Origin of the sequence: Marilutibacter penaei (assembly GCF_014145395.1) — a bacterium.
Classification (GTDB): Bacteria; Pseudomonadota; Gammaproteobacteria; order Xanthomonadales; family Xanthomonadaceae; genus Marilutibacter; species Marilutibacter penaei.
The window spans coordinates 340,831-544,726 of record NZ_JACHTE010000001.1 but is presented as its reverse complement, the minus strand read 5'-3'; the positions used below and the strand labels follow the sequence as shown (position 1 = coordinate 544,726).

The 203,896-nt window shown below is 69.7% G+C and carries 177 protein-coding genes, 1 tRNA gene and 1 pseudogene (1 of these 179 cut by a window edge); 101 read left to right on the top strand and 78 right to left on the bottom strand.

The window, feature by feature from the left end:
* Window positions 1-123 precede the first annotated feature (123 nt).
* The 4 genes and pseudogenes from H4F99_RS02385 to H4F99_RS02370 form a co-directional block, all read right to left on the bottom strand.
* Window positions 124-561 (bottom strand): annotated as a pseudogene (locus tag H4F99_RS02385) (FAD-dependent oxidoreductase); the annotation flags it as partial.
* A 61-nt stretch (window positions 562-622) separates the two neighbouring features.
* Window positions 623-1,759, bottom strand: a complete 1,137-nt coding sequence (gene nagA / locus H4F99_RS02380) for an N-acetylglucosamine-6-phosphate deacetylase (protein WP_425487984.1) — start codon at window positions 1,757-1,759, stop codon at window positions 623-625.
* Complete coding sequence (locus H4F99_RS02375) at window positions 1,756-2,805, bottom strand: SIS domain-containing protein (RefSeq protein WP_246371205.1); 1,050 nt, start codon at window positions 2,803-2,805, stop codon at window positions 1,756-1,758. Before H4F99_RS02375 ends, nagA begins: the two co-directional genes overlap by 4 nt.
* Window positions 2,806-2,836: 31 nt before the next feature.
* A complete protein-coding gene (locus H4F99_RS02370; RefSeq protein WP_182668098.1) occupies window positions 2,837-3,580 on the bottom strand; it encodes a GntR family transcriptional regulator in 744 nt (247 codons plus the stop codon).
* A 172-nt stretch (window positions 3,581-3,752) separates the two neighbouring features.
* On the opposite strand from H4F99_RS02370, the gene zwf reads away from it, so the two are divergent.
* From zwf to eda, 4 genes are read left to right on the top strand one after another with little or no spacing between them, the layout of a single operon-like run.
* Window positions 3,753-5,255: a glucose-6-phosphate dehydrogenase gene (gene zwf, locus H4F99_RS02365; RefSeq protein WP_182668097.1), complete on the top strand. Its 1,503-nt coding sequence runs from the start codon at window positions 3,753-3,755 to the stop codon at window positions 5,253-5,255.
* Window positions 5,239-6,006 carry a 6-phosphogluconolactonase gene (gene pgl, locus H4F99_RS02360; protein ID WP_182668096.1) on the top strand — a complete coding sequence of 256 codons (768 nt, stop codon included), beginning with the start codon at window positions 5,239-5,241 and terminating at the stop codon, window positions 6,004-6,006. The genes zwf and pgl overlap by 17 nt, the downstream gene beginning before the upstream one ends.
* 49 nt (window positions 6,007-6,055) lie before the next feature.
* Complete coding sequence (gene edd / locus H4F99_RS02355) at window positions 6,056-7,897, top strand: phosphogluconate dehydratase (protein ID WP_182668095.1); 1,842 nt, start codon at window positions 6,056-6,058, stop codon at window positions 7,895-7,897.
* A complete protein-coding gene (eda, locus tag H4F99_RS02350) occupies window positions 7,894-8,526 on the top strand; it encodes a bifunctional 4-hydroxy-2-oxoglutarate aldolase/2-dehydro-3-deoxy-phosphogluconate aldolase (protein WP_182668094.1) in 633 nt (210 codons plus the stop codon). The genes edd and eda overlap by 4 nt, the downstream gene beginning before the upstream one ends.
* A 9-nt stretch (window positions 8,527-8,535) precedes the next feature.
* Here eda and H4F99_RS02345 read toward each other — a convergent pair whose 3' ends face one another.
* Entirely contained in the window at window positions 8,536-9,576 is a 1,041-nt protein-coding gene (locus H4F99_RS02345; RefSeq protein WP_182668137.1) for a substrate-binding domain-containing protein, read from the bottom strand.
* An 85-nt stretch (window positions 9,577-9,661) separates the two neighbouring features.
* Window positions 9,662-10,957 (bottom strand): sugar MFS transporter, encoded by a 1,296-nt coding sequence (locus H4F99_RS02340; protein WP_182668093.1) that lies wholly within the window; start codon window positions 10,955-10,957, stop codon window positions 9,662-9,664.
* A 389-nt stretch (window positions 10,958-11,346) separates the two neighbouring features.
* Here H4F99_RS02340 and H4F99_RS02335 point away from each other — a divergent pair, with 389 nt between their 5' ends.
* The 9 genes from H4F99_RS02335 (at window position 11,347) to H4F99_RS02295 (ending at window position 25,914) form a co-directional block, all read left to right on the top strand.
* Entirely contained in the window at window positions 11,347-12,360 is a 1,014-nt protein-coding gene (locus tag H4F99_RS02335) for a glucokinase (protein ID WP_182668092.1), read from the top strand.
* A 112-nt stretch (window positions 12,361-12,472) separates the two neighbouring features.
* A complete protein-coding gene (locus H4F99_RS02330) occupies window positions 12,473-15,190 on the top strand; it encodes a TonB-dependent receptor (RefSeq protein WP_182668091.1) in 2,718 nt (905 codons plus the stop codon).
* 436 nt (window positions 15,191-15,626) lie between these two features.
* Window positions 15,627-18,461, top strand: coding sequence for a TonB-dependent receptor (locus tag H4F99_RS02325; RefSeq protein WP_182668090.1), 2,835 nt, complete (start codon window positions 15,627-15,629; stop codon window positions 18,459-18,461).
* 113 nt (window positions 18,462-18,574) lie between these two features.
* Complete coding sequence (locus H4F99_RS02320) at window positions 18,575-20,938, top strand: beta-N-acetylhexosaminidase (RefSeq protein ID WP_182668089.1); 2,364 nt, start codon at window positions 18,575-18,577, stop codon at window positions 20,936-20,938.
* 96 nt (window positions 20,939-21,034) lie between these two features.
* Window positions 21,035-21,661 carry a tetratricopeptide repeat protein gene (locus H4F99_RS02315; protein WP_182668088.1) on the top strand — a complete coding sequence of 209 codons (627 nt, stop codon included), beginning with the start codon at window positions 21,035-21,037 and terminating at the stop codon, window positions 21,659-21,661.
* A 100-nt stretch (window positions 21,662-21,761) separates the two neighbouring features.
* Window positions 21,762-23,495, top strand: a complete 1,734-nt coding sequence (gene ggt / locus H4F99_RS02310) for a gamma-glutamyltransferase (RefSeq protein ID WP_182668087.1) — start codon at window positions 21,762-21,764, stop codon at window positions 23,493-23,495.
* A gap of 13 nt (window positions 23,496-23,508) precedes the next feature.
* The gene (locus H4F99_RS02305) at window positions 23,509-24,225 is read left to right on the top strand and encodes a 2OG-Fe(II) oxygenase (RefSeq protein ID WP_182668086.1); all 717 of its coding nucleotides are present in this window, start codon (window positions 23,509-23,511) and stop codon (window positions 24,223-24,225) included.
* Between the two features lie 103 nt (window positions 24,226-24,328).
* Window positions 24,329-25,072 carry an SEL1-like repeat protein gene (locus H4F99_RS02300; RefSeq protein WP_182668085.1) on the top strand — a complete coding sequence of 248 codons (744 nt, stop codon included), beginning with the start codon at window positions 24,329-24,331 and terminating at the stop codon, window positions 25,070-25,072.
* 83 nt (window positions 25,073-25,155) lie between these two features.
* A complete protein-coding gene (locus tag H4F99_RS02295; protein WP_182668084.1) occupies window positions 25,156-25,914 on the top strand; it encodes an SEL1-like repeat protein in 759 nt (252 codons plus the stop codon).
* A gap of 37 nt (window positions 25,915-25,951) precedes the next feature.
* Here the strand turns inward: H4F99_RS02295 and H4F99_RS02290 are convergent, their stop codons facing one another.
* Window positions 25,952-27,433 carry an AAA family ATPase gene (locus tag H4F99_RS02290; RefSeq protein ID WP_182668083.1) on the bottom strand — a complete coding sequence of 494 codons (1,482 nt, stop codon included), beginning with the start codon at window positions 27,431-27,433 and terminating at the stop codon, window positions 25,952-25,954.
* Between the two features lie 115 nt (window positions 27,434-27,548).
* Here H4F99_RS02290 and H4F99_RS02285 point away from each other — a divergent pair, with 115 nt between their 5' ends.
* From H4F99_RS02285 to H4F99_RS02260, 6 genes are all read left to right on the top strand, one after another.
* Complete coding sequence (locus H4F99_RS02285; RefSeq protein ID WP_182668082.1) at window positions 27,549-28,463, top strand: AEC family transporter; 915 nt, start codon at window positions 27,549-27,551, stop codon at window positions 28,461-28,463.
* A gap of 295 nt (window positions 28,464-28,758) precedes the next feature.
* Entirely contained in the window at window positions 28,759-29,709 is a 951-nt protein-coding gene (locus tag H4F99_RS02280) for a hypothetical protein (protein ID WP_182668081.1), read from the top strand.
* 72 nt (window positions 29,710-29,781) lie between these two features.
* On the top strand, window positions 29,782-30,411 hold the full coding sequence (locus H4F99_RS02275) for a ParA family protein (RefSeq protein WP_182668080.1): 630 nt from the start codon (window positions 29,782-29,784) through the stop codon (window positions 30,409-30,411).
* Window positions 30,412-30,456: 45 nt separating this feature from the next.
* A complete protein-coding gene (locus tag H4F99_RS02270) occupies window positions 30,457-30,933 on the top strand; it encodes a SixA phosphatase family protein (protein ID WP_182668079.1) in 477 nt (158 codons plus the stop codon).
* Between the two features lie 19 nt (window positions 30,934-30,952).
* Entirely contained in the window at window positions 30,953-31,561 is a 609-nt protein-coding gene (locus tag H4F99_RS02265; protein ID WP_182668078.1) for a YceI family protein, read from the top strand.
* Between the two features lie 10 nt (window positions 31,562-31,571).
* Window positions 31,572-33,560, top strand: a complete 1,989-nt coding sequence (locus tag H4F99_RS02260; RefSeq protein WP_182668077.1) for a phospholipase D family protein — start codon at window positions 31,572-31,574, stop codon at window positions 33,558-33,560.
* Between the two features lie 15 nt (window positions 33,561-33,575).
* On the opposite strand, the gene H4F99_RS02255 is transcribed toward H4F99_RS02260, so the two are convergent.
* Entirely contained in the window at window positions 33,576-34,121 is a 546-nt protein-coding gene (locus H4F99_RS02255; protein WP_182668076.1) for a hypothetical protein, read from the bottom strand.
* Between the two features lie 317 nt (window positions 34,122-34,438).
* On the opposite strand from H4F99_RS02255, the gene H4F99_RS02250 reads away from it, so the two are divergent.
* Both H4F99_RS02250 and H4F99_RS02245 read left to right on the top strand, forming a co-directional pair.
* Window positions 34,439-34,627 (top strand): hypothetical protein, encoded by a 189-nt coding sequence (locus H4F99_RS02250; protein WP_182668075.1) that lies wholly within the window; start codon window positions 34,439-34,441, stop codon window positions 34,625-34,627.
* Window positions 34,628-34,735: 108 nt separating this feature from the next.
* Entirely contained in the window at window positions 34,736-35,179 is a 444-nt protein-coding gene (locus tag H4F99_RS02245) for a hotdog fold thioesterase (protein WP_182668074.1), read from the top strand.
* A gap of 39 nt (window positions 35,180-35,218) precedes the next feature.
* On the opposite strand, the gene H4F99_RS02240 is transcribed toward H4F99_RS02245, so the two are convergent.
* Entirely contained in the window at window positions 35,219-36,208 is a 990-nt protein-coding gene (locus H4F99_RS02240; protein WP_182668136.1) for a YheT family hydrolase, read from the bottom strand.
* A 41-nt stretch (window positions 36,209-36,249) separates the two neighbouring features.
* Window positions 36,250-37,053 (bottom strand): lysophospholipid acyltransferase family protein, encoded by an 804-nt coding sequence (locus H4F99_RS02235; protein WP_182668073.1) that lies wholly within the window; start codon window positions 37,051-37,053, stop codon window positions 36,250-36,252.
* Window positions 37,054-37,164: 111 nt separating this feature from the next.
* Between H4F99_RS02235 and H4F99_RS02230 the strand changes: the two genes are divergently transcribed.
* Entirely contained in the window at window positions 37,165-39,234 is a 2,070-nt protein-coding gene (locus H4F99_RS02230) for a tetratricopeptide repeat protein (RefSeq protein ID WP_182668072.1), read from the top strand.
* A 90-nt stretch (window positions 39,235-39,324) separates the two neighbouring features.
* On the top strand, window positions 39,325-39,951 hold the full coding sequence (locus H4F99_RS02225; protein ID WP_182668071.1) for a YbhB/YbcL family Raf kinase inhibitor-like protein: 627 nt from the start codon (window positions 39,325-39,327) through the stop codon (window positions 39,949-39,951).
* Between the two features lie 3 nt (window positions 39,952-39,954).
* Here the strand turns inward: H4F99_RS02225 and H4F99_RS02220 are convergent, their stop codons facing one another.
* Entirely contained in the window at window positions 39,955-40,767 is an 813-nt protein-coding gene (locus H4F99_RS02220; protein ID WP_182668070.1) for an undecaprenyl-diphosphate phosphatase, read from the bottom strand.
* A 141-nt stretch (window positions 40,768-40,908) separates the two neighbouring features.
* Between H4F99_RS02220 and glk the strand changes: the two genes are divergently transcribed.
* On the top strand, window positions 40,909-41,949 hold the full coding sequence (gene glk / locus H4F99_RS02215) for a glucokinase (RefSeq protein ID WP_182668069.1): 1,041 nt from the start codon (window positions 40,909-40,911) through the stop codon (window positions 41,947-41,949).
* Window positions 41,950-42,217: 268 nt separating this feature from the next.
* On the opposite strand, the gene H4F99_RS02210 is transcribed toward glk, so the two are convergent.
* The gene (locus H4F99_RS02210; protein WP_182668068.1) at window positions 42,218-44,995 is read right to left on the bottom strand and encodes a TonB-dependent receptor; all 2,778 of its coding nucleotides are present in this window, start codon (window positions 44,993-44,995) and stop codon (window positions 42,218-42,220) included.
* Window positions 44,996-45,273: 278 nt separating this feature from the next.
* Here H4F99_RS02210 and H4F99_RS02205 point away from each other — a divergent pair, with 278 nt between their 5' ends.
* Window positions 45,274-47,955 (top strand): alpha-amylase family glycosyl hydrolase, encoded by a 2,682-nt coding sequence (locus H4F99_RS02205; RefSeq protein WP_182668067.1) that lies wholly within the window; start codon window positions 45,274-45,276, stop codon window positions 47,953-47,955.
* Window positions 47,956-47,971: 16 nt separating this feature from the next.
* On the opposite strand, the gene H4F99_RS02200 is transcribed toward H4F99_RS02205, so the two are convergent.
* The gene (locus tag H4F99_RS02200; RefSeq protein WP_182668066.1) at window positions 47,972-48,871 is read right to left on the bottom strand and encodes an AraC family transcriptional regulator; all 900 of its coding nucleotides are present in this window, start codon (window positions 48,869-48,871) and stop codon (window positions 47,972-47,974) included.
* 360 nt (window positions 48,872-49,231) lie between these two features.
* Between H4F99_RS02200 and H4F99_RS02195 the strand changes: the two genes are divergently transcribed.
* The 3 genes from H4F99_RS02195 (at window position 49,232) to H4F99_RS02185 (ending at window position 52,178) form a co-directional block, all read left to right on the top strand.
* Window positions 49,232-50,293 carry a (R)-mandelonitrile lyase gene (locus H4F99_RS02195; protein WP_182668065.1) on the top strand — a complete coding sequence of 354 codons (1,062 nt, stop codon included), beginning with the start codon at window positions 49,232-49,234 and terminating at the stop codon, window positions 50,291-50,293.
* 54 nt (window positions 50,294-50,347) lie between these two features.
* Window positions 50,348-51,511: an NAD(P)-dependent alcohol dehydrogenase gene (locus tag H4F99_RS02190; protein WP_182668064.1), complete on the top strand. Its 1,164-nt coding sequence runs from the start codon at window positions 50,348-50,350 to the stop codon at window positions 51,509-51,511.
* Window positions 51,512-51,731: 220 nt separating this feature from the next.
* Window positions 51,732-52,178, top strand: a complete 447-nt coding sequence (locus H4F99_RS02185; protein WP_182668063.1) for a BLUF domain-containing protein — start codon at window positions 51,732-51,734, stop codon at window positions 52,176-52,178.
* Window positions 52,179-53,080: 902 nt separating this feature from the next.
* On the opposite strand, the gene H4F99_RS02180 is transcribed toward H4F99_RS02185, so the two are convergent.
* Window positions 53,081-55,129, bottom strand: a complete 2,049-nt coding sequence (locus H4F99_RS02180; RefSeq protein WP_182668062.1) for a glycoside hydrolase family 97 protein — start codon at window positions 55,127-55,129, stop codon at window positions 53,081-53,083.
* Between the two features lie 73 nt (window positions 55,130-55,202).
* Complete coding sequence (locus H4F99_RS02175; RefSeq protein WP_182668061.1) at window positions 55,203-56,831, bottom strand: alpha-glucosidase family protein; 1,629 nt, start codon at window positions 56,829-56,831, stop codon at window positions 55,203-55,205.
* 247 nt (window positions 56,832-57,078) lie between these two features.
* Between H4F99_RS02175 and H4F99_RS02170 the strand changes: the two genes are divergently transcribed.
* Complete coding sequence (locus H4F99_RS02170; RefSeq protein WP_182668060.1) at window positions 57,079-58,617, top strand: MFS transporter; 1,539 nt, start codon at window positions 57,079-57,081, stop codon at window positions 58,615-58,617.
* Complete coding sequence (locus H4F99_RS02165) at window positions 58,614-60,362, top strand: alpha-amylase family glycosyl hydrolase (protein ID WP_182668059.1); 1,749 nt, start codon at window positions 58,614-58,616, stop codon at window positions 60,360-60,362. Before H4F99_RS02170 ends, H4F99_RS02165 begins: the two co-directional genes overlap by 4 nt.
* 96 nt (window positions 60,363-60,458) lie before the next feature.
* On the opposite strand, the gene H4F99_RS02160 is transcribed toward H4F99_RS02165, so the two are convergent.
* Entirely contained in the window at window positions 60,459-61,490 is a 1,032-nt protein-coding gene (locus H4F99_RS02160) for a LacI family DNA-binding transcriptional regulator (RefSeq protein WP_182668058.1), read from the bottom strand.
* 238 nt (window positions 61,491-61,728) lie between these two features.
* Between H4F99_RS02160 and glnA the strand changes: the two genes are divergently transcribed.
* The 4 genes from glnA to H4F99_RS02140 all read left to right on the top strand — a co-directional run bounded on the left by glnA (window position 61,729) and on the right by H4F99_RS02140 (window position 65,927).
* Window positions 61,729-63,138: a type I glutamate--ammonia ligase gene (glnA, locus tag H4F99_RS02155; protein WP_182668057.1), complete on the top strand. Its 1,410-nt coding sequence runs from the start codon at window positions 61,729-61,731 to the stop codon at window positions 63,136-63,138.
* Between the two features lie 258 nt (window positions 63,139-63,396).
* Window positions 63,397-64,140: a TorF family putative porin gene (locus tag H4F99_RS02150; protein WP_182668056.1), complete on the top strand. Its 744-nt coding sequence runs from the start codon at window positions 63,397-63,399 to the stop codon at window positions 64,138-64,140.
* A 46-nt stretch (window positions 64,141-64,186) separates the two neighbouring features.
* Complete coding sequence (locus H4F99_RS02145; protein ID WP_182668055.1) at window positions 64,187-64,525, top strand: P-II family nitrogen regulator; 339 nt, start codon at window positions 64,187-64,189, stop codon at window positions 64,523-64,525.
* A gap of 82 nt (window positions 64,526-64,607) precedes the next feature.
* Entirely contained in the window at window positions 64,608-65,927 is a 1,320-nt protein-coding gene (locus H4F99_RS02140; protein ID WP_281369223.1) for an ammonium transporter, read from the top strand.
* A gap of 67 nt (window positions 65,928-65,994) precedes the next feature.
* Here the strand turns inward: H4F99_RS02140 and H4F99_RS02135 are convergent, their stop codons facing one another.
* Window positions 65,995-67,740, bottom strand: coding sequence for an O-linked N-acetylglucosamine transferase, SPINDLY family protein (locus H4F99_RS02135; RefSeq protein WP_182668053.1), 1,746 nt, complete (start codon window positions 67,738-67,740; stop codon window positions 65,995-65,997).
* 41 nt (window positions 67,741-67,781) lie between these two features.
* On the opposite strand from H4F99_RS02135, the gene H4F99_RS02130 reads away from it, so the two are divergent.
* From H4F99_RS02130 to H4F99_RS02115, 4 genes are all read left to right on the top strand, one after another.
* Window positions 67,782-68,834 (top strand): two-component system sensor histidine kinase NtrB, encoded by a 1,053-nt coding sequence (locus tag H4F99_RS02130; protein WP_182668052.1) that lies wholly within the window; start codon window positions 67,782-67,784, stop codon window positions 68,832-68,834.
* Window positions 68,831-70,252, top strand: a complete 1,422-nt coding sequence (gene ntrC / locus H4F99_RS02125; protein ID WP_182668051.1) for a nitrogen regulation protein NR(I) — start codon at window positions 68,831-68,833, stop codon at window positions 70,250-70,252. The genes H4F99_RS02130 and ntrC overlap by 4 nt, the downstream gene beginning before the upstream one ends.
* Window positions 70,253-70,359: 107 nt before the next feature.
* On the top strand, window positions 70,360-70,953 hold the full coding sequence (locus H4F99_RS02120) for a superoxide dismutase family protein (RefSeq protein ID WP_182668050.1): 594 nt from the start codon (window positions 70,360-70,362) through the stop codon (window positions 70,951-70,953).
* 8 nt (window positions 70,954-70,961) lie between these two features.
* Window positions 70,962-71,444 carry a GNAT family N-acetyltransferase gene (locus H4F99_RS02115; RefSeq protein ID WP_343064119.1) on the top strand — a complete coding sequence of 161 codons (483 nt, stop codon included), beginning with the start codon at window positions 70,962-70,964 and terminating at the stop codon, window positions 71,442-71,444.
* 45 nt (window positions 71,445-71,489) lie between these two features.
* Here H4F99_RS02115 and H4F99_RS02110 read toward each other — a convergent pair whose 3' ends face one another.
* A complete protein-coding gene (locus H4F99_RS02110) occupies window positions 71,490-72,407 on the bottom strand; it encodes a hypothetical protein (RefSeq protein ID WP_182668049.1) in 918 nt (305 codons plus the stop codon).
* Between the two features lie 158 nt (window positions 72,408-72,565).
* Here H4F99_RS02110 and H4F99_RS02105 point away from each other — a divergent pair, with 158 nt between their 5' ends.
* The gene (locus tag H4F99_RS02105) at window positions 72,566-73,843 is read left to right on the top strand and encodes an acetyl-CoA C-acetyltransferase (protein WP_182668048.1); all 1,278 of its coding nucleotides are present in this window, start codon (window positions 72,566-72,568) and stop codon (window positions 73,841-73,843) included.
* A 111-nt stretch (window positions 73,844-73,954) separates the two neighbouring features.
* Here H4F99_RS02105 and H4F99_RS02100 read toward each other — a convergent pair whose 3' ends face one another.
* The 3 genes from H4F99_RS02100 to H4F99_RS02090 form a co-directional block, all read right to left on the bottom strand.
* Window positions 73,955-75,205 carry a heme biosynthesis protein HemY gene (locus H4F99_RS02100; protein WP_182668047.1) on the bottom strand — a complete coding sequence of 417 codons (1,251 nt, stop codon included), beginning with the start codon at window positions 75,203-75,205 and terminating at the stop codon, window positions 73,955-73,957.
* On the bottom strand, window positions 75,202-76,212 hold the full coding sequence (locus tag H4F99_RS14595; RefSeq protein WP_182668046.1) for a uroporphyrinogen-III C-methyltransferase: 1,011 nt from the start codon (window positions 76,210-76,212) through the stop codon (window positions 75,202-75,204). Before H4F99_RS14595 ends, H4F99_RS02100 begins: the two co-directional genes overlap by 4 nt.
* Before the next feature lie 76 nt (window positions 76,213-76,288).
* Window positions 76,289-77,044 (bottom strand): uroporphyrinogen-III synthase, encoded by a 756-nt coding sequence (locus H4F99_RS02090; protein WP_182668045.1) that lies wholly within the window; start codon window positions 77,042-77,044, stop codon window positions 76,289-76,291.
* Between the two features lie 99 nt (window positions 77,045-77,143).
* On the opposite strand from H4F99_RS02090, the gene H4F99_RS02085 reads away from it, so the two are divergent.
* From H4F99_RS02085 to H4F99_RS02065, 5 genes are all read left to right on the top strand, one after another.
* Window positions 77,144-77,620, top strand: a complete 477-nt coding sequence (locus H4F99_RS02085; RefSeq protein ID WP_182668044.1) for a YiiD C-terminal domain-containing protein — start codon at window positions 77,144-77,146, stop codon at window positions 77,618-77,620.
* Window positions 77,621-77,698: 78 nt separating this feature from the next.
* Window positions 77,699-78,133: a hypothetical protein gene (locus tag H4F99_RS02080; RefSeq protein ID WP_182668043.1), complete on the top strand. Its 435-nt coding sequence runs from the start codon at window positions 77,699-77,701 to the stop codon at window positions 78,131-78,133.
* 65 nt (window positions 78,134-78,198) lie between these two features.
* Complete coding sequence (locus H4F99_RS02075) at window positions 78,199-78,636, top strand: rhodanese-like domain-containing protein (protein ID WP_182668042.1); 438 nt, start codon at window positions 78,199-78,201, stop codon at window positions 78,634-78,636.
* 165 nt (window positions 78,637-78,801) lie between these two features.
* Window positions 78,802-79,338, top strand: a complete 537-nt coding sequence (secB, locus tag H4F99_RS02070) for a protein-export chaperone SecB (RefSeq protein WP_182668041.1) — start codon at window positions 78,802-78,804, stop codon at window positions 79,336-79,338.
* A gap of 7 nt (window positions 79,339-79,345) precedes the next feature.
* Complete coding sequence (locus tag H4F99_RS02065; RefSeq protein ID WP_182668040.1) at window positions 79,346-80,395, top strand: NAD(P)H-dependent glycerol-3-phosphate dehydrogenase; 1,050 nt, start codon at window positions 79,346-79,348, stop codon at window positions 80,393-80,395.
* Between the two features lie 67 nt (window positions 80,396-80,462).
* Here the strand turns inward: H4F99_RS02065 and hemF are convergent, their stop codons facing one another.
* Window positions 80,463-81,374 (bottom strand): oxygen-dependent coproporphyrinogen oxidase, encoded by a 912-nt coding sequence (hemF, locus tag H4F99_RS02060; protein WP_182668039.1) that lies wholly within the window; start codon window positions 81,372-81,374, stop codon window positions 80,463-80,465.
* 161 nt (window positions 81,375-81,535) lie between these two features.
* Here hemF and H4F99_RS02055 point away from each other — a divergent pair, with 161 nt between their 5' ends.
* The 4 genes from H4F99_RS02055 to H4F99_RS02040 all read left to right on the top strand — a co-directional run bounded on the left by H4F99_RS02055 (window position 81,536) and on the right by H4F99_RS02040 (window position 84,805).
* The gene (locus tag H4F99_RS02055; protein ID WP_182668038.1) at window positions 81,536-82,873 is read left to right on the top strand and encodes a M20 family metallopeptidase; all 1,338 of its coding nucleotides are present in this window, start codon (window positions 81,536-81,538) and stop codon (window positions 82,871-82,873) included.
* A 109-nt stretch (window positions 82,874-82,982) separates the two neighbouring features.
* Window positions 82,983-83,807 (top strand): NADPH-dependent 7-cyano-7-deazaguanine reductase QueF, encoded by an 825-nt coding sequence (gene queF, locus H4F99_RS02050; protein WP_182668037.1) that lies wholly within the window; start codon window positions 82,983-82,985, stop codon window positions 83,805-83,807.
* 111 nt (window positions 83,808-83,918) lie between these two features.
* Window positions 83,919-84,239: a LysM peptidoglycan-binding domain-containing protein gene (locus tag H4F99_RS02045; protein WP_182668036.1), complete on the top strand. Its 321-nt coding sequence runs from the start codon at window positions 83,919-83,921 to the stop codon at window positions 84,237-84,239.
* Window positions 84,240-84,310: 71 nt separating this feature from the next.
* Window positions 84,311-84,805: a hypothetical protein gene (locus H4F99_RS02040; protein ID WP_182668035.1), complete on the top strand. Its 495-nt coding sequence runs from the start codon at window positions 84,311-84,313 to the stop codon at window positions 84,803-84,805.
* A 173-nt stretch (window positions 84,806-84,978) separates the two neighbouring features.
* On the opposite strand, the gene H4F99_RS02035 is transcribed toward H4F99_RS02040, so the two are convergent.
* Window positions 84,979-85,446 (bottom strand): hypothetical protein, encoded by a 468-nt coding sequence (locus H4F99_RS02035; RefSeq protein ID WP_182668034.1) that lies wholly within the window; start codon window positions 85,444-85,446, stop codon window positions 84,979-84,981.
* Window positions 85,447-85,544: 98 nt separating this feature from the next.
* Window positions 85,545-85,925: a YchJ family protein gene (locus H4F99_RS02030; protein ID WP_182668033.1), complete on the bottom strand. Its 381-nt coding sequence runs from the start codon at window positions 85,923-85,925 to the stop codon at window positions 85,545-85,547.
* Window positions 85,926-85,993: 68 nt separating this feature from the next.
* On the opposite strand from H4F99_RS02030, the gene H4F99_RS02025 reads away from it, so the two are divergent.
* A complete protein-coding gene (locus H4F99_RS02025) occupies window positions 85,994-86,728 on the top strand; it encodes a UPF0149 family protein (RefSeq protein WP_182668032.1) in 735 nt (244 codons plus the stop codon).
* Between the two features lie 9 nt (window positions 86,729-86,737).
* Here H4F99_RS02025 and H4F99_RS02020 read toward each other — a convergent pair whose 3' ends face one another.
* Window positions 86,738-87,007: a YkgJ family cysteine cluster protein gene (locus tag H4F99_RS02020; RefSeq protein ID WP_182668031.1), complete on the bottom strand. Its 270-nt coding sequence runs from the start codon at window positions 87,005-87,007 to the stop codon at window positions 86,738-86,740.
* Window positions 87,008-87,037: 30 nt separating this feature from the next.
* Window positions 87,038-87,892 (bottom strand): shikimate dehydrogenase, encoded by an 855-nt coding sequence (gene aroE, locus H4F99_RS02015; RefSeq protein ID WP_182668030.1) that lies wholly within the window; start codon window positions 87,890-87,892, stop codon window positions 87,038-87,040.
* Window positions 87,893-87,935: 43 nt separating this feature from the next.
* On the opposite strand from aroE, the gene H4F99_RS02010 reads away from it, so the two are divergent.
* Window positions 87,936-88,835 carry a PD40 domain-containing protein gene (locus tag H4F99_RS02010; protein WP_182668029.1) on the top strand — a complete coding sequence of 300 codons (900 nt, stop codon included), beginning with the start codon at window positions 87,936-87,938 and terminating at the stop codon, window positions 88,833-88,835.
* 4 nt (window positions 88,836-88,839) lie between these two features.
* Here the strand turns inward: H4F99_RS02010 and hemB are convergent, their stop codons facing one another.
* From hemB to H4F99_RS01990, 4 genes are all read right to left on the bottom strand, one after another.
* On the bottom strand, window positions 88,840-89,829 hold the full coding sequence (gene hemB, locus H4F99_RS02005; protein WP_182668028.1) for a porphobilinogen synthase: 990 nt from the start codon (window positions 89,827-89,829) through the stop codon (window positions 88,840-88,842).
* Window positions 89,830-89,883: 54 nt separating this feature from the next.
* Entirely contained in the window at window positions 89,884-90,132 is a 249-nt protein-coding gene (locus tag H4F99_RS02000; RefSeq protein WP_182668027.1) for a hypothetical protein, read from the bottom strand.
* Window positions 90,133-90,244: 112 nt separating this feature from the next.
* Window positions 90,245-91,267, bottom strand: a complete 1,023-nt coding sequence (locus tag H4F99_RS01995) for a chorismate transformation FkbO/Hyg5 family protein (RefSeq protein ID WP_182668026.1) — start codon at window positions 91,265-91,267, stop codon at window positions 90,245-90,247.
* Window positions 91,264-92,712 (bottom strand): NAD(P)/FAD-dependent oxidoreductase, encoded by a 1,449-nt coding sequence (locus tag H4F99_RS01990; protein ID WP_182668025.1) that lies wholly within the window; start codon window positions 92,710-92,712, stop codon window positions 91,264-91,266. Before H4F99_RS01990 ends, H4F99_RS01995 begins: the two co-directional genes overlap by 4 nt.
* Before the next feature lie 108 nt (window positions 92,713-92,820).
* Between H4F99_RS01990 and H4F99_RS01985 the strand changes: the two genes are divergently transcribed.
* The 7 genes from H4F99_RS01985 to H4F99_RS01955 are packed head-to-tail and all read left to right on the top strand — an operon-like array spanning window position 92,821 to window position 98,536.
* Window positions 92,821-93,090, top strand: a complete 270-nt coding sequence (locus H4F99_RS01985) for a phosphopantetheine-binding protein (RefSeq protein WP_182668024.1) — start codon at window positions 92,821-92,823, stop codon at window positions 93,088-93,090.
* Between the two features lie 16 nt (window positions 93,091-93,106).
* On the top strand, window positions 93,107-93,814 hold the full coding sequence (locus tag H4F99_RS01980; RefSeq protein ID WP_182668023.1) for a COG4648 family protein: 708 nt from the start codon (window positions 93,107-93,109) through the stop codon (window positions 93,812-93,814).
* Between the two features lie 56 nt (window positions 93,815-93,870).
* The gene (locus H4F99_RS01975) at window positions 93,871-94,167 is read left to right on the top strand and encodes an ApeI family dehydratase (RefSeq protein WP_182668022.1); all 297 of its coding nucleotides are present in this window, start codon (window positions 93,871-93,873) and stop codon (window positions 94,165-94,167) included.
* Window positions 94,164-95,114: a lysophospholipid acyltransferase family protein gene (locus H4F99_RS01970; RefSeq protein WP_343064118.1), complete on the top strand. Its 951-nt coding sequence runs from the start codon at window positions 94,164-94,166 to the stop codon at window positions 95,112-95,114. The genes H4F99_RS01975 and H4F99_RS01970 overlap by 4 nt, the downstream gene beginning before the upstream one ends.
* Window positions 95,089-95,766, top strand: a complete 678-nt coding sequence (locus H4F99_RS01965; RefSeq protein WP_220480986.1) for a LolA-related protein — start codon at window positions 95,089-95,091, stop codon at window positions 95,764-95,766. The genes H4F99_RS01970 and H4F99_RS01965 overlap by 26 nt, the downstream gene beginning before the upstream one ends.
* A complete protein-coding gene (locus H4F99_RS01960) occupies window positions 95,766-98,102 on the top strand; it encodes an MMPL family transporter (protein WP_182668021.1) in 2,337 nt (778 codons plus the stop codon). The genes H4F99_RS01965 and H4F99_RS01960 overlap by 1 nt, the downstream gene beginning before the upstream one ends.
* Entirely contained in the window at window positions 98,099-98,536 is a 438-nt protein-coding gene (locus tag H4F99_RS01955) for a hotdog family protein (RefSeq protein WP_182668020.1), read from the top strand. The genes H4F99_RS01960 and H4F99_RS01955 overlap by 4 nt, the downstream gene beginning before the upstream one ends.
* Before the next feature lie 24 nt (window positions 98,537-98,560).
* Here H4F99_RS01955 and H4F99_RS01950 read toward each other — a convergent pair whose 3' ends face one another.
* The 5 genes from H4F99_RS01950 to H4F99_RS01930 all read right to left on the bottom strand — a co-directional run bounded on the left by H4F99_RS01950 (window position 98,561) and on the right by H4F99_RS01930 (window position 105,571).
* The gene (locus tag H4F99_RS01950) at window positions 98,561-99,598 is read right to left on the bottom strand and encodes a DUF481 domain-containing protein (RefSeq protein WP_182668019.1); all 1,038 of its coding nucleotides are present in this window, start codon (window positions 99,596-99,598) and stop codon (window positions 98,561-98,563) included.
* A gap of 72 nt (window positions 99,599-99,670) precedes the next feature.
* Window positions 99,671-100,213, bottom strand: a complete 543-nt coding sequence (locus H4F99_RS01945) for a DUF4136 domain-containing protein (RefSeq protein WP_182668018.1) — start codon at window positions 100,211-100,213, stop codon at window positions 99,671-99,673.
* Window positions 100,214-100,336: 123 nt separating this feature from the next.
* Window positions 100,337-101,497: a BamA/TamA family outer membrane protein gene (locus tag H4F99_RS01940; RefSeq protein WP_182668017.1), complete on the bottom strand. Its 1,161-nt coding sequence runs from the start codon at window positions 101,495-101,497 to the stop codon at window positions 100,337-100,339.
* Window positions 101,498-101,516: 19 nt separating this feature from the next.
* Window positions 101,517-102,299, bottom strand: coding sequence for a transporter (locus tag H4F99_RS01935; RefSeq protein ID WP_182668016.1), 783 nt, complete (start codon window positions 102,297-102,299; stop codon window positions 101,517-101,519).
* 839 nt (window positions 102,300-103,138) lie between these two features.
* Entirely contained in the window at window positions 103,139-105,571 is a 2,433-nt protein-coding gene (locus H4F99_RS01930) for a tetratricopeptide repeat protein (RefSeq protein WP_182668015.1), read from the bottom strand.
* A gap of 182 nt (window positions 105,572-105,753) precedes the next feature.
* Here H4F99_RS01930 and H4F99_RS01925 point away from each other — a divergent pair, with 182 nt between their 5' ends.
* Window positions 105,754-106,701: a SphA family protein gene (locus H4F99_RS01925; protein ID WP_182668014.1), complete on the top strand. Its 948-nt coding sequence runs from the start codon at window positions 105,754-105,756 to the stop codon at window positions 106,699-106,701.
* Window positions 106,702-106,714: 13 nt separating this feature from the next.
* Here H4F99_RS01925 and H4F99_RS01920 read toward each other — a convergent pair whose 3' ends face one another.
* Window positions 106,715-107,551: a porin family protein gene (locus H4F99_RS01920; protein ID WP_182668013.1), complete on the bottom strand. Its 837-nt coding sequence runs from the start codon at window positions 107,549-107,551 to the stop codon at window positions 106,715-106,717.
* 501 nt (window positions 107,552-108,052) lie between these two features.
* Here H4F99_RS01920 and H4F99_RS01915 point away from each other — a divergent pair.
* The 4 genes from H4F99_RS01915 to H4F99_RS01900 all read left to right on the top strand — a co-directional run bounded on the left by H4F99_RS01915 (window position 108,053) and on the right by H4F99_RS01900 (window position 112,003).
* Complete coding sequence (locus H4F99_RS01915; RefSeq protein WP_220480985.1) at window positions 108,053-109,489, top strand: DUF1254 domain-containing protein; 1,437 nt, start codon at window positions 108,053-108,055, stop codon at window positions 109,487-109,489.
* An 89-nt stretch (window positions 109,490-109,578) separates the two neighbouring features.
* A complete protein-coding gene (locus H4F99_RS01910) occupies window positions 109,579-110,586 on the top strand; it encodes an HAD family hydrolase (RefSeq protein ID WP_182668011.1) in 1,008 nt (335 codons plus the stop codon).
* 102 nt (window positions 110,587-110,688) lie between these two features.
* Window positions 110,689-111,426, top strand: coding sequence for a 3-oxoacyl-ACP reductase FabG (gene fabG / locus H4F99_RS01905; RefSeq protein WP_182668010.1), 738 nt, complete (start codon window positions 110,689-110,691; stop codon window positions 111,424-111,426).
* 79 nt (window positions 111,427-111,505) lie between these two features.
* The gene (locus tag H4F99_RS01900) at window positions 111,506-112,003 is read left to right on the top strand and encodes a lipoprotein (protein ID WP_182668009.1); all 498 of its coding nucleotides are present in this window, start codon (window positions 111,506-111,508) and stop codon (window positions 112,001-112,003) included.
* Window positions 112,004-112,025: 22 nt separating this feature from the next.
* Here the strand turns inward: H4F99_RS01900 and H4F99_RS01895 are convergent, their stop codons facing one another.
* From H4F99_RS01895 to H4F99_RS01870, 6 genes are all read right to left on the bottom strand, one after another.
* Complete coding sequence (locus H4F99_RS01895) at window positions 112,026-113,666, bottom strand: NAD(P)/FAD-dependent oxidoreductase (protein WP_182668008.1); 1,641 nt, start codon at window positions 113,664-113,666, stop codon at window positions 112,026-112,028.
* Entirely contained in the window at window positions 113,663-114,484 is an 822-nt protein-coding gene (locus tag H4F99_RS01890) for a glycosyltransferase family 2 protein (RefSeq protein ID WP_182668007.1), read from the bottom strand. The genes H4F99_RS01895 and H4F99_RS01890 overlap by 4 nt, the downstream gene beginning before the upstream one ends.
* Complete coding sequence (locus H4F99_RS01885; protein ID WP_425487981.1) at window positions 114,477-115,298, bottom strand: beta-ketoacyl synthase chain length factor; 822 nt, start codon at window positions 115,296-115,298, stop codon at window positions 114,477-114,479. The genes H4F99_RS01890 and H4F99_RS01885 overlap by 8 nt, the downstream gene beginning before the upstream one ends.
* Window positions 115,289-116,497, bottom strand: coding sequence for a beta-ketoacyl-ACP synthase (locus H4F99_RS01880; protein ID WP_182668132.1), 1,209 nt, complete (start codon window positions 116,495-116,497; stop codon window positions 115,289-115,291). The genes H4F99_RS01885 and H4F99_RS01880 overlap by 10 nt, the downstream gene beginning before the upstream one ends.
* Before the next feature lie 105 nt (window positions 116,498-116,602).
* Window positions 116,603-118,822 carry a S9 family peptidase gene (locus tag H4F99_RS01875; protein ID WP_246371200.1) on the bottom strand — a complete coding sequence of 740 codons (2,220 nt, stop codon included), beginning with the start codon at window positions 118,820-118,822 and terminating at the stop codon, window positions 116,603-116,605.
* An 89-nt stretch (window positions 118,823-118,911) separates the two neighbouring features.
* On the bottom strand, window positions 118,912-119,604 hold the full coding sequence (locus tag H4F99_RS01870; protein WP_182668004.1) for a glutathione binding-like protein: 693 nt from the start codon (window positions 119,602-119,604) through the stop codon (window positions 118,912-118,914).
* 125 nt (window positions 119,605-119,729) lie between these two features.
* Between H4F99_RS01870 and H4F99_RS01865 the strand changes: the two genes are divergently transcribed.
* From H4F99_RS01865 to H4F99_RS01855, 3 genes are all read left to right on the top strand, one after another.
* The gene (locus H4F99_RS01865; protein WP_182668003.1) at window positions 119,730-120,383 is read left to right on the top strand and encodes a TIGR00645 family protein; all 654 of its coding nucleotides are present in this window, start codon (window positions 119,730-119,732) and stop codon (window positions 120,381-120,383) included.
* A 252-nt stretch (window positions 120,384-120,635) separates the two neighbouring features.
* A complete protein-coding gene (uvrD, locus tag H4F99_RS01860; RefSeq protein WP_182668002.1) occupies window positions 120,636-122,807 on the top strand; it encodes a DNA helicase II in 2,172 nt (723 codons plus the stop codon).
* 163 nt (window positions 122,808-122,970) lie between these two features.
* Window positions 122,971-123,369, top strand: coding sequence for an HU family DNA-binding protein (locus H4F99_RS01855; RefSeq protein WP_182668001.1), 399 nt, complete (start codon window positions 122,971-122,973; stop codon window positions 123,367-123,369).
* Between the two features lie 102 nt (window positions 123,370-123,471).
* Here H4F99_RS01855 and H4F99_RS01850 read toward each other — a convergent pair whose 3' ends face one another.
* Complete coding sequence (locus H4F99_RS01850; RefSeq protein WP_182668000.1) at window positions 123,472-123,756, bottom strand: DUF2782 domain-containing protein; 285 nt, start codon at window positions 123,754-123,756, stop codon at window positions 123,472-123,474.
* Between the two features lie 109 nt (window positions 123,757-123,865).
* Between H4F99_RS01850 and polA the strand changes: the two genes are divergently transcribed.
* Window positions 123,866-126,646: a DNA polymerase I gene (polA, locus tag H4F99_RS01845; protein ID WP_182667999.1), complete on the top strand. Its 2,781-nt coding sequence runs from the start codon at window positions 123,866-123,868 to the stop codon at window positions 126,644-126,646.
* Window positions 126,647-127,146: 500 nt separating this feature from the next.
* Here polA and H4F99_RS01840 read toward each other — a convergent pair whose 3' ends face one another.
* The gene (locus tag H4F99_RS01840; RefSeq protein ID WP_220480984.1) at window positions 127,147-129,039 is read right to left on the bottom strand and encodes a S8 family peptidase; all 1,893 of its coding nucleotides are present in this window, start codon (window positions 129,037-129,039) and stop codon (window positions 127,147-127,149) included.
* A gap of 571 nt (window positions 129,040-129,610) precedes the next feature.
* The gene (locus H4F99_RS01835) at window positions 129,611-131,506 is read right to left on the bottom strand and encodes a S8 family peptidase (RefSeq protein ID WP_220480983.1); all 1,896 of its coding nucleotides are present in this window, start codon (window positions 131,504-131,506) and stop codon (window positions 129,611-129,613) included.
* Between the two features lie 587 nt (window positions 131,507-132,093).
* Between H4F99_RS01835 and H4F99_RS01830 the strand changes: the two genes are divergently transcribed.
* Complete coding sequence (locus tag H4F99_RS01830) at window positions 132,094-133,149, top strand: LysR substrate-binding domain-containing protein (protein WP_182667998.1); 1,056 nt, start codon at window positions 132,094-132,096, stop codon at window positions 133,147-133,149.
* On the opposite strand, the gene H4F99_RS01825 is transcribed toward H4F99_RS01830, so the two are convergent.
* The 3 genes from H4F99_RS01825 to H4F99_RS01815 form a co-directional block, all read right to left on the bottom strand.
* On the bottom strand, window positions 133,137-133,898 hold the full coding sequence (locus H4F99_RS01825) for a 2OG-Fe dioxygenase family protein (RefSeq protein WP_182667997.1): 762 nt from the start codon (window positions 133,896-133,898) through the stop codon (window positions 133,137-133,139). The genes H4F99_RS01830 and H4F99_RS01825 overlap by 13 nt on opposite strands.
* A gap of 87 nt (window positions 133,899-133,985) precedes the next feature.
* Entirely contained in the window at window positions 133,986-135,719 is a 1,734-nt protein-coding gene (locus H4F99_RS01820; protein WP_182667996.1) for a M28 family metallopeptidase, read from the bottom strand.
* A gap of 82 nt (window positions 135,720-135,801) precedes the next feature.
* Entirely contained in the window at window positions 135,802-136,482 is a 681-nt protein-coding gene (locus H4F99_RS01815) for a DUF4097 family beta strand repeat-containing protein (protein WP_182667995.1), read from the bottom strand.
* 156 nt (window positions 136,483-136,638) lie between these two features.
* Between H4F99_RS01815 and gpmI the strand changes: the two genes are divergently transcribed.
* The 3 genes from gpmI (at window position 136,639) to H4F99_RS01800 (ending at window position 140,873) form a co-directional block, all read left to right on the top strand.
* Window positions 136,639-138,174, top strand: coding sequence for a 2,3-bisphosphoglycerate-independent phosphoglycerate mutase (gpmI, locus tag H4F99_RS01810; RefSeq protein ID WP_343064117.1), 1,536 nt, complete (start codon window positions 136,639-136,641; stop codon window positions 138,172-138,174).
* On the top strand, window positions 138,174-139,424 hold the full coding sequence (locus tag H4F99_RS01805; protein ID WP_182667993.1) for a murein hydrolase activator EnvC family protein: 1,251 nt from the start codon (window positions 138,174-138,176) through the stop codon (window positions 139,422-139,424). Before gpmI ends, H4F99_RS01805 begins: the two co-directional genes overlap by 1 nt.
* A 114-nt stretch (window positions 139,425-139,538) precedes the next feature.
* Window positions 139,539-140,873: a S41 family peptidase gene (locus tag H4F99_RS01800; protein WP_182667992.1), complete on the top strand. Its 1,335-nt coding sequence runs from the start codon at window positions 139,539-139,541 to the stop codon at window positions 140,871-140,873.
* Between the two features lie 10 nt (window positions 140,874-140,883).
* Here H4F99_RS01800 and H4F99_RS01795 read toward each other — a convergent pair whose 3' ends face one another.
* Both H4F99_RS01795 and H4F99_RS01790 read right to left on the bottom strand, forming a co-directional pair.
* Window positions 140,884-141,204, bottom strand: coding sequence for a DUF1820 family protein (locus tag H4F99_RS01795; protein WP_182667991.1), 321 nt, complete (start codon window positions 141,202-141,204; stop codon window positions 140,884-140,886).
* Between the two features lie 84 nt (window positions 141,205-141,288).
* Window positions 141,289-141,960: a rhomboid family intramembrane serine protease gene (locus tag H4F99_RS01790; protein ID WP_182667990.1), complete on the bottom strand. Its 672-nt coding sequence runs from the start codon at window positions 141,958-141,960 to the stop codon at window positions 141,289-141,291.
* A 252-nt stretch (window positions 141,961-142,212) separates the two neighbouring features.
* Between H4F99_RS01790 and H4F99_RS01785 the strand changes: the two genes are divergently transcribed.
* Window positions 142,213-143,565 carry an OmpP1/FadL family transporter gene (locus tag H4F99_RS01785; protein ID WP_182667989.1) on the top strand — a complete coding sequence of 451 codons (1,353 nt, stop codon included), beginning with the start codon at window positions 142,213-142,215 and terminating at the stop codon, window positions 143,563-143,565.
* Between the two features lie 117 nt (window positions 143,566-143,682).
* Here H4F99_RS01785 and putA read toward each other — a convergent pair whose 3' ends face one another.
* On the bottom strand, window positions 143,683-146,934 hold the full coding sequence (gene putA / locus H4F99_RS01780; RefSeq protein ID WP_182667988.1) for a bifunctional proline dehydrogenase/L-glutamate gamma-semialdehyde dehydrogenase PutA: 3,252 nt from the start codon (window positions 146,932-146,934) through the stop codon (window positions 143,683-143,685).
* A 380-nt stretch (window positions 146,935-147,314) separates the two neighbouring features.
* Here putA and coxB point away from each other — a divergent pair, with 380 nt between their 5' ends.
* From coxB to H4F99_RS01760, 5 genes are all read left to right on the top strand, one after another.
* Window positions 147,315-148,220, top strand: a complete 906-nt coding sequence (gene coxB / locus H4F99_RS01775; protein WP_182667987.1) for a cytochrome c oxidase subunit II — start codon at window positions 147,315-147,317, stop codon at window positions 148,218-148,220.
* A 27-nt stretch (window positions 148,221-148,247) separates the two neighbouring features.
* Window positions 148,248-149,861, top strand: a complete 1,614-nt coding sequence (gene ctaD, locus H4F99_RS01770) for a cytochrome c oxidase subunit I (protein ID WP_182667986.1) — start codon at window positions 148,248-148,250, stop codon at window positions 149,859-149,861.
* Window positions 149,862-149,936: 75 nt separating this feature from the next.
* Window positions 149,937-150,071: a hypothetical protein gene (locus tag H4F99_RS14540; protein ID WP_281369221.1), complete on the top strand. Its 135-nt coding sequence runs from the start codon at window positions 149,937-149,939 to the stop codon at window positions 150,069-150,071.
* Window positions 150,072-150,109: 38 nt separating this feature from the next.
* Window positions 150,110-150,670 carry a cytochrome c oxidase assembly protein gene (locus H4F99_RS01765; protein ID WP_182668129.1) on the top strand — a complete coding sequence of 187 codons (561 nt, stop codon included), beginning with the start codon at window positions 150,110-150,112 and terminating at the stop codon, window positions 150,668-150,670.
* Between the two features lie 36 nt (window positions 150,671-150,706).
* Window positions 150,707-151,585 carry a cytochrome c oxidase subunit 3 gene (locus H4F99_RS01760; RefSeq protein ID WP_182667985.1) on the top strand — a complete coding sequence of 293 codons (879 nt, stop codon included), beginning with the start codon at window positions 150,707-150,709 and terminating at the stop codon, window positions 151,583-151,585.
* 125 nt (window positions 151,586-151,710) lie between these two features.
* Here the strand turns inward: H4F99_RS01760 and H4F99_RS01755 are convergent, their stop codons facing one another.
* Complete coding sequence (locus H4F99_RS01755; protein WP_182667984.1) at window positions 151,711-151,935, bottom strand: twin transmembrane helix small protein; 225 nt, start codon at window positions 151,933-151,935, stop codon at window positions 151,711-151,713.
* 63 nt (window positions 151,936-151,998) lie between these two features.
* On the opposite strand from H4F99_RS01755, the gene H4F99_RS01750 reads away from it, so the two are divergent.
* The 4 genes from H4F99_RS01750 to cyoE are packed head-to-tail and all read left to right on the top strand — an operon-like array spanning window position 151,999 to window position 155,406.
* Window positions 151,999-152,724, top strand: a complete 726-nt coding sequence (locus tag H4F99_RS01750; protein WP_182667983.1) for an SURF1 family cytochrome oxidase biogenesis protein — start codon at window positions 151,999-152,001, stop codon at window positions 152,722-152,724.
* Window positions 152,721-153,290 carry a hypothetical protein gene (locus H4F99_RS01745; RefSeq protein WP_182667982.1) on the top strand — a complete coding sequence of 190 codons (570 nt, stop codon included), beginning with the start codon at window positions 152,721-152,723 and terminating at the stop codon, window positions 153,288-153,290. The genes H4F99_RS01750 and H4F99_RS01745 overlap by 4 nt, the downstream gene beginning before the upstream one ends.
* 23 nt (window positions 153,291-153,313) lie before the next feature.
* Window positions 153,314-154,465 carry a COX15/CtaA family protein gene (locus H4F99_RS01740; RefSeq protein ID WP_182667981.1) on the top strand — a complete coding sequence of 384 codons (1,152 nt, stop codon included), beginning with the start codon at window positions 153,314-153,316 and terminating at the stop codon, window positions 154,463-154,465.
* Window positions 154,465-155,406: a heme o synthase gene (cyoE, locus tag H4F99_RS01735; protein WP_182667980.1), complete on the top strand. Its 942-nt coding sequence runs from the start codon at window positions 154,465-154,467 to the stop codon at window positions 155,404-155,406. Before H4F99_RS01740 ends, cyoE begins: the two co-directional genes overlap by 1 nt.
* A 17-nt stretch (window positions 155,407-155,423) precedes the next feature.
* Here the strand turns inward: cyoE and H4F99_RS01730 are convergent, their stop codons facing one another.
* Window positions 155,424-156,023 carry a hypothetical protein gene (locus tag H4F99_RS01730; protein WP_182667979.1) on the bottom strand — a complete coding sequence of 200 codons (600 nt, stop codon included), beginning with the start codon at window positions 156,021-156,023 and terminating at the stop codon, window positions 155,424-155,426.
* A 73-nt stretch (window positions 156,024-156,096) separates the two neighbouring features.
* Window positions 156,097-158,079 carry a S9 family peptidase gene (locus H4F99_RS01725; RefSeq protein WP_182667978.1) on the bottom strand — a complete coding sequence of 661 codons (1,983 nt, stop codon included), beginning with the start codon at window positions 158,077-158,079 and terminating at the stop codon, window positions 156,097-156,099.
* 73 nt (window positions 158,080-158,152) lie between these two features.
* Between H4F99_RS01725 and H4F99_RS01720 the strand changes: the two genes are divergently transcribed.
* Complete coding sequence (locus H4F99_RS01720) at window positions 158,153-159,046, top strand: calcium-binding protein (protein ID WP_182667977.1); 894 nt, start codon at window positions 158,153-158,155, stop codon at window positions 159,044-159,046.
* 59 nt (window positions 159,047-159,105) lie between these two features.
* Here H4F99_RS01720 and dnaG read toward each other — a convergent pair whose 3' ends face one another.
* The 4 genes from dnaG to rpsU form a co-directional block, all read right to left on the bottom strand.
* Window positions 159,106-160,866, bottom strand: coding sequence for a DNA primase (gene dnaG, locus H4F99_RS01715; protein WP_182667976.1), 1,761 nt, complete (start codon window positions 160,864-160,866; stop codon window positions 159,106-159,108).
* A 38-nt stretch (window positions 160,867-160,904) separates the two neighbouring features.
* Complete coding sequence (locus tag H4F99_RS01710) at window positions 160,905-161,828, bottom strand: YhjD/YihY/BrkB family envelope integrity protein (protein ID WP_182667975.1); 924 nt, start codon at window positions 161,826-161,828, stop codon at window positions 160,905-160,907.
* 85 nt (window positions 161,829-161,913) lie between these two features.
* Window positions 161,914-162,360 carry a GatB/YqeY domain-containing protein gene (locus H4F99_RS01705; protein ID WP_182667974.1) on the bottom strand — a complete coding sequence of 149 codons (447 nt, stop codon included), beginning with the start codon at window positions 162,358-162,360 and terminating at the stop codon, window positions 161,914-161,916.
* A gap of 140 nt (window positions 162,361-162,500) precedes the next feature.
* Entirely contained in the window at window positions 162,501-162,716 is a 216-nt protein-coding gene (gene rpsU, locus H4F99_RS01700; protein ID WP_031371286.1) for a 30S ribosomal protein S21, read from the bottom strand.
* Window positions 162,717-162,914: 198 nt separating this feature from the next.
* On the opposite strand from rpsU, the gene tsaD reads away from it, so the two are divergent.
* The 7 genes from tsaD (at window position 162,915) to H4F99_RS01665 (ending at window position 170,383) form a co-directional block, all read left to right on the top strand.
* Window positions 162,915-163,961 (top strand): tRNA (adenosine(37)-N6)-threonylcarbamoyltransferase complex transferase subunit TsaD, encoded by a 1,047-nt coding sequence (gene tsaD / locus H4F99_RS01695; RefSeq protein WP_182667973.1) that lies wholly within the window; start codon window positions 162,915-162,917, stop codon window positions 163,959-163,961.
* An 84-nt stretch (window positions 163,962-164,045) separates the two neighbouring features.
* The gene (folB, locus tag H4F99_RS01690) at window positions 164,046-164,405 is read left to right on the top strand and encodes a dihydroneopterin aldolase (RefSeq protein ID WP_182667972.1); all 360 of its coding nucleotides are present in this window, start codon (window positions 164,046-164,048) and stop codon (window positions 164,403-164,405) included.
* Window positions 164,406-164,458: 53 nt separating this feature from the next.
* Window positions 164,459-165,745 carry a mechanosensitive ion channel family protein gene (locus tag H4F99_RS01685; protein ID WP_343064116.1) on the top strand — a complete coding sequence of 429 codons (1,287 nt, stop codon included), beginning with the start codon at window positions 164,459-164,461 and terminating at the stop codon, window positions 165,743-165,745.
* Window positions 165,746-165,756: 11 nt separating this feature from the next.
* Window positions 165,757-166,239: a 2-amino-4-hydroxy-6-hydroxymethyldihydropteridine diphosphokinase gene (gene folK / locus H4F99_RS01680; protein WP_182668128.1), complete on the top strand. Its 483-nt coding sequence runs from the start codon at window positions 165,757-165,759 to the stop codon at window positions 166,237-166,239.
* A gap of 114 nt (window positions 166,240-166,353) precedes the next feature.
* Window positions 166,354-167,184: a DUF6159 family protein gene (locus tag H4F99_RS01675; protein ID WP_182667970.1), complete on the top strand. Its 831-nt coding sequence runs from the start codon at window positions 166,354-166,356 to the stop codon at window positions 167,182-167,184.
* A gap of 64 nt (window positions 167,185-167,248) precedes the next feature.
* Entirely contained in the window at window positions 167,249-168,565 is a 1,317-nt protein-coding gene (gene rsmB / locus H4F99_RS01670; RefSeq protein WP_182667969.1) for a 16S rRNA (cytosine(967)-C(5))-methyltransferase RsmB, read from the top strand.
* A 75-nt stretch (window positions 168,566-168,640) separates the two neighbouring features.
* On the top strand, window positions 168,641-170,383 hold the full coding sequence (locus H4F99_RS01665; RefSeq protein WP_182667968.1) for an ArnT family glycosyltransferase: 1,743 nt from the start codon (window positions 168,641-168,643) through the stop codon (window positions 170,381-170,383).
* Between the two features lie 17 nt (window positions 170,384-170,400).
* Here the strand turns inward: H4F99_RS01665 and H4F99_RS01660 are convergent, their stop codons facing one another.
* Window positions 170,401-171,417 (bottom strand): hypothetical protein, encoded by a 1,017-nt coding sequence (locus H4F99_RS01660; RefSeq protein WP_182667967.1) that lies wholly within the window; start codon window positions 171,415-171,417, stop codon window positions 170,401-170,403.
* A gap of 104 nt (window positions 171,418-171,521) precedes the next feature.
* On the opposite strand from H4F99_RS01660, the gene H4F99_RS01655 reads away from it, so the two are divergent.
* Window positions 171,522-172,514 carry a glycosyltransferase gene (locus H4F99_RS01655; protein ID WP_182667966.1) on the top strand — a complete coding sequence of 331 codons (993 nt, stop codon included), beginning with the start codon at window positions 171,522-171,524 and terminating at the stop codon, window positions 172,512-172,514.
* Window positions 172,515-172,523: 9 nt separating this feature from the next.
* Here H4F99_RS01655 and H4F99_RS01650 read toward each other — a convergent pair whose 3' ends face one another.
* The 4 genes from H4F99_RS01650 to H4F99_RS01635 form a co-directional block, all read right to left on the bottom strand.
* A complete protein-coding gene (locus H4F99_RS01650) occupies window positions 172,524-173,975 on the bottom strand; it encodes a PH domain-containing protein (protein WP_246371195.1) in 1,452 nt (483 codons plus the stop codon).
* Window positions 173,976-174,060: 85 nt separating this feature from the next.
* Complete coding sequence (locus tag H4F99_RS01645; RefSeq protein WP_182667964.1) at window positions 174,061-174,585, bottom strand: PH domain-containing protein; 525 nt, start codon at window positions 174,583-174,585, stop codon at window positions 174,061-174,063.
* Complete coding sequence (locus H4F99_RS01640) at window positions 174,582-176,000, bottom strand: tetratricopeptide repeat protein (protein WP_182667963.1); 1,419 nt, start codon at window positions 175,998-176,000, stop codon at window positions 174,582-174,584. Before H4F99_RS01640 ends, H4F99_RS01645 begins: the two co-directional genes overlap by 4 nt.
* 36 nt (window positions 176,001-176,036) lie before the next feature.
* Window positions 176,037-176,963 (bottom strand): lauroyl acyltransferase, encoded by a 927-nt coding sequence (locus H4F99_RS01635; RefSeq protein ID WP_182667962.1) that lies wholly within the window; start codon window positions 176,961-176,963, stop codon window positions 176,037-176,039.
* A 183-nt stretch (window positions 176,964-177,146) separates the two neighbouring features.
* Between H4F99_RS01635 and dtd the strand changes: the two genes are divergently transcribed.
* Together dtd and rpoD are read left to right on the top strand one after the other, a co-directional pair.
* The gene (dtd, locus tag H4F99_RS01630; protein WP_182667961.1) at window positions 177,147-177,587 is read left to right on the top strand and encodes a D-aminoacyl-tRNA deacylase; all 441 of its coding nucleotides are present in this window, start codon (window positions 177,147-177,149) and stop codon (window positions 177,585-177,587) included.
* 97 nt (window positions 177,588-177,684) lie between these two features.
* On the top strand, window positions 177,685-179,553 hold the full coding sequence (gene rpoD, locus H4F99_RS01625) for an RNA polymerase sigma factor RpoD (RefSeq protein ID WP_182667960.1): 1,869 nt from the start codon (window positions 177,685-177,687) through the stop codon (window positions 179,551-179,553).
* Between the two features lie 123 nt (window positions 179,554-179,676).
* Here the strand turns inward: rpoD and H4F99_RS01620 are convergent, their stop codons facing one another.
* Together H4F99_RS01620 and H4F99_RS01615 are read right to left on the bottom strand one after the other, a co-directional pair.
* Window positions 179,677-180,411: a murein L,D-transpeptidase catalytic domain family protein gene (locus H4F99_RS01620; RefSeq protein WP_182667959.1), complete on the bottom strand. Its 735-nt coding sequence runs from the start codon at window positions 180,409-180,411 to the stop codon at window positions 179,677-179,679.
* Between the two features lie 199 nt (window positions 180,412-180,610).
* Window positions 180,611-181,675 carry a L,D-transpeptidase gene (locus H4F99_RS01615; protein WP_182667958.1) on the bottom strand — a complete coding sequence of 355 codons (1,065 nt, stop codon included), beginning with the start codon at window positions 181,673-181,675 and terminating at the stop codon, window positions 180,611-180,613.
* Between the two features lie 113 nt (window positions 181,676-181,788).
* On the opposite strand from H4F99_RS01615, the gene H4F99_RS01610 reads away from it, so the two are divergent.
* Window positions 181,789-181,864: transfer RNA gene (locus H4F99_RS01610), tRNA-Ile, on the top strand.
* 9 nt (window positions 181,865-181,873) lie between these two features.
* Here the strand turns inward: H4F99_RS01610 and H4F99_RS01605 are convergent.
* The 5 genes from H4F99_RS01605 to H4F99_RS01585 form a co-directional block, all read right to left on the bottom strand.
* The gene (locus tag H4F99_RS01605) at window positions 181,874-183,541 is read right to left on the bottom strand and encodes a diguanylate cyclase (protein ID WP_182667957.1); all 1,668 of its coding nucleotides are present in this window, start codon (window positions 183,539-183,541) and stop codon (window positions 181,874-181,876) included.
* A gap of 194 nt (window positions 183,542-183,735) precedes the next feature.
* Window positions 183,736-185,316, bottom strand: coding sequence for a PepSY-associated TM helix domain-containing protein (locus H4F99_RS01600; RefSeq protein WP_182667956.1), 1,581 nt, complete (start codon window positions 185,314-185,316; stop codon window positions 183,736-183,738).
* Entirely contained in the window at window positions 185,313-185,588 is a 276-nt protein-coding gene (locus H4F99_RS01595; protein WP_182667955.1) for a hypothetical protein, read from the bottom strand. Before H4F99_RS01595 ends, H4F99_RS01600 begins: the two co-directional genes overlap by 4 nt.
* Window positions 185,578-185,856, bottom strand: coding sequence for a hypothetical protein (locus H4F99_RS01590; protein ID WP_182667954.1), 279 nt, complete (start codon window positions 185,854-185,856; stop codon window positions 185,578-185,580). Before H4F99_RS01590 ends, H4F99_RS01595 begins: the two co-directional genes overlap by 11 nt.
* A gap of 9 nt (window positions 185,857-185,865) precedes the next feature.
* Window positions 185,866-188,151: a TonB-dependent receptor gene (locus H4F99_RS01585; RefSeq protein WP_343064115.1), complete on the bottom strand. Its 2,286-nt coding sequence runs from the start codon at window positions 188,149-188,151 to the stop codon at window positions 185,866-185,868.
* 182 nt (window positions 188,152-188,333) lie between these two features.
* On the opposite strand from H4F99_RS01585, the gene H4F99_RS01580 reads away from it, so the two are divergent.
* From H4F99_RS01580 to hemC, 3 genes are all read left to right on the top strand, one after another.
* On the top strand, window positions 188,334-189,014 hold the full coding sequence (locus tag H4F99_RS01580) for an alpha/beta hydrolase (RefSeq protein WP_182667953.1): 681 nt from the start codon (window positions 188,334-188,336) through the stop codon (window positions 189,012-189,014).
* A 113-nt stretch (window positions 189,015-189,127) separates the two neighbouring features.
* Complete coding sequence (locus H4F99_RS01575; protein WP_182668126.1) at window positions 189,128-189,856, top strand: LytR/AlgR family response regulator transcription factor; 729 nt, start codon at window positions 189,128-189,130, stop codon at window positions 189,854-189,856.
* 32 nt (window positions 189,857-189,888) lie between these two features.
* On the top strand, window positions 189,889-190,806 hold the full coding sequence (gene hemC, locus H4F99_RS01570; RefSeq protein ID WP_182667952.1) for a hydroxymethylbilane synthase: 918 nt from the start codon (window positions 189,889-189,891) through the stop codon (window positions 190,804-190,806).
* Window positions 190,807-190,824: 18 nt separating this feature from the next.
* On the opposite strand, the gene H4F99_RS01565 is transcribed toward hemC, so the two are convergent.
* The 7 genes from H4F99_RS01565 to H4F99_RS01535 form a co-directional block, all read right to left on the bottom strand.
* Window positions 190,825-191,475, bottom strand: a complete 651-nt coding sequence (locus H4F99_RS01565; protein ID WP_182667951.1) for a DUF481 domain-containing protein — start codon at window positions 191,473-191,475, stop codon at window positions 190,825-190,827.
* Window positions 191,476-191,538: 63 nt separating this feature from the next.
* On the bottom strand, window positions 191,539-192,279 hold the full coding sequence (locus H4F99_RS01560; protein WP_182667950.1) for a DUF481 domain-containing protein: 741 nt from the start codon (window positions 192,277-192,279) through the stop codon (window positions 191,539-191,541).
* Window positions 192,280-192,372: 93 nt separating this feature from the next.
* On the bottom strand, window positions 192,373-193,353 hold the full coding sequence (locus tag H4F99_RS01555; RefSeq protein ID WP_182667949.1) for a dimethyl sulfoxide reductase anchor subunit family protein: 981 nt from the start codon (window positions 193,351-193,353) through the stop codon (window positions 192,373-192,375).
* 7 nt (window positions 193,354-193,360) lie between these two features.
* Window positions 193,361-194,107 (bottom strand): 4Fe-4S dicluster domain-containing protein, encoded by a 747-nt coding sequence (locus tag H4F99_RS01550; protein ID WP_182667948.1) that lies wholly within the window; start codon window positions 194,105-194,107, stop codon window positions 193,361-193,363.
* Window positions 194,104-194,334, bottom strand: coding sequence for a hypothetical protein (locus H4F99_RS01545; RefSeq protein ID WP_182667947.1), 231 nt, complete (start codon window positions 194,332-194,334; stop codon window positions 194,104-194,106). The genes H4F99_RS01550 and H4F99_RS01545 overlap by 4 nt, the downstream gene beginning before the upstream one ends.
* The gene (locus tag H4F99_RS01540) at window positions 194,331-194,549 is read right to left on the bottom strand and encodes a hypothetical protein (RefSeq protein ID WP_182667946.1); all 219 of its coding nucleotides are present in this window, start codon (window positions 194,547-194,549) and stop codon (window positions 194,331-194,333) included. Before H4F99_RS01540 ends, H4F99_RS01545 begins: the two co-directional genes overlap by 4 nt.
* Window positions 194,546-197,437, bottom strand: coding sequence for a molybdopterin oxidoreductase family protein (locus tag H4F99_RS01535; RefSeq protein WP_182667945.1), 2,892 nt, complete (start codon window positions 197,435-197,437; stop codon window positions 194,546-194,548). Before H4F99_RS01535 ends, H4F99_RS01540 begins: the two co-directional genes overlap by 4 nt.
* A 111-nt stretch (window positions 197,438-197,548) precedes the next feature.
* Between H4F99_RS01535 and H4F99_RS01530 the strand changes: the two genes are divergently transcribed.
* The 4 genes from H4F99_RS01530 (at window position 197,549) to H4F99_RS01515 (ending at window position 202,063) form a co-directional block, all read left to right on the top strand.
* Complete coding sequence (locus tag H4F99_RS01530) at window positions 197,549-198,514, top strand: helix-turn-helix transcriptional regulator (RefSeq protein ID WP_182667944.1); 966 nt, start codon at window positions 197,549-197,551, stop codon at window positions 198,512-198,514.
* 2 nt (window positions 198,515-198,516) lie between these two features.
* Complete coding sequence (locus H4F99_RS01525) at window positions 198,517-199,392, top strand: patatin-like phospholipase family protein (protein ID WP_182667943.1); 876 nt, start codon at window positions 198,517-198,519, stop codon at window positions 199,390-199,392.
* A gap of 70 nt (window positions 199,393-199,462) precedes the next feature.
* Window positions 199,463-199,792, top strand: a complete 330-nt coding sequence (locus H4F99_RS01520) for a hypothetical protein (protein WP_182667942.1) — start codon at window positions 199,463-199,465, stop codon at window positions 199,790-199,792.
* A gap of 102 nt (window positions 199,793-199,894) precedes the next feature.
* The gene (locus H4F99_RS01515; protein WP_182667941.1) at window positions 199,895-202,063 is read left to right on the top strand and encodes a prolyl oligopeptidase family serine peptidase; all 2,169 of its coding nucleotides are present in this window, start codon (window positions 199,895-199,897) and stop codon (window positions 202,061-202,063) included.
* A 745-nt stretch (window positions 202,064-202,808) separates the two neighbouring features.
* Here H4F99_RS01515 and H4F99_RS14660 read toward each other — a convergent pair.
* Complete coding sequence (locus H4F99_RS14660) at window positions 202,809-203,210, bottom strand: DUF4329 domain-containing protein (RefSeq protein ID WP_182667940.1); 402 nt, start codon at window positions 203,208-203,210, stop codon at window positions 202,809-202,811.
* Window positions 203,211-203,513: 303 nt separating this feature from the next.
* Between H4F99_RS14660 and H4F99_RS01505 the strand changes: the two genes are divergently transcribed.
* Window positions 203,514-203,714 (top strand): hypothetical protein, encoded by a 201-nt coding sequence (locus tag H4F99_RS01505; protein WP_182667939.1) that lies wholly within the window; start codon window positions 203,514-203,516, stop codon window positions 203,712-203,714.
* A gap of 173 nt (window positions 203,715-203,887) precedes the next feature.
* Window positions 203,888-203,896, top strand: partial view of a M23 family metallopeptidase gene (locus tag H4F99_RS01500; protein ID WP_182667938.1) — the 5' portion only. The gene runs 603 nt beyond the window's last position; only the first 9 of its 612 coding nucleotides appear in the window; its start codon is at window positions 203,888-203,890; its stop codon lies off the right edge, out of view.

The following is a 203,896-nucleotide window of genomic DNA, read 5'->3' as shown; positions in this document are numbered from 1 at the left end:
CTCGATCCGGACGGGGGAAGCGCAGTAAATCCCGTGCCGTCCAGACCGATCTGTGCCGGACTGGAAATCGAACTCAAAATATTCTCGTTAAAACAATGCGTTAGATAAAAAATATTGGTGGAGGCGGCGGGCCTCGAACTCGCGGCGCAGTTCACGCACGTGACGCGCCCGGCTTGCGTGGTACAGGCTCTGGCAGCGGACGAAACCGACGCCGCGACAGTCCGCTGCGCGCTCGGCGAGCAGGTCGATGGCGTCTGCGCAGGCGCGGTAGGCCAGCGCGGCATCGGCCTCGCCATGGCGTTCGGCGAGGTCGACCAGATGGGTGTCGATCTCGTACTGCAGCAGGGCCGTGCTCGCCGCGGTGCTGCCCCAGCCGGGGTCGCGTCTGTCCAGCACCGCGACTGCATGGCCGTGCCGGACCAGCTCATCGGCGATCAGGGCGCCGGTGATCCCGCCGCCCACCACGGCGACATCCACGTCGAGCCGCCCCGCAAGCGCCGGGCGGGGTGGGGCGAGTCCGTTCCGGATCGCCCAGAAGGGATAGCCGCTTTGCAGGTCCATCGCGGCAGTCAAGCGGCCGCGGCTGCACGGCGCCGTGAAGATCCCGCCGCGCGTTCAGCGCTCAGCCGACTCCGCCGATCCAGCTGCCCGTGACCTGCAGGTCGGTGTCGAGGACGACGAGGTCGGCGCGATACCCCGGGGTGATGCGGCCGAGCTCATGGCCGAGGCCGAGGAACTCGGCGGGGTACTGCGAGGCCATGCGGCAGGCTTCGTCCAGCGGCAGGCCGAGGCGCTGCACGGTGTTGCGCACGGCGGTCGCCATGTCCAGCGCGGAGCCGGCGAGGGTGCCTTCGGCGGTGCTGCACAGGCCGTCGCGGCAGGTCATGGTGACGCCGTAGAGCTCGAAATCCTCGCGTTCGCCGCCCACCGGCGGCATCGCGTCGGTGACCAGCATCATGCGTCCGCGCGGGCGGGCGTTGATGGCGACGCGCAGGGTGGCGTCGTGCACGTGGTGGCCGTCGACGATCAGCCCGCACCAGACGTCCGGGTCGTCCAGCGCCGCGCCGACGCCGCCGGGCTCGCGGCTGTTCATCGGCGTCATCGCATTGAACAGGTGGGTGACGCCGCGGATGCCGGCGTCGAAGCCGGCGCGCATCGTGTTGTAGTCAGCGGCGGTATGGCCGGCGGCGAGGATCACGCCGCGCGATGCGAGGTCGCGCAGGGTGTCGGCCTCGAAACGCTCGGGCGCCACGGTCAGCAGGGTCTTGCCGTTGCCCAGCGAAGCCACCATCGCGAGTTCGTCGCTGCCGGGGGTGTGGAATTTGGCCGGGTCGTGCACGCCCTTGCGCGCTTCGGCCAGGTAGGGGCCTTCGAGGTGGATGCCGAGTACGCCGGGCACGCCGGCGTCGATCGCGCCGCGCACGGCGGCAATCGCCTTCTCCATCACCGCGACGTCGTCGCTGATCAGGGTCGGCAGCATCCCGGTGGTGCCGAAGCGGCGGTGCGCCTCGGCGATGCGGCGCACGCCGTCGACGGTGGTGCTGTCGTTGAGCAGCACGTCGCCGCCACCGTTGACCTGGGTGTCGATGAAGCCCGGCACCAGGTAGCGGCCCTGCAGGTCGATGGCCTCGGCGCCCGCGGGTGGACCGCCGGGCATGACCGCGGCGACGTGGCCGTCCTCGACGACCACGCACAGGCCTTCGGCGAAGCCGCGTTCGGTCAGGACGTGGCCGTTGTGGAAGGCAAGCACGGTCATCAGACGGTCTCGGTGACCTTGTTGAGGTGCGGCGGCAGGTCGGGGTTGTGGCCACGGGCAACCGCGAGCGCGTTGACCATGCGGTAGAAGGACTGCACGGTCAGCAGCGGCGTGACCGCCGGGTGCGGCGAGGTCGCGACCGGCAGGCGGCCATCGGCGGCGGCCTGCCCGGGCGCCGCCAGCCAGACCGGCGCACCGCGCGCGGCGAACTCGTCGGCGACCGACGCGGTGCCGGCGCCGGTGTCGTCGTCCTGGGCGAAGGCCAGCACCGGGAAGCCGGGGCCGACGATCGCCATCGGGCCGTGCTTGACCTCGGCGGAGGAGAAGGCCTCGGCATGCAGGCCGCTGGTCTCCTTGAACTTGAGCGCGGCTTCCTGCGCGGCGCCGAGGCCCAGGCCGCGGCCGAGCACGAACAGGTTGCGGGCCTCGCGGAGGCCGTCGACCACCGCCGACCAGTCCTGCGTCCAGGCCTGGCGCAGTGCGTCCGACAGGCCGCGTTCGGCGTCGCGCAGGGCGGCGTCGCCGCTCCAGCGCGCGGTCAGCTGCAGCAGCGCGGCCAGCGAGCACAGGTAGCTCTTGGTCGCGGCGACGCTGCGCTCGGGGCCGGCGTGCAGCGGCACGACGGTGTCGGCCAGCGCGGCCAGCGGCGAGTCGGCGACGTTGACCAGGGCGACGACATGCGCGCCGGCGGCCTTGGCGATCTCGGCGTTGCGCAGCAGGTCCGGGCTCTTGCCGGACTGCGAGATGGCGACGAACAGCGCGCCGTCCATCTTCGGGGTGATCGCGTAGACCGAGCCGATCGACGGCGAAGCGGACGCGGTGACCAGCCCAAGCGTGGTTTCGAACAGGTACTTGCCGTAGGTCGCCGCGTGGTCGGAGCTGCCGCGCGCGCAGGTGACGATGAAGCGCGGCGGTTGGGCGCGCAGCCGTTCGGCCAGGGCGTCGAGCACGCCGGCATTGGCGGCGAACTGGCGGGCGACCGCGTCGGCGGCCTCGGCGGCCTCGGCGAACATCAGGGTGTCTTCGGCGCGCAGGGCCTGGGTGGCCATGGCCGTGGTGTCGAGCGGTGCGTTCACGGGTTTACTCGCTGTGCAGTTCGGCGACGAAGTCGTAGGCGTCGCCGCGGTAGAAGGAACGGGTGAATTCGGCGACGCGGCCGTCGGCGAGGAAGGTGCGGCGTTCGATGAAGAGGCCCGGGCTGCCTTCGGGCAGCTTCATCAGGCGCGCCTGTTCGGCGTCGAAGGCGATCGCGCGCAGGCGCTGCAGCGCACGCACCGGCCGCACGCCGATCTTCTCGAAGGCGGCGTACAGGGAGTTCTCGACCAGGGCGGGGTCACCGAGCACGTCGGCGGGCACCACGGTGCGCTCGAGTGCGAGCGCGGTGCCGTTGGCGGTGCGCAGGCGGTAGTAGCGCACCACCTGCGCGCCCGGCGACAGGTTGAGGGCCATCGCCTCCTCGGGGGTGACCTCGCCGAGGGCGCGTTCGAGGAACTGCGACTGCGGGTCGAGCCCGCGCGCGCGCAGGTCGTCGGTGAAGCTGGTCAGCGCCGAGAACGACTTGACGATGCGCTCGGCGACGAAGGTGCCGGCGCCCTGGCGCTGCACCAGCAGGCCGTCGGCGACCAGGCCGGCGATGGCCTTGCGCACGGTGACCCGCGACAGGTCGAGCTGGCGTCCGATCTCGCGCTCGCCGGGCAGGGCCTGGCCGGCGGTCAGCTCGCCATTCTCGATGGCGTGCTGCAGCGTCCGCCGCAGGTGCTGGTAGGCCGGTGCGCGTCGCGCGGCGACCTGGCGCTGGTATTCGTCGAGCAGATAGTCCTGCATGGCCGGGAGAATACCAGTAACAAACCAGTCACGACAAGATGTCCTCAAGACATCCAATTCCAAAGCATGGTGCGGCAGGTATTTGCCCGAAAGGTATCGTAGTGGTATCGTCTGGTCCGTACCGAAAACCAGACCACTCCGCCCACCGTCCGACGCTCGACGAGCCCAACCGATGACCCTGCACGCCCAGCACCCTCCCACCTCGCCGATGGCGCCGTTCGACCTGGTGATCTTCGGCGGCACCGGCGACCTGGCCATGCGCAAGCTGCTGCCGGCCCTGCTGCACCGCCACGTCGACGGCCAGATCGGGCCGGACTCGCGGATCTACGGCATCGCCCGCGACGAGCGTACGGACGAGGCCTACCGCGAGCGGGTGCGCGACGCGGTCGCGCCGCTGGCGGCCGCCGACCCGCGCATTGCCGCCTGCCTCGACGAATTCCTCGGCTTGCTGCACTACCGTCGCCTCGACCTGGGCAGCGAAGCCGGCTGGCCGGAGTTCGCCGCCGAGCTGGGCGACACGCCGGGCCGTGTCCGCGTGTTCTACCTGGCGGTCGGGCCGTCGCTGTTCGCCAACGTCGCCGACCGCCTTGATGGCGTGGGCCTGGCCGGCGGCGGCACCCGCGTGGTCGTCGAGAAGCCGATCGGCAAGGACGGCGCCAGCGCGCAGGTGATCAACGAGGCGCTGGGCCGCGTCTTCCACGAATCGCAGGTCTACCGGATCGACCATTACCTCGGCAAGGAGACGGTGCAGAACCTGACCGCGCTGCGCTTCGGCAATGCGCTGTTCGAGCCGCTGTGGAAGGCCGAGCACATCGACCACGTGCAGATCACCGTCGCCGAGACGGTCGGCGTGGAAGGCCGCGCGGCGTACTACGACAAGTCGGGTGCGCTGCGCGACATGGTGCAGAACCACCTGCTGCAGCTGCTGTGCCTGGTGGCGATGGAGCCACCGGCCTCGCTGGCGGCCGACGCGATCCGCGACGAGAAGCTGAAGGTGCTGCGCGCGCTGCGCCCCATCGACGGCGGCAACGCCGGCCAGCTCACGGTGCGCGGCCAGTACCGCGCGGGCGCGGTCGGCGGGCAGGCGGTGCCGGGTTACCTGGACGAGCTGGGCGCGGCGTCCAACACCGAGACCTTCGTCGCGATCAAGGCGGAAGTGCAGAACTGGCGCTGGGCTGGCGTGCCCTTCTACCTGCGTACCGGCAAGCGGCTGGCGCAGCGCATGTCGGAGATCGTGGTGACCTTCCGCCGCGTGCCGCATTCGATCTTCGGCGACCCCAACGACGGCCATTCCAGCCCGCTGGCGCCGAACAAGCTGGTCATCCGCCTGCAGCCGGACGAGGGCGTGAAGCTGTGGCTGATGAACAAGGTCCCGGGCCCCGGCGGCATGCGCATGCGCGAGGTCGCGATGGACCTGAGCTTTGCCGAGACCTTCGGCGGCCGCCAGCCGGATGCCTACGAGCGCCTGCTGATGGATGTGGTGCGCGGCAATCCGATGCTGTTCATGCGCCGCGACGAAGTCGACGCCGCCTGGCAGTGGATCGATCCGATCCGTGCGGCCTGGGAGGCTGCGCACGACGCACCCAAGGCCTACACCGCAGGAGGTTGGGGTCCGAGCGCCGCGGTCGCCCTGATCGAACGCGACGGGAGGACCTGGCATGAGGACGGCTACTGAACGCCGCTACGGAGGACTGAGGATCGTGGAGCCCATCGCGCTGCCGCTGGACGAACATCTCTTCGACGACGGTGCGTCGCTGGCCGATGCGCTGGCGAAGGCGGTCGCCGCCGACCTGCGCGGTGCGATCGCGCGCCGCGGCAGCGCGCGCATCGCGCTGTCGGGAGGCAGCACGCCGCGCGCCTTCCTCACCGCGTTGTCGAAGCAGACCGTCGACTGGCCGCACGTGACCGTGCTGCCGGTGGACGACCGCTGGGTGCACCCGCGCCATGAGCGCAGCAACGAAAAGCTGATGCGCGAGACCCTGTTGCAGGGCGCGGCGGCGGCGGCCCGCTTCATGCCGTTGTACCGGCCCAGCCCCAGCCCGGAGGCGGCGTTGCTGCCGGTGCTCAGCCGCGTCGCCAACGAGGCGTTGCCGCTGGACGTGGTGGTGCTGGGCATGGGCGAGGACGGCCATGTCGCCTCGCTGTTCCCGGACCTGGGCCGCGACAGCCCGGGCCTGCGCGAGATCGGCCTGCAGCCGTCCGGCCGTGCGCCGGCCCTCGCGGTGCGCACGGCGAACGCGCCGGAGCCGCGCATGACCCTGACCCTGAGCGCGATCTTCACCGCGCCGTCGCTGTACCTGCACATCGAAGGTGCGAAGAAGAAGGCGGTGCTGGAAGGCGCCGCGGCCGATCCGACGTCCCTGTTGCCCGTGCGCGCGGTACTGGCCGGCGCGCCGCGCCCGCCGTCGCTGTACTGGTGTCCCTGATCCACCGCGCGCGCCCGCATCGCGTGCGTCGCGCCCACTAGAGGTCCACATGCCGTCCCTGCATCCCGTCATCGCCAACGTCACCGGGCGCATCCGCGCCCGCAGCCACGACGGTCGTTCCGCCTACCTCGCCCGCATCGACGCCGCCGCCGGCCATGGGCCGCACCGCATGACCCTGTCCTGCGGCAACCTCGCGCATGGCTTCGCCGCCTGCGGGCCGGCCGACAAGGCCGCGCTGCGCGAGGGCCGCGCGCCCAACCTCGGCATCGTCACCGCATACAACGACATGCTGTCGGCGCACCAGCCGTTCGAGCGCTTTCCCTTCCTGATCAAGAATGCGGCGCGCAATGCCGGCGCCACCGCGCAGGTCGCGGGCGGCGTGCCGGCGATGTGCGATGGCGTCACCCAGGGCCGGGCCGGCATGGAGATGAGCCTGTTCTCGCGCGACGTGATCGCGTTGTCGACCGCGGTTGCGTTGTCGCACGACATGTTCGACGCGGCGCTGTACCTCGGCGTCTGCGACAAGATCGTGCCGGGCCTGATGATCGGCGCGCTGACTTTCGGCCACCTGCCGGCGGTGTTCGTGCCTGCCGGGCCGATGCCGTCGGGCATCCCCAACGACGAGAAGTCGCGGGTGCGCCAGCGCTACGCCGAGGGCAAGGCCACGCGCGACGAGCTGCTCGAAGCCGAGGCCGCCAGCTACCACGCGCCGGGCACCTGCACCTTCTACGGCACCGCCAATTCCAACCAGATGCTGATGGAAGTGATGGGCCTGCACCTGCCGGGCGCGAGCTTCGTCAATCCCGATACGCCGCTGCGCGACGCGCTGACCGCCGAGGCGACGCGCCGCGCCGCCGCGATCACCGCGCTGGGCGACGACTACCGGCCGATCGGCCGGATCATCGACGAGCGTTCCATCGTCAACGGCGTGGTCGGCCTGCTGGCGACCGGCGGTTCGACCAACCTGTTGCTGCACATCGTGGCGATCGCCGCGGCGGCCGGCATCAGCCTCGAGCTGGAGGACTTCGATGCGCTGTCATCGGTGGTGCCGCTGCTGGCGCGGGTCTATCCGAACGGCAGCGCCGACGTGAACCATTTCCATGCGGCCGGCGGCCTGGCCTTCATGATCGGCGAACTGCTCGATGCCGGCCTGCTGCACGGCGATGTCGAGACCATCGCCGGCCCGGGCCTGGACCGCTATCGCGCGGAGGCGCGCCTCGACGGTGCCGGTGGCGTGGCCTTCGTGCCGTCGGCGGTGGAAAGTGCCGACGATGCCGTCCTGCGCCCGGTCGCGACGCCCTTCAGTGCCGACGGGGGCCTGCGCGTGCTGCGCGGCAACCTCGGCACCGGCGCGATCAAGGTGTCCGCGGTGCCCGATGATCGCCGCTTCATCGAGGCCCCGTGCCGGATCTTCAGCGAGCAGGCCGAGGTCAAGCAGGCCTTCGAGCGCGGCGAGCTCGACCGCGACGTGGTCGTGGTCGTGCGCTTCCAGGGCCCGCAGGCCAATGGCATGCCCGAGCTGCACCAGCTGACCCCAACCCTGACCGTGCTGCAGAAGCGCGGCCACCGCGTCGCCCTGGTCACCGACGGGCGCATGTCCGGCGCGTCCGGCCAGGTGCCGGCGGCGATCCACGTCAGCCCCGAGGCGGCCTGCGGCGGTCCGTTGGCACGCCTGCGCGATGGCGACGTCATCCGCCTCGACACGGCCAACGGGCAACTGGTCGCGCTTGTCGACGACGATGAGCTGGCCGCGCGTCCGCTCGCCGCGGCCGACCTGTCCGCCCACCAGCATGGCCTCGGCCGCGAACTCTTCGCGCTGTTCCGCAATGTCGTCGGTCCCGCCGACCGCGGCGCCAGCGCCTTCCATGCCCCGAACGAAGTCCAGCCATGACCCTGATCGAGAAAGTGTTGCACCTGGCCCCGGTGATCCCGGTGGTCGTCATCGAAGACCCCGCGCATGCGGTGCCGCTGGCGCGCGCGCTGGTCGCCGGCGGCCTGCCGGTGATCGAAGTGACCCTGCGCACCGGCGCCGCGCTCGAAGCGGTGCGCCGTATCGCCGACGAGGTGCCGGATGCGGTGATCGGCACCGGCACGGTGCGTCGCCCGGCCGACCTCGATGCGTCGGCCGAGGCCGGCGCGCGCTTCGCAGTGTCGCCCGGCTACAGCCCGGACCTGGTCGCCGCGGCGCGCGGCCATGCGGTCGGCTGGCTGCCGGGTGCGGCGACCGCGTCGGAGGCCATGACCCTCGCCGAGCAGGGCTTTGCCTTCCAGAAATTCTTCCCGGCCGAGGCGGCCGGCGGCGTGGCCCTGCTGCGCAGCCTGCATGGCCCGCTGCCGGAGATCCGCTTCTGCGCCACCGGCGGGATCGGCCTGCACAACGCGGCCGACTACCTGGCGACGCCAAACGTCGCCTGCGTCGGTGGCTCATGGATCACGCCGGCGAAGCTGCTCCAGGCGGGCGACTGGGCGGCGGTTGAAACGCTGGCCCGGCAGGCGGCCGGCCTGCCGCGCGCGGACTGACCGCCGCGCTCAGTTCTTGGGCCGCGGCGGCGCGGTCGAGCCGCGCACCACCAGCACCGGGCTGAAGCCTTCGTTGTCGGGGATGTCGGGGCCGAGGTCGGCGTCGCGCCGCAGTTCGGCGATCAGCCGGTAGGCGGCATGGCGTGCGATTGCCTCGGTCGCCTGGCTGGCGGTCGTCAGAGGTGGCCAGGACTGCTTCGAGAACGGGCTGTCCTCGAAGCCGGCGATCGACAGGTCATACGGCACGTTGAGTCCGCTGGAGCGCGCCGCCGCGAGCACGCCGGCGGCAATCTCGTCGTTGCTGCCGAAGATCGCGGTCGGCCGGTCGGGCAGGGACAGCAGCCGCCGTGCGCCGCGGAAGCCGTCGTCGAAGGAGTAGTCGCCCGGCACCACCAGGTTCTCGTCCTCGGCGATGCCGTAATGCTCGAGCGCCTTCGCATAGCCGCGGTAGCGCTCCCAGCTGGATTTGTGCGAGGTGCCACCCCACAGGAACCCGATCCGCTGGTGGCCGAGCTGGATCAGGTGCTCGGTGATGTCGTAGGCGGCATCGTGGTCGTCCACCCAGACGCAGGGCGCGCCGTCGTGCGGGTCGGCGGCCGCGGAGACGATGCGGACGATCGTGATCCCCTGTTCGACCAGTTCCTTCACCAGCGGCATCTGTTCCGACATCGGCGGAGCGAGCACCAGGCCGGCGAGCCGTGCGCCCTGCACCAGGTCGACCAGGTCGCTGGCGAGCATCGGCGACTTCGAGTCGCAGGGGTGGATCTGCAGGCCATAGCCGGTCTCGCGGCAGGCCGACAGCACGCCGTTCTGCACGGCGATGATGTAGTACGGGTTCGGGTTGTCGTAGACCACGCCCAGCGCATAGGGCTGGGCACTGCGCAGGCTGCGCGCCGAGGGATCCGGCCGGTAGCCCAGTGCGGCGATGGCCTGGTTGACCCGCTCGCGGGTCCGGGCGCGCACGCCCGGCTCGTCGTTGATCACGCGCGAGACGGTCTTCAGCGAGACCTCGGCGCGTTCGGCGACATCTTTGATGGTGGGTCGGCGCACCGTGACCTCGGGCATGGCGATGAACCGCTAGCCTACCCGGCGCGGCGCGCAAGGCAAGCGCCCCGCGCGCCGCACCCGTCGGCGGTCAGGCGGCTTTCGACAGGCCGGCCTTGTGTCCGCTCTGCGCGAAGTACGCGATGTACAGGTAGCAGGGCACCATCAGCAGCAGGAACACCCACTGGAAGTCGAAGTGCTGCTTGAGGATGGCGAACAGCTGCGGGATCACCGCGCCGCCGGCGATGCCCATGATCATGATCGCCGAGCCGACCTCGGTGAAGCGGCCGAGGGCGCGGATGCCCAGCGGGAAGATCGCCGGCCACATCATTGCGTTGGCGAAGCCGAGCAGGGCCACGAAGGCGACCGACACGTAGCCACCGGTGAGGAAGGCGCCCACGGTGAACACGATGGCCAGGATCGCCGACACCTTCAGGTAGGTCTCCTGCGAGATGAAGCGGGGAATCGCCACCAGCCCGACCACGTAGCCCACGAGCATCGCGCCCAGGGTCAATGACGTGAACAGCTTGGTCTGGTCGGGCGGCAGGCCCAGCGAGTCGCCGTAGATGCCGATGGCGTCGCCCGCCATCACCTCCACGCCCACGTAGGCGAAGATGCAGGCCGCACCCAGCCACAGGTGCGGGTACTGGAACAGGCTGCGGCGGCCGGTACCGGCGTCCGAGGGCGCCTCGGCGTTGGCTTCGCTGGCGGAGATCTCCGGCAGCGGCGAGAACAGGATGCCCACTGCCAGCAGGGCCATCAGCCCGGCCATGACCATGTAGGGGTCGTGGATGCGCGCGGCGAACTCGTTGAGCAGCGCTTCCTTGCCGGCCGGGTCGGCCGCGGCCACCTGCGCGGTGAGGTCCCCCATGCCGTGCAGGACCACGGCGCCCAGCACCAGCGGCGCGAGCATGCCGGCGAGCTTGTTGCAGATGCCCATCACCGCGATGCGCTGCGCGGCGCCTTCGATCGGGCCGAGGATGGAGATGTACGGGTTGGCGGCGGTCTGCAGCAGGGCCAGGCCGGTGCCGATGATGAAGATGCCGGTGACCGCGCCGGGGTAGTAGCGCTGCGTGGTGAACTGGCCGAACACCGCCGCGCCGATCGCCATGACCAGCAGCGCCAGCGCCATGCCCTTCTTCATGCCGGTCTTCTTCAGGATCGCCGATGAGGGCAGGGCGAGGAAGAAGTAGGAGATGTAGAACGCCGACGGGATCAGGAACGCCGCCGACTCGCTGACATCGAACGCGACCTGGGCGAAGCCGATCAGCGGGCCGTTGAGCCAGGTGACGAAGCCGAAGATGAAGAACAGCAGGCCAACGATGGCCATCGAGCCGAAGTAGCTGCGGTCGCCGTTGGCGCTCGCGGTGGTTGCCGTGGATGACATTGGACGGACTCCCCTCCGTGCGGCGGTGATGGCCGCCGGTAGTTTTCGGCCGCCCACCCATCGTCGACGGTCCGTTGACCGAACGTTGTCACAAGTTTGTCCCGTAGGCCAGCGGTGGCAGGAGAATGCGTGGAAGCGTGCTGGATTGCGCGTTTACGCGTTGTGCAATGCAACATCAATGGCGCGTCCAGGGCAGTGCCGAGGGGTTTGGAGCACAGTTTCGCGACAAACGGTTGACATCGTTGTCAGACCTGCCGCAGTCTCGGCCCGCACACCCGCAAGGGGACTGGCGGAGGCCGGATGAAAGGGGATTGCAGCAGGGCATGGCACAGCTTCAAGACTTCGAAGGGCATTCATCGCGCGTATCCGCTCCGGTGGAAGGCGACCGCATGAGCGCCGCCGGACAGCCGTCGCCCGCGACGGCGGGTCGTTTCATCGCCGCCGACGTCGGCGGTACGCATACGCGCGTGGGCCTGGTCCGGGCCGGTGGGCCGGGCGAAGCCCCGATCGCGGTGATCGCGCATCGCAAGTACGCCTGCCGCGATTACCCGGGGCTGGCCGAGATCCTGGCCGACTTCATCGCAGCCGCCCCCGGTGGCGCAGGCGCCATCTACAGCGTCGCGATCGCCTGCGCGGGCGTGGTGCTGGATGACGTGGTCATCAACGCCAACCTGAGCTGGACGGTGTCGTTGCCGCGTTTGCGCGAGGCGCTCGGCCTGCAGCGGGTACTGGTGATCAATGATTTCCAGGCCGCCGCGCATGCCGCGCAGTGCATGGATCCGGGGGACTCGACCCTGCTGACCCCGGGCGTCGAGACGATCGAGGCGGGTCCGGTGCTGGTGATCGGACCGGGCACGGGCCTCGGCGCGGCCGTGCGGGTTCCGCATGCCGGCGGCACCGTGGTCCTGCCGACCGAAGCCGGCCACGCTGCGTTCTCGCCGGGCAGCGCGCGCGAGATCGAGATCCTGCGCCAGTTGCAGCGGCGTGGCGCGCACGTGCCCACCGAGGACCTGGTGTCCGGCCCCGGCCTGGTGAACATCTACCGCGCGCTGTGCGCCATAGACGGCATTCCGACGGCCCATGACGATCCCGCCGCGATCACCGCGGTCGCGCGCGAAGGCGACGAGGCCGCGCGCGAGGCCGTGCTGACGTTCTGCGCCGTCCTGGGCAGCGTGATCGGCGACCTCGCGGTGACCAGCAGCGCCCGTGCGGTGTTCATCGCCGGCGGCATCCTGCCGCAGATCAAGGATTTCCTCGCGCAGAGCACGTTCCTTGAGCGGCTGCGCGACAAGGGGGCCATGCAGCCGGTGCTCGAGCGCCTGCCCGTGCGCCTGATCGAGAACGACCGGCTGGGCGTCATCGGTGCCGCCAGCTGGTACCTGGAGCACGCCGGCACCCACTGAACCACACACAAGGAACCGACGTCCGGCCCCTGCCGGGTGTCACCAACTCCGGCGAAGCCGCCTCCAACAGAAGAGCCGGCCGCCGGGACCGATACCGAGGGAGAGAGACCCAATGAAACTTCGTAGATCCATGCTGTCGGCGAGCATCGTCGCCGCCCTTTCGTTCACCGGCGTCGCCATCGCGCAGGAGGCCCCCGCCGCCGGCGAGGAGGCCACCGAGCTCGATGCCATCGTCGTCACCGGCATCCGCGGCAGCCTCGAGAAGTCGCTGGACACCAAGCGCGAAGCCTCGACCCGCGTCGAAGCCGTCAGCGCCGAGGACATCGGCAAGCTGCCGGCCAAGAACGTCGCGGACGCGCTGCAGCAGCTCCCGGGCGTCAACATCAGCTCGTCCAGCGCCAGCGAAGGCGGCTTCGACGAGGCCGACCGCGTCAGCCTGCGCGGTACCAACCCCAGCCTGACCCAGACCCTGGTCAACGGCCACAGCGTCGGCACCGGCGACTGGTTCGTGCTGAGCCAGGTCGCCAACGTGGGCCGCAGCGTGAGCTACTCGCTGTTCCCGGCCGAGATCGTCGACCAGGTGATCGTGCACAAGTCCTCCGAGGCCAAGCTGGTCGAGGGCGGCACCGCCGGTTCGGTCGACATCATCACCCGCAAGCCCCTGCAGTACGCCGACAAGCTGACCATCAACGGCTCGGTCGGTGCGGTGTACGCGGACCTGCCGGGCGACACCGACCCGCAGGTCAGCGCACTGCTGAACTGGAAGAACGATGCCGACAACCTCGGCGTTCTCGTCCAGGCGTACTACCAGAAGCGCAACCTGCGCCGCGACGGCCAGGAAGTCGTCGGCGGCTACGGCCAGATCGCGTACGACGCACCGGTCACCGCGACCAACCCGGACCTCGCCGGCGTGCTGTACCCGAACCTGCTCGGCGCCGTGTACTTCACCCAGGAGCGCGAGCGCATCGGCGGCAATGTCGATGTCCAGTTCAAGGCCAACGACGACCTCACCTTCGACATCAACGGCTTCTACTCGAAGCTGGAAGCGGACAACTACAACCGCAACTACATGATGTGGGCCAGCCAGTTCGCCAACACGCGCGCGCCGCTGCCGGGCTACACCGTCGACAACAACCTGCTGACCAACGCCGAATACCCCGCGGTCAACGATCCGGCGAACCTGCTGCCCTACGGCGTGTATGACATGATCTCGCGCCCCAACGCGAGCTCGGAGTCGAAGTTCCTGACCCTGGAAGCCGACTGGCGCGCGTCCGACAACCTGGACATGCACTTCCAGGTCGGCACCACCAAGGGCATCGGCGCGAGCCCGACCCAGGACGTGCTCGAGACCGGCATCGGCCCGAATGCGGGCGCCAGCTGGAACATGCACGGCATCGACGAAGCGATCGACTGGAGCCTGGGCGGCAACAACACCGCTGCCAACCACCTCCCGCAGAACGGCTGGATCTTCGGTGGCCAGGGCATCGAGGTCATCGACCAGGAAGACTGGTTCGCGGCCGATGCCTCGCTGTTCACCAACGGCGACAGCACCTTCTCGTCGCTGGACTTCGGCCTGCGCTACGCGCAGCACGAGCGTCGCAACGACTATGAGATCGCGCAGGGTCCGAACTGGGCCAGCGACTGGCAGAACATCAATGCCTACCCGGGCGCCGGCGGTTTCTATCCCGGTGACTTCGGCGACGCCCTGGGCGGCCGCTTCCCGGGCGGCATCTGGTACTACACCCCCGACCAGCTCGCGCAGATCAACGCCGACTTCGCCAACCGGAACGACCCGGAGCGCTTCTACTTCTCCGACGTCTACGGCGTCTACGAAGAGAACTACGCGGCCTACGTGCAGGCGAACTTCCTGGGCGACCGCTGGAGCGGCAACGTCGGCGTGCGCTACGTCAAGACCGACAGCGACATCAGCTACACGCAGGCGCTGCCGATCGGTTCGGGCATCCCCGGTGCGATCACCGGCTCCGCGTTCGGCGACTACCTGAAGGTCAGCTCGGAGAACAACTACAGCGAGTTCCTGCCCAGCGCGAACTTCAAGTACGACTTCAACGACGACCTGGTGCTGCGTCTCGCCGCCTCGCGCACCATGACCCGCCCGGACTACTCCGCGCTGGCCGGTTCGCTGTCGCTGGACGACCTGACCCACACCGGCAGCGGCGGCAACCCGCAGCTCGACCCGCTGGTCTCGACCAACTTCGATGCGTCCATCGAGTGGTACTTCGCGCCGCGCGCACTGCTGTCGTTCGGTGCGTTCCACATGGACATGCGGGACTACATCTCGTTCGGCACGCAGACCATCCAGTACAAGGACCAGCAGGCCAGCTTCGAGCAGGGCGTCGACGTCTACAGCGACTACCAGGTGTCGATCCCGGTCAACACCGACGGCAAGCTGACCGGCTACGAAGTGGCCTACCAGCAGCCGATTGGCGAGTACTTCGGCTTCAACGCGAACTACACCTTCGCCGATGGCGAGACCGACGATGGCAAGCCGCTGAACGGCGCGTCGCGCAACACCTACAACCTGGCCGGCTACTTCGAGAACGACCGGTTCAGCGCGCGGGTGAGCTACACGTTCCGCGAGGCGTTCTACGCCGGCGTCAGCCGCACCGACGAGTTCTACCAGGACGACTTCGGCACGGTGTCGGCGTCGCTGGGCTGGAAGATCAACGACAACATGTCGCTCACGCTCGACGGCCTGAACCTCAACGACCCGACCTACTCGTACTACACCAATTCGGCGGTGGGTTACCTGCCGTATGCGATGTACTCGAACGGTCGCCAGTACTACCTGAGCTATCGCTTCACCTACTGACCGACTCTCTCCGGTCAGTTGGCACCCCGGGCCCGGCTTTCGCCGGGCCCGTTCTGTTCTGGGTCCCGGGACTCACCCGCGCCTGCGTCCGCCAACCTGTCCAATTGCGCAGGAAACCATGCTGCGACGCAGCAATATGCCTGAATGTCCTCGTATAAATATCTATAAATCAATTGCTTACATAGTTTGATGTCATTATGTTGACATCGTTGTCAGTTCTGGGGCAGGCTCGGATTGCGCCTTCGTTCAGAAGCGGAGGGCGGCAGGACCGGGGGGCACGCGCCCGCCTGTCGTGCCGACGGGAGCATGAGCTGTTGCACAGGGTTTTGAATCCAGGCAGCGGCACGCAACGGGGAACCGGGCGGGCCGTGTACAACCGGCGCGGGGACTGATCGGGATCAGGCGCCGAACACGAGAACGAGGGAGAGAAGTACCGATGAAGCTGCGCAAGACTCTTCTGTCGGCGAGTATCGTCGCCGCACTCGCGATCACCGCTCCGGTGGCCGCCCAAGAGACATCCCAGGACACCGCGGAGGAGACCACCGCTCCGGCGGCTGGCGACCCGGAGGCCACCGATCTCGACCGCATCGTCGTGTCGGGCATCCGCGGCAGCCTGCAACAGGCGCTGGACACCAAGCGCGACTCCGACGCGATCATCGACGTGGTGACCGCCGAGGACGTCGGCAAGTTCCCGGCGACCAATGTCGCAGAGGCGATCACGATCATCCCGGGCGTCACCATCGACAAGGCCTTCGGCCAGGGCGAGCGCGTCTCGATCCTCGGCACCGACCCGGCGCTCAACCGCACCCTGCTCAACGGCCAGACCGTCGCATCCGCGGACTGGTTCATCACCGACCAGCCGGGCCGTACCTTCAACTACTCGCTGCTGGCGCCGCAGATCGTCGGCTCGGTCGAGGTCTACAAGTCCCCCGAGGCACACATCGACGAAGGCTCGGTGGGCGGCACGGTGATCGTGAACACCCGCAAGCCCCTCGGGCTGGACGGCACCACCATCTCCGGCCAGCTGGGCTACATGTACAACGATCGCGTCGAAGACGGCGACATGCAGGCCTCGGTGCTGCTCGGCTGGAAGAACGATGCCGAGACCTTCGGCGTGATCGTGGCTGCGCAGAAAGCCGAAGAGAGCATCCGCCGCGACGGCATCGAAGCCTACGGCACCGTGACCGGCAACGACTACGCGTATGGCGCGGGCGGTGGCGGTTCGATCTACAACCTCCCGGCCGACTGGTCGCAGCCGCCGAACGCGGACGGCTCGCAGCCGACGCTTCCGGCGTCCTGCGTGGGCGCCTGCGAAGACACCCTGCTCGACAACCTGGGCGCGGTCGGCCCGAACTCGCTGAGCGCGCACTACTTCGAGCAGCGTCGCGAGCGCGACACCCTGTCGCTGGCCCTGCAGTTCCGTCCGGTGGACGAGCTGGACATCGAGTTCAATGCGCTCGACGTGAAGGCCGGTTACGACAACATCAGCCATTCGATGTTCGCGTTCATGGGCAATGCCTGGAACGGCCTGATGAAGATGACCGACCTCACGGTCGACGGCGGCGTCATCACCCAGGGCACGTTCGAGAACGCGCTGGTCGTGTACGACCTCATCAACCGCGAAGCGACGGTCGACACCGACTCCTACAACCTCAAGGCCACCTGGAACGACGAGCGCTGGTTCCTGTCCGGCGACATCGGTACCTCCAAGGCCACCGGCGGCACCGGCCGCCAGGTCTATGGCGAGTTCCTGAACTGGTCCGACTACAGCTATGACATCAGTGGCGACCGTGGCCTGACCTTCAACGGCGCGAACCCGTTCCTCGACCCTTCGGCCTTCCGCATGGACGGTGGCTGGGGTGGGGACCCCAACAACGCGGCCACCTGGAACCCGGGCTGGGGCGGCAACATCGTCTTCAAGCCGACCTGGGACGAGGAAAAGTACGGCCAGGTCGACTTCGGCCTGCGCCTCGACTCGCCGGTCTACCAGCTCCGCTTCGGCGCCAAGCGTCGCGAGCATGAGACCGGACAGCGCATGGGCGGTGTATCGCTGGCCACCGTGGCCGGCTACGGCGACGCGAGCGCCGACCAGTTCGACCCGCGTCCGCTGCCCGGCAACTACCTCGATGGCTTCAGCGGCACCGGCGACCTGTCCGAGCGCTTCACGATCGATGGCTGGGACCTGGCGGATTACATCCTGAGCGGCGACTGGCTGGCCCCGTGGCAGACGATGCCGGAGCCGAGCACCTTCAACGACCCGTCGTTCGCGGCCAACACCTGGACCGTCACCGAGGACGTCAACGCGTTCTACGCCCAGGCCGACTTCGGTTGGGACAGCCTGCGCGGCAACGTCGGCGTGCGCTACGTGCAGACCGACTCCAACAGCATGGGCTGGACCTGCGGCGTGCCGACGGCCGGCCAGGCCTGCGCCGCCACCGACTACGTGCAGACCAGCGTCAAGAAGAGCTACGACAACATCCTGCCCAACGTGAACCTGGTCTACGACCCGGGCAACGACGTGATCCTGCGCTTCTCGGCGGCCGAGGTGATGTCGCGCCCGAACTATGGCGACATGTCGAGCTACCTGTGGCTGGGCGACCAGACCCTGACCGGCGGCGGCGGCAACCCGGACCTCGATCCGTACGAGTCGCTGAACCTGGACTTCTCGGCGGAGTGGTACTTCACGCCGAACTCCATCCTCGGCGGCACGCTGTTCTACAAGGATGTCGACAACTACATCCTGGTCACCACCCGTGAGGAAACCCACTTCAACCAGTCGCAGCAGGCGGAAACGGTCTACGACGTCTCGCGTCCGAACAATGCGGGCACGGCGAAGATCCAGGGCTTCTCGGCCGCCTTCCAGCACTCCTTCGAGAGCGGCTTCGGCGTCCTGGCCAACTACACCTATGCCGACGCCGAGGCCGACAACGGCGATCCGCTGCCGTACAGCTCGAAGAACCAGGTCAACCTGAGCCCGTTCTTCGAGAACGAGTGGCTGAGCGCGCGCCTGACCTACTCGTGGCGTTCGAAGTACTACACGCAGGTCGACCGCGGCAACTACCTGGTCACCGATGACTACGACTCGCTGGACGCGAACATCACGTTCAAGGTCATGGAGAACCTGAGCATCGGGCTGGACGGCATGAACCTGCTCGACAGCAACTACTACACCTATGCCGAAGTCGACGGCATCGCCAACACCGAGAAGCTGGTGCGTGGCGATTACCGTACCGGACGCCGGGTGCTCGCGTCGCTCCGCTTCGACTTCTGACGCGGCGCACCTGCGCGATGGTAGCGGGCGGGCCCGGTCGACCGGGCCTGCCCAGGCGCACCCCGGTGCGCCGTTCCGCATTCTGATTTGACGAACATGTTCGAGGTGGGTGGATGACGAAGCACGGGTTGGCGGGCCGCAAGGCATGGGCAGTGGTCGCACTGGCGGCGGCGCTGGCGGCCGCTTGCGGGCAGCAGGGGACCGGGACGGACGCGGCCGGGGAAGCGGTTGCGGCCGCACCGATCACCGAAGCGGCCGACATCGGCCTGATGCCGCGACCGCAGTCGCTCGTGCTCGGCCAAGGCCAGTTCGTGATCGACGCGAAGACACCGGTCAGCGCCAGCGGCGATGCCGCCGCGGTCGCCGAGCGCTTCGTCGACTACATGGCCATGGCCGGTTTGAAGGGTCTCCAGGTCACGACGGGGGACGGGGCGGGGGCTGGCATCCGCTTCGAACTCGACCCGGAAGCCCAGGATGCGTCCGGGGAGGCGTACACCCTCCACGCCTCTCCGGATGGCATCCGCATCTCCGCGGCCGCCCCCGCCGGCCTGTTCCGCGGCGCCACCACGCTGTGGCAGCTGGCGACCGTGCAGGGGCGTGACTTCCAGGTGCCGGCCGTCGAGATCGAAGACGCGCCGCGCTTCGGCTGGCGCGGCTTCATGCTCGACTCCGCGCGGCATTTCCAGGAGCTCGACGAGATCAAGAAGATCCTCGACGCGATGGCCCTGCAGAAACTCAATACCTTCCACTGGCACCTGACCGACGACCAGGGCTGGCGCATCGAGATCAAGCGCTACCCGAAGCTGGTCGAAGTCGGCAGCTGCCGCATCCCCGCCGGCGATGGCGGCGTCGACCCCGCCACCGGCGAGGCGCGTCCCTATTGCGGCTTCTATACGCAGGACCAGGTGCGCGAGATCGTCGCCTACGCGGCCGAACGCCACATCACCGTGGTGCCCGAACTCGACATCCCGGGGCACGCGACCGCGGCGATCGCGGCCTATCCGGAACTCGGCAGCATCGATGAGAAGCTGGTGCCGCTGAGCGAGTGGGGCGTGTTCCCCAACCTGTTCAACACCGAGGAAGAGACGATGGTCTTCCTCGAGAACGTGCTCACCGAGATGGTCGAGCTGTTCCCGGGCCAGTACGTCCACATCGGTGGCGACGAGGCGGTCAAGGACCAGTGGGAAGCCTCGGCGCGCATCCAGGTGCACATGCGCGAGGTCGGTGCCTCGGATGAAATGGCAATGCAGGGCCTGATGGTCGAGCGGCTCGAGAAATTCCTCGCCGGCCATGGCAAGCGCCTGATCGGCTGGGACGAGATCCTCGAGGCGGAACTGCCCGACGAAGCCACCGTCATGTCCTGGCGCGGCACCGAAGGCGGCCTGGAGGCGGCCCGCAAGGGCCACGACGTGGTGATGACGCCGTCGTCCGTGCTGTACCTCGACTACCTGCAGACGGAATCTCCGGACGAACCGCCGGGCCGGCCTGCGACGAACACGATCGACGAGATCTATGCCTTCGAGCCCGTACCCGCGGATCTCGAAGCCGACAAGCACGCGCACATCCTCGGGCTGCAGGCCAACCTGTGGACCGAGCACACCCGCTTCGACACTCGCGTCGAGCACCACCTGTTCCCGCGCCTCGCCGCCGTGGCCGAGACCGGCTGGACCCCGGCCGACGGCAAGGACTGGCAGGACTTCCGCCAACGGTTGCCGATGCAGTTGCACCGCTACGACCTGATCGGCATCCGCTATGCGAAGACGCCGTTCCAGGTGCTGGCGGTGGCCGACGATGACCGCGCCGCCGGTACCGCCGAGGTCAGCCTCGAGAACCCGCTGGCCTACGAGGTGCGCTACACCACCGACGGCAGTGCGCCCACCGGGGAGTCACCGCTCTACCAGGCGCCGGTCGAGGTCACGTTGCCGGCCGAGGTCAAGGCCGCCGCGTTCTTCGATGGTCGCCCACTGGCCGAACCGCAGGCGTTCGGCTTCGACGCCGCCTCCCTGCTCAGCCGCACCGACGAGCACCTGGGCGTGTGCCCCGATGCCGGCCGCCTGCTGCTCCGGCTCGAGGACGATGGCCCGGCCGACGGCGAGCGCGCGATCTTCAACGTGACGATCTTCTACCCGTGCTGGCAGTGGAACCAGGCCGACCTCGGCGGCATCGATCGCGTCGACGTGCGTCTGGGCCGGATCCCGTACTACTTCCAGCTCGCGCATGACGAACCGAACCGCAAGTTCGAGCCGGCCGAAACCGCGAACGGCGAGCTGACCGTGCATGGCGGCGGCTGCGAGGGCACCCTGCTGGCCAAGGTGCCCATGCCGGCGGCGACCGAAGCCGACGGCTTCGTCACCGTGGCCGCCGACCTGCCGGCCGATGTCGCGGGCCGACAGGACCTGTGCATCCGCGTCACCGGCGATACCCGGCCGACGATGTGGGTGGTGGACCGGGTCGACCTGGTTCCGGCCGCACCCTGACAGGGGGACTCCGTCGCGGCCGGGCGCGTAAGTCTGCGACGCGCCCGGCCGCGATCGGGGTATCATGTGGCGGTGCAACATCAGGGGGAAGCCGCCATGAAATCGAAAGCCATCGGGCTGTTCGCATTGCTGGCCATCGCGCCGGCATTCGCCCAGGACATGCCGCGCCCGGTCGAGTTCTACTTCGACGAGGACGCGCAGACGACGCGCGCCATCGTCGCCATCGAGGGCTCGGACGACGCCACCATGCAGAAGCTGCTGGTCGAGATCCAGCGCGATCCGCGTGCCCGCGAGGAGATGGCGCAGCTCGCCCACCTGGCCTACGGCGCCGGTCGTCCCGAGGTGGGCGCTTCCCTGTACGACCGTGCCACCGGCAGCCTCGCGCAGACCCATGCGCTGTGGCGTCCGATCCATTGGAACCGGGCCTGGGACCTGTATCGCGCAGGCGATGCCGAAGGCGCCCTCGGCCAATGGGCCATGCTGGCGAACTCGCGGGCCCTGAGCGCCGCCTGGATGCCGCCCACCTTCGCCCTGGTCCTGTGGTCGCTGGACCGCAAGGACGAAGCGGTGACGTGGTACGCCGCCGCCGTCCGCACCGAGCCCGACCAGTGGCGCGGCACCTCGAGGTACGCCGAACTGCTGCCGGCCTGGACCGATGCCGAGCGCGCGACCCTGGCCGAAGTGCAGGCCGCGTGGAGCGCGAACCCGCCCGACTGGCCCTGAGGCAGGCGGGAACGACGACGGGCCGCCTGCGGGCGGCCTTGTCGCATCCGGGGCCCGCGTTACGATGGGCTTTCCACGCCCGACCGGAGCGCCCGACCCCATGCGACGCCTGCTTGCCCTCAGCGCCCTTGCGCTGGCCCTGCCGCTGGCCATCGCCGCGCCCGCCAGCGCCGCGGACCGGATCACCGGCCACGCCTTCGCCACCCGTAGCGAGGTCATGGCGCCGCACGCCATGGCCGCGACCTCGCATCCGCTCGCGACGCAGGTGGCGCTGGACGTCCTGAAGGCGGGCGGCAGCGCCGTGGACGCCGCGATCGCCGCCAACGCGGCGCTCGGCCTGATGGAGCCGACCGGCAACGGCATCGGCGGCGACCTGTTCGCGATCGTCTGGGACCCGGCGACGAAGCGCCTCCATGGCTACAACGGCTCCGGCCGTTCGCCGCGATCCCTCACCCTGGCCGAGTTCCAGCGCCGCGGGTTGCAGGACATTCCGCCGCACGGACCGCTGCCGGTGACCGTGCCCGGTACCGTCGATGCCTGGTTCGCGCTGCATGACCGCTTTGGCCGCCGCTCGATGGCGGACAACCTCGCCCCCGCGGTCCTCTACGCCCGCGAGGGCCATCCGGTGCACGAGGTCATCGCGTACTACTGGGACCGGAGCGTACCGAGGCTGTCGAAATGGCCCGGCTTCAGCGAGCAGTTCACCGTCGACCCGGGTGCGGGCGAAGCACGGCGTGCGCCGCGCAGCGGCGAGACCTGGCGCAATCCCAACCTCGCCAACACGCTGGAGACGATCGGCCGCGAGGGCCGCGACGCGTTCTACAAGGGGGACATCGCGCGCACCATCGATGCCTACTTCAAGGCCAACGACGGCTTCCTGTCCTACGAGGACCTGGCCGCGCACCAGGGCGAGTGGGTCGAGCCGGTCAGCACGAACTACCGCGGTATCGACGTGTGGGAGCTGCCGCCCAACGGGCAGGGCATCGCCGCGCTACAGATCCTCAACATCCTGGAAGGCTACGACCTCGCCGCCTACGGATTCGGCAGCCCCGAGCACGTGCACCTGTTCACCGAGGCGAAGAAACTCGCCTTCGCCGATCGCGCCGCCTCCTATGCCGACCCGGACTTCCATTCGGCCGACGTGGCCCGGCTGGTCTCCAAGGACTACGCCGACGAGCGCCGCGCGCTGATCTCGATGGACCGCGCGATGCAGGCGGCCGAGCCGGGCGTGATCCCGCAGCTCAACGAGGGCGACACCATCTACATGACGGTTGCCGATGCCGACGGCATGATGGTCTCGCTGATCCAGTCCAACTACCGCGGCATGGGCAGCGGCATGGCGCCGCCCGGACTGGGGTTCATCCTGCAGGACCGCGGCGAGCAGTTCGTGCTCAAGGAAGGCCATCCGAACAGCTTCGCGCCCGGCAAACGGCCGTTCCACACCATCATTCCCGCGTTCGCGACGAAGGCGGGTGAGCCCTGGGTGTCGTTCGGCGTGATGGGCGGCGCGATGCAGCCCCAAGGCCACGCGCAGATCATCATGAACCTCGTCGATTTCGGCATGAACCTGCAGGAGGCGGGCGACGCGCCGCGCATCCAGCACGACGGGTCCACCGAACCGGCGGGGCAAGCCACGCCGATGCACGACGGCGGGGAGCTCGACCTCGAGACCGGCTTCCCGTACGAGACTGTCCGTGTGCTGATGCAGAAGGGCCACAGCGTGCGCTTCGCCCACGGGCCCTACGGCGGCTATCAGGCGATCATGGTGAATCCGCACGGCGGTTATATCGGCGCCAGTGAGTCGCGCAAGGACGGCCAGGCGGCCGGCTACTGACGATCACGACGGCATGATCAACGAAGCGCTCGACCTCCCGCACTGGCGCGACGCCCTGCGCCGCGACGGGCGCGTGCAGGTCGCCGATTTCCTGCAGCCGGCGGCAGCGGAGCGGTTGCGCCAGTGCCTGGCCGAAGAGGTGCCGTGGACGCTGGCGCTGCGCGACCGCGAGGGACCACGCACGATCGACCATGCCCGGTATGCCGCGCTCGACGAAGCCGCGCGCCAGCACGCCTATGCCGAAGCCGCGTCGTCGGCGCAAGAGGCCACGGGCGAGGACGCGTTCCGCTTCGCCTACGACAGCTACATGATGGTCACCGCCTATCAGGAAGGCCGTGATCCCGGACTGCTGCTGCACCGGGTGCTCGAGCTGTTCAATTCGCCGCAGTACCTCGCCTTCGCGCAGGCATTGACGGGCGATGCGCGCATTCGCCGCGTCAATGCGCAGGCGACCCGCTACCGTCCCGGTCAGTTCCTGCGGTACCACACCGACATCGATACCCGCGAAGGGCGGCTGTATGCCTACGTGCTCAATCTCACCCGCCACTGGGAAGCCGACTGGGGTGGCCTGCTGCAGTTCATCGACGACACCGGCGCGGTGACGCGCAGCTTCGTGCCGCGATGGAACAGCCTGTCGCTGTTCGCCGTGCCGGCCGGCCATGCGGTCAGCCTGGTTGCGCCCTATGCCGGGGAGGCGCGGCTGGCGATCACCGGCTGGTGGCTGGCTTGAAAGCCGTCCCGCCGGTGGGTGGCCCTGCTTCCAGGATCGCATCCGCGGTTTGAAACCCACCCGCGGGAAGCGTAGAACGGGAGGCCCATGACGGGAGCCCGCCATGCGCCGCCTGACCCGGATGCCGTTCCTCGCCCTGGCCCTCTGCGCCGCCACGCCCGCCTTCGCGCTGCAGCCGCTCGAACCGGCGGCCGAAGTGCTGGCGCCGCGGCTGGACACGCTCAGCTTCACCCAGCTGGACCGCGCCGAGGCGCTGGGCCGCGACCACCTCAATGAACTCTGGCGCGTGCGGGCCTTGCGCGAGCTCAAGCTCGAGGACTCCCGCGAAGCGCTGGAGGATTTCCGCCGCGCGGCGCGCTATGCCGACAAGTTTTCCCAGCACTCGCTGAGCCTGATGTACTGGCATGGGGTCGGCACCGAAGCCGACCGCGCGCTGGCCTACGTCTGGGCCGATCTCGCGGCCGAACGCGGCTACCGCGACCTGCTGCTGGTGCGCGAGAAAATGTGGATGGAAATGGACGCGGACGACCGCGCCCGCGCCCTGGAGATCGGTCCGGCCCTGTACGCCGACTACGGTGACGAGGTCGCCCAGCCGCGGATGGAGCAATGGCTGCGCCGTGCCCGCGCGGACATCACCGGCAGCCGTCTTGGTGCGAGCGCGGATCGGGTCAAGCTGGAATATCCTTCAGGACGCGTGGGTGTACGCGGCCGCGATCTGTTCGATTCCGACCGTTGGGATCCGGACGATTACTGGCAGGCCGAGGACCGCCAGTGGCGCGGCAAGGTCATCGTGCTCCCCGCCGAGAAAGTCGGCACGGGCGCTGACGAAGGTCAGGATGACGATTGACCTGCGACGGGTGAAGTCCCACGTCCGTATACTTCACCCCGTCGTCCGATAACGACACCCTCCCCTCGTTTCAAGGAAGAATCATGCGTCGAATACTTTTTCCCGCCCTGTGTCTGCTGGGCGCCCTGACCGCCGTGCCGCCTGCCGTGGCCCAAGAGGCCGCGCCTTCGGTCGGACTGGTCTTCCGCGGCATCGAGAGCGTCAGCGAGCCCGACTTGCAGCGGGCCGAAGCCTTGGCCGAGTTCGGGCACCCGAACGAACTGTGGCGGGTTCGCGCCATGATGGCCGTGAAGCGTGGCGACCTGGACGGGGCGGTGGAACGCCTGCAGATGGCCGCGCGATATGCCGACAAGCTGTCGCAGCACTCGCTTGCGCTGCTGTACTGGCATGGCATCGGTGTCGAAAAGAATCCAGCGCTCGCCTACGCGTGGAGCGAACTGGCCGCTGAGCGCGGCTATCCCACGCTGGAACGGTCGCGGGCCGCGATATGGGCCCGGCTCGACGCGGACGAGCGGGCGAAGGCCTCGACCTTCGGCCCGGGCCTGCGCGCCGAGTACGGCGATGCCGTCGCCAAGCCGCGCATGGAGCGTGAAATGGTGCTGGCCCGGACATCGCGCACCGGCAGCCGCCTGGGCTCGTCCATCAACCAGGTCCAGGTGGGCAGCGCGTCGGGTCGGCGCGTGGCGCACCAGGACTCCTACTATGCCGAGCACCGCTGGGATGCGGAAACCTACTGGGCAGGCGAGGATCGCGTGTGGAAGGGCAAGGTGATCATCGGCGACAGTGAAACCGTCACCACCGCCGGGCCCGACGCCGAAGCGGGTTCCGAAGACAACGACTAGGTATGCGTAGCCGGGGCGGCGCGCGCCGCCCCATGGGCTACTCCGCCGGCACCGTCCGCCCCAGCGCCCAGGCGCGCAGCGCTTCGACCTGCTCCGCCATCAGCACCGAGAGCGGGCGCGTCTGCTTGAGTTCCGCGCGCAGCGTGAAGGCATTGAGCGGCGTCGAGGCCGCGTGCGCGGCATACATGGCCGAGACGATGGCCTGCTCGATCTCGGCCCCCGAAAAGCCCTCGCTCGCACCCGCCAGGCCGGCGAGGTCGAAAGCGGCCGGATCCAGTGCGCGGCGCCGCAGGTGCAGGGCGAACAGCTCGGCACGCACGTCCGCCTCCGGCAGGTCGACGAAGAACACCTCGTCGAAACGGCCCTTGCGCAAGAGCTCCGGGGGCAGGGCATCGACCTGGTTGGCCGTCGCGACGACGAACACCCGCGACTGCCGTTCGGCCATCCAGGTGAGCATGTGGCCGAGCACGCGGCGCGAGACGCCGCCGTCGCTGTCATCGGCCGACAGCGCCTTCTCGATCTCGTCCATCCACAGCACGCAGGGTGCCAGGCGCTCGACCGCGGCCAGGGTTTCGCGCAGGTTGCGTTCGGTTTCGCCGTGGTACTTGTTGTACAGCGCACCGATGTCCAGCCGCACCAGCGGTACGCCGAAACCGGCGGCCACCGCCTTGGCCAGCATCGACTTGCCGCAGCCCTGCACGCCGAGCAGCAGGATGCCCTTGGGCAGGTCCAGCCCCGGTGGCGGTTCGCCTCCGGTGAATACCGCGCGGCGATGTTCGATCCAGCGCTTGAGCCGGCGCGCACCGGCCACGTCCTCCATCCGCGCGCTGTCGTATTCGTAGTGAAGGTGGCCGTGCTGGTTCAGGAGTTCGAACTTGAGCCGGGCCAGCTCGGGGAGGTCGTCCGGGCCCAGGGCGCCATCACGGAAGATCAGGTGGCGGGCGATACGGCGCGCATCCACCGGGTCGAGGCCGGCGAGGTTGCGCACGATCTGCTGCACCGCTTCGCCATCCACCTCGACGCGCCGTCCGCCGTTCTCGCGCGCATAGTCCTCGGCCTGCTGGCGCACCAGCTTGAGCAGCGCGTGGGCGTCGGGCAGGCGAGGGCGATAACGCACCGCCATCGCCTCCAGCTCGGGCGACAGCTCGACCGCATGCCCCACCAGCACCAGCACGTGGGGCTGGCTGCCGCGGCGGTCGACGATCTCGCGCAGTTGGCGCTGGGTCATCGCCGCGCCCAGGAACGGATGCGCATCGAACAGCAGGTACACGCCCCGCTGCGTCGCGTTGCGGATCGCGTTGAGGGTGCTGGACATGTCCGGCGGCCCCTCGGCCTCGTCCTCGCGGTCGATGTCGATGCGGCGCAGGCCCTCGGTCACCGACCAGCGGTACATGGCGCGCCAGACCTGCATCAGGGCCTGCCGGAACAGCTCGACCACGCGCGCTTCGTCGCGTGTCTCGATCACGATCAACGGGGTGTTGGCGCGGATCAGCGCGACCAGGTCCTGCAGTTCACTCATGGAGATCCGGTGCTTCCCTGACGAGCGCGCATCATACCGGGCACGGGTCCACCAAGGTCCAATGGGGCCTGCCTGCGCGCATGGGACAATGGGCGCCCCGTCCCGGCGGTGCACGATGGCTTTCGACGCCTTCGCCCTGGTGCTGGCCATGCTGGCGCTGGGCTACCTGTTCCAGCGCGTGCGCGTGCTGCCCGACAACGCGCCCCAGGTACTGAACCTGGTGATCCTGTACGTCTGCCTGCCGGCGGCGGTGCTGCGCTATGCGCCGCGGCTCTCGCTGGAACCGGCCCTGCTCGGGGTGATCGCGGTGCCGTGGCTGCTGCTGGGCGCGACCGTGTTGCTGGTGGGGCTGGGCACGCGGCTGTTCGGCTTCCGCCGCGACGAGCAGGGCGCGCTGCTGTTGACCGTCGCGCTGAGCAACACCAGCTACCTCGGCTATCCGCTGGTGCGCGCGCTGGTGGGCGAGGACGCGTTGCCCTATGCGGTGGTTTACGACCAGTTCGGTGCCTTCGTGATCCTGTCCACGTTCGGGCTGTGGGTGCTGGCCCGCTACGGCGGCGGCGACGCACCCACCGCCCGCGGGATCCTGCTCCGCGTGTTGCGCTTCCCGCCGCTGTGGGCACTCGTCCTGGGCCTGACGGTGATGCCGGCCGAGCCGCCGGCCTGGATCGACGGCGGCCTTCGCAGCCTGTCGGAGGCCCTGTTGCCGTTGGCGATGCTGACCATTGGGCTCTCGGTGAAGCTCGCCCTGCCGCGCGACGAGTTGAAGCCGCTGGGCTGGGGCCTGTTGTTGAAGCTCGCCGTGATGCCCGCCATTGCCCTGCTCGTCGCACCGCTGCTGGGCCTGCATGGGGCGATGGCCCAGGCCACGGTGCTCGAAGCCGCGATGCCGTCGATGGTCACCGCCGCCGCGCTGGCCATTGCCCAGGGCATCGCCCCACGGCTGGCCGCGGCGATGGTGGGCTACGGCGTGCTGCTGTCGATGGCGACACTGCCGGCCTGGGCGGCGCTGGCACGCTGGCTGGGCTGAGGCTGCTGCCCACCAGTGCTAGGCTGGCCATCCGAAGGACGGGGGGAGTCGCTGCATGGAAACGAGGTCGATCCTTGCCGGTGTGAGCCTGGCGTGCATGGTCACGCTCGGTTGCGGCGTACAACCGGAGGCGCCTCAGGCGCACGGCGCCGCGACGCGCCCGGCCGTGGCGCCGTCTGCGACGTTGCCTGCCGCCCGCACCTCTCTCCGATCCGCGACGGCGTCTCCGGCCCGTGGCCCGCACGGACCTGTCCCGGGAAGCGCGGAAGCATGGGGCCGGGAGTTCGACCGGGCGATGCGCTCGCACCTGGAAGCCCGCGCTGCCGCGGGCGATGACCATGCCCGCCTGCTGCTGGCGCTGATGGTCCGCCCGGACGACGTACGGTTCGATGGCGACCCGGAAGCCTGGGCGAAGGCGCGTGCCGAGGCCCTGCGCGAGGTCGCGGCGGCGCTGCCCGATGATCCGCTGGTCGCATGGCTGGAGGCGCAGGCTTGTGGCCCCGGCATGGGATGCGACCGGCTGTCGGCGCTCGAGCGGTTGGCCGCGCTCGATCCCGGCAATGCCGCGGTATGGTGGGCGCTTGCCGACGAGGCCCGGCGGTGGAAAGACCCTGCAGCGGTGGACCACTTCCTTGCGCTGGCGGCGGCGTCGGAGCGGGTGTCCATGCCGGGTGGAACGCTGGGACCGGTGTATGCGGATGTCCTCGGCGGCATGGTCGCTCCCCCGCTGGATCCCGCCCTGCGTGCCCAGGCGGTGAGTGAGCTGGGGCTGTCCGGCCTGCCGGCGGACATCGACGTCGTCCTGCTCTACGGGGCCGTGTACGCGGGCCTGATGGAAGCCGTGTTCAGCCCCAACCTCGTGAGCGTCAGCCAGTTGTGCGGAGCGCCGGCCAGTCCAGACCGCCGCGCCAGTTGCAGGGCGAACATGGAGCTGCTGGCCTCGGGCGACAGCCTGCTGATGCAGCGCATGGGCCTGACGATGCTGGTACGCGCCACGGAGGGATCTCCGCGCGCGGCGGTCTGGCGGGAGCGGCTTCGCCAGCACTACTGGACGCAGGAACTGGCACTCCGCCAGGGCTGGTTCAACGATCCCCGCTTCGTCATCCTCAGGGCCTACGACGGCGAGATCGCCGCACTCGAGCGATACCTGCGCCTCAATGGATTCAGCGATCCGCCCGACGACTGGCTTCCCCGCGATCCGGGCCAGCGTGCGCTCGTCACCGGGAACGCCGAAGCGGCTGGATGACCCTCACGCCCCGTCGATGGCCCGGGCGCGGCCGGCGGTGTAGGCTGCGGGGACCGTCCGGAAGGAGCGCGCATGAAAACCGTGCTGGTCGCCAGTTCCAAGGGGGGGGTCGGCAAGACCACCGTGGCCACCCACCTGGCCGCGCATGCGGCCCTCGAAGGCCTGAACACCGTCCTGCTCGACGCCGACCCGCAAGGGTCTTCCACCCGCTGGGCGCAGCGTCGGGCCGATAGCGAGACCGCGGTGCTTCCGCTGGACGGCACGCGCCGCAAGGCCTGGCGCAAGCAGCTGCCCGACGACACCCAGCGGCTGGTGATCGATGCCCCCGCCGGGGCGATGGGCGACGACCTCGAGCACTACCTCGACATCGCCGACCATGTCGTCGTGCCGGTGCAGCCATCGACGCTGGACCTGGAGGCGACGGTGCCGTTCCTGGAGTCCATCGCCCGCCACCCGCGCGTGCACAAGGGCGACGCCAGCGTGGGCCTGGTCGGCAACAAGCTGCGTCCGTGGACCAACACCTCGCAGCAGGCGGTCGCCCTGCTCAAGCAATGGCCCTACCCGGTGGTGGCGGAGCTGCGCGACAGCCAGGCCTACGTGTTGATGACCGGCCTCGGCCGCAGCCTGTTCGACTACCACTCGGCGCGGGTGCGCGAGCATCAGGACGACTGGCAGCCCCTGCTGAAATGGCTGCGCAAGTGAGCCGTCACTCCCGCCTTCCCACCGACGACCGGGTGCCACCGTCCGATGCGTGAACTGATCCTGCTGCGCCATGCCCATGCCGAGCCGGCCTGCACCGGCCGGGCCGACCTCGACCGTCCCCTCTCCGCCGAAGGCCTGGCCGAAGCCGAGGCCGCCGGCCGCTGGCTCGCCGAACAGCGACTGGTACCGGACTGCGTGCTGTGCTCGCCCTCGCGGCGTACCCGCGAAACGCTGGAGGCGGTGCTCTCGGTGATCGGCTATGTCGACCAGCGGATCGAACCGTCGATCTACGAGGCCACCCCCGGCGGCCTTATCGCGCTGGCCGACCAGCATCGCGATGTCGGCCGGTTGATGCTGGTCGGGCACAACCCGGGGTTCGAGCGCCTCTCCGCCCTGCTTCATACCGGCCAGACCAGCGAGTACCGCGGCATGCCGCCGGCGGGGCTCGCGGTGCTTTCGGTGCCGCCCGAGGCCGTGCTCGAACCCGGCGTGGCGCGACTCGACGCCTTCTGGTGGCCCTGACCGGATCCGCAGGCGAGCGATGAGGGTGGCGCAGGGGGCGCACCGGCGGGGATCCCGCCTCCGCTGGCGGGGCGGGTGGGGCCTGCTGCTGGCGGCCTGTGCCGCGCATGCCTCCGGGCAGGCGCTGACCGGCGAACTGGACGCCACCCGTTCGGCATTCGGCGTCGAGCTCAGGACGCGCTGGGGCCAGGTCGTCGAGGGGCGCTTTCCCGATTTCGAGGGCCAGGTGGCCATGCTGGACGGCGACCGCCGCCAGGTGCGCGTGCGCCTGACGACCGCCACGGTCCGGATCGGCGATTCCCCGCGCTATTCCGCAATGGCGCGCGGCGATCGATTCTTCGATTCCGGACGCCACCCGTCGATCGAATTCATATCCGACCCGATCGACCTGGCCATGGTGGAGAAGGGCGGTCCGCTCCGCGGACGGCTTACCATACGCGGCGTGACCCGGATCGAACGCTTCCTGCTGCTGCCCGCGAGCTGTGCGCGCCCCGGCATCGATTGCGACTTCGTCGCGACCGGTGGCGTGGACCGCCACGACTACGGCCTCGACGGCTGGCGCCTTGCGCTGGACGACACCGTGCGCTTCACCATGCGGGTCCGGCTCGCGGAGGAGCCGGCACCGTGAGGCCGTGCGGATGAGGGCCGGCGCCGCCAGGCTGCGCCGGCCCGCCGGACGCGTCGTGTTCGCGGCCTGGCTTGGCCTGGCGCTGGGGGCCTGCGCCAGCCTGTCGGACACCCAGCGGGCACGCGCGCTGTCGATCGCCGACGCGGCGCGCTCGCAGGTCGATACGTGCGCCGGTCCGCAGACCTGCGCGGCGCCGTCGCCCCTGCGCGACCTGTCGGCGCGTGCATTCGCCGACTCGACGCCCGCGGCGCCACGCCACTACGCACTGATCCTGGACGATGGTCCCGACGCGCTGCTGGCGCGCCTGAACCTGCTGCACAGCGCGACGACCACCGTCGACGTCCAGACCTACATCTTCGACGAAGACGACGCGGGCCACCTGTTCCTCGAGGAACTGCTGGCCACCGCACGGCGCGGCGTGCGCGTGCGCCTGCTGATCGACCAGCTCGCGGCGATGCGCAGCGTCGACACGCTGGCGGCGCTGGCCGGCGCGCACGTCAACCTGCAGGTGCGCCTGTACAACCCGGTGATGGGCAAGGGACGGCTCAGCTATCCGGAGTACGCGCTGGCGGCGGCCTGCTGCTGGGATACCCTCAACCGGCGCATGCACACCAAGCTGATGCTGGTGGACGGCGCGGTGGGGATCTCCGGCGGGCGCAACTACCAGGACACCTATTACGACTGGGGCGCCGACTACAACTTCCGCGACCGCGAGGTGCTGGTCACCGGTCCGGTGACGCGCGACATGCGCGCCGACTTCGAGCAGTTCTGGGGCGACGCCCGCAGCCTGCCGCTGGCGGTGCTGGACGACGTGGGCGCCCAGCTGCTCCGCGAAGGTGTTCCCGCGTGGTCGCCGCCGCCCTACGCCCGTCCCGAGCGCGTTGCCACGATCCGCGACCAGGCGGCGGACGCGGCACAGGTGCAGGCGCGCCTGGTCGACCATGCATTGCCGGTGGGACCGGTCCGTTACCTGTCCGACCCGCCGGGCAAGGAGGCGCCCGGCTCGGGCACCACCGGGTCGCTGCGCGAGCTGATTGAGTCGGCGCGCGAGGAGGTGCTGCTGCAGACGCCGTACCTCGTCCTGTCGCCTGCCGCCCAGGACATGTTCACCGCGATGCATGAACGGCCCGATCCGCCGCGCGTGGTGGTTTCGACCAACAGCCTGGCCGCGACCGATGCCTTCATCGTCTACGCGCTGTCGCACAAGTACAAACGCCGCTACCTGCGCGAGTTCGGGTTCCACATCTACGAGTACAAGCCATTCCCGGGAGACTCTCCGGTCGATCCGGTGCCGGTGCCGAAGGCGCCGCCGGCTTTGTCGGCGGGTGCCACGGAAGCGGTCGGGCCAGGGGACGTCGCCGAGGGCGTGGACGATCCCGCGGCCCTGCATCGCGACCTGCGTGAGCAGTACGACCGGCGCAGCGTGGTCGGTCGCGCGCAGTACCAGCAGGCCCTGGCACGCGAGTACCGCGCCTTGCGCTATGCGACGCCGTCGGCCAACGAACCGGTACCGCTCGAGCGCGCCGGTGCGCGCGTCGGCTTGCACGCCAAGTCGCTGGTGATCGACGGACGGATCGGCGTGGTCGGCACCCACAATTTCGACCCTCGCGGCGACCACTACAACACCGAGGCCGCGGTGGTGATCGAAGACGCAGCCTTCGCCCAGGCATTGGCCGACAGCATCCGTCGCGACATCGCGCCGGAAAACTCCTGGGCGATCGCGCGACGTGACAAACCGCCGGTGTTCTCCGGCCTCGACTACTCGCTGGGCAAGACCTTCGAGTACCTGCCCGTGTTCGACATCTGGCCCTGGCGCTACGCGACCAGTTACGAGTTCGTGCCGGGACCCGATTGCCCCGCACCCCTGCCGCAGGACGACCCGGGATTCCGCGCCTGCTACCGGCCGGTGGGCGACTTCCCGGAGGTCGACCTCGGCCTGAAGGGGCTGACCACCCGCATCTTCACCGCCTTCGGCGCCGGACTGGCCCCGATCCTGTAGCGCGGTTGGCTACGGTCAGGAGGCGGGCACCGCGTCGCGCACGTCCAGGACCATGAAGCGATGGCCGGCGCTGCACTGCTGGCCGCTCCAGTCGCACAGGATGCCCCAGCGCATCGCCTCCCTTTCGAACACGAAGAGCCGTACGCCCTGTGCCAGCGTGTTGGTCAGGGAGACGACCCGGGCGGACTGCCAGGGGGCGTCCATCGGGGCGAGCCCGTCGTTGAGTACGGCGGCCGCGTGGCGCGCCAGGGCATGGTCCAGCGGGATGTCCTGGACCTGGATGTCCTGGAAATAGGCGGGCGCCTGCTGCGGAGTCGATTGCCCGAAATCCGCGGGCAGCACGAAGGCCTGGAGGGTGGTGACGAACTTCCACGACCCGCCGGGCGGTGGCGCGAGCAGATGGCCGTCCGGCGTGCAGGCCAGGGCCGCCCAGTCCGTGACCGGCGGAGGCAGGTCCGGAAGCGCTTCCTGCGGTGCCGCGCTGCAGTCGCCCAGGACCGTGGCACCGGCCCAGGACGGCAAGGCCAACAGCCATAGCGAGGCGGCGATACGTCCGATCATGAAACCCCCTGTGGTCCCCTGGAAATGGGCCGCCGGTCACCCGATGGCGCCCTCCAGCATACCGGTTCGCCCCGGCCTGCTCGTTCAAGGGGCCCTGCCATCGGTCATGGCAACGCCCTAGGTGTGGGCGGCATCCCTGGATACATGGGCCTTGCCGCGCGATTCCAGAACCTGATCCAGACCCCTGTCATCCGTGGGGTGACTTCCGGCACATGGCGGCATCGTCTAGGTGTTATACTTTACCAGCACACCGATTCACCAAGTCACCCAGGCCTCCCCCGCGAACGGTGACCCCCAACCCCAAGAAGGACTCCGCCATGAACGCCAGCACCGCCAACCAGACCCGCTTCAGCCGCCGCCTCGACGACCGCCGCGAGAAGGTCGTACCGGTCCACAACGCCTACCGCACCCGTGATTTCGGCGTCGGCTACGGCCGCAGCAGCGGCTACGGCACCGACCGCCGCTACAGCGGCCGCGCCTTCACCCCGATGTACGCCAACGCATGACCTGCGGTTCCCCGACCGGCCGGCCCGTCTCCCTCCCCTCTCTCTGACGCGCCGGCCGGTTTCCTTGACGGCCTTCCCGGCCCCGCCCGCCGCCGCTATCGTGGACGGATGAGCGAACACCCCCCATCTGCCTCCCCGTTCAGGCGTGAGGTTACCGTCGACCAGCTCAACGCCCTCTCGCGCAACACGGCGATGGAGCCGCTGGGCATCCGCTTCACCGCGATCGGTTCCGATTACCTGCGCGGCACCATGCCGGTCGATGCCCGCACCCACCAGCCCTACGGCCTGCTGCACGGCGGCGCCTCGGTGTTGCTGGCCGAGACCCTCGGCTCGAGCGCCGGCGGCCTGTGCGTGCCGGAAGGCAAGGGCGTGGTCGGCATCGAGATCAACGCCAACCACCTGCGCGGCGTGCGCGACGGCATCGTGACCGGCACCGCGCGGCCGCTGCACGTGGGCGGGCGCACCCACGTGTGGGAAATCAAGATCGAGGACGAGGCGGACCGACTGGTCTGCGTGTCACGGCTGACACTGGCGGTGATCCCGGCGCCTTGAGCGAGGCCTGCTGCGGCCCCCGAGCGGCCAGGGGCCGGCTCAGCCCACCAGCGTGTCGCGCATGCGCGCCGCGATCCAGCGCTCCGCGAACCCGTCCAGGCGCGCGTTGAGCAGGAAGCCGCAGTGCCCGCCCCAGCGGGCCAGTTCGACATGGGTCTCGGCGGCCAGTTGCAGGGCATGGAAGTCGGATACCGGGATCACCGGATCGTCGGCGGCCATCAGGATCGACGTGGGCACGGGCAGCGACGCGAGCCGGTCGCCGGCGATCGAATAGCCATCGAAATAGCGCTCGAGGCTGCCGTAGTCGGTATGCCGCTCGACCATCCATGCGGTGAGCGGGCGCATCGGCAGCCGCAGCACGGTGTCGTCGAAATCATGCAGCGCCGGGAAGATCGAGCGCTTGCGGGCCAGCGAACCCCGCCACTTCTTCTCGAAGTACCACATGTAGAGGGGGAAGGCCGCTTCCATCGCGTCCATGGTGCGGGCGGGGTCGATCAGCGGGCAGACCGCGGCAATGCGCGCCAGCGGCAGTCCGGCCGCGCGGGCTCGCAGGCCCAGCCGCAGTGCGAAGTTGCCGCCCAGCGAATAGCCCGCCACGCCCATCGACCGGGAAGGGAAGCGGCGGGCGACGTCGACCGCGGCATGCACGACCTCGTCGAGGCGGTTCGAGTGGAACAGGCCTTCGTTGAGGTGGTGGGTGTCGCCGTGGTCGCGGAAGTTGAGCCGGAAGACCTCGAAGCCCGCCCGCAGCAGCTCGGCCGCGGTCAGGCGCATGTAGCTCGAATCGACGCTGCCCTCCCAGCCGTGCAGGAGCAGCACCAGGCCACGCGAAGGCGTGCCGGGCACGTGGCTGTGCAGGCCGTGCAGGCGCACGCCCCCGCCGCCGTCCACCAGGTGCGGCGTGGTCTGCGCGCCGCAGCCGGCGAGGGCGCGCTCGCCATGCCGGCGCCGCAGCGGGCTGCTGCCGAGCGCCGACTGCATGTGCGCGCTGCGCAGCCAGCGCGGCGGCCGGTAGTCGGCGGCATCCAGCCGCGCCGGGACATCCGTGCGGTCGAGCATCGCCTCGTGGCTCATGTCTCCATCGCGTCGACGATGCGTTGCCGCGCCAGTTCGGCGATGCGGCGTCGCCCCTCGGTGCTGCCCGGCAGGATCGGTTCGAGGAACACCACCTCGGCATCGCGAGGCGGATCGCCCAGCAGGCGCAGGAAGTTCTGCATGAAGTTCTCCCCGCGCCGGAACGCGACCTGCCGTTGTGCATCGCCGCCGGTGCCGTAGCGCAGGGCGACCGGCTGGACCGGCGCACCGGCTTCCACGCCCGCGAGGAAGATGCGCGCGTGGAACGGGCCGATGCCGTCGCCTCCGCGGGTGCCGCCTTCCGGGAACACGCCGACCGAGTGGCCCGATCGCAACCGGGCCAGCATCGTGTGCAGTACGCCGCCCATCGACTCGCTGCTGCCGCGCGCATGGAAGATCGTCTCGCCGCGCACCGCCAGCCAGCCGATCAACGGCCAGTTGCGGATCTCGCGCTTGGCCACGAAGCCCATCATCCGCTGGCTGTGCAGCATCGAGATGTCGATCCAGCTGACATGATTGGCGACGAACAGCGCCGCGCCCGCAAGCGGCACGCCCAGCTGGCGCACGCGGAAGCCGAAAACGCGCATCAGCCCGCCCTGCCAGGACCGGATCACGCGGTAGTCGAAGCGCTCGCCGGCCACGCGCACGTGGCGCGTCGGGGGCAGCGTCAGCACCAGCACCAGCGGCAGGCCGACCAGCAGGTGCGCCAGCAGCAGCGGGGTCCGATAGAGGTAGCGGAGCGCACGCACCGGCCACGAGGAACGTGCGCCGGCGCCGCGGGTGGGGGACGGCGCATTCATCTTGCGGTGCATCATACCGAAGCCCGGGCGCCCCGCCGCACCGGCGCCCGCACCCCGTCGCGCCCGGCCCGCGCCGGTACAATGCCGGCTTGCCCGAAGCCGGTTGACCCCATGTACGACGCCATCATCGATGCCCTGCGCCGCGGCGCCTCCGCCGAGGCCGCTGCCGCGGCCCGCGCGCTCATCGAATCCCAGCCCCAGGACGCCCAGGCCCAGCGCCTGCTCTCGGCCGCCCTGCGCCAGGCCGGCGATCGCGACGCGGCGATGGCCGCGATCGACGCCGCCATCGCGCTGGCACCCGACGAGGCCGCCCTGCACCTGGAGCGCGCCGGCCTGCTGCTGGATGGCCGCCAACTCGACGAGGCGCAGGCGGCGCTGGCGCGGACCACCGGGCTCGACCCCAACCAGTTCCCCGCCTACATCCTGCAGGCCCAGCTGGCCACCGGGCGCGGCGACTACGAGCAGGCCGAGCGGCTGGTGAAGACCGCGGCGCGCATCGCCCCCGACCACCCGCAGGTGGCCGCGGTGGAGGGCAGCCTGGCCCTGCGCCAGGGCGATCCGGACCGCGCACTCGCCGTGCTCAGCAAGGCGTCCGGGCAGTACCCCGACGAGCCCATCCTCCGCCACGCGCTGGGCTTCGCCTACGTGGCGAAGGGCCACCTCGCCTTCGCCGAGCAGGCCTTCCGCAAGCTCCTCGAGCAGCAGCCGGGCAACCCCCTGCGCGCCATGATCGCCGACCTGGTCCGTCGCCAGGGCCGGCCGGGCGAGGCGGCGGACGAACTCCGCCCGCTGCTCGACGACCCCAGCGCCACGCCGGCCCTGCGACGCCTGATCGGCGAGTTCGAACTCGAAGCCGGCCGCGACGAGGCGGCCCGGGAGCTGCTGCGCGAGGCCCTGCTCGGCCAGCCCACGGACCCCCGCACCCTCCGGGCGGTGTCCGAGGCCTGGCGTCGCACCGGCCAGTCGGACGAGGCCCGTGCCACGCTCGAGCCGCTGCTCGAGCAGCACCCCGGCCAGCCCGAGCTCTGGTACGCGCGCCTGCTGTTCGAACCGTTCGCCAGCGACGAAGCCGCAGGCGTCGTGGAGCGCTGGCTCGCGGCCATGCCGGACTTCGTCCCCGCCCTCGAAGCGCGCGCCACCATCCACCAGCAGAAAGGAGAGCTGGCGGAGGCCGACGCGATCGCGCTGCGCATCACCGAGCTGCGGCCCGGCCACGCCAGCGCGGAGATGCGGGTGATCGACGGCCTCATGCGGACCGAACCCGACGCCGCCGTGGAGCGGGTGGAGAGCCTGCTGGCACGCGCCACCGACGACAACATCAAGCGCATGCTGCGCCAGGTGCTGGGCCGGACCTTCGATGCCGCCGGGCAGCCCGATGCCGCCGCGGCCACCTGGGCCGAACTGCATGCCGAAGCGGTCCCGCAGCGGTTGCCGTTGCCCGCGCAGACCGCACGCCTCCCGTCGTTGCCGGACATCGGCCCCCGCCCGGAGCAGGCGCCGGGCACTGCCTTCCTGTGGGGTGCGCCCGGCTCGCTGGTCGAACGCGTGGCCCTGACCCTCGACAATGCGCGGATGCCCCTGCTGGCCGACCGGCTGGGCGCCAACCCGCCGGGGGACCCGATCCAGCGCTACGGCACCGCCGAGGCGCTGGTCGACGGCAGCCTCGACCCGCACTTCCTGGTCCGCCAGTGGCGCGCGACCCATGCCGCCCGTGGCGTGAAGGACGGCCGCATCATCGACTGGCTGCTGTGGTGGGACAACGCGCTGCTGCTGGCCCTGCGGCCCCACCTGCCCGAGGGGCGCCTGCTGGTGGCGCTGCGCGATCCCCGCGACATGCTGCTCGACTGGCTGGCCTTCGGTGGTCCCGTGCCCTTCGCGCTGCCTTCGCCGGAAGCCGCGGCGCAATGGATGGCACGGGCCCTGGGGCAGGTGGCCCAGCTGCACCAGGACGCGCTGTTCCCGCATGCCATCATCCGCCTCGACGAGATCGCCAACGATCCCGCGGCCATTGCCCGCGCGACCGGCGAGGCGCTCTCGGTCGAGTTGCCGTCCCTGCCGCACGCGCCCCAGGGACCGGACCGGTTCCCGGCGGGCCATTGGCGGACCTATGCCGAGCCGCTGGCGGAAGCCTTCACGACGCTGTCGCCGGTCGCGCATCGCCTCGGCTATCCGCTGGCGTAAACGGGCCCGGCGCCGCGTCGGGTGGGGACGGGTCGCCGTCCTCACGCCGGATGCGGCACGATGGCAGCTTCGTCCGCAGGAGGTGCACCGATGAAGATCCGCAGCGACAGTTTCGACAACGGCAAGCCGATCCCGGCGGAATTCGCCGCCGGCCAGCGCGAGGGCGACGGTGTGGGTTTCGCCGCCAACCGCAACCCGCACCTGGCCTGGGAGGGTGAGCCCGAAGGCACCCGTTCGTTCGCGCTGCTGTGCATCGACACCGACGCCCCGACCGTCGCGGAAATGGCGGGCAAGGACGGCGTCGAAATCCCGGTCGACCAGCCGCGGGCGGACTTCGTGCACTGGGCGATGGTCGACATCCCGCCCGACGTATCGGAGATCGCGGCCGGCAGCTGCAGCGACGGCGTGGTCCCGCACGGCAAGGCCGAACCGGCCGGTCCGGCCGGTGCGCGCCAGGGCCGCAACGACTACACCGGCTGGTTCGCCGGCAATGCCGACCTCGAAGGGACCTGGCGCGGATACGACGGTCCGTTCCCCCCGCCGAACGACCTGCGCGTGCACCGTTACTTCTTCCGACTGTTCGCGCTCGACGTGGACCGCCTGCCCGTTGACGGGGACTTCAGCGCGGCCGACGTGCTCCAGGCGATGCAGGCGCACGTGCTGGCCGAAGCCAGCGTGCACGGCACCTATTCGCTGCACGCCTCCAAGGCGGGCTGAGCGTCAGCCCCCCGCGGGGAGCCAGAGCAGCAGGGCGGCGCCGAGGGCGATGCGGTACACCGCGAACACGGTGTACCGGTGCTGCTTGATGTAGCCCAGCAGCCAGCGCACCACGACGAAACCCGTCACCGCCGCGGCGATGAACGCCAGTCCCAGTTCGCCCCAGGCCTCCGGCCGCGCACCGCCGTCCATGAAATGCTCCAGCAGCGCATAGCCGCTGGCCGCGAACATGGTCGGGATGCCGACCAGGAACACGAACTCGGTCGCCGCCGAGCGTTGACCGGTGCCGGCCAGCATCGCCATGAAGATCGCCGCCGCCGAGCGCGAAGTGCCCGGGAACACGCCGGCCACCACCTGCGCCAGGCCGACCAGCACCGCGACCGTCCAGGTGATCTCGCTGTTCGGCGTGCGCCGTTCGGCCAGGCGTTCGGCGAACAGCATCCAGATGCCGCCGAGGATCAGCGCGGTCGCCACCGGGCTCACCGTTTCCGGCAGCTCCCAGCCCGCCAGCCGCACCGGCAGGCCGACCAAAGCGGTGACCAGGAACGCGACTGCGATCTTCATCAGGTAGACGCGGTTGGCACGCTCGCCCAGCCCGGTTGCCAGCGCCCACAGCCGCTGCCGGAACACCAGGGTGATCGCGATGATCGCGCCCGCCTGGATCACGATGTTGAACAGGTCCGAGCGCGGACCGAGCCAGTGCTGCGCGATCAGCAGGTGCCCGGTGCTGGAGATCGGCAGGAACTCGGTGATCCCCTCGAGGATGCCCAGCAGCAGGGCGGACAGCAGGTCGGAAAGCGCGATCGGGCTGGGCATCGGACGGCGGTGGCGTGCAGGGGATGGCCGCTAGGATAGGGCACCGGCGCGCGCCACGCGGTCGCGGGTGCAAACGTATGCACGCAACGCGATGGCGCGCGTTGGGTACGCTCGGTGTTCCTGCCCGCGTGATGCACCGCCATGTCCGTCGAACGATCGACCGCCGGGTCCCGGCCCGTCCAGCCAACGTCCCGCACGAGGGGTGACGCGGACTGGGTGCTGGTCGGCGACATCGGGGGTACCCATGCACGCTTCGCCCTGTCCGACGCCCGCGCGCCGCGACCCGCGCTCGCGCACGCGGCGCAACTGGTCAACGCGGACCATCCCTCGCTCGAAGCCGCCATCGCGCACTACCTGGGCGGCGTGCCGGAACGGCCGACGCGGGCGTCGCTCGCGGTGGCCTGCCCGGCCGGCGAGGACACCGTCCGCCTGACCAACCGCGCATGGGCATTCAGCCGCTCGGGCCTGCGCGACGCGCTCGGATTGCGCGAGCTGCGGGTGATCAACGATTTCGGCGCCTTGGCCTGGGCCATCCCCGCCCTGGCCGAGGACGACCGCGTGCACCTGTCCGGCCCGGTCGCCGATCCGCTGCGGGCCCCGGTGAGCGTCGTGGGACCGGGGACCGGCCTCGGCGTGGGCCTGCTGGTCGGCACGGCTGCCGGCGGCTGGGAGGTCATCGAGACCGAGGGCGGGCATGGTGCCTTCGCGCCACTCGATGCGGAGGAGGAGGCCCTGCTGCGATGGTTCACGGGCCGCCACGGCCGGGTGTCCAACGAGCGCCTGCTGTGCGGGGAGGGGCTGGCCTGCATCGACGCAGCGCTCCGCGGCGAACCCGCGGGGCCGGACGCACGGCTGCGTGCGCCGGGCGAGGTGGTGCGGCTGGCGGTAGCCGGTACCGACACCGCGGCGCGCCGCGCGCTGTCGCGCTTCTGCGCGGTGCTGGGCAGCGTCGCCGGGGACATCGCGCTGGTGCAGGGCGCCCGCTGCGTCACCCTGGCCGGCGGCATGCTGCCGCGGTTCCTGCCGTTCCTGCGCGAAAGTGCATTCGGCGAGCGTTTCCGGGCGAAGGGCCGCTTCACCGGCTACATGGACGCGATGTCGGTCCAGCTCGTCGTGCATCCCTGGCCCGGTCTGGTCGGGGCGGCGATGGCCATGGAAGCCGTGTCCGCCGCACCTGACTGATCGCGCAGCCCTTGCGTGTCAGGCCGGGGCAATCGGCCTTCAAGCACCGAAATGGCGGTTGGACCGGGGAGTGGGGTCCTGGGGCACGAAATAAAGGAGGAGGCGTCGGCCACGGGCCGGCGCCGGGGGACATTCGTGCCCCAGGATCCCGCTCCCCGGTCCCTCCAGGAGTCCCGGACAACGCCCCCGCCAGCCTCCCTTCCCCCGCACAAAGAAAAACCCCGCCGGAGACCGGCGGGGCGGGGTCGGAGCACCGAGGGAGTCGGGCTCAGAACTTCACGTTGAGGCCCACCAGATAGGTCCGGCCCCACTCGATGTGCTCCAGCGGCCGGTCCTTCGACTCGGCATACGTCCGATACGCCGAATCGGTCAGGTTCTGCGCCTGCAGCAGCAGGCTCAGCCCGGCCAGGCTGCTGGATTCGGGAAAGCTGTAGCTCACCTGCGCGTCGATGATGTCCTCGCCTTCCACGTAGCGCAGCGTCCGGTTGCCGGCGAAGTTGCCGATCTCCCCGATGAAGTCCGAACGCTTGCGCTGGCTCACCCGCGCCTCGAAACCGTTGCGCTCGAAGTACGCGGTCAGGTTGTACACCTCGTCCGACAGGCCCGGCAGGCTGATGTCGCCGCTGCCGACGCTGCTCGCGCTCTCCGGATCGCGGATCCGGATGTTGCTGTCGTTGAAGCTCGCGCTCGCGATCACACCAAAGCCCTCCAGCGGCGCCCACAACAGGTCCAGCGGCAGCGACGCGGTGAGCTCCAGCCCCTGCAGGGTGCCGCCCGAACCGTTGTACGGCGCGGTGAAGTTGCCGGTCGTCTGCGCCGGCGGCGAACCCGGCGGCGGCACGTAGTCGGCGACGAAATTGGTGAAGTCGTAGTCGTCGCGCGTCTGCGTGTAGATGTAGCTGCGCAGGTCCTTGTAGAAGTACGCCGCGGCCACGTACGCGCGGCTGCCGAAGTATTTCTCGTAGGAGATGTCGAACGCGTTCGCCTTCCATGGGTCCAGCTGCGGGTTGCCGCCGCTGGCACCCGGGCGACCGGTCGAGGTGTCGACGCCGAACTCCAGCGAGGCCCGCATCTGGTCGACGCGCGCGCGCGCCAGCTGGCGGGCGAGGGCGACGCGCAGGGTCTGGTCGTGTGTGAATTCGAACGCCAGGTTCAGGCTCGGCAGGACGTCGGTGTAGGTCTTGCCGTCCTCGTAGGGCTGCACGTTGCTGCCGGCCGGCTGCGTCGCATCCCAGTAGTTCGCATTGGAGGACTGGTCGGTGTGCTGGACCTGCACACCGATGTTGCCGCGTACCGGGACCGAACCCCATTGCGTGTTGATGTCGGCCTGCAGGTAGCCGGTCGAGATCGTCTCGTTGACCGTCCAGGCCTTCGACACCAGGTAGGACGCATCCTCGGTCGGATTGAAGACCATGTAGCGCGCCACCGCGCCGGGCACGTTCCAGGCGGGGATGTCGCCGATCCCGGCGAAGCCGAGGTCGACCCACCCGTACTGCAGGTCCTGCGCGATGGTGGTGTCGCCCTGTGCACCGAGCAGGATGTTGCCCTCGGGCTGGCGCTTGCTCTTCTCGCGGTCCGCGTAGTTCAGCCCGGCCTCGATGTCGGACAGCCAGCCCAGCGCCTCGGGCGCCGGGAACAGCGCCGAGATCCGCGCGCCGCGCAGTTCGTCCTCGACGCTCGGCGTCTTGCCGTAACCGGAACCGTAGATGGTGTTGGTCAGGAACAGCGTGCCCGGATCCGAATAGTCGAGGCCCGGCACCAGCTGGGAGAACCCGTCGTCCGAATAGCCGAGGTCGATCGAGTCGAGCTGCGGCATCGGCGCCAGCTGGGTGTTGTTCTCCAGGTTGAGCTCGTCGCGGGTCGCCTTGGAGTAGCTCACGTCCGCGACCAGCTGGACCATGCCGAGGCTGAACTCGTTGTTCCAGCCGAACGCGTCGATCTCGTCCTCGCGCTTGTTGTACATGCCGCGCACCAGCGGGTACACGCCGTTGGCGGTGCCGCCGGTGAAGGTCCCGTTGCCGTTGACCTGCGGGTTGTCGATGGAAAGGCCGGGCGCGTAGCCGCCGTTGTAGTTGCCGAGGTTGACCTCGAACTGGTTGGCGGTGTCGACCTGCTCGGCCTCGGAATGGAACAGGTCCAGCGTGCTGTTCCACGCGTTCGATGGCCGGAACTGCAGCGTCGCCATGATGCCGTCGCGCTCGGCGCGGCCGGTGCGGCGCAGCGCCTTGATGCCGTCGGAATACCAGGTGCCGGCGTCGACGCCCGGGCGCCAGCCGTCGCCCAGCTGCTGCCAGGGCTCGTACAGGCCGACCTGGTTCTCCTGGATCGGCAGCTCGGTGTGCGAGTAGCCGATCGACAGGCCGAAGGTGCCGTCCGCGAACTGGTCGATATAGCTGGCATTGATGCGGTTGCCGTCTTCGTCGGCATTGGCCGCGGAACCCAGCGAGTTGCGCTGGATGCGCCCGCCGACCGCGATCACCGGTTCGTCGTACTCCAGCGGACGCACGCTGCGCATGTCGATGGTGCCGGACAGGCCCTGTCCGACCAGCGACGCATCGGGCGTCTTGTAGACGGTGACGCCGTTGAAGAGCTCGGACGGGTACTGGTCGAACTCGACGCTGCGGTTGTCGCCGGTGCTGACCATCTCGCGGCCGTTCAGCAGCGTGGTCGCGAAGTCCGGTGACAGTCCGCGCACGCTCACCACCTGCGCGCGGCCCGCGACGCGCTGCGCGCTCAGGCCCGGCAGGCGCGCCAGCGACTCGGCGATGCTGATGTCGGGCAGCTTGCCGATGTCCTCGGCGGAGATCGCCTCCACGATCGAGGTCGACTCCTTCTTGGTGGAGATCGCGCTTTCGATGCCGGCGCGGATGCCGGTGACGACGACGTTGTCGAGCGTCGTGGCATCTTCGGCCGTGGCCGGTGCGTCCTGCGGCGCGTCCTGGGCGGCGGCGGGCGCCTCCGCGGACTGCGCCTGGACATCCGTCGCCACCAGCACGGTGGCCGATGCCAGCGCCACGCTGAGTAGGTTACGCCTGAGTTGCAACATGCTTCCCCTCCACACGGTTGGTGTCGGCCGCCGGTGGGGTGGAGCCGGGCGTCTGCGCGCCCTCGTTCCCGGTCGGCCCTGTCTTGTCGTCGGTCCGGCGCTCCCCTGGCGCCGGCCATGCAAGCGATGGTAGTCGTGGGTGCAAGCGCACAATGGCCGTTGAAATCGTATTCAGCGCCTTTGCACACGTATGCAGGACCGGCGTCGCGCGCATGCCGTGGAATAGTCGATCGGCGGTGCACCGGCACGGGTCCGGACGCGCGGGGAGGTGGAACGCGGTGGTAACCGATAGACATCCGAAGCGTGCACGCGGCGTCCACCGCGTCCCGGTGCACGGCCTGGCAGTGCTGCTCGCCACTGCCTGCATCGCACCCCGGGCCGGCGAACTGCACGTGGCCTCACCGGACTGGCGCGACCAGGTCATCTATTTCGCGATGATCGACCGCTTCGACGACGGCGATCCGTCCAACAACGACCAGGGCGTCGGCGAACATGACCCGGCCGACGGCAGCCGCTACAGCGGTGGCGACCTGCGCGGCGTGGCGCGACGGCTCGACTACATCGAAGGCCTCGGCGCCACTGCGTTGTGGCTCACCCCGCCGGTCGCGAACCAGTGGCTGAACCCGTCGCGCAGCTTCAGCGGCTACCACGGTTACTGGGCCACCGACTTCCGCGCGGTCGACGCGCATTACGGCACGTTCGACGACTACCGCGCGCTGTCGCGTGCCCTGCACGGGCGCGGCATGTACCTGGTGCAGGACGTGGTGGTGAACCACGTCGCCGACTTCATCGACTGCGATCCAGCGCGACCCGACGCCGGTGCGACGGCGTGCAGGCTTCGCGCCGACGTCACTGGGGCCACCGCGCCGCGCCAGCCGCCATTCGACCGCAACGATCCGGCCGACCCCACCGCATCGGCCTACCACTGGACGCCGTCGATCACCGACTACACCGACCGCCGCCAGGAGCTCGACTTCCAGCTGGCCAACCTGGACGACCTCGACACGGAGAACGGCGAAGTACGGCGCGCGCTGCGCGAGGCCTATGGTGCGTGGATCCGCGAGGCCGGCGTCGATGCGTTCCGCGTCGACACCGCCTTGCACGTGCCGGCCGACTACTTCAGCGATTTCATGCAGGCCGACGATGCCGACGCACCGGGCATGGTCGACGTCGCGGCCGCCACCGGCCGCCGCGACTTCCTTGCGTTCGGCGAAGGCTTCGGGACCGACAAGCCGTTCGATGACGCACAGGCGCGCAAGCTCGACGCCTACATGCGCACGCCCGGCGGACTGCCGTCGATGATCAACTTCCCGCTGTACGGCACGATCGGCGACGTGTTCGCGCGCGGTCGGCCCACCTCGGAACTCGCCCACCGCATCCGTTCGATGATGGCCCTGCACGCCGACCCGTGGCGGATGCCGAGCTTCATCGACAACCACGACGTCGACCGCTTCCTGGCCGGCGGCAGCGAGGCCGGCCTCAGGCAGGCGCTGCTGGCGATGCTGACCCTGCCCGGCATCCCGGTCATCTATTACGGGACGGAGCAGGGCTTCGACGCGCAGCGGCCGGCGATGTTCGCCGGCGGCTTCGGCAGCGGTGGCCGCGACCATTTCGACACTGACGCACCGCTGTACCGCTACCTGCAACGCGCGATTGCACTGCGGCGCTCGGACACCCTGTTCTCGCGCGGCACGCCGGTGGTGCTGGCGGACAATCCCGCCCGCTCGGGCGCGATCGCGTGGCGCATCGATGGTGATGACGGCCAGGCACTGGTCGTGTTCAACACCGCCGACACGCCAACCCTGCTCGACCGGCTCGATACCGGCCTGCCGGCCGGCACCCGGCTGCAGGGCGCGTTCGCGATCGACGGCGACGCGACCGACCTCGTGGTGGGACCGGACGGGCGGCTGGACCTCGTGCTGGCGCCGCGCGGTGGCCGCGTCTGGCGTGTGCAGGCGGACGACGCGCCCCCGATGCACGCGGATGTCGGAGCCCAAGTCGAAGCCGGTGTCGCCATCGGTTCACGGAGCGCTGGGCAGCCCCTCGCGGGCCCCGCGGTCGCGCCATTCTCCGAAGCGCCTGTCCGTGACGTGCTGGCACTGCATGGCACGGGACGCCCCGGCGCGCGCATCCAGCTCATCATCGACGGCGACCTCGCCGCGCCGGTCACCGTGGAGGTCGGTTCCGACGGCCACTGGCAGGCACGCCTGCGCACCGATGCCATGGTCGACCCGGCCATCGAACACCGTGTCGTCGCCCGCGATGCCGACACCGGCACGCTGGGCGATGCCGCGACGTTCCGGGTGGCGCTCGACTGGACGCTCGTCGCCGACGTGGACGACCCCGCCGGCGACGACCGCGGTCCCGACGGCCGCTACCGGTACCCCCTCGGCGACGAGTGGAACGCGCGCCCCGCCGACCTGCGTCGCGTGCGCGCCTGGACCGCGGGCGGCGCGTTGAAGCTCGAAATCACCATGGCCTCGATCAGCCAGGCCTGGCACCCGGCCAACGGCTTCGACCACCTCGCCCTGACCGCCTACCTCACGCTGCCCGGCCGCAGCGACGGCACCGACGTCATGCCCCAGCAGCACGCGGCCCTGCCGGACGGCCGGCGCTGGCACGTCCGCTGGCGCACCCACGGCTGGTCGAACGCCCTGACCCGCTCTGCAGGCGCCGACGCCGGCAGCGAAGGCCAGGCCGCCGCGCCGGCCCCGACGCTCACCGTCAATCGCGACGCCCGCACCATCACCGCCGTGTTCCCGGCGACGGCCTTCGATGCCCCGGACACCCTGGCCGGCGCCACCCTTTACCTCACCACCTGGGACTACGACGGCGGCTACCGCGCCCTCGCCCCCGAGCCGGCGCCGATGACCTTCGGTGGCGGCGACGCCGAGGGTGCGAAAGTGATGGATGCGCTGGAGATCGAGTTCGGCATGCAGGAGAACGCAAGCGTCCCGTAGCTGCGGTACCAGACGATCAGGCCGGCATCTCACCAAGCTTCTTGATGTCGCGCATGGGCGGCGCGCCGAAGTGGCGACTGTACTCGCGACTGAACTGCGAGGGACTTTCGTAGCCGACCTTGAAAGCAGCGTCGGCAGCATCGATGCGTTCGGTCAGCATCAGCCTCCTCGCCTCGTTGAGCCGGATCCGCTTCTGGAACTGGAGCGGACTCAACGCAGTGATCGCCCTGAAGTGCGCGTGGAAGGCGGATACGCTGAGTCCAGCGCGGCTGGCCAGGTCCTCGACCCTGACGGGTTTTGAGTAGTTGGATTTCAGCCAGTCGATGGAACGGGAGACCTGGTACCCATGGTTGCCCACCGTGCCGATGCGCCGCAGGAGCTCGCCCTGCTCTCCCGTGAGGAGCCGATAGAATATCTCCTGCTTGACCAGCGGTGCCAGCATGGGGATGTCACCGGGGGCATCCATCAGGTCGATCAGGCGGTTGAACGCATCGAGTAGCGCGGAGGGCACCTTGCTGACGGCAATCCCGAGGGGGTGCCCCGGCGTGCGGCGGGCGGGCATGTCGCCGGAGACCATCAGCCGTGCGATCAGTTCCAGGTCGAGTTCGAGCGTCAGGCCGACATAGGGCATGTCCCGGCTTGCCTCCAGGATCTGCGAGACGACAGGCAGGTCAACGGCGGTGATCAGGAAATGCTCGGCGTCGTAAACGTAGGTGCCCTCGCCGAGGAGCAGGCGCTTTCGCCCCTGCCCAATCAGGCAGATGCTCGGGGCCAGCATGTAGCTCGTGGGCTCGGTTGGCGTGTCCCAGCGATGGAAGACCAGGCCCGGGATGGACGTGTCGAGCCGGTTCAGGTCCCGGGTCCAGCGGGCGATGCGGTCCCCGAGGCTCGAGGGAGGGAAGGTGGGCGTGTTCATGTCCAAGGTGCCGGGCTCTCATTCGTATGAACAGGATCAGGCAATAAGCGTGCAGGCATCCTGATGCGATCGGATCGGGAAACTTCACATTCCATACACGCCATGATCGTATCCGATGGGGGCGACGTGGGGCGACCCGTCCTGGCGACTTTCCATCCTGATAGGAATAGGCAATATCCGAGGACGATCGTTCTAGCCGGCCCGGTGAGAGGCTCGGTAACGTGGCGGGGCAGGACCCAAGACCCAGGACCGTCAGGAGCCCCTCGCATGAAGCCGGTCGCCCCACGTTTCCACTTTGCCCTTCTAGTGGCATGCGCCCTGGCCACCGCCCCCGTCCAGCCCGTCCCCGCGGAGACACCCATGCAGACGTTGTACGCCCTCGATACGCAGCAGGTCGCCCGGGGATCCGATGAGTACTTCACCGGGGACGTCCAGGTCAGGATGCTGTTCCCGCCCACCGACCACACCTCGTTTTCCGGCGCCTACGTCACGTTCCAGCCGGGGGCGAGGACGGCATGGCACCAGCACCCTGCCGGACAACACATGATCGTGACGGACGGTACGGCCCTGACCGGCACGCGGGATGGCCGCGTGATCACGGCCGGCGAAGGGGAGGTGGTGTGGTGTCCGCCCGGCATCGACCACTGGCACGGCGCGACCGCGCAAGCCGCCATGACGCATCTCGTCATCACCGGGAGTCGCGATGGCGAGAATGTCGAATGGAAGGAGAAGGTGACTGACGATGCCTACCGTGCCGGCCAGCCGTCCACGGTGACCGAATCGTCGGTCCAGCGGCTTCCTGCCAAGACCCGTGCGATCGTCCCCATCGCGGCCTTCACTGCCCAAGGCGACATGGCAGCCCTCGGGGCCGCGATCGATGCAGGCCTCGATGCAGGGTTGACCGTCAATGAAATCAAGGAAGTCCAGATCCATCTTTACGCGTATGCCGGATTCCCGCGAGCGCTCAACGGTGTCGCCACCCTGATGCGGATCGTCGGGGAAAGGAAGGCCGCGGGCCGGACTGACCCCGCCGGACCCGAGGCCGGACCGCTCCCCGCTGGCGGCGACAACCTCGAAACGGGCAAGGCCGTGCAAACGCGGCTGGTCGGCCAGCCCGTCGCCGGTCCTCTCTTCGACTTCGCGCCCGGGATCAATGAACTCCTGCAGCGTCATCTCTTCGGGGATCTGTTCGCGCGCGGCGTCATCGACGACCAGGCGCGTGAGCTCACGACCGTATCGGCCCTGGCCAGCATGGAGGGCGTCGAGCCGCAGCTCGAATCGCACGTCGCGATGTCCTTCAACGTCGGCCTCTCGCATGCGCAGCTGGCCGATGTCGCGGCGGCGCTGGCCGAGAGCGTGGGCGCCATCGAGGCAGGGCGGTTGGCTGCCGTGCTCGCATCCCCTCCACCCACGCCAGGGTAAGGCCAGGCCGCGCGTCGCCACCGCTTGCCTTCCATCCATCCAGTACAGACCGCCATGTCCGATATCCACGATTCCAGCCGCCGCGAGTTCATCAGCACCTCCGCCCTGGCCGGCGGTAGCCTGCTACTGGGCGGATCAATGAACCTTTTCGCGGCAACCCGCTCAGCGGAAAACATCAAGTCGAGGGGCTATGCCGCCATCGATACCTCGGGCGCGCTGGTGCCCTGGGATTTCGAGCGCCGCCCGGTCGGCGATGACGATGTCCTCATCGATATCAAGTACGCGAGCATCTGCCATTCCGACATCCACCAGATGAAGGGGCATTGGGGGCCGCAGAAGTACCCGCAGGTGCCGGGCCACGAGATCGTGGGCGTCGTGGCCGCCATCGGCCGCAACGTCACCCGTTTCAAGGTGGGCGACCGCGCGGGCGTCGGCTGCATGGTGGACAGCGACCCGTCCTGCCCCAGCTACCGGGATGGCGAGGAGCAGTACTGTGCCAGCACGGTGTTTACCTATGGCTATCCGCAGCCCAGTTCCCCAACCGGGATCTCGCAGGGGGGGTATTCCACCAACATCGTGGTCAACGAGCATTTCGTCGTCCACATCCCCGGGCACATCAGCTTCCAGGAAGCGGCACCCTTGCTGTGCGCGGGCATCACCACCTATTCGCCCCTGATGAGATTCAACCTCGAGGCGGGTGACAAGGTGGGCGTCGCCGGCATCGGTGGCCTGGGCCACATGGCGGTCAAGATCGCTGTGTCGAAAGGAGCCGAGGTCTATGCGTTCACGACGTCGCCCGAAAAGGTGCCGGACATCCTGGCCTTCGGCGCGAAGGAGGCCATTGTCGTGGATGACCTGGAGAAACTTGCACCGCTTGCGGGCCAGCTCGACTACATGATCAGCACTATTCCGGTGCAGTTCGACGTTGCGGCCTACGCATCGGTCGTCAAACCGTATGGCACGTTCACCCAGGTCGGCATGCCGGAGCGGTTCGAGGTCACCCTGAGTGCGATCGGCCTCGCGGCGAACCGGGTGAACTTCAACGCGTCTCTGATCGGCGGCATGAAAGAGACCCAGGAGGTCGTCGATTACTGTGCCGACAACCGGGTGCTCCCGAAGATCCAGGTGATCCGTGCGGAGCAGATCAACGACGCCTGGACCAGCGTCGTCGACAAGAAGGCCCGCTATCGCTACGTCATCGATGCAGCGACGTTCTGATCCGATGACGGAACGGGCGGGCGCCTGCTGCGATCAAGCCGGTCCGAGGTGTCCGCTGCGCTGATTCCCGGGCCCGTTCGAAATGTTCTCCCGCGACGCTCGATCCCCGGTCGCGTTCCCTCGCAACCGGGAGGGCGTATCCTAGAAGCGAAGCTCCCTGCCCCGACCGCCCGCGGGCCTCACGGCAGGTTGCCCCCGTTACACGCCCGAGGACGCACGCATGGCTGATCTTTTCGCGCTGACCTATGTCAGCGAAACCGCCCGCGACCTGCGCCCGGACGAGATCGACGCGCTCCTGCTCGATGCCCGCGCGTTCAATGCCTCGGTGGGCGTGACCGGCGCCCTGTTCCACGGCGACGACCGCTTCTTCCAGCTCATCGAGGGACGGCAGGACGACGTACTGCAGGTGCTGGAGCGGATCCGCCGGGCCCGTGCCCACCACCGCATCGAGGTCCTGTCGCAGGGCCCGGTCGCCGCCCGCTTCTTCGCGACCTGGCACATGGGCTTCGTCCGCCCGCCCGCCACCGCGGTGCAGGCCCTCGCCCAGCTCGAATGGGAAGACGCCATCCCGTATACGCGCCAGGATGCCGAAGCCTCGCCCGGCATCAGCCAGTTGCTCTACCACTGGAACCGCTGGGCCGCCGACATGCTGCCCGTCGCGACCTGAGGGGCCGGGCAGGACGCACGCCCGGGACGGGGCCGGCACCGGCGCCCGCCGACTCCGATCCACGCGCGCCCCTGCAACGCGAACGGGGTTCTGGGGCGCGATCGCGACGCGTTTTGCTCCGCCGACGGCGCTCCGGGCTGCGCTGGCGGTGAAATTCTGTCCACGCGCGATGCCTCCCTGCTCCAGCGATGGCGAACATGTGTCCACGCGCGGCGCCCACGTGCTCCGGTAATGGTGAACACGTGTCCATTCACGGCGTCCGGAGGCGCGCGGGTGGACAAATCATGTCCATCCACGGAGCACTTGAGCTCCGTGAGTGGTGAAACTTTGTCCGCGGACGCGCGTGGGAAGGCCGCGAATGGACAAAAGAGCGTCATTCGGGGCAGTCGGGGCCGCGTAGGCGGAGCGGAAGGGCGGTCGTGCCGGGGCGCCGAGGATGCCGGCATCCGGTGCCCTCGGGGGCGAATGTCCCCCGGCCTCGGCCAAGCCGAGGCCTCCTCCTTGATTTCGCCCCCAAGGGCACCGGACGCCGGCATTGCCGGGAGTCAAGGGTGGGGTGGTGCGGTCACCGTCCGCCGTCCGCCGTCCGCCGTCCACCGGCAGCCGACAGTCACAGCGATCCCGGGCGTCCGGGGACTGTTCCTGAGTGCCATCCAACCCCATGACCCGACGGCGTCGGGGTGGCCCGGTAGCCTCCGGGGCGAAATAAAGGAGGAGGCCGCGCAGGCGGCCGGGGGACATTCGCCCCGGAGGCTACCGGGTTACCCCGGCGCTCCCTCACCCACCGACGGCTACGGCGCGCGCAACCCACCCCGAGGGGTACGCGTCGCCCTCACGCTCTGGACGGACGATGCACCAAAAAAAACCTGCCCCCCGAACCGAGCGGAAAGCGGGTTGGACCCTCAACGCGCGACGAACCGGATCGCCTGCCCACCGCCGGCCGCCAGCCGGAGCGTCAGCACGTCCGCGCTGGTGACCTCGCGCTCCTCGCGCACGAACGACGACGCGTTGTCGCGCCAGTGTGCATCGTCGCCATCGCGGTAGACCTGCGCCGTATAGGTGCGGCCCGGTTCCAGGAAGGACAGCGGCACCTGCAGCAGGCGGCCGTGTTCGTCGGTGATGCTGCCCAGGTACCAGTCCGCGCTGTTGCGGTCCTGGCGTGCGAAGGTCACGAAATCGCCGACCTCGCCGTTGAGCACGCGGGTGTCGGCCCAGTCCGCCGGCACGTCCTCGATGAAGCGCAAGGCCTCGCGGTGCCTCGCGTAGTTCTCGGGCAGGTCGGCGACCATCTGCACCGGGCTGTACAGCACCACGTACAGCGCCAGCTGCTTGGCCAGCGTGGTCTGGATCGCCTGGCCGCGGCCCTGCAGGCTCAGGATGCCCGGCGTGTAGTCCATCGGCCCCGACAGCATGCGGGTGAACACCAGGTTGGCCTCGTGCTCCGGCGGATTGGTCGGGTTGCCCCAGGCGCCGTACTCCATGCCGCGCGCCCCCTCGCGCGAGACCCAGTTCGGCCAGGTCCGGCGCAGGCCGGTGTCCTTGATCGGCTCGTGCGCGTTGATCGCCACCCGGTGCCGCGCCGCGGCTTCCAGCACGCGCTGGTGGTGGTTCGCGTTCCACTGCCCGTCGTGCCATTCGCGGACGACGCGACCATCCTCGAGTCGCCGCTCGATCTGGCCGGCATCGCAGACATAGCCGGTCTTGACCACGTCGATGCCGAGCCGTTCGTCGAGCGCGAAGGCCGCGTCCATCTGGTCCTCGTAATGGCTGACCGCGCAGCCGGTCTCGTGGTGGCCGATCAGGTGCACGCCCTTGCTCGTGGCGTAGGCCGACAGGGCTTCGATGTCGAAGTCGGGCGTCGCGCGGGTGAAGTCGAAATCGTAGCCGTTGCCGAACCACTGGCCGTCCCAGCCCGGGTTCCAGCCTTCGACCAGCACGCCGCGGAAGCCGTGCTCGGCGGCGAAGTCGATGTAGCGCTTCGTGTTCGCCGTGGTGGCGCCATGCTTGCGCCCCGTCGCCCAGGTCTCGGTTTCCAGGTGCAGCGACCACCAGATGCCGACGTACTTGGCCGGCTTGAACCAGCTGACGTCGCCGAGCCGGTTGGGCTCGTTGAGGTTGAGGATCAGGTCGGAGGACGCGTACAGCGAGGCGGCGCTGTCGGCGATCTGCAGGGTGCGCCACGGGGTGTGGAAGGGCAGCGCGCGGCGCACCTTCCAGCCTTCGGAGGCGGGCGCGAGCTGCGCGCGGAAGCGCTGGCCCTCGGTGCGGCGCAGCCACATGCCGGCGTAGTCGACCAGCGCGGCCTCGTGGAAGGCGATATGCAGGCCGCCGTCCGTGCGCAGCGTCATCGGCGTGTGCGCCTGGGTGACCTGGTCGAGCGGCGTGCGCTGGTACAGGTACTCGTAGCGGTTCCACTCGCCGGCGGGGATCCACCACGCGGTCGCCGGGTCGTGTACGACGAACTCGGTCAGCTCGTCGTCGATGATCGCTTCGGCCAGTCCGTCCTGTTCCGGAAACTCGTAGCGGAAGCCCAGGCCGTCGTCGAACACGCGCACCACCACGTCGAAGCGACGCCCGGGCGCGATCGTCTCGGTGAACGACGCACGCAGTTCATTGTGGTGGTCGCGGACGAAGCGGCGTTCGCCCCAGGGCTGCTCCCAGGTGCGGTCAGCGCTGTTCGTGGCAGTGGACGCCAGTGCCAGGTTGCGCTCGAGCGTGCCGCTGTCGCGCAGACGGAACCCGAGCCGCGAGTCGTCGATCACCGGTTCGCCGAAGCGCTGCACGCGGTAGGACAGGCGGCCTTCGCCACTGAGGTCGAGTTCCACCGCCAGCACCTGGCCGGGGGATTCCACCCGCGCCACCGTGGCGGCCTGCGCGGTGCAGGCGACCAACGCCAGCAGGGCGACGAGGGGCGCCAGGGCGGTGCGGGCGCGGCAGGCGGGGTCGGGCATGGCGTTGATCCGGTGGAGGGCGTGGACGTGCGGGGGCGGCGTACCGGCCCCGCGTGCGACGGCAGGCGCGCGGCTACAGCCGGGCGAAGAAACTGCCGCGCCCGGGCAAGCGGATCCCGTCGCCGGAAAGCACGCCGGCGAGCAGGCCGTGATCGTCGAGCGCGACCGGCGTCGCGCCGGTGTCACGCAGCTCGGCGGGCAGGCGCCAGTCGACCGGGGTGGCGGACAGATTGAAGGCCACCAGCAGGCGCGTGTCGCCATGGTGGCGGAGGAAGGCGAGCACCGGTTCGTGGCTGTCGAGGAAGCGGATGTCGCCGTGCACCAGCGCTGGCTGGGCCTTGCGCCAGCGCAGGAAGCGGCGCGTGGCCTGCAGCACCGAGCCGCCGTCGGCTTCCTGCGCCTGGATGCTGCGCAGGCGGTGGTCGTCGGGGATCGGCAGCCACGGGGTGGCGTCGGAGAAGCCGGCCAGCGGCGCGTCGGTCCACGGCAGCGGCGTGCGGCAGCCGTCGCGGCCCTTGAAGTTCGGCCAGAACGAAATGCCGTAGGGATCGCGCAGCGCCTCGAACGGCACCTCCGCTTCCGGCAGGCCCAGCTCTTCGCCCTGGTACAGGCACACCGAGCCGCGCAGCGAACAGACCAGCGCGACCAGCTGCGCGGCCAGGGTGTCGGAGGCGTCGTCGCCGCCCCAGCGCGAGACCGCGCGTTCGACGTCGTGGTTGGAGATCGCCCAGCACGGCCAGCCGTGCGGCATCTTCGCCTCCAGGTTCTCGACCGTGCCGCGGATGTAGTCGACGCTGAAGTCCTCGGTCAGCAGCTCGAAGCTGTAGCCCATGTGCAGGCGCGTGTCGCCGACGTACTCGGCCATCGTCGCCAGCGAGTCCTCGGAGGAGAACTCGCCCAGCGCGGCGACGTCCTCGTAGCGGTCCATCAGCGCGCGCAGGCGTTCCATGAACTCCAGCGTCTCCGGCTGGGTGTTGTTGTAGTAGTGGTACTGGTAGGCGTACGGATTGTCCGCGCTGAAGCCGCGGCCCACCCGCAGGTGCGGCGGCTTGGGCGGGTTGTCGCGCAGTTGCACGTCGTGGTAGCAGAAATTGATCGCGTCCAGGCGCAGGCCGTCGACGCCGCGGTCCAGCCAGAACGCGACGTTGTCGAGCGTCGCCTCGCGCACCGCCGCGCAGTGGAAGTTGAGGTCCGGCTGCGAGGTCAGGAAGTTGTGCAGGTAGTACTGTTCGCGCCGCGGCTCCCACTGCCAGGCCACGCCGCCGAACAGCGACAGCCAGTTGTTCGGCGGGGTGCCGTCCTCGCGCGGGTCGGCCCAGACGTACCAGTCGGCCTTGTCGTTGTCGCGGTCCTGGCGGCTCTGCTGGAACCACGCGTGCTCCGCCGAGGTGTGGCTGAGCACCTGGTCGATCATCACCTTGATGCCGAGCGAATGCGCCTTCGCGAGCAGGCGGTCGAAGTCGTCCAGCGTGCCGAACAGCGGGTCGACGTCGCGGTAGTCGGCGATGTCGTAGCCGAAGTCGGCCATCGGCGACCTGAAGAACGGGGAAATCCAGATGGCGTCCACGCCGAGGCGGGCGATGTAGTCGAGCTTGCCGGTGATGCCCGGCAGGTCGCCCACGCCATCGCCATTGGTGTCGAGGAAGCTGCGCGGGTAGATCTGGTAGATCACCGCGCCATGCCACCAGGAAGCCATGTTCATTCCGGTCCCCACGCTGTCCTTTCCGGGAGGCCACTATTCCACGGGACACGCCCCTTGCGATGCGCGATCCGGCCCGTGCGGGCGTGAATACGTTTGCACGACGCCATGCTGCACTGCGATGCGCCACTAGGATGCGGCCGTGGCTTTGCCAGCCTTGGCGGCAGGCCGTTCCATGCGTCGGGTCCCGGGGAGGGATGCGTCCGCATCGATACCTGCCGTGCACGCGCACGGCCCAACGGACGACCGCATGACCTCGACTTCGCCGCCCCCCGCCCGCAAGCCGGAACTCAGCTTCTGGCAGATCTGGAACATGTGTTTCGGCTTCCTCGGCATCCAGTTCGGCTTCGCCCTGCAGAACGCCAACGCCAGCCGCATTTTCCAGACGCTGGGCGCGGAGATGGACCAGATCCCGATGCTGTGGATCGCCGCGCCGCTCACCGGGCTGATCGTGCAGCCCATCGTCGGCTACCTGTCCGACCGCACGTGGACCGGCCTGGGACGCAGGCGTCCCTACTTCCTCATCGGTGCGGTGCTGTCCACGCTGGCCCTGTTCGTGATGCCGAACTCGCCTGCCCTGTGGATCGCCGCGGGCACGCTGTGGATCCTCGATGCGTCCATCAACATCTCGATGGAGCCATTCCGCGCGTTCGTCGGCGACCAGCTGCCGGTGCGCCAGCGCGCCAGCGGCTACGCGATGCAGAGCTTCTTCATCGGCGTTGGCGCGGTGGTGGCGAGCCTGCTGCCCTTCATCCTGGAACAGCTTGGCGTCGCGAACACCGCGGCGCCGGGCGAAGTGCCGCCCACGGTGCGCTACGCGTTCTATGCCGGCGGCGTGGTGCTGCTGCTTGCGGTCGGCTGGACGATCGTCAGCACGCGCGAGTATCCGCCGGAGCGCCTGTCGGCCTGGGACGAGGCGCCGCCGATCGAGCGACGCCCGCTCGATGTCGAGCGCACGCGGCGGCTGGGCCTCGGCTGGCTGCTCGCCGGTCTTGCCGGCGTGGTGGCCATCGCACTCGCTTCACTGGATCGGCAGCTGTACCTGCTGGCCGGCGGTCTGGCGGTGTATGGCGCGCTGCTGCTGATCGTTGCCGCGCGCACCGGTCGTGACGCCGCGCTGGGCGGCTTCATGACCGTGATGACCGACCTGCAGCAGATGCCGGTCGCGATGCGCCAGCTCGCGGTGGTGCAGTTCTTCTCGTGGTTCGCGCTGTTCGCGATGTGGATCTACACCACCGGTGCGGTCACCGAAGTGCATTTCGGCAGTACCGATACCGCTTCCGCGGCCTACAACGCGGGTGCCAACTGGGTGGGCGTGCTGTTCGCCGCCTATAACGGCTTCGCCGCGCTGGCGGCGATCGTGATCCCGCTGATGGTGCGGTGGTGGGGCCTGCGGACCAGCCACCTCGTCAACCTCGCGCTCGGCGGGCTGGGCCTGCTGTCCTTCCTGGGGTTCCGCGATCCGCACTGGCTGCTGCTGTCGATGGTCGGCGTGGGTTTCGCCTGGGCATCGATCCTGTCGCTGCCCTACGCGATGCTGTCGGACAGCCTGCCGGCGGCCAAGATGGGTGTGTACATGGGCATCTTCAACTTCTTCATCGTGATCCCGCAGCTGGTCGCGGCGAGCCTGCTGGGCTTCCTGCTGAAGCAGTTCCTCGGCAACGCACCGGTCAACGCGCTGGCGATCGGCGGCATCAGCCTGCTGGTCGCGGGCCTGTGCGTGATGCGCGTGCGCGAGCCCGCCGATCGCGTCCGGCCCCTCGACGCTGCCGCGGAGGCCGCCCGATGATCCGCGGCATTCCCCTCGTACTGGCGGCGCTGGCCACGGCCCTGCTCGCCGCCTGTGCAACGACGCCACGCGCCGGCATCGGTGCCGGGAACGACGCGACGCTGCCGCCCGCCACGCTGCGCCCGTCGTACTACGGCACGCTGGAGCCGTTCGCGTCGGACGCGGTCTACTTCGTGATGACCGACCGTTTCGTCAACGGCGATCCGGGCAACGACCAGCGCGGGCAGGGCGGCGCCGATCCGGCGCTGCATACCTTCGACCGGCCGGTGCCCGGTCCAAAGGCCAACGGCGCCAACATCGGCTACCTCGGCGGCGACTTCCGCGGCCTGCTCGACAACGCCGGTTACATCGCCGACATGGGGTTCGGCGCGGTCTGGCTCACGCCGATCGTCGACAATCCCGACGAGGCATTCACCGGCGGCGACCCGATCGGGTCCGACGCGTTCTTCAAGGATCGCGGCAAGACCGGCTACCACGGCTACTGGGGCGTGGATTTCTTCCGCCTCGACGAACACCTGCCCAGCCCCGGCCTGGATTTCGCCGCGCTCACTGACGGCCTCCGGGCGCAGGGGCTCAAGACCGTGCTCGACATCGTCGTCAACCACGGTTCGCCGTCCTTCACCATGCCGGTGGACCAGCCGAAGTTCGGCGAGATCCACGACGTCGACGGCCGCCTGATCGCCGACCACCAGAACCTCGCGCCGGCGGAACTCGACCCGGCGAACAACCCGCTGCACCGCTTCTTCCACACCGAGCCCGACCTGGCCCAACTGTCGAACAACGACGACACGAATCCCGCCGTCCTCGACTATTTCTGCCGGGCCTATTCGCAGTGGATCGACCAGGGCGCGGCGGCGTTCCGCATCGACACCATCCGCCACGTGCCGCTGACATTCTGGAAACGGTTCAGCGATTGCATCCGCGCGGACCATCCCGGGTTCTTCATGTTCGGCGAGGCCTTCGACCACGAGGCCGGGAACATCGCGCCGTTCACCTGGGCCGACAACGGCGCGGTCAGCGTGCTGGATTTCCCGCTCAAGGAGCGCATCGCCGACGTGTTCGGCCGCCCGCGCCTCGGCTATGGGCGCATCGCCGAGCGGCTGTACCTGGTCGACGGGCCCTACGCGAACCCGTACGAGCTGATGACCTTCTACGACAACCACGACATGCCGCGGATGGACGCGAGCGATGAAGGCTTCATCGACGCGCACAACTTCCTGTTCACCGCGCGCGGCATCCCGGTCGTCTACCAGGGCTCGGAAGTGGGCTTCATGCGCGGTGCCGCCGAGCACGAAGGCAACCGCAACTATTTCGGGCAGGCGCGGATCGACGCCGCGCCCGGGAACCCGATCCACGACGCCCTGCAGCGCATCGCGCGGGTGCGCGCGTCGACGCCGGCGCTGCAGCGGGGCTTGCAGCTGGACGTCGAGATGCAGGGCGACCGCGCCGTGTTCTACCGCGTCCTGCAGGACGGCGACGTTGCCCAGCTCGCGCTGGTGCTGCTGAACAAGGGCGACGCGCCGGCGACGTTCGAGGTCTCGCGCTGGCTGCAGGCCGGCGAGTGGCGGGCGGCGCTGTCCGGGGAGGTCCGTGCGATCGACGCGGGCGGCACCCTGGTCGACACGGTGCCGGCGCATGGGGTGGCGGTGTGGCGGCTTGATGCCCCGGTGCGCCGCGAGGACCTCCGGCGGGCCCTCGACGCCGCGATGGCCGGCCGGCTCGGCGGACCGGAGCCCGGACCCTAGCCCGGACCCTGGGCCGGGGCGGGGGCTGCACACGCCCCCAGACGACATGCGCCCGAGCCTCCGGGGCGCGAAACGCCCCGGGACGGCGCAGGCGGGTCAGTCGGCGCCGCTGGAGCGCCTGACCACCAGCGTGGCGGGCAGGGTGGTGCTCTCCACCGCTTCGCCGCGGATCTGCGCCAGCAGCGATTCCACCAGCAGCGTGCCGGCCCGGGAGGTGTCCTGGTAGACCGTGGTCAGTGCCGGCTGGGCGAAGCGCGCCATCGGGATGTCGTCGAAGCCGGCGACCGCGATGCGGCCGGGCACGTCCTGCCCAGCCTCGGCCAGCGCCCGCAGCGCGCCGATCGCGATCAGGTCGCTGGCGGCGAACACGGCATCGAAGGGCAGGCCACGCGCGAGCAGGGTGCGCGCGGCGGCGTGGCCGGCTTCTTCCGAACTGACCGCGTCGACCTGCAGGCCCGCGTCCATCGCGAGGCCGCGTTTCGCCAGGGCCGCGTCGCAGCCGCGGTAGCGGTCGAAGAACTCCGGGTAGTGGCTGGAGGCATCGCCGAGGAAGGCGATCCGGCGGCGCCCGAGCGAGGCGAGATGCTCGCCGACCAGTTGGCCGCCGTGGTGGTTGTCGCAGCCGATGGACACGCCGGGCTGGCCCGGCAGCACCGCACCCCAGCGCACGAAGCGGGTGCCCTGCTCCACCAGCGCTTCGAGCTTTCCGCGATAGGCGAGGTAGTCGCCGTAGCCGAGCAGGATCAGCCCGTCGGCCTTCATGGTGTCCTCGTAGTCGGCATGCCAGTCGTCGGACAGCTGCTGGAACGACACCAGCAGGTCGTAACCGGCCCGCGCGCAGGCGCGGGTGATCGAGCCGAGCATCGACAGGAAGAACGGGTTGATGTGCGAGTCGTCCGGCGTCGGGTCCTCGAACAGCAGCAGGGCCAGCGTGCGCGAGCTCTGGGTGCGCAGGCTGGAGGCGTGGCGGTCGACCTTGTAGTTGAGCTCGCGCACGGCCGCTTCCACCCGCTTGCGGGTGTCGGCGTTGACCAGGGGGCTGCCGCTGAGCACGCGCGAGACCGTGGCCTGCGAGACGCCGGCACGGTGCGCGATGTCGATGGAGGTGACCTTGGACCTGCGGGCCATCCGGACCGTCCCCTGGCTGTGGTGGGGGACAGTGTATCGAGTGCCGCGCGGGTCCCGGCGGGACGCCGGCGCGCACCAATATGGTGCGTCGCCGTGGCGAACCCGCACCGTTCCCGTGCGCTGCGTGGTTGCGGACGACACCGTTCCCTTTCGGATCAAGGGGTTGCGCGCGTCATCGGGTTGGCACGGGGCTTGCGATAGTGTGGATATCCAACCCACCCGCAAGGTTCGAAATCCAATGTCGCTCGAGAACGTCGAAAAGCTCATCCGGGACCACAAGGTCGAATTCGTCGACCTGCGCTTCGCCGACATGAGGGGCGTGCAGCATCACGTCACCTATCCGAAGTCGATCGTCGACGCCGCACTGTTCGAGGACGGCAAGATGTTCGACGGCTCGTCGATCACCGGATGGAAGGGCATCAACGAGTCCGACATGGTGCTGCTGCCCGATGCCAGCACCGCCTACCTCGACCCGTTCACCGCCGATCCCACCCTGGTCCTGACCTGCGACATCCTCGACCCGGCCACCATGCAGGCGTATTCGCGCGACCCGCGCGGCGTCGCCAAGCGCGCCGAGGCCTACCTGAAGGCCAGCGGCATCGCCGAGGAAGCCTTCTTCGGTCCCGAGCCCGAGTTCTTCATCTTCGACTCGGTGCGCTACGGCAACGAGATGGGCCACACCTTCTTCCACATCGACTCGGAAGAGGCGCACTGGAACTCCGCCAAGGAGTACGAGGGCGGCAACAGCGGCTACCGTCCGGGCGTGAAGGGCGGCTACTTCCCGGTGGCCCCGGTGGATTCGCTGCACGACATCCGCGCCGAGATGTGCAAGACCCTGGAGCAGGTCGGCATCGAGGTCGAGGTGCACCACCATGAAGTCGCGAACGCCGGCCAGTGCGAGATCGGCACCAAGTTCAACTCGCTGGTCAAGAAGGCCGACGAGCTGCTGATGCTCAAGTACATCGTCAAGAACGTCGCCTTCCGCAACGGCAAGACCGCGACCTTCATGCCCAAGCCGATCGTCGGCGACAACGGCAGCGGCATGCACGTGCACCAGTCGCTGGCGAAGGACGGCAAGAACCTGTTCTCGGGCGACGGTTACGGCGGCCTGAGCCAGCTGGCCCTGTGGTACATCGGCGGCGTGTTCAAGCACGCGCGCGCGATCAACGCGTTCACCAACGCCAGCACCAACAGCTACAAGCGCCTGGTGCCGGGCTTCGAAGCGCCGGTGATGCTGGCCTACTCGGCGCGCAACCGCTCGGCGAGCTGCCGCATCCCGTTCGTGTCCAACCCCAAGGCGCGCCGCATCGAGTTCCGCTTCCCGGATCCGGTGCAGTCGGGCTACCTGACCTTCGCCGCGCTGATGATGGCCGGCCTGGACGGCATCAAGAACCAGATCGACCCGGGCGAGCCGAGCGACAAGGACCTGTACGACCTGCCGCCGGAGGAAGAGAAGAACATCCCGACCGTGTGCCACAGCCTCGACCAGGCCCTGGACGCGCTCGACAAGGATCGCGACTTCCTGAAGGCCGGCGGCGTGTTCGACGACGACTTCATCGACGGCTACATCGCGATGAAGATGAAGGAGGTCACCCAGTTCCGCGCGGCGACCCACCCGCTCGAGTACCAGCTGTACTACGCCAACTGATCCAACCCGCACGGCCGCATCACTGATGCGGCCGTGTCGTTTGCGGGGGCGGTGAACCGGACGCAGACCCGGTCCCGCCACCGGTCGCGGGCCGCGGGGGCGGCCGCATCCACCGACAACCAGGAGGACGAAAAACGACGGGCCAGGTCCGTCGCGGGCCCGTGCGGCCCGGAGAAAGCGCACGGCGCGCAGACCGCCGGCGCATGCGAACGAAGCAATGACCACGGGAGGGGCCACCGCTTATGAGGAGCCCGCGTCATGTCGTCCAGCATCAACAACAAGAAAGCACGTGGTTCGATCCGCAAGGGGAAGGCGCCGGCCGCCATCGTGGCGCTGCTGGTCGCGATGGGCATGGGCCAGGCCCATGCCGGGGAGTGGTCGGGGTCGGTGACGCTGACCAGCGATTACCTGTTCCGGGGCATCACGCAGACCAACGAGGAGCCGGCCCTGCAGGGCGGCATCGAGTACGCGACCGACGGCGGGTTCTACGTCGGCGGCTGGGGCAGCAGCATCAGCTGGCTGTCGGATTCCGATCCGGACATCTCCAGCCAGGTCGAGCTGGACGGCTACCTCGGGTTCCGCGGGGACTTCGGCGACAGCGGCTTCGGCTGGGACGTCGGTGCCATCTACTACTGGTACCCCGGCGACTATCCGTCCGGCTTCAACAGCGCGGATACCACCGAGGTCTACTTCGGGCTCGGCTGGTCGTTCCTGTCGGCCAAGTACTCCTACGCGGTCACCGACCTGTTCGGCATCCCGGATTCGGATGGCAGCAGTGCGCTCGACCTCGGCGCGAGCTGGGAATTCGTGCCGAGCTGGACCTTCGACGCCGCGGTCGGCAAGCAGTGGGTCGAGAACGTCGATGGCGGCGACTACGCCTACTGGAAGCTCGGCGTCGGCAAGGCGTTCGAGAACGGCTTCGACATCGCGGTCGCCTACAACGACGAGGACCTGATCGGCCCGGACGCCACCTGGACCTTCGCGCTCACCAAATCGTTCTGACACCCACCTTCACCGGCAGCGGGGGCTGCCGCCACGGAGCATGTGAATGAAACTGATCACCGCCATCATCCGGCCGTTCAAGCTCGACGAGGTGCGCGAAGCGCTCACCGAAGTCGGCGTGTCCGGCATCACCGTCACCGAGGTCAAGGGCTTCGGTCGGCAGAAGGGGCATACCGAGCTTTACCGCGGCGCCGAGTACGTCGTCGACTTCCTGCCCAAGCTCAAAGTTGAGTGCGCCGTCCCGGACAGCCTGCTCGATGCCGCGCTCGAAGCGGTGCAGGCCGGCGCGCGCACCGGCAAGGTCGGCGACGGCAAGGTCTTCGTCAGCCACCTCGAGGCGACCATCCGCATCCGCACCGGGGAGATCGACGATGACGCACTTTGATTCCGACACGAGGCACGCGATGAACACGCTCGATGCAGCCACCCCGTCCCGTCGTGCGTGGGGACGCACGGCGGCCCGCCTCATGCCGTTCGCAGGCCTGCTGGTGGCCACCGCCGCGCAGGCACAGGACGGCCTGGCCCAGGCAGCCGATGCCGCGGCCGCGGCCGCGCCGATCGTCGACAAGGGCGACGTCGCCTGGCTGATGGTGTCGACCCTGCTGGTGGTGCTGATGACCATCCCGGGCCTGGCCCTGTTCTACGGGGGCCTGGTGCGTGCCAAGAACGTGCTGTCGGTGCTGATGCAGGTGACCGCGGTGTTCTCGGTGATCGTGCTGCTGTGGGCGATCTACGGCTATTCGCTCGCCTTCGGCGGCGAAGGCCTGATCATCGCCGGCTTCGACAAGCTGTTCCTGGCGGGCGTCACGCCCGATTCGCTGGCCGACACCTTCACCGACAACGTGAAACTGCCCGAGTACGTGTTCATCGCGTTCCAGGCGACGTTCGCGGGCATCACCACGGCGCTGATCGTCGGCTCCTTCGCCGAGCGCATCAAGTTCAGCGCGGTGCTGCTGTTCTCGGTGCTGTGGTTCACCTTCGCCTACCTGCCGATCGCGCACATGGTCTGGGGTGCCGGTGGCTACCTGCTCGGCCACGGCGCGCTGGACTTCGCCGGCGGCACGGTGGTGCACATCAACGCCGCGGTCGCGGGCCTGGTGGGCGCGTGGATGATCGGCAAGCGCACCGGCTACGGCCGCGAGGCGATCAAGCCGCACAACCTGACCTTCACCATGGTCGGCGCGGCGCTGCTGTGGGTGGGCTGGTTCGGCTTCAACGCCGGCTCCAACCTCGAGGCGACCTCGGGTGCGGCGCTGGCCTTCCTCAACACCCTGCTGGCCCCGGCGGCGGCGGCGCTGTCGTGGAGCGCGGTGGAAGCGATCACCAAGGGCAAGCCGTCGATGCTGGGTGCGGCCTCGGGCGTGGTCGCCGGCCTGGTCGCGATCACCCCGGCTTGCGGCAGCGTCGGCCCGATGGGCGCGATCCTGATCGGCCTGATCGCCGGTGCCCTCTGCGTGTGGGGCGTCACCGGCCTGAAGCGCCTGCTCAACGCCGATGACTCGCTCGACGTGTTCGGCGTGCACGGCCTGGGCGGCATCATCGGCGCGATCCTGACCGGCGTGTTCACCGCACCCGGCCTGGGCGGCACCGGCGGCGATGATTTCTCGATCGGCGCGCAGGTATGGGTGCAGACGCTGGGTGTACTGATCACCATCGGCTGGTCGGGCCTGGTGGCCCTGGTCGCCTTCTTCATCGTCAAGGCCACCGTCGGCCTGCGCGTGAACGAGGAGACCGAGCGCGAAGGCCTGGACATCAACTCGCACGGCGAATCCGCTTACGAGAGCTGATCGCGACCCGTTCCCCTCCCAGGGAAACGCAGCGGGCCGGGCGGGCAACCGTCCGGCCCGTTGCACGTCAGGGGTGCGCGTGGTGTTCGAGCAGCCCGGCGAAGCCGTTCGCGAAGCGCCGCGCATCGCACAGGCCGCTGTCGACGAGGCGTTCGCGCAGCGTGGTGCGCAGTTGCCGGCGTCCGTCGACATCGGTGGCCCAGCGGCGCGCGAGGGCGACGAAGGCCGCGTCGTCGTCGGCGATCCAGTCGTCGAGGCCGGCCTGGCGCAGGATCGAGGCACCACTCCGTGCGGCCATGCGGACGCCCGGCCGGGTCAGCACCGGCACGCCCTGCCAGAGGGCCTGCAGGGTGGTGGTGCCGCCATTGAACGGCAACGGGTCCAGGGCGATGTCGATGCGGTCGTACAGCGCGAGGAAGTCGGAGGGGCGTGCCGTCACCGGCGGCCAGAGGTCGAGCCGGTCGGGCGCGAGGCCGGCCGCCACGAAGCGCGCGCGGATGCGCTCGCGGGTACCGGCGTCGGCCAGCCCCAGGGCACACAACGCGAGGCGGCTGCCGGGCACCGCGTCCACGGTGCGCGTCCACAATGCGACGGTGCGCGGCGACAGCTTCGCCAGGTGGTTGAAGCTGCCGAAGACCACCGGGCCGTCGTTGCGTGCCGCGACAGGCGGGGCCTCGTTTGGCGGCAGGTGGCACAGGAAACTGTCCGGGAGCTGCAATGCGGTACGGGCCGACGGCGTGCCCGGCGGCAGGTTCGCCGCATCACCGATCACGCCGTCGCAGCTCGCGAAGCCCGGGTCGAACAGATAGCCCAGCCAGCCGTACTGCCGCGCCGCGACGCGGCTGGCGAGCAGTTGCGGCCGGCTGCCCGAGGTGTGGCCGGCGAGGTCGAGCAGCACGTCGATACCGGCCTGGCGCATCAGCCCCGCGACGTCTGCGTCGCTGCGGCCGCGGATGTCGTGCCAGCCGGTTGCCAGGGTCCGCAGGCGCGCGCTGGCCGCATCCGGCGCGCCATCGCTGAAACACAGCAGCTGCAGGCGCGCCGGGTCGTGGCCGGCGAGCAGGGGCTCGACGAACTGGCCGACGGGATGCCGGCGCAGGTCGGGCGAGAGCAGGGCCACCCGCAAGGGCCGCGTGCCCGGTACCGGCAACGCGGCGGGCGGCGGCAGGCGCAGGGGCGGGATGCCGCGCGCAAGGGCCTGGTGCGCGTCGAGCGTGGCCCGCGCGGCAGCCGTGGCCTCGCCGGCGCTGGCCGGCTCGTCCAGGTACAGGCGGGCCAGCGCGGCCAACTGCCGTGCCGCGAGCGCGGATGTGCTGCGGGTGGCGGCGTCGGCGTCCTCCGCTGCGCGGTCCGCGTCCCCGGCGAACAGCCGGGCATCCGCGCGCGCCAGGCGGCTGCCCCAGTCGGCCGGGTTGCGCGCGATCGCCGCGTTCGCCGCGGCGATCGCGTCTTCGATCCTGAGCTGGTCGCGCAGTGCTTCGGCCAGCAGGGCGGTGGCCAGCGGATCGCCGGGCTGCAAGGCCAGCGCGCGCCGTGCGGCGGCTTCGACGCCGGCCGCATCGCCGCCCAGCTTCGCCTCCGCCGCCCGCAACGCGTGGACCTCCGCGTCGTCCTGACAGGCGTGTTCGAGCACGTCGAGCGCCTGTGCGGCCAGCGCGCGTAGCTGCTGGTGCAGCGCGAGGCGTGCGAGCAGTTTCAAGGACTGCGGCCACGGGGGCGAGGCGGTGAGGGCCGCCTGCAGGCCCTGCAGGGCGGCGCCGACATCGCCGCGTTGCAGCTGTTGCCGGGCCTGGGAGGTGCAGTGCGCATCCATTCGGGGAGTCTATCCGCTCGCCGCTGCACTAAGATGGTGCGATGCGCGCGCCGCTGCCTTCCGATGACGCTTTCGACGCCCTGACCACGCCGCTCGCATGGTGCGATGCGGAGGGTGGCATCGTCGCCTGCAACGCCGCCATGTCGCGCTGGCTGGGCGTCAGCGCGCGGCGCCTGCAGGGCTGGCCGATGGCCGCGCTGGATGCCGGCGATGGCCGCCTTGCGCAGGCCCTGGAGCGCCAGCCGGCCGGCGACGCACCGCTGCGGATCCGCCGCACGCGACTGCGCTTCACCGACCATGAAGAGTGCTTCGCCGACGTCTGGCTGACCCGCCATGCCGACGGCGGCTGGCAGCTGGAAGCGCATCCGGTCGACGAGTTCCCCGGCGACGACCCCGCCCTGCTGTTGCCCTCGGTCCTGTCGGCGTCGCTGAAGGGCCTGGCGCATGAGCTGCGCAACCCGCTGGCCGGGCTCAAGGGCGCGGCCCAGTTGCTCGCACGCCGGGTCGACGACGATGAGTCGCGCGAGCTGGTGGCCCTGGTCGAGGACGAGGTCGCGCGGCTGGCGGCCCTGGTCGACCAGTTGTTGAGCCCTTCGCCATCGCGCCCGCATGCACCGCTGAACATCCACGCGGTGCTCGAGCGCGTGCTGCGCCTGGCCGAGAACGATGCCGGCTGGGCGGTGCGCCTGCTGCGCGACTACGACCCCAGCCTGCCCGAACTGATGGGCGATGCCGACCGGCTGGTGCAGGCGGTGCTGAATCTTGCGCGCAATGCGCTGGAGGCCGGCGCCACCCACGTCACCCTGCGTACCCGGGCCGAGCATGGCGTGCGGATCGGTGATGACGTGCACCCGATGGCGATGCGGCTGGAAATCGTCGACGACGGCCACGGCGTGCCGGATGCCCTCGCCGAACGCCTGTTCCTGCCGCTGGTGTCCGGGCGCGCGGAAGGCAGCGGGCTGGGCCTGGCATTGGCGCAGCAGGTCGCGCGCGAGCACCGCGGCTCGCTCGCCTACCGGTCGCGCCCCGGGCATACCGTGTTCACCCTGCTGTTGCCGCTGCCGGCGACGGTGGCCGAGGAGGTCGCGGCATGAGTCGCATCTGGGTGGTCGACGACGACCGCAGCGTCCGCTTCGTACTGGCCGCGGCCCTGCGCCAGGCAGGACACGACACCACCGAGTTCGGCAGCGCGGCGCTGGCCCTGGCCGCACTCGAGGGCGCGTCGCCGCCCGACCTGCTGTTCACCGACGTGCGCATGCCGGGCGACGATGGCCTGGTCCTGCTCGACAAGCTGAAGCAGGCCCACCCCGCGCTGCCGGTGGTGGTGATGAGCGCCTATACGGACGTGGCCAGCACCGCCGGTGCCTTCCGTGGGGGCGCGCACGAGTTCCTGTCCAAGCCCTTCGATCTCGACGAGGCGGTGGGCCTGGTCGCACAGGCCCTCGGTCCCGTCGAAGATGACGCGCCCACCGTCCCCGTGGACGATCCCGCCGGTCCCCCGGGCGCGGCCGAAGCCGACGCGCTGGTCGGCGACACGCCGGCCATGCGCACCCTGTTCCGGGCGATCGGTCGTCTGGCGCAGGCGCCGTTGTCGGTGCTCGTCACCGGCGAGACCGGCACCGGCAAGGAGCTGGTCGCGCGTGCGCTGCACCGCGAGTCGCCCCGCGCAGGACGCCCCTTCGTCGCGCTCAACACCGCGGCGATCCCGGCGGAGCTGCTGGAGAGCGAGCTGTTCGGCCACGAGGCCGGGGCCTTCACCGGCGCGAGCAAGCGCCACGTCGGCCGTTTCGAACAGGCTGACGGCGGCACCCTGTTCCTCGACGAGATCGGCGACATGCCGTTGCCGCTGCAGACGCGCCTGTTGCGCGTGCTGGCCGAGGGCGAATTCTTCCGTGTCGGCGGCCGCGAACTGATCCGGGTCGACGTGCGTGTCGTCGCCGCGACCCACCAGGCGCTGGACCGGCTGGTCGAGCAGGGCCGCTTCCGCGCGGATCTCCTGCACCGGCTCGACGTGGTGCGCCTGCAGTTGCCGCCCCTGCGCGATCGCCGCGACGACATCCCCCGCCTGGCGGAGCGCTTCCTGGCGGCTGCCGCCCGGCGCTTCAAGGCACTGGCCAAGCGCCTGTCGAAGCCGGCCCTGCAGCGCCTGCTGGCGCATGACTGGCCCGGCAACGTGCGCGAGCTGGAGAACCTGTGCTGGCGCGTGGCCGCGCTGGCGCCCGCGGACACGATCCAGGTGGCCGACGTAGAGGCGGCGCTCGGTCGCGGCGCCGCCGATGCCCCGCCACCGCCCGCGGCACGTTGGGAGGGGGCGCTGGCGGAATGGGCCCGCGAGGCTCTCGCGGCGGGCGAAGGGCGCATCCATGCGCGCGCCGTCGACCGGCTGGAGCACTGCCTGTTCGAGGTGGCGCTCGCGCATACCGGCGGGCGTCGCGCGGAAGCCGCGCAGCGGCTGGGACTGGGACGCAATACCCTCGCGCGCAAGCTGCGGCCGGGCAAGCCGCGCGCATGACGTCCGCGGATTCACCCGCGATGAACCCCTTCCCACGTAGCGTGGCCCCCACTTCGTTGCGCGTGTCGAACCCGAAGGCACGCCGTACCTGCCAAGGAGAGTTTGAGATGACGCGATCCCCTTCCCCCGTCCTTCGTCCGGCCCGCGTGCTCGCCACGGCCGCCGCCGTGGCGCTGCTGGCCGCCTGCGGCAGCACGCCCGAGCCGAAGCCGGAGGCGCCGCCGGCGGCGGCCCCCGTGTCCACCGCCCAGGCCGGCGAGGTCATCCTGACCGCGGCTTCGGCCAGCCTGGTCAGCGGCCGGCTCAACCTGCGTCCCGGCGCCGACGGCGTGTACCTCGGCGGCGAGATCGGCGGACTGACGCCCGGCGGTCTGCACGCCATCCACATCCATGAGACCGGCGACTGCAGCGCGGTGGATGCGAGCAGTGCCGGCGGCCACTTCAACCCGGCCGGCAACCCGCATGGACGGGTCGGCCAGGGCCCGCACCACGGCGGCGACATGGACAACATCAATGCCAACGGCGAGGGCGTGGCGCAGGTCAACGTGCATGCCGAGGGCGTCACCCTGGGTGGTGGGGCGTTCAACGACGTCGACGGGCGCGCGGTGATCGTGCATGCGGCCGCCGACGACTACACCAGCCAGCCGTCCGGGAACGCCGGCAAGCGCGTTGCCTGCGGCGTGATCCGGGTGACCCGCTGAGCGCTCCAGTGACGCATTTGCGCATCCGCGACGCGGCCGTGGGCGATGCGGTCCTGCTGGCCGAATGGGCGTCCGCCATGGCCTGGGAGACCGAGCACAAGCGGCTGGACGCCGAAACCGTGCTGGCCGGGGTCCGCGCGGGCATCGCCGATCCGTCCCGGGCCCGGTACCTGGTGGCCATGCAGGACGCCCCGGTGGCGGGCAACGAGGTGGTCTCGGTCCCGGTCGGCACGCTGATGCTCACGCGCGAATGGAGCGACTGGCGCAACGGGGACTGGTGGTGGATACAGAGCGTCTACGTGGCACCGGCGCATCGGCGCGCGGGCGTGTACCGCGCGCTGTACCGCCATGTCGAGGCGCAGGCGCGCGCTACGCCCGGCGTGATCGGCCTGCGGCTGTACGTGGAACGCGAGAACGAAAATGCCCAGCGCACTTACCGCGCGCTGGGCATGGACGACGCCGGCTACCGCATCTTCGAAGCCGGGTTCTGAGGCGACCTCGCCCCGCCATCCCGGCGGGGCGTCCGCGCGCCGACCTCAGAGCGCGTCCCGGCAGCCTTCGGCGCTGTCGCAGTGGACGAAGTTGACCGCGACGCCATGGGCGCCCAGCACGGCGGCGATCTGGTGCTGGCGTGCCTGGAAATGCTGGTAGCGCCGCTCCAGGCGGTCACGACCGTCGGGCGTGTCGCAGGGCGTGCCGGGGGCGTAGCGGGCATGCCACGCCTGGGGGCTGAACAAGGCGATCCGGGCCTCGCCTCCGGCGTAGTGGACCAGCGGCTCCGGCGGGGCATCCAGCCATGCGTCGCCGTCCGGTTCGAGCAGTGCGGTTTCCAGCACCGGCCACAGCGCGCCGAGGCCGGCATGGTCGTACTGCATCGAGGTCATCGCGGTGAGGTCGTGGATGGTCAGGTAGCGCGCGTGCTCCACCCGGACGCCGAAGGCCACCTGTGCGTCGAGCGCGGTTTCGGCGCCGGCCATGCCCTGCTCCAGCAGCACCGCCTCCAGCCGGTCGCCGACCGGTTCGACGTCCCCGGGGACGCCGGACAGCAGGAAGGGCACCAGCCGCAAGGTGCCGCCCAGGTGGTCGGGCGAGGGCATCAGGGCGCCGGGCAGGCGTTCGTCATGGCTGCCGAAGGCGATCACGCGACCACCGTGGGTACCGTCGCGCGGGGCGCGGGCGGCCAGTTCGTCCAGTTGGTGATGGAGGGGCCAGCCGGGGCGCAGCAACTCCACCGGATCGTAGTGGGCGCCCACCATGACCAGGTCCAGGCGCGAGGCCTCCGGTTCCAGCGCCTCCAGGTCCGCGGCGATGCGGGCGGCCAGGTGGCCGGCGTCGCCCTGCGGCAGTCCTGTCCGCGCGACCTCGGCTCCGGCGGTCAGCTCCAGCGCGAGCGCGCCCAGCACGTGCAAGGGGGCGAGGGCGGCGTCGCGTGCGGGATCGGAGGCATCGATCATCGGAGGATACGGTACCGTTTGGTTGATGGGGGAGGCGGCGCTACACTCGCCGGGGCCCCGCGGTTCCGCGAGGTGTCGACGCGCGATATTCATTATGCCCCCACGCCGTGAAGAGCATTCTAGTTCCACGGCCCGATGACCAAGCCCGAGGTGTCCCGATGCAGCCAACCCGTCCCGTCGCCGTGCTCGGCGGAGTCCGCATTCCGTTCTGTCGCCAGAACACCGCCTATGCGGACGTCGGCAACCTCGGCATGTCGGTGCGCACGCTCGGGGCGCTGGTCGAGAAGTTCGGGCTGCACGGGCAGCAGTTGGGCGAGGTCGCGATGGGCGCGGTCATCAAGCACAGCAGCGACTGGAACCTCGGCCGCGAGGCGGCGCTGTCGTCCGGCCTGTCGCCACTGACGCCCGGCATCACCCTGCAGCGCGCGTGCGGAACTTCGCTGGATTCCATCATCACGGTCGGCAACAAGATCGCCACCGGGCAGATCGAGGCCGGCATCGGCGGCGGTTCGGACACCACCTCGGACGTGCCGATCGTCTACGGCAAGTCGCTGCGCCGCCGCCTGCTGCAGGCCAATGCCGCGCGCGACATGAAGGGCCGCCTCGCCGCGTTCAAGGGCTTCTCGCTGCGCGAACTCAAGCCCGAGTTCCCGGGCGTGGCCGAGCCGCGCACCGGCAAGAGCATGGGCCAGCACTGCGAGGACATGGCCAAGCAGTGGAACATCGGCCGCGAAGCGCAGGACGCCTGGGCGCTGTCCTCGCACCAGAAACTCGCCGCGGCCTACGATCGCGGCTTCATGGACGACCTGGTGGTGCCGTTCCGGGGCGTCTCGCGCGACAACAACCTGCGCGCCGACTCGACGCTGGAGAAGCTGGCGACGCTGAAGCCCGCCTTCGACCGGGTGTCGGGACGCGGCACCCTGACCGCGGCCAACTCCACGCCCCTCACCGACGGCGCGTCGGCCTGCCTGCTCGCTTCGGACGACTGGGCGCGCGCGCGCGGCCATGAGCCGTTGTGCTACCTGCGTGACGCGCAGGTGGCGGCGGTCGACTTCGTGCACGGCGAGGGCCTGCTCATGGCCCCGACCGTGGCCGTGCCGGAGATGCTGAAGCGCCATGGCCTCACCCTGCAGGACTTCGACTTCTACGAGATCCATGAAGCCTTCGCCGCGCAGGTGCTGTGCACGCTGCGGGCGTGGGAGAGCGAGGAGTACTGCCGCACGCGGCTGGGCCTGGACGCGGCGATGGGTGCGATCGATCCGGCCCGGATCAACCCGAACGGCTCGTCGCTGGCCGCGGGCCATCCCTTCGCCGCCACCGGTGCGCGCATCGTGGCCGCGGCCGCGAAGGAACTGAAGGCCCGTGGGGGTGGCCGCTGCCTGGTGTCGATCTGCACCGCCGGCGGCATGGGCGTGGTGGCGATCCTGGAGCGTTGAGGGCATGCGTGCGGTCATGCACCGCGCGCGCCCCGCGAAGCACCGATAGCAGGCGGACGCGCCCCGGACATGCGCCGGGGTGAGGCGCCGCCGCGGGTAACGCCGCCCGGCTCAGCCGCGCAGTCGCGGCAGCCCGTGTTCGTCGCGTTCCTCGATCGCGGCCTGGTCATGGATCTTCTGGCGCAGGTCGCGTCCCGGCAGGTCCACGGGGGCGTCGCCGCGCGCGACGCGCAGCGCATTCTGGTAGCACTGGCGGGCGCGGGCGTCGTCGCCGAAGCGGGCGAATCCGTGGCCCAGCTCTTCCCAGGCCGCCGCGTTGCCGCCCTGGGCCAGCGCGCGGTGCAGGTATTCCTCCGCCTGCGACCACTGGCCCTTCGCGCGGTGCAGGCGGGCCAGTGTCAGCAGCAGCCCCGGGCTGGCCGGGTGGGCCTGGAGCCAGCGCTGGGCGTGCTCGAGCCGCGCATCGATCCGGCCGATCTGCAGCTCGCCGTACAGTCCGGCCAGGGCATCGCTCCATCGACTGTCGAGGGCGTTCTCGATGCTGCCGGCGGCGGCATCCTCCCAGCGCAGCGCCGCGGCGCGTTCCGCATAGGCGGACACGGCGGCGGGATCGGTCCTCAGCGCCTTCGGCAGTGCATCCCAGCGATCGGCGAGGACATTGGCGTCGGCGGCCTCGCGCAGGCCAGCCTCGGCCCATTGCGCCTCCCATAGCGCGAGGCGGCGTTCCGGGACGGCCTGCTGGTGGCGCAGCGCACCGAGCAGCGCGTAGGCATCCCCCGCGCGCCCCAGCGCGGCGAGACTCTCCGCACGCAGCGCAAGTCCGCGCGGCGGCAGCGGCTGCGCGGCGGCCTCGTCGAGGGCCGCGAGGGCATCGGCGGGACGGCTTTCGCGCAGGGCCAGCTCGGCGGTTGCCAGCGCGAAGGTGGCGGGTTGGGCGTCGGCCAGGGGCGCCAGATGGCGCCGGGCGGCGTCGGCGTCGCCCCGGCCGCTGGCCGCGTGGGCCGCGCCGATGCGGGCGATGGTGGCGGATTCGCGTCCGGAGGCCGCGGCATCGAGCAGCTTCTCGCCCTTGGTCCAGTGCCCGTGGTGCACCGCCTGCAGGCCATCGATCAACCGCGCGCGCGCCGCCTTCTTGCGGCGCCGCCGCAGCATCACGAAGGGCGCGCTGAGCACGCGCCATGCCACCCACAGCGCGACCAGTGCCGCGACCAGCAGCACCAGCGTGTAGGAGAGCGACTTGTGGTACGTCCAGTTGGCGAAACTGACGACCACCTCCCCGGGGTCCTGTGCCAGCAACTGGGCCACCAGCGCCCCGGCGAGGGCGAGGATGATCCAGAACAACAGGCTGCGGAACAGGTTCATGGGACCTCCGTCACGGGGGGCGCCACGACGGTCTGCCGCAGCTGCTGCAGTGTGCTGCCCAGCGCGGGAACTTCGAGTGAAACCGGTTGCGCGGCCAATGTTTCGAGCGCCTGCTGCCGTGCGTCCAGTTCCGCCGATGCCGGCCACAGCCGCTTCAATCCCTCGCTCGCGCGGGCCAGCGCGGTGCGGTACGCCACCGCGTCGCGACGTTCGGCGGCGGCACGGGCCAGGCTCAGTTCGAGCTGCAGGGCGGCGCGTGCATCGGCGCGTTCGGCCGGCAGGGTGGCGACGACGCGGTCCCGGGGCTGGATGTCGAACACGTTGGAGAAGGCACGCTTCCACCAGGGACCGCCGGGCACGTCGCGGCGGGGGTCGGCGGTGGCGGGGGCCGTGTCCAGGGCCGCGGCGAACTGCGCGATGCCCGCGAGGGCGGCGTCGCGCGGGTCCTCGCCCAGTGCCTCGATGGCCTGTTGCTCCTGCATCAGGGCCTGCCGCAGGTTGACCAGCGACGGATCGCCCAGCGTGTCCAGCGCCTGCGCCGCCAGCGCGTAGTTCCGGCGCGCGCCGTCCACGTCGCCCGTCGCGCGCAGGCGTTGCTCGCCCAGCAGCAGCAACAGCTCCACCTCTTCGAGACGCAGTGCCTGGGCGTGGCTGCGCGCGGGGTCCGACCACTGCGCGATGCTGTCTTCCAGAAGCGTGGCGCGCTGGCCAATACCCAGCAGTTCATCGCGCATGACCCTGTTGGTGTTGTCGGCCTGCTTCAGGCGCTGCGCCTGCGCGCGCTGGTTGTCCTGGAGCGCGTCGAGGCGCTGGTTGAGCGCGTCGATGCGCCGGTCGGCGGCGACCACGGCGGCATGTTCGCTGGCACCGCGCGCCTCCAGGTCCTGCCACGCATGCCAGGCGTAGGCACCCGCGGCACCCAGGACCACGAGGACCACCAGCGCCAGGATCCAGCCACCGCCGCGGCGGCGGGGCGACGGGGTGGGACGTTCTGCGCTTTCGGACACGGGCGTGCATCACGGTCGGGGGGATGCGGCCATGCTACCGGATGGCCGTGTGCCCGGCATCGCGGCCGAGGCCGGGTCAGCGAGCCGGGTGGGTGCGGACTGCCGCCACCAGTTGCGCGGGACGTGGCCCGTTCGCCACGCGGATGTGCTCGAAGCCGGCTGCCCGCGCAGTCTCGGCGAGCCGCTTGCTCGCCGCCACCGCCGCCATGCCACGCAGCCGTTCTCCGGCCGGTGCGGGCAGCACCTGCAGTACATGCTGGAGTGCCTCCGCGCTGCTGACGGCCACCACGCCGGGTGCGGTCGCCTCCAGCAGGGCGGCGACCGCCCGGGGCGAGGGTGCGTGCGGTACGCGCCGGTAGATGTCCGCCCGCACGACCCGTGCGCCCCGTGCCTCCAGCGCGGGTTGCAGCCGACCGCGTCCGCCCGGCGCCGTGACCAGGCCGACCGCGTGCCCGGCCACGGTCTGCAGTATGGGCAGGTCCAGCAGCCCCTCACTGTCCATGCGCGCCGGTGAGATGACGCCCCGGATGCCCAGGCGGCGCAGCGCGGCCGCGGTACCGCTGCCCACCGCGACCGCGCTGTCGATCGTCGATCCGGACACGCGGGCCCGGGCGGCCCGCACGGCTTCCGGGCTGGTGAATATCACGACGGCGGCGCCGAGGGCGGCCTCCAGCGAAGCCTGGGCGGTCACATCGCAGACAGGTTCGATGCGACAGCTCGACAATGCGATCAGCCCGCCGCCGTGCCGGCGTGCCGCGGCGCGAAGGGCACCGTGGCGGCCGGCGGGCCGGAGCGAGACGATGTTCCACGGCGTGCGCGGGGGCGATGGCATGCTGCAAAGCTTGGCACAGGCCGGCCGACGATACGCCAGCGCACAGACGCATTGCCGGCCGAGCCTGTACCCTGCCGCCTCCCCACGCCGTCCCGTCCCATGCCCGAAACCGCCCCCGCGCCGGCCGCCGATCCGCTGGCCCGTCTCGCGTCGCACTACGCCTCGATGCCGCCGGTTGCGGCGATGGATATCCGCGTCGACCACTACGATGGCCGCTGCCTGCGCGTCACTGCCCCGCTGGAGCGCCACGTCAACGACAAGGGGTGTGCGTTCGGTGGCAGCCTGGCATCGCTGATGACGCTCGGCGGATGGGGCCTGGTGTCGCTGCAGGTCGAGGCGGCGGGCCTGGACGCCGACATCTACGTCGCCGACAGCCAGATCGGCTATCTGCGTCCGCTGTTCGCCGACCTCACGGTCGAGGCCGAAGCGGGGCCGCATGCGGACTGGGACGCGTTCATGGACATGCTGCGCGCGCGCGGCCGGGCCCGCATCCACGTGGTCGCCCACGCGCGGTTGCCCGAGGGCGGCGCGGCGACCGAATTCGCCGGCCGCTACGTCGCGATCCTGAGACGCTGACCGACGACGCGGCAATCGCATCCCGACCCGGGTAGGATGCGGTGCCATCACCAGAACAGTCGCTGCCCGGGAGCTCCGATGCGTCCAACCGTCCACACGCTGTCCGCCTTCGTCATGCTGCTGTCCGCCCTGCTGCTTGCGTCCTGTGCGAGCACGCTGGGACCGGTCAACGACAGCCTGCAGAAGACCCAGTACGCGTGGGCGGGGGCGATCCGCTGGGGCGACTTCGAAGGGGCATGGGGCGTGGTCGACCCGGCCTACCGGGCGGCCAACCCCCTGACCGACCTGGAAATGGAGCGCTACCAGCAGGTCCAGATCTCCTCCTACCGCGAACTGGCCTCGACGGCCGACCTGCAGGGCGGCTATGCCGGCCGCGACATTGAGATCGGGGTCATCAACCGGCACACCCTGGCCGAGCGGACCGTCCGCTACCGGGAGGAGTGGCGATACGACGCCATCGACAAGCAGTGGTGGCTGACCAGCGGCATGCCGGACCTCTGGCAGGGGCAGTGACCGCGCCTTTTGCGCCGTCCGCCGCGCTGGGCGACAATCCCGGCCCCGCTTGCCTGGTTTGATCCGTGGACTTCGACGCATTGCTGGCCTTCCTGGGCCGCCACCCCTACCTTTCGCTGGGCCTTGCCGGCCTGACCGTCGCGCTCGTCTATACCGAGGTCGCGCGGCTGTTCCGCGGCTTCCGGACCGTCCGTCCCGCCGAACTGACCGGCCTGATCAATGCCGAAAACGCGCTCGTCGTGGACCTCTCGTCCAGTGCCGACTACGAGAAGGGCCACATCATCGGCAGCAAGTCCGTCCAGCCCAGCCAGTTCGACCCGGAAAGCAAGTTGCTGGCAGGCGTGAAGCACCTTCCGGTCGCCCTGGTCTGCCGCAATGGCATGGCTTCGTCCGCGGCCGCCAAGCGCCTGAAGAAAGCCGGTTTCGAGCAGGTCTACTGGCTCGACGGCGGGGTGCAGGCCTGGCAGGCCGCCGACCTGCCGCTGGTCAAGGGGCGTCGCTGAGCGCCACCGGTCACGGATTCGGCCCCGTCCCGCCCGGCGGCCCTTGCAAGCCCGCCAGCCGCCCCCACCTGCGTTGACGGGGGAGCGCGGGGGCCGTGTCGGGCGCGTGCGACAATCCCGCGTCCATACACCTTCATCTACTAGCGAACACCTGGAGTCACCGAAATGGCCGAAGAGCAGAACAACGGCGCCGTCGCGCCGGCCGAGAACGCCGCCACCCCGTCCAACCCGCAGTTCTCGATCGAGAAGATCTACGCCAAGGACGTGTCCTTCGAGGCCCCGGGGGCCCCGGCCGTGTTCAACGAGCAGGAACAGCCCCAGCTGCAGATGAACATGAACCAGGGCGTGCAGCGCCTGAACGACAACGCCTTCGAGGTCGTGCTGGGCATCACCCTGACCTGCAAGATCGGCGAGAAGTCGATCTACCTGGCGGAAGTGAAGCAGGCCGGCGTCTTCGGCCTGGTCGGGTTCGACCCGCAGACCCTCGACGCGCTGCTCGGCAGCCATTGCCCGGCCGTACTGTTCCCCTACGCGCGCCAGCTGGTCAGCGACCTCATCCAGGCCGGTGGCTTCCCGCCGTTCTACCTGCAGCCGATCAACTTCGACGCCCTGTACGCCGAAGGCCTGCGCCAGCGCCAGGCCCAGGCCCAGCAGGGCGAGGCCGGCAACCTGGCCGACGCCGACGCGGCGGGCAACGCCTGATCGCTGCATGACGCACGACACCGACGTCGCCACCGGCAAATCGCCGGTGGCCGTCCTGGGCGCGGGCTCCTGGGGCACTGCGCTTGCGTCGCTGGCCGCACGCCACGGCCACGCCACCCGGTTGTGGGGCCGTGATGCCGACATTGCCGAGGCGATCAACCGGCGCCACGAGAACAGCCGCTACCTGCCTGGGCACGAACTGCCGGACAACCTGACCGCGACCACCGACATGGCCGAGGCCGTCGAGGGTGCGGGGCTGTTGCTGATCGTGGTGCCTTCGCACGCGTTCGCCGAAGTGGCACGCCAGCTGGCGCCGCTGCGTCCCGAAGGCGTGGGCGTGGCCTGGGCGACCAAGGGTTTCGAACCGGGCAGTGGCCGCTTCCTGCATGAAGTCGCCGCGGATGTCTTCGGCGACGCTGTACCGTTCGCGGTGGTGACGGGGCCGTCCTTCGCCAAGGAAGTCGTGGCCGGACTGCCGACCGCGCTGACCGTCCATTCCGACGATGCCGGCTTCGCCCAACAGGTCGCCGACACCCTGCACGGGCCCGCGTTTCGCGCCTACACCGGCGACGACATGCTCGGCGCCGAACTGGGCGGCGCGATGAAGAACGTGCTGGCCGTCGCCACCGGGGTCGCGGATGGCATGGACCTTGGCCTCAACGCGCGCGCCGGGCTGATCACCCGCGGCCTCAACGAGATGCTGCGGCTGAACCACGCCATCGGCGGCAAGGCCGAGACGCTGATGGGCCTTGCCGGCCTCGGCGACCTGGCCCTGACCTGCACCGGCGACCTCTCGCGCAACCGCCGGCTGGGCCTGGCGCTGGGGCGCGGGCAGAGCATCGACGAGGCGGTGCGAGAGATCGGCCAGGTGGTCGAGTCGATCCAGACCGCGGACGAGGTCATGCGCCAGGCCGAACGCCATGGCATCGAACTGCCGATCTCGCAGGCGGTCCAGGCGGTCCTGCATGGCGACATCACCCCGGGCGAAGGTCTCGCCCTGCTGATGGCGCGCGAGCAGAAGCCCGAGTACCCGCACGGGTTGTTCGAAGGCCGCTGAGCCGGCCTTCGCGGCCGCACGCGGATGGAAGGCGCCCCTGCGGCGCCTTTTCCGTATCCGGAGTCGGTCAGCCGAGCTCCGCCAGCCAGTCGCGCGGCCGCAGGTAGTCGGCCAGCCGCGCCTCGTCGCTGCCCGGCTCGGGCTGGTAGCCGTACTCCCAGCGCACCCGCGGCGGCAGGCTCATCAGGATCGACTCGGTGCGCCCGCCGGACTGCAGGCCGAACAGCGTGCCGCGGTCGTGGACCAGGTTGAACTCGACGTAGCGTCCGCGCCGATATAGCTGGAATTCCCGCTCGCGTTCCCCGTACGGCGTGTCGAGACGGCGTTCGACGATGGGCAGGTAGGCGCGCAGGAAACCGTCGCCGACCGCGCGCTGGTAGCCGAACGCGGACTCGAAGTCGTCGTGCAGGTCGTCGAAGAACAGCCCGCCGACGCCACGCGTCTCGTCGCGATGCTTGAGGAAGAAGTACGCGTCGCACCCGCGCTTGTGGGCCTGGTAGCGTGCTTCGCCGCCATAGGGCTCGCAGACCTCGCGCGCGACGCGGTGCCAGTGCAGCACGTCCTCGTCGAACGGATAGAACGGCGTCAGGTCGAAGCCGCCACCAAACCACCAGGCCACGGTCTCGCCATCGCGCCGGGCGGTGAAATGGCGCACGTTGGCATGCGTGGTCGGCACGTAGGGGTTGCGCGGATGGAACACCAGCGACACCCCGACTGCACGCCAGGATGCGCCCGCCAGTTCCGGCCTTGCCGCGGTTGCCGACGGGGGAAGTTTCGTCCCGGACACGTCCGAGAAGCCGATGCCGGCCTGTTCGAAGACCGCGCCATCGCGCATCACCCGGGTCCGGCCACCGCCGCCTTCAGCGCGCTCCCAGGCATCTTCGCGGAAGCGTGCGGTACCATCGGCGGCTTCGATCGCCTGGCAGATGCGGTCCTGCAGGCCGGTCAGGTAGGTGCGTACATCGTCGAAATCGTTCATGCCGGCCATTCTAAGGCGCCCCTTCGGGGCGATCTTGACCCGCATCAAACCGAGGGCCGGCGGCCGTCGGCCCCGTCGTCCCTCGGCGACAGCGGGGATGGCCCGGGTGCAGCCCCGCGCGTTCGCCGCTAGCATCGGGGCATCCACCCTCGGAGCCCACCATGCGCCCAGCCACCGCGATCCCGCTTGCCCTTTCCACCGCCCTGTCCCTGGCGCTGGCCCTGCCGGCTCCGGCTCGTGCGCAACAGGCAGGCGAGCGGCCGGAGGTCACCGCGGCGGCGAAGGCGGTGGACGACAAGGTCGTCGCATGGCGGCGTGACATCCATGCGAACCCCGAGCTGGGCAACCGGGAGACGCGCACCGCCGCGCTGGTCGCCGACCACCTGCGCGCGCTCGGCCTCCAGCCGAAGACCGGTATCGCCACCACCGGCGTCACCGCGGTGCTGAAGGGCGGCCGCCCGGGCCCGCGCATCGCGCTGCGCGCCGACATGGATGCGCTGCCCGTCACCGAGCGCACCGATCTCCCGTTCGCATCGAAGGTCACCACCACCTTCCGCGGCCAGGAGACCGGCGTGATGCATGCCTGCGGCCACGACGCCCACACCAGCGTGCTGATGGGCGTCGCGGAGGCGCTGGTGGCGATGAAGGACGAGCTGCCGGGCGAAGTGATGTTCATCTTCCAGCCCGCCGAGGAAGGCCCGCCGGACGGCGAGGAGGGCGGTGCGGAGGAAATGCTGGCGCAGGGCATCTTCGGCGACTTCAAGCCCGCGGCGGTGTTCGGCATGCATGTCTTCAGCACGCTGGCCGCCGGCCAGATCGGCGTGCACGCGGGCCCGACGATGGCGGCATCGGACCGCTTCAACATCGTCATCCAGGGCCGCCAGACGCACGGCTCGCGGCCCTGGGGCGGGGTCGACCCGATCGTCGCCGCGGCCGACGTGATCGGCACCGCGCAGACCGTCGTCAGCCGCCGCCAGGACATCTCGAAGCAGCCGGTGGTGGTCAGCTTCGGCGCGATCAACGGCGGCATCCGCTACAACATCATTCCCGACCAGGTGGAGATGGTGGGCACCATCCGCACCTTCGACGAAGGCATGCGCCAGCAGGTGTTCGCCGACCTCACCAACGTCGCCGAGCGCGTCGCCGAAGCGCACGGCGCGACCGCCGTGGCGCAGGTGCCGGACACCAAGGGCAATCCGGTGACGGTCAACGACCCCGCGCTCACCGCGCGCATGCTGCCGAGCCTGCAGAAAGTGGTGGGCGCCGACAACGTGGTCGATCCCGGACTGACGATGGGTGCGGAGGATTTCTCGTTCTACGCCCGCGAGGTGCCCGGCCTGTTCTTCTTCGTCGGCGCGACGCCCAAGGGCACCGACCCGAAGGCCGCACCCAGCAACCATTCGCCCGAGTTCTTCCTCGACGAATCCGCGCTCGACATCGGCGTCCGCGCGATGCTGCAGGTGTCGCTGGACTACCTGAACGACCCGCCGCAGGGGTAAGGCGTCAGAGGCGCAGGGGGCGTCGGCTTCCACCCGAGGAAAGTGGCGCGCAATGATGCCTTGTCCAATGTCGCTCCGGAGTTCAGTGCAGGCTCCGTAGAATGCACGCATGAGCGGACCCACCCCCACCGACGCCCTGCCTCTCGGTCGCCACGTCGACTACCCGCGCGAGTACGACGCCGGCCTGCTGTTCCCGATCGCGCGTGCGCTGGGTCGCGAGGCAATCGGCGTCGACGACGCGGCGCTGCCCTTCGTCGGCGTCGACCGCTGGCACGCGTATGAACTGAGCTGGCTGGATGCGCGCGGCAAGCCGCGGGCTGGCACCGCGACCTTCGAGGTGCCGGCCGATTCGCCCCGCCTGGTCGAGTCCAAGTCGTTGAAGCTGTACCTGAACTCCTTCAATGCCACCCGCTTCGACAGCGAAGCCGCCGTGCTTGAACGCATCGCCGCCGACCTGTCGAAGGCGGCGGGCGCGCCGGTCCTGGTGAGGTCCGGCCTCCCACCCATGCGCGGTGCCGATGCGGCCGAATGCATCGATGGCCAGGACGTCGACATCGAAATCTACGGCCCACCGGATGCACGACTGCTCAAGGTGGACGACAGCGTGATGGTCGACGACACGCTGCGCAGCGACCTGCTGAAGTCGAATTGCCCGGTGACCGGGCAGCCCGACTGGGCGACCGTCGTGATCGCCTGCCGGGGCCCCCGGATCGATCGTGCGGGCCTGTTGCGCTACCTGGTGTCGTTCCGCGACCACGCGGAATTCCATGAGCAGTGCGTCGAGCGCATCTTCAATGACCTGCTGTCGGTCGCCCGCCCTGAACGGCTTTCGGTCGAAGCGCGCTACACCCGGCGCGGCGGCCTCGACATCAATCCCTGGCGCGCCACCCCGGGCGTCGCGCGCCCGGCTGCGGTGCGCGAACTGCGGCAGTAGCCAGGCGGTCCACGGCCCACAGCGGGAACTTCACCCGGGCGCGATATTTCCTTAACAGGTGTCGTGCGACCGTGCTGGCATCGCAGCATGCCAACGAGGATGGGCCACCGGATGAGCAACGACAAGAAACCCGACTTCTCCAACGTGCAGTCGTCGGTGAAGAGCACGGAGGAGATCGTCGAGAAGCCGGACTTCAGCAACGTGCAGTCGTCCGTGCAGTCGACCGAGGAGCTCGTCGAGCAGGTGCCGGTCGAGCAGGTCCACACGGTCGAGAAGGGCGAGACCCTGTCCGCCATCTCCCAGCACTACTACGGCAAGGCCAGCCGCTGGAACGATATTTTCCAGGCCAACCGCGACCAGCTCGACGATCCGGACCGCATCTTTCCGGGCCAGGTGTTGAAGATTCCCTCGGCGGCGCCGGGCGACAATTGAACCGCGGTGGCGTTCGCCCCGCATCGCCAGCACGAAGCTGACCGAACGAACCGTATCCCAAGGAGACCTGCATGATCCGCAACCGCACGACGTACGCCGTCGCCACCGCCCTGGTCGCCAGCCTGGCCCTGGCGGGCTGCAAGAAAGAGGAAACGGCGCCGCCCGCCCCGCAGGCCAGCGCACCGCCGCCGCCGACCCTCGAACCGTCCACCAACGTGGCCGTCGCGCCCGCGGAAGTGACCGGGGTCGAGCTGGGTTCCTCGGTGGGCGCTGACATGCGCGTCGCCTCGCCGTCGACCTCGTTCGCGCCCGGCGACACCATCCATGCCGCGGTGTCCACCATGACCGGCGACCCGACCGCGAGCGTGCCGGCCACGCTGGGGGTGAAGTGGACCTATGGCGGCGACACCGTCGTCCACGAGGAGACCCAGCAGGTCAACCTGACCGGCAAGGGCGTCACCAGCTTCCAGATCAGCAAGCCGGACGGCTGGCCGACCGGGCAGTACAAGGTCGAGGTCTCGCTGGACGGCAAGGTCGTCCAGACGCGCGAATTCGAAGTCAAGTAAGCCACCTGACGGGCCGGCGCCAGAGGCGACCGGCCCTACCCTCTCTCTCCGCCCTTTGGGTGGGCAAGCCCAGGCGCGATGCAAGTCGCGCCTTTTTTTGCGTGTCGATCACGCCGGCCGACGGAGGTCCACGATGCCGGCCCTGTCGGGCGTCAAGCCGCGGCCCTCGCGCGTCATAGCGTGTCGCAGATGAGCGTCGTGCCGTTCGTGCTGCGCTCGACCAGATGGAAACCTTCATCGGTGATGACATAGAAGTCGGTGGTCATCCCGTCGGGCTTCTGTTCGATGTCCGGTGCGATCGGGTTGACGACCAGCAGTCGGCTGTCGCGCCGGTAACACACGCCGTTACGGGATCCGCCGTCGCCGGGTACGAAGGCCTGCCCGGTCTCGACGTCGATCGCGGCGATCTGCTGGCAGCCGGTGCCGCAACCGTCGATGGCCAGCACGTACGTGCCGGCAAAATCGGCGTTGCGGCCAATCGCACGCTCGAGCAGCGGACTGTATTCGCCGTCCGTGGGGGGAATGACCCGGGCCAGCACCTGTCCCGACGTCGCCGTTGCCGGGAAATCCTCGAAGCGAGGCTCGGCCGCCTGCGCGCAGGTGGCGGTCAGGCCCACGGCCAGGAAAAGGATCAGTCGCATGGAGGCCCCCTGTGCTCGACATGGCGGCACGGTCAACGGTGCCGATACGGCCATCTTGGGCGCTGCACCCGGTCGCGTCCAGCGACGTGCCCCCGGCCTCAGCCGATGTCCACCTCGCCATCGAGGTAGAACCACCGTCCGTCGACCCGGCGGAAACGGCTGGTTTCCCGGTGCCGCACGGCGCGTCCGCCTCCGACCCGGTAGCGTGCGACGAACGCAACCACGGCGCGATCCGGCCCCTCGGCCTCATGGCGTTTCACCTCCAGCCCCAGCCAGCGCACCCCCGCCTCCAGCGCCACGACCGCGGGTCGCGTGTCCGGGTGCCAGCTGTCGAGCAGGTAGCCGTCCAGTCCGAGTACGTAGGCGCTGTAACGTGAACGCATCAGGGCGGCCGCGTCATCGGCCACGTCTCCGCGGTGCAGCGGGTGGCAGCAGGTCGCGTATGCGCGGCCGGTGCCGCAGGGGCAGGGCAGGTCCATGACGCCATTGTCGGTGCCTTCCGCCCCGACCGGCTACCATGCGCGCTCCCCTCGACAGGTCCGACGCCATGACCGTGCCCGCTTACCTCGACGACGCGCAGATCGAACACCTGGCCGAGCTGCTGGAGCAGCGGGCGGTGCCGTTCAAGGGTTTCAACCTGGAGGCGCTGGACGGCTACCTCAGTGCCCTTGCGGTCGGTCCGGTCGACCCTGCGGCCGAGCGCTGGATGCCGACGGTGTGGGGCACCCCACCGCGGTGGGCCGACGAGGCCGAGCGGCAGGCCGTCGAGGACCTGCTGCAGGGCCACCTCAACATGGCGCGCTCGCGGGTCCGCCATGGCGGCGACGAACTGCCCGACCACCTCGCGCCGCTGTTGTGGCTGCCGGAACACCCGGAGGAGGGCCTGCCGGAGGACGTCGACGAGGACGAGCTGGACGTCGGCGCCGACTGGGCGCTGGGGTTCTTCCGCGGCGTCGAACTGGCGGAGGCCGAATGGGAGGCGTGGCTGGACGAGAACGAGTGGATCGACGAAGTGTTCATGCGCTTCGACCAGCTTGCGAGCGGCGAGGTGGTCGGTGAGGATCCCACCGCCGAGCCGGCGCCGCTGTCCTACCGCGAACGGCTGGAGATCATCGCGGCGCTGCCGGACATGCTGGCCGACCTGCACCACCACCGGATCGACGCGTTGACCCCGCGCGAACCGATCCGCAAGGCCGATGAGCCGGCCCGCAATGCCCCTTGCCCCTGTGGCAGCGGCCGCAAGTACAAGAAATGCTGCGGGGCGGCGGCCAACGACGACTGACGCCTCCGGTCATCCGGTCGAGGAAGGCGGGCGGGTCAGCCGTTCGAGGCGGGCCAGCAGCGCCATCGCGTCCCCGCGGTCGCAGCCGCACATCGCCGGCTCCGGTCGCAGTGACGCGCAGAATGCCGGCCGCTCCGGCCGGCCGAACAGCCGGCAGCGCATCGCATCGTCAAGTTGCACGCAGGGCATCCCCGCGGGCTTGCCATGCGGCATGCCCGGGATGGGCGAGGTGATCGACGGCGCGATGCAGCACGCGCCGCAGCCGTTGCGGCATTCCACGGCGCGTCGGGGGGCGGTGCGTCCCGGGCGTCAGTCGCCCGTCGACAGGGACGCGTAGGTGCCGCGCAGGTCCTTGTAGACCGCATCGGTCGAGGGGCGCACGCCGTGCCAGCGCTGGAAGGCTTCGGCGGCCTGCTCGACCAGCATGCCGAGACCGTCCACGACCACGTCGGCGCCGGCGGCGCGCGCCCAGGCGAGAAACGGAATCGCAACCTCGCCGTAGCTGAGGTCCACCGCGTCGGCACGCGGCGCGACCAGCGAACTGGGCAGGAAGGGCAACGCCGCCTCGCGTGCGGCCGACGTGGCATTGACGATCAGGTCGAAGCCACCGAGGTTGCCGAGGTCCTCGAAGTTGCGCGGATGCACGCGGTCCGGCTCGCCGAGCGCATCGGCGAGCGCGTCGGTGCGCGCCGGGGTGCGATTGACGATAAAGAGCGACTTGATGCCGGCATCGAGCAGGGCCGGGGCCACGCCGCGCGCCGCGCCACCGGCACCGATCAACAGCACTTTGCGGCCGCGCAGGTCCTGGCCGTGGCGTTCGGTGAGGTCGCGCACCAGGCCCAGGCCATCGGTGTTGTCGCCCTGCCAGCCGGTTTCCGTGCGGAGCAGGGTGTTGGCGGCGCCGCAGCGGATCGCGCGATCGGTCAGCGACTCGCACACCGTCGCGGCGTGGACCTTGTGCGGCAGGGTGATGTTGGCGCCCACGCCACCGCCCGCGGCGAACGCGGCCAGCGCGGCGTCGAACTGCTCCGGCGTGGCGTCGATCGCCGTGTACTCGAGCGCGATGCCCCGCTGCCGTCCGAACGCGGCGTGGATCCGCGGCGACAGGGAGTGCGCCACCGGATGTCCGATGACGGCAAAGCGCTTGATGACGGTTTCGCTCATGTGGGCCTCGCTTAGACTGATGGAAACATACAGGGATTCCGGGATGTCGCCCTTCCTCGCCGGTCTGTCGTCCAGTCTACTCCTCGCTTCGTCAACGGCAGGTGCCCAGGGCCTGTCCGAGTACGGCATCGAAGGCATGCACGTGGTGTCCACCGCGGCGGCCGAAGGCCACGCCAGCGTGAGCGCGGACGGGCAGCGCATCGTGTGGGGCGCGGTCGGCCGCGACGGGGGAGCGGGTGGCATGGACCTGTGGCAGGCGACGCTGCGCGAGGGGCGCTGGCAGGACGCACGGCCGCTCGACCTCAACACCGCCGCGAACGAGTTCGACCCGATGCTCAGCCCCGATGGACGCTGGCTGTACTTCTACTCCAACCGCGAGGGCGGCCAGGGCGGCGATGACCTGTATCGCGCGGCGCTGCTGGAGGACGGGGACTTCGGCCCCGCCGCGAACCTGGGTGCCGGGGTAAATACGGCGGGCGACGAGTGGGCGCCGATGCCGGGGCCGCAAGACGGTCAACTGCTGTTCGCCAGTGACGGCCATGGCGGCGAGGGCGGGCATGACCTGTTCGTGGCCCACTGGGACGGGCAGCGTTTCGGCGCGCCCACGCCGGTGGCGGGTGCGATCAATACCGCTGTCGATGAGTTCGATGCAGCGTGGATTGCGGGGGGCGCCGCACTGGTCTTCGCACGCAGCGATGCGGCGAACGAGGCCCCGGTGCGCGTGTTCGTCGCGCAATGCGACGGCAGCGGCTACGCGGAGGCCGTGCCGCTGGACCTGTCGTTCAACAGCCCCGAAGGAACGACCTTCGCGCCAGCCCCAGACTGGAGCAAGCCCGGCGAGCTACTGGTCAGCGGCATCGCCCGCGCACCGCGCGCCGGCAAGCTCGACATCTACCGCACGGGCACGCCCCGGGCCACCGGCATCGCCGGTTGCCTGGACTGAGGCTTCAGGCTTCGCGCAGCCAGCGCGCTGCGTCGAGGGCGAAGTAGGTCAGTACGCCGTCGGCGCCTGCACGCTTCATCGACAACAGGGCTTCCATCGCGCAGGCGCGTTCGTCCAGCCAGCCGTTCGCGGCGGCGGCCTTGAGCATCGCGTACTCGCCGCTGACCTGGTAGACGAAGGTGGGCGCCCCGAACGCGTCCTTCACCCGGCGGACGATATCGAGGTAGGGCAGGCCCGGCTTCACCATCACCATGTCCGCACCCTCGTCGAGGTCGAGCCCGACCTCGCGCAGCGCCTCGTCCGAGTTGCCCGGGTCCATCTGGTAGGTCTTCTTGTCGGCCTTGCCGAGCGCGCCGGCGCTGCCGACGGCATCGCGGAAGGGGCCGTAATAGGCGCTGGCGTACTTGGCGCTGTAGGCCATGATCCGGGTGTGGAGCTGGCCGGCGTCTTCCAGTGCGGCGCGGATGGCGCCGATGCGTCCGTCCATCATGTCGCTGGGCGCGACCACGTCGGCGCCGGCTTCGGCGTGCGACAGGGCCTGCTTCACCAGCGCCTCGACAGTGGCGTCGTTGAGCACGTAACCCCCGTCGTCGAGCAGGCCGTCCTGGCCGTGCGAGGTGTAGGGGTCGAGCGCGACATCGGTGATCACCCCGAGCTGCGGGAACCGTTGCTTGAGCGCGCGGATCGCGCGCTGGGCAAGGCCGTCATCGGCCCAGGCGGCCTCTGCCGTGAGCGACTTGGCTTCGGGGGCGGTGACCGGGAACAGCGCGAGCGCCGGGACGCGCAGCTCGCTGGCCTGTTCGGCGACGCGCAGCAGCGCGTCGATCGACAGGCGCTCGATGCCGGGCATCGAGGGCACTTCGGCGCGGCCGGCCGGCTCGTGCACGAAGACCGGGTAGACGAGGTCGTCGACGGTCAGCGTGTGCTCGCGCATCAGCCGGCGCGAGAAGTCGTCGCGGCGCATCCGCCGCATGCGGGTATCGGGGTAGGCCATCGGCGTATTTTACGCGGCCCGGGCGGATGCGGCGCGCCCGGGCCGGCCGTGGACTCAGAGCACGCCGCCGCCCAGGCCCAGGCGCCAGATCGCCACGAAGATGACGATGCCGTTGATCACCAGGCCGGCCTTGGCGCGGCCGCGTCGCTCGCTGCGGGTGAAGAGGATGCCAATCGCGGCGATGATCGCGCCGATCGATGCGAACGGGATCAGCAGCCAGTTGGTGATGCCGATGACCGGTATGAGCGCGAGGATCATCCAGATCATCGCGACGATGCCCCACAGCAGGCTGATCAGTCCCATCGCCAGGTGTCTCCCGTGCGGCCCGGACGGGCCTTCCAGTGCAGTATGGTGGCGCAGCCGGGGCGATCAAGCCCGTCCCGAAGGTCATCGTCTTCCGGCCATGCGCCCGGCCTCAGGGGCCGTGCACGCCATCGATCTCCATCCGCAGGTCGCGCCGGCAGATCGCGGCATGCAGCAGCAGGCGCGGCACGCGGTCGCCGAAGCGTGTGTCCAGCAGGCCGGCCACGGTCTCCAGTTCCTCCGCGTCGCGCACGTAGACCTTCAGGTGGGTGCCGCGGCCGAAGTCGGCAGGCAGGCCCGGCGACACCGCGCGCGCGGCGGACAGCAGGCTGTCGAAATTGGCGAGGGTCTCGTCGAATTGGTCGCGGACCGAGCCGGGGTGCCGGGTTTCATGACCCACGACGGCGGCGGTGCCGGACAGCAGCAGGGGCATGTCGCTGCCGGCGGGCGGCAACATCGCGCGCGCGAAGCTGGGCGGTTGCGGCCCGTACTGTCGCGGGTAGCGGTAGGCGCTGACCTGGCGCGGGTTTTCCAGCGGGGTGCCGGGCAGGCGCGCGGCCAGCCAGTAGACCTGCAGGCGATGCGCGCCATCGGTGCGGCCGATCGCCGTGGCCGCCGGCAGCTTGCCCGTGCGCAGCGCGCCTTCCACCGTGCTGATCCCGCGCGCGCGTCCCACGCAGAAACGACGGTAGCGCTCTTCGTCGCCGTCGCCGCCGGTGATGTCGGCCAGGTAGTTCCAGGTCCGCAACAGGTGCGGATAACCGCGTGCGCGGATCGAGGCCTCCAGCCGCCGGTAGGCTTCGAAAGCGGCGCTTTCGATGTCGCCGGACCCGTCCACGAGCGCTTCGTCGAGTTCGATCGCGCCGAACATCAGCGCCCCGTCCGCGGCCCAGGCGAGCGCGCCCTCGCGGCCATGCTGCACGCGGCCGCCCGTGCGCCAGACCTCGAAGGGCGCATCGCCGAGCGGATGGAGGCCCAGGCGGAGGTAGCGGGGATCCCCGTGCGCCGGCGCATCGGGGCCGAAGCCCAGCACGGCCAGGACCGTGGGGTCGTCCAGCAGCCGGGACAGTCCGGTGCGGACGTAGGTGACCTCGAGGCGGGGCTGGCCATCGGCGAGGCGGGGGTGCGCGCTCATCGTCCCGCCTCGGCGTCGGCGGTATCCAGCGGCAGTTCCACCGCCCCGGATCCCTCGCCGGTCATGGGTGCGGCGTGGTGCAGGGTCTCGCCGCCATCGAAACGCACCCGTGCCTGCCGGCGCCGCTGCCACCACCCCCGCAGCGCCGAGGGTGCGAGCCGCAACGCGGTGAGGGCATAGATCCAGCGGAACAGTCGCAGGCGCCGGAGCACCCGTGGGTTGTCGAACACGTCGCCGGCCAGCATCGAGATCACCGCCTGCTCCACCTGCCAGGTGTTGTGCGGGTGGTTGAAGAGGTGCCGCATGACCGGGGTGTTGAAGCGGTAGATGAACCATTGGAAGTGGCGCAGGCCGCGCGTCAGGCGGTCCGCCATCGCCCGCTGCAGGGCGGCTTCGCGCGACGGGACGCGCAGGCTGCCGTCGACCACGTCCGCCGCGTGCTCGGCACTGTTCATGCCCAGGTAGACACCGGAGGAAAAGACCGGGTCGACGAAGGCGTAGGCATCGCCCACCATCAGCCATCCGGGGCCGTGCATGCGCGTGCAGGTATAGGAGTAATTGCCGGTGACGTGCACGTCGCCGACCCGTTCGGCGCCGCGCATCCGCATCGCGACCTGCGGCTGCGACAGCAGGGTCTTCATCAGGAATTCGCCGGTATCGCCGTGCCGCTGCTTCAGGTACTCGGGAAAACACACGGCGCCGACGCTCATCACGTCACCGGGCAGCGGGATCAGCCAGATCCAGCCGTGCTCGAAGCGCTGCACCGTGATGTTGCCGGCATCCTCGCCCGGCCGGCGTTCGACGCCCCGGAAATGGCTGAAGATCGCGGCCGACTGGTGCGCCGCGTTCTTGCGCTTGAGCTTGAGCTGGCGCCCGACCACCGTGTCGCGACCGCTGGCATCCACCAGGTAGCGCGGCGCGAAGGAACGCATGGCCCCCGCATGGTCGCGCGCATGCACCCGCGACGGCCGGCCATCGGGCCCGAAGGCCACGCTGTCCACCCGCACGCGCTCGCGCCCGTCCACGCCCCCGGCCCGGGCATGCGCGAACAGCAGGCGGTCGAAATCCTCGCGACGGACCTGGAAGGCATGGTCGAAGGCGGGGTCCAGCGCACGGGCGAAGTGGAAGGTGTTGTAGATGCCTTCCCGGCCCGGCTCGCCGCTGATGGGGAACTCGGCGCCCGGCTTGTGGGTGCCGATGGCGCGGACCTGCTCCAGCACGCCCAGCCGCTCGAGGATCGGCAGGTTCTTCGGCAGCAGCGACTCGCCGATATGGAAGCGCGGGTGGGCATCCTTCTCGAGCTGGATCACGTGCCAGCCCTTGCGGGCCAGCAGGGCGGCGGCGGTGCTGCCGGCGGGGCCGCCGCCGATCACCAGCACATCGCAGGCTTCGGGAGCGGCGGGGGTGGGCGCGTCGGGGCCGCCCGCATGGACGTGCTGGATCATCCCTCCATGATAGCCGCCCGGACCCCGTCCCCGGCGGCATGCTTGCGCTGGCGGGCCGGATGCCGGATCGTGGCGCATCCCGCCACCGCCGTACTGATGGAAACCTGAATGTCGCAACAAAGCCAAGCCGAGCAGGAGCTGGCCCAGCTGCTCGTCGATAGCCTGAATCTGGAGGAGGTCGACCCGGCGTCCATCGATCCCGAAGGCGCCCTGTTCAACGAGGGCCTCGGCCTGGACTCCATCGACGCGCTGGAACTGGCGCTGGCGATTTCCAGGACCTACGGCTTCCAGCTGCGTTCGGACAGCGAGGAGAACCGCCGCATCTTCGCGTCGTTGCGCGCGCTGTCCGCCCACGTCGAGGCGAACCGGACCGCCTGAGCGGCGCACCGTCGCGATGGACAGTCTGCTGCCGCGCATCGCGCTGGCGCTGGCCTATCCCTGGCTGGCGCACTGGGCCGCCCATGGCGGTGGCGGACCGGTCGCGGCGCTTGCCCTGTTCGACCTCGCCCTGGTGGTCCTCGTCGATGGACTGCTGAAGGCCCGGCCCCGCGCGTGGCTGGTCCTGGCGGCGCTCGCGCTGCTGCTGTGGAGTACGCGCCACACCGCCCTGCCGAGGGTGCTGCTGCTGGCGCCGCCGATGCTGTTCACCGGGCTGGCGGGGCTGGTGTTCGCGCGCAGCCTGTGGGACCCGCGCGGGGCGCTGATCACCCGCATCGTGGCCGGCATGGAACGATGCGGGGTCGATGCGCTGGCACCGGACCTGCGGCGCTACACCCACCGCCTGAGCGCGGTCTGGGCGTGCGTGCTGTTGCTGCTGTGCGCCTGCAACGGGGTGCTCGCTGCGATCGCGGTCCCCGGCGGGGCCCTCGACCTGCTGGGTGTCCAACCCGCGTTCAGCATCAGCCGGGCGCAGTGGTCGCTGTTCGCCAACCTGATCAACTATGGGCTGGTGGTCGTGCTGTTCCTCGGCGAGTACGCGTACCGGCGGCGACGCTTCCCGGAGCGGCCGTACCGGCATTTCGGCGAGTTCCTGCTGATGATGGGGCGCTTGGGCGCGGACTTCTGGCGCGACCTGTTCAGCCCGCGCGGCGGCCCCCGCTGAATCCGCCAGCGGCCGGGCCACGCTATCCTGTGCCGATCCTGTCGTCCGCAGCACCCATGCAGTTCACCGTTCCCACCGACCACCCCTGCCTGCCCGGCCATTTTCCTGGCGACCCGCTGGTGCCCGGCGTGGTCATCCTCGACCGCGTGGTCGAGGCCGCGGCCATGCGCTCAGCGAGTGGCACTGCCGCGATCGGCTGGGAATGGCCGCAGGTGAAGTTCCTGCAGCCGCTCCGGCCCGGCCAGGTCGCGCGCGTCGTCCTGCAGGAGCGGGCCGGCGCGGGCTGGCGCTTCGAAGTCTGGCGTGACGAAAGCCTGCTTGCCCGGGGCGAGCTCCGGGCGGTGGTCCCGTGAGCGCCGCCCTGCCGACCCGCGGCAGCGACTGGAAGCAGCGCCCGGAAGGGGGCAGCCGTTTCGCGATCTGGGTGATCCAGATGATCGCCCGACACCTTGGTCGCGGCGTCGCCCGCGCCTGCCTGTACCCGATCACGGCGTACTTCGTGCTCACCCGTGGCCCCGAGCGTCGCGCGTCGCGCGCGTACCTCAGCCGTGCGTTGCGCCGCCCCGCGGGCCTGCGTGACGTGGCCCGCCACATCCACACCTTCGCCGCGACCATCCTCGACCGCGTCTACCTGCTCGGCGGCCGCTGGGAGGATTTCGACATCCGGGCGCAGGGACTGGACGCCGTGCACCGCTACATGGATGCCGGCCGCGGCGTGCTGCTGTTCGGCTCGCATCTCGGCAGCTTCGACGGCCTGCGCGCGCTGGCCACGCAACGGCCCGACGTGACGGTCCGGGTCGTGCTCGACAAGCGCCACAACCCCGCGGTCACCCAGGTGATCGAAGCCCTCAACCCCGAGCTGGCCCGCAACATCATCGATGCCGGCCAGGACGGGCCGTCGATCGTGCTGGCGATCCAGCAGGCGGCCGCCGAAGGCGCACTGGTCGCCGTGCTCGCCGATCGCGCGCGGCCCGGCGAGCCCACGGTCGATGTCCCGTTCATGGGGCGCCCGGCGCCCTTCCCGACCGCCCCGTGGATGATCGCCGCGGTGCTCGGTCTCCCGATCGCGCTGGCATTCGGCCTGTACCGGGGCGGGCGGCGCTACGACCTGGTTTTCGAGGCGTTCAGCGACGGATTGTCAGGGTCCCGCGGAGATCGTCGCGCCGCCGTGGACGAAGCAGTGAGGCGCTATGCCGGGCGCCTGCAGCACCACGCCCATGACGCGCCCTGGAACTGGTTCAACTTCTATGACTTCTGGCAGGACGACACCACCGATGGCACGCCCGACGCGCGCGATTGAACGGGCCCTGGCGTGGCTGGCCCTGCTCGCGGTGCCGCTGGTGACGGCCGGGGCCCCCGTGGCCGCTTCGACCGATGCCGCCGCGGATATCGACTGGGTGCTGGCGCGCATCGTGCGTCCGCCGCCGGCGCAGACACCGTTCCTCGAACTGCGCGGCTCCGCGATGCTGCAGGCGCCCCTGCGCGTGGTCGGCGAGTACCGGCGGCTGGAAGGCGACGCCCTGGTCCGCGACGTGCTGCAGCCCTATCGCGAGACCACCACGATCACCGACGACGAGGTGGTGATCGAACGCGCCGGCCGCACCGCGCGGCGCTTCCCGATGTCGCGCGCGCCTGAACTCGCGGGGCTGCGCTCGGGCTTCGGGGCCCTGCTCAAGGGCGACCGCGCAACCCTCGAACGGCACTACGAGGTCGCCGTCGATGGCCCGCGCAACGGGTGGGTGCTCACCCTCGTGCCGCGCGACGCCGCACTGGCCGCGCGGCTGCATGAGGTCGTGCTGCGGGGCCGCGGTGCCGAACTGCGCTGCATCGAGACCTGGCCGGCCGGCGGTGACGCCCAGCGCAGCCTGCTGGCCGGCGCGGTGCTGGAGGCCGGCGACGCGATCGACGCGGCCGGTCTCGCCGCGGTCTGCCACGGCGACACCAACGGCTGATGGGCGGCGCCACGCGCACCGGCCTGGCGCTGCTGTGGCTGGCCATACTGGCGATCATCGCGACCTGGATCGGCATGCAGCTGCAGGTCAGCGGCGACCTGCGGCGCTTCATGCCGGAGGCGCGCACCTCCGAACAGAAGCTCCTGCTCGAGGAGATGGGCGAGGGCCCGGGCGCGCGGCTGCTGCTGGTCGCGCTGTCGGGTGACACGCCGGACGTGCTGGCCGCGCAATCGCGGGCGATGCACGAAACCCTGCAGGCGGACGCCCGTTTCGTCTTCGTCGCCAACGGCGAACAGCAGGGACTCGAAGCGATTCCCGACCCCCTGTTACCGTACCGCTATCTGTTGTCGCCGATGCTCGACACCCAGGCGCTCGACCGCGACATGCTTGCCGACGCGCTCGACCAGCGCCTGCAGGACCTCGGCTCGCCGGCCGCGGGCCAGATCGAACCCCTGCTTCCGCGCGACCCGACCCTGGAAACGCTGCGCCTGGCCGAAGCCTGGATGCCCGCCAGCGCGCCGGACCTGCTGCACGGGGTGTGGTTCACCGACGGCAACGACGGGCCGCGCGAAGCGCTGTTGCTGCTGGAAACGCGTGCCGGGGGCTTCGATCCGGAAGCGCAGCAGGCCGTCCTGTCCGCGGTGCGCACCGCCTTCGACGCTGCCTCCGGTGACAGTCCGGCGACGCTGACCGTCAGCGGGCCTGGCGTGTTCTCGGTCGAGATCGGCGCCCGCACCCGCCGCGAAGCCACCGCCTTCGGCACCGCCGGCGGCATCGGTTTTGCGTTGATGCTGTTGCTCGCTTACCGCCGCTGGCAGGTGCCGCTGCTGGCCGGGCTCCCGGTCGCGAGCGCGGGCCTCGCCGGGCTGGCGATGGTCGTCGCGTTGTTCGGCGATCGCGTCCACGGCATCACGCTGGCGTTCGGCTTCACCCTGATCGGCATTGCCGCGGACTATCCCATCCACCTGCTCAGCCACCTCCGGCCCGGGCGAACGCCCCGCGAAAGTGCGCGCCTGATCTGGCGGACGATGGCGACCGGCGTCGCTTCGACCTGCCTGGCGTACCTGACCTTCTTCGTCTCAGGCGTGGACGGCCTGCGGCAACTGGCGGTGTTCACCATCACCGGCCTCGCGACCGCGGCGCTGGCGACCCGGTTCCTGCTGCCGCCGCTGCTGGGTCCGGTCCGGCGCGATGTCGCCGATGTGCCGCTGGCCCGGCACCTGCACGCGGGACTGGCGGCACTGCCGCGCCTGAAATCGCCGCTGCTGCTGGCCCTGGCGGGCCTCGCCGCGGCCGTCGTCGTGTTCCTGCCCGGCGTGTTCTGGCAGAACGACCTCGCGCGCCTGACCCCCGTGCCCGAGGCGCAACTGGCCCGCGACCTGGCGCTGCGTCGCGCCTTGGGTGCGCCGGACGTGCGCTACCTCATCGCGATCGAGGGCGCCGATGCCGAGGCCGTGCTGCGCGCCAGCGAGCACCTGCAGGCGCCGCTGGACGCGCTGCGCGTGCAGGGCGCGATCAGCGGGTTCGACATGGCGGCGCGCTACCTGCCCAGCGCGGCCACCCAGCAGCGTCGCCAGGCACGACTGCCGGACCGTGCCACGCTGCAGGCCGAACTCGACGCCGCGATCGCCGCCACCCCGTTCCGCGCGGATGCCTTCGCCCCCTTCGTCGACGACGTAGAGGCGGCCCGCACCGCCGCGCCACTGCAGATGGCCGACCTCGTCGATACGCCGCTGGAGGTGCAGGCCGGTGGCCTGCTGCTGGAGCGCGAAGACGGTGCGACCGCGCTGGTCACCCTGGCCGGCCTCGTCGATCCGCGCGCGGTTGCCCACGTCGCCGCGGCCAACGGCGCGCGGCTGGTGGACCTCAAGCAGGCCTCCGAGTCGCTGGTGGCCGCCTACCGCCAGCGCATCCTGTGGGCGCTCGGCCTCGCCGTGCTGCTGCTCGCGGCCGGCGTCGGCATCGTCCTGCGGCATGCCCGCCGTACCGCGCGAGTGATGGCACCGATGCTGGTCACCACCCTGGTCGTACTGGCGGTGCTGCGCCTGTGCGGGGTCGAACTGAACCTGTTCCACCTCGTCGCGTTGATGCTGGCCGCCGGCCTGGGCCTCGACTACGCCCTGTTCTTCGACCATGCCGGGCACGACGCCGCCGAGCAGCGGCGCACCCTGCACGCGGTCGCGGTCTGCGCCGCGTCGACGCTGATGGTGTTCGCCCTGCTGGCGCTGTCCTCGATCCCGGTGCTGCGCGCGATCGGCAGCACGGTGGCGCTCGGCGTCCTGTGCAACCTGCTGCTGGCGCCGCTGGTGGTCCGCCGCCGCGAGGGCATGGCATGAGTGCGCCCGCCACGCTCGATCGCGCCGGCATCCTCGCCCGCATCCCGCACCAGGGCCGCATGTGCCTGTGGGACGCGGTGGAGGGTTGGGACGCGACGCATGTCTGCCTCAGCACGCTGCGTCATCGCGAAGTCGACCATCCGCTGCGCCATCACGGCCAGTTCTCGGCCGTGCACCTGTGCGAATTCGGCGCGCAGGGAATGGCCGTGCACGGCGGCCTGCTCGCCGAAGCGGGCGCCCCGCCGCGACCCGGGCGGCTGGTCGCCTTGCGCGACGTGCGCCTGCAGGTCGCGCGCATCGACGATCTCGCGGGTCCACTGGTGGGCGAGGCCACGCTCATGGCGAACGGCGAGGCCAGCCAGCTCTACCGCTTCCGCATCCTGCATGCGGGCGTGGAGATCGCGACAGGTCGTGCCACCGTGGCGCTGCTCTGACCGGCCCGGCGGGGACCGCCTGTCCTAGAACTTGTAGCCCAGCGAGCTGTTCAACGACCAGTCGTTCTGCGCCGCATCCTCGCTGACCGGCTTGTTGTCCTGGCTGCGGATGTAGCTGAGTTCGAAGTAGAGGTCCTTGACCAGCTCGTAGCGCGCCTTGGCGGTCAGCTCGCTGCGCAGGCGCCCACTGACGGTGAGACTCGGGAACAGGTTGAGCTCGAGGGACAGGTCCACTTCCGGATCCTGGAAGCGGAAATACTCGTACTGGAACTGCAGCAGCGCCTCGAAACTCTCCTGGCGGCCGCGCGCGTCGTAATGCTCGCGGGTGAACACCAGTCCGCCGATGGTCCCGAAGGCCCGGTTGGCGTCCTGCACCCAGTAACGGCCCCGGCCCACGCCTGCCAGCGACCGCAGGTTCAGGTCGAGCTCGTCGTTGCTGGTGAAGCCGGCAGTCGCGGCCCAGAACCAGCGTTCCGGACGCAGCCAGCGGTAGATGCCGTCCACGTCCTGCCGGTCCGATACCGGGTTGTTCGCCGATTCGGTACGCGCGCCCTCATAGGTGACCGTCCAGCTGCGTTCCGGTGCGCGGTAGGTCATGTCGCCCGAGAGCGTCACCTGGCGGTTGTCGTTCGCCGAGGCCGCGCTCAGGCCGATGCTGGCATGGCCGTCGATGTGGTCGATCCAGCGGCCCTCGGACAAGGGCGTGATGCGAACGATGTCGTCCAGCGCCAGCGGCGCCTGCGGGGTGGCACTGGCGTCGTCATCGGTGCCGAGGACCACGCTGCCCGGTTCGGCGGGTCGGCTGGCATGGCCGTAGCTGCGGTCGCCATCCAGCTGCTCGACCTCGAGGTACTGCTTGGTTTCGATCCGCGCCACTTCGGGCCATTCGATCGAGAGCGTGCCCGCGGCGTCGGTGCTGAGGCGGAGGATCCCGCGCTCCAGGCCCTTGATCTCGCCGGTGATGCGGTCCCCGTTCTTGAGGATGATGACGTCCGTTTTCGGCGCGGCATGCGCACCGCTGCACGCGAGCAGCAGCGCGCCTGCGACGAAGAGCGCAGGCATGCCGCGCCTTCCGTGCCGGACCGGGCCACGGAAGGCGGAAGGCCACGCACAGGCGCCGCGCCCGTCCATCGATTACTGCGGCGGGAAGCCCGCGAACATCTCGCTGATGCCGGCCTGCACCTGCTCGGTGAGCTTCTGCGGGTTCTCCGGGATGGTGCCGGTCGCGGTGCCGCGCCAGATCGCCTGCTTGCTCGCGGTGTCGAACATGTCGACCACCAGGGTCCCTTCTTCATAGGTCCGCACCGAGGTCGACGAATAACCCATGCCCATGCCGCCGTACATCCACGGGCTGCGATAGCCCCAGCCGCCCCACATCGGCGCGTCGTAGTAGGTGTCGATGTCCTGCTTCTGCTGGGTCGACGCACGCGCGACCACGGTCACGTCGCCGTTGTCGGTGACCTTTCGCCAGCCCTTGGCGGCCAGTTGCGCATCGATCATCTCGACCACGCGCTGCTGCGCCAGCGGCGACATGCCCTGCAGGTCGGCACTCCAGGTGTAGGTGCTGTACTGGCTGAAGTTCGCGGTCGGCGCGTGGTCGGTGTAGACCCGCGGCGTGCTGGCGCAGGCCGCGAGCGCGGCGGTCAGCAACAGTGCGGCGAAGTGCTTGGCGTTCATGGAAACTCCGTCATTGAGGGCAGGTGCGTGAACAGGGGCAGGATACGCCCGCCGCGGGTTGCGGGCATGTGAAGCCGGCGTGCACGGGGGCCGTGCAGCGCGACGTCTCGCCGCCGGCTGCGTTCAGAACGCTTCGCCGATCGAGAAGTACACCGCGTCGCCGTCCTTGCCGCGCGCGTAGTCCAGGCGGATGTTGACGTTGTATTCGGTCGAGGCCTTGAAGCGCAGGCCCAACCCGCCGGACGGCAGCAGGTCGTCGAACCGGTAGTCTCCGAACGACGGCGCGACGTCGCCGACGCCGGCGAAGAACACCGCGCCCCAGCGGCGCGCGAACTGCCAGCGGTACTCGCCCTGGAAGGCGAGCAGGGTGTAATCGCGGAACTGGCCGCCCTCGTAGCCGCGCAGGTCCGCGCCGGAGCCGAACAGGCACAGGTCGAAGAAGGGCGCGTCGTCGCCGGCGGAGCAGGCGTAGCCACGCAATGCCAGCACGCCGTCCGGGCCCAGCGGCCGGTAATGGTTGGCCGCCACGGTGGCCTTGGCGTATTCGCGGTCCGAGCCCCAGCCGTCCAGGTTCCACATCGCCGCCGCGTCGACGTACAGCCCGCGGGTCGGGCCGGTCTCGGCGTCGCGGGTGTCGTACTCGTAGACCAGGCCGGGGCCGGCCAGCGCCATCTCGAGCTCCGGGGTGGGGATCTCCACGCCGATGTCGTCCGGCAGGTCCAGCGGGATCCGCGTCGTCATGTCGACCTGCTGCAGGCGCAGGCCGAGGAAATGCGACTCGGCGACCTTGCGCAGCAGGTCGACGCGGTAGAAGGTCGGCTTCTGTTCGATGTCGATCGAACGCCCGCGATCGGCGGCCGCCTCGCCGATGCCGTAGAACTTCAGCTGCAGCTCGGCCTGGGCGGCGAGCGCGGTCAGCCGCCAGCGGTCGCCCCCCAGGTAGGCCTTCTGGAACAGCCCGCCGCCGCGGCTGCCGTTGTCCGTCCACAGCGCGCCGGCCCCCGTCATCCACGGCCGCACGCTGCCCTCGGGCTGGTAGAACACCACCGCCGCCAGCACCACGCCGGTGCCCAGCGCTGGGTTGGCCTGCGGGATCGGCAGCACGACGAAGCTGCGGCCATCGTGGTCCTCGCGACCGGCACGCAGCTGCTCGGCCTCCTCGCGTCCGGGCGTGTTGGCGACCGAGACGTCGGCGCCGCGGGCGGGGGACGCCAGGCCCGCGAACAGCACCAGGCCGCACGCCAGCGATGTAGGCAAGGCCCCGCTTGGGGCGGACGCGCTCATCCGTGGGCGCCCCGCGGCCTCACTTGGGGAACAGCAGGGTGAAGGTGAAGCGCAGGCCCCAGTCCGGGCCGCCGCTGGGCTTGTCGAGGTAGGCGCGCACGCCGCCCTGGTAGCTGACCATCTGGCTGCCGATCTTCGAGACCTTCGAGTACTGGATGTTCAGCGGGAGGGTCCACTGCTCGGCTTCCCAGTCGTAGGTGGACTCCATGTTGACCGCCAGGGTGCGGCCGCCGCTGAAGCCGCGGGCCACGAAGGGCTGCAGGAAGGTCGAGTTGATGTCCACGCGGCGGCTGCCGCCCACGTCGACCAGGTGGTTGACCAGGCCGCCGTAGGTCCAGCCGTTCTTCTGCCAAAGGAACACGCCGGTGGGGCCGAGGGCCCAGGTGTCGGCGCCGAGGTCGTCGGTGCCGGTGGGGATCAGCGCGGCCGGGCCGACGCCCCAGATCAGGCCGCTGTCGGTCGGCGCCTTGGGTGAGAAGAAGATGCTCTGCACCGTGTCGCCGAAGCCGGCCTGGTCGGTGCCGGGGCGCACGTCATTCTGATAGGTGATCGGGATGATCGTGCGCGAGATCATGTTCCAGTCTTCGGAGATCGAGACCGGGATCACCGGTTGCACGTTCAGGGTGTAGCGGTAGCCCTCGTCGCCGAAGGTCTCGTCGTAGTTGAACTGCATCGGCACGCTGATCAGCGCGGCGACCGGGTTGGAGAGCTGCTTGGCGAGCTCGTCGGCACTGGGCTCCTGCGCCGGCGCGAGGGCAGGCATCAGCAGCAGGGAGAGGGGGGCGAGTGAGCGGATGCGCATGGGGGACGTCTCTGTCGGATGGGGCGGGCAGGGGCGCGGCGATGCCACGCTCGAGGGCAGCTTGGTAAAGAGGGTGTGCAGCGATTGTGAAGATCGCCTTCACATGGTGGATCGACACGTCGGTAACGCCGTCGACGCCCTCCTGGAGGGCGTTAACGGAGCCCGGAGCGGCATTCAGGGAGCAGGAACGCTCCGGCGCTGGCGCATTTATGTCCAGGCGCGGTCCGTTGGGCTCCGTCGGTGGTGATGTTTTGTCCAGCGACGCCCTGCTCCGGGGCATTGACGGTGCCCAAGGGCTCCGTGCGTGGACAAAAACTGTCCACGCATGGTGAGGAATTGTCCAACGTCGGTGCCCAGAGGCGCGCCAATGCACCCGAAAGGGAGGGTGTCAGAAATTTTGTGGAGGGTGTCAGAAATTTTGTGTGCAGGGCCTACTCTGGAAAGACTAAGGAGCGGGCCATGACCAAGAAGAAGGGATGGGGAGGCAAGCGTGAGCTTCCCCCGGTGGTGGAAATACCGAAGGAACTGATGGAGCAGCTGGTGCCGGGGCCGATGACGCCCGAGGGGCTGGAGGCGGGAGGATGTCGGGGATGCCGGCATCCGGTGCCCTCGGGGGCGAATGTCCCCCGGCCTCGGCCAAGCCGAGGCCTCCTCCTTGATTTCGTCCCCAAGGACACCGGACGCCGGCATTGCCGGGGGGCAGCGGTGGGGGGGCGCTTCCCCACCCGGGCCGATGCCCCACCGCGCGCGCTGTCCAGGCGGCCCTGCACACGCAAACCGTACACGCCGTGCACCCCTTCTCCGCGTGCAGGGATATACACGTCCAGGGCTGCCCGACCTCAGTCGAGGACCTGGGCCAGCTGGGCGCTGCGCGGATCGTCGGGCGCGGCGGCGCGGAAGCGCTCGGCATGACGGCGGGCCGCGGCGGTGTCGCCGGTTTCCAGCGCGTAGGAGGTCCGGGCGAACAGCAGCTCGGGGTCATTGGGGGCGACGTCGAGCGCGCGGTCGAGCAGCGGGATCGCTGCAGCGGCGCCGGACTGCGAATGGACGGCGACCGCGTGCACGTAGGCGTAGCGGGCGTTGCCGGGCGCGGCGTGGGCGGCGCGGGCGAGCAGGTCGATGGCGGCACCGGTCTGGCCGCCGCGCACGCGCTGCAGGCCCAGGGCGTGCAGCAGGGCCGGATCGTCGGGGGCCAGCGCGAGGCCCTCCTCGAGCACCTGGCCGGCCTCGCCGTCGCGGCCGGTCGCGCGCAGCAGGTCGGCGAGGTTGGCGCGGGCGGGGACGAAGGCGGGGTCGCGGCGCATCGCCTCGCGGTAGGCAAGCTCGGCACCGGCGGCGTTGCCGGCGCGGCCATGGAAGACGCCGAGGTTGAGGTTCGCCTCGGGTCGTTCGAGAGTCGCGCGCTGGGTCGCCAGGTAGTCCTCGATGGCACCGGCGACCGCGGTGCGGCGGGCGGTGGGCACGCGATCGGCCGGTGCCGCGGCCAGCACCAGGCCGGCGGTCGCGCGCACCGCGAGGCGCGGGTCGTCGGCGACCTGCAGGGCCCCGAGCGCGGCCTCCGGCGGCGCCTCGGTCAGGGCCTCGACGGCGGCGAGGCGGACCAGGGCACTGTCGTCGCGCAGGCCGGCGTCGATCGCCGCCAGCAGGCCGCGGCCGGGGAAACGGCGCAGCTCTTCCAGCGCGGTGGCGCGCACGATCGGCGGCACCGTGGGGTCGTCGAACAGGGCCTGCAATTGTTGCGCGGCGTCGGCACCGCCGCTGCGTGCCGCATGGAAGGCCGGGGCCCAGTGCTGGAAGCCCGGCTTGGGCGGGCCGTGCCAGCGTTCCAGCGCGGCCGCGGCCCAGGCGTCACCCTGTCCGGCGTGGCAGGCCTGGCAGGCATTCGGCGTGCCGATGGCGACGCTCAGGTCGGGGCGCGGGATGCGGAACGAATGGTCGCGACGCGGGTCGACGACCATGTAGGTGCGCTCCGGCATGTGGCAGTCCACGCACTGGGTGCCGTCGCCCGGACGCTCGCCCAGCGTCGCTGCCGGCACCGGCGAATGCCGGTGGTGGGCGGGCGTGTCGAAGGTCGACGGCGCGTGGCACTGGGTGCAGTTGGCATTGCCTTCGAAGCGAAGTTTCGCGGTGTGCGGGTCGTGGCAGTCGCTGCAGGTCACGCCGGCGGCGTGCATCTTCGACTGCAGGAAGGAGCCGTGGATGAACACCTCGTCGCGCTGCTGGCCATCATCGAAATACAGCCCGGCCGTGAGCAGCGAGGGCAGGTGGGTGTCGAGCAGCTCGCCGGTCGGGCCGGGGGTGGTGCTGATGCTGGCGCGGCGCGAATGGCAGACCGCGCAGGTCTCGGTCTCGGCGTGGTGCGCCAGCGGTTCGCTGCGGCGCACGTTGCCGGTGCCGGCGACCGCCACCCAGGTGCCGATGTCGCGCGCGTCGAGGCGGATCGACAGGCCCTTGTGGGCGACCGCGGCGTCGGCGCCGCCCTGCGCCCAGGCGACGTGCTGGCTGGCCGGACCGTGGCAGCTTTCGCAGGCGACGTTGATGTCCTGCCAGGTCGTCGCGTAGCGGTCGTCGGTGGCGTCGTAGTTACGGCGCAGGTCGGTCGAGTGGCAGTCCGCGCACATGAAGTTCCAGTTCTGGTCCCGACCGGTCCAGTGCAGCGGATCGTCGTGGGCGATCGCCTCGTCCGGGTACAGGTGGAACCAGCGCTGGCCCCCGGCGTCCGCGGGGCGGCTGTCCCAGGCGATGCCGAGCGCCTGCAGGCGGCCGTCGGGGAAGGCGATCAGGTACTGCTGCAGCGGCTCGACGCCGAAGGTGTAGGCGACCTGAAAGTCCTGCAGCGTGCCGTCGGGGCCATCCGTGGTGACCCAGAACTCTTCGCCCTTGCGGAAGAAGCGCGAGCTCACGCCGTTGTGCTCGAAGCTCGCGTCGTTGAAATCGCCGAGCACCGTGCCGGCATCGGCGTGCTGCATCGCGCGCGCGTGCTGCGAGGTTTTCCAGGCCTCGGTCTCGGGCGCGTGGCAGCCGGCGCAGGTGTCGGCGCCGACGTAGTGGGCGTCGGCCACGGAAGCGGGCGGCGTGACAGCGGCCGTCGTGGGTGCGGTATCGCGCATCGCCCGCCACGCGAACCACGCGGCAATCGCGGTGGCCAGCAGGACGAGCACCACGACCAGCCACGGGAAACGGCGGGCGACCGGCCCGTCGCCGGTGCCGGGGGTCTCTGGCGGGGCCGCGACGTTCGCCTTCGTGCGGTCGCGGCGTTGCTTCTTGCCCATTCACGTCTCCGTCTGACGCAGGGAGGATGCGTGACCCCGGCCGATGCGGCAAGGCGGTACCGCAAGACGGCAATGCGTGTCTCGCGTTTCACATCACTTTGATCACGCGTCCTTCACGCTCGCGCGCATCGACGGCACGGGGGCGTCGAGGCAAGCCTTCCCCATGCAATGGAGTGGACACGATGCGCGCCTTTCCCGCCACCCTCGCCCTGGCCATCCTCGCCCTGTCCGCCGCACCGCGGGTGCAGGCGACCGAAGGTGGCATCGGCCGCCCGATCACCGGCATGCAGGCCGCGTCCTACTCGGGCCTGATCCCGCCCACGCCCGGTTTCAGCACGCAATTCTCTTACCTGCACTACGGCGGCGACATCGGTGCCAGCCGGGAAACCCCGGTGGGTGGCGGCGCGGCGTTGGGACTGGATGTTTCGCTCGACCTGTTCCTCGCGACGGGTATCTACATCTGGGATACCGGCGAAGGGCGCTGGAACTTCGCCTCGATGCTGACCGTGCCCTTCATCTCGGCGGATGCCGACGCCGACTACCGCATCGGCACCATCAGCGGGTCGATCAGCGACAGTGACAGCGGCCTGTTCGATGCGTACTTCGCCCCGGTGATCGCCAGCTACCACATCGACGAGATGCGTCACGTGTCGCTGGCGATGTACATCTATGCGCCCACCGGCAGCTACGAGGCCGGACGCCTCGTCAATCCGGGCCTCAATACCTGGACGTTCTCGCCGACGGTCGGCTACACCCACCTGTTCCAGCAGGGCACGCTTGAGTGGAGCACCACCGCGGCCGTCGACTTCTACACCGAGAACGACGACACCGACTACCAGAACGGCGCGGTGTTCCGTGTCGACAGCCTGCTGGTCAAGCGCACCGCGAGTGGCTGGGGCTATGGCGGCGTGGCTGGCTGGATCCAGCAGGTCGAGGATGACGAAGGTGGCGTGATTGCCAGTCGCGATGGCTTCAAGGGACGCGCGCTGGGCCTGGGCCCGATCGTCACCTATGCGCACAAGTGGGACGGTGGGCAGGTCGAATTTGGCCTGCGCTATGTCAACGAGTTCAACGTGCGCAATCGCCCGGAAGGCGATGGCGCAATGTTGACCGCGAGCCTGCAGTTTTAGTTAACAGGCCGCTTCAGAACCGGTAGGACACGCCCAGCCGCACGCCTTCGTCGCTGAAGTCGAGGTCGCCGCTGTAGTTGTCCTTCTTCAGCTCGGCGTCGATCTGGTTCGCCGTGACGTCCAGCCAGAAGCCCCAGTTGTCCCACGGGTACCACTCGACGCCGGCGCGGCCGTAGGTGACGCTGGCGTCGATGTCGTTGATGTCGGTGCTGAACCAGCCGAGGTCGGCGGAGAAGCGCCAGTTCTCGGCGGGCGTCCAGCGCCAGCCGCCGCCGATGGCGGGGGCCGGCACGTCGGCCTCGGCCTTGCTGGTGAAGGCACCGTCGGCGACCGGATTGCCGTTGATGTCCGCCTCCAGTTCCAGCCCGAGCCGCAGCTTGTACCAGACCACGCCGAGCCGCGGGCCCAGCGCCCAGTTCTCGCGCGAGGCGGCCCACCACGTATAGGACGCCTCGTAGATGTCGACGTCGCGCTCGGCGGACACGGTGGCCTGCGCCTCGTACAGGTCGCCGTCGATGGTGATGTCGCGCTCCAGTACCTTGGAGGCGCTGGCATCGTCGCGGTAGTAGTTGAGGCCGAATTCATGGTGCTCGAACGGGCGCCAGGTGAAGCCGACCAGGCCGATGGTGTTGTCCGGATCGATGTCGAGGTCGCGGCTGAGGTCGATCTTGGTGCCGTCCAGTGAGCCGCCGTCGATCGAGACCTCGGTGTCGAAGCGGCTGGCATAGCCACCGAGCTTCACGCTGAAGGTGTCCAGCGGGTCAACCGCGAGTGCCGGCAACGGGGCGCAGACGACGGCGAGCAGGGCCAGGGTGGCGGAGGGCTTCCAGTTCCGGAAACGGTTCGACATGACGGCCTGCCAGCGGCTTGAGGATGGCTGGAGCCTACGCCTGAACCGGGGCTAGGGAATGTGAAGGGCGCGTGTGCAGACCTCGTCACGTGCCTGCTCGCGCAGGTGCTGGAAAGCGAAAGCGAACGTGTTTCACGTAGCGCTCACCAGCGGTGCCACAAGGTTCAGCTTCGCTCAGGGGGGCGGTGCGGCCAGCGGGGCCATGCCCGCATCGGGTCGCATGCGCGGGCCGTTGGACAACCACCCAAACACTCCGGGACAGACTGGTGCCAGGCAAAGGGGTCCCGTCCTTCATCGGTGCCATCGCGGCAACCGCCACCACACGCCCTTGCGTGCGTACGACGACGCACGGTGGCTGTCTGCCTGCGTGGCTACGGCGGGTGGCTGAGGCGCGTCAACACACAGGAGTCACCTGACATGCGTATCCCGGCAGTCCTCGTTTGCGTGGTTGTTGCGGCAGTGATCGGCGCGCCGGTGGGCGCTGGGGCGCAGGAGCGGAAGATGCGGATGACGACGGAGGTGCCGGAAGGCGTCGCCACGCCGGACCGTCTTGAAACCAGCATCGGTACGTTGACGGCGTTCGATGGCGTGCCGGACGAGGCGTCCACGCAGCTGATCTATGACAACCTGGACCTGCAGCGGGCCGTGCAGGCCTATCTTGCGGCGATGCCCATTGCCTCGATGTCGGCATTGCGCAATGGCCTCCTGGAGTTCGGTCCCGCGAACACGACCGTGACCGTGTTCGAGAGCCTGATGGACTCGAAGTCGATCTGGCTCACGCCCAACACCACGTCGGTGTACATGTCGGCCTGGTTGCAGTTGACCGATGAGCCGTGGGTGCTGGAATCCCCGCCCAACGTGCTGGGCATCATCGACGACCACTGGTTCAAGTACGTCGCCGACTTCGGAAACGCCGGTCCGGACAAGGGCCAGGGGGGCAAGTTCCTGATCCTGCCGCCGGGCTACGAGGGTGAGGTGCCCGAGGGCTATCACGTCGCCCGGACAACGACGCATGGCAACTGGGTGATCTGGCGCGGGTTCCAGGTCGATGGCTCCACCCGCACCGCCATCGAGCAGACGCGCGAACATTTCCGCATGTATCCGTTGTCCCAGGCCGGCAATCCCCCTGAACTGGACTTCGTCAACGTCTCCGGGGTGTACAGCAACACGGTGCATCGCATGGACTCCGGCATCTGGGACGAAATCAACCAGGTGGTCCAGGCGGAACCGAGTGTCGGCGAAAGTCCCGAAATCCTGGGCATGCTGGCGGCGATCGGCATCGAGAAGGGCAAGCCATTCGCCCCCGACGCACGCATGAAGGCGATCCTCGCCGACGCGGCCAGCATCGGTGCCTACACGGCCCGCGCCTTGACCGCGAAGCCGAGGGAGGAGGCGTTCTACTACTACCCCGGAGAAAGCTACTGGACCACCCCCTTCGTCGGAGGGAGCCACGAGTTCCTCCAGGAGGGGGTGCGGCTGCTGGATGGCCGGACGTTCTTCCACTTCTATGCCACCGGCATCACGCCTGCCATGGCCGCCCGGCTGGTCGGTCGTGGCTCGCAATACGCGGCGGCCTACAACGACGCGGAAGGTCGCCCGCTGGACGGCCGCCATACCTATCGGATCACGCTGCCGCCGAATGTCCCGGCGCAGGACTTCTGGTCGTTCACGGTCTACGACAACCAGACGCGCAGCATGCTGCAGACGGACCAGCAGTTCCCAGGGCTGGACAGCCACAAGGAAGGCCTGGCGCAGAACGCGGATGGCAGCTTCGATATCTATTTCGGTCCGGAGGCGCCGGCCGGGAAAGAAGCCAACTGGATACAGACGGTGCCCGGCAAGGGCTTCAACGCGCTGTTCCGCCTGTATGGCCCCCTGCAGCCCTGGTATGACAAGACATGGCGGCCGGGTGATTTCGAGCGGGTGCAGGAAGGATAGGCGCCTGGCATGCGTTGCCCACACTGATCCATCGCTCCGCGACGCCCGGGTTCGCCGGGACTTCACGGAGCCATACAAGGAGAAGCCACATGACCCTGTTGAACGCTTCTCGCGGAATGTCCCTGGCGACGGCCCTGGTGCTGGCCTCGGGCGTGGCACAGGCGCAGGCGCCGCTGGCGTCCTGGAACGACGGCGCCAGCAAGCAGGCGATCGTCGATTTCGTCGCGCGGGTGAGCCAGGAGGGCGGGCCGGACTACGTGCATCCCTCCGAGCGCATCGCCGTGTTCGACAACGACGGCACGCTGTGGAGCGAGCAGCCGGTGTACGTGCAGCTGGCGTTCGCGATGGACCGGGTCAAGGCGATGGCGCCGGAGCATCCGGAGTGGAAGGACACGCAGCCGTTCAAGGCCGTGCTGGAGAACGACGTGGCCGCGTTGGCTGCGTCAGGCGAAAAGGGCCTGATGGAACTGCTGGCAGCGACGCATGCCGGCATGTCGACCGAGGAGTTCTCGGCGGTCGCCAACCAGTGGATTCGCAGCGCCCGCCACCCGAAGACCGGCGAGCTCTACACCGGCATGACCTTCCAGCCGATGCTCGAACTGCTGCAGTACCTGCGCGAGAACCGCTTCAAGACCTTCATCGTTTCCGGCGGCGGCATCGACTTCATGCGCCCGTGGGCGTACGAGGTCTATGGCATCCCGCCGGAGCAGGTGGTCGGCAGCCAGATCAAGGTGAGCTATGAAGTGAAGGACGGCGTGCCAACGCTGATGCGGGAACCCGGCATCCACCTCAACGACGACAAGGCCGTCAAGCCGGTGGGCATTCACTACCACATCGGGCACCGGCCGATCGCGGCCTTCGGCAACTCGGACGGCGACTACCAGATGCTGGAGTGGACCACGTCCGGCCCGGGCCCGCGGCTGGGGATGATCGTCCATCACGACGACGGTGAGCGCGAGGTCGCCTACGACCGCGGCTCGCACATCGGCGGGCTGGCGAAAGGCCTGGACGATGCAGGCGCGAAGGGCTGGCACCTCATCAGCGTGAAGGATGACTGGAGCTGCGTGTTCCGCTACGCCTGTGCGCCCGGCCGGTAAGACCCGGTCTGTGAGGCGGACGGCGCGGTCCGCCCACCGAAGGCCCGGACGGACTCGTCGTCGTCCGGGCCTTCGTCCGTCCGGGGCTGGCACAATGGACGGATGAGCGAAACCAACACCTTGCGCCGGGCGCTGGTCACCGGCGGCAGCGGCGACATCGGCCGTGCGATCTGCGAGCGGCTGGCGGCCGGCGGCTTCCACGTCATCGTCCATGGCAACAGCCAGCCGGCGCGTGCCGAAGCCGTGGCATCGGCGATCCGCGACGCGGGCGGCAGCGCGTCCGCGGTGGCGTTCGACGTGGCCGACGGCGATGCCGCGGGCGAGGCGATCCAGGCCCTGCTGGCCGAAGGCCCGATCCAGGTGGTGGTGAACAACGCCGGCATCCATGACGACGCGCCGATGGCGGGCATGGATGCCGCGCGCTGGAAGCGGGTGATCGACGTGTCGCTGCACGGGTTCTTCCATGTCACCCAGCCGCTGCTGCTGCCGATGGCGCGCACGCGCTGGGGGCGCATCGTCAGCGTGTCCTCGGTGGCCGCGGTGATGGGCAACCGCGGCCAGGCGAACTATGCCGCGGCCAAGGCGGCGCTGCACGGCGCCACCCGCTCGCTGGCGCGCGAGATGGGCAGCCGCGGGATCACCGCGAACGTGGTCGCGCCCGGGATCATCGAGGGTGGCATGACCGATGGCTTGTTCCCGCCGGAGGTGGTCCGCCAGACGGTGCCGGCGGCCCGGGCGGGGCGCCCGGACGAGGTCGCATCGCTGGTCGGATTCCTGTGTTCCGACGCGGCGGGCTACGTGAATGGCCAGGTCATCGGCGTCAACGGTGGCATGGCCTGAACGGATGGCGACCGGGTTCACTCCGCGCACTGCGCCTGCGCGCGATACTCGGGGTGCGTCCCCTACCGGGAGAACCCAGATGAAACGAATCCTGATCACGGCCGGCCTGGCCCTGCTGCTGGCCGGGTGCGCCACCTCCACCATGATGGTCGGCCAGGCGCGTCCGCCGATCGATCCGTCGCAGGTGCGCATCTACCATGCGCCGCCTCCGGGCGGGTACGAGCAGATCGCAGTGATCGAGACCGCCAGCGGCCCGGTCACCTACGGCGAGCAGAACAAGCTCAACGCGGTGTTGAACAACCTGCGCGAGGAAGCGGCCAAGGTCGGCGCCAATGGCGTGCTGCTGCAGGGCACCACCGAAGGTTACGGCGGCACCAGCGTGGGCGTCGGGGCCAGCGGCGGCAGTTGGGGCGGCAGCAGCTACTCCGGCGGCGGCATCGGCGTGAGCGTGAGCCCGCGGCCGAAGTACGCGAACGGCATCGCGATCTACGTCGCGAATCCGCCGCCCGAAAGCTGGACGCCGCAGGTGCCTCCGATCCACATGCCGCCGGACATCGACGCCGGTTCCGGCGACTGACCCCGTCCGTCCGGGTGTGCGCTCAGCCGTTCGGCTGGGCGCGTACGTCCGCCTGCGCGTACCAGGCCGGATCCAGCAGGGTGGCGGGGCCGTCCATGGGCTGCAATCCGTGCAGTTCCAGCCCGGGATGGCAGGCGACGGCCTGACCGGCGATTTCCGCGGCCAGTGCCTGCATGCGCAAGAGGTTGTCGTGGACGCGGGCCACGAATGCGTCGCGGTCCAGCGCGTCGTTCAGTGCGCCGTTCATCGCGTTGAACCAGTCGATGTGGAACTGGTCGAGGAAACGCCCGGGCTGCGGGTCCGCGGCTTGGCCCGCGGCCTCGTTTGCCGTCCCCCAGTCGCGGAACAGCGCCTGCATGCGTTCGTTGAGGGCGCTGCCGGCCAGCATCGGCTCGCGCAGGCGGCCGAGCACGTCGAGATCGGCAAGCCGTCCGCTGAAGGCGAGCGGGGCCAGCAGGCCCCAGTAGAACGTGTAGTCCCAGATCACCTTGACCGGCATGACCTGCACGTCGCCCATCAACGGGTACTGCCCGCGATAGAGCGGCAGCATGTTGTCGTAGAACGAAAGCAGCAGGCGCTCGAACAGCATGGCGTGGGCGCCCACCGGCTCGCCGGCGAGGTCGCGTTCGACCAGCGCGACGATGTAATGGTTGGCGATCGCGATGAAGTCGCTGCCGGGCGAGTAGAACGGATCCAGGAAGGGGCCGGCCTCCCCGGTCAGCGCCCAGCGGTCGCCGGAGAACACCTGCCTGCTGCCGTGGGAGTACCCGCGCAGGAAGGCAAAGTCGAGCAGGCCGTGCGAAGGCGATGCCAGCGCACGCACCAGCCGCGGCTGGTGGCGTTGCAGCCAGGCCATTGCCTTCTCGTGGGTATTCATGGTGTCCAGCGGGTGCATCGATGCATCGCAGACGATGCCGACCGAATGCGCGCCGGAAGCCAGCGGGATCAGCCACACCCAGTAGCCGGGCCCGCACAGGTGGTTGGTCGAGCGCCAGCGTTCGGGCGGCGTGCAGCGTTCGATCCACGCGGGGTCGTCCGACCAGTCGTTCGGGTCGACCCGGCCTTCGACGCGCCACCACACCGCGTTCGCCGCATGGCCGTTGTCGACGGTCAGGTCGAAGTGGCGACGCAGCAGGCCGCGCCGCCCGGCCGCGTCCACCAGCCAGCGCGCGTCCAGCACGCGCCGCTCGCCCGCCTGTTCGTACTCGATGCGATGCGGGGTGTCGCCGGCGTTGACCTCGAAGGCCTTGACCGACGCGCCGTCGTGCAAGTCCACACCGGCCGCGCGGACGCGATCGGCCAGGTCGTTCTCGAGGCGCCCGCGGTCGAGTTGCCAGGACGGCGTGGGGAACAGCTGGCTGACGCCGATCTCGGTACAGCGGTCGATGTCGTCCCGGCCGTCGCTGAAGAAGAAGCGGAAACCGAACTTGCGGATCTGCGCGGTGTCGAGGGCCTCGCGCAGGCCCAGCGTGTCGGCCAGGTAATGCGCGCCGACTTCGACCGTCGATTCGCCCACCTTGAACGCGGCGTCGGGGGCGGCGCCGCTGCGGCGTTCCAGCACGGTGACGCGCACGTCCGGCATGGCCCGGCGCAGGTGCAGGGCCAGCGTGAGCCCGGCCAGCCCCCCGCCGATGATGGCCACGTCGGTGGCGGCTTCGTTCATCGTCCGGGCGTTCCCACCGCACCGAGCGCGCCGGGCAGGCCGGTGTCGTCCGGGTCCTCGATGCGCGGTGGATTGGCGCGGGTGCGGCGGTACTCGGCGACCACGTCGCCGCGGGTCCACACCTGCGCCACCACGTGCGAGGTGATCCGGTAGAGGTCGCGCAAGGGACGGAAATGGCTGCGCCGGAAGGCAGGCGCGGTGACCGGGTCGTGTCCGGTGCCGTACCGCGCCTCGACCGGCACCGACACCACCCCTGCGCCAAGCTGGCGCGCCGCCGAGATCAGGAGCTGCGCTTCGAACACGAAATCCTCGCCCGGCACGTCACGCAGCGCGCAGACCGCCGCCGGGTAGTAGCGTTGGCCGCTCTGGCTGTCGGCGATGCGGAAGCCGCAGCCCCAGGCGATGCCCCAGTCACCCAGGTCGTTGGCAAGGCGCCGGTACCCCGGCTGGCACGCGCGCTTGCGCAGGCGGGCGCCGATGATGATGTCGCCGGGGTGGCGGGTGGCCACCGCCAGCAGGCGCGGGATGTCGCGCGGGTCGTGCTGGCCGTCGCCGTCCAGGCTCAGCACGCCCTCGAACCCGCGGCGCAGGGCTTCTGCGAAACCGTCGCGCAGGCTGGCGCCCTTGCCCAGGCGCTGGTCATGCCGGAGCAGGGTCACGGGCAGGTCGCTGATCCTGCCGGCGGTGCCGTCGTCGGAACCATCGTCGACGACGATGACGTTCGGGCATTCGGCGAGTGCGCCTTCCACCACCTCGCGGATCCGCAGCGCTTCGTTGAGCGCGGGGATCACGACGGCGATGCGGCGTGCATCAGGCATCGATCGACTCCATCCCGTCGGCACCGGCCAGCAGGCGCACGCGCAGCACCCGGCCCGGGCCTGCGTCCAGCGCCAGGTCGGCCGGCGCTCCGCGCACGAGCGCATCGAACAGCGGGAGCATGGGCGCCATCGCATTGCCGGCGGCATGGCGCGCGAGCGGACCGTCGGCCGCATCCGGCATGCCATCGGCCAGCACGGCCTGGAGCACGGGGGCGTTCTCGCGTTCGTCGCGCGCCAGCACCAGGGCCGCGCCCAGCAGGCCGTCGCTGCGCGCCTGTTCGCCCAGCGGGCCCACCGACTGCACGTCGTAGGCGACCACCAGCACGGCGTCCTCGCCACTGGCCAGTTGCACGAGGCCTTCGAGCAGGGCTTCGGCGAACGTCGCGCCCATCGCGCTCAGGGCGGTCGAGGGCGCCATCGCCCCGGTGCCGATCGTCCAGTAACCGGAGGCAGCGTTGTGCACCGAGTTGTGGAAGCGGATGGGCGACAGGCTGCGGGGGTCGGTCGCCAGGGTGCTGCAGCTGTAATCGGTCAGTCCCAGTTCGCCGTGGGTGCTGGCGAATACCGAGGGCAGCGTGGCCGGGTCACGGCCGGACGCCTGGCAGGCTTCCAGCGCGACCTGCAGCGCGACCGCCACGCTCGGCGGCGCGCGTCGGCGCTCGTTGGGGGGCAGCAGTTGCGGACTGGGGCGCGCGGGTGCGGCCTCCGGGCTGACGCCGTCGCGCGCGAAGTGCTGGGCATCCGGCCAGGACGGCAGGCCGCCGGTCCAGAACCCCACGCCCTCGATACGGGCGGCCAGCGGGGTCATGCCCATCCGAACACCAGCGAGGCGTTGTTGCCGCCGAAGCCGAAGGAGTTGTTCATCGCATGGCGCACCGGGCGTGCCTCGTTCTCGAAGCGGATCTGCGGGCCGCAGGCCGGGTCGGGTGTTTCGCTGTTGAGGATGCCCGGTCGCAGCCCGTGCTCGAGCGCGAGCAAGGCGATCACCGATTCGACGATGCCGGCTGCCCCCAGGGTGTGCCCGGTCCAGCCCTTGGTCGAGCTTGCGTGCAGCGTGGCGGGAAACAGGCCGGCGACCGCCCGCGCTTCGATCCCGTCGTTGGTCGGGGTGGCCGTGCCGTGCAGGTTGAGGTAGTCGATCGCACCGGCCTCCAGCCCGGCGCGGGCCAGCGCATCTTCCATCGCCATGCGCGCGCCGAGCCCCTCCGGGTGCGGCGCCGACATGTGGTGGGCATCGCTGGATTCGCCGTAGCCAAGCAGCCGGGCACCGCCCACGGCGGGGTCGACGCGCTCCAGCAGCGCATAGCCGCCGGCCTCGCCGAGCGAGAGGCCGACGCGATCCGCGTCGAACGGACGGCAGGGTCCGGGCGCCACCAGCTGCAACGCATTGAAGCCGTACAGCACGCTGCCGCACAGGGTGTCGACGCCGCCGACCAGCGCGGCATCGACGATGCCCGCATGGATCAACCGCGTGGCCTGCGCGAAGACCTTGGCGCTGGAGGAGCAGGCGGTGGCAACGGTGATGCAGGGGCCGGCGATGCCGGTCGCCGCCTGCACGAAGGCGCCCAGCGAATGCGGCGTATGCACCTCCGGGCGCTGCATGCCCGGCGGGAAATGCAGCGTGCCTGCCGCGTCCGCACGCAGGTCGCCGTAGGCGGCTTCGCTTTCGCCGATGCTCGAGGTGGAGGTGCCGATGACCAGCGCGACGCGCGACGCGCCGAAACGCGCCACCGCCCCGGCGACCGCTTCGGCCATGCCGTCCTGCTGCAGCGCCAGCCACGCCAGCCGGTTGTTGCGGCACTCCCAGCGGGCCAGCGTCTCCGGCAGGGGCAGCGCTTCGATGCCGTCCACGCGACCGATCCAGCAGTCCAGCGGCGACTCTTCCGGCGCGACGGGGGGGAAGTCGTTGCGACGCAGGCCGCTGCGACGCCCACGCAGCGCGTCCAGGAGCGCTGCGCGCCCACGGCCGGCCGCGGAGGTGCAGGTGTGGGCCGTGATGGAGAGCGGGGCGATCGGAACGGGCAGGGTGCGCAAGGGACGGTTACTGCAGGGTCAGGGGGCAGAGTATAGCCAGCCGGCACGGCCGGCCATGCCGGCCGCAGGCGGGTGCGCCCGCGCTCATGCGCCGGGCTTGAGGCAGCGGGCGAAGAATTCCTCGGTCATCCGCAGCCGGTGCAGCAGGTCCGCACCCTTCAGCCCATGCTTGGCGCCGGGATAGGCCATCAGCTCGAAGGGCTGGCTGCGCGCCTGCAGTGCGCTCATCAGCGCCGTCGAATGGCTGAAGAGCACGTTGTCGTCGGCCATCCCATGGATCAGCAGCAGCGGCGAACGGAGGCCCGCGGCGTGTTCGACCACGCGCGCCTCGCGGTATCCGTCCGGATTGGCATCGGGGAGGTTCATGTAACGCTCGGTGTAGTGGGTGTCGTACAGCGCCCAGTCGGTGACCGGCGCGCCCGCCACGCCGCAGGCATAGGCATCCGACGCCTTGGCCAGCAGCATCAGGGTCATGTAACCGCCGTTCGACCAGCCGTACACGCCGATGTGGCCGCCGTCGACGAAAGGCTGCGACTTCAGCCATTCGACGCCCTGGAGCTGGTCCTCGACCTCCACCGTGCCCTGCCGTCCGTACAGCGCGCCGCCGAACGCTTCGCCGCGGCGCGGCGTGCCCCGGTTGTCCAGCGAGAACACCAGGTAGCCCTGCTGGGCCAGGTACTGGTTGAAGTCCGGCGCCCAGCCACGCTTGACGGTCTGCGATGCCGGGCCGCCGTACACGAACACGACGACCGGGTAGCGCCGGCCCGGATCGAAGTCCGAGGGTTTGAGCAGGCTGTAGTGGAGGGTCGTCTCGCCGTCGGCAGCGGTCAGCGTGCCGTACTCGATGGGTCGGTGCGCGTCGCGATAGGGGGCGTAGGGGTGTTCCGCGTCGGCGAGGTCGTTCTCCACCAGCGCGGCGATCAGGCGGCCATCGTTGTGGTGCAGGGTCAGCTGCGGCGGCGTCTGTGGGTTGGACCAGTTGTCCACGTAGACGCTGGCATTGCCGGCGAAGGTGGCGGCATGCAGTCCGGGCGCCTCGGACAGGCGCTCGCTGTCGCCGCCTGCCAGCGGCACGCGGTACAGCTGGACCTCCAGCGGCGACGCCTTGCCGGCGGCGAAGTAGACGAAGCCCGCGGCCTCGTCGACGGCGAGCACGCTGTCGACCGGCCAGTCGCCGGAGGTCAGCGCGGTGGTCTTGCCGTCCGTGTCGATCAGGTACAGGTGCTGGAAGCCACTGCGCTCGCTCGACCACAGGACGCGCCCGTCCTGCAGGAAACGCAGGTTGTCGTGCAGCGGCACCCAGGTCCGCGAGGTCTCCGTGGCGAGCACCCGCTGCCGGCCACTGTTGAGGTCGGTCTCGACCAGGTCCAGCCGCTTCTGGTTGCGCGACTGCAACTGGTGGGTCAGGTGGCGGGCGTCGCGCCAGGCCACGCGCGCGAGGTAGATGTCCTCGTCCTCGCCGAGGTCGATCCAGCGCGGCGCGGCGCCGGCCTTGGGGGCGGTCACCGCCAGCTGGATGCGCACGTTCGGGTCGCCCGCCGCCGGGTAGCGCTGCTCCACGACGTCGGTGCGGTCGGGGTAGACCTCGAAACGCTTCTGTACCGGGACCGGCGATTCGTCGATGCGGGCGTAGGCGATCGCGGAATCGTCCGGCGCCCACCAGTAGCCGGTGTGGCGCGCCATTTCCTCGTCGGCGACGAACTCGGCGACCCCGTTGCCGATGGTGTCGCTGCCATCACGGGTGAGCTGGGCGGCCTTGCCGGTGGCCAGTTCGATCACCCACAGGTTGCGTTCGCGGATGAAGCTGACGTACCCGCCCTTCGGCGAGATGCGCGGGTCGGTGGCGAAGCCCTCGCCCTGGGTCAGCTGCTGGACCGCATCACGCCCGGATTTCTCCAGGTCGTAGAGGTACAGCTCGCCGCCCAGCGGAAACAGCAGCCGCCGACCGTCAGGCGCCCACTGGTAATCGACGATGCCGCTCAGGCCCGCAATGCGCTGGCGCTCGCGGCGGGCCTTCTCCTCGTCGCTCAGGACCTCCCGGTCGGGCGGCAGCACGTCGTCCGCGTCCACCAGGCGCCGGGTTTCGCCGCTGGCGATGTCGTAGGCCCACAGGTCGAGGCGGTTGCGGTTGTCCGGCTTGCCGCGCAGGAAGCCGACCTTCGATCCGTCCGGGGCGATCCGGGGTTTCATCAGGCTGGGGCCGGACAGCGGAGCATCGCCGGCGAGCGCCTCCAGCGTGAGCTTCCCGGGGGTGGCCGCGGCGGGGGCGGCGAAGCTGGGCGACACGGCAACAGTCAGGGTCATGGCGAGCAGGCAGCGGGCGAACGTGGCATTCATGCGGTCGGGCGGGTCCGGTTATACGGAGGAAGTGATGGCGGGGGCGTGACGACCGCTCAGGCCTTGGGCGGCGTGCCGAACAGGTGGCGGCGCATCTCGTCGGTCAGCTCGCGGGGCCTGCGGAAACGCTCCGCCACCGCCATCGCCCGGGCCGTGGCCGGACGCGCGGCAACGGCATCCCGCCAGCGCCGGAGGTTGCCGAGTTCCGACAGGTCCATGGGCGCCTTGTCGTACGGGTCGATCCACGGGAATGCGGCCATGTCGGCGATGCTGTAGTCGGCGCCGGCCAGGAAGTCGCGCCCCTGCAGCCGGCGGTCCAGCACGCCCAGCAGACGCGCGGCCTCGGTCGCGTAGCGCTCCCGGGCGTACGCAATGGGCTCGGGCGCGTAGACATGGAAATGGCCGTACTGGCCGGTCATCGGGCCCAGGCCCGCCATCTGCCAGAACAACCACTCCAGCGCCTCGATGCGGGCGCGCGGTTCGGCCGGCAGGAACCGCCCGGTCTTCTCCGCGAGGTACAGCAGGATCGCACCGGATTCGAACACGCTGATCGGCTCGCCGCCGCCGACGGGATCGTGGTCGATGATCGCCGGCATCTTGTTGTTCGGCGAGAAGGCCAGGAAGTCCGGCTTGAACTGGTCGCCGGCGCCGATGTCGACCGGATGGACGGTGTACTCGAGCCCCGCCTCTTCGAGGAACAGGGTGATCTTGTGGCCGTTCGGGGTGGGCCAGTAGTACAGGTCGATCATCGGGCGGCTCCGGCGACAGGGAGGGCCAGTGTACGCGTCGCCCGTGGCAGGCCGCCCGCGCCGGTACTTGTCGTACCGCGCGGCCTGTCGGTAGGCTGCGCCGAACCTTCACTGGCCCCCGTCGCATGTCCAAGCTCCAGAATCCCCGCCTCGGCCCGCTGCCCTACCTGATTTTCAGCTCCCGCTGGCTGCAGCTGCCGCTGTACCTCGGCCTGATCGTCGCGCAGTGCGTGTACGTGTTCCTGTTCATGAAGGAACTGGTGCACCTCATCCACGATGCGAACACCCTCAGCGAGCAGGGCATCATGCTGATCGTGCTGGGCCTGATCGACGTGGTGATGATCTCCAACCTGCTGGTGATGGTGATCGTCGGTGGCTATGAGACCTTCGTATCGCGGCTGAACCTGCAGGGCCACCCCGACCAGCCGGAGTGGCTGAGCCACGTCAACGCCAGCGTGCTGAAGGTGAAACTGGCGATGGCGATCATCGGCATCTCCTCCATCCACCTGCTGAAGACCTTCATCGAGGCCGGCACCATGGATGCGGGCCTGCCGCTGTGCGGGACCACCGACGCGGTTCTCGCCGCAAAGGCCGCCGCCGAGCTCGCCGCAGGCAATGCCGCGATGCTGGCGACGAAGACCTGCACCACGACCACCACGACCGGCGTCATCTGGCAGACCGTGATCCACGGCGCCTTCATCCTGTCCGCGATCGGTATCGCCTACACCGACAGGCTGATGAACACGGCAACGGCAAAGGCGCACAAACCGGCGCATTGAGCGAGCCGCGCACGGCGCTCCGTCGCGGCCCGCCGCGACGGCGTTCCTTGACGCACCGGCCCTGCACTGTCCGGTAGCCGGGGAAGGGTGTCCTTGGGGGCGAAATAAAGGAGGAGGCGCTGGCGTTCAGCCGGCGCCGGGGGACATTCGCCCGTAAGGACAGCGTTCCCCGGCAAGCCCACCCCTCTGTCCCGGCGAGCCCAGCCTGCAATGCCGCCCCGGCCCCGTCCCCCGGGCCGGTAGAATGCCCGGATGGATGTCTCCCACCTGCTCGACGGGCTGAACCCGGCCCAGCGCGAGGCCGTCAGCGCGCCTCCCGGTCACTACCTCGTCCTCGCCGGCGCCGGCTCCGGCAAGACCCGCGTGCTGACCCACCGCATTGCCTGGCTCAACGAAGTCTTCGGCGTGCCGACCCACGGCATCCTCGCGGTCACCTTCACCAACAAGGCGGCCGGCGAGATGCGCGCGCGTGTCGATGGCCAGCTCGCCAACGGCGCGCGTGGCATGTGGATCGGCACCTTCCACGGCCTCGCGCACCGCCTGCTGCGCCTGCACTGGCAGGAAGCGAAGCTGCCCGAGACCTTCCAGGTGCTCGACTCGGATGACCAGCAGCGCCTGGTCAAGCGCGTGGTGCAGTCGCTGGAGATCGACGACAGCCGTTTCCCGCCGCGGCAGATCGCCTGGTGGATCAACGCGCAGAAGGACGAGGGCCGCCGCCCGCAGCATCTCCAGGGCGGGCAGGACGAGTGGACCGACGTCATGCGCAAGGTCTACGCCGCTTACCAGGAGCGCTGCGACCGCGCCGGCCTGGTGGACTTCGCCGAGCTGCTGCTGCGCGCGCACGAACTGCTGCGCGACAACCCGGCCCTGCTCGCGCACTACCGCCACCGCTTCCGCCAGATCCTGGTCGATGAGTTCCAGGACACCAACGCGATCCAGTACGCCTTCGTGCGCGTGCTGGCCGGTGATGACGGACAGGTCTTCGTGGTCGGCGACGACGATCAGTCGATCTATGGCTGGCGTGGCGCCAAGGTCGAGAACATGCAGCGCTTCCTGCGTGATTTCGAGGGTGCCCAGACGATCCGCCTCGAGCAGAACTACCGTTCCAGCGCCAACATCCTCGACGCCGCCAACGCGGTGATCGCGCACAACCCGGACCGGCTCGGCAAGAAGCTGTGGACCGATACCGGCGAGGGCGAGCCGATCGACCTGTACGCCGCCTACAACGAGATCGACGAGGCGCGCTTCGTCGTCGAGCGGATCCGCCAGTGGGTGCGCGATGGCGGCAGCCACGGCGAGATCGCGATCCTCTACCGCAGCAATGCCCAGTCGCGCGTGTTCGAAGAGGCACTGCTCACCGAACAGCTGCCCTACCGCGTGTATGGCGGGCTGCGCTTCTTCGAGCGCGCCGAAATCAAGGACACGCTGGCCTACCTTCGGCTGGTGTCGAACCGCGGCGACGATACGGCCTTCGAGCGATCGGTCAACACGCCCGCGCGCGGCATCGGCGAGCGCACGCTGGACGAGGTGCGCCGACGCGCGCGTGCCGACCGCATCCCGTTGTGGGACGCAGCGCAGCGCATCAGCACCGAAACCGGCCTGGCGGCACGCTCGCGCAACGCGCTGGCGGCCTTCGTGCAGCTCATCGACGGCCTCGACCGCGAACTGGCGGACATGCCGCTGCCGGAGAAGATCGACCATGTACTGGCCCGTTCCGGCTTGCGCGAGCACTATGCGAACGAATCGCGCGGCCAGTTGGACTCGCGCACGGACAACCTCGACGAGCTGGTGTCGGTGGCCTCGCGCTTCGTCCGCGCGGACGAGGAGGATGCCGAGGCGATGCCGGAACTGGTCGCCTTCCTCAGCTATGCCTCGCTCGAGGCCGGCGAGGGCCAGGCGCAGGCCGGCGAGGACGGTGTGCAGCTCATGACCCTGCACAGCGCGAAGGGGCTGGAGTTCCCGCTGGTGTTCCTCGGTGGCCTGGAGGAAGGCCTGTTCCCGAGTGGCAAGTCGACCGAGGAGCACGGTCGGCTGGAGGAAGAGCGGCGGCTGGCCTACGTCGGCATCACCCGCGCGCGCCAGAAACTGGTGCTGAGCTACGCCGAAAGCCGGCGCATCCACGGCATGGACATGTACGGCATGCCGTCGCGCTTCCTGCGCGAGATCCCCGCCGTGCTGCTGCACGAGGTCCGGCCGAAGGTGCAGGTGTCGCGGCCGATGGCCGCGCCGCGGCGCATGGCCGGCCATGCCGCCATCGAGTCCCCGTCGATCCCGCTGGGCGCGGCGGTGTCGCACCCGAAGTTCGGTCCCGGCACCGTGACGGACTACGAAGGCAGCGGTGCCCACGCCCGCGTGCAGGTCAATTTCGAAGAGGCCGGCAGCAAGTGGCTGGTGCTGGCCTACGCCAACCTGCAGCCCGCCTGAGGCGCGTCCGGGGGCGCTTCCAAGCCACTTTTTCTGTTTCGCGGGCCGGAATCGCGCTTTTTCCCCGCAAAAACGCTTGGCGCGGCCCCGGCCATGCCCTACATTCCGGGTTGCCGGGGGATTCCAGGCACATCACATCACCCAACCCATCCAGGGGACACGCATGGCAACGAAGAAGACCGCGAAGAAAGCTGCACCGAAGAAAGCTGCACCGAAGAAGGCCGCTGCCGCCAAGCCGGCCGCGCCGAAGGCGATCAAGGAGACCCTGACCAAGTCCGGTCTGGTCGCCCACCTCGCCAACGATTCCGGCGTGGCCCCGAAGGACGTGCGCGCCGTGCTCGCTTCGCTGGAAGGCGCCGTCGCCGGTTCGATCAGCAAGAAGGGCGTGGGTTCGTTCACCCTGCCGGGCCTGCTGAAGGTCACCGCCGTCAAGGTGCCGGCCAAGCCGAAGCGCAAGGGCATCAACCCCTTCACCAAGCAGGAGCAGGTCTTCGCGGCCAAGCCGGCGACCGTCAAGGTCAAGGTGCGTCCGCTGAAGAAGCTCAAGGACGCCGCGCTCTAAGCACCGCGCCCTCGCCCGCGGCCCGGCCGCCGGGCGGAACGAAAAAGCCGACGCAGCTGCGTCGGCTTTTTCATGGGCGGGGGCCGCTTGGGCCTGCGTGCGTCAATCCCACTCGAACAGCTTCCACATCACCGGGGACACGGTTTCGCCGTTGTCCGGCTGCCCATCGCCGTTCTGGTCCTGCAGGTAATAGACCGGGCCGCGCGCGGGGGTCACCTTGACCACGCGCAACTGGCCGTTGACGCGGTATTCCTCGGTCACGTCGCCGTTGGCATGCTCGGTCCGGACCACCTGCGGGTTGACCAGGTTCGTGGTGGGGTCGCCCGCGCCGGTGGTCGCGCAGGCCCCCAGGACGAGCGAGAGGGAGGCGAGGAGGATCAGGCGCATGGCGGATTCCTTGCAGCAACGGGACGAGCGCCGAGCATACGCGGTCCGATGCGCCGGTGACGTGAGCGCCCGCGACCGGATGCGGGTCGCGCACGCGTAGAATCGGGGCATGGAGACCGATGCCCGACGCCTGGTCCTGATCGACGGATCCAGCTACCTCTACCGCGCCTTCCACGCGCTGCCACCCCTGAGCAACGAGGCCGGCGAGCCCACCGGCGCGCTGTTCGGCGTCGTCAACATGCTGCGCTCCACCCTCAAGGAGCGGCCGGAGTACGTTGCCTTCGTGGTCGATGCGCCGGGCAAGACCTTCCGCGACGAGCTGTACGCCGACTACAAGGCGAACCGCCCGCCGATGCCAGACGAGCTTCGCGCGCAGGTGCAGCCGATGTGCGACATCGTCGAGGCGCTGGGCATGCCGATCCTGCGGGTGCCGGGCGTGGAGGCCGACGACGTGATCGGCACGCTCGCGTTGCAGGCGGCGGCCGACGGCATCGACGTGACGATCTCCACCGGCGACAAGGACTTCGCCCAGCTCGTCCGCCCGCACGTCGGACTGGTCAATACGATGTCCGGCAGCCGGATGGACTCGGACGCGGCCGTGATGGACAAGTTCGGGGTCAGGCCGGACCAGATCGTCGACTACCTGGCGCTGATGGGCGATGCGGTCGACAACGTCCCCGGCGTGACCAAGTGCGGCCCCAAGACCGCCGCCAAGTGGCTGGAGGCCTACGACAGCCTCGACGGGGTCATCGAGCACGCCGACGAAATCAAGGGCAAGATCGGCGACAACCTGCGCGAGGCGCTCGACCGCCTGCCGCTCAACCGCACCCTCGTGACGATCCGGACCGACGTCGCGCTCGATGCCGGGCCGACCGACCTGGCCCTGCGCGACGCCGACACGGGCGTCCTGCGCACGCTCTACGCCCGGTACGGTTTCAAGCAGGCACTGAAGGACCTGGACGGTGGCGCCGCGAGCGACGACCGGGCCTCGGCCGCGGGGCAGGCCGGTACGCGCAACACCGCCGCCGGCTACGCGAAATCCGCGCCGACCGGCGAGGCGCCCGATCCGGCGCTGGCGGCGCCGGGCGAATACACCTGCGTGGACAGCGGCGAGGCGTTGGACGCCTGGACGGCACGCCTTGCATCGGCCGACGGGTTCGCCTTCGACTGCGAGACCGATGCGCTCGACCCGATGCAGGCGAACCTGGTGGGCTTGAGCTTCGCCATCGACCCGGGCGAGGCCTGCTACATCCCGGTCGCCCACGACTACCCCGGCATGCCCGCGCAGCTCGACCGTGGGGCCGTGCTCGATGCGCTCCGCCCGGTGCTGCAGGACGCCGCGATCCGCAAGGTCGGCCAGCACGGCAAGTACGACCTGCAGGTGCTGCGTCGCCACGGCGTCGAGGTGCGCGGCTACGCCGACGACACCATGCTCGAGAGCTTCGTGCTCAATGCCACGGCGACCCGCCACGACATGGACTCGCTCGCCCGCCACTACCTGGGCTACGAGACGGTCAAGTACGCCGACGTCGCTGGCAAGGGCGCCAAGGCGATCACCTTCGACAAGGTGGCGCTGGACGACGCCACCCGCTACGCCGCCGAGGATGCCGACGTCACCCTGCGCCTGCATCGCGTGCTGTCCGCCCGTCTCGCGCAGGAACCCACGCTCGAGCGCGTCTACCGCGACATCGAGATGCCGCTGGTGCAGGTGCTCGAGCGCATCGAGGCCAACGGCGTCCGCGTCGACGCCGACGAGCTGCGCCGGCAGTCCGCCGACCTCTCCAGGCGCATGCTCGCCGCCCAGCAGAAGGCGACGGAGCTGGCCGGGCGCACGTTCAACCTCGATTCGCCCAAGCAGCTCGGCGCGCTGCTGTTCGACGAACTAGGACTGCCGGCCCTGGTGAAGACCCCCAAGGGCGCGCCCAGCACCAACGAGGAAGCGCTGGAAGCGATCGCCGACCAGCACGAGCTGCCGCGGGTGATCCTCGAGTATCGCGGGCTGGCCAAGCTGCGCAGCACCTATACCGACAAGCTGCCGGAGATGATCAATCCGGACACGGGCCGCGTGCACACCAGCTACCACCAGGCCGGCGCGGCCACGGGTCGGCTGGCCTCCAGCGACCCGAACCTGCAGAACATCCCGATCCGCACCGACGACGGGCGCCGCATCCGCACCGCCTTCGTGGCGCCGGAAGGGCGGCGCATCGTCGCCTGCGACTACTCGCAGATCGAATTGAGGATCATGGCGCACCTGTCCGGTGATGCCGGCCTGGTCGAGGCCTTCGCGTCGGGCGCGGACATCCACCGCGCGACGGCGGCCGAGGTCTTCGGCAAGCCGATCGACGCCGTCGAGCCGAACGAGCGGCGAGCCGCGAAGGCGATCAACTTCGGCCTGATGTACGGCATGAGCGCCTTTGGCCTGGCGAAGCAGCTGGGCGTGCCGAGGGGCGAAGCGCAGGACTACATCGCCCAGTACTTCAATCGCTATCCGGGTGTCCGGGAGTTCATGGAGCGCACGCGCGAACAGGCGCGCGAACGCGGCTACGTGGAGACGGTATTCGGCCGGCGCCTCTATCTCGACCAGATCCATGCCCGCAACCAGGGCCTGCGGGCCGGTGCCGAGCGCGCGGCGATCAATGCGCCGATGCAGGGCACGGCTGCCGACATCATCAAGCGCGCCATGATCGACATCGATGGCTGGCTGGAGGCGCATCGCGAGCACGCACTGATGGTGCTGCAGGTCCACGACGAGCTCGTGTTCGAGGTGGAGACCGGTTTCGTCGACACACTCCTGGAAGCGGTGGTCGAGCGCATGTGCGCGGCTGCGGAGCTACGCGTTCCGCTGGTCGTCGACAGCGGCGTGGGAAGCAATTGGGAAGAAGCGCATTGAGCCGCTGGAACCCTTGAAAACAAAGGCATTCAGCGATGTGAGTGTTTGCCCGATTTGGCGCCGTGAACCCAATCTGAATCCAACATTTTCTTAACCGGAATCTTCACGAACCATCCATGTGGAAAGTGGTCATATAGGTCGCGACAGGTGCAACGCCTGTCGCGAGATCTCTCCCCTCCCCTGGAGTGATCCCCCCGGAACGGTCTGCCCCTCCCCAGGCGCCGTTCCCCAGCCCCGCCGGCCCCCCCTGCCTGCGGGGCTTTTTATTGCCTGTCATCCAAGGTCCGGAAGGGCGGGTGCGGCCCCTGGGTGCTGCGTCGCCGGCCGAGTGCTCCGGGGGGCGATGTCCTCACCTCCACGCTGTGGCGTGCGGGCAGCCGGGTGGCCGTCATGCCCGGTGGCGGGATCGGTATCGGGCCTTCAAGAAAACGCGAGCCCCGGGCTGGCCGGGGCTCGCGTGTGCTTCAACCTGCCTGTTCAAAGGCGGGTGGCGGGCCCGCTTACGGGGTATCCAGCCACAGGTCGTAGCTGCCGCTGCCGGAGTACGACAGCACGCGCCAGTAGTAGTACCCGGCCGAACCGTTGTAGTTCACCGACTCCTCGCTGCTGGGCGTGGTGGACTCGGCGACCTTGCTCCAACCCGAACCGCTCCAGCGGTAGAGTTCCAGGTCGAAGTCGGTGCCGGCCGGACCGCGCAGCCAGCCCTTCTGGGCGCCAGCGCCCGACTGGTAGTAGTTGCCGTTGGGCTGCACCGCGGAGCTGCCGGTGCCGGTCAGCGAGCCGCTGTACTTGTCGCAGCCCGTGCACGGCTCGCCCGGATTCGGGTTGCCGCCGCCGCCCTGGTAGTCCGCCACCAGGCTCAGGCCGTTGAAGGCGCTGTAGCCGTTCAGCATGACGTGCCAGGTGCCGGCCTGCGGAGACGCGAAGCTGCAGTCCTCGGCATTGCCGTTCTTGTACGGGCGGCAGTCATAGGTGCTGGTGGTGGGTGCCGCACCGAAGCGGACGTACAGGTCGGCATCGCCGCTGCCGCCGCTGGTGGTGAAGGTCAGGTTGGTGGCGCCGGCCGGCACGGTGAAGGTGTAACGGGTCTGCGAGCCCGAGGCCCCGTTCACGCTCACCGGCACGCCCTTCTGCAGCTGGCCGGGGGTCGGGTCCGGATCGGGATCAGGATCGGGATTGCCGCCGCCGAAGATGCTGTAGGCCAGCAGGTTTGGCGAGCCGGACTTGGCGTCGCTGACCTTGTTCGGGGTGGCGTTGCTGGTGATCGCGTTGGTCACCTGGCTCGGCGAGGCATTCGCATTGCTCGCCAGGTACAGCGCCGCGATGCCCGCCACGTGCGGCGAGGCCATCGAGGTACCGCTGATGCTGTTGGTGGCCGAGTTGCTGGTGTGCCACGCCGATGTGATGGACGAACCCGGGGCGTAGATGTCCAGGCAGGTGCCGTAGTTGGAGAACGAGGAACGCGCGTCGGACGAGGTGGTCGAGCCGACGGTGATCGCCGACGCGGCGCGGGCCGGCGAGTAGTTGCAGGCATTGCCGTTGTCGTTGCCGGCGGCGACGACGACGGTGACGCCGGCGTTGGTCATGCGGGCCACGGCCTGGTCGGTGGCCGACGAGGCGCCGCCGCCGAGGCTCATGTTGGCGACGGCCGGCTTGACGTGGTTCTGCGCGACCCAGTCCATGCCGGCGATCACGCCGGAGTTGGTGCCCGAACCGTCGCAGCCCAGCACGCGGACCGGGTGCACCGTGACGCCCTTGGCGACGCCGTAGGTGGTGCCGCCGACGGTGCCGGCGACATGCGTGCCGTGGCCGTTGCAGTCGTTGGTGCCGTTGCCGTCGTTGATGGCCGTGTAGCCATTGCTCATGCGGCCGCTGAACTCGTTGTGGCTGCCACGCACGCCGGTGTCGATGATGTACGCGTGCACGCCGCTGGCGTTGGTGTCGTAGGTGTAGGTTCCGCTCAGCGGCAGGTTGCGCTGGTCGACGCGGTCGATGCCCCAGGTGGCATTGTTCTGCGTCGCGGAGATGCTCACCAGGCCGTCTTCCTCGACGAAGGCCACGCGATCGTCGGCGAGGATCTGTGCCAGCTCTTCGTCGTTGGCGTCGACGACGAAGCCGCGCAGCGCGCTCTGGTAGGTCCGGACGACGTTGCCGCGGCCGCCGCGGCGGCTGCGGTTGCGCTGGAACGACTGCGCGACGGAGGCGACGCTGGGCTTGTTGGACGCGGCTTCCATGCCGAGGCTGGCGGCTTCGTCCTTCAGTACCACGATGTAACGGCCTTCGACCGGTGCCTTGGCAAGACGCAGTTCGGCGTCGGCGGCACTGGCGTGGCCGGCACCGAGCATCAGCACGGCGCCGACGGATGCGGCAAGAATGGTCTTTCTGCGATTCACGATACTACCCTCACTGGCTGTATTGATGTTCCGCGGGGCCTCATGCCGCCGCGGTGTCGATCGCAAACGCGTGTCGGACTTCCCCTGGGCTGCCATGGGATGGCAGCGCCGACGTGCGATGGCAGCCGGTACGAAGTGCAGATGCAAACGTTGGCCGCGCGTTTCATGAACTCGTCATGCGCAGCCGATACGCTTGAGCCGTGCTGGGGCCTGGACAGGGGCGACCCGGCACTTGGCTCCCCCGCGGCCGGCGTCCCAAGTGAACGCGCCGCGAAGGCTGGCGTCCAATACCAATATCAGATGAGTCATTCGTCTTTCAGCCTCGGGCCTGAAAGCGGCGGTAACTGAGACGGAGTGCCGGAGCGAAGCCGCCGCAGTGCACGGATTCGGGGCGCGGGGCGGAAGGCGCCCTCATTGGGACAGGTGTCCCGTTGCGTGATCGCGTGCCGGAACCGCGCCGGCCGCCAGGCACGCCGCGACGCCCCCATCCGCCCAAAAGCATGAGCCCCGGGCAGGCCGGGGCTCATGTGGACGTCCAACCGCCCTGATCAAAGGCGGGTGGCAGGGCCGCTTACGGGGTATCCAGCCACAGGTCGTAGCTGCCGCTGCCGGAGTACGACAGCACGCGCCAGTAGTAGTAGCCGGCCGAACCGTTGTAGTTCACCGACTCCTCGCTGCTGGGCGTGGTGGACTCGGCAACCTTGGTCCAGCCGTAGCCGCTCCAGCGGTACAGTTCCAGGTCGAAGTCGGTGCCGGCCGGACCGCGCAGCCAGCCCCTCTGGGCGCCAGCGCCCGACTGGTAGTAGTTGCCGTTGGGCTGCACCGCGGAGCTGCCGGTCCCGGACAACGAACCGCTGTACTTGTCGCAGCCCGTGCACGGCTCGCCCGGGTTCGGGTTGCCGCCGCCGCCCTGGTAGTCCGCCACCAGGCTCAGGCCGTTGAAGGCGCTGTAGCCACGCAGCATGACGTGCCAGGTCCCGGCCTGCGGGCTGGCGAAGGTGCAGCTCTCGGTGTTGCCGTTGCGATACGGGCGGCAGTCATAGGTGCTGGTGGTCGGCGCCGCGCCGAAGCGGACGTACAGGTCGGCATCGCCGCTGCCGCCGCTGGTGTTGAAGCTGAGGTTGCTGGCCCCGGCCGGCACGGTGAAGGTGTAGCGGGTCTCCGAGCCCGAGGCGCCGTTCACGCTCACCGGCACGCCCTTCTGCAGGCTGCCCGGGGTGGGATCCGGATCGGGATCGGGGTCCGGATCGGTACCGCCGCCGAAGATGCTGTAGGCGAGCAGGTTCGGCGAGCCGGAACGGGCGTCGCTGACCTTGTTCGGGGTGGCGTTGCTGGTGATCGCGTTGGTCACCTGGCTCACGCTCGCGTTCGGGTTGCCGGCGAGGTACAGCGCGGCGATGCCTGCCACGTGCGGCGAGGCCATGGAGGTGCCGCTGATGCTGTTGGTGGCCGAGTTGCTGGTGTGCCACGCCGAGGTGATGGACGAACCCGGCCCGTAGAGGTCCAGGCACGTGCCGTAGTTGGAGAACGAGGAGCGCGCGTCGGACGAGGTGGTCGAGCCGACGGTGATCGCCGACGCGGCGCGGGCCGGCGAGTAGTTGCAGGCATTGCCGTTGTCGTTGCCGGCAGCGACGACGACGGTGACGCCGGCGTTGGTCATGCGGGCCACGGCCTGGTCGACCGACGACGAAGCGCCGCCGCCGAGGCTCATGTTGGCGACGGCCGGCTTGACGTGGTTCTGGGTGACCCAGTCCATGCCGGCGATGATGCCGGAATAGCTGCCGGTGCCATCGCAGCCCAGCACGCGCACCGCGTGGAGGGTGACGCCCTTGGCGACGCCGTAGGTGGTGCCGCCGACGGTGCCGGCGACATGCGTGCCGTGGCCCTGGCAGTCGTTGGTGCCGTTGCCGTCGTTGATGGCCGTGTAGCCATTGCCCATGCGGCCGCTGAACTCGTTGTGGGTCGCGCGGATGCCGGTATCGACGATATACGCGTGCACGCCGCTGGCGTTGGTGTTGTAGGTGTAGGTTCCGCTCAGCGGCAGGTTGCGCTGGTCGACGCGGTCGAGGCCCCAGGTCGCGTTGTTCTGCGTCGCGGCGATGTGCATGTAGCCGTCTTCCTCGACGAAGGCCACGCGATCGTCGGCGAGGATCTGCGCCAGCTCTTCGTCGTTGGCGTCGACGACGAAGCCGCGCAGCGCGCTCTGGTAGGTCCGGACGACGTTGCCGCGGCCGCCGCGGCGGCTGCGGTTGCGCTGGAACGACTGCGCCACGCTGGAGATGCTGGGCTTGTTGGAGGCGGCCTCGAAGCCGAGACTGGCGGCGTCGTCCTTCAGCACGACGATGTAACGGCCTTCGATCGGCGCCTTGGCGAGACGCAGCTCGGCGTCGGCGGCACTGGCGTGGCCGGCACCAAGCATCAACACGGCGCCGACGGATGCGGCAAGAATGGTCTTTCTGCGATTCACGATACTACCCTCACTGGCTGTACTGAGTGTTGCCGCGGTACACGCGTGTCCGCGGGTCTGATCGCAAACGCGTTGGGCCTTTCCCCTGGTTCCGCCGTGAAGGCGGGGCCTGTACGCGATGGCTGACGACACAACGCGATCAGGTGCCCGGACTGGTGCGCATCACATGGAACCGTCATGCGCGGCCGTTACCCTGCGCCATGCAACGGGGCGTGGACTAGGCGCCCCGTTGCATGGCCTCCCCCTCGTGCCGACGGCCCAAGTGAACTGCGCGTGACGGCGTGCGTCCAATGCCGATATCAAATGAGCTTATCCGGCAATCGTTTGAGTGAATCTCCGGATTTGCTTATTTGTTTTCTCTATAAGTCCGTCGTCGTCTTTGAGACACCGGTACGCGGAACTCCGCTCCCGGCTTGACCGGGCTCGGTCCTGCCGTGGTATATCGATATACGAGCACCACAAGAGGTGGGCCGGCTCCGGCTCATGGGCATGGCCAGGAGCGGTACAGAGCGGTCCTGCGATCTCGCAGCGTTGCCGTCGTCGGACGGCTGCGTGTTGTTTGCTGGATGACGCAAGGATGTTGCCGCATGACATTGAAAGAACTCCGTTGCCTGTTGGCAATCGTCGAGGCCGAGCTGAACATCAGCGCGGCCGCCGAAACCATGCATGCCAGCCAGCCCAGCCTGTCACGGCACCTGAAGCTGCTGGAGGACGAGTTGGGCTTCCAGGTGCTGGCGCGGCGTGGCCGGAGCATCGCCGGGATCACGCCCGCCGGACAGGAAGTGATCCGCCTCGCGCGCCGGATCGTCAATGACGTGGGCAACATCCGCGCCTATGCCGCCAATGTGCGGGGCGAGGGCGCCGGCGAGCTCAACCTGACGATGCCCCAGACCTATGCACGGCACCTGCTGCCGCCCGTGCTCGCCATCCTGACCAAGCGCTATCCGCAGCTGGACGTGCGCATCCACCACCTGGGCGAAGGGGAGCCGACCGAACGGCTGGAGGACAGCCGGGCCGACATGATCCTGCTCAGCACCGCGGGCGACCGGGTCCCGGCGGGGATTTCCCTGCCCCTGTTCAGCTGGAAGCGCGTGGTGATGGTGCCGCGCGTCCATCCGCTGGCCAGCCTGGACCGCCCGGTGACCCTGGTGGAACTCGCACGGCATGCGCTGGTGACCTACGACGCGTCGCGGCGGCCTGACTCGTCGCTGCGGCGGGTGCTCGGGCAGGCGGGCCTGCGTGCACGCTTCGCCTGTTCCGCGCAGGATGCGGACCTCATCAAGGTGTACGTGCGCGCTGGCCTGGGGGTGGGGCTGGTTGGCGAGCTGGCAGTGGAGGATGCCGACCGGGAGGAGTTCGCGGTGCTCGAGGTCGAGTCCAGCCTGCCGGAGTGCGTGGCCTGGGCCCTGGTGCCCTCGGGTCGGGTGCTGCGCGATTACACCGTCGACCTGATCCGCCTGCTCGCGCCGCAGTTGCCGGCGGACGACATCCGGCGCGCCATCGATGGCAGCGCACGTCCCCTATGGCCGCCACCCCGTGCCTGGGATGCGGGCTATGCCGACGTCGGGGAGCCGCGGCTGGGTCGCCCGCCCACGCGCACGACGCTCAACCACCTGCCGCAGCAGAGCACCTACCTGGGCTGAAGGCCGGGATCCGGCGTGCGGTCGGCGTCGCGAAGGGTCACCACCAGCACGTCCCGGTGCGAGGGCAGCGCGGGGTCGAGGGCTTCGACCGGCGTGACACCGTGGAAGACGCGGGCATCGTCGACCAGGGCGGCATCGAAGGCGCGCGCGAGGGTGAAGGCACCCACTTCGCGGCCTTGCATGTCGTGGATGCGGGTGGTGCCGCGGGCCACGTTCTCCCGGTCGACCATCAGCACCAGCACGTAGTCGACCCCATCGCGGTGCATGCCTTCGGGCGTGGGTTGCCCCGGGACATCCGCCTGCGCCTCGATCCGGAACTGGTGGACCTCGGCGTGCCAGGCGGCGACGCCCGGCGCCAGGGAGGCGAACAGCGCATGGCAGTGGCGCAGGATCGCCTTCAGGCTCTCGCCCTGTGCGACGCTCGCTTCGATCGGCTCGAACCAGCGCTCGATGTCGCCCTGCAGCGTGTTGTAGGCCAGGCTCTGGTAGTGCGGCTGGTGGGGGCAGGGCTGCACGCGCGCGCCCTCGACACCGTGTTCGAGCCGGAACACCGCATGCCGGCGACGGCGCTGCTTGCCGAGTTGGGCCAGGTAGCGGTCCGGTTCGAGCCGGTTCCAGCTGTCGACGAAGGGGCCCCAGTCCCCGAGTGAACCTTCATCCTCCAGCCAGGCCCGCATGACATCGGCCTCGACGAAACAGAAGCCGCGGTCGCGGACGGCGTCGAGGAACGGGGGCGGGGAGAGGCTCATGGCGCGGCCGGGGCGGGGGAGCGACAGCGTAGCCGAAAACAGCGACGGCGCCCGAAGGCGCCGTCGTCATGGCGTGCGAACCGGCGGTTATTTGCCGGCGGATTCCAGCAGCTTTTCCTGCGCGGCGCGGAAGGCATTGCCTTCATACCAGGTCGGACGCGCGTCGCTCCCGGCGAGGTCGCGGCCGACGCCGTACAGGGCCTCGAGGTCCTGCATCACGCCGTCGAACTTCCAGTCCTCGCTGAACTCGTCCGCGGCCTTGTGGTAGCGGTTGTCGCGGTAGTCTCGCTGGGCCGCGTGGCCGGCCTCGGTGCCACCGTCGACCAGATCGTCGCCACCCTTGGCATACAGCGCGGGCACGCCGGCCTTGGCGAAGTTGAAGTGGTCGGAACGGAAGTAGAAGCCGCTCTGCGGCGTCGCCTCGGCCACCAGCGTGCGGCCCTGGGCGTCGGCATGCACCTTCAGCATGTCCTCCAGCTCCGAGTTGCCGAGGCCGATGACGGTCATGTCCTTCGACTTGCCGATCACCGGCATCGCGTCGAGGTTGATCACGCCGACGGTGTCGGCCAGCGGAATGGCCGGGTGCGCGACGTAGTACTTGGAGCCGAGCAGGCCGGATTCCTCGAGGGTCACCGCGACGAACAGCACCGAGCGCTCCGGCGCCGGGTCCTGTGCGGCGAAGGCCTCGGCGATCTCCATGATGCCGGCGACGCCGGTCGCATTGTCGACCGCGCCGTTGTAGATGTGGTCCTCGCCCTCGGGCGCCTCGCCGTCGTGGCCATGGTTGCCCAGGTGGTCCCAGTGCGCCATGTACACGACCGCTTCGTCCGGGCGCGTGCTGCCCGGCAACTTGGCGACCACGTTCTTCGAGGACTTCTCGGCGATCGTGCTCTTGAGGTCGAGCGAGAGGGTGGCATCCAGTGGGATCGCCTTGAAGCCCTTGCGGTTCGCGGACTGGTAGAGCGCATCGAGGTCCTGCCCGAGGTCGGCGAGCAGGCTGCGGGCGACATCGCCGGTGATCCAGCCCTGGGCCTGCAGGCGCGGTTCCGGATCGTCCGCTGCGCGCAGGTCGAACTGGGCACCGGACCATGAGTTCTTCACCACGTCCCAGCCATAGGACGCGCCTTCGGTGTCGTGGATGATGATCGCGGCGGCTGCACCCTGTCGCGCCGCTTCCTCGTACTTGTAGGTCCAGCGGCCGTAGTACGTCATGCGCTGGCCTTCGAACAGCGATGCGTCCCCGGTGTGGAAGCCCGGGTCGTTGACGAACATCACCACGGTCTTGCCCTTGACGTCCACGCCTTCGTAGTCGTTCCACCCGAGTTCGGGGGCATTGACGCCGTAGCCGACGAAGACCAGGTCGCTGGCTTCGATGTCGATCTGCGCCTGGCCGGTGCGGGTGCCGATGACCATGTCGCTGCCGAACTGCAGGTCGCGCGGGGTGCCCTTGACGTCGAGCTTCAGCACCGTGGACTCGTCGGCGGTGGTCTCGACCATCGGCACGTCCTGGAACCAGCTGTCGCCATTGCCCGGCTGCAGGCCCATCGCCTCGAACTGCGACTTGAGGTAGTCGAGTGTCAGCGTCTCGCCGTTGCTGCCAGGCGCGCGGCCCTCGAATGCGTCGGACGAGAGGGTCTTCACGCGCTCGGCGAAGTCGGCCTCGGTGATCGCGGCCTCGAAGGCATGGGCCGGCGCGGTGGCGGTTGCCTCCGCCGGGTTCGCGTCGGTCCCGGTATCGGGAGCCTGCGGGCTGCAGGCCGACAGCACGAGGGCGGCGGCGACTGCCTGGGTGGCGGCGTGGAGCGGGGTGCGACGGGACATCGGGCCTCCGGGGGCATGCAACGAAGGCCCGATGATACGACGGTCGCCGACGCCCTGCCGGCGACGGCGGCCTCGGCCCCGTTCAGTCCTGGGGCGCGGTGTCGCTGCTGTAGCGCATCGCGGTGGCGCCGCTGATCGCGCCGGTACGCGCGGTGTCATGCACGTAGAGCTTCACTTCGCGCTCGAACACGAGGGTGCCGTCGACCACGGCATTGGGACCGATCACCACGCGCGGCGGATCGTTCTTGCGATTGCCCAGGTTCAGCCATTGGCCCGTGGGCTTTTCGTAATGGATGCCGCCGCGGACATGCGACCCCGCCCCGACGGTGAGGTCCCCGTTGACGGTTTCGATGTCGCCACCGACCACCGCGGCCACCAGCCCGATCGCGCCGTTGACGGTGTCGATGTCGTCGCCGACCTGGCCGCGATTGCCGACATAGATGCCGCCATTCACCGTGGAAAGGCCACCGCTCGCGACGACGCCTTCTTCCAGCCGGATGCCGCCGTTGACGGTTTCCAGGTCTTCCACCCGGGCGGACGCGCCCACCTTGATGCTGCCATTGACGGTTTCGGCATCCCGCACGGTGGCGTTCTCGCCGATGCGGATGCTGCCGTTGACCGTTTCGAGGTCGCCGTAGGCCTGGCCGGCCTCCGCGGTGATGCTGCCGTTGACCTTGTCGATGCTCTGCTGGGCGCCGGCAAGCGTGGGGGCGAGCGCAAGCGCGCACGCCAGCGGGAGGAGTCGGATCGTGTGTCGGATCATGGGCGTGTCCATGCTGTCGGGATGAAGGATGGATGCGCGTGGCATCGCGAGGGTTTAGTTCCGCCGGAAAACACTCACCGCCCGTTGCGGCCGCTTCGCTACAATCGCAGGTCCACGCATCCCGGGCCCCTGCCCGAAGTCACGGAATCCCGCCACGTGTCCGAATCGCCACGCATCACGCCGGTCGTCCTGCTGATCCTGGACGGCTGGGGCCATCGCGAAGACCCCACCGACAACGCCCTCGCCGCCGCCCACCTGCCGAACTGGGACGCGCTGGTCGCCACGTCGCCCCACACGCTGATCCATACCGAGGGCCGGCACGTCGGCCTGCCGGATGGCCAGATGGGCAATTCCGAGGTGGGCCACATGAACCTCGGCGCCGGGCGCATCGTCTACCAGGACCTGACCCGCGTGGATGCGGCCATCGAGGACGGCAGTTTCTTCGCCAACGAAGCGCTGCGCGCGGCCTGTGCCGACGCGAAGGCCGGCGGCCACACCCTGCACCTGATGGGCCTGCTGTCGCCGGGTGGCGTGCACAGCCATGAGGCGCACCTGTTCGCGATGATCGACCTGGCCCGTCGCGAAGGCGTGCCGCATGTCGCCGTGCATGCGTTCCTCGACGGCCGCGACACGCCGCCGCGTTCGGCCGCGCCCAGCCTGAAGGCGCTGCAGGAGGCCTGCCAGAAGGCAGGCAATGCCGAGATCGCCAGCGTCGCCGGCCGTTACTTCGCGATGGATCGCGACAACCGCTGGGATCGCGTGCGCAAGGCGTGGGACGCCATCGTCGAGGCCGCCAGCGAGCACCACGCCCCCGACGTCACGACCGCGCTGGCCGACGCCTACGCGCGCGGCGAGAACGACGAGTTCGTGGCCCCCACGGTCATCGACGACGGCGCCACCATGCGCGACGGCGATGCGGTGGTCTTCATGAATTTCCGCGCCGACCGCGCGCGCCAGTTGAGCGCAGCCTTCGTCGCCCCGGACTTCCAGGGCTTCCATGCGCGCCGGCCCGCGCTGTCGAGCTTCGTCTGCCTGACCGAATACGACGCCAGGCTGCCCGCCCCGCTGGCCTTCCCGCCGGAAGACCTGCGCAACACGCTCGGCGAAGTGCTGGAGCAGAACGGCATGGCCCAGCTGCGCATCGCCGAGACCGAGAAATACGCCCACGTCACCTTCTTTTTCAGCGGCGGGCGCGAGGACACGTACGAGGGCGAAGAGCGCATCCTGATCCCGAGCCCGCAGGTCGCCACCTATGACCTCCAGCCGGAGATGAACTGCCCGCAATTGACGGCCCAGCTGGTGGATGCGATCGGCTCCGGGCGTTTCGACGCGATCGTCTGCAACATCGCCAATCCGGACATGGTCGGGCACACCGGTGTCTTCGAAGCGGCGGTGAAGGCGGCCGAGGCGGTCGACACGGCGATTGGCGCGGTCCGTTCGGCGGTCGAGGCGGCCGGTGGCGCCCTGCTGGTCACCGCCGACCACGGCAACCTCGAGATGATGCGCGACCCGGCGACCGGCCAGGCGCATACCGCGCACACCGTCGGTCCGGTGCCGTTCGTCTATCGGGGGCCGCGCGATGCGGCGCTGCGCAGCGGCGGCGCCCTGCGCGACGTCGCGCCGACGATGCTCGACCTGCTCGGCCTGCCGAAGCCGGACGACATGAGCGGCCGGAGCCTGCTGGACGCCTGATGCCGCCCGCGCGCCTGCCTGCCATTGCCCGGTGGGCCGCGCTGGCCCTGTGCCTGTGCGCCACCCACGCGGCCGCGCAGCAGCAGCGTGCCACCGAACGGCAGCTGGAGGCGGTCCAGCGCGAGCTGCGCGAGGTGGCCGCCGAGCGGCGCGAGATCGAAGGCGAGCGGAGCGATGCGCACCGGGCGCTGAGGGATGCCGACGAGAAGGTCGCGCAGTCCAGCCGGGCGCTCCATGACATCGAGTTGCAACTCGCGGACGAGGAGGCCTCGCTCGCCTCGTTGCAGCAGCGGCGCGACACGATGCAGCTTGCCCTGGCCGGGCAGCGGGAGGAGCTGGCCCGGCTGCTGCGCGCGGCCTATGCTCAGGGCGGGGATGCCCCCCTGAAGGTGCTGCTGGCCCAGGACAGTGTCGCCCAGGCACAGCGCCTGCTCACGTACCACCGGTACCTGCAGCAGGACCGCGCCGATCGCATCCGGGCGCTGTCGGCCGAACTGGAGGACCTCGACGCGGTCGAGCGCGACATCGCGGCGCGCCAGCTCACGCTTGAAGCATCGAAGCGCGAACTCGACGCGCGCGTCGCCAGCCTCGAGCAGGACCGCGATGCCCGCAAGGCGCTGGTGGCCGACCTTGACGCGCGTTTTGACGACCGCCGCACGCGCGAGCGCACGCTGGGGCGGGATGCCCGTGGGCTGGAGCAGTTGCTCGCCCGCCTGCGCGAGGCCGCGCGTCGCGCGGAAGCAGAACGCCGGCGGGCCGCCGAAGCGGAAGCCGCGCGCCAGGCGGCCGCCGCCGCTTCGGCGACGCCGGGCGCCACGCCCGCGCCACGGTCCGCCCCGCCGCTTGCCAGCGCGGCCCTGGGCGGCCCGCAGGTCGGCGGCACCGGGTGGCCGCTGACCGGCAGCCTGATGGCCGGTTACCAGGCCCGGATGCCGGACGGCCGAAGCAGCGACGGCCTGCTGCTGGGTGCCGCGGCAGGCACCCCGGTCAAGGCCGTGGCCGCCGGCAGCGTGGTGTATGCCGGCTGGATGACCGGCTACGGCATGCTGCTGATCGTCGACCATGGGGGCGGCTACATGAGCCTGTACGCCCACAACGACGCCCTGCTCAAGGACGTGGGCGACAGCGTGCAGCGCGGGGACGCGGTGGCGACGGTCGGCACCTCGGGTGGGCACGGCCGGCCCGCGCTCTATTTCGAGCTCCGCCGCGACGGCAAGCCGGTCGATCCCGGGGTCTGGCTGCGTCGCTGAATGCCCCCGCAGGCGCGTGCATGGGGTTAACGAAAGCTTCCATCCGTGCGCCCTAACGTGTTCATATCCAAGCAGACCGCCGGGCTGGAGGCCCGGCCCGAACCGGAGTCCTGCATGCCCGTCCGTTGCATCCGTCCGATCGCCGTGCTGTCCGGTTGGGTCCTGGCCAGCGTGCTGGGGCCTGCGTCCGCGCAGGACGCGCCGCCGACCGATCCGCCCGATCCGCCCGCGGGCGCCAGCCCGGAAATGGTCGGTTCGGCCGTGCCGCTGGACGAGATCCGCCGCTACGTGACCGTGTACAGCGCGATCAAGCAGGCCTACGTGGAGCCGGTCGAGGACAAGGACCTGATGGAGTCGGCCATCCGCGGCCTGCTGTTCGACCTCGATCCCCACAGTGTCTATTTCGACAAGGACCAGTCCGAGGACTTCGACGAACGCGCCCGCGGTGCGTACGAGGGCATCGGCGTGGAGCTGCAGCGCCAGCCCGACGGCACGCTCAAGGTCATCGCGCCGATCGACGGCACGCCGGCCGAGCGTGCCGGCCTGCAGTCCGGCGACATCATCACGGCCATCGACGGCAAGGCCTTCGAGCCGGACGAGGGCGACACGTCGGCGCCCCTGCGGGGTCCGGCCGGCAGTTCGCTGACGCTGACCCTCGTGCGCAAGGGCCGGGACGCGCCGTTCGACGTCACCCTGACCCGCGACACCATCCGTATCACCAGCATCCGTGGCCGGATGCTCGAGCCCGGCTACGCCTACATCCGCATCAGTGCGTTCCAGGCGGATACGGCCGCCGACTTCGCCACCCAGCTCGATGCATTGAAGGCCGAAGCCGGCGCGCCGCTGCGGGGGCTGGTCATCGACCTGCGCAGCAATCCCGGCGGCCTGTTGACCTCGGCCGTGCAGGTGGCCGATGACCTGCTGGAGGCCGGGGAGATCGTGAGTACGCGCGGGCGCCTCGCGATCAGCGACGCGCAGTTCTCGGCGACCCCGGGCGATCGTCTGGAGGGTGCCCCGGTGGTGGTGCTGGTGGACGCCGGTTCCGCCAGTGCATCGGAGGTGCTGGCCGGCGCGCTGCGCGACAACGGCCGGGCCCGCGTGGTCGGCAGCCGCACCTTCGGCAAGGGCTCGGTCCAGACCGTCCTGCCGCTCGACAACGGCGACTCCGTGAAGCTCACCACCGCGCGCTATTACACGCCCAGTGGCGAATCGATCCAGGCCCTGGGCATCGTGCCGGACGTGGTGCTGCATCCCGCCGAAGACGGGAGCGACGGTGGCGCCGCGCGCTATGTCGAATCGAGCCTGCCCGGCCATCTGGATGGTGGGAAGGCCGCGGGCGTCGCCGGCGAGAACGCGGGCGAAGTGCTGTCCGGCGAACGCCACATCGCGTCTGCCCTGGCCGAACTGAAGCGGGATACGGCCCGCCCGGTACCGGCCGCAGGCGGCTGAGCGTACCGGGTCAGCGCGGCTTGCCGGGCATCGGGAACGGCGTCACCACCTTCTCGCCGGTCCCGGCGTCGCGGATCGTCGAAGTGCCCTTCCGCTCCACCTCCTCGATGCGGACGATGCTCTGCATCGGCAGGTGCAGCACCCGCGTCTGGCCGAACTCGTCGCGCAGCCGCTCCTCGGTCGGATCCACCACCACGCCCGCGTTCACGTCGAACACGAGGTCGCGGACCTCGGTGAATCCCCACAGCGCGCCCGACGCGACCTGGCGTGCGTAGAGCTCGTACACCTTGCCGGCGTTGAGGAACGTGACCTTGTAGAGCGGTTTCGACATGGCGGGCGATCGGTCCTGTGGGCGATTCGGGACATCGTCCCTGTCGCCGTACCTAGGGGCGGCGTCGCCCCATCTCAAGGCCGCTCAGTAGCCGCTGCGCTGGCGCATCCGCTTGGCGATGCCGGACCGGGCGATCAGGGCAAAGCTGCCGCCGAACGCGAAGCCGGCCAGGTGCGCCGACCAGGCGACCGCGCCGAAGGCCGGGCCGAACCAGGTGAACAGGATCTGCAGCAGTGCCCAGGTGCCGATCAGCAGGGTGGCCGGCACCCGCAGGAACTGCAGGTAGAGGCCCAGCGGCAACACCACGCCCAGCCGCGCTTGCGGAAACAGCGCCAGATACGCGCCGATGAGGGCCGATACCGCGCCGCTGGCACCGATGATCACCCGGTCCGGCGTGCTGATGGCGATCACGGCGGCCAGGTTGGCGAACGCTCCGCCAATCAGGAACACCAGAAGGAGCCGCCAGCCGCCCATGATCCGCTCCGCGGGCAGCCCGAAAATCAACAGGAACACGAGGTTGCCGAGCAGGTGGGCCCAGTCGGCGTGCAGGAACAGCGCCGTGAACAGGCGTTGCCAGTCGTGGGGCGACGCGGCATCGAGTCCGCCGGACAGCGCCCCCCAGTCCTGCATCAGCCGGTCCTGGCTGCCATCGGGCAGCATCGCCACCCATGCAAAGCACCCCCACAACGCCGCGAACAGCAACGGCGTGGCCCAGCGCAGCGGCGACTTCTGGCGGGAGGGAACGGCGATGAACATGGGATGGTGGGCTCGTTTCCAGCGACGGGCGCGGCGCAGCATGACCAGTGGGACTGGTCCCGCGTGCGTCCACCGACGATAAGGCATCCACGCCAGGCCACGCACCCGCGAGTACCGGGAATGTGATGGGTGGTTGTTAGCAACCGGTTAATTTCACGATATAGTACATACGGCGTCGTATGTCGGGAGGGTTCCCGCAGGGCTGCGGCGACCGGAAAGCACCTATAAGAAACTCCAATGGAGAGAGCACGCATGCAACACGCAGACCGCATGATCCGCCTGTCGGCGCTGGCGCTGGGCATTTCCGGCGCGCTGGCGTTCGGCCAGGCCCACGCCTCGGGCTTCCAGCTCAAGGAAAACAGCGTCAAGTCGATGGGCGCCGCCTTCGCGGGCGCCGGCATCCGTGACGACGACGCGTCCGTGGTCACCAACAACCCGGCCACGATGACCCGTTTCGAGGGCACGACGGTCCAGGGCGACCTGAGCGTCATCGACCTGAACTACGAAGCGGCCGACATGGAGGGCTACGACATCCTCCGCCAGCCGCTGACCGGTGGCGACGGCGGCCAGGCCGGTGACGTGACCCCGATCCCGGCGATGTCGGTGGTCCACAAGTTCGACAACGGCCTGGCGCTGGGCGCCATGGTCAGCGCGCCGTTCGGCCTGAAGACCGAATACGACCGCGACTGGGTGGGCCGCTACTACGCGGTGACCTCGGACGTGCAGATCGTCGATCTCACCCTGTCCGGCGCGATCGACATCACCGACCGCTTCTCCGTCGGCGGTGGTTTCATCTTCTCGCGTGCCGACGTCACGCTGTCCAAGGCGGTCGACTTCGGTACGATCCTGATGGGCGCCGGCGCACCCCTGCCGTTCGCCCGTCCGCAGGCCGCCGATGGCTTCGCTGAAGTGCAGGGCGAGGACAACGGCTTCGGCTGGCTGCTCGGCGCGAACCTGCGCCCGACCGACAAGCTGACCCTCGGCTGGTCGTACCGCTCCGAGATCGACTACGACCTCGAGGGCGAGGCTGACTGGACGGTCCCGGCGAATGCGCGCGCGGTGTTCGACGCCAACCCGATGACCCGCGTGCTGTTCAACGACGGCGACGCCAGCGCCGCGCTGACCACGCCGTCCGTGATGAGCATCGACGTGGGCTACCAGTTCACCGACCGGTTCTCGATGGCCGCCACCTACTCGGAGACCAACTGGAGCTCGCTGCGCGAAGTGCGCATCGATTTCAACAACCCGGATCCGGATTCGGTCGAGGAGTTCAGCTGGGGCGACACGCGCTTCTCGTCGATCGGCGCGGACTACGTGCTGAGCGACGCATGGACCCTGCGCGCCGGTTTCGCCTACGACGAAACGCCGACCACGTATGCGCACCGCACGCCGCGCCTGCCGGACGAGGATCGCCGCTGGTACTCGCTGGGCGCGACCTGGAACATCAGCGACGCGTTCGAGATGAACTTCGCGTACACCTACATCGATCCGGACACCCCCGAGATCGGCATCATCACCCCGCCGCAGGCGGGTGGCCAGCGCCTGTTCGGCACCTTCGACGGCGACGCGCACCTGTTCGGCGTCTCGGGCCAGTACCGCTTCTGATCGCGATACCGGTCCTGCAAGAAAAAAGCCCCGCTCCGGCGGGGCTTTTTTTGTCGTGCATCATCCGGTCGACCGTGCCGGATCCCGGGTGCGGGGCAGCCCGGGACCGTGCGGGACTTACTCCCCCAGGGTCAGCAGCGATGCATTGCCGCCTGCCGCGGTGGTGTTGATCGTCACCGTCTTCTCGGTGACGAAGCGCGCCAGGTAGTGCGGGCCGCCGGCCTTGGGGCCCGTGCCGGACAGTCCCTGGCCGCCGAAGGGCTGCACGCCGACGATCGCGCCGATCTGGTTGCGGTTGACGTAGCAGTTGCCGACCTTGATGGCGCGGGTGATCCTCTCGACCGTCTCGTCGATCCGCGAGTGGATGCCGAGGGTGAGGCCGAAACCGGTCGCGTTGATGGCGTCGATCACCTGGTCGAGCTCGCTGGCCTTCCAGCGGATCACGTGCAGCACCGGCCCGAAGATCTCCTTGTGCAGCTGGTCCAGCGAGCGCAGCTCGTAAGCGCGGGGCGCGAAGAACGTCCCGTGCTCCGCTTCCGGCGTCGCCGGCACCGTGGCGATGTGGGTCGCCTCGATGTCCATGCGCATCACGTGCTGCTCCAGGTTTTCCAGCGCGTCCTGGTCGATGACCGGGCCGACGTCGGTCGACAGCAGGCCGGGGTCGCCCAGTTTCAGTTCGGCCATGGCACCGGCCAGCATCTCGATGACCTTGTCGGCGATGTCTTCCTGCACGAACAGCACGCGTGCCGCCGAGCAGCGCTGGCCCGCCGAGGTGAAGGCCGAGGCCATCGCGTCCTTGACCAGCTGCTCGGGCAGCGCGGAGGAGTCGGCGATCAGCGCATTCTGGCCGCCGGTCTCGGCGATCAGCACGCCCAGCGCGCCATCGCGACCGGCGAGTGAGCGGTTGATCGCCGCGGCGGTGTCGTTGGAGCCGGTGAAGGCGACGCCGGCGACCCGCGGGTCGCGTGTGAGCGCGGCGCCCACGATGGCACCGTCGCCGGGCAGGAACTGCAGCACGTCCTCGGGCACGCCGGCTTCGTGCAGCAGTTTCGTCGCCGCATAGCCGACCAGGTTGGTCTGCTCGGCCGGCTTGGCGATCACCGCGTTGCCGGTCGCCAGTGCCGCGGCGACCTGCCCGATGTAGATCGCCAGCGGGAAATTCCACGGGCTGATGCAGACGAACACGCCGCGGCCGTGCAGCTCGAGCACGTTGGTCTCGCCGGTCGGGCCCGGCAGCGGCTCGGGGTTGAACATGGTGCGCACCTGCGCGCCGTAGTAGCGCAGGAAGTCCACGGCCTCGCGGACTTCGCCGACCCCGTCCAGGATGGTCTTGCCGGCATCGCGCGTGCACATGGCGATGAACTCGGGCATGCGTTGTTCGAGCAGGTCGGCGGCATGCTCCAGGATCGCCGCACGGCCGGCGGCCGGCATGGCGTTCCATTTCGGCTGCGCGGCCACGGCGTTTTCCAGCGCCTGCTCCACCGTCGCACCGTCCGCGGCACGCCAATGCCCGACGACCTCCCGCAGGTCGGCCGGGTTGGTCACCGGGCGGCTCTCGCCGTCCGGGTTCGCACCGGGGACCAGCGGTCCGGCGAACCAGTCATCGCGGTAGGCAGCGTTGATGCGATCGGCCAGCTCGCGAAGCGCGTCGTCGTTGGCGAGGTTGATGCCCATGGAGTTGCTCCTGTCGCAGTACGGCAAGCGGTCCGCGAAACTGCGGTACAGCTCGACCGGCAGCGGGATCTGCGGGTGGGGGATGGTGTCGAAGCCGGCAACCGTGTCGAGCGGGTCGCGGACCAGGTCCTCGACCGGGACGTCCTCGTCGGTGATCCGGTTGACGAAGCTGGAGTTGGCGCCGTTCTCGAGCAGGCGACGCACCAGGTAGGGCAGCAGGTCCTCGTGGGAGCCGACCGGGGCGTACACGCGGCAGGGGACGTCGAGGCGGTCGGCGGGAATGACCTCGTTGTAGAGGTCCTCGCCCATGCCGTGCAGCTTCTGGAATTCGAAGGCCACGGCGCCGCCGCCGGCACGCGCCATCGTGTGCACCGCGGCGATGGTGTGCGCGTTGTGGGTGGCGAACATCGGGTAGACCACGTCGGCCTGGGACAGCATCTTCCGGGCGCAGGCGAGGTAGGACACGTCGGTGTTCGGCTTGCGCGTGAACACCGGATAGGTGGGGTGGCAGTCCACCTGGGCGCGTTTGATCTCGCTGTCCCAGTACGCCCCCTTGACGAGGCGCACCGGGATGCGGCGGCCATGCCGGCGCGCCAGCGCGGCGATGAAGTCGATCACCTCCGGTGCGCGCTTCTGATACGCCTGGATCGCCAGTCCGTAACCCTCCCAGCCTTCGAGGGAGGGGTCGGCATACGCAGCGGCGAACACGTCGAGCGACAGCTCCAGGCGGTCGGCTTCTTCGGCGTCGATGGTGAATCCGATCCCGTGCGACTTCGCCAGTCGCGCCAGTTCCAGCACGCGCGGGACCAGTTCGGCCAGCACGCGCGCACGCTTGGCGTGCTCGTAGCGCGGGTGCAGGGCCGAGAGCTTGACCGAGATGGAAGCGGCGCCGAAGACACCGTCCCGGAGCTGGGCGGCGTGGCCGTGCTCCGCGGCATGGCGTCCGATGGCCTGGATGGCCTGCCGGTAGGCCTCCAGGTAGCGTTGGGCATCCGGCTCGGTCAGTGCGGCCTCGCCCAGCATGTCGAACGAGTAGCGATAGTCCGCATTGATGCCCTTGCGCGACCGGTTCAGGGCCTCGCCGATGGTCCGGCCCATCACGAACTGGTGGCCCATGATGCGCATGGCCTGGCGCACCGCGAGGCGGATCACCGGCTCGCCGACGCGCCCGACCAGGCGTTTGAACGCGCCGCGGGTGTCGCGCTTGGTCTCGTCGCCGAGCTCGACCAGGTGGCCGGTCAGCATCAGGCCCCAGGTGGAGGCATTGACCAGCACCGACTCCGACTGACCCATGTGGCGCTTCCAGTCGGCCTCGCCGAGCTTGTCGCGGATCAGCCGGTCGGTGGTCTGCTGGTCCGGGATGCGCAGCAGGGCCTCGGCCACGCACATCAGCAGCACGCCTTCCTCGCTGCCCAGGTCGTACTGGCGCATGAAGGCTTCGATCGCACCCTGGTCGTGGACGCCGGCACGCACCCGTTCCACCAGATCGGTGGCCTTGCGGCGGGTGGTTTCACGGGCCTCGTCGTCCATCCGGGCCTGCGTGAGCAGGGCCTGGACATGCGCGGCCTCCTCACGGACCCACGCATGGGTGATCGCGGCGCGCTCGGGGGCCGGCGCGGGGGGGAGCTCGGGGCTGATGAGCAGGCGCGGCGAATGACCGACGCCTGCACGGGCAGGACGGTTTTCTGGGGCCATGACGGGTATGGCAGGGCGGGGGATTCGGCGTAGTGTAGGGCCGGACCGGGGCGCCGTGCATCCCTTTTTCACCGTGCGTTTACACCGTGCCGGGACTAGTGTGCCGAATCGGGCTGAAAGCGTGTCCTGGCAAGGGTTTCGCGCCATTCGCAGGCGTCTGGAAAAGCGGGGTGCCGGCGCGCTTCTGCTTGCCCGCCCGCGGCCCTGCGGCTACCATTTCACGGTTTTCCGTAGCGCCGGCAGCGGCGTGATGGGCCCTTGCGTGTCGCGATGGGCTCGCCAGCCACCTGGCCGGCCCGTTTCCGCCCGGCGGAACGAGGCGACCGGGAAGCCCGCGGAGCGACTCACCACCATCCATGATTTTTCGGGGCTCGAATCTGATGAAAGCCGGTTGTTTCAAGCAGTGGGCAGCGGGTATCGCCGTCATGGCACTGCCGGTGCTTGCACAGGCGCAGGCGGCGGATCCCAAGCCGTGGCAGCTGAACATGGGCCGCGGCGTGACCCACCTGTCGCAGAACGCCTATGAGGCCCACATGCTGGCCCTGTGGATCTGCATCGCGATCGGCCTGCTCGTCTTCGGTGCGATGGGCTATGCGATGTTCGCGTTCCGCCACTCCAAGGGCGCCAAGCCGGACACCAGCTTCACCCACAGCACGAAGCTCGAGATCGTCTGGACCGTCGTCCCGGTGCTGCTGCTGGTGATCATGGCCTTCCCGGCCACCAGCAAGCTGATCGACATGTACGACACCCGCGAGGCCGAGATGACGGTGAAGATCACCGGCTTCCAGTGGATGTGGAAGTACGACTACCTCGGCGAGGACGTGGGCTTCACCAGCCGGCTCGACCGCAAGAGCGAGGAAATCCGCCAGAGCGGCATCGTCCCGACCACGGCCGACCATGAGCACTACCTGCTCGACGTCGACAACATGCTGGTGTTGCCGACCGGCACCAAGATCCGCTTCGTGATCACCGCCGATGACGTGATCCATGCGTGGTGGGTGCCGGCACTGGGCTGGAAGCAGGACGCGATCCCGGGCATCGTCAACGAGGCTTGGACCCAGATCGACGAGCCGGGCATCTACCGTGGCCAGTGCGCCGAACTGTGCGGCAAGGACCACGGCTTCATGCCGATCGTGGTCAAGGCGGTGAGCCCCGAGGAATATCGGGCCTGGCTGGACGAGCAGAAGCAGGCCGATGCCCCGGCGACCGCGACTGTCCCGGCCACCGGCGCCCCCAGCACCGAAACCGCCGCTGCCGACGCCGCCGACGCGGCCGTCGCCGGCTGATTCCCGAATTACTTCCGAGGTTAGGCCATGGCCGTCACCCACGCTGACACCCACCACGACGACCACGCCCACAAGCAGGGCTTCATCGAGCGTTGGTTCTTCTCGACGAACCACAAGGACATCGGCACGCTGTACATGGTGTTCAGCTTCATCATGTTCATCGTCGGCGCGGCGATGAGCGTGATCATCCGCACCGAGCTGGCGCACCCCGGCCTGCAGCACGTCAGTCCCGAGTTCTTCAACTCGATGACGACGATGCACGCGCTGGTGATGATCTTCGGCGGCGTGATGCCGGCCTTCGTCGGCCTGGCCAACTGGATGATCCCGCTGCAGATCGGCGCGCCGGACATGGCGCTGCCGCGCATGAACAACTGGTCGTTCTGGATCCTGCCGTTCGCCTTCAGCCTGCTGCTGATGACGCTGTTCCTGCCGGGCGGCGGCCCCGCCGGCGGCTGGACCCTGTACCCGCCGCTGTCGCTGCAGGGCGGCAACAACGTCGCCTTCGTGATCTTCGCCATCCACATGATGGGCATCAGCTCGATCATGGGCGCGATCAACGTCATCGCGACCGTGCTGAACATGCGCGCGCCGGGCATCGACCTGCTGAAGATGCCGATCTTCTGCTGGACCTGGCTGATCACTGCGTTCCTGCTGATCGCGGTGATGCCGGTGCTGGCGGGCGCGGTCACCATGCTGCTGACCGACAAGTTCTTCGCGACCAGCTTCTTCAACGCGGCCGGCGGCGGCGACCCGGTGATGTACCAGCACATCTTCTGGTTCTTCGGCCACCCCGAGGTCTACATCATGATCCTGCCGGCCTTCGGCGTGGTGTCGGAGATCATCCCGACCTTCAGCCGCAAGCCGCTGTTCGGCTACCAGGCCATGGTGTACGCGACCGCGTCGATCGCCTTCCTCTCGTTCATCGTGTGGGCGCACCACATGTTCACCGTCGGCATGCCGTTGGGTGGCGAGATCTACTTCATGTTCGCGACGATGCTGATCGCGATCCCGACCGGCGTGAAGGTGTTCAACTGGGTCACCACTATGTGGCGCGGCTCGATCTCCTTCGAATCGCCGATGCTGTGGGCGATCGCCTTCGTGATCCTGTTCACCATCGGTGGGTTCTCGGGCCTGATGCTGGCCATCGTCCCGGCCGACTTCCAGTACCACGACACCTACTTCGTGGTCGCGCACTTCCACTACGTGCTGGTGACCGGCGCGCTGTTCTCCATCATCGCCGCCGTCTACTACTGGTGGCCGAAGTGGACCGGCCGCATGTACAACGAGGGCATGGCGAAGTTCCACTTCTGGTGGACGATGGTCTTCGTCAACCTGCTGTTCTTCCCGCAGCACTTCCTGGGCCTGGCCGGCATGCCGCGCCGCATCCCGGACTACAACGTGGTGTTCGCGGACTGGAACCTGGTCAGCTCGATCGGTGCGTTCGGCATGTTCGTGACGCCCTTCATGATGGCGTTCATCCTGTGGCGTTCGAAGAAGGTCGGTGCCAAGGCCGAAGCGCGTGCCTGGGAAGGGGCGAAGGGCCTGGAGTGGACCGTGCCGAGCCCGGCGCCGCACCACACCTTCAGCACGCCGCCGGTCATCAAGGACGGCGACCTGGCCCACGGCGACGTCACGCACTGAGCCACGCCAACGGACGATGCCCGCACCGCAGCGGCGGGCATCCCACCCCCGCAGGAAACGAGTAGACCCGACGAGATGACCGCACCTGTCGACCCCCGCAGCGACCTCGACGCACGCCGCAAGGCGGCGCGGCGTACGGCCGTGTGGGTGGCGCTGGTCGCGGTGGGCGTATACGTCGCCTTCCTCGTCAGCGGCGCGGTGAACCTGTGAGCGGACACGACGGCCAGCGCCGCAACGCGACCGCGCGGATGGCGGCCATCATGGTCGGCGTCGGCGTATGTGCGTTCGGCCTGTCCTTCGCGCTGGTGCCGCTGTACCGGATCGCCTGTGAAAAGGTCTTCGGGATCCGCCTCGAGCGGACCGCCTCCGAGGACCGCGCAATGGCCGATGCCGAGGCGCGCTGGGTAACGGTCGAGTTCGATGGTGGCGTCAATTCCAAGCTGCCCTGGGCCTTCCACCCGAACCAGGCGACGATGCGCGTGCAGGTCGGCCAGCCCTACGACACCACCTACTATGCGCACAACAACAGCGAGCGGATGATCGTCGGTAGCGCTGTGCCGTCGGTGGCGCCGGCACGTGCGTCGGGCTATTTCAACAAGACCGAGTGTTTCTGTTTCACCGCGCAGACGCTGCAGGCCGGGGAAACCCGCGACATGCCGGTGCGTTTCATCATCGATCCGGACCTGCCGGCCGACGTCAAGACGGTCACCTTGTCCTACACTTTCTTCAAGAACGACGCGCTCACCGCGGAACAGGCTGCCGCATCCCCGCACGGGAACACGGCCCAGTCCCCGCGCGCCGCGCCCTGACCTGCAATCGCTCCAGCCAAGAACGGAACCGTCGCCATGGCCCAAGCCCACTCGCCAGACGCCAACGTCTATTTCGTCCCGCACAGCAGCCGCTGGCCGTTCCTCGGCTCGATCGCGCTGTTCGTGACCATGATCGGCATCGCCAGCTGGATGAACGAGGTCAGCTGGGGTCCGATCAGCTTCTTCGTCGGCATCGCGCTGCTGTGTGGCGTCCTGTTCGGCTGGTTCGGCGACGTGATCCGCGAGTCCGTCGCGGGCCATTACAACAAGCAGGTCGACACCTCGTTCCGCATGGGCATGGTGTGGTTCATCTTCTCGGAGGTGATGTTCTTCGGCGCCTTCTTCGGTGCGCTGTTCTACGCGCGCCAGCTTGCCCTGCCGTGGCTGGGTGGCGAGGGCGACGGGGTCATGACCCACAGCCTGCTGTGGAACAGCTTCAGCAACGCCTGGCCGACCAATGGCCCCGGCACCATCGGCGGCGAGTTCCAGACGATCCCGGCCTGGGGCCTGCCGCTGTTGAACACGATGATCCTGCTGACGTCGGGCGTGACCGTCACCATCGCGCACCACGCCCTGAAGGCCGGGCATCGTGCCCAGCTGCTGCTGTTCCTCGGGCTGACCGTGTTGCTGGGTTGCGTGTTCCTGTTCTTCCAGGCGGAGGAGTACATCCACGCCTACCGCGACCTGAACCTGACCCTCGGCTCGGGTATCTACGGGTCCACGTTCTTCATGCTGACCGGCTTCCACGGTGCCCACGTCACCCTGGGTACGATCATGCTCGCGGTGATCTGGTTCCGCTGCCTGAAGGGCCATTTCACGAAGGACAACCACTTCGCGTTCGAAGCGGTCGCCTGGTACTGGCACTTCGTCGACGTGGTCTGGCTCGGCCTGTTCCTGTTCGTCTACGTGCTGTAACCCCCGGCAGGACAGCCCGGTCCGGGACTCGCCGATGCGGGTCCCGGATCTGCGCCGGAAAGCGACGGCCTGCCGTCGCCTTTTTGCTTTAAGCGGACACGCTGCCGCGGTGCCCCGGCGGCGGCTCAGGGATTCCGGCCGACGCCGTGGAATTCGATCCAGCCCATGTACTGGGCGAGCACGACCAGCAGGATCAGCGCCACGGACACGGCGATGCGCCTGGTCAACGCGTTCACGGTGCGCTTGCTGTCGCTCTTGTCCACGAGCATGTAGTACAGCCCGGCGCCGAGGTTCCAGAGAATGATGATCAGGAAGGCGATGATCACCAGGGTCTTCAGCGAATCGTTCAAGGCGGACTCCGATCGGCGACAGGTCGTGGGGAAGCTGGAATTATCGCAGGCGGCGGGTCGTTCGTGACCCGTCGAGGCCACCTGCTGGTCGGCTGGACGCTGGCCGTCGCGGCGATCGTCCTGTTCACGAGCCTCGGCACGTGGCAGTCGCGGCGGGCGGTCGAGAAGCAGGCCATGCTCGACGCCGCCGCCGAGGTCCTGGCCCGGCGTGTCCCGCGTGGGCTCGAGGCAGCGGCCGATCCGGAGCGTCGACACGCATACGATTGGGCGGAAGGCCGCGGTGAGTTCCTGGACCGCGCGCCGCTGCTGCTCGACAACCATCAGCACGAGGGGCGCGTCGGCGTGCGCGCCTATCGGGTGTTCCAGCCGGAGTCCGGGCAGCGCCTGCTGGTCGACCTGGGCTGGCTCCCGATCGGCGGACAACGCGAGATGCCGGACATCGGGCTTCCGTCCGGCACCCAACGGCTCGGCGGCCTGTTGTCGGCGCCGCCCTCGGCCGGCCTGGCGCTCGGGCCGGCGATGGCGCGCGAAGGCGACGCATGGCTACTGACCCGGGTCGACATGGATGCCATCGCACGCGCACTCGACCTGGGTGAGTCGCTTGCGCCGCGCGTGCTGCGTCTGGATCCGGCGCTCCCGCTGGGTTACACGCGCGACCTGGTGCTGCTGCCCAATACCCTGCCGCCCGACAAGCACCGCGGCTATGCGGTGCAATGGTTCGGGCTGGCGCTCACCGTCCTTGCGACGGCCCTGATCCTGACATTCAAGAAGAAACGAACGACGCCATGAACGAGATCGATACCGCCAAGCGCAACCGCAATCGCACCTTCCTCGTGCTGATCGCGGTGATGTTCTTCGGCAGCATGGCGGTGGCCGGATTGCTGCGTTTCTCGGGCTGGCAGCCGGAAGGCATGAAGAACCACGGCGAACTGCTGCAGCCGGCTCTGGACGCACGCGATGCACGACCGCGTGCCGCCGACGGCAGCGCGTATGCGTGGCAGCCCGAGGCGCGCACCTGGCGCATGGTCGCGGTTCCGCCGCCGGGCTGCGAGGCCGCCTGCGCCGACGTCGCCGGCCAGCTGGAGCTGGTGTGGGCGCTGTTCAACAAGGACAGCGAACGCGTGCACGTCCTCTGGCTGGGCGAGTGGCCCGAGGGCAGCGAGCGGCCGGGCACGCTCGTGGAGATCGTCGACGATGGTGGCCTGCGCGATCGCCTTCCCGCGCTGCCCGCGGATGCCGCCGGCGTGCCGGTCTATGTCATCGATCCGAACGGGTTCGTCGTTCTGCGTTACGCTCCGGGCTTCGATCCCGCTGGCTTGCGCAAGGACCTCGTCAAGCTGCTCAAGCTGCGCTGAGCCGCCGGAACAGGGCCCGATCCATGAACAAAGCCTTCAAGGCCGCCGCTTATTCCAAGCACTTCCACCGCATCGCCTGGTTGGCGATCGCGTTGGCCACCTGCGTGATCGTGTTCGGTGCCTTCGTGCGCCTGTCCAATGCCGGGCTGAGCTGCCCGGACTGGCCCACCTGTTATGGACGCGCCACCTGGCCCGGTGCAACCGCCGACGCGGTCGACCATGCGGCCAGTGCGATCCGCCCGTTCGAATCCCACAAGGCCTGGCGCGAGCAGGTGCACCGTCACCTGGCGGCCACCCTCGGGCTGCTGGTGTTCGCACTGGCCCTGCTTGCCGCGCGCAAGCGACGCTTCGGCATGGCGCAGGTGCTGGCGGCCGCCGGGCTGGTCGCGGTCGCGATCCCGTTGTACATGCATGGCGAGCACGTGGCGGCCTCTGCCCTCGCGATCCTGGGCGAGGCCGTGTTGCTGTTCGCGGCCCTGCGTTGGACCAATGCCGACCTCGCACGGGTCTCCGCGCTGACCCTCGCGGTCATCATCTTCCAGGCCCTGCTGGGCATGTGGACGGTGACATGGCTGCTCAAACCGATCGTGGTGATGGGCCACCTGCTGGGCGGCCTGCTGACCTTCTCGCTGCTGCTGTGGATGGCCTGGAAGGCGACGGACGCACCCATCCGCAGCGCCGACGCACCGCAATTGCGGCGATGGCTGTTCGTGGGCCTGCTGCTGCTTGGCGTGCAGATCGCGCTGGGCGGCTGGACGAGCGCCAACTACGCGGCGCTGGCCTGCGGGAACGACTTCCCGACCTGCGTCGGCCAATGGTGGCCCCGGCATGACTTCGGCGAGGCCTTCGTGCTCTGGCGCGGTATTGGCGTCGACTACGAAGGCGGCATCCTCGACGGCGAGGCGCGCATTGCCATCCAGCTTGCGCACCGGCTGATGGCGCTGGTCGTGTTCGCGTACCTCCTGGCGTTCGCGGCCCGCCTCGTCCGCCTGCCCGGGGTCCGGAGCTGGGGCGTGTTCCTGCTGGTGATGGCGGTCGTGCAGGTGGCCCTGGGCATCGCCAACGTCAAGCTCGGCCTCCCGCTGGTCGTGGCCGTGATGCACAACGCCGGTGCGCTGCTGCTGCTGTTCGGCATGGTGTCGCTGCTCGCCCGCATCGAGGCGCCGGAGCACTGATGGCCCGGCCCGTGCACGAGGGCTTCGCGACCACGGCGAAGCAATACTGGGACCTGACCAAACCGCGGGTCGTCGCGTTGATCGTGTTCACGGCCCTGGTCGGGATGTTCCTCGCGGTGCCCGGCCTGCCGCCGCTGAAAGAGTCGGTGCTGGGCTTCCTCGGGATCTGGCTGGCCGCGTCCAGCGCCGCGGCGATCAACCAGCTCCTCGATTCACGCATCGACGCGAAGATGGCACGGACCGCCTGGCGACCGATCGTCGTCGGCCAGATCACCCCGATGCGCGCGCTGGCGTTCGCGCTCTGCCTCGCCGCGCTCTCGATGGCGATCCTGGTGCTGTGGGTCAATCCGGTCACGGCCGCGTTGACCTTCGCGTCGCTGATCGGTTACGCGGTCGTCTACACGGTGTTCCTGAAGCGCGCGACACCCCAGAACATCGTCATTGGCGGGATCGCCGGCGCGGCCCCGCCGCTGCTCGGCTGGGCCGCGGTGACGGGCATGCAGGGCGAGTGGGACTGGGCGCACGCGCTGTTGCTCGTGCTGATCATCTTCGTGTGGACCCCGCCGCACTTCTGGGCGCTGGCCATCTTCCGCCGCGAGGACTACGCCCGGGCGCTGGTGCCGATGTTGCCCGTTACCCATGGCGTGCAGTACACGCGCTGGCAGATCCTGTTCTACACCGTGCTGCTGGTCGTGGTCAGCGTGCTGCCGGTGGTGTTCGGCATGAGCGGCCTGTTCTACCTGGGCGGTGCGCTGGTGCTGGGCCTGGTGTTCCTCTGGTACGCCTGGAAATTGATGGACCCGCCCGACGAGTTCTTCGCGATGCGGGTCTTCAACTACTCCATCGTCTACCTGATGGCGCTGTTCGCCTTCCTGCTGGTCGACCATTGGTTGCTGCCCTGGCTCGAACCGGCCGCGGCGCTGGAGTTCACGCCCGACTGACGCCGGGCGGCACGGCGTCAGTCGATGACGATGCGGGCGTCGTCCGGCATCGAATCGACGACCGGGAGGGTGCTGGGGTTGCCCGGATACCCGCCGCCTTCATGCACCAGCCGGACCACGCCGGAGGCGCCGCCACCACCGCCGATGCTGACGTAGAGCTCGCGCCAACCCGCCGGGCCGGCCGCGCCGACGGCGATCGGACTGCGAGTCACCGACGTCGATGCCACCTTCGTGAAGGTGGCGCCCTCGTTGCGGAACACCACCAGGCTGCAGCCGCCGGAGCCGCAGAAATACGGATCCTCCAGGTAGACCAGCAGGTCGTCCTGGCCGTCGCCGTCCAGGTCGACCCGTGCATCGCGGTGACGGGTGTCCGCCTCCGCGCCTTCCTGTTCGAGATAGGCCGCCACCGCGGCCTGCGCGCCCGCTTCATCGCCATAGGCGACGGGCGCTTCGGCAGGCGTTTCCGCCGTCGGCGAGGCATCGATCGGTGGGGGCGTCTCGAGCGCGTCGGACGGCGCGGCCGCCGGTGCGGGTGTCGTATCCGGGGTGGCCGGTTCGCTGCAGGCGGCAAGGGCGAGGCCGCCGATGACCAGGAGGCTGGAGGCTAGCAGGCGCATGTGTGGGTTCCGTGCGGGACTGGCCGGCAAGACTGGCATGCCGGCCGTGATCGAAGGGCGAATGTGCCGTGGCTCAGGGCAGCAGGTGCTGCTGCCAGAACAGGACCGTTGCCGCGGTGAAGTAGTCGCTGTTGGTCTTCTTGCGGAAGCCGTGGCCTTCATCGTTGAACAGCAGGTACCAGACCGGCTGGCCATTGCCCCGCACCGCGCCGACGATCTGCTCGGCCTCGGTCCACGGCACGCGCGGATCGTTCTTGCCCTGGGCGACGAACAGCGGCGAGGTGATCTTCGAGGCGCCGTTGAGTGGCGAGATTTCGTCGAAGATCGCGGCCATTGCCGGATCCGTCTCGTCGCCGTACTCGGCGCGGCGCAGGTGGCGGCGGTAGTCCTCGGTGTTCTTGAGGAAGGTGCCGAAATGCGAGATGCCGACGATGTCGACGCCGGCGCGGATCCGCTCCGGGTAATGCATCATCGACGCCAGCACCATGTAGCCGCCGTAACTGCCACCGTAGACACCGACGCGACCGGCATCCAGTTCCGGCCGGGTGCCCACCCAGTCGAGCAGGGCCCCGATGTCGCGCACCGAATCCTCGCGCTTCGCCGCATTGTCGAGTGCGAGGTAGGTCTTGCCATAGCCCGCCGAGCCCCGCACGTTCGGCACCAGCACCGCCATGCCGAGCTCGTTGACGAGGAACTGCGTCGTCGGGCTGAACACCGGGCGTGCCTGGCTCTCGGGACCGCCGTGGATCTGCACCACCACCGGCAGCTTCGTCCCGGCCGGGATGTTCGCCGGACGGTAGTAGAAGGCCGGGATCATGCGCGGGGCGCCATCGACTTCGTCGAAGGTCGGGAAGTGCACCAGCGTCGGAGCGACGAAGGTGTCGGCATCCAGGCCACCAACCTCGCTGCGCGTCCAGCGGGCCAGCGAGCGATCGGCCAGGTCGATCACGTAGGCGTCGCTGGGCGAGGTCGCGCTATTGAGGCTGAGCGCAAGCTTCGAACCGTCGGGCGAGAACGACAGCCCATAGGCGAGGCCCACCGGCAGGTCAGGAAGGGCCACCGGCCGGTGCGAGGGCAGGGCGAGCACGCGCAGCTTGCCGATGCCGTCCTCGTTGGTGACGAACGCGAGGTGGCGCCCGTCGTCGGACACGGTGAACTCGCTGACGTCCCATGGAATGTCGGCGCTGAGCACCTCGAGGCGGCCACTGCGCGGCTCGTGGTGGCGCAGCGTGAGGAACTCCTGCGCCTGGCCGTCCAGCGCCTCGTCGGACACGTAGTAGACCGATTCGCCGTCCGGTGCATAGGCGAAGCCGCCGAAGGCCGCCTGGCCACCGTCGACCGGGAACAGCGTCAATTTGCCGCTGGCGACGTCGACCTCGCCGGGGTGCGACTCGGCGATCGAGACATAGCGACTGACCAGCAGGCGTTTGCCATCCGGCGAGAAGTCCAGCGGGAACCAGCTGCCGCCCTCGGTGACGACCGCGCGGGCCGCGCCCGTCTGCATGTCGCGCACCCAGATGTCGGTGTCCTTGCCGTTGCGCGACGTGCTGCTGTAAGCGAGCTGCCGTCCATCGTCCGAGAAGAGCGCGCCCCGGTTCTGCGAGCGCTTGCCGTCGGTCAGCAGGCTGACTTCGCGGGTCTGCAGGTCGAACCAGTGGAGTTGCGAGAATTCGTCGCCGCCCACGTCCTTCGAGAACACGAAGCCATCGCGTCCCGATGCCGCCGGTGCAGGGAGGACGCCGGGCACCGGCTCGGGATAGAAGGTGAGCTGCTCGCGCATCCCCATCGGCTGGCAGGCGCGATGGACCTGCGAGGTCTCCGAGAACCGGGTGCCCAACAGCAGGCAACCGTCGCGGGTCCAGCCACTCGCGGTGGCGCCGCGGGTGTTCTGGTAGCGGTTGAGGCGGTCGACGAGTTCGGCCGGGATCGCAGGGATGTTCTCGCTGACGCGGTTGCCCACCTCCTCGCGGACGGCCTCGCGCGTGGACTGGGCAAAGGCAGGTGCAAGGCCGGCGAAGACCAGGGCGGTCAGCAGGCAGGTATGGCGTATCGGCATATCGGTCTCCCCATCAGGACGGGTCGAGAGTAACGCGAGTACGTCGGTCGCGTTTGGGAAAGCCGGACTTGAGATGGACAAGATTGGCCACAGGTCGGTATTCATCGCTGGCATGAATCGAGGGTGTCGCATGGATGCACCAAGAGCTTCCCGGACCATGGTCTTGCTGGGCTGCATGTTGCTGTTGTTGCAGTTGCCGCTGGCGCTGTGGGCATTCGATGGAGCGATGGACCGGGCTGCGGACGAACTGATTGCCGCAGCTGGAAATCATCGGCTGATCGTCATCGGCGAAACGCACGGCACCCGCGAAACGCCCGCTTTCGTGGGGGCGGTGGCACGAAGCTACGCCGATCGCGGGCCTTTGCTCCTCGCGCTTGAGGTCGACCAGGACGAGCACGCCATACTGAAACGGTACATGTCCGGTCCAGGCGATCGTCTCCGCCATGAAATGCGGCAGCGGGAGGCCTGGAACGTGCCGAGCGAGCGCAACGACGGCCGCCGCAGCGAGGACATGCTCGATCTGATCGAAGCCATGCGAGCGCTGCGCGCGACGGGACACGATGTTGCGATCTTCCCTTTCGATACGGGTCGCTGGACGCGGGGTTCCGAATCACGTGACGCCGCGATGGCGATGAACCTGCGCAATGCTTACCGGGCACTTCCGGAAACGGGAAGGTTGTTGGTATTGACCGGGAACGTGCATGCAATGGCATTCAAGCCAGTGTATTGCCCGCAATGCCAGACTCCGATGACGTCTTATCTCTCCGATCTGGCACCCTTCACGGTGCGTATCGATGCGCTGGAAGGCCAATACTGGGCGTGCCGAGGGGGGCACTGCGGACCAAGCGAGGTCCGCACCGGCAACGCGAGCATCGGACGCAACGAGGTCACGAGCGACACGCCGTATCACTACTGGCTGGTCCTGCCCCGTTTCAGCCCGGCACGACTGATCGATCCATCCGGCTGATCGCTGCCATTGTCGCGATCGTGGTTCGAGCGGCGGTGATTCTCGAGCAAGCTGTCGAACTAGCCGTCGTGAGCCCTGCCCTTGCGATCGCGCCATAGCGCGGCCAGCGTCTGGCTGAGTTCCTGCTTCTCCTCGACCGACAGCGCGGAGTTGCCCGCCGCACGCATCTTGTTCCAGAGCTCCTCGCGTCGTTGTAGCAGGGTCTGATGCTCGAGGCGGGCCACCGCTTCGTGGAACTCGGTCCGCCAGGCGGCTTCCTCGCCGGGCAGCGACTGCGAGGCCAGCTTCTGCAGGGGGGCGTGCTCGTCGCGACCGGCGAAGTGTTCGATCAGGCTGCCAGTGCCGATGTCGGGGCGTTCGTAGACCTGCTGCAACAGCTCGCACAGCAGCGGCACGCCGGGTTGGCGCAACGGCGCGAAACGGTAGGGCGGCAGCAACTCCAGCGCCAGCGGCGGATGCTGGAGCAGGAGGGCAATCACGCCACGCACGAGACTGCGTTTGGCGACGGGTGTCGCGCCGGCACGCGCGCGTCGCGGCGGGACATGGACCTGCGGCGGAGCGCTGCGTCCGCCGACACCGGTGAGTGCGGTCAGGCGCTGCGCCATCAGATCGGCGAAGGCACCATCGGGGATCTGCGCCAGCAGCGGTTTGGCGCGCTCGACCAGCCGGCCCTTGCCTTCCAGCGTCGCCAGATTCACGTCCGCGCCCAGCGAATCGAACAGGAAATCGGAGAGCGGCGTCGCCGCCTTGAGCCGGGCCTGGAAGCCGTCCGCGCCTTCCTGCCGCACCAGCGAGTCCGGGTCTTCGCCATCCGGCAGGAACAGGAAGAACGCCTGCCGGCCGTCCTTCATGCGCGGCGTTACCGACTCCAGCGCCTTCCAGGCCGCCGCGCGGCCGGCACGGTCGCCATCGAAGCAGAAGTACACGTCCGGCGCGTTGCGGAACAGCAGCTCGGCATGGTCCGGCGTGGTCGCGGTGCCGAGCGTCGCCACCGCGGTGTCGACGCCGTGCTGGAACAGCGCCACCACGTCCATGTAACCCTCGACCACCACGATGTGCGGGATCTGTCCGTGCGCCTGCCGTACCTGCCACAGGCCGTAGAGCTCGCGGCCCTTGTGGAACAGCGGCGTCTCCGGCGAGTTCAGGTACTTGGGCGTGTCTTCCTTGCGCATGACACGACCGCCGAACGCAATGGTGCGGCCGCGTCGGTCGAGGATCGGGAACATCACCCGGTCGCGGAACTTGTCGTAGACGCGGCCGCCGTCGTTGCGCGACAGCATGCCGCCGCGTTCGAGCAGGCGAAGCTTGTCCGCGCTGCCGCCGAGCGCATCGCGCAGCGCATTGAACCCGGTCGGCGCATAGCCGATGCCGAAGCGTTCGCGGGTCGCGGCATCGACGCCGCGGCCGTCCAGGTAGGCGCGTGCCTCGGCGGAGCCGGCGAGTTGCTGGCGGAAGAAGCGCGCGCTCGCGTCGAGGACTTCGTACGTTGCCTGGGTATCGGGATTGGCGTTGCGCTGGTGGGTGTCGCGCGGTACCTCCATCCCCGCCGCGCGCGCGAGCTCCTCGACTGCGTCGAGGAACTCCAGGCGGTCGTATTCCATCAGGAACTTCAGCGCGGTCCCGTGCGCACCGCAGCCGAAGCAATGGTAGAACTGCTTGTTCGGCGACACCGTGAAGCTCGGCGAGCGCTCGTCGTGGAACGGGCAGCGTGCCGAGTACTCCTTGCCCTGCCGCTTCAGCGGCACGCGCGCGTTGATCAGCTCGACGATGTCGGTGCGCGCGAGGAGGTCGTCGATGAAGGCGTCGGGGATGCGGGCCATCGGTCCTGTCCGGGTGGACGGCGCCTGACTGTGGCCCGCTAGGATGCCACGTGATCCGCAGGACCGGCAGGGGACGGGGCCGGCGCGCTTCCCTGGGCGGCTTCGTCCAGCATCGCGGTGATCAGTGCGCCGGCGAGGAACACCACGGCGCAGTAGTACAGCCAGACAAGCATGACCACCAGCCCCCCGGCCGGGCCGTATGCACTGCCGAGCGTGGCCTGGCCCAGGTACAGGCCGATCGCCCAGCGGCCGATCATGAACATCGCTGCGGTCAGTCCCCCGCCGATGAGCGCCAACCGGCCATGCACCGGACGGTCCGGCAGCAGGCGGTACATCGCGGCGAACACCAGCGCGTACAGCACGAAGGAGAAGCTGGCGGCCAGCACCGGCAGCAGGTCCGGCAACCAGGCCATGACCAGGCTCAGGGCGGCCTGCACCGCCATCGAGACCACCAGCAGGAAACCCATGCCGAGCGCCATGCCGAATGACAGCAGGCGTTTGCGGATCCATGCCCCGAGGCCGAGCCGGCGTTCGTCGGTCTGGAAAACCCGGTTGAGCGCGGCCTGCAGCTGTCCGAACACCACCGAGGCGCCCAGCAGCAGCGCACCGGTACCCAGCAGGGCCGCGGTGGACCCGGTGCCCGGCTCGCTCTGCGCGTGGGCGACGATCAGGCGTGCGGTCGACTCCACCTGCGGCCCGGCCAGCATGCCGATCTGGCGGAAGAACTCATCCTGCGCGCTCGGGTACAGCGCCGTCGTCAGCCACAGCAGGATCACCACCAGTGGCGCCAGCGAGAGGAGGGTATAGAACGACAGCGCCGCGGCGAGGGCGAGGACATCCGCCTCGAAGAAGCGCTGCACGAACCGGGCCGGGAAACTCCTGGCGAGCCGGGTACGCAGACGCGCCACGCGGGCGTGCGGCAGCTCGGGTGCGCTGGGCGGGGCGGGGGGATAACCGGTCACGCCGGGGTCCGGGAGGAGTGGAGCGCCAGTATCCCGGGCACGGCGTGAGCGTCGCGCGGATGCCGCCGCAGCGGGGCCGGGCGGTTCAGCCGGCGAGGCGCTGCTTGACCAGCTTCGAGACCAGGCCCATGTCGGCCTGGCCGGCCAGTCTGGGCTTGAGCACGCCCATCAGCTTGCCCATGTCGGCCGGCCCGTTGGCGCCGGTGGCGGCGATGGCGGCATCGACCTCGACCAAGATCGTGGCTTCATCCAGCTTGGCCGGCAGGTAGCGTTCGATCACCACGATCTCGGCTTCCTCGACCTCGGCCAGGTCCTCGCGACCGGCGTCGCGGTACTGGCTGACCGAGTCCTTGCGCTGCTTGACCATCTTGTCGAGCACGGCGAGTACCGCGGCATCGTCGAGCTCGATCCGCTCGTCCACTTCCTTCTGCTTGATCGCGGCGTTGACCAGGCGGATCACGCCCAGGCTGTGCTTGTCGCCGGCCTTCATGGCCGCCTTCATGTCATCGGTCAGTCGCAGTTTCAGGCTCATGGCAGGGGTTCCGTGCGGTGGATCGGGGGGCAGGCCAACACAACAGGCCAACACAAAAAGCCGGCGGCGCATGGGCGCGGCCGGCTTCCTGCGGGCTTGCGCCGGCCAGGGTGCGCGAGGCACCGGCCGGGCGGAGCGGATCAGTACAGGCGCTGACGCTTGGTCACGTCGCGCGAGGCGCGACGGGCCTGGCGCTTGACCGCCGCGGCCGCCTTGCGCTTGCGCTCCTGGGTCGGCTTCTCGTAGAACTCGCGCTTGCGGGTTTCGGCGAGGACGCCGGCCTTCTCGCAGGTGCGCTTGAAGCGACGCAGGGCAAACTCGAAAGGCTCGTTTTCGCGGACTTTGACGCTGGGCATGGGGTATCTCTATGCGGGAACAGACCCGGTCGTGCCGGGCGAGCCGCGTATGATAGCCGCACCCGGCCCCGTGCCGCAAGCCGTGCGCCGGTCACCGGTTCGACGCGGCCCGGCGCGGCGCGTACCCTTGCACGGCGCGTCCCGGGGACGCCTGCCGGCAGCCCCGCGGGGCGCATGACCTGAACAACGAGCATCGACGTGAACGTCCTCGGCATCGAAACCAGTTGCGACGAAACCGGCGTGGCGGTCTACGACACCGCCGGTGGCCTGCGCGCGCACGCGCTGTACAGCCAGGTGGCCCTGCACGCCGAGTACGGCGGCGTGGTGCCGGAGCTGGCCAGCCGCGACCACGTCCGCAAGCTGTTGCCGCTGATCCGCCAGACCCTGGCCGACGCGGGACTGTCCGTCGATGACCTCGATGGCGTGGCGTATACGGCCGGTCCGGGCCTGGTCGGTGCCCTGCTGGTCGGTGCCGGCGTCGCCCGGGCGCTGGCCTGGGCGCTGGAGGTGCCGGCCATCGGTGTCCATCACATGGAAGGCCACCTGCTGGCGCCCCTGCTGGAGGACGACCCGGCCGGTCGGCCCGAGCCGCCCTTCGTCGCCCTGCTGGTGTCCGGCGGGCACACCCAGTTGGTGCATGTCGAAGCCATCGGTCGCTACCGCCTGCTCGGCGAAACGCTGGACGACGCGGCCGGCGAGGCCTTCGACAAGACCGCCAAGATGATGGGCCTGCCCTACCCGGGTGGCCCGCAGCTCGCCGCGCTGGCCGAGCAGGGGCGGCCGGGGACGTACCGCTTCGCGCGGCCGATGACCGACCGGCCGGGCCTCGACTTCAGTTTCAGCGGCCTCAAGACCCAGGTGCTGCTGGCCTGGCAGCAGAGCGACCAGTCCGACGCCACCCGTGCCGACATCGCACGCGGGTTCGAGGACGCGGTGGTCGACACCCTCGCGATCAAGTGCGCGCGCGCGCTGGAGGCCACCGGTTGCGACACGCTGGTCGTCGCCGGTGGTGTGGGGGCCAACAAGCGGCTGCGCGCGAAACTGCAGGCGATGGCCGAGGCGCGCCGCGGCCGCGTCGGCTTCCCGCGCCCGGCGTTCTGCACCGACAACGGTGCGATGATTGCCTTCGCCGGCGCGCTGCGCCTGCAGGCCGGCCAGCACGACGATGCCTCGGTGCGCGTCACGCCGCGTTGGGACATGGCGGCACTGGCACCGGTCGCGGGGACCGCCGGTCCCGGCGCATAGGGCCCTGCCCCGGCACGTAGGGAGGGCGCATGCGGCGGGCAGGCGCCTTACCATGGCCACCCCCGGGCTGTTTTCATCCAAGACATGGACCACGTATTCATCGAAGGGCTCGAGATCGATGCCCTGATCGGCATCTACGACTGGGAGCGCCGCGTGCGCCAGCCGCTGGTCTTCGACATCGAGATGGCCTTCGACAACCGGGTGCCCGCCGCGACCGACGACATCGCCGACACGCTGAACTACAAGGCCGTGAGCAAGCGCGTGATCGCCTACGTGAAAGCCTCCGAGTTCGGTCTGGTGGAAACACTGGCGGAGCGGGTCGCCGCGCTGATCCTGGACGAGTTCGGGGTCCAGCGGCTGCGCCTGAAGCTGGGCAAGCCGGGCGCGGTGCGCGGTGCACGGGCGGTCGGGGTGGTGATCGAACGCAGCCGTGGCGAGGGCTGAGGCCGCTCCCTTGATCGCCGGCGCCCCGCCGCTACCCTGACAGGATGAATGACGTGACCGACTGGCTGCCCGAATCCCTCCTTTCGCAATGGCGCAGCGCCGTGGACGGGTCCGGCAACACGGATTGGGCGCTGACCGCCCTGTCGCTGCTCGGCCTGGTGGTTGTCGCCGTGCTGGTGGACTGGCTGACGCAGCGCATCGTGCGGCCGCTGGTCGTGCGGGCGGTGCAGGCCAGTCCCACCCGCATCGATGACGCGCTGCTCGCGCGGGGCGTGATCAAGCGGGTGTCGCACGTGGCGCCGGCGCTGGTGGTCTATGCCGGCCTGAGGCTGGTGCCCGGCCTGCCGGAGCTGCTGGTGCTGGTGCTCGGCAAGGTCGCGCTGGCCTACATGGTGCTGGTGGTGGCGATGGCCGCGAGTGCCTTCCTGTCCGCGCTGAACGACCTCTACGAACGACGCCCCGACGCCCGCAACCGGCCGATCAAGGGCTACGTACAGCTGGGCAAGATCGTCGTGTACGTGGTCGCGATGATCGCCATCGTCGCGGTGCTGATCAACAAGTCGCCGCTGGTGCTGCTCGGCGGGCTGGGGGCATTCGCCGCCGTCCTGCTGCTGGTGTTCAAGGACACCATCCTGTCGCTGGTGGCGAGCGTGCAGATCGCGTCCAACGACATGGTGCGGGTGGGCGACTGGATCGAGATCCCCTCGATGGGCGTGGACGGCGACATCGTCGACATCGCCCTGCACACGGTGAAGGTGCAGGCCTTCGACAAGACCATCGTCACCGTGCCGACCCACAAGCTGATCGATGCCAGCGTCAAGAACTGGCGCGGCATGAGTGAATCGGGTGGGCGCCGGATCAAGCGCGCGCTGCACGTCGACCAGGGCACGGTGCGTTTCCTCGACGACGCCCTGCAGCGGCGACTGTCGCGCTTCGCCTTGCTGCAGGCGCATTTCGAGCGCAAGCGTTCGGAGCTCGAAGACTGGAATGCGCGGCTTCCTGAGGGCGAGGGGCGGATCCTCAATGCGCGCCGGCTGACCAATGTCGGCTGCTTCCGCGCCTACGTCACCGCCTACCTGGAGGCGCATCCGAGGGTCGATCACGGCAAGACCCTGATGGTCCGCCAGCTCGACCCCGGCCCGACCGGCCTGCCGCTGGAGGTGTACTGCTTCGCGGCCACCACGGCCTGGGGCGAGTACGAGGGCATCCAGGCGGACATCTTCGACCACCTGCTGGCGATCCTGCCGGAGTTCGGCCTGCGGCTGTTCCAGCAACCCGGCGGGGCGGACATGGCCATGGGCTTCGCGACCCTGCGGGACGCCGCCGGGGAGGCGGCGTGAGCCCGTCCGGCCTGCACCGCGCCTACCTCAGCCTGGGCAGCAACCTGGATCCGGAAGCGAACCTGCGCAGCGGGATCGATGCGTTGCGTGCGCACTTCGGCGAACTCGTGCTGTCGCGGGTGTATCGCACCCGGGCGGTAGGTTTCGACGGGGACGATTTCCTGAACGCAGCGGCCATCATCCGGACCGGCATGGACCCGTACGCGCTGAACGCCTGGCTGCATGCGTTGGAGGACGCGCACGGCCGCGACCGCAGCGGACCCCGTTTCGGCAATCGCACCCTCGATATCGACATCGTGCTGTTCGACGACGTCGTGCTCGACGGCCCCGGCAACCTGCACCTGCCGCGTCCGGAACTGAAGCATGCCTTCGTCCTGCGGCCCCTGGCCGAGATCGACCCCGGCATGGTCGTGCCCGGGAGCGGGCAGACCCTGGCGTCGCTGTGGGCCGCGCACCCGGAGTACGGGCAGGCGCTGGAGGCGGTCGCCCTGTAGCCGGTAGAGGCCGGCCGCGCGAGCGGGGAGTGTGATGGCAGTCGCGTGCCGGCTGGAACCGTCATGCGGAACAGGCATAATCGGCGCCGGGGGGGATCCATGGAGGGGAGTCCCATGTTCGACAAGCTCTCGCGCAGTTGGGGGCTGGTGAAAGCCAGCGCGTCGGTGTTGCGCTCCGACAAGGAACTGATGCTGTTTCCGTTGATTTCGGGCCTCGCCACCCTGGTGGTGCTGGCCAGCTTCGCGTTGCCGACGTTCGCCTTCGGCATCTTCGACAACGGCCTCACCGCGATCAGCGCGTTCTGGGGCTTCCTGTTCTACTTCTGCCAGTACACGGTGATCATCTTCTTCAACTGCGCCCTGGTCGGCGCGGCGATGATCCGCATGGACGGCGGCGACCCGACGCTGTCCGACGGCTTCCGCGCCGCGAGTTCGCGCATGGGGGCCATCCTCGGCTATGCCGCGATCGCCGCGACCGTCGGCATGCTGCTGGGGGCGTTGAAGAACCGGGAGAACAACCTCCTCGTGCGCCTGCTGGGCAGTGGCCTGGGTGCGATATGGACGCTGGCGACCTTCTTGGTGGTGCCGATCCTGGTCAGCACCGACGTCGGGCCCATCGATGCGCTGAAGAGCAGCGTCAACCTGCTCAAACGCACCTGGGGCGAGAGCATCATCGGCCAGGCCGGCATCGGGCTCGCCTTCGGGCTGCTCACCGCGGTGGTCGTGGTGGCCGGCTTCGCCTCGGCCTTCTTCGCCACGCAGGTGTCGACCGCGATGGCGATCGGGATCGGGGTGTTCACCGTCGCCATCGTGCTGGTGATGGGCATCTACCAGGCGGCGCTGAGCGGCGTGTATTCGGCGGCGCTGTACCAGTACGTCACGCGGGGCGAGGCCCCGGCCGCATTCCAGGACCTGCACCTGGAGCAGGCCTTCGCGGCGAAGTAGGCCCCGACGGCATCGCGATCCCGGCCCCGGCGACAGCAGGGCCGGGATCGCCGACAATGGCGGCATGATCGCCTCTTCCACCGGTGCCCCCGGCGCGCAGCCGCGCGCCGTCGCGGCGGGCGTCCTCGATGCCGTGTTCCTGCGCGGCAGGTCCCTGCGCGTCGAACTCGCCAGGCGCCTGCCGACCCTGGACGATCCGCGCGACCGCGCGCTGGTCGAGACCCTGTGCTTCGCGGTTCTGCGCCAGCCCGCGCGGTACGAGGCGGCACTGGCGCAGTGGATGGCCAAACCGCCCGGCCGTCGCGATGGCGAGCTGAAAATGCTGCTGTTCGTCGGCTTCGCTCAGCTGGACCCGCTGGGGCTGCCGGCGCATGCAGCGGTGGCCTCGACTGTCGAAGCGGCGCGCGTGCTGGGGCGCCGGCACCAGGCGGGACTCGTCAACGCGTTGCTGCGCCGTGCCCAGCGCGAGGGCCTGCCCACGTTGCCGCCCGACACGGACTGGCCGGACTGGTTGCGCGAACGCATCCGGGGGGACTGGCCCGCGCTGGCCGGGTCCATCTTCGCCGAAAGCATCGCGCCCGCGCCGCTGTGGTTGCGTGTCAACCGCCAGCAGGGCAGCCGGGAGGCGTATCGGGAACGCCTGGCCGCCGCCGGCATCTCCGCGCTGCCCGACCCCACGCTCGCCGATGCGCTGCGGGTAGAGGGCACGCTGGCCGTGACGGCCCTGCCCGGCTTCACGGCCGGCGCGGTGTCGGTGCAGGATGCCTCCGCGCAGGCGGTCGCCGATGCGCTGGCGCCTCCGGCGGGTGGGCGCGTGCTGGACGCCTGTGCGGCGCCCGGCGGCAAGACCGCGCACCTGCTCGAGCGCGACCCGAGCTTGCGCATGACGGCGCTGGATGTCGATCCGAAGCGGCTTGAAGCCGTCGAAGGCACCCTCAAGCGCTTGCAGCTGCGCGGCGATATCCGCCTGATGGCGGTGGATGCGGCGAGTGCGAAGGACGACTGGTGGAGTGGCCAGCCGTTCGATGCGGTGCTGCTGGATGCGCCGTGCTCGGCCACCGGCATCGTGCGTCGCCAGCCCGACGTGCGTCTGCATCGGCGCGAGTCGGACATCACCGCACTGGTCAAGCTGCAGGCGCGCCTGCTGGACGTGCTCTGGCAGAAGCTCGCGCCCGGTGGCGTGCTGCTGTATGCGACCTGCTCGATCCTCAAGGCCGAGAACGCGGCGCAGGTCGAGGCCTTCCTGGCCCGTACCCCCGACGCACGGGTCGATCCCCTCGCCGAGCGTTTCGGCCACGCGAGCGGGCCGGGCCGACAGCGCCTGCCGGGTGAAGGCGGCGGCGACGGCTTCTTCTATGCGCGCCTGTTGAAGGCGGCCTGAGGCCCAGGTTCCGCGCGCACCGGCGGTGCAGCGGCCTTCCGTCATCGCCGCGGCGCACCCCGTATCATGCGGTCCATGACGACCCCACTGCCTTCGATCCCGGCCCGCCGTGCGCGCTGGCTCGGCCCCACCACGCTGTTCTGGATCGTCGCGATCCTCGTGCTCGGTGCCGGTCTTGGCCTGCGCGACCCGTGGCCCGCCGACGAGCCGCGCTTCGCGCTCGTCGCCAAGCAGATGGTCGAAAGCGGTGACTGGCTGTTCCCGCACCGCGGCAGCGAGTTGTATTCCGACAAGCCGCCGATGCTGATGTGGCTGCAGGCGGCGTTCTACACGGTGATCCGCGACTGGAAGGTCGCCTTCCTGCTGCCGTCCCTGCTGGCCGCACTGGGGACCCTGTGGTGCGTGACCGACCTGGGCGCGCGACTTTGGACGCGCAAGGTGGGGCTCTACGCGGGCTGGGCGCTGCTGTTCGCGGTGCAGTTCACCTACCAGGCCAAGAAGGCCCAGATCGACCCGCTGGTCACCTTCTACATCACGCTGGCCAACTACGGCCTGCTCCGGCACATCCTGCTCAACGACGGCTGGCGCTGGTGGTGGCTGGGCTGGTTCGCGGCCGGGCTGGGCACCATCACCAAAGGGGTGGGCGCGCTGGCCCTGCTGATGCTGCTGCCCGCGGCAGTCGCGGCGTTCGCAGGCTGGCCCCGCGTGCGCCAGCAGTTCCGGGACCCGCGCTGGTGGCTGGGGCCGGTGGTGTTCGCACTCGCGGCTGGGTTGTGGCTGGTGCCGATGGTGACGGCCGCACTTGGCCAGCCGGACCCGACCTACCGGGCCTACCTCGACGACATCCTGTTCAACCAGACTGCCAACCGGTACGCGAAGAGCTGGGACCACCACCAGCCGCCGTGGTACCACCTCGGCGTGGTGCTGACGATGTGGCTGCCGCCGATGCTGGCGCTGCCCTGGGCGCTGCCGGCCTGGTGGCGGCGACTGAAGCGCCGCGATGCGCGCTACCTGCTGCCGCTGGCCTGGTGGCTGTTGATCCTGGTGTTCTTTTCGATCCCGCAGGGCAAGCGCGACGTCTACATCATGCCGGCGCTGCCGATGGCCTGCCTGGCGTTGGCGCCGCTGCTGCCGGGCCTGCTCAGGAAGGCGTGGCCGCCTCGGCTGGCCTTCGTGTTCGGCAGCCTGTTGGCGTTGGCGGCGCTGGGGGCCGGCATCGCGATGTGGACCGGCGAGCCCGGTTTCGAACGCAGGCTGGTGGAGGACCGCGGTTTCACCGACGCCGCGGTGACGCAGGCGACCTGGCTGATGCTGGCGATCGGCGTGTGGTTCAGTGCCGCGCTGCTGTGGTTCGGCCCGCGCCGCGGTGCGCATGGCACCGTAGCCGGCCTGGCCGGCTTGTGGGTGCTGTACGGCGTGCTCGCGTATCCGCTGATGAACCCCTCGTCCTCCGCGCGCGAAGTGATGGAAAAGACCGGTCGCATGATCGGTCCGGGCACCGAACTGGGCCTGGTCGGCTGGAAGGAGCAGAACCTGCTGCAGGCGGACCGGGCGGCGATGGACTGGGGCTTCACCCAACCGCCCCACGTGCAGCTGGCCGGTGCGATCGACTGGATGCAGGCGGACCCGACGCGCAAGGTGCTGATCCTGCAGGCCGTGATGGGGCCGTGCATCGATGCTTCGAAGGCCGTCGAGGTCGGCACCGCGAACCGGCGCAGTTGGTGGCTGGTCGACGCCGGTGCGGTCGTGCCCGGATGCACGCCACCGGAGCTTGATCCGAGCGCGTGGCGAGGCGGCGAGGACGAACTCGAGGACTGAGCGGCTCGGACGGCGGCTCAGGCGCCGGCGAGGCGGGCGAGGGCGTCGACGGCGTCCGGCAGGCCGTTGCGCAGGCCAAGCCGCGCGGTCGCGGCCCGGAGTGACGCGCGTGCGTCGGCGTCGCGGGCCAGTGCCGCCAGCCCTTCTGCCAACGCCGCCGGCGCCGTATCGCGGGTCGCCCTGACGGCACCTGCGTCGGCCAGCCAGCGTACCCGAGCGGCCTGTTCGTCCTGCATCGGCAAAGCCAGCACCGGCGTCCCGAGCGACAGCGCCTGTACCAGCAGGCTGCCGCCCGCCAGCAGCGCGGCATCGGCGCCCTGCAGCAGGGCCATCAGTTCGGCATTCGGAAGCGCGTCGATGGACACCGCCGGCGCCGCGCCCTCGGCCCCGACCGCGACCGTGGCGAGTCCTCCGGCCGCGACCCGTGACGCGGCCTCGCCGAACAGGCCCGCCGCATCCCGGTCACCGACGCGATGCCGGCCACCGCCGTGGCACACGACCACGTAGGGCGGGGCGACGCCGCAGCGGGCCTGCACGGCCCCGGTATCGGCCGGTGGGGAAAAAAGCGTGGCGAAACGCCGGACCTCGACCCGCGGATGCCGCCAGCGGGCGACGCGCTCGTGCCATCCCCCGGCGCCCAGCAGTTCGGCGCCGACCAGCCAGTGGGCGTCCAGCCGGGCCATCCGCCGCGCGCGGAAACCGCGGTCGCGCGCGCTGGGGCGTGAACTGAGCAGCACGACTTTGGCGCCGACCCGGCGAGTGGCGTCGAGCGCCTTCACCCGGGTGTTGCCGTCGAACAGCACCACGGCGGGGCGCAATGCTTCGATTGCGGCGACGACCTCCGTGACGGCGCGGGTCGGCGAGGCCGGCAGGGTCGTGGTCGGCCAAGGCAGCGCCGGCGTGCCTTCGGCCAGCAGGAAGTGCGGCTGCAGCAGGGGATGGGCCGCAACGAGCGCGTCGGCCAGCAGGCGGCAGCGCTGCACTTCGCCACTGCCGGCGCCCCCGGACACGGGAACGAACAGGATGCGGGTCATCGGCGGGGCTCCATGCGGCGGGCTCGGGCGGCTCGATATGATGGACGCGACGGTCCGGCAGGGGCATGGTGCCCGCAGCGCCGGCGGACTGGAAGCGATCCCGGATGCCAAGCCCCCGCACGACCTTCTTCCTCGACGCGACCGACGCCGACCTGGCGCGCTGGCGTTCGCTGGACCCCGACCGCGAACCGCATCGCCTGGTCCTCGGCGAACACTACTGGATCGTGCTGACCTGGCGCCGGCTCGCCGATGCCGGGCTGGACGTCGTGCTCGACAACCGCGTGCCGGCCGATGGGCCGGTGGTGTTCTATGCGGGCGACAAGCGCGCGGTCGAGCGTGCCCACGTGCGTGCGCGCAGCCGCGCCCTGCTGGTGGCGACCCGCAGCGACCGCAATCCGGTCGGGTATGCCGACGTCGAGGTCGTGCAGAACGCGGCCTCGGCCGATGGCGAGCGTTGCTTCCATGTCCCGCACTGGCGTCAGCCGGGCCTGATCGTCCGCGACGGCGCGCGCGGTGACCGGCCACGGGTGCTGCTGTTCCCCGGCACCCGGCAGAACCTGCACCCGGGTTTCCTCGACGGGGAGTGGCAGGGCTTCCTGCAGGCGCGCGGACTGGAAATGCGCTGCCACTTCCAGGCCACGGGCGACCGTCCGCCCGCTTACCACGACCTGCACGACGTCGACCTGATGCTGGCGGTGCGTCCCAGCGGTGCGACTGTCGTCCGCAACAAACCCGCGTGGAAGCTGTTCAATGCCTGGCTGGCCGGGGTGCCGGCCCTGCTGGGACCGGAGGCCGGGTACCGTGAGCTGCGCGAGGGACCGCTGGACTTCATCGAGGTCGATGGGCCGGCGGCGGCGCGGCGCGCGATCGAGCGGCTGCTTGGCGAGCCCGGCCTGTACCGCGGCATGGTCGAGAACGGCCTGCAGCGGGGCCGCGACTACGACGACTCGGCGAACGTCGCACGCTGGCGGGTCCTGATCGAAGAGGTCCTCGCGCCGCGCGCGATGGAAGAAGCGCGTGCGCCCACCCCGCGCTGGAAGCGTCGCCTGCGCGACGGCGCTGCACGGCTCAGGCGCACGCTGCGCGGAAAGGCCTGAGCGCTCCTGCTACCAGCGCAACGGCCGGGTGGACAGGGTCTCCGCCAACCGGTCGTGCAGCGCGCGGGCGTCATCCACCGGCAGGAAGCGGATCCGCAAGGGCGGGCCGAGCGCGTTGGCGCCGGCGGTGTCCAGCCGCAGCGTGGCCGTGCCCCAGCGGCGGTCCATCGGCGAGCGGGTTAGCTGCAGGGCCTGCAGCTTGTCGATCTCGGCGAAGCGCCAGTGTCGGCTCCACCAGCCCTCGCGCACCGCGATCAGCTCACCGGACAACGCATGGCCGATCCGGCGGGCATGCTGGCGCGACTTGAACACCGCCCAGGGCAGCCACGCCAGGCCCAACAGGCCCCACCCGTCGAACCGCCAGTACAGCAGCGCGGTCAGCAGCAGGCAGAACGGCACGACCGGCAGGAACAGCCGCCACCAGGTGCGCGCCGGCAGCGGGCGCCATTCGAGCGCGCCCCAGCCTGCCTGCGGGAGCAGGTGCTCGACCAGGGCGTCGCAGTCGGCCGGGGTGGCCACCGGCGCGAGCTCGCGCAGTGCACGCTGCTGCTGATGGCCTTCCTGCGACACCGCAGTGTCGACCTCCAGGCTCCGGCGGCGGAACAGCCGGTGCAGCAGGCCTTCGCGCAGCGTCCAGGCCTGGATGCGCCGTCGCGACGCGCTGGTCCGCCAGCGGCCCAGCAGCCCGCGCTCGACCGTCAGCCGCCGTCCCTGCTCGCTCAGGGTGAAACCGTGGTACTGCAGGAAGGCCAGCACGACCGACAGCGCGCGCACCATGACCAGCAGGACCAGCACCAGCGCCGCCGCGGCGAGCGCGTAGTCCACCGTGCCGTAGTGGTGCTCGCCGGCCCAGCCCACGGCGTTGCGCACGCCGGCTTCGGCGAATCCTTCGATGGCGTCATCGCCGCCGAACTGGAAGAAAGCCGCGGTGGCGGCCGCGACCACGACCATGCCGCGGTTGGAGATCAGCCCCAGCCGCAGCACTTCGCCCGGCGGGAGATGCAGCAGCACCGGCGACGGCTCGTCGCCCACGCCGGTCTCCCCGGTGGCCGCGGCACCCGCCCGGCGCCGTATCAGCCGTTCCAGTGCCAGCGCGTCATCCAGCTTCAACACCCGCATCTCGGCTTCCGGCTTCTGTCCCCCCGCCGATTCCAGCCGCACTTCGGCCACGCCGAACAGGCGGTGCAGCAGGTGCTGCTGCAATGCGACGTTGTGGATGCGCGCGAACGGGATCACCCGCAGGCTGCGCTCAAGCAGGCCGCTGCGCACCACCAGCGCCTCGCCGACCACGCCGTAGCGGTAGGTGAAGTACTGCCACAGCGAGATCACGACCAGCACGCCGACGCCGACCAGACCCCACAGCTCGTACATGTTGTCACCGCGCCGGCCGAACACCAGGATGGCGCCCAGCGGCACGATGAAGGACTTCAGCTGCTGCACCAGCACGAACAGCCAGGACATCGGATGCAGGCGGTGGTCGGCGTCGCGGGCGCTGACGTCCGGCGACGGCGACGGCGTCGGCGGGGGCGGCAGCGGCGGCGGCCCCTCACTCGTCATCGTGGTCGATCTGGGCGCCCAGGCGGTCGCGCAGGGCTTCTGCGTCGTCGGCATCGAGGTGCGGCACGGCAACGGCGCTGTGCGCGGTACCCGCGGTATGCACGACCAAGGTGGCGAGGTGGCGCCTCCGCTGCAGCGGTCCGCGCTTGATGTCGAGGTGTTGCACGCGCGTGGTCGGTACCCGGGTCTCGCGTTGCCACAGCCGGCCCTGGCGCACTGCCAGCCCGTGCGCGTCGAGGCGCCACGCGGTGTAGCGGAAGCGCTTGAAGCCCAGCCACAGCCCGAACAGCGCCAGCGGCAGCGCGACCACCACGATGCCACCGGCGATCGCCGCCGGGAACGACAGCAGCTCGCCGCGGCTGCCGGCGATCACCCCCAGTGCGACCCCGGCCCCGATGCCGGGCAGGCCGAAGCCGAGCACCGTCCCCAGCGCGAACAGTGCGCGTGCACGCGCCGGCAGCGGATGCCAGTCGGGACGCAGGTCGATGGCAGGCGGTGCGGATCCCGGATTCATGGCGTGCTGCGCAGGTCGGGCTCGGTGTCCACGAAAACGTGGTCGTCGCGATAGAGCGCAAGCCGGGCCTGCATGCCCCCGCGCTCGTCCACCTGGTCGTCGGCCAGTTTGTCCAGCGCGTCCTGCTGGTAGCGGCGGGCCTGTTCGAAATCGCCATTGGCGGCGTATACGGCCGCGAGGGTGTCCAGTTCCAGCGCGTTCAGGGTCGCGAGCCTGTCGACCATGAAGCCCGCCAGCGCCATGGCCGCCTCCGGGTCGCGCTGATCGGCGCGCGAACAGGTGGCGAGCAGCCATGCACGGTTGTTCCGGGCCTCTTCCAGGCCTGCATCCTCGGCTTTCTGCAGCCAGTGGTCGGCCTGCGCGCAGTCGACCGGCAGCCCCGCCGCGCCATCGGTGTAGTACTGGGCATACATCCCCATCGCCAGGGGCAGTCCCGCCTCCGCCGCGCGCCGGACGTGCGGGAGTGCGCGCTCGATGCGTTCGGGGGGCAGGTCGCGGGTGTTCTCGGCGCGCAACAAGGCCATCGCGGCGCCCAGCGACGCCTCCACGTGTCCGCCGTTGCTGGACGCCTCCATCATCGCAACGCCCGCGGCCTCGTCGTGCGGCACCAGTTCGGGTGATTCACCGGTGTACAGCAGCGAGCCGTATGCCCACTGCGCGAGGGGATCGCCCGCCTCGGCCTTGACCCGCGTGGCGCCCACGCGGTCGCGCACGTAGCTGCCGTAGTCCGGCCACCGTTCGTTGAGTTCCCGCTGCGCGACGGTATCGCTGACCGGCACGATATCGAGCTGGGCCAGCAGTGGCGCGGCCTCGCCCTCCGGGAGGCCGTGTTCGACCAGGTGCTGGACCGCGCCCGGATCGGCGTCGGCCGCACCTCCATTGATCACGGCGGACAACTCCAGCGCCATGCCTTCCACCCGGACCCGCCACCGTCCGTCCTCGAGCACCAGGCTGGGGCCGTAGTCGAACTGCCTGCCGTCGGGCGGCGAACCTTCGCCGACGGCCAGCGACGGTGTGACGAGGGTGACCACGGCGAGTGGCCTCAAGGTGATCTCCGCATGGTCGATCATGGCCGTGCACAGGCCGCTCTCGATGCAGTCGCGGAATACCGCTTCGCCATCCATCCCGGCCAGCGTGCCGGCATCGTGGCGCGCACGCAGGCCATAGACCGTCACCCGGTCGGTCGAAGGCAGGCGCCGGAGCTGTTCCGGCGACGCATGCAGCGCGGCGTCGCGCAGGAACGCGTAGTGCTGGAAGGTCGAGGTGGCGACGCGCCCGGCCGTGTCCGGGTCGTGGCCCTTCTGCAGTGCCAGGTATTCGTCCCACGCCGCGCTGGCGGCATTCATCGCGGCGAGATCATCGGCTGCCGCGACCGGTCCGGCCATCAGGGCCAGTGCCAGAATCCATTGTTGCATCGTGCGTCCTTCCCCCTGGTGGTGGCGTGCGTTGGCTCAGTCGCGGGCGTACGGATTCGGCTCGCCCGAACCGTGCGGCCTGAGCGTATAGCGTTTGTAGGTCCACTGGTATTGGGCAGGGTCGCGGCGCGCGATCCGTTCGACCGCGGCATTGAGCGCCGTTACCGCGCGCTGCGGTTCGGGGTCGGCGATGGCGTCCGGCGCTGCCTCGATGTGCAGCGCGAAGCCCGGTTGGTCTCCCTGCGTGTCGACGCGCTCGCACCAGGCGAACAGCACGGTCGCGCCGGTGCGGCGGGCCAGCCTCCCGACCAGCGTCATGGTGAAGGCCTCGACGCCGAAGAACGGCGCGAACTCGCCGTCGCCGGCCTTGGGCTGCTGGTCAGGCAGGATGCCGACCACGCCGCCGGCGCCCAGCCGCTTGAACAACTGGCGGATGGCCGGGCCTTCGGCGCGGACCTGGGTGACGCGGTCGGGGTCCTGGCCGCTGGCCGCCCGCACGCGGTTGAGGAAGGCTTCGCCGACGGCGGATTCCGGCGGACGGTAGAGGATCGCGAGCGGTGTGCGATCCGCCAGCCACTGGTTCAGCAGTTCCCAGTTGCCATGGTGCGGCGCGACGACGATCACCCCCTCGCCCCGGGCGATCGCCTCGTCGAGCAGCGAAACGCCGTGGTGCTCGCGGACCAGCTGGAGGTTGCGGGCATGCGGGTGGGTCCACAGGCGCAGGGTTTCCAGTGCCTGGCGTGCGGTGGTACGGAGGATGTCGCGATGCCATTGCGCGCGCTCGGCGGGCAGCAGGTCGGGATACGCCAGTTCGAGGTTGATGCGTGCGACCCGGCTCTCGCGCGCGTCGAGCCGGACCCATAGCGCTGCCATGCCGTCGCCCAGCGCCATCAGCCAAGGCCAGGGCAGGCGCCCGACGGCAGCAGCGCAGAGGTGGAGCAGGCGGGCGACGAGCGCGGTCATCGGTCGAGTGTAACGGGCGGGAGGATGGGTGCCGCGCCACGGGATCGGCGGGGCGACGCGCATCCCCACCGGGCAGGGGGGCGTCCGCCTGTCGGCTATCCTGCCGGGGCGGGGGCGCCGGACAGATACGGCTCCGGACCCCCGGCCACGCCATATCGCCTGCCTCCGTCCGGGAGCCTACCCATGCTCGCCCTCATCCAGCGCGTCACCTCCGCCCGCGTCGACGTCGACGGCGAGGCCGTCGGCGCGATCGGCCCCGGCCTGCTCGCCCTGGTCGGCATCGAGCTCGATGACGGGGATGCCCAGGTGCGTCGACTCGCCGAGCGCCTGCTGCAGTACCGCGTGTTTTCCGATGCCGAAGGCCGGATGAACCTCGGCCTGGCGCAGACCGGCGGTGGCCTGCTGCTGGTGAGCCAGTTCACCCTGGCCGCCGATACCCGCAAGGGCCTGCGGCCGGGCTTTTCCACCGCCGCGCCGCCCGACATGGCCGAGCCCCTGTTCAGCCAGCTGGTCGCGACCTGCCGCGAAATTCACCGCGGGGGGGTGGAAACCGGGCGGTTCGGGGCCCATATGGAGGTGAGCCTGGTCAACGACGGCCCGGTCACGTTCCTGCTGCGAGCCTGAGCCGGCTCCCTGGCGCCCTCCCGTGGGCGGCGGTTAAGCCCCCGGGCTGGTATACTGGAGCGTTCACTCCCTCCCTATTTCCGTGGTGGCGCGCCCTATGGCCAACGAACGTCAGGCCCCCCAGTCCGACATCAAGCAGCTCATCAGCAAGGGCCTGGAACAGGGCTACCTGACCTATGCCGAGGTCAACGACCACCTGCCCGATGACCTGGTCGATCCGGAGCAGATCGAAGACATCATCGGCATGATCAACGGCATGGGCATCGAGGTGCACGAGGTTGCGCCGGATGCCGAGACCCTGCTGATCACCGGCGAGAGCAGCAACCGCGACGTCGACGACACCGCGGCGGAAGAGGCTGCGGCCGCGCTGAGCGGCCTCGACACCGAGGGTGGCCGCACCACCGACCCGGTGCGCATGTACATGCGCGAGATGGGCACGGTCGAGCTGCTGACCCGCGAGGGCGAGATCGCCATCGCCAAGCGCATCGAGGACGGCCTGTCCCAGGTGCAGGCTTCGCTGGGCCTGTTCCCGTCCACCATCGAGTCGCTGCTGGCCGACTACGCCGCGCACAAGGAAGGCAACAAGCGCCTGGCGGAGATCGTGGTCGGCTTCAACGACGAGCTCATCGAGGAGCAGCAGCAGGAAGAAGCGCTGCGCAACGGCGAGGAAGTCGAGGACACCAGCGACGACGAGGCCGAGGACGACGCGGACGACGATTCCGATTCCGGCTCCGACGAAGACGCGCCGACCGGGCCGGACCCGGCCGAGGTCGATGCGCGCATGAGCGCCATCGAGCAAGCGTACGCCAAGTTCGAGAAGGCCTATGCCAAGCACGGTCCCAGCCACAAGAGCGTGGTGGCCGCGCGCGAGGAAATGGCCGCGGTGTTCATCACCCTCAAGCTGCCGCTGCCGCTGACCGACGTGCTGGTCACCCAGCTGCGCGAGGCCGTGACCGAGGTGAAGCGCCACGAGCGTCGCATCCTCGAGCTGGCGACCCGCCGTGCACGCATGCCGCGCAAGGACTTCATCCGCGCGTGGGACGGCAACCAGACCAACCTGGGCTGGGTGGACGAGCTGGTGAAGCGCAAGCAGAAGTGGTCGTCCGGCCTGCGCGAGGTCAAGGACCAGATCGTCGACGAGCAGCAGGCGACGATCGACCTGGAAACCCGCATCCGCCTGAGCCTGGCCGATCTCAAGGAGATCAGCCGTGCGATGGCCTACGGCGAGGCCAAGGCGCGCAAGGCCAAGAAGGAGATGGTCGAGGCCAACCTGCGCCTGGTGATCTCCATCGCGAAGAAGTACACCAACCGCGGCCTGCAGTTCCTGGACCTGATCCAGGAGGGCAACATCGGCCTGATGAAGGCGGTCGACAAGTTCGAGCACCGCCGCGGCTTCAAGTTCTCGACCTACGCGACCTGGTGGATCCGCCAGGCGATCACCCGCTCGATCGCCGACCAGGCGCGCACCATCCGCATCCCGGTGCACATGATCGAGACGATCAACAAGCTCAACCGCATTTCCCGCCAGATGCTCCAGCAGTACGGCCGCGAGGCCACGCCGGAGGAGCTGGCCAAGGAAATGGAGATGCCGGAGGACAAGGTCCGCAAGGTCATGAAGATCGCGAAGGAGCCGATCTCCATGGAGACCCCGATCGGCGACGACGAGGACAGCCACCTGGGCGACTTCATCGAGGACACCAACGCGGAGTCCCCGATCGACGCGACCACCAACATCAACCTGTCCGAGACCGTCCGCGACGTGCTCGCCGGGCTGACCCCGCGCGAGGCCAAGGTGCTGCGCATGCGCTTCGGCATCGACATGAACACCGACCACACCCTCGAGGAAGTCGGCAAGCAGTTCGACGTCACCCGCGAGCGCATCCGCCAGATAGAGGCCAAGGCGCTGCGAAAGCTGCGCCACCCGAGCCGTTCGGAGCAGCTCCGCAGCTTCCTCGACATCGACTGACCGGGCGCAAGCCCGCAGGCATCGACGAAAGAAAAAGCCCCGCTGCAAGGCGGGGCTTTTTCATGTGCGCATCAAGCGATGGCGAGATGGCGAGATGCCAGCGCGTGGTTAGGGCGGGAGCGCCTACTCCGCGTGGCCATCCAGCGTGCCGGGACGTCCCGCGGTGCGGGTGCGCAGCGGCGGCGTGCCTTCGGCGGGACAGGTGAACAGCGCGGACTTGTGCAGCCAGTCCGGGTCCGGATAGTAGGCGAACAGGTACTGGCCGTTCTTGATGTCGTCGATCAGGGTGCGGGCGATGTCCGCGCGCACCGCCGGGCAGCCCCAGCTGCGGCCGAGTCGCCCGAGGCGCTTGATGGCCCCTTCGCTGACGTAGTCGGCGCCGTGCATCACGATCGCGCGGTCCCGCGCGCGGTCGTTGAAGCCGGGCTCCAGGCCATCCAGTCGCAAGGAGTATCCGTTGCGGCCGACGTAGGTTTCGCTCGTGCGGAACATGCCCAGGCTGGTCTGGTGGCTGCCGGGCCGGTTCGAGAAGTCGGTGGTGTTGATGCCGCCGGAACCCTGGCCGTGGGCCACGTAGTCAGTGAGCGTCAGCTCGCGTGTCTCCAGGTCGAACACCCACAGCCGGTGTTCGGTGGACGGCTTGGAGAAGTCGATCACCGCCAGGCGCCGGGGGTGCTGTTCGGGACGCATGCGCAGGGCGCATTCCAGCGAGCGTGCAGCGAGGGTCAGCATGCCGGCGTCCGCCTCGGGCGCGGCCCGGGTCAACGCGGTGGCAAGGGGTTCTTCGGCCTGGGACGAGGGTGCGAGGGCAAGCAGGCCCAGCAACGGCAAGGCGAGACGGGTCGCGTGTCGAGTCATGGAAGGTACCGGGTTTGCAAGGGGGGCGAAGCCTGTACCGGGCTCCGTCGCCGCCTCATAGCCGGTCCCGGCGATGGACGCCGGGACACGCTTGACCAGGACGGCGCGTCAGTCCTTCACATTACGTGCACGCCACCCCACTGCCGCTGAATGCGACGGGCGCCGCGCCGACGGCGGTCACGTTTCCGGACTATGGCGGTCAGTTCGCCTCGGCCGCGCCCCCGTCCCCCTCCGGCGGGGTATTGGTGACCACCGTCATTTCCACGCCGGTGGTCGACGGCAGGATCGGCGCGTCGGTCACCATCAAGGTCGTACCAGGGGCCAGGTAGGGGGTGGCCGCGGCGATGAAGGGCGGCGGCAGCACCACGCGGGCGGCCTCGGCAGGGTCCATCGGGAGGCCCGCGTCGGCTTCGTGGCCCGGCAGGCTGACCGCGCTCCAGCGCGGTTCGTAGCTGGCCGGCATGCGGCCCGTCGCATCGGCCTCCGCATCCCCGAGCACGGTGTAGACATGGGTGCCCAGCGGCCGGTCGCCATCCTTCAGCACCATCCGGGTGCGGCCGATCTCGACCCCGTTGCGATAGACCAGCACCCGGCGGTCGGCGGTGCTGACGACGATCGAGAGCGGGCCTCCCGGTGCCAGTTCCGGCTGCCAGCGGTAGGCCTCGCCGGTGTGCAGCCGGGGCACCGTGGGCTCGGCGCCGGTCGTGGCGTCCACGGGCGACAGCAGGCCCGGGTGGGCGACATCGGCCGGCGAATCGGCATCGTCGGCCACCACCACGGTCATGCCGAGCGGACTGACTTCGAACAGGTCCGCGGCGAATGCCGACGGCAGGTGCACGCAGCCGTGCGAGGAGGGGTAGCCCGGCAGCCCACCGGCATGCAGGGCCACGCCGCCCCAGGTCAGCCGCTGCGTGTAGGGCATGGCGGCGTTGTTGTAGATGGAGGAGCGGTGGTCCTTGTCCTTCTGCAGCGTGGTGAACACCCCGGTCGGCGTCTGGTAGCCCTTCTTGCCGGTGCTCACCGTCGAATAGCCGATCAGCACCCCATTGCGATAGGCGTAGGCGAGCTGCTCGGTCAGGCTGACCACCACCACGATCGGGCCGGAGGGCGCGTTCTGTGGCATCCACACCCACTGGCCCGGTTCGAGTTCGGACGGCGTGACGTCGCTCGTGGTCGATTCGCGGTCGCCCCAGAACGGGGTGGAGGCTTCGGCTTCGACACCACCGAAAGACAGCAGGAGGGCAAGGGCAAGGCGTCGGAACATCGGGGGACCCCAGTCCAGTGGACGTCCCCGAACTGTGCCACAAGCGGTTTGTTCCCGCCTGCGCACTGCTACCATTTGCCCCCGGTCGCGCTCGCGCCTCGCCGCACCCCTCCGGGCCTATAGCTCAACGGTTAGAGCAGAGGACTCATAATCCTTTGGTTCCAGGTTCGAATCCTGGTGGGCCCACCACTCCCTCATCTACACCGGATCGAACATCACCCGGTTGCGCCCGGCGCGCTTGGCGGCATACAGCGCGCGGTCGGCGGCGGAGAACAGCGCGTGGTGGTTCTCGTGCGTGCCGTCGCCGGTGGAGGCGCCGCCGATGCTGATGGTGACCGGGATCAGCGCGGCCAGTTCCTGCTCGACCGCGCGGCGCAGGGCCTCGGCGGTTTCGCGGGCCTGTGCCCCGTCCTCGCCGGGCAGCAGCACGGCGAACTCTTCGCCGCCGTAGCGGAAGGCCATCCGGCGGCCGCCGCTGGCACCGACGTGGTCGGCCAGGGCCTTGGCGGCACGGCGCAGCACCTTGTCTCCGAAGGCATGGCCGTGGGTGTCGTTGACCTGCTTGAAGTGGTCGATGTCGGCGACCAGCACCGCAACCGGCTGGCCGCGCTGCAGGTGGCGTTCGAACTCGCGGTCCAGCGCCTCGTCGAAGGTCCGGCGGTTGGGCAGCTGGGTCAGGGCGTCGGTGCGGCTGAGGTGGTTGATCTCGCGCACGCGGTGGGCGAGCGCGAGCGACAGCAGCACCATTTCCAGCAGCGAGCCGATCTGGAACGCGTTCTGGGTGAAGGGGTTGTGCGGCAGCCAGCCGAAGGACTTGGCCATGAACACCATCACCGCGGACAACAGCACGCCCCAGGCGATCATGAAGTAGCGCGCCGACACGCTGCCGTGCAACACGCCGATGATGCCCATGGTGATGATCATCGCGGTGATCGCGATGGTCAGGTAGGAGATCGGGACGATGATCTGGTTGTAGTCGAGCAGGAACGCGCCGGCGAACGCGACGACCGACAGCACTTCCAGCGCGCGCGCGACCCAGTCCAGGCGCGGTGTCAGCTGCGGTGTGTCGAGGAAGCTGCGGGTGAAGCGCATGCCGAACAGCAGGGTCAGCGCGAGCATCACCACCAGGCTGGTGTTGCCCCAGGCGGGCTGCCCTGGCCAGAAATACTGGAACGCAAGGCCGTCGATGATCGAGAAGTACAGCCCGTAGCTGAGCACGTACAGCAGGTAGTAGGAGAACGGCCGGTCGCGCACCGCGAGGAATATGAAGATGTTGTACGCGATCAGGACGAAGAAGCCGCCGAAATAGAGGCCGAAGCCCAGTTGCCGGACGTCCTGGCCTTCCACGAGCGTGCTGGGGTCCACCAGCGACAGGCCGATGTTCATGGAGCCGCTGGTCCGCATGCGCAGGTAGACCTGCTGCGTCGAACCGGGGGCGACCTCCAGCGGGAACAGGAAGTCACGCGTGCCGATCGGCCGGCTGTCGAAGGGTCGGCGGTCGCCGGTGGCGACATCGCCCTGTATCTGGCCGTCCTGCACCTGCCACAGGTCGATCGTGTCGATCAGCGGGTAGTCCTGCCGGAGCACCAGACGTACCGGCGTGCCAGTCGGATTCCCGAGGTCGATCCGCACCCACCAGGTCGAACGCGAGAAGCCGAAGTTGGTCCGGTCACCGGGCGGCGGCGCGAAATCCCGTGATTGCATGGCCGACGCGAGGTCCAGCCCGTGCTGCGGATCCTCAAGCACCTGCAGCTGGTGCGACAGCGGCAGCTCGTTGACCTGCGAGACGTCGATTGCCCCTGCCCATGCCGGCGGCGCGAACAGCGCCCACGCCAGCATGCCCATGAGCCAGGCCCTGAGTGACATCGTTACTCCTGGATAGTGCCGGTCCCCACGCCCGCACCTGGTCGCGCAAGCCCCGAGTGCGGCGATGATGGACATCCCGGCACCTGCGGAGAACTGCGCGCGCGCATCTTCCCACACGGGCGTGGCGCCTCAAAATGAACGGAGGGCAGCGTGGAGCGCCCTTCCGGCAGGCCCGGGGTGCGGATGTGCGTCGTTCAGGCCGGCTCGGTGGTGCCGGATGGTGGTACGCCATCGGGACGGGTACCCAGCGCCCACACGCTGTTCGGGTCGCCGGTGCGCGCGCGATGGAGCGTCGCCACCGCCATCCGCCAGAACGCCAGCGCCATCACCAGCGCGGTCGCATCGATCAGGAAGCGGTGCCAGTGGCCCTGCCACGCCGCGGCGAACAGGTGCTCGCCCGACCCGATCCAGCCGGCGACCGGGATCAGCGCGGTCAACACGACGCACAGCCACAGCAGTTCGAACGCGGCGCGCGGCGGCGGACGCAGCAGGCCCCAGGCCACGCAGGCCAGGAACACCGCGTTGTAGACCAGGGCGGCGCCGGTGCCCGGCAGGAACACCGCGCCGAGGAACAGCGCGGACACGCCGGCCACGCAGCCCAGGCAGACGCCGAGCGTGATCCCGGCCATCACCCGCGTGCGTCGCGGCTGCTCGACCTGGCGGCGCTTGCGGCGTGCCTCGACCCACAGCAGGTTGCCGCTGTAGAACAGGAAAGCGCCGGCGAGGCCGAGCACGAAGTACAGCCACTTCACCGCGCTGGCGCCGAAGTTGCCGTAATGCAGGTGCTGGATGCCGCGCAGCATGGCCATGCCGGGGGTGAAGTCCTTCGGCCCGACCGCGTTCTGCAGTTCGCCGGTGGCGGCGTTGACCGCGATGCCGCCCATCGAATTGAGGCGGCGCTGCGGCAGCGCGCCGAACATCGTCGCCTGCGCGTTGGCGTCGCCGGCCTCGTGGTAGGAGATGCCGTCGATCTCGATGCCCGGCAGCGCACGTTCGCCCAGGCGCACCAGCTCGGCCACCGGCAGCATGGGCCGCGGTTCGCCGGCGGGTTCCACGTGGGCGGCGACCTCGAAGTCGCGCTCCAGGATCGTCAGCAGCTTGTTCTCGAACACCAGGAACTGGAACGGCGCGAGCATGACGAAGCCGATCGTCAGCACCGCACCGCTCCACGCGAAGATGATGTGGAACGGCAGCGACAGCATGCCGACGACGTTGTGCGCGTCCTGCCACAGCCGCTTGACGTTGCGGCCGATGCGCAGCGCCATCAGGTCCTTGAGGAAGGCCGGCGCATAGATCACCACGCCACTCACGAGGGCGAGTCCATAGAGGATGCAGAACACGCCGAACAGGTAGATGCCCAGCGTGCGGGGCAGGCCGGCGGTGAAGTGCAGGTCGTAGATGTATTCGATCCAGCCGGCGCGCGCGTCGCGTTGCTGCAGCTGGCCGGCCTCGTCGAGGGTGAAGCGCTGCTGCGCACCGCTGGCCTCGTCGAACCAGAACAGCACGGGCTCCGGGCCATGGTGGCCGGGCAGGGTGAGGAAGAACTGGTGGTCGGCCTCGGGGTGTCCCGCGAGCACCGCCTCGACCAGCGCCTGCGACTCGGCGAACCCGGCCTCGCGGGTCGGCATCGGCTCGGCCGGGTGTTCCCAGCCCTGCAGTTCGTGCTCGAACACCGTGATCGCGCCGGCATAGAACGCGATGAACAGCGCCATGCCGGCGACCAGGCCCACCCAGGTATGGACCGCCAGGAAGATGCGCAGGGTCGCCGCCTTCATGCCGGCAGCTCCGCGGTCCAGCCCAGCAGCTTGGCCCCGTGGATGAGGGCGAAACACAGGGCGGTGGCGCCGCCCATCCACAACCAGGCGCGCAGCCCGCTGCGGAAGGCGAAGGCCATCGACATCACGCCGATCCAGAGCGGGAACGACATCAGCAGCCAGGGCAGCGCGGTGCGCTCGATCGGTCCCGGCCACAGCAACGCGACCAGGCCGATGATGCCAACCGTCAGCGGCAGGCCCAGCAGCGCCGCGGCGAAGGACTTAGCCCACATCGGCAGCCCCCTTGCGCAACTGGCGCCACCCGTCCAGGTAAGGCAGGAGCACCAGCACCAGCATCAGCGCGGTCAGTGCCGAGAACACCCCGGCCCACACGCCCAGCAGGCGGATCGCGGCGACGAGCGACAGCAGGCTGAAACCCCAGCCTGCCCAGTGTGCCAGTCGCGCATGGCCCTCGCCCAGCGGCCACAGGCGCTGGTGGCGGCAGCCCAGGTAAAAGCCGAGTGCGGCGAACAGGGCGCAGGCGAGGTAGGCGAGGGTCATCGCGGCAGGCTACCAGCGCACGTCCACGCCGACACCGATGACGCGCGGCGCGCCGAGGATCACGTTCGGCGAGTCGTCCGACCAGGCGTATTGGGTGTACGCCTCGTCGAACAGGTTGTTGGCGAACACATAGGCGCCCCAGTTCATGGCTTCATAGCCGAACTTTGCGTTGACCAGGACGCGCGAAGGCAGGTGGCGTGCGTCGCTGCCGATATCCGGCGTGACGCTGCTGCGGTAGTTGGCGTTGAGGTTGCCGACCCAGTGCTCGCCCAGGTGGACGTTGCCGCCCACCGCGTAGGTCCAGCGCGGCGCGTACGGGAACTCGGAGCCGCTGTAATCCTCGACCTGGGCGCCGTCGCTGACGTCGAACTCGTCGAACTGCGTGCGCGAATAGCCGACCGAGGCGTACCAGTCGAAGGTCGCGTTGACGTAGTGGGTGGCCTCCAGCTCGAAGCCGTACAGGTGCGCCTTGCCGGCGTTGACGGTGTGGTAGTCGAAGTCGTTCAGGCCGAACAGCGCGGTGACCTGCTTGTCGGTCCAGTCGATGTAATAGGCATTCGCGGCCAGGCTGAAGCGGCCGTCGAGCCAGTTGCCGCGCAGCGACAGTTCGGTGTTCCAGGTGAACTCCGGGTCGTAGGCGAAAATCTGGCCACGCGCGATGTTGAACGACGAGCCGCCCGAGCGGTAGCCGCGCTGCATGACCAGGCCGGTGCTCAGGGTGTCGTTGATGTCGAAGCGCAGGCCAAGCTTGGGCAGGAAGGCATCGAAGTCGCGGGTGCTTTCCGGGGTGACGCTGTTGGCCTGCTGGACCAGGCCGAGCACGGCCATGTTGATCCCGTCGATGGCCGGCGCGAGCGCCGGACCGAAGGCATTGGGGTCGGGCAGGGTGCCCATGAACTGGGCCGTGGTGACGCCGCCGAAGGTGTATTCCTCGGTGTCGTAGCGGAAGCCGCCGAGCAGGGCCAGGCGTTCGGTCAGGTCGAATTCGACGTCGGCGAACAGCGCCAGGTTCTGCGATTCCGACTGCGCATCGCTGACGTAGGCGACCGGGATCACCGGCAGGGCCTGCGCGTACAGGCCGGCGACGTAACCGGCCGTGGCCGGGTCGAGGCCCGCGCCCATCAGGACCGCGGCGATGGTGTCGACCGGCGTCTCCACGTTGGTGCGGTTGTCGCTGACGTTGTCCATGTCACGGCGCGAGCCGTACAGGCCGACCAGCCCGCGCAGGCGGTCGCCGTCGTAATGCAGGCGCAGTTCCTGCGACAGCGTCCCGTAGTTCTCGTCGGTGTCGCCCCAGGCCTCGGGGTTCTCGGTCAGGTCGGTGTCGTAGCTGCGGTCCATGTCGGTATCGGACCAGGCGGTCACCGAGCTCAGCGTCCACGGGCCATCGAAGGCATAGTCCAGCTCGAGCGTCGCCATCTGCCCGAGCGCATCGCTGGCCGACGGGTAGTCGGAGGTGTTGACGCGGTCGTCCCAGTAGTCCGGCACGTCATTGCGCGCATAGGCGTACATGTACGGCCCGTCGCGGTCGTCGCGCAGGTAGCCCAGGCGCGCGGTCAGGCCCTCGGCCCAGGCGGGGGTCCACAGCAGCTTCGCCCGCGCGGTGGTCGACTCGCGCGCATCTTCCATGTCGCCGCGGGTGGGGTTGTCGATGAAGCCGTCGAAATCGCGGTCGTCGATGGAGACGCGGAAGGCCAGTTCGTCCTGGATCAGCGGGCCGCCGGCCGCCACCGACAGGCGACGGTCGGAGGGGTCGGAATACAGCGCGCGGGCGCGGCCGGACCCGTCCATGGTCGGGTCCTCGGAACGGATCACGATGGCGCCGGCCAGCGCGTTCTCGCCCTGCAGGGTCGACTGCGGGCCGCGCAGGATCTCCACCTGGGCGATGTCCCACAGGTCGGTCGGGCCCGAATCGCTGACCTGGCTCGGCAGTGCCGCGCCGTCGACGTAGATCGTCGCCAACGGGTTGGGCGCGCCGGCCTCGTTGGCGATGCCGCGGATGGTGAAGCCGCGGTCGCCGTACATGCGGGTGACGTTGGCGGTGCGGTCGAGGATGTCGCCCAGTCCCTGCAGGTTCTCCTGCTCGATGCGCTCGGCCGTGGTCACCGCGACACTGGTCGTCGTTTCCTGCAGGCTGCGCTCGGTCTTCTCGCCGGTGACGACGATGCGGTCGAGCTCGGTGGCATCGGCAGGCCCCGGGGCCTGCTGGGCGTGGGCCTGGAGCGCGAGGAGGAGGCAGGATGCCAGCACGCTCGTGCGCGCATGGGCGCGCCGGCGGCGAGTCGGATGAGGCACGTGGGGTTCCCCTGGGTCGAGTGTGGGCGGTGACGCAGCCGGTCGTGCCGCGTCAGTACCTGTCGGTATGTACAGGCTGGAAGTATATAGGAATGATTTGCGTTAACAATTGCATCGACCGACACGGCCGTGGATGACCGCATTGCATGGCCGTCCCGGCCAGGCCCGGGCACAATGCCCCCATGACTGATCCCGCCCTGCTCGAAACCGTCGAACACGAAACCGGCCCGTCGCCGGCCTGGACCGTCCTCTGGCTGCATGGCCTCGGGGCCGACGGCAACGACTTCGCCCCCATCGTCCCGGAACTGGTCCGCAAGGACTGGCCGGCGCTGCGCTTCGTGTTCCCGCATGCCCCGGTGCGCCCGGTGACCATCAACAACGGCGTGCCGATGCGGGCCTGGTACGACATCCGCGACATGAATCTCGCCCAGCGTGCCGACGAGGCGGGCGTGGACCAGTCGGTGGTCCAGGTCGAAGCGCTGATCGCCCGCGAGGCCGCCCGCGGCGTGCCGGCCTCGCGCCTGCTGCTGGCCGGCTTCTCGCAGGGCGGCGCGATCACCCTGGCGGCGGGGGTCCGTCGCACCGAGCCGCTGGCAGGACTGATCGCCCTGTCGACCTACCTGCCGATGCCGGAGCGGCTGATGGGCGAGGTTACCGTGCAGGCGCCGTCGCAGCCGCTGTTCATGGCGCACGGCCAGTTCGACCCGGTCGTGCCCTACGCCGGCGGCGATGCCAGTGCCCGGGCGCTGCGCGGCAAGGGCTTTGCCATCGATTGGCATGCCTATCCGATGGCCCACCAGGTCTGCGCCGAGCAGATCCGTGACCTGGGCGAGTGGATGGGCCGGCGCTTCGTCGCCGGCTGAGCCGGGGCCGGGATGGCCGGGCCGCGTGGCGGGCATTAGTATCGGTGCGGGACAGGCATGCCGCCGGGGGGAGGTAGCCAGCTGGCCATGGGGAGTCCGGGAGGTGGATGCCGATGAAGGTGGTGATTGCCGATGACGAACCGCTGGCGCGCGAGCGCCTGCGGACCCTGCTGGCCGACTGCGATGGCCTGCAGGTGGTGGCCGAGGCCGTCGATGGGCACGAAGCCCTCCACGCCTGCGCCGAACACGAACCCGACCTGATCCTGCTGGACATCGCCATGCCGGGTCTCGACGGGCTGGAGACCGCGCGCCACCTCGCGGCGTTCGAGCCCCGCCCGGCGGTGGTCTTCTGCACCGCGTACGACGCACACGCGCTGTCCGCGTTCGAGGCCGAGGCCATCGACTACCTGGTCAAGCCGGTCCGTGCCGAGCGCCTGGATGCCGCGCTGGAGCGCGTGCGCACCTTCGCCGCGGGCCGCCGCCAGGGCATCGAGGCGGGACGCGGCCAGCGCCGCACCCACCTGTGCGCGCGCCTGCGCGGCAGCCTGCGGCTGATCCCGATCGAGGACGTGCACTACCTGCAGGCCGAGGAGAAGTACGTGGTCGTCCACCACGCGCACGGCGAAGACCTGATCGAGGAGTCGCTCAAGTCGCTCGAGGAGGAGTTCGGCGAGCGCTTCGTGCGCATCCACCGCAACTGCCTGGTGGCCCGTTACGACATCGTCGAGCTGCGCCGCTGCCCGGACGGCCACGTGCAGGCCATCCTGCGCCACGGCGACCATCCGCTCGAAGTCAGCCGCCGCTGCGTGCCGGCGGTGCGGGAGCTGCTCAAGCAGTTGTGACCCCGTCGCGCCCGGTCGGCGATAATGGCCGGATGAAGTCGCTACGCATCGCCACCCGCAAGAGCCCGCTCGCCCTGTGGCAGAGCGAACACGTCGCCGACTGCCTGCGTGCCGCGCACCCGGGGCTAGAGGTCACCCTGGTGCCGCTGAGCACCCGTGGCGACGAGGTACTGGACCGCTCGCTGGCGGCGATCGGCGGCAAGGGCCTGTTCCTGAAGGAGTTGGAAGTCGCGATGCAGCGCGGTGAGGCCGACTGCGCCGTGCATTCGCTGAAGGACGTGCCGATGGAGCTCGAGCCGGGCTTCATCCTGCCGGCGATCCTGCCGCGCGCGGATGCCGCCGATGCCTTCGTCAGCCCACGATTCGAGCGCCTCGACGCGTTGCCGCAGGGTGCCGTCGTCGGGACTTCGTCGCTGCGCCGGCAGGCCCAGTTGCGCGCGTTGAGGCCCGACCTGCGGCTGCGCGACCTGCGCGGCAACGTCAACACGCGGCTGGCCAAGCTGGACGCCGGCGACTACGACGCCATCGTGCTGGCTTGCGCGGGCCTGCAGCGGCTGGGCCTCGAGGCGCGCATCCGCGACCGGCTGGAGCCGCCGCACTGGCTGCCCGCGCCGGCGCAGGGCGCCATCGCGATCGAATGCCGCGACGACGATCCGGCGGTCGCGGCCCTGTTCGCCGCACTGGACGACGCCCACACGCGATGCCGCGTCGAGGCCGAGCGGGCCATGAACCGCGCGTTGCACGGCAGTTGCCACGTCCCCGTGGCCGCGTTCGCGGCGCTTGAAGGCGAGCGCCTGCACCTGGTCGGCCAGGTCGGCTCGGTCGAGGACGGGCGCGCGGTTCGCGCCGAAGCCGTGGGGCCCGCCCGCGATCCGGTGGCGCTGGGTGACGCGGTCGCCCATCGGTTGCTGGCCCAGGGGGCCGGGGCGCTGATCGACCCGCATCGCTGAGACACGGGGCAACGTGCCTCAGAAGCGCCGGCGCACCCCCAGCCAGCCTTCCGCGGTCTCGGTGCCGCTCTTGCCGCTGGTGCGGTGGCGGATCACGTAGTCCCCTTCCAGGGTCCAGTTCGGCATCAGGGTGACGTTGACGTCGAACACCTGCTTGACGAACGTCTGCCCTTGCCCGGTTTCCACCAGGACCTTCTGGCTCCAGTGGGTGCGCTCGCCGAAGCGGCGGCCGAAGTCGATCGAACTGCGGAACACCGGGCCCGCCTCGCCGATCCCGTCGTCGCTGCGAGGGGCCAGCCGGTAGGCCGCGTCGAAGGCGACCACGAGGTGGCTTTCGCCCTCGCGCAGCAGTTCCACGCCGTGGCGGCTGCCGATCCGGTAGCGGTTGGAGTAGTTGTCGCGGCTCAACCGGCGGTGCGCGCTGGCCCGCAGTCGCGCGTGGCGGCGGTCCTGCGCGCGGAACCGCGACAGGCCGTCGGCGTGCACCGCCTCCCGGCGCGCGGCGTCGACCTCGCGGGCCCATTCCGCGTCATTGCAGCGCAACGCCAGGCAGGTTCGCCGCCGCCAGCCCATGTCGACCACCTCCGCGACCTGTCGGGGTTGCGAGACGTTGGCCGGCATCGGCGTGGCGAGGAAGGGGCTGAGCACCAGCCCCAGCAGCAAGGACATGCGGGAGGCATTCGCGGAAGGTGAACGGGGAGTATGCCGTCCCCCACCGCACTTTTCGATGAATCAGAAGTCGTACACCACGTTGACGGTCGTCAGGGTGTCGGTTTTCTTCGTGTCCGGCAGCACGTCGGTGTTGTGCCGGACTTCCACGCCCGCCTTCAGCGCCAGCGCCTCGGTCATCTTCACCTTGAGCGCGAGGTCGTTGCGCACGAAGGTGTTCTCCGAACCCGCCTCGACCAGCAGGTCGTTGCTGATCGAGGTGCTGTCGTTGAACTGGTGCGCGAAGGCCATGGTCCCGCGGACGATGCCCTCGTTCCGGTGGACCTGCACGTCCTGCAGTTTGGACCAGCGGTAACCCGGACCGACTTCGAACAGCAGCTTCGTGGCCTCGGTGTCGATCGCGCGGAAGCCGTAACCGACCGCGGCCGTCCACTGGTATTCGTTCGACGCGAAATGGTCGCGCTCGTTGCGGATCGAGCCCAGCAGGTAGCTGCGTTCACTGAGGTCGCGACCGCTCTGCGCCCAGAACTCGTAGCGGTATGCGTTCTCCTCGTCGTCGCTCTTGCCGTACAGGAAAGACGCGCCCGCGCCGTGGTGCCAGACATCGCCGTGGTAGCCCAGCGACAGGCTTCCGACGAGGGTCTCGCTGTCGGTGTTGCCCTTGCTGATCGCGAGGCCGAGCTCACCCGTTCCCACCCACGTGTTGGGGGCTTCGGCGGCAGCGGCGTCGACGTCGGCATCCTGGGCGGAGGCGGTGAAGGGGGCGAGGGCCAGCAGGCCCGCGGTCAGCAGGGTCATGCGCATGGTGGACTCCGGGAGGGGAAACAGAACGCCGCGCTGGGTGCGCGGCGGATCGCCATTCTAATGGATGTGGCGCGGCCGGCCGTGGCGCCCCGTTCAGTAGTACGCCATCACCGCGTGCCGCGCCTGTGCGAAGAACAGCCAGCGTTCGACGAAGCTGCCGAGCAGCGCCGACAGGGCCGCGAGCGTGCAGCAGGGGCCGGCGACGTCTGGCACCGCCCAGGCCAGCGTGGTTGCCAGGGCGGGCACCACGGCAAACAGGAGGACCGCGATGGCCCGCAGGCGCCGGGCGTGGCGGCGCGCCAGCACGAAGCCCATCTCGCGCGTGAGGTAGTTGGGTTCGGTGTGCGGGTGCTCGAACACCCGTACGTCCCGCCCGGGCAGGCCGACCGCGCTGCCCGTGGCCGCGGCAGCAGCCGGGATCCGGTCGATGTCGCGCCAGTACGCTGCTTTCAGCAGCGCGGTCGCGGAGCCGATGAGCAGGGTAATGCCCGCACCCACCCCCAGCGCGCCGGCCGTCAGCCCGGTCCAGCTGCCGGTGGCCAGCAACAGCAGCCAGCCGCCCAGCACTGCGAACAGGCCATAGCCGGGCAGCACCAGGCGGTGCCGCCAGGCAGGGATCGGTTTCAGCGAGGCATAGATCATCGCGGTGCAGGCAACCGTCGCCCCCGCCAGCAGGACCACCAGCGCGGCCAGCAGCGGCACCCCCGGCCCCTGGAAAGCGGAATACCCGGGTTCGAACATGCCGATGCCCACCACCGCGAGCAGCCCGCCGGTCGCGAGGGTGGCCGCGACGGCCGCCACGCCTTCCCGCGACAGCCACGACGTGCGCCACTGCGAGAACGCCCGCCACGCGCGCAAGGGCTTGCCGAGGTGGAAGGTGGAACTCAGCAGGCCGACGAGGGTGAGCAGAAGGCCCATTGCCAGCAGCACCGCCCAGAGCAGCGGCATGATTCCCTCGCGCGGCGGCTCGCCGCCCACGCAGGAGAGCAGGATCACCAGGCCCGTCCACGCCAGCAGCCCGTAACCGGCGCCGGACAGCGTGGTGAACAGGATCACGGAGAAGGCGGGGTGCATGGCGGACTCAGCGGCTCAGCATGCGGTCGAGCCAGCGCAGCACCGGCGGCAAGGCATCGCGGTCGAGTGTTTCCTCCGGCGCCGGTGCCGGCGTATCACGGCCGTCGCGGCGGGGGCGTGGCGGCAGGTATTTGTTGGTGGGGCGGTAGCCGAGTTCGGGCATCAGGTCGACGCCGCCGCGCTCGGCGACCAGCTTCGAGACCTTCGACGCCGGGTCGGCGAGGTCGCCGAAGTGGCGGGCCCGGGTCGGGCAGGCCTGCACGCAGGCGGGTTCACGCTCGCGCGCGTCGAGGTGCTCGTTGTAGATGCGGTCGATGCACAGCGTGCATTTCTTCATCACGCCTTCGACTTCGCTGTACTCGCGGGCGCCGTACGGGCAGGCCCAGGAGCACAGCTTGCAGCCGATGCACTTGTCTTCGTCCACCAGGACGATGCCGTCCTCGGCGCGCTTGTAGCTGGCGCCGGTCGGGCACACCGTCACGCACGCCGGTTGCTCGCAGTGCAGGCACGACCGCGGGAAATGCAGGGTCATCGCCGGCTGCGATGCGGTCGGCGCGACCTCGTAGCTGTGCACGCGGTTGAACCAGACGCCGGAGGGCGACTTGCCATAGGGGTCTTCGTCGGTCAGCGGCGCGGCGAAGCCACCGGCATTCCACTCCTTGCAGCTGACCGCGCAGGCATGGCAGCCGACGCAGGTGTCGAGATCGATCACCAGGCCCATTTTCCTGGGCGGGTCGGGCGGCAGCGACGTCATGGCAGCACGCGATGGCGGAGCGCGCCCAGGCCGTAGGCGGCGAGTGCGAACGAGAACACGAACACGAAGGCGGCACGCCAGCGCGGCGATGGCGGGTCGACCATCATGCGCGGGCGCGCCAGTTCCGGGAATGCCGCGGGATCGATGAACGCCCACGCCGCGATCCCCATGCCGACCACGCCGCCGACCACGCAGAGCACCCGCACCATTCGCATGAGGGTGCTCATCGCGAGCGTCCGCCGCGTAACAGCACGAGGCCGACGACGAACGCGCCCACGGCCATCATCAGGGTCGGGGCGAGGCCGGCGAACACCGCCGCCAGCGACACGGGCGCGGTGCCGTCGAGGGTCGGACCGATCACGCCCAGCCCGAGGGCCACGACCAGCGCGAAGCCCAGTCCGACGCACAACCAGCCGGCGATCCGGCGCGTTGCCACGTTCATGCGTCCTCCTTGCGACGGTCCGCGCGGGCCTCGCGCAGACCGGCGCCATAGCGCAGCGGCGCGTCGTCGGCGGCACCGAGCGCGAGGGGTTCGAACTGCGGCGCGCTTTCGCCCCGGGTGGCCGTGGCAGGTGCAATCCGCACGCGCAGGTCGAACCACGCGGCCTGCCCGGTGACCGGGTCGGCATTGGCGTAATCGCCCTTGGGGGTGACGTCCGAGATCAGATGGTTCAGCAGGAAGCCCTTGCGGCCCTCCGGCGCGTCCTTGTCCAGCCGCCAGGCGCCCCGGCGCTTGCCGATCGCGTTCCAGGTCCAGACCGTATCGGGCTGTACGTTGCCGGCGAACTTCGCCTGCACGGTGATCTCGCCGTTGTGCGACGTCACGGTGATCCAGTCCTCGTCGGCGATGCCGTGCTTCGCCCCCGTGTCTGGGTGCAGATAGAGGTAATTGCGCGCGGTGATCTGCCGCAGCCAGGCGTTCTGCGAGCCCCAGGCGTGGTACATGAACATCGGCCGCTGGGTCACCGCGCTGAGCGGGTAATGGCTGTCGGCGCCGTCGAGCTGCGCGCCCTCGAAGGGTTCGTACCACATCGGCAGCGGATCGAAATACGTCGCCACGCGCTGCCGGTGGGCTTCCGGCGGCACGCGAGGGCCGTGGCCCTGCGCCGCGAGGCGGAACTTCTGCAGCGTTTCCGAATACAGCTGCAGCACGACGGGGTCGCCGTGGCCGAGGAAGCCCATCTTCTGCGCCCAGTCGAGGTAGCCGCGGTTGGCCATCTTGAAATAGCGCGCGTGTTCCGGGACCTCGCTGCGCCAGAAGCCGCCGTTGTCGATGTAGCGCTGCAGCTGGTCCGGATTGGGCGGACCCTTGGCCTCGGTGCCGCCGTCCTCGCCACGCCAGCCCGCGAGCAGGCCGACGCCGGGCGCGCGTTCGTGGCGCACGATGTAGTCGGCGTAGTCGCGGTAGCGCGGCGAACCGTCCTCGTTCACCAGCCCGGGCAGGCCGAGCCGCGCGCCGAGTTCGATCAGCACCGACTGGAAGCCGCGCACGTCGCGCGGCGTGCCATCGGCGCGCACGCCCTGTTCCGCCGGATCGAGCACCGGGTGGCGGATCGCGTCGCTGGCGCCGTCGGCGTCGGAAATCGGACGGTCGAGCAGGCTGATCGCGTCGAAGCGCTCCAGGTAGGTCGTGTCGGGCAGCACCAGGTCGGCGTAGGCGACCATCTCGGAGGCATACGCGTCGCTGTAGATGATGCGCGGAATGCGGTACGCGCCGGCTTCGTCCTTGTCGGTCAGCCAGCCGATCGTCTCGGCGGTGTTCATCGCCGAGTTCCAGCCCATGTTGGCCATGAACATCAGCAGGGTGTCGATCCGGTAGGGATCGCCTGCCCACGCGTTGCGGATGACGGTGTGCATCATCCCGTGCGCGGACAAGGGATAGGCCCAGGAATACGCATGGTCGATGCGCCGCGGCTCGCCGTCGGCATCCACCACCAGGTCTTCCGGGCCATGCACGAAACCCAGGGGCGCGGCGTCGAGCACGCCGTCGGCATTGCGCGACTTGCCCGGCCGGTTCGGTGGCGGGATGGGCTTGGGGAACGGCGGCTGGTAGCGGAACGAACCCGGGGTGTCGACCGCGCCGAGCAGCATCTGCAGCAGGTGCAGGGCGCGACAGGTGTGGAAGCCGTTGCTGTGCGCGCTGATGCCGCGCATCGCGTGCATCGACACCGGGCGGCCGACCATCTCCGCATGCTCGCGGCCCCAGGCATCGGTCCACGCGACCGGCAGGCGGATTTCCTGCCCGAAGGCGGCGTCGGCGAGTTCCCGTGCGATCCGGCGGATGGTGTCGGCGGGGATGCCGCAGCGTTCGGCGACGCTGTCGGGGGCGTACCTGGGATCGAGGTAGCGCTCGGCGACCAGATGGAACACCGGCACCGCGGTGCGGCCATTGGCCAAGCGATACGAACCCACGACCGCGGGCGCGGTGTCGATGGCCCCGGCATCCGCGACCTGGCCCGACCTGCGGTCCCAGCACAGCGGGCGGCCTTCGCCATCGCGCGCGAACAGGCCGTCGTCTTCGCCGCCGGGATTGCGCACCACCAGCCAGTGCGCATTGGCGTAGCGCACCAGGTAATCGAGGTCGATGCGGTCGGCCTTCAGCAGCTCATGGATGAGCGCGAACGCGAACAGTCCGTCGGTACCGGGACGGATGCCGATCCATTCGTCGGCGATCGCGCCGTAGCCGCTGCGCACCGGGTTGACCGCGACGATCTTGGCGCCATTGGCCTTGACCTTGCCCAGGCCGAGCTTGATCGGATTGGAATCGTGGTCCTCGGCGACGCCCCACAGCATCAGGTACTTCGTGCGGTCCCAGTCCGGCTCGCCGAACTCCCAGAAGCTGCCGCCGATCGTATACAGCCCGCCGGCGGCCATGTTGACCGAGCAGAACCCGCCGTGGGCGGCGTAGTTGACCGTGCCGAACTGCTGCGCCCACCAGCCGGTCAGCGCCTGGCTCTGGTCACGGCCGGTGAAGAACGCCAGTTCGTCCGGATTGCGTTCGCGGATCGGCGCCAGCCAGGCGGTCGCGATCTCCAGCGCCTCGTCCCATTCGATCTCACGGAACTCGCCCGCACCCCGTTCGCCCACGCGAAGCAGTGGCTTGTCCAGCCGCGCCGGCGAGTAGTGCTGCATGATCCCGGCCGAACCCTTGGCGCACAGCACGCCCCGGTTGACCGGGTGGTCGGGGTTGCCCTGGATGTAGCGGATCTGCCCATCCTGCAGCCACACCTTGATGCCACAGCGGCACGCGCACATGTAGCAGGTCGTGGTCCTGACCTCGTCACCGGGCGTCGGCGACAGGTCGATGGCGGGCTCGGACGGAGCGGGCATGCCCGTATTGTGCGCCCGCCATCCCCGCTTGGCGAGGCGTGCGCGATGGCACGCGACCCGGTGGGGGTGCGATGCTAGGGCTCCCGCCGCCCCGCTGCCCGTCGCCCTGCCATGGAACGCATCGAACGCATCCACGCCCTGCACCGCATCCTCTCCAGTGCCCGCTATCCGGTGACCGTGCAGCGGCTGATGGACGAGCTGGAGTGCTCGCGGGCGACGGCCTACCGCGACCTCGCCTACCTGCGCGACTTCCTGATGGCGCCGGTGGTCGGCAATGGCGAGGCCGGCTTCAGCTACGACGCCGCGGAGCAGGACCGGTTCGAACTGCCGGGCCTGTGGCTGAGTTCGCAGGAGCTGCATTCGCTGCTCGCCGCGCAGCAACTGCTGATGCGCAGCGGCGGCGGTGTGCTGTCGAACGCGTTGGCGCCGTTGCAGGGGCGCATCGAGAAACTGCTCGACGAACATGCCGGCGGCCGCCGGGTGCCGATGGAACGCGTGCGCGTGGTGCCGCACCGCACCCGCAGGCTGGACGAGACCGCCTTCCGCAACGTCGCCACCGCCGTGCTCGACCGCAAGCAGCTGGCCTTCGAGTACCGCGCCCGTTCGACCGACGAGAGCACCCGCCGCACGGTGTCGCCGCAGCGTCTGACCCACTACCGCGACAACTGGTACCTCGATGCCTGGGACCACGCGCGCGAGGGCCTGCGCAGTTTTGCCGTCGACCGCATCAGCGCCGCGCGCATCGCCGACGCCGACGCGATCGACGTTCCGGATGAAGAGCTCAACCGCCAGCTGGCCTCCAGCTACGGCATCTTCTCCGGCACGCCGAAGGGTTGGGCGACCATCGTCTTCAATGCCAAGGCCGCGCGCTGGGTCGCCGACGAGCACTGGCATTCACAGCAGCAGGGCCGCTTCCTGCCGGACGGCCGCTACGAACTGAAGCTGCCCTACAGCAACGGCCGCGAGCTGCTGATGGATGTGCTGCACTACGGCAGCGATGCCGAGATCGTCGAGCCGCCCGTGCTGCGCGAACAGGCCCGGGCACTGCTGTCGCTGGCCCTCAGCCAGTACGACTGAACATGGCGGCTGACCGGCGCGGCGAGCGCATCGCCCTGGTGCTCGGGGCCGGCGGTGCCCGAGGGCTGGCCCAGATCGGCGTGATCGAGGCCCTGCAGGCGCGTGGCCTGGAGATCGCGTCCATCGCCGGGTCGTCGTCCGGCGCGCTGGTCGGCGGCCTGCACGCGGCCGGCAAGCTCCAGGTCTACCGCGACTGGCTGGTCGGCCTGGACCGCACCCGCATGCTGCGCCTGTTCGACCCCGGCATCCCGCGCACCGCGCTGTCCGGCGGCGACCGGCTGATGGCGGCGCTGCGCGAGTTGACCGGCTCGCCGCGCATCGAGGCCCTGCCGATCGACTTCACCGCGGTCGCCGTCGACCTGGTGCGCCAGCGCGAAGTCTGGCTGCGCGAGGGCGACCTGTGGGATGCGGTACGCGCGTCGATCGCCATCCCCGGCGTGTTCACCCCGCACCGCATACACGGCCGCGACCTCGTCGACGGCGGCCTGCTCGCGCCGTTGCCGATCGCCGCCAGCCGGCTGTCGGACGCCCATCGCCTGGTGGCCGTCGACATGCACGGCTGGCCCGAGCGCCCGCCCGGCGAGACGGCTGACGCCGAAGCCGAGCCGACCGGCTGGATGCCGCCGTGGCTGTCGCGCTGGTTCACCGCGGACGAGGACGACGGGGACGACGGCATGGGCATCACCGAGCTGATGGCGCGCTCGCTGGACACCATGCAGGCGCAGATCGCCCGCGTACAGCTCGCGATGGATCCGCCCGAACTGGTCATCCGCATCCCGCGCGATGCCTGCCAGTTCTACGAGTTCTGGCGTGCCGCCGAGCTGATCGAGCTGGGTCGCCGCGAGGCCGAGCAGGCGCTCGACGCCGCCGGTTACTGAGCACGCGGGCGCGTCTTAGCCGGTGAGAAGCCGGCGGGCGATGGTGGGGCCACACCGAAGGGAGCCCGCCATGAACGCCCAAACCGTCCGCCGTCCCGCCCCGTCCCGCCGCCGTCCCCATCCCCTGCTCGACGAGGTCCTGCGCGGCGCCGTCGCCGTCGGCGCGACCCTGCTGCTGGTCCTGCCCGAAGCGCGCGGGATGCATCCCGCACTGGGCTGGCTGCCTTTGTGGCTGCTGGGCATGCCGCTGGCGGCCTGGTGGGCTGCCCACCGCTTCCCGTTGCCGGGCCGGACCGGTGATGCCCCGGCGCCGCGGCGGCCGGCCGCGACCCGCCGCATGCCGCAGGCCCGCCGCCGCCGGCGCCTGCGCCCCGGGCTCCACCAGCCGCGGGTGGCCTGACTGCGACCGGTACCCGTGACCTGCGGCACGGCAGGTCGCCCCGGGCCCTGTGCTAGCGTCCCCGGTTTCGTCCCGAAACCACCTGACACCAGGGGAGCCCCGATGTCCAAGCCGAGCCCGTCCCTCCTGACCCGGGCCTGCCGGTCCGTCCTGCTGACGGCCGGCCTGGCCACCGCCGGTATCGCCGGTCTCATCGGGAACGCCCATGCCGAGGAGACCGCCGTGAACAACCCCGCGTCGCAGGACCGGTACCAGTGGCTTGAAGACGTGACCGGCGACCGCCCGCTGGCGTGGGTGCGCGAAGAGAACGCCCGCACCGAGGCCGAGCTGAGCGCCACGCCCGAGTTCAAGGCACTGGAGTCCGACCTCCGCGCGATCCTCGATTCCGACGCCAAGATCCCCGGCGTGCAGAAGATCGGCGACCACTACTACAACTTCTGGAAGGACCGGCAGCACGAGCGCGGCCTGTGGCGTCGCACCACGCTGGAGGAGTACCGCAAGGACCAGCCCGCATGGGAGACCGTGCTCGATCTCGACGCGCTGAACGCCGCTGAAGGGGAGAACTGGGTCTGGCACGGCGCCAACTGCCTGCGCCCGGCCTTCGACCGCTGCCTGATCGCGCTGTCGCGCGGCGGTGCCGATGCCGACGTCACCCGCGAGTTCGACCTGACGACGAAGACCTGGGTGGAAGACGGCTTCTTCCGCCCCGAGGCCAAGGGCGGCCTGGACTGGATCGATCGCGACACCGTCTACGTCTACACCGACTTCGGCCCCGGCGCCGACGGTGCGCCGGCGATGACCGAGTCCGGCTACCCGCGCATCGTCAAGGAATGGAAGCGCGGCACGCCGATGTCCGAGGCCACCGTGGTCTACGAAGGCACCGCCGAGGACATGTACATCGCCGCCGCGCACGACGACACCCCGGGCCATGAGCGCGACTTCGTCATCCGCACCATCGCCTTCTACAACGACGAGCTGTACCTGCGGAACGGCGATGGCTCGCTGGCCAAGGTCGACGTGCCGAACTCGGTCAACAAGAGCGTGCACAAGGACTGGCTGGTGCTGGAGCTGCGCGAGCCCTATACCGCCGGCGGCACCACCTGGCCGGCCGGCAGCCTGATCGCTGCCAACTTCGACGCCTTCATGGCCGGCGAGCGCGACTTCACCGCGCTGTTCACGCCGACCGAGCGCACCTCGCTGTCCAGCCATACCTGGACGAAGAACCACCTCGTGCTGAACGTGCTCGAGGACGTCAAGAGCCGCCTCAGCGTGCTGACCCCGGGCGAGGGCGAGTGGACGCGCAGCGCGTTCACCGGCGCCCCGGACTTCGGCACGGTCGGCATCAGCGCGGTCGACGACGTCGACAGCGACGCCGTATGGATGACCGTCGCCGACTACCTGACCCCGACCACCCTCTCGATCGCCGAGGTCGGCGAAGCGCCGCAGCCGCTGAAGTCGATGCCGGCCTTCTTCGATGCCGAAGGCAAGGTGATCGAACAGCACTTCGCCACCAGCGAGGACGGCACCCGCGTGCCGTACTTCATGGTCCGCCCCGAAGACCTCGCCTTCGACGGCACCGCCCCGACCCTGCTGTACGGCTACGGCGGCTTCGAGATCGCCCTGACCCCGGGCTACTCGGCCACCGCCGGCAAGGGCTGGCTGGAGAAGGGCGGCGTCTACGTGGTCGCCAACATCCGCGGCGGCGGCGAGTACGGCCCGCGCTGGCACCAGGCCGCGCTCAAGGCCAACCGCCACAAGGCCTACGAGGACTTCGCCGCGGTCGCCGAGGACCTCGTCGCGCGCAAGGTCACCTCGCCCGGACACCTCGGCGCGCAGGGCGGCAGCAACGGCGGCCTGCTGATGGGCAACATGATCACCCAGTACCCCGAGCACTTCGGTGCGATCGTCTGCCAGGTGCCCCTGCTCGACATGCAGCGCTACCACAAGCTGCTGGCCGGCGCCTCGTGGATGGCCGAATACGGCGACCCCGACAAGCCGGAGGAGTGGGCCTTCATCCAGACCTTCTCCCCCTACCAGCTGTTCGACCCGGCCATGGACACCCCGCCGACCTTGTTCATGACCTCCACCCGCGATGACCGCGTCCACCCCGGCCATGCCCGCAAGATGGCCGCGCTGATGCTCGACGCCGACAAGGACGTGCGCTACTACGAGAACATCGAAGGCGGCCACGGCGGCGCCGCCAACAACGCCCAGGCCGCACACATGAGCGCGCTCGCCTACACCTTCCTGTGGAACGAACTGGTCGAGTAAGCCCGGCACGGGTGGGGCCCCGGCCCCGCCCGTGCGGATGAGCGTCGAAACGAGAGCGGCGGGCGCGAAAGCCCCGCCGCTTTTTGGTGCATGGCCTCTGGGGAGGTTGTTCCGGGCGACACCGGGGAGGGTGTGCCTGATACCCGCACTCGCTCAGCGACGACGCGACGGGTTGCCTCGCGGACAGCTACAGGAAAGTCGGGTCTGACCCCTGTTTAGTCGCACTCAGAGATATCCCTCGCAACCCGAGCGGATCAACTTTGTTGGTCGCCGCCCGACATAGGCATTGGTCTTGATTACATCAGGGGCTGGACACTAACCGTTCTTCCGGAAGCTGTGTCAATCCCGATCTCTGCCCCGCCGCCCCTAATGGCCTCGTTCTTAGGTACAAAGGCGACATAAATCACGCCGCCGTCGTATCTGATTCGGGTGTGATAGCTGCGCGGATCCGACAAAACGTCATCCAATCCTGCATTCTGGCCGGGTCCTGCATTTAGTCTCATCTGCTGCAAGAAATCTAGAAACTCAATTGAGGCGAGATAGATTAACTCTGCCTGCCGTTCCTCGTCACTCGGGGTGAGAAGCCTTTCCAAGGTCCGGATTCGGTTCCCCTGCTGATCCTCAATTTTCTGCTCAATCTGCCCTGCTGCGGTCGGCGCGACGTTGCTGCCCCCATCCGCGATTGCGGCAAATCCCGAACTCGCCGTAACGAGTAGGGCTGCTAACCCTAGGAGTAGAGCGCCTCTCATTGGCATGAGCATTTCTCTCCGGCTACATCACGCAGATTGATAGGATTGAGAGCGTTGGCGGAAGTTGAGTTCAACATCCGAATAACTCCACGAGGTGTGCCGAGGAACGAACTATATTCCATAGTTCCAAACTGCTGCGCCACCGCTAACGCACTAGCCAAGTAGCCATCGATATCGGACCCTGAGAAATTCTCTCCATCGTATCCCTCCACTAAGGGATGAGTATGGTAGTCACCGACAACATTGCTCGAAATCGCTGACAACTTTACGCTGGTTGGCGTGCCGCTGACGGCCGCCCCATAGGTGTATGTACCGTTCGGCATCGCCAGAATTCTACCTCCATATTCAATTCCATCCCGACGGGATCGCCAGTTGTAGTACTGGATGGGGGAAAACACGGGTCAGCGTCGACTTTCTGAGCTCGTCACCACGAGCTGCGCCTGCCACGAACGCCGTATGCCCGTGCAGGAGCGCATGCAGTGGGGCCGCGTGATCTGGACGCTGGGCTTGCACCTCCAGCTCTGCGGGCAGCTGGCCAGCGCTGGCACCCGCATCTATTGCGCCCCCAATGACCCACGGTCAGAAAAGTCGACTCTGACCCCCGTTCCTGGACCCTGACCCCCGTTCCTGGACCTGCGGGCTGGACGATCACGGCCCGGAGGCGGCATAAAATGGACCCGATCCCGCACAGGAGCCCGGTCATGTCCTCGGCCACCGCCACCGCCAAGCAGGAAGTCCAGGCCCTCCTGGCCCACCTTCCCGATGACAGCACACTGGAGGACATCCAGTACCACCTGTACGTGCTGGAGAAGATCCGGCGCGGTCAGGCCGATGTCGCGGGCGGTCGTCGCTACAGCCAGGAAGAAGCACGGCAGCGTCTGGATCGATGGCTGGCGCGCTGAGCTGGTCGCAGGAGGCGCTCGACGATATCGACGGCATCGCCGAGTACATCAGCCGCGACTCGCCGTACTACGCCCTCCACCACACGCCCTGAGAAAAGTCAGGGTGCCTTCCCGCCGTTCAGGGGCCAGGGCGTGCGCGATACGCTGCGCCGACCCAGGAACCGGACGAGCCCATGCGCCAC

Bases quoted from the DNA above. Each gene is read 5' to 3' on its own strand.
- zwf (WP_182668097.1), top strand. From the start codon at position 3,753: ATGACCCTGCACGCCCAGCACCCTCCCACCTCGCCGATGGCGCCGTTC.
- H4F99_RS01605 (WP_182667957.1), bottom strand. From the start codon at position 183,541: ATGTCACTCAGGGCCTGGCTCATGGGCATGCTGGCGTGGGCGCTGTTC.
- H4F99_RS01830 (WP_182667998.1), top strand. From the start codon at position 132,094: ATGACATTGAAAGAACTCCGTTGCCTGTTGGCAATCGTCGAGGCCGAG.
- H4F99_RS02035 (WP_182668034.1), bottom strand. From the start codon at position 85,446: ATGCGACTGATCCTTTTCCTGGCCGTGGGCCTGACCGCCACCTGCGCG.
- H4F99_RS01965 (WP_220480986.1), top strand. From the start codon at position 95,089: ATGGCACGCCCGACGCGCGCGATTGAACGGGCCCTGGCGTGGCTGGCC.
- H4F99_RS02190 (WP_182668064.1), top strand. From the start codon at position 50,348: ATGTCCGATATCCACGATTCCAGCCGCCGCGAGTTCATCAGCACCTCC.
- H4F99_RS02135 (WP_182668053.1), bottom strand. From the start codon at position 67,740: ATGGATGCGCACTGCACCTCCCAGGCCCGGCAACAGCTGCAACGCGGC.
- H4F99_RS01825 (WP_182667997.1), bottom strand. From the start codon at position 133,898: ATGAGCCTCTCCCCGCCCCCGTTCCTCGACGCCGTCCGCGACCGCGGC.
- H4F99_RS02290 (WP_182668083.1), bottom strand. From the start codon at position 27,433: ATGAGTGAACTGCAGGACCTGGTCGCGCTGATCCGCGCCAACACCCCG.
- H4F99_RS01665 (WP_182667968.1), top strand. From the start codon at position 168,641: ATGACGACCCCACTGCCTTCGATCCCGGCCCGCCGTGCGCGCTGGCTC.
- H4F99_RS01870 (WP_182668004.1), bottom strand. From the start codon at position 119,604: ATGATCGACCTGTACTACTGGCCCACCCCGAACGGCCACAAGATCACC.
- H4F99_RS02160 (WP_182668058.1), bottom strand. From the start codon at position 61,490: ATGGCCCGCAGGTCCAAGGTCACCTCCATCGACATCGCGCACCGTGCC.
- H4F99_RS01555 (WP_182667949.1), bottom strand. From the start codon at position 193,353: ATGCACCCCGCCTTCTCCGTGATCCTGTTCACCACGCTGTCCGGCGCC.
- H4F99_RS01535 (WP_182667945.1), bottom strand. From the start codon at position 197,437: ATGCCCGCTCCGTCCGAGCCCGCCATCGACCTGTCGCCGACGCCCGGT.
- H4F99_RS01730 (WP_182667979.1), bottom strand. From the start codon at position 156,023: ATGCGCCTGCTAGCCTCCAGCCTCCTGGTCATCGGCGGCCTCGCCCTT.
- ggt (WP_182668087.1), top strand. From the start codon at position 21,762: ATGCGACGCCTGCTTGCCCTCAGCGCCCTTGCGCTGGCCCTGCCGCTG.
- H4F99_RS02265 (WP_182668078.1), top strand. From the start codon at position 30,953: ATGAGGGTGGCGCAGGGGGCGCACCGGCGGGGATCCCGCCTCCGCTGG.
- H4F99_RS02145 (WP_182668055.1), top strand. From the start codon at position 64,187: ATGAAACTGATCACCGCCATCATCCGGCCGTTCAAGCTCGACGAGGTG.
- H4F99_RS02170 (WP_182668060.1), top strand. From the start codon at position 57,079: ATGACCTCGACTTCGCCGCCCCCCGCCCGCAAGCCGGAACTCAGCTTC.
- H4F99_RS02120 (WP_182668050.1), top strand. From the start codon at position 70,360: ATGACGCGATCCCCTTCCCCCGTCCTTCGTCCGGCCCGCGTGCTCGCC.
- H4F99_RS01675 (WP_182667970.1), top strand. From the start codon at position 166,354: ATGTTCGACAAGCTCTCGCGCAGTTGGGGGCTGGTGAAAGCCAGCGCG.
- H4F99_RS02195 (WP_182668065.1), top strand. From the start codon at position 49,232: ATGCAGACGTTGTACGCCCTCGATACGCAGCAGGTCGCCCGGGGATCC.
- H4F99_RS01560 (WP_182667950.1), bottom strand. From the start codon at position 192,279: ATGCGCATGACCCTGCTGACCGCGGGCCTGCTGGCCCTCGCCCCCTTC.
- dtd (WP_182667961.1), top strand. From the start codon at position 177,147: ATGCTCGCCCTCATCCAGCGCGTCACCTCCGCCCGCGTCGACGTCGAC.
- dnaG (WP_182667976.1), bottom strand. From the start codon at position 160,866: ATGGCCCGCATCCCCGACGCCTTCATCGACGACCTCCTCGCGCGCACC.
- H4F99_RS02055 (WP_182668038.1), top strand. From the start codon at position 81,536: ATGCGCCCAGCCACCGCGATCCCGCTTGCCCTTTCCACCGCCCTGTCC.
- H4F99_RS02320 (WP_182668089.1), top strand. From the start codon at position 18,575: ATGACGAAGCACGGGTTGGCGGGCCGCAAGGCATGGGCAGTGGTCGCA.
- H4F99_RS02090 (WP_182668045.1), bottom strand. From the start codon at position 77,044: ATGCCATCGCCCCCGCGCACGCCGTGGAACATCGTCTCGCTCCGGCCC.
- H4F99_RS02045 (WP_182668036.1), top strand. From the start codon at position 83,919: ATGAGCAACGACAAGAAACCCGACTTCTCCAACGTGCAGTCGTCGGTG.
- fabG (WP_182668010.1), top strand. From the start codon at position 110,689: ATGAGCGAAACCAACACCTTGCGCCGGGCGCTGGTCACCGGCGGCAGC.
- putA (WP_182667988.1), bottom strand. From the start codon at position 146,934: ATGGCCCCAGAAAACCGTCCTGCCCGTGCAGGCGTCGGTCATTCGCCG.
- H4F99_RS01900 (WP_182668009.1), top strand. From the start codon at position 111,506: ATGAAACGAATCCTGATCACGGCCGGCCTGGCCCTGCTGCTGGCCGGG.
- H4F99_RS02285 (WP_182668082.1), top strand. From the start codon at position 27,549: ATGGCTTTCGACGCCTTCGCCCTGGTGCTGGCCATGCTGGCGCTGGGC.
- ntrC (WP_182668051.1), top strand. From the start codon at position 68,831: ATGAGTCGCATCTGGGTGGTCGACGACGACCGCAGCGTCCGCTTCGTA.
- H4F99_RS02315 (WP_182668088.1), top strand. From the start codon at position 21,035: ATGAAATCGAAAGCCATCGGGCTGTTCGCATTGCTGGCCATCGCGCCG.
- H4F99_RS02225 (WP_182668071.1), top strand. From the start codon at position 39,325: ATGAAGATCCGCAGCGACAGTTTCGACAACGGCAAGCCGATCCCGGCG.
- H4F99_RS01740 (WP_182667981.1), top strand. From the start codon at position 153,314: ATGAACAAAGCCTTCAAGGCCGCCGCTTATTCCAAGCACTTCCACCGC.
- H4F99_RS02330 (WP_182668091.1), top strand. From the start codon at position 12,473: ATGAAACTTCGTAGATCCATGCTGTCGGCGAGCATCGTCGCCGCCCTT.
- hemF (WP_182668039.1), bottom strand. From the start codon at position 81,374: ATGAACGATTTCGACGATGTACGCACCTACCTGACCGGCCTGCAGGAC.
- H4F99_RS02085 (WP_182668044.1), top strand. From the start codon at position 77,144: ATGCCCGAAACCGCCCCCGCGCCGGCCGCCGATCCGCTGGCCCGTCTC.
- rpsU (WP_031371286.1), bottom strand. From the start codon at position 162,716: ATGCCCAGCGTCAAAGTCCGCGAAAACGAGCCTTTCGAGTTTGCCCTG.
- H4F99_RS02105 (WP_182668048.1), top strand. From the start codon at position 72,566: ATGCAGCCAACCCGTCCCGTCGCCGTGCTCGGCGGAGTCCGCATTCCG.
- H4F99_RS02250 (WP_182668075.1), top strand. From the start codon at position 34,439: ATGAACGCCAGCACCGCCAACCAGACCCGCTTCAGCCGCCGCCTCGAC.
- H4F99_RS02235 (WP_182668073.1), bottom strand. From the start codon at position 37,053: ATGAATGCGCCGTCCCCCACCCGCGGCGCCGGCGCACGTTCCTCGTGG.
- H4F99_RS01820 (WP_182667996.1), bottom strand. From the start codon at position 135,719: ATGTCCCGTCGCACCCCGCTCCACGCCGCCACCCAGGCAGTCGCCGCC.
- H4F99_RS02280 (WP_182668081.1), top strand. From the start codon at position 28,759: ATGCGCTCGCACCTGGAAGCCCGCGCTGCCGCGGGCGATGACCATGCC.
- H4F99_RS02200 (WP_182668066.1), bottom strand. From the start codon at position 48,871: ATGAACACGCCCACCTTCCCTCCCTCGAGCCTCGGGGACCGCATCGCC.
- H4F99_RS01895 (WP_182668008.1), bottom strand. From the start codon at position 113,666: ATGAACGAAGCCGCCACCGACGTGGCCATCATCGGCGGGGGGCTGGCC.
- H4F99_RS01505 (WP_182667939.1), top strand. From the start codon at position 203,514: ATGTCCTCGGCCACCGCCACCGCCAAGCAGGAAGTCCAGGCCCTCCTG.
- H4F99_RS01530 (WP_182667944.1), top strand. From the start codon at position 197,549: ATGGAACGCATCGAACGCATCCACGCCCTGCACCGCATCCTCTCCAGT.
- H4F99_RS02300 (WP_182668085.1), top strand. From the start codon at position 24,329: ATGCGCCGCCTGACCCGGATGCCGTTCCTCGCCCTGGCCCTCTGCGCC.
- H4F99_RS02370 (WP_182668098.1), bottom strand. From the start codon at position 3,580: ATGCAGGACTATCTGCTCGACGAATACCAGCGCCAGGTCGCCGCGCGA.
- H4F99_RS01760 (WP_182667985.1), top strand. From the start codon at position 150,707: ATGGCCCAAGCCCACTCGCCAGACGCCAACGTCTATTTCGTCCCGCAC.
- H4F99_RS01945 (WP_182668018.1), bottom strand. From the start codon at position 100,213: ATGAACGCCAAGCACTTCGCCGCACTGTTGCTGACCGCCGCGCTCGCG.
- H4F99_RS02185 (WP_182668063.1), top strand. From the start codon at position 51,732: ATGGCTGATCTTTTCGCGCTGACCTATGTCAGCGAAACCGCCCGCGAC.
- H4F99_RS01950 (WP_182668019.1), bottom strand. From the start codon at position 99,598: ATGCCTGCGCTCTTCGTCGCAGGCGCGCTGCTGCTCGCGTGCAGCGGT.
- H4F99_RS01975 (WP_182668022.1), top strand. From the start codon at position 93,871: ATGCAGTTCACCGTTCCCACCGACCACCCCTGCCTGCCCGGCCATTTT.
- H4F99_RS01645 (WP_182667964.1), bottom strand. From the start codon at position 174,585: ATGAATCCGGGATCCGCACCGCCTGCCATCGACCTGCGTCCCGACTGG.
- ctaD (WP_182667986.1), top strand. From the start codon at position 148,248: ATGGCCGTCACCCACGCTGACACCCACCACGACGACCACGCCCACAAG.
- pgl (WP_182668096.1), top strand. From the start codon at position 5,239: ATGAGGACGGCTACTGAACGCCGCTACGGAGGACTGAGGATCGTGGAG.
- H4F99_RS02030 (WP_182668033.1), bottom strand. From the start codon at position 85,925: ATGGACCTGCCCTGCCCCTGCGGCACCGGCCGCGCATACGCGACCTGC.
- H4F99_RS02165 (WP_182668059.1), top strand. From the start codon at position 58,614: ATGATCCGCGGCATTCCCCTCGTACTGGCGGCGCTGGCCACGGCCCTG.
- H4F99_RS02025 (WP_182668032.1), top strand. From the start codon at position 85,994: ATGACCGTGCCCGCTTACCTCGACGACGCGCAGATCGAACACCTGGCC.
- H4F99_RS01940 (WP_182668017.1), bottom strand. From the start codon at position 101,497: ATGAGCGCGTCCGCCCCAAGCGGGGCCTTGCCTACATCGCTGGCGTGC.
- H4F99_RS01930 (WP_182668015.1), bottom strand. From the start codon at position 105,571: ATGGGCAAGAAGCAACGCCGCGACCGCACGAAGGCGAACGTCGCGGCC.
- H4F99_RS01615 (WP_182667958.1), bottom strand. From the start codon at position 181,675: ATGTTCCGACGCCTTGCCCTTGCCCTCCTGCTGTCTTTCGGTGGTGTC.
- H4F99_RS01790 (WP_182667990.1), bottom strand. From the start codon at position 141,960: ATGTTCATCGCCGTTCCCTCCCGCCAGAAGTCGCCGCTGCGCTGGGCC.
- H4F99_RS01705 (WP_182667974.1), bottom strand. From the start codon at position 162,360: ATGAGCCTGAAACTGCGACTGACCGATGACATGAAGGCGGCCATGAAG.
- H4F99_RS02065 (WP_182668040.1), top strand. From the start codon at position 79,346: ATGACGCACGACACCGACGTCGCCACCGGCAAATCGCCGGTGGCCGTC.
- H4F99_RS01620 (WP_182667959.1), bottom strand. From the start codon at position 180,411: ATGACTCGACACGCGACCCGTCTCGCCTTGCCGTTGCTGGGCCTGCTT.
- H4F99_RS01800 (WP_182667992.1), top strand. From the start codon at position 139,539: ATGCCCGTCCGTTGCATCCGTCCGATCGCCGTGCTGTCCGGTTGGGTC.
- rsmB (WP_182667969.1), top strand. From the start codon at position 167,249: ATGATCGCCTCTTCCACCGGTGCCCCCGGCGCGCAGCCGCGCGCCGTC.
- eda (WP_182668094.1), top strand. From the start codon at position 7,894: ATGACCCTGATCGAGAAAGTGTTGCACCTGGCCCCGGTGATCCCGGTG.
- H4F99_RS01565 (WP_182667951.1), bottom strand. From the start codon at position 191,475: ATGTCCTTGCTGCTGGGGCTGGTGCTCAGCCCCTTCCTCGCCACGCCG.
- H4F99_RS01855 (WP_182668001.1), top strand. From the start codon at position 122,971: ATGGCAACGAAGAAGACCGCGAAGAAAGCTGCACCGAAGAAAGCTGCA.
- H4F99_RS01660 (WP_182667967.1), bottom strand. From the start codon at position 171,417: ATGACCCGCATCCTGTTCGTTCCCGTGTCCGGGGGCGCCGGCAGTGGC.
- aroE (WP_182668030.1), bottom strand. From the start codon at position 87,892: ATGAGCGAAACCGTCATCAAGCGCTTTGCCGTCATCGGACATCCGGTG.
- H4F99_RS02220 (WP_182668070.1), bottom strand. From the start codon at position 40,767: ATGCCCAGCCCGATCGCGCTTTCCGACCTGCTGTCCGCCCTGCTGCTG.
- H4F99_RS02140 (WP_281369223.1), top strand. From the start codon at position 64,608: ATGCCGTTCGCAGGCCTGCTGGTGGCCACCGCCGCGCAGGCACAGGAC.
- H4F99_RS02275 (WP_182668080.1), top strand. From the start codon at position 29,782: ATGAAAACCGTGCTGGTCGCCAGTTCCAAGGGGGGGGTCGGCAAGACC.
- H4F99_RS02150 (WP_182668056.1), top strand. From the start codon at position 63,397: ATGTCGTCCAGCATCAACAACAAGAAAGCACGTGGTTCGATCCGCAAG.
- H4F99_RS01990 (WP_182668025.1), bottom strand. From the start codon at position 92,712: ATGATCCAGCACGTCCATGCGGGCGGCCCCGACGCGCCCACCCCCGCC.
- H4F99_RS14540 (WP_281369221.1), top strand. From the start codon at position 149,937: ATGACCGCACCTGTCGACCCCCGCAGCGACCTCGACGCACGCCGCAAG.
- hemB (WP_182668028.1), bottom strand. From the start codon at position 89,829: ATGGCCTACCCCGATACCCGCATGCGGCGGATGCGCCGCGACGACTTC.
- H4F99_RS01550 (WP_182667948.1), bottom strand. From the start codon at position 194,107: ATGACGTCGCTGCCGCCCGACCCGCCCAGGAAAATGGGCCTGGTGATC.
- H4F99_RS01875 (WP_246371200.1), bottom strand. From the start codon at position 118,822: ATGACCCTGACTGTTGCCGTGTCGCCCAGCTTCGCCGCCCCCGCCGCG.
- H4F99_RS02080 (WP_182668043.1), top strand. From the start codon at position 77,699: ATGCGTCCAACCGTCCACACGCTGTCCGCCTTCGTCATGCTGCTGTCC.
- H4F99_RS01575 (WP_182668126.1), top strand. From the start codon at position 189,128: ATGAAGGTGGTGATTGCCGATGACGAACCGCTGGCGCGCGAGCGCCTG.
- H4F99_RS01885 (WP_425487981.1), bottom strand. From the start codon at position 115,298: ATGGGCATGACCCCGCTGGCCGCCCGTATCGAGGGCGTGGGGTTCTGG.
- rpoD (WP_182667960.1), top strand. From the start codon at position 177,685: ATGGCCAACGAACGTCAGGCCCCCCAGTCCGACATCAAGCAGCTCATC.
- hemC (WP_182667952.1), top strand. From the start codon at position 189,889: ATGAAGTCGCTACGCATCGCCACCCGCAAGAGCCCGCTCGCCCTGTGG.
- H4F99_RS01745 (WP_182667982.1), top strand. From the start codon at position 152,721: ATGAACGAGATCGATACCGCCAAGCGCAACCGCAATCGCACCTTCCTC.
- secB (WP_182668041.1), top strand. From the start codon at position 78,802: ATGGCCGAAGAGCAGAACAACGGCGCCGTCGCGCCGGCCGAGAACGCC.
- H4F99_RS02010 (WP_182668029.1), top strand. From the start codon at position 87,936: ATGTCGCCCTTCCTCGCCGGTCTGTCGTCCAGTCTACTCCTCGCTTCG.
- H4F99_RS01635 (WP_182667962.1), bottom strand. From the start codon at position 176,963: ATGACCGCGCTCGTCGCCCGCCTGCTCCACCTCTGCGCTGCTGCCGTC.
- H4F99_RS01640 (WP_182667963.1), bottom strand. From the start codon at position 176,000: ATGCAACAATGGATTCTGGCACTGGCCCTGATGGCCGGACCGGTCGCG.
- H4F99_RS01850 (WP_182668000.1), bottom strand. From the start codon at position 123,756: ATGCGCCTGATCCTCCTCGCCTCCCTCTCGCTCGTCCTGGGGGCCTGC.
- H4F99_RS01545 (WP_182667947.1), bottom strand. From the start codon at position 194,334: ATGAGCACCCTCATGCGAATGGTGCGGGTGCTCTGCGTGGTCGGCGGC.
- H4F99_RS01935 (WP_182668016.1), bottom strand. From the start codon at position 102,299: ATGCGCATCCGCTCACTCGCCCCCCTCTCCCTGCTGCTGATGCCTGCC.
- H4F99_RS01910 (WP_182668011.1), top strand. From the start codon at position 109,579: ATGACCCTGTTGAACGCTTCTCGCGGAATGTCCCTGGCGACGGCCCTG.
- H4F99_RS02260 (WP_182668077.1), top strand. From the start codon at position 31,572: ATGAGGGCCGGCGCCGCCAGGCTGCGCCGGCCCGCCGGACGCGTCGTG.
- H4F99_RS01765 (WP_182668129.1), top strand. From the start codon at position 150,110: ATGGCGGCCATCATGGTCGGCGTCGGCGTATGTGCGTTCGGCCTGTCC.
- H4F99_RS02180 (WP_182668062.1), bottom strand. From the start codon at position 55,129: ATGCCCGACCCCGCCTGCCGCGCCCGCACCGCCCTGGCGCCCCTCGTC.
- H4F99_RS01540 (WP_182667946.1), bottom strand. From the start codon at position 194,549: ATGAACGTGGCAACGCGCCGGATCGCCGGCTGGTTGTGCGTCGGACTG.
- queF (WP_182668037.1), top strand. From the start codon at position 82,983: ATGAGCGGACCCACCCCCACCGACGCCCTGCCTCTCGGTCGCCACGTC.
- H4F99_RS01600 (WP_182667956.1), bottom strand. From the start codon at position 185,316: ATGAAGGCGGCGACCCTGCGCATCTTCCTGGCGGTCCATACCTGGGTG.
- H4F99_RS02335 (WP_182668092.1), top strand. From the start codon at position 11,347: ATGAGCGCCGCCGGACAGCCGTCGCCCGCGACGGCGGGTCGTTTCATC.
- edd (WP_182668095.1), top strand. From the start codon at position 6,056: ATGCCGTCCCTGCATCCCGTCATCGCCAACGTCACCGGGCGCATCCGC.
- H4F99_RS01920 (WP_182668013.1), bottom strand. From the start codon at position 107,551: ATGTCGAACCGTTTCCGGAACTGGAAGCCCTCCGCCACCCTGGCCCTG.
- H4F99_RS01985 (WP_182668024.1), top strand. From the start codon at position 92,821: ATGTCGCAACAAAGCCAAGCCGAGCAGGAGCTGGCCCAGCTGCTCGTC.
- H4F99_RS02295 (WP_182668084.1), top strand. From the start codon at position 25,156: ATGCGTCGAATACTTTTTCCCGCCCTGTGTCTGCTGGGCGCCCTGACC.
- H4F99_RS01815 (WP_182667995.1), bottom strand. From the start codon at position 136,482: ATGATCCGACACACGATCCGACTCCTCCCGCTGGCGTGCGCGCTTGCG.
- H4F99_RS01725 (WP_182667978.1), bottom strand. From the start codon at position 158,079: ATGCCGATACGCCATACCTGCCTGCTGACCGCCCTGGTCTTCGCCGGC.
- H4F99_RS02340 (WP_182668093.1), bottom strand. From the start codon at position 10,957: ATGTCATCCACGGCAACCACCGCGAGCGCCAACGGCGACCGCAGCTAC.
- H4F99_RS02255 (WP_182668076.1), bottom strand. From the start codon at position 34,121: ATGATCGGACGTATCGCCGCCTCGCTATGGCTGTTGGCCTTGCCGTCC.
- H4F99_RS01980 (WP_182668023.1), top strand. From the start codon at position 93,107: ATGGACAGTCTGCTGCCGCGCATCGCGCTGGCGCTGGCCTATCCCTGG.
- H4F99_RS02230 (WP_182668072.1), top strand. From the start codon at position 37,165: ATGTACGACGCCATCATCGATGCCCTGCGCCGCGGCGCCTCCGCCGAG.
- H4F99_RS02270 (WP_182668079.1), top strand. From the start codon at position 30,457: ATGCGTGAACTGATCCTGCTGCGCCATGCCCATGCCGAGCCGGCCTGC.
- H4F99_RS01960 (WP_182668021.1), top strand. From the start codon at position 95,766: ATGGGCGGCGCCACGCGCACCGGCCTGGCGCTGCTGTGGCTGGCCATA.
- H4F99_RS02110 (WP_182668049.1), bottom strand. From the start codon at position 72,407: ATGATCGATGCCTCCGATCCCGCACGCGACGCCGCCCTCGCCCCCTTG.
- cyoE (WP_182667980.1), top strand. From the start codon at position 154,465: ATGGCCCGGCCCGTGCACGAGGGCTTCGCGACCACGGCGAAGCAATAC.
- glk (WP_182668069.1), top strand. From the start codon at position 40,909: ATGTCCGTCGAACGATCGACCGCCGGGTCCCGGCCCGTCCAGCCAACG.
- polA (WP_182667999.1), top strand. From the start codon at position 123,866: ATGGAGACCGATGCCCGACGCCTGGTCCTGATCGACGGATCCAGCTAC.
- H4F99_RS02000 (WP_182668027.1), bottom strand. From the start codon at position 90,132: ATGGGACTGATCAGCCTGCTGTGGGGCATCGTCGCGATGATCTGGATG.
- H4F99_RS01525 (WP_182667943.1), top strand. From the start codon at position 198,517: ATGGCGGCTGACCGGCGCGGCGAGCGCATCGCCCTGGTGCTCGGGGCC.
- H4F99_RS02130 (WP_182668052.1), top strand. From the start codon at position 67,782: ATGCGCGCGCCGCTGCCTTCCGATGACGCTTTCGACGCCCTGACCACG.
- H4F99_RS01785 (WP_182667989.1), top strand. From the start codon at position 142,213: ATGCAACACGCAGACCGCATGATCCGCCTGTCGGCGCTGGCGCTGGGC.
- H4F99_RS01995 (WP_182668026.1), bottom strand. From the start codon at position 91,267: ATGAGCGCGCACCCCCGCCTCGCCGATGGCCAGCCCCGCCTCGAGGTC.
- H4F99_RS01650 (WP_246371195.1), bottom strand. From the start codon at position 173,975: ATGTCCTGGCTGTTCGTGCTGGTGCAGCAGCTGAAGTCCTTCATCGTG.
- H4F99_RS01595 (WP_182667955.1), bottom strand. From the start codon at position 185,588: ATGTGGGCTAAGTCCTTCGCCGCGGCGCTGCTGGGCCTGCCGCTGACG.
- H4F99_RS01590 (WP_182667954.1), bottom strand. From the start codon at position 185,856: ATGACCCTCGCCTACCTCGCCTGCGCCCTGTTCGCCGCACTCGGCTTT.
- coxB (WP_182667987.1), top strand. From the start codon at position 147,315: ATGAAAGCCGGTTGTTTCAAGCAGTGGGCAGCGGGTATCGCCGTCATG.
- H4F99_RS01515 (WP_182667941.1), top strand. From the start codon at position 199,895: ATGTCCAAGCCGAGCCCGTCCCTCCTGACCCGGGCCTGCCGGTCCGTC.
- H4F99_RS01795 (WP_182667991.1), bottom strand. From the start codon at position 141,204: ATGTCGAAACCGCTCTACAAGGTCACGTTCCTCAACGCCGGCAAGGTG.
- H4F99_RS02245 (WP_182668074.1), top strand. From the start codon at position 34,736: ATGAGCGAACACCCCCCATCTGCCTCCCCGTTCAGGCGTGAGGTTACC.
- H4F99_RS02325 (WP_182668090.1), top strand. From the start codon at position 15,627: ATGAAGCTGCGCAAGACTCTTCTGTCGGCGAGTATCGTCGCCGCACTC.
- H4F99_RS01955 (WP_182668020.1), top strand. From the start codon at position 98,099: ATGAGTGCGCCCGCCACGCTCGATCGCGCCGGCATCCTCGCCCGCATC.
- H4F99_RS01865 (WP_182668003.1), top strand. From the start codon at position 119,730: ATGTCCAAGCTCCAGAATCCCCGCCTCGGCCCGCTGCCCTACCTGATT.
- H4F99_RS01520 (WP_182667942.1), top strand. From the start codon at position 199,463: ATGAACGCCCAAACCGTCCGCCGTCCCGCCCCGTCCCGCCGCCGTCCC.
- glnA (WP_182668057.1), top strand. From the start codon at position 61,729: ATGTCGCTCGAGAACGTCGAAAAGCTCATCCGGGACCACAAGGTCGAA.
- H4F99_RS01890 (WP_182668007.1), bottom strand. From the start codon at position 114,484: ATGCCTGATGCACGCCGCATCGCCGTCGTGATCCCCGCGCTCAACGAA.
- H4F99_RS02175 (WP_182668061.1), bottom strand. From the start codon at position 56,831: ATGAACATGGCTTCCTGGTGGCATGGCGCGGTGATCTACCAGATCTAC.
- H4F99_RS02100 (WP_182668047.1), bottom strand. From the start codon at position 75,205: ATGAACCTGTTCCGCAGCCTGTTGTTCTGGATCATCCTCGCCCTCGCC.
- H4F99_RS01720 (WP_182667977.1), top strand. From the start codon at position 158,153: ATGGACAAGATTGGCCACAGGTCGGTATTCATCGCTGGCATGAATCGA.
- H4F99_RS01925 (WP_182668014.1), top strand. From the start codon at position 105,754: ATGCGCGCCTTTCCCGCCACCCTCGCCCTGGCCATCCTCGCCCTGTCC.
- H4F99_RS02305 (WP_182668086.1), top strand. From the start codon at position 23,509: ATGATCAACGAAGCGCTCGACCTCCCGCACTGGCGCGACGCCCTGCGC.
- H4F99_RS01655 (WP_182667966.1), top strand. From the start codon at position 171,522: ATGCCAAGCCCCCGCACGACCTTCTTCCTCGACGCGACCGACGCCGAC.
- H4F99_RS01580 (WP_182667953.1), top strand. From the start codon at position 188,334: ATGACTGATCCCGCCCTGCTCGAAACCGTCGAACACGAAACCGGCCCG.
- folB (WP_182667972.1), top strand. From the start codon at position 164,046: ATGGACCACGTATTCATCGAAGGGCTCGAGATCGATGCCCTGATCGGC.
- H4F99_RS01915 (WP_220480985.1), top strand. From the start codon at position 108,053: ATGCGGATGACGACGGAGGTGCCGGAAGGCGTCGCCACGCCGGACCGT.
- H4F99_RS02375 (WP_246371205.1), bottom strand. From the start codon at position 2,805: ATGGCCACCCAGGCCCTGCGCGCCGAAGACACCCTGATGTTCGCCGAG.
- H4F99_RS02210 (WP_182668068.1), bottom strand. From the start codon at position 44,995: ATGTTGCAACTCAGGCGTAACCTACTCAGCGTGGCGCTGGCATCGGCC.
- uvrD (WP_182668002.1), top strand. From the start codon at position 120,636: ATGGATGTCTCCCACCTGCTCGACGGGCTGAACCCGGCCCAGCGCGAG.
- H4F99_RS02040 (WP_182668035.1), top strand. From the start codon at position 84,311: ATGATCCGCAACCGCACGACGTACGCCGTCGCCACCGCCCTGGTCGCC.
- H4F99_RS01805 (WP_182667993.1), top strand. From the start codon at position 138,174: ATGCCGCCCGCGCGCCTGCCTGCCATTGCCCGGTGGGCCGCGCTGGCC.